The 225403-nt window shown below is 68.9% G+C and carries 215 protein-coding genes and 4 tRNA genes (2 of these 219 cut by a window edge); 129 read left to right on the forward strand and 90 right to left on the reverse strand.

The genetic code is table 11. The features are described from left to right. Both L3Q65_RS35920 and L3Q65_RS35925 read left to right on the forward strand, forming a co-directional pair. Positions 1-1798, forward strand: partial view of an ADP-ribosylglycohydrolase family protein gene (locus tag L3Q65_RS35920; RefSeq protein ID WP_182892997.1) — the 3' portion only. The gene continues 431 nt to the left of window position 1, outside the view; the window shows 1798 of its 2229 coding nt (coding positions 432-2229); its start codon lies off the left edge, out of view; the stop codon is at positions 1796-1798. Positions 1799-1922: 124 nt separating this feature from the next. Beyond that, positions 1923-3815: a TNT domain-containing protein gene (locus L3Q65_RS35925; protein ID WP_237597670.1), complete on the forward strand. Its 1893-nt coding sequence runs from the start codon at positions 1923-1925 to the stop codon at positions 3813-3815. On the opposite strand, the gene L3Q65_RS35930 is transcribed toward L3Q65_RS35925, so the two are convergent. The 3 genes from L3Q65_RS35930 to L3Q65_RS35940 form a co-directional block, all read right to left on the reverse strand. Then, positions 3801-4634 carry a class I SAM-dependent methyltransferase gene (locus L3Q65_RS35930; RefSeq protein WP_182892999.1) on the reverse strand — a complete coding sequence of 278 codons (834 nt, stop codon included), beginning with the start codon at positions 4632-4634 and terminating at the stop codon, positions 3801-3803. The genes L3Q65_RS35925 and L3Q65_RS35930 overlap by 15 nt on opposite strands. Then, positions 4619-5944, reverse strand: coding sequence for a sensor histidine kinase (locus L3Q65_RS35935; RefSeq protein WP_182893000.1), 1326 nt, complete (start codon positions 5942-5944; stop codon positions 4619-4621). The genes L3Q65_RS35930 and L3Q65_RS35935 overlap by 16 nt, the downstream gene beginning before the upstream one ends. 110 nt (positions 5945-6054) lie before the next feature. Next, positions 6055-7458 carry a CCA tRNA nucleotidyltransferase gene (locus L3Q65_RS35940; RefSeq protein ID WP_246412253.1) on the reverse strand — a complete coding sequence of 468 codons (1404 nt, stop codon included), beginning with the start codon at positions 7456-7458 and terminating at the stop codon, positions 6055-6057. A 143-nt stretch (positions 7459-7601) separates the two neighbouring features. On the opposite strand from L3Q65_RS35940, the gene L3Q65_RS35945 reads away from it, so the two are divergent. The 9 genes from L3Q65_RS35945 to L3Q65_RS35985 all read left to right on the forward strand — a co-directional run bounded on the left by L3Q65_RS35945 (position 7602) and on the right by L3Q65_RS35985 (position 18758). Next, a complete protein-coding gene (locus tag L3Q65_RS35945) occupies positions 7602-8108 on the forward strand; it encodes an NUDIX hydrolase (RefSeq protein ID WP_009085315.1) in 507 nt (168 codons plus the stop codon). A gap of 14 nt (positions 8109-8122) precedes the next feature. Beyond that, the gene (locus tag L3Q65_RS35950) at positions 8123-10288 is read left to right on the forward strand and encodes a DUF6049 family protein (protein WP_237597671.1); all 2166 of its coding nucleotides are present in this window, start codon (positions 8123-8125) and stop codon (positions 10286-10288) included. A gap of 667 nt (positions 10289-10955) precedes the next feature. After that, positions 10956-12734 carry a murein biosynthesis integral membrane protein MurJ gene (murJ, locus tag L3Q65_RS35955; protein ID WP_220507727.1) on the forward strand — a complete coding sequence of 593 codons (1779 nt, stop codon included), beginning with the start codon at positions 10956-10958 and terminating at the stop codon, positions 12732-12734. A 79-nt stretch (positions 12735-12813) separates the two neighbouring features. After that, positions 12814-14412, forward strand: a complete 1599-nt coding sequence (locus L3Q65_RS35960) for a protein kinase family protein (RefSeq protein WP_182893003.1) — start codon at positions 12814-12816, stop codon at positions 14410-14412. 31 nt (positions 14413-14443) lie between these two features. Next, a complete protein-coding gene (sigM, locus tag L3Q65_RS35965) occupies positions 14444-15109 on the forward strand; it encodes an RNA polymerase sigma factor SigM (protein ID WP_043831404.1) in 666 nt (221 codons plus the stop codon). Further along, positions 15106-15903: a hypothetical protein gene (locus L3Q65_RS35970; protein ID WP_182893004.1), complete on the forward strand. Its 798-nt coding sequence runs from the start codon at positions 15106-15108 to the stop codon at positions 15901-15903. The genes sigM and L3Q65_RS35970 overlap by 4 nt, the downstream gene beginning before the upstream one ends. Before the next feature lie 94 nt (positions 15904-15997). Continuing rightward, complete coding sequence (trxB, locus tag L3Q65_RS35975; RefSeq protein ID WP_237597672.1) at positions 15998-16990, forward strand: thioredoxin-disulfide reductase; 993 nt, start codon at positions 15998-16000, stop codon at positions 16988-16990. Between the two features lie 28 nt (positions 16991-17018). After that, a complete protein-coding gene (trxA, locus tag L3Q65_RS35980; protein ID WP_067578295.1) occupies positions 17019-17342 on the forward strand; it encodes a thioredoxin in 324 nt (107 codons plus the stop codon). 267 nt (positions 17343-17609) lie between these two features. Further along, positions 17610-18758 (forward strand): N-acetylmuramoyl-L-alanine amidase, encoded by a 1149-nt coding sequence (locus L3Q65_RS35985; protein WP_037809125.1) that lies wholly within the window; start codon positions 17610-17612, stop codon positions 18756-18758. Positions 18759-19524: 766 nt separating this feature from the next. Here L3Q65_RS35985 and L3Q65_RS35990 read toward each other — a convergent pair. Next, a complete protein-coding gene (locus L3Q65_RS35990; RefSeq protein WP_182893007.1) occupies positions 19525-20169 on the reverse strand; it encodes a GNAT family N-acetyltransferase in 645 nt (214 codons plus the stop codon). Between the two features lie 181 nt (positions 20170-20350). Here L3Q65_RS35990 and L3Q65_RS35995 point away from each other — a divergent pair, with 181 nt between their 5' ends. After that, positions 20351-21670 carry a PLP-dependent aminotransferase family protein gene (locus L3Q65_RS35995; RefSeq protein WP_182893008.1) on the forward strand — a complete coding sequence of 440 codons (1320 nt, stop codon included), beginning with the start codon at positions 20351-20353 and terminating at the stop codon, positions 21668-21670. A gap of 30 nt (positions 21671-21700) precedes the next feature. Beyond that, complete coding sequence (locus L3Q65_RS36000) at positions 21701-22651, forward strand: D-alanine--D-alanine ligase (protein WP_009085339.1); 951 nt, start codon at positions 21701-21703, stop codon at positions 22649-22651. A 131-nt stretch (positions 22652-22782) separates the two neighbouring features. Here L3Q65_RS36000 and L3Q65_RS36005 read toward each other — a convergent pair whose 3' ends face one another. From L3Q65_RS36005 to rsmG, 3 genes are all read right to left on the reverse strand, one after another. Next, complete coding sequence (locus L3Q65_RS36005; protein ID WP_182893009.1) at positions 22783-23799, reverse strand: ParB/RepB/Spo0J family partition protein; 1017 nt, start codon at positions 23797-23799, stop codon at positions 22783-22785. After that, complete coding sequence (locus L3Q65_RS36010; protein ID WP_304504531.1) at positions 23796-24719, reverse strand: ParA family protein; 924 nt, start codon at positions 24717-24719, stop codon at positions 23796-23798. The genes L3Q65_RS36005 and L3Q65_RS36010 overlap by 4 nt, the downstream gene beginning before the upstream one ends. An 86-nt stretch (positions 24720-24805) precedes the next feature. After that, a complete protein-coding gene (gene rsmG / locus L3Q65_RS36015; protein ID WP_237597673.1) occupies positions 24806-25486 on the reverse strand; it encodes a 16S rRNA (guanine(527)-N(7))-methyltransferase RsmG in 681 nt (226 codons plus the stop codon). A 314-nt stretch (positions 25487-25800) separates the two neighbouring features. On the opposite strand from rsmG, the gene L3Q65_RS36020 reads away from it, so the two are divergent. Both L3Q65_RS36020 and L3Q65_RS36025 read left to right on the forward strand, forming a co-directional pair. After that, a complete protein-coding gene (locus L3Q65_RS36020) occupies positions 25801-25956 on the forward strand; it encodes a hypothetical protein (RefSeq protein WP_237597674.1) in 156 nt (51 codons plus the stop codon). A 19-nt stretch (positions 25957-25975) separates the two neighbouring features. Next, positions 25976-26209, forward strand: coding sequence for a hypothetical protein (locus tag L3Q65_RS36025; RefSeq protein ID WP_237597675.1), 234 nt, complete (start codon positions 25976-25978; stop codon positions 26207-26209). A 207-nt stretch (positions 26210-26416) separates the two neighbouring features. Here the strand turns inward: L3Q65_RS36025 and L3Q65_RS36030 are convergent, their stop codons facing one another. From L3Q65_RS36030 to rpmH, 5 genes are read right to left on the reverse strand one after another with little or no spacing between them, the layout of a single operon-like run. Beyond that, a complete protein-coding gene (locus tag L3Q65_RS36030; RefSeq protein ID WP_067578310.1) occupies positions 26417-26956 on the reverse strand; it encodes a R3H domain-containing nucleic acid-binding protein in 540 nt (179 codons plus the stop codon). Positions 26957-26984: 28 nt separating this feature from the next. Continuing rightward, a complete protein-coding gene (gene yidC, locus L3Q65_RS36035; protein WP_182893502.1) occupies positions 26985-28133 on the reverse strand; it encodes a membrane protein insertase YidC in 1149 nt (382 codons plus the stop codon). A 4-nt stretch (positions 28134-28137) separates the two neighbouring features. After that, positions 28138-28464, reverse strand: coding sequence for a membrane protein insertion efficiency factor YidD (yidD, locus tag L3Q65_RS36040; protein ID WP_037809137.1), 327 nt, complete (start codon positions 28462-28464; stop codon positions 28138-28140). 6 nt (positions 28465-28470) lie between these two features. Further along, on the reverse strand, positions 28471-28902 hold the full coding sequence (rnpA, locus tag L3Q65_RS36045; RefSeq protein WP_237597676.1) for a ribonuclease P protein component: 432 nt from the start codon (positions 28900-28902) through the stop codon (positions 28471-28473). 22 nt (positions 28903-28924) lie between these two features. Then, the gene (gene rpmH / locus L3Q65_RS36050; protein WP_037363527.1) at positions 28925-29068 is read right to left on the reverse strand and encodes a 50S ribosomal protein L34; all 144 of its coding nucleotides are present in this window, start codon (positions 29066-29068) and stop codon (positions 28925-28927) included. Positions 29069-29669: 601 nt separating this feature from the next. Here rpmH and dnaA point away from each other — a divergent pair. The 14 genes from dnaA to L3Q65_RS36120 all read left to right on the forward strand — a co-directional run bounded on the left by dnaA (position 29670) and on the right by L3Q65_RS36120 (position 45537). Next, entirely contained in the window at positions 29670-31361 is a 1692-nt protein-coding gene (dnaA, locus tag L3Q65_RS36055) for a chromosomal replication initiator protein DnaA (protein WP_182893504.1), read from the forward strand. 913 nt (positions 31362-32274) lie between these two features. Continuing rightward, positions 32275-33408, forward strand: a complete 1134-nt coding sequence (gene dnaN / locus L3Q65_RS36060; RefSeq protein WP_037809143.1) for a DNA polymerase III subunit beta — start codon at positions 32275-32277, stop codon at positions 33406-33408. A gap of 49 nt (positions 33409-33457) precedes the next feature. Continuing rightward, complete coding sequence (gene gnd, locus L3Q65_RS36065; protein ID WP_182893506.1) at positions 33458-34348, forward strand: phosphogluconate dehydrogenase (NAD(+)-dependent, decarboxylating); 891 nt, start codon at positions 33458-33460, stop codon at positions 34346-34348. 18 nt (positions 34349-34366) lie between these two features. Continuing rightward, positions 34367-35521 (forward strand): DNA replication/repair protein RecF, encoded by a 1155-nt coding sequence (gene recF, locus L3Q65_RS36070; RefSeq protein ID WP_037809147.1) that lies wholly within the window; start codon positions 34367-34369, stop codon positions 35519-35521. Between the two features lie 109 nt (positions 35522-35630). Continuing rightward, entirely contained in the window at positions 35631-36266 is a 636-nt protein-coding gene (locus L3Q65_RS36075) for a DciA family protein (protein WP_182893916.1), read from the forward strand. A gap of 197 nt (positions 36267-36463) precedes the next feature. Continuing rightward, positions 36464-38431: a DNA topoisomerase (ATP-hydrolyzing) subunit B gene (gene gyrB / locus L3Q65_RS36080; protein ID WP_237597677.1), complete on the forward strand. Its 1968-nt coding sequence runs from the start codon at positions 36464-36466 to the stop codon at positions 38429-38431. Positions 38432-38479: 48 nt separating this feature from the next. Continuing rightward, a complete protein-coding gene (gene gyrA, locus L3Q65_RS36085) occupies positions 38480-41083 on the forward strand; it encodes a DNA gyrase subunit A (protein ID WP_182893508.1) in 2604 nt (867 codons plus the stop codon). A 35-nt stretch (positions 41084-41118) separates the two neighbouring features. Further along, positions 41119-41769 (forward strand): DUF3566 domain-containing protein, encoded by a 651-nt coding sequence (locus tag L3Q65_RS36090; protein ID WP_182893509.1) that lies wholly within the window; start codon positions 41119-41121, stop codon positions 41767-41769. 50 nt (positions 41770-41819) lie between these two features. Further along, positions 41820-41893 (forward strand) — tRNA-Ile (locus L3Q65_RS36095). Positions 41894-41983: 90 nt separating this feature from the next. Beyond that, positions 41984-43366, forward strand: coding sequence for a hypothetical protein (locus L3Q65_RS36100; RefSeq protein WP_237597678.1), 1383 nt, complete (start codon positions 41984-41986; stop codon positions 43364-43366). Then, positions 43363-44133 carry a phosphotransferase gene (locus L3Q65_RS36105; RefSeq protein WP_237597679.1) on the forward strand — a complete coding sequence of 257 codons (771 nt, stop codon included), beginning with the start codon at positions 43363-43365 and terminating at the stop codon, positions 44131-44133. Before L3Q65_RS36100 ends, L3Q65_RS36105 begins: the two co-directional genes overlap by 4 nt. 159 nt (positions 44134-44292) lie before the next feature. Continuing rightward, a complete protein-coding gene (locus tag L3Q65_RS36110) occupies positions 44293-44463 on the forward strand; it encodes a DLW-39 family protein (protein WP_020663676.1) in 171 nt (56 codons plus the stop codon). A 30-nt stretch (positions 44464-44493) separates the two neighbouring features. Next, positions 44494-44566: transfer RNA gene (locus tag L3Q65_RS36115), tRNA-Ala, on the forward strand. A gap of 338 nt (positions 44567-44904) precedes the next feature. Continuing rightward, complete coding sequence (locus L3Q65_RS36120) at positions 44905-45537, forward strand: antibiotic biosynthesis monooxygenase (RefSeq protein ID WP_237597680.1); 633 nt, start codon at positions 44905-44907, stop codon at positions 45535-45537. On the opposite strand, the gene L3Q65_RS36125 is transcribed toward L3Q65_RS36120, so the two are convergent. Next, on the reverse strand, positions 45538-45978 hold the full coding sequence (locus tag L3Q65_RS36125) for an ester cyclase (protein WP_182893513.1): 441 nt from the start codon (positions 45976-45978) through the stop codon (positions 45538-45540). It lies immediately after the preceding gene. A 72-nt stretch (positions 45979-46050) separates the two neighbouring features. Here L3Q65_RS36125 and L3Q65_RS36130 point away from each other — a divergent pair, with 72 nt between their 5' ends. After that, positions 46051-46683 (forward strand): TetR/AcrR family transcriptional regulator, encoded by a 633-nt coding sequence (locus tag L3Q65_RS36130; protein ID WP_237597681.1) that lies wholly within the window; start codon positions 46051-46053, stop codon positions 46681-46683. Here the strand turns inward: L3Q65_RS36130 and L3Q65_RS36135 are convergent. Continuing rightward, a complete protein-coding gene (locus L3Q65_RS36135; RefSeq protein ID WP_182893515.1) occupies positions 46680-47744 on the reverse strand; it encodes an ankyrin repeat domain-containing protein in 1065 nt (354 codons plus the stop codon). The two genes, L3Q65_RS36130 and L3Q65_RS36135, sit on opposite strands and share 4 nt — an antisense overlap. Before the next feature lie 162 nt (positions 47745-47906). On the opposite strand from L3Q65_RS36135, the gene L3Q65_RS36140 reads away from it, so the two are divergent. Next, positions 47907-49001, forward strand: coding sequence for an alpha/beta hydrolase (locus tag L3Q65_RS36140; protein ID WP_237597682.1), 1095 nt, complete (start codon positions 47907-47909; stop codon positions 48999-49001). Positions 49002-49361: 360 nt separating this feature from the next. Further along, positions 49362-49748, forward strand: a complete 387-nt coding sequence (locus L3Q65_RS36145; RefSeq protein WP_237597683.1) for a hypothetical protein — start codon at positions 49362-49364, stop codon at positions 49746-49748. A 132-nt stretch (positions 49749-49880) separates the two neighbouring features. Here the strand turns inward: L3Q65_RS36145 and L3Q65_RS36150 are convergent, their stop codons facing one another. Further along, complete coding sequence (locus L3Q65_RS36150) at positions 49881-50504, reverse strand: TetR/AcrR family transcriptional regulator (RefSeq protein WP_182893519.1); 624 nt, start codon at positions 50502-50504, stop codon at positions 49881-49883. A 64-nt stretch (positions 50505-50568) separates the two neighbouring features. Here L3Q65_RS36150 and L3Q65_RS36155 point away from each other — a divergent pair, with 64 nt between their 5' ends. Continuing rightward, entirely contained in the window at positions 50569-52644 is a 2076-nt protein-coding gene (locus L3Q65_RS36155) for an AAA family ATPase (RefSeq protein ID WP_237597684.1), read from the forward strand. On the opposite strand, the gene L3Q65_RS36160 is transcribed toward L3Q65_RS36155, so the two are convergent. After that, positions 52626-53825 carry a glycosyltransferase 87 family protein gene (locus tag L3Q65_RS36160; protein WP_237597685.1) on the reverse strand — a complete coding sequence of 400 codons (1200 nt, stop codon included), beginning with the start codon at positions 53823-53825 and terminating at the stop codon, positions 52626-52628. The genes L3Q65_RS36155 and L3Q65_RS36160 overlap by 19 nt on opposite strands. A gap of 22 nt (positions 53826-53847) precedes the next feature. Continuing rightward, positions 53848-54666: an AraC family transcriptional regulator gene (locus tag L3Q65_RS36165; protein WP_182893521.1), complete on the reverse strand. Its 819-nt coding sequence runs from the start codon at positions 54664-54666 to the stop codon at positions 53848-53850. Between the two features lie 97 nt (positions 54667-54763). Here L3Q65_RS36165 and L3Q65_RS36170 point away from each other — a divergent pair, with 97 nt between their 5' ends. Next, positions 54764-56164, forward strand: coding sequence for an amidase (locus tag L3Q65_RS36170; protein ID WP_237597686.1), 1401 nt, complete (start codon positions 54764-54766; stop codon positions 56162-56164). Here the strand turns inward: L3Q65_RS36170 and L3Q65_RS36175 are convergent. From L3Q65_RS36175 to L3Q65_RS36185, 3 genes are read right to left on the reverse strand one after another with little or no spacing between them, the layout of a single operon-like run. Next, positions 56161-58539 carry an excinuclease ABC subunit UvrA gene (locus L3Q65_RS36175; protein ID WP_182893523.1) on the reverse strand — a complete coding sequence of 793 codons (2379 nt, stop codon included), beginning with the start codon at positions 58537-58539 and terminating at the stop codon, positions 56161-56163. The two genes, L3Q65_RS36170 and L3Q65_RS36175, sit on opposite strands and share 4 nt — an antisense overlap. Positions 58540-58582: 43 nt before the next feature. Continuing rightward, positions 58583-58993: a VOC family protein gene (locus tag L3Q65_RS36180; RefSeq protein ID WP_037809456.1), complete on the reverse strand. Its 411-nt coding sequence runs from the start codon at positions 58991-58993 to the stop codon at positions 58583-58585. A 10-nt stretch (positions 58994-59003) separates the two neighbouring features. Beyond that, positions 59004-59447 (reverse strand): helix-turn-helix transcriptional regulator, encoded by a 444-nt coding sequence (locus L3Q65_RS36185; RefSeq protein WP_009085513.1) that lies wholly within the window; start codon positions 59445-59447, stop codon positions 59004-59006. 107 nt (positions 59448-59554) lie between these two features. Here L3Q65_RS36185 and L3Q65_RS36190 point away from each other — a divergent pair, with 107 nt between their 5' ends. Continuing rightward, the gene (locus L3Q65_RS36190; protein WP_237597687.1) at positions 59555-60442 is read left to right on the forward strand and encodes a hypothetical protein; all 888 of its coding nucleotides are present in this window, start codon (positions 59555-59557) and stop codon (positions 60440-60442) included. On the opposite strand, the gene L3Q65_RS36195 is transcribed toward L3Q65_RS36190, so the two are convergent. Both L3Q65_RS36195 and L3Q65_RS36200 read right to left on the reverse strand, forming a co-directional pair. Beyond that, entirely contained in the window at positions 60439-61077 is a 639-nt protein-coding gene (locus tag L3Q65_RS36195) for a pyridoxal 5'-phosphate synthase (protein ID WP_182893525.1), read from the reverse strand. The two genes, L3Q65_RS36190 and L3Q65_RS36195, sit on opposite strands and share 4 nt — an antisense overlap. A 1-nt stretch (position 61078) precedes the next feature. Beyond that, positions 61079-61750, reverse strand: a complete 672-nt coding sequence (locus L3Q65_RS36200; RefSeq protein ID WP_182893918.1) for a hypothetical protein — start codon at positions 61748-61750, stop codon at positions 61079-61081. 95 nt (positions 61751-61845) lie between these two features. Here L3Q65_RS36200 and L3Q65_RS36205 point away from each other — a divergent pair, with 95 nt between their 5' ends. Beyond that, positions 61846-62373, forward strand: a complete 528-nt coding sequence (locus L3Q65_RS36205) for a DUF2020 domain-containing protein (RefSeq protein ID WP_182893526.1) — start codon at positions 61846-61848, stop codon at positions 62371-62373. 140 nt (positions 62374-62513) lie between these two features. Continuing rightward, on the forward strand, positions 62514-62966 hold the full coding sequence (locus tag L3Q65_RS36210; RefSeq protein WP_182893527.1) for a hypothetical protein: 453 nt from the start codon (positions 62514-62516) through the stop codon (positions 62964-62966). Between the two features lie 63 nt (positions 62967-63029). Here the strand turns inward: L3Q65_RS36210 and L3Q65_RS36215 are convergent, their stop codons facing one another. Then, on the reverse strand, positions 63030-63671 hold the full coding sequence (locus L3Q65_RS36215; RefSeq protein WP_182893528.1) for a hypothetical protein: 642 nt from the start codon (positions 63669-63671) through the stop codon (positions 63030-63032). Between the two features lie 206 nt (positions 63672-63877). Between L3Q65_RS36215 and L3Q65_RS36220 the strand changes: the two genes are divergently transcribed. Together L3Q65_RS36220 and L3Q65_RS36225 are read left to right on the forward strand one after the other, a co-directional pair. Then, positions 63878-64402 (forward strand): peptidylprolyl isomerase, encoded by a 525-nt coding sequence (locus tag L3Q65_RS36220; RefSeq protein WP_009085526.1) that lies wholly within the window; start codon positions 63878-63880, stop codon positions 64400-64402. A gap of 43 nt (positions 64403-64445) precedes the next feature. Further along, positions 64446-65408, forward strand: a complete 963-nt coding sequence (locus L3Q65_RS36225) for a rhomboid family intramembrane serine protease (RefSeq protein WP_182893529.1) — start codon at positions 64446-64448, stop codon at positions 65406-65408. On the opposite strand, the gene L3Q65_RS36230 is transcribed toward L3Q65_RS36225, so the two are convergent. Together L3Q65_RS36230 and crgA are read right to left on the reverse strand one after the other, a co-directional pair. Continuing rightward, positions 65394-65822 carry a PH domain-containing protein gene (locus L3Q65_RS36230; protein ID WP_237597688.1) on the reverse strand — a complete coding sequence of 143 codons (429 nt, stop codon included), beginning with the start codon at positions 65820-65822 and terminating at the stop codon, positions 65394-65396. The two genes, L3Q65_RS36225 and L3Q65_RS36230, sit on opposite strands and share 15 nt — an antisense overlap. Before the next feature lie 85 nt (positions 65823-65907). Then, on the reverse strand, positions 65908-66174 hold the full coding sequence (gene crgA / locus L3Q65_RS36235; RefSeq protein ID WP_037809181.1) for a cell division protein CrgA: 267 nt from the start codon (positions 66172-66174) through the stop codon (positions 65908-65910). Between the two features lie 634 nt (positions 66175-66808). On the opposite strand from crgA, the gene L3Q65_RS36240 reads away from it, so the two are divergent. Genes L3Q65_RS36240 through L3Q65_RS36250 form a run of 3 tightly spaced genes read left to right on the forward strand, consistent with a single transcriptional unit; the run spans position 66809 to position 68903 of the window. Continuing rightward, complete coding sequence (locus tag L3Q65_RS36240) at positions 66809-67762, forward strand: class E sortase (protein WP_220507861.1); 954 nt, start codon at positions 66809-66811, stop codon at positions 67760-67762. Further along, positions 67762-67920, forward strand: coding sequence for a hypothetical protein (locus tag L3Q65_RS36245; protein ID WP_182893530.1), 159 nt, complete (start codon positions 67762-67764; stop codon positions 67918-67920). Before L3Q65_RS36240 ends, L3Q65_RS36245 begins: the two co-directional genes overlap by 1 nt. Next, entirely contained in the window at positions 67890-68903 is a 1014-nt protein-coding gene (locus tag L3Q65_RS36250) for an LLM class flavin-dependent oxidoreductase (protein ID WP_237597689.1), read from the forward strand. The genes L3Q65_RS36245 and L3Q65_RS36250 overlap by 31 nt, the downstream gene beginning before the upstream one ends. A gap of 24 nt (positions 68904-68927) precedes the next feature. Here L3Q65_RS36250 and L3Q65_RS36255 read toward each other — a convergent pair whose 3' ends face one another. Next, positions 68928-69314 (reverse strand): SCO5389 family protein, encoded by a 387-nt coding sequence (locus tag L3Q65_RS36255; RefSeq protein WP_043831500.1) that lies wholly within the window; start codon positions 69312-69314, stop codon positions 68928-68930. A gap of 130 nt (positions 69315-69444) precedes the next feature. Beyond that, on the reverse strand, positions 69445-70044 hold the full coding sequence (locus L3Q65_RS36260; RefSeq protein WP_237597690.1) for a TetR/AcrR family transcriptional regulator: 600 nt from the start codon (positions 70042-70044) through the stop codon (positions 69445-69447). A gap of 62 nt (positions 70045-70106) precedes the next feature. On the opposite strand from L3Q65_RS36260, the gene L3Q65_RS36265 reads away from it, so the two are divergent. Next, positions 70107-71000, forward strand: coding sequence for an NADP-dependent oxidoreductase (locus tag L3Q65_RS36265; protein ID WP_237597691.1), 894 nt, complete (start codon positions 70107-70109; stop codon positions 70998-71000). Here the strand turns inward: L3Q65_RS36265 and L3Q65_RS36270 are convergent. Continuing rightward, positions 70997-72313, reverse strand: a complete 1317-nt coding sequence (locus L3Q65_RS36270; RefSeq protein WP_182893922.1) for an FAD-dependent oxidoreductase — start codon at positions 72311-72313, stop codon at positions 70997-70999. The two genes, L3Q65_RS36265 and L3Q65_RS36270, sit on opposite strands and share 4 nt — an antisense overlap. 110 nt (positions 72314-72423) lie before the next feature. Here L3Q65_RS36270 and L3Q65_RS36275 point away from each other — a divergent pair, with 110 nt between their 5' ends. The 4 genes from L3Q65_RS36275 to L3Q65_RS36290 all read left to right on the forward strand — a co-directional run bounded on the left by L3Q65_RS36275 (position 72424) and on the right by L3Q65_RS36290 (position 74978). After that, a complete protein-coding gene (locus L3Q65_RS36275; RefSeq protein WP_182893533.1) occupies positions 72424-73068 on the forward strand; it encodes an aminodeoxychorismate/anthranilate synthase component II in 645 nt (214 codons plus the stop codon). Between the two features lie 14 nt (positions 73069-73082). Continuing rightward, entirely contained in the window at positions 73083-73886 is an 804-nt protein-coding gene (locus L3Q65_RS36280) for an ABC transporter ATP-binding protein (protein WP_304504590.1), read from the forward strand. Beyond that, entirely contained in the window at positions 73874-74518 is a 645-nt protein-coding gene (locus L3Q65_RS36285; protein ID WP_237597693.1) for a hypothetical protein, read from the forward strand. The genes L3Q65_RS36280 and L3Q65_RS36285 overlap by 13 nt, the downstream gene beginning before the upstream one ends. 130 nt (positions 74519-74648) lie before the next feature. After that, the gene (locus L3Q65_RS36290) at positions 74649-74978 is read left to right on the forward strand and encodes a hypothetical protein (RefSeq protein WP_182893535.1); all 330 of its coding nucleotides are present in this window, start codon (positions 74649-74651) and stop codon (positions 74976-74978) included. Between the two features lie 63 nt (positions 74979-75041). On the opposite strand, the gene pknB is transcribed toward L3Q65_RS36290, so the two are convergent. The 7 genes from pknB to L3Q65_RS36325 form a co-directional block, all read right to left on the reverse strand. Next, positions 75042-77027, reverse strand: a complete 1986-nt coding sequence (gene pknB / locus L3Q65_RS36295) for a Stk1 family PASTA domain-containing Ser/Thr kinase (RefSeq protein WP_182893536.1) — start codon at positions 77025-77027, stop codon at positions 75042-75044. Further along, entirely contained in the window at positions 77024-78259 is a 1236-nt protein-coding gene (locus tag L3Q65_RS36300) for a serine/threonine-protein kinase (protein WP_182893537.1), read from the reverse strand. The genes pknB and L3Q65_RS36300 overlap by 4 nt, the downstream gene beginning before the upstream one ends. A 3-nt stretch (positions 78260-78262) precedes the next feature. Beyond that, on the reverse strand, positions 78263-79726 hold the full coding sequence (locus L3Q65_RS36305; RefSeq protein WP_182893538.1) for a penicillin-binding protein 2: 1464 nt from the start codon (positions 79724-79726) through the stop codon (positions 78263-78265). Continuing rightward, positions 79723-81210 carry an FtsW/RodA/SpoVE family cell cycle protein gene (locus tag L3Q65_RS36310; protein WP_182893539.1) on the reverse strand — a complete coding sequence of 496 codons (1488 nt, stop codon included), beginning with the start codon at positions 81208-81210 and terminating at the stop codon, positions 79723-79725. The genes L3Q65_RS36305 and L3Q65_RS36310 overlap by 4 nt, the downstream gene beginning before the upstream one ends. Then, positions 81210-82586, reverse strand: coding sequence for a PP2C family serine/threonine-protein phosphatase (locus L3Q65_RS36315; RefSeq protein ID WP_182893540.1), 1377 nt, complete (start codon positions 82584-82586; stop codon positions 81210-81212). Before L3Q65_RS36315 ends, L3Q65_RS36310 begins: the two co-directional genes overlap by 1 nt. Further along, positions 82583-83044, reverse strand: coding sequence for an FHA domain-containing protein (locus L3Q65_RS36320; protein ID WP_037718919.1), 462 nt, complete (start codon positions 83042-83044; stop codon positions 82583-82585). The genes L3Q65_RS36315 and L3Q65_RS36320 overlap by 4 nt, the downstream gene beginning before the upstream one ends. A 102-nt stretch (positions 83045-83146) precedes the next feature. Continuing rightward, positions 83147-84373, reverse strand: a complete 1227-nt coding sequence (locus L3Q65_RS36325) for a DUF3662 and FHA domain-containing protein (protein ID WP_182893541.1) — start codon at positions 84371-84373, stop codon at positions 83147-83149. Between the two features lie 130 nt (positions 84374-84503). Here L3Q65_RS36325 and L3Q65_RS36330 point away from each other — a divergent pair. The 3 genes from L3Q65_RS36330 to L3Q65_RS36340 all read left to right on the forward strand — a co-directional run bounded on the left by L3Q65_RS36330 (position 84504) and on the right by L3Q65_RS36340 (position 87626). Further along, positions 84504-84589: transfer RNA gene (locus tag L3Q65_RS36330), tRNA-Leu, on the forward strand. A gap of 412 nt (positions 84590-85001) precedes the next feature. Next, a complete protein-coding gene (locus L3Q65_RS36335) occupies positions 85002-85550 on the forward strand; it encodes a hypothetical protein (protein ID WP_237597694.1) in 549 nt (182 codons plus the stop codon). A gap of 63 nt (positions 85551-85613) precedes the next feature. After that, complete coding sequence (locus L3Q65_RS36340) at positions 85614-87626, forward strand: ATP-binding protein (RefSeq protein ID WP_237597695.1); 2013 nt, start codon at positions 85614-85616, stop codon at positions 87624-87626. Here L3Q65_RS36340 and L3Q65_RS36345 read toward each other — a convergent pair whose 3' ends face one another. The 5 genes from L3Q65_RS36345 to L3Q65_RS36365 form a co-directional block, all read right to left on the reverse strand. Then, positions 87627-89246 carry a hypothetical protein gene (locus tag L3Q65_RS36345; protein WP_237597696.1) on the reverse strand — a complete coding sequence of 540 codons (1620 nt, stop codon included), beginning with the start codon at positions 89244-89246 and terminating at the stop codon, positions 87627-87629. It abuts the gene before it with no gap. A 48-nt stretch (positions 89247-89294) separates the two neighbouring features. Continuing rightward, positions 89295-89630, reverse strand: a complete 336-nt coding sequence (locus L3Q65_RS36350; protein ID WP_093572255.1) for a hypothetical protein — start codon at positions 89628-89630, stop codon at positions 89295-89297. Positions 89631-89666: 36 nt separating this feature from the next. Beyond that, positions 89667-90401: a trypsin-like serine protease gene (locus L3Q65_RS36355; RefSeq protein WP_237597697.1), complete on the reverse strand. Its 735-nt coding sequence runs from the start codon at positions 90399-90401 to the stop codon at positions 89667-89669. 124 nt (positions 90402-90525) lie between these two features. Beyond that, positions 90526-91284, reverse strand: a complete 759-nt coding sequence (locus L3Q65_RS36360; protein WP_182893546.1) for a trypsin-like serine protease — start codon at positions 91282-91284, stop codon at positions 90526-90528. A 121-nt stretch (positions 91285-91405) separates the two neighbouring features. After that, complete coding sequence (locus L3Q65_RS36365) at positions 91406-91780, reverse strand: FKBP-type peptidyl-prolyl cis-trans isomerase (protein WP_037809223.1); 375 nt, start codon at positions 91778-91780, stop codon at positions 91406-91408. Positions 91781-91944: 164 nt separating this feature from the next. On the opposite strand from L3Q65_RS36365, the gene L3Q65_RS36370 reads away from it, so the two are divergent. Beyond that, entirely contained in the window at positions 91945-95160 is a 3216-nt protein-coding gene (locus tag L3Q65_RS36370; RefSeq protein WP_237597698.1) for a penicillin acylase family protein, read from the forward strand. Here the strand turns inward: L3Q65_RS36370 and L3Q65_RS36375 are convergent. Next, positions 95114-95986 (reverse strand): EamA family transporter, encoded by an 873-nt coding sequence (locus L3Q65_RS36375; RefSeq protein WP_237597699.1) that lies wholly within the window; start codon positions 95984-95986, stop codon positions 95114-95116. The genes L3Q65_RS36370 and L3Q65_RS36375 overlap by 47 nt on opposite strands. Positions 95987-96053: 67 nt before the next feature. Here L3Q65_RS36375 and L3Q65_RS36380 point away from each other — a divergent pair, with 67 nt between their 5' ends. The 4 genes from L3Q65_RS36380 (at position 96054) to L3Q65_RS36395 (ending at position 99518) form a co-directional block, all read left to right on the forward strand. After that, positions 96054-96890: a LysR family transcriptional regulator gene (locus L3Q65_RS36380; RefSeq protein WP_237597700.1), complete on the forward strand. Its 837-nt coding sequence runs from the start codon at positions 96054-96056 to the stop codon at positions 96888-96890. Between the two features lie 46 nt (positions 96891-96936). Then, the gene (locus L3Q65_RS36385) at positions 96937-97968 is read left to right on the forward strand and encodes a PLP-dependent aspartate aminotransferase family protein (RefSeq protein ID WP_237597701.1); all 1032 of its coding nucleotides are present in this window, start codon (positions 96937-96939) and stop codon (positions 97966-97968) included. A 237-nt stretch (positions 97969-98205) separates the two neighbouring features. Continuing rightward, on the forward strand, positions 98206-98922 hold the full coding sequence (locus tag L3Q65_RS36390; protein ID WP_237597702.1) for a hypothetical protein: 717 nt from the start codon (positions 98206-98208) through the stop codon (positions 98920-98922). Next, positions 98922-99518, forward strand: a complete 597-nt coding sequence (locus L3Q65_RS36395) for a class F sortase (protein ID WP_182893550.1) — start codon at positions 98922-98924, stop codon at positions 99516-99518. Before L3Q65_RS36390 ends, L3Q65_RS36395 begins: the two co-directional genes overlap by 1 nt. A gap of 1 nt (position 99519) precedes the next feature. Here L3Q65_RS36395 and L3Q65_RS36400 read toward each other — a convergent pair whose 3' ends face one another. Then, a complete protein-coding gene (locus tag L3Q65_RS36400; RefSeq protein ID WP_182893551.1) occupies positions 99520-100257 on the reverse strand; it encodes a FadR/GntR family transcriptional regulator in 738 nt (245 codons plus the stop codon). Positions 100258-100331: 74 nt separating this feature from the next. Here L3Q65_RS36400 and L3Q65_RS36405 point away from each other — a divergent pair, with 74 nt between their 5' ends. From L3Q65_RS36405 to L3Q65_RS36440, 8 genes are read left to right on the forward strand one after another with little or no spacing between them, the layout of a single operon-like run. Further along, positions 100332-101822, forward strand: a complete 1491-nt coding sequence (locus L3Q65_RS36405; protein WP_182893552.1) for an ABC transporter substrate-binding protein — start codon at positions 100332-100334, stop codon at positions 101820-101822. Next, complete coding sequence (locus tag L3Q65_RS36410) at positions 101819-102763, forward strand: ABC transporter permease (protein ID WP_237597703.1); 945 nt, start codon at positions 101819-101821, stop codon at positions 102761-102763. The genes L3Q65_RS36405 and L3Q65_RS36410 overlap by 4 nt, the downstream gene beginning before the upstream one ends. Continuing rightward, positions 102763-103578 (forward strand): ABC transporter permease, encoded by an 816-nt coding sequence (locus L3Q65_RS36415; protein ID WP_182893554.1) that lies wholly within the window; start codon positions 102763-102765, stop codon positions 103576-103578. Before L3Q65_RS36410 ends, L3Q65_RS36415 begins: the two co-directional genes overlap by 1 nt. Next, the gene (locus L3Q65_RS36420) at positions 103575-104309 is read left to right on the forward strand and encodes an ABC transporter ATP-binding protein (RefSeq protein ID WP_182893555.1); all 735 of its coding nucleotides are present in this window, start codon (positions 103575-103577) and stop codon (positions 104307-104309) included. The genes L3Q65_RS36415 and L3Q65_RS36420 overlap by 4 nt, the downstream gene beginning before the upstream one ends. Continuing rightward, complete coding sequence (locus tag L3Q65_RS36425) at positions 104306-105073, forward strand: ATP-binding cassette domain-containing protein (protein WP_182893556.1); 768 nt, start codon at positions 104306-104308, stop codon at positions 105071-105073. The genes L3Q65_RS36420 and L3Q65_RS36425 overlap by 4 nt, the downstream gene beginning before the upstream one ends. Continuing rightward, positions 105066-106490 (forward strand): aldehyde dehydrogenase family protein, encoded by a 1425-nt coding sequence (locus L3Q65_RS36430; protein WP_182893557.1) that lies wholly within the window; start codon positions 105066-105068, stop codon positions 106488-106490. The genes L3Q65_RS36425 and L3Q65_RS36430 overlap by 8 nt, the downstream gene beginning before the upstream one ends. Next, positions 106487-107245: an SDR family NAD(P)-dependent oxidoreductase gene (locus L3Q65_RS36435; RefSeq protein ID WP_237597704.1), complete on the forward strand. Its 759-nt coding sequence runs from the start codon at positions 106487-106489 to the stop codon at positions 107243-107245. The genes L3Q65_RS36430 and L3Q65_RS36435 overlap by 4 nt, the downstream gene beginning before the upstream one ends. Before the next feature lie 15 nt (positions 107246-107260). After that, the gene (locus tag L3Q65_RS36440; RefSeq protein WP_237597705.1) at positions 107261-108646 is read left to right on the forward strand and encodes an amidase; all 1386 of its coding nucleotides are present in this window, start codon (positions 107261-107263) and stop codon (positions 108644-108646) included. On the opposite strand, the gene L3Q65_RS36445 is transcribed toward L3Q65_RS36440, so the two are convergent. Both L3Q65_RS36445 and L3Q65_RS36450 read right to left on the reverse strand, forming a co-directional pair. Next, the gene (locus L3Q65_RS36445; protein ID WP_182893560.1) at positions 108639-109502 is read right to left on the reverse strand and encodes a CoA ester lyase; all 864 of its coding nucleotides are present in this window, start codon (positions 109500-109502) and stop codon (positions 108639-108641) included. The two genes, L3Q65_RS36440 and L3Q65_RS36445, sit on opposite strands and share 8 nt — an antisense overlap. Then, positions 109499-110569: a CoA ester lyase gene (locus L3Q65_RS36450; protein ID WP_182893561.1), complete on the reverse strand. Its 1071-nt coding sequence runs from the start codon at positions 110567-110569 to the stop codon at positions 109499-109501. The genes L3Q65_RS36445 and L3Q65_RS36450 overlap by 4 nt, the downstream gene beginning before the upstream one ends. Before the next feature lie 419 nt (positions 110570-110988). On the opposite strand from L3Q65_RS36450, the gene L3Q65_RS36455 reads away from it, so the two are divergent. Genes L3Q65_RS36455 through L3Q65_RS36465 form a run of 3 tightly spaced genes read left to right on the forward strand, consistent with a single transcriptional unit; the run spans position 110989 to position 113287 of the window. Beyond that, positions 110989-111651 carry a hypothetical protein gene (locus tag L3Q65_RS36455; RefSeq protein ID WP_182893562.1) on the forward strand — a complete coding sequence of 221 codons (663 nt, stop codon included), beginning with the start codon at positions 110989-110991 and terminating at the stop codon, positions 111649-111651. Between the two features lie 41 nt (positions 111652-111692). Further along, positions 111693-112343 (forward strand): SDR family oxidoreductase, encoded by a 651-nt coding sequence (locus tag L3Q65_RS36460; RefSeq protein WP_182893563.1) that lies wholly within the window; start codon positions 111693-111695, stop codon positions 112341-112343. Continuing rightward, entirely contained in the window at positions 112343-113287 is a 945-nt protein-coding gene (locus tag L3Q65_RS36465; protein ID WP_182893564.1) for a ribose-phosphate pyrophosphokinase, read from the forward strand. Before L3Q65_RS36460 ends, L3Q65_RS36465 begins: the two co-directional genes overlap by 1 nt. Here the strand turns inward: L3Q65_RS36465 and L3Q65_RS36470 are convergent, their stop codons facing one another. Next, positions 113288-114589, reverse strand: a complete 1302-nt coding sequence (locus L3Q65_RS36470; RefSeq protein WP_237597706.1) for a D-arabinono-1,4-lactone oxidase — start codon at positions 114587-114589, stop codon at positions 113288-113290. Positions 114590-114688: 99 nt separating this feature from the next. Here L3Q65_RS36470 and L3Q65_RS36475 point away from each other — a divergent pair, with 99 nt between their 5' ends. Further along, a complete protein-coding gene (locus L3Q65_RS36475) occupies positions 114689-115876 on the forward strand; it encodes an amino acid deaminase/aldolase (RefSeq protein WP_182893566.1) in 1188 nt (395 codons plus the stop codon). Between the two features lie 101 nt (positions 115877-115977). Here L3Q65_RS36475 and L3Q65_RS36480 read toward each other — a convergent pair whose 3' ends face one another. Continuing rightward, complete coding sequence (locus tag L3Q65_RS36480; protein ID WP_182893567.1) at positions 115978-116637, reverse strand: TetR/AcrR family transcriptional regulator; 660 nt, start codon at positions 116635-116637, stop codon at positions 115978-115980. Positions 116638-116751: 114 nt separating this feature from the next. Here L3Q65_RS36480 and L3Q65_RS36485 point away from each other — a divergent pair, with 114 nt between their 5' ends. From L3Q65_RS36485 to L3Q65_RS36500, 4 genes are read left to right on the forward strand one after another with little or no spacing between them, the layout of a single operon-like run. Further along, on the forward strand, positions 116752-118074 hold the full coding sequence (locus L3Q65_RS36485) for a GH1 family beta-glucosidase (RefSeq protein ID WP_182893568.1): 1323 nt from the start codon (positions 116752-116754) through the stop codon (positions 118072-118074). Then, entirely contained in the window at positions 118067-119326 is a 1260-nt protein-coding gene (locus tag L3Q65_RS36490; RefSeq protein ID WP_237597707.1) for an MFS transporter, read from the forward strand. Before L3Q65_RS36485 ends, L3Q65_RS36490 begins: the two co-directional genes overlap by 8 nt. A 41-nt stretch (positions 119327-119367) precedes the next feature. Beyond that, complete coding sequence (locus L3Q65_RS36495; protein WP_182893570.1) at positions 119368-119832, forward strand: MerR family transcriptional regulator; 465 nt, start codon at positions 119368-119370, stop codon at positions 119830-119832. Further along, positions 119829-120245, forward strand: coding sequence for a carboxymuconolactone decarboxylase family protein (locus L3Q65_RS36500; protein WP_182893571.1), 417 nt, complete (start codon positions 119829-119831; stop codon positions 120243-120245). The genes L3Q65_RS36495 and L3Q65_RS36500 overlap by 4 nt, the downstream gene beginning before the upstream one ends. A gap of 43 nt (positions 120246-120288) precedes the next feature. Here L3Q65_RS36500 and L3Q65_RS36505 read toward each other — a convergent pair whose 3' ends face one another. From L3Q65_RS36505 to L3Q65_RS36515, 3 genes are all read right to left on the reverse strand, one after another. Continuing rightward, on the reverse strand, positions 120289-125499 hold the full coding sequence (locus L3Q65_RS36505; protein WP_237597708.1) for an RHS repeat-associated core domain-containing protein: 5211 nt from the start codon (positions 125497-125499) through the stop codon (positions 120289-120291). 541 nt (positions 125500-126040) lie between these two features. Further along, positions 126041-126463, reverse strand: a complete 423-nt coding sequence (locus L3Q65_RS36510) for a hypothetical protein (protein WP_237597709.1) — start codon at positions 126461-126463, stop codon at positions 126041-126043. Between the two features lie 14 nt (positions 126464-126477). Then, the gene (locus tag L3Q65_RS36515) at positions 126478-126834 is read right to left on the reverse strand and encodes a hypothetical protein (RefSeq protein WP_037806886.1); all 357 of its coding nucleotides are present in this window, start codon (positions 126832-126834) and stop codon (positions 126478-126480) included. Between the two features lie 421 nt (positions 126835-127255). Here L3Q65_RS36515 and L3Q65_RS36520 point away from each other — a divergent pair, with 421 nt between their 5' ends. Together L3Q65_RS36520 and L3Q65_RS36525 are read left to right on the forward strand one after the other, a co-directional pair. Beyond that, entirely contained in the window at positions 127256-128563 is a 1308-nt protein-coding gene (locus L3Q65_RS36520; protein ID WP_237597710.1) for a helix-turn-helix transcriptional regulator, read from the forward strand. 16 nt (positions 128564-128579) lie between these two features. Beyond that, positions 128580-129470 (forward strand): phosphotransferase family protein, encoded by an 891-nt coding sequence (locus tag L3Q65_RS36525; protein ID WP_182893575.1) that lies wholly within the window; start codon positions 128580-128582, stop codon positions 129468-129470. Between the two features lie 170 nt (positions 129471-129640). Here L3Q65_RS36525 and L3Q65_RS36530 read toward each other — a convergent pair whose 3' ends face one another. The 4 genes from L3Q65_RS36530 to L3Q65_RS36545 all read right to left on the reverse strand — a co-directional run bounded on the left by L3Q65_RS36530 (position 129641) and on the right by L3Q65_RS36545 (position 132635). Continuing rightward, the gene (locus tag L3Q65_RS36530; RefSeq protein ID WP_182893576.1) at positions 129641-130669 is read right to left on the reverse strand and encodes a copper resistance D family protein; all 1029 of its coding nucleotides are present in this window, start codon (positions 130667-130669) and stop codon (positions 129641-129643) included. Further along, a complete protein-coding gene (locus L3Q65_RS36535; protein ID WP_182893577.1) occupies positions 130666-131229 on the reverse strand; it encodes a copper resistance CopC family protein in 564 nt (187 codons plus the stop codon). Before L3Q65_RS36535 ends, L3Q65_RS36530 begins: the two co-directional genes overlap by 4 nt. After that, entirely contained in the window at positions 131229-131978 is a 750-nt protein-coding gene (locus tag L3Q65_RS36540; RefSeq protein ID WP_182893578.1) for a YcnI family protein, read from the reverse strand. The genes L3Q65_RS36535 and L3Q65_RS36540 overlap by 1 nt, the downstream gene beginning before the upstream one ends. A 111-nt stretch (positions 131979-132089) precedes the next feature. After that, positions 132090-132635: a hypothetical protein gene (locus tag L3Q65_RS36545; RefSeq protein WP_237597711.1), complete on the reverse strand. Its 546-nt coding sequence runs from the start codon at positions 132633-132635 to the stop codon at positions 132090-132092. Positions 132636-132915: 280 nt separating this feature from the next. Here L3Q65_RS36545 and L3Q65_RS36550 point away from each other — a divergent pair, with 280 nt between their 5' ends. Genes L3Q65_RS36550 through L3Q65_RS36565 form a run of 4 tightly spaced genes read left to right on the forward strand, consistent with a single transcriptional unit; the run spans position 132916 to position 136493 of the window. Continuing rightward, complete coding sequence (locus tag L3Q65_RS36550) at positions 132916-133563, forward strand: ABC transporter permease (protein ID WP_182893926.1); 648 nt, start codon at positions 132916-132918, stop codon at positions 133561-133563. Further along, entirely contained in the window at positions 133550-134746 is a 1197-nt protein-coding gene (locus L3Q65_RS36555; protein ID WP_182893580.1) for an ABC transporter ATP-binding protein, read from the forward strand. The genes L3Q65_RS36550 and L3Q65_RS36555 overlap by 14 nt, the downstream gene beginning before the upstream one ends. After that, positions 134743-135522, forward strand: a complete 780-nt coding sequence (locus tag L3Q65_RS36560; RefSeq protein ID WP_182893581.1) for an ABC transporter permease — start codon at positions 134743-134745, stop codon at positions 135520-135522. Before L3Q65_RS36555 ends, L3Q65_RS36560 begins: the two co-directional genes overlap by 4 nt. After that, the gene (locus L3Q65_RS36565) at positions 135522-136493 is read left to right on the forward strand and encodes a glycine betaine ABC transporter substrate-binding protein (protein ID WP_237597712.1); all 972 of its coding nucleotides are present in this window, start codon (positions 135522-135524) and stop codon (positions 136491-136493) included. The genes L3Q65_RS36560 and L3Q65_RS36565 overlap by 1 nt, the downstream gene beginning before the upstream one ends. A gap of 58 nt (positions 136494-136551) precedes the next feature. Here L3Q65_RS36565 and L3Q65_RS36570 read toward each other — a convergent pair whose 3' ends face one another. Further along, complete coding sequence (locus L3Q65_RS36570) at positions 136552-137031, reverse strand: DUF6474 family protein (RefSeq protein ID WP_182893583.1); 480 nt, start codon at positions 137029-137031, stop codon at positions 136552-136554. 106 nt (positions 137032-137137) lie between these two features. Between L3Q65_RS36570 and L3Q65_RS36575 the strand changes: the two genes are divergently transcribed. Further along, positions 137138-138784 (forward strand): TM0106 family RecB-like putative nuclease, encoded by a 1647-nt coding sequence (locus L3Q65_RS36575; RefSeq protein ID WP_237597713.1) that lies wholly within the window; start codon positions 137138-137140, stop codon positions 138782-138784. A gap of 151 nt (positions 138785-138935) precedes the next feature. Here the strand turns inward: L3Q65_RS36575 and L3Q65_RS36580 are convergent, their stop codons facing one another. Beyond that, positions 138936-139274: a MerR family transcriptional regulator gene (locus L3Q65_RS36580; RefSeq protein ID WP_182893585.1), complete on the reverse strand. Its 339-nt coding sequence runs from the start codon at positions 139272-139274 to the stop codon at positions 138936-138938. Between the two features lie 719 nt (positions 139275-139993). Between L3Q65_RS36580 and L3Q65_RS36585 the strand changes: the two genes are divergently transcribed. Next, a complete protein-coding gene (locus L3Q65_RS36585) occupies positions 139994-140629 on the forward strand; it encodes a PadR family transcriptional regulator (RefSeq protein ID WP_237597714.1) in 636 nt (211 codons plus the stop codon). 154 nt (positions 140630-140783) lie between these two features. Further along, entirely contained in the window at positions 140784-141464 is a 681-nt protein-coding gene (locus tag L3Q65_RS36590) for a class I SAM-dependent methyltransferase (RefSeq protein WP_237597715.1), read from the forward strand. Positions 141465-141516: 52 nt separating this feature from the next. Here the strand turns inward: L3Q65_RS36590 and L3Q65_RS36595 are convergent, their stop codons facing one another. After that, the gene (locus tag L3Q65_RS36595; protein WP_182893588.1) at positions 141517-142275 is read right to left on the reverse strand and encodes an SDR family NAD(P)-dependent oxidoreductase; all 759 of its coding nucleotides are present in this window, start codon (positions 142273-142275) and stop codon (positions 141517-141519) included. A 172-nt stretch (positions 142276-142447) separates the two neighbouring features. Here L3Q65_RS36595 and L3Q65_RS36600 point away from each other — a divergent pair, with 172 nt between their 5' ends. Both L3Q65_RS36600 and L3Q65_RS36605 read left to right on the forward strand, forming a co-directional pair. Then, positions 142448-143755, forward strand: coding sequence for a UDP-glucose/GDP-mannose dehydrogenase family protein (locus L3Q65_RS36600; RefSeq protein WP_182893589.1), 1308 nt, complete (start codon positions 142448-142450; stop codon positions 143753-143755). A gap of 136 nt (positions 143756-143891) precedes the next feature. Continuing rightward, positions 143892-144272 (forward strand): VOC family protein, encoded by a 381-nt coding sequence (locus L3Q65_RS36605; protein ID WP_182893590.1) that lies wholly within the window; start codon positions 143892-143894, stop codon positions 144270-144272. A 27-nt stretch (positions 144273-144299) separates the two neighbouring features. Here the strand turns inward: L3Q65_RS36605 and L3Q65_RS36610 are convergent, their stop codons facing one another. From L3Q65_RS36610 to L3Q65_RS36625, 4 genes are read right to left on the reverse strand one after another with little or no spacing between them, the layout of a single operon-like run. Then, a complete protein-coding gene (locus L3Q65_RS36610; protein WP_182893591.1) occupies positions 144300-144683 on the reverse strand; it encodes a hypothetical protein in 384 nt (127 codons plus the stop codon). Between the two features lie 52 nt (positions 144684-144735). Then, entirely contained in the window at positions 144736-145629 is an 894-nt protein-coding gene (locus L3Q65_RS36615) for a VOC family protein (RefSeq protein WP_237597716.1), read from the reverse strand. Next, the gene (locus tag L3Q65_RS36620) at positions 145622-146143 is read right to left on the reverse strand and encodes an RNA polymerase sigma factor (RefSeq protein ID WP_237597717.1); all 522 of its coding nucleotides are present in this window, start codon (positions 146141-146143) and stop codon (positions 145622-145624) included. Before L3Q65_RS36620 ends, L3Q65_RS36615 begins: the two co-directional genes overlap by 8 nt. Before the next feature lie 45 nt (positions 146144-146188). After that, positions 146189-147631 (reverse strand): MFS transporter, encoded by a 1443-nt coding sequence (locus tag L3Q65_RS36625; protein ID WP_182893594.1) that lies wholly within the window; start codon positions 147629-147631, stop codon positions 146189-146191. A 103-nt stretch (positions 147632-147734) separates the two neighbouring features. On the opposite strand from L3Q65_RS36625, the gene L3Q65_RS36630 reads away from it, so the two are divergent. Further along, positions 147735-148580 (forward strand): helix-turn-helix transcriptional regulator, encoded by an 846-nt coding sequence (locus L3Q65_RS36630; protein WP_182893595.1) that lies wholly within the window; start codon positions 147735-147737, stop codon positions 148578-148580. On the opposite strand, the gene L3Q65_RS36635 is transcribed toward L3Q65_RS36630, so the two are convergent. Next, positions 148517-148744, reverse strand: coding sequence for a hypothetical protein (locus L3Q65_RS36635; RefSeq protein ID WP_237597718.1), 228 nt, complete (start codon positions 148742-148744; stop codon positions 148517-148519). The two genes, L3Q65_RS36630 and L3Q65_RS36635, sit on opposite strands and share 64 nt — an antisense overlap. 11 nt (positions 148745-148755) lie before the next feature. Further along, positions 148756-148995, reverse strand: a complete 240-nt coding sequence (locus L3Q65_RS36640; protein ID WP_237597719.1) for a hypothetical protein — start codon at positions 148993-148995, stop codon at positions 148756-148758. A 135-nt stretch (positions 148996-149130) separates the two neighbouring features. On the opposite strand from L3Q65_RS36640, the gene L3Q65_RS36645 reads away from it, so the two are divergent. Both L3Q65_RS36645 and L3Q65_RS36650 read left to right on the forward strand, forming a co-directional pair. Then, entirely contained in the window at positions 149131-150252 is a 1122-nt protein-coding gene (locus L3Q65_RS36645; RefSeq protein ID WP_237597720.1) for a sensor histidine kinase, read from the forward strand. Then, complete coding sequence (locus L3Q65_RS36650) at positions 150249-150920, forward strand: response regulator transcription factor (RefSeq protein WP_182893597.1); 672 nt, start codon at positions 150249-150251, stop codon at positions 150918-150920. The genes L3Q65_RS36645 and L3Q65_RS36650 overlap by 4 nt, the downstream gene beginning before the upstream one ends. 134 nt (positions 150921-151054) lie before the next feature. On the opposite strand, the gene L3Q65_RS36655 is transcribed toward L3Q65_RS36650, so the two are convergent. Next, complete coding sequence (locus L3Q65_RS36655) at positions 151055-152635, reverse strand: acyltransferase (RefSeq protein ID WP_237597721.1); 1581 nt, start codon at positions 152633-152635, stop codon at positions 151055-151057. Between the two features lie 194 nt (positions 152636-152829). On the opposite strand from L3Q65_RS36655, the gene L3Q65_RS36660 reads away from it, so the two are divergent. Beyond that, positions 152830-153981: a hypothetical protein gene (locus tag L3Q65_RS36660; RefSeq protein ID WP_182893599.1), complete on the forward strand. Its 1152-nt coding sequence runs from the start codon at positions 152830-152832 to the stop codon at positions 153979-153981. Positions 153982-154002: 21 nt separating this feature from the next. Here L3Q65_RS36660 and L3Q65_RS36665 read toward each other — a convergent pair whose 3' ends face one another. The 3 genes from L3Q65_RS36665 to L3Q65_RS36675 all read right to left on the reverse strand — a co-directional run bounded on the left by L3Q65_RS36665 (position 154003) and on the right by L3Q65_RS36675 (position 160475). After that, positions 154003-157677 carry an FkbM family methyltransferase gene (locus L3Q65_RS36665; RefSeq protein WP_237597722.1) on the reverse strand — a complete coding sequence of 1225 codons (3675 nt, stop codon included), beginning with the start codon at positions 157675-157677 and terminating at the stop codon, positions 154003-154005. Then, the gene (locus L3Q65_RS36670) at positions 157670-158848 is read right to left on the reverse strand and encodes a hypothetical protein (protein WP_182893601.1); all 1179 of its coding nucleotides are present in this window, start codon (positions 158846-158848) and stop codon (positions 157670-157672) included. Before L3Q65_RS36670 ends, L3Q65_RS36665 begins: the two co-directional genes overlap by 8 nt. A gap of 136 nt (positions 158849-158984) precedes the next feature. Beyond that, positions 158985-160475 carry a hypothetical protein gene (locus L3Q65_RS36675; RefSeq protein WP_237597723.1) on the reverse strand — a complete coding sequence of 497 codons (1491 nt, stop codon included), beginning with the start codon at positions 160473-160475 and terminating at the stop codon, positions 158985-158987. A 153-nt stretch (positions 160476-160628) separates the two neighbouring features. On the opposite strand from L3Q65_RS36675, the gene L3Q65_RS36680 reads away from it, so the two are divergent. The 4 genes from L3Q65_RS36680 to L3Q65_RS36695 all read left to right on the forward strand — a co-directional run bounded on the left by L3Q65_RS36680 (position 160629) and on the right by L3Q65_RS36695 (position 162978). After that, on the forward strand, positions 160629-161120 hold the full coding sequence (locus L3Q65_RS36680; protein ID WP_182893603.1) for a hypothetical protein: 492 nt from the start codon (positions 160629-160631) through the stop codon (positions 161118-161120). Positions 161121-161196: 76 nt separating this feature from the next. Next, complete coding sequence (locus tag L3Q65_RS36685) at positions 161197-161817, forward strand: hypothetical protein (RefSeq protein ID WP_237597724.1); 621 nt, start codon at positions 161197-161199, stop codon at positions 161815-161817. A 223-nt stretch (positions 161818-162040) separates the two neighbouring features. After that, the gene (locus L3Q65_RS36690) at positions 162041-162550 is read left to right on the forward strand and encodes a DUF2716 domain-containing protein (RefSeq protein WP_182893605.1); all 510 of its coding nucleotides are present in this window, start codon (positions 162041-162043) and stop codon (positions 162548-162550) included. Between the two features lie 26 nt (positions 162551-162576). Further along, positions 162577-162978 (forward strand): Imm7 family immunity protein, encoded by a 402-nt coding sequence (locus tag L3Q65_RS36695; RefSeq protein ID WP_237597725.1) that lies wholly within the window; start codon positions 162577-162579, stop codon positions 162976-162978. 177 nt (positions 162979-163155) lie between these two features. Here L3Q65_RS36695 and L3Q65_RS36700 read toward each other — a convergent pair. After that, a tRNA-Gly gene (locus L3Q65_RS36700) sits at positions 163156-163228 on the reverse strand. A 210-nt stretch (positions 163229-163438) separates the two neighbouring features. Here L3Q65_RS36700 and L3Q65_RS36705 point away from each other — a divergent pair. From L3Q65_RS36705 to L3Q65_RS36755, 11 genes are all read left to right on the forward strand, one after another. After that, on the forward strand, positions 163439-165112 hold the full coding sequence (locus tag L3Q65_RS36705) for a sigma-70 family RNA polymerase sigma factor (RefSeq protein ID WP_237597726.1): 1674 nt from the start codon (positions 163439-163441) through the stop codon (positions 165110-165112). A 69-nt stretch (positions 165113-165181) separates the two neighbouring features. After that, complete coding sequence (locus L3Q65_RS36710) at positions 165182-165622, forward strand: DUF983 domain-containing protein (RefSeq protein ID WP_067578516.1); 441 nt, start codon at positions 165182-165184, stop codon at positions 165620-165622. A gap of 38 nt (positions 165623-165660) precedes the next feature. Next, the gene (locus L3Q65_RS36715) at positions 165661-166521 is read left to right on the forward strand and encodes an Fpg/Nei family DNA glycosylase (RefSeq protein WP_182893608.1); all 861 of its coding nucleotides are present in this window, start codon (positions 165661-165663) and stop codon (positions 166519-166521) included. Between the two features lie 800 nt (positions 166522-167321). Further along, entirely contained in the window at positions 167322-168626 is a 1305-nt protein-coding gene (locus L3Q65_RS36720) for a sensor histidine kinase (RefSeq protein ID WP_237597727.1), read from the forward strand. An 18-nt stretch (positions 168627-168644) separates the two neighbouring features. After that, a complete protein-coding gene (locus tag L3Q65_RS36725) occupies positions 168645-169490 on the forward strand; it encodes a S49 family peptidase (protein ID WP_237597728.1) in 846 nt (281 codons plus the stop codon). Positions 169491-169576: 86 nt separating this feature from the next. After that, the gene (locus L3Q65_RS36730) at positions 169577-170410 is read left to right on the forward strand and encodes a LytTR family DNA-binding domain-containing protein (protein WP_182893611.1); all 834 of its coding nucleotides are present in this window, start codon (positions 169577-169579) and stop codon (positions 170408-170410) included. A gap of 6 nt (positions 170411-170416) precedes the next feature. After that, positions 170417-170926, forward strand: coding sequence for a hypothetical protein (locus L3Q65_RS36735; protein ID WP_182893612.1), 510 nt, complete (start codon positions 170417-170419; stop codon positions 170924-170926). Between the two features lie 70 nt (positions 170927-170996). Further along, complete coding sequence (locus tag L3Q65_RS36740) at positions 170997-172787, forward strand: cation acetate symporter (protein ID WP_182893613.1); 1791 nt, start codon at positions 170997-170999, stop codon at positions 172785-172787. A 44-nt stretch (positions 172788-172831) separates the two neighbouring features. Then, positions 172832-173188 (forward strand): rhodanese-like domain-containing protein, encoded by a 357-nt coding sequence (locus tag L3Q65_RS36745; RefSeq protein ID WP_182893614.1) that lies wholly within the window; start codon positions 172832-172834, stop codon positions 173186-173188. A gap of 109 nt (positions 173189-173297) precedes the next feature. Continuing rightward, entirely contained in the window at positions 173298-173486 is a 189-nt protein-coding gene (locus tag L3Q65_RS36750) for a hypothetical protein (protein WP_237597729.1), read from the forward strand. A gap of 116 nt (positions 173487-173602) precedes the next feature. Beyond that, complete coding sequence (locus tag L3Q65_RS36755; RefSeq protein ID WP_370648234.1) at positions 173603-174649, forward strand: DUF4328 domain-containing protein; 1047 nt, start codon at positions 173603-173605, stop codon at positions 174647-174649. Here the strand turns inward: L3Q65_RS36755 and L3Q65_RS36760 are convergent. Continuing rightward, entirely contained in the window at positions 174646-175248 is a 603-nt protein-coding gene (locus tag L3Q65_RS36760; RefSeq protein ID WP_182893616.1) for a TetR/AcrR family transcriptional regulator, read from the reverse strand. The two genes, L3Q65_RS36755 and L3Q65_RS36760, sit on opposite strands and share 4 nt — an antisense overlap. A 95-nt stretch (positions 175249-175343) precedes the next feature. Here L3Q65_RS36760 and L3Q65_RS36765 point away from each other — a divergent pair, with 95 nt between their 5' ends. Continuing rightward, positions 175344-176693: a DHA2 family efflux MFS transporter permease subunit gene (locus L3Q65_RS36765; protein WP_237597730.1), complete on the forward strand. Its 1350-nt coding sequence runs from the start codon at positions 175344-175346 to the stop codon at positions 176691-176693. Next, a complete protein-coding gene (gene mca, locus L3Q65_RS36770; protein WP_182893618.1) occupies positions 176690-177514 on the forward strand; it encodes a mycothiol conjugate amidase Mca in 825 nt (274 codons plus the stop codon). Before L3Q65_RS36765 ends, mca begins: the two co-directional genes overlap by 4 nt. Before the next feature lie 47 nt (positions 177515-177561). Here mca and L3Q65_RS36775 read toward each other — a convergent pair whose 3' ends face one another. Then, the gene (locus L3Q65_RS36775) at positions 177562-178716 is read right to left on the reverse strand and encodes a cytochrome P450 (RefSeq protein ID WP_237597731.1); all 1155 of its coding nucleotides are present in this window, start codon (positions 178714-178716) and stop codon (positions 177562-177564) included. A gap of 76 nt (positions 178717-178792) precedes the next feature. Here L3Q65_RS36775 and L3Q65_RS36780 point away from each other — a divergent pair, with 76 nt between their 5' ends. From L3Q65_RS36780 to L3Q65_RS36800, 5 genes are all read left to right on the forward strand, one after another. Then, positions 178793-179668 (forward strand): DUF5926 family protein, encoded by an 876-nt coding sequence (locus L3Q65_RS36780; RefSeq protein ID WP_237597732.1) that lies wholly within the window; start codon positions 178793-178795, stop codon positions 179666-179668. A 55-nt stretch (positions 179669-179723) separates the two neighbouring features. After that, the gene (locus L3Q65_RS36785) at positions 179724-180077 is read left to right on the forward strand and encodes a DUF952 domain-containing protein (protein ID WP_182893620.1); all 354 of its coding nucleotides are present in this window, start codon (positions 179724-179726) and stop codon (positions 180075-180077) included. A gap of 124 nt (positions 180078-180201) precedes the next feature. Further along, entirely contained in the window at positions 180202-180765 is a 564-nt protein-coding gene (locus tag L3Q65_RS36790; protein WP_237597733.1) for a SigE family RNA polymerase sigma factor, read from the forward strand. Beyond that, on the forward strand, positions 180762-181589 hold the full coding sequence (locus L3Q65_RS36795; RefSeq protein ID WP_237597734.1) for a hypothetical protein: 828 nt from the start codon (positions 180762-180764) through the stop codon (positions 181587-181589). Before L3Q65_RS36790 ends, L3Q65_RS36795 begins: the two co-directional genes overlap by 4 nt. Positions 181590-181682: 93 nt before the next feature. Beyond that, positions 181683-182267 carry a dihydrofolate reductase family protein gene (locus tag L3Q65_RS36800; protein WP_182893622.1) on the forward strand — a complete coding sequence of 195 codons (585 nt, stop codon included), beginning with the start codon at positions 181683-181685 and terminating at the stop codon, positions 182265-182267. A gap of 69 nt (positions 182268-182336) precedes the next feature. Here the strand turns inward: L3Q65_RS36800 and L3Q65_RS36805 are convergent, their stop codons facing one another. The 3 genes from L3Q65_RS36805 to L3Q65_RS36815 all read right to left on the reverse strand — a co-directional run bounded on the left by L3Q65_RS36805 (position 182337) and on the right by L3Q65_RS36815 (position 185121). Continuing rightward, entirely contained in the window at positions 182337-182888 is a 552-nt protein-coding gene (locus L3Q65_RS36805) for a ferritin (protein WP_182893623.1), read from the reverse strand. A 141-nt stretch (positions 182889-183029) separates the two neighbouring features. Then, positions 183030-184226, reverse strand: coding sequence for an arginine deiminase (locus tag L3Q65_RS36810; protein ID WP_182893929.1), 1197 nt, complete (start codon positions 184224-184226; stop codon positions 183030-183032). 61 nt (positions 184227-184287) lie between these two features. After that, complete coding sequence (locus tag L3Q65_RS36815; protein WP_237597735.1) at positions 184288-185121, reverse strand: CPBP family intramembrane glutamic endopeptidase; 834 nt, start codon at positions 185119-185121, stop codon at positions 184288-184290. A 22-nt stretch (positions 185122-185143) separates the two neighbouring features. On the opposite strand from L3Q65_RS36815, the gene L3Q65_RS36820 reads away from it, so the two are divergent. Further along, on the forward strand, positions 185144-185611 hold the full coding sequence (locus tag L3Q65_RS36820; protein ID WP_237597736.1) for a PPOX class F420-dependent oxidoreductase: 468 nt from the start codon (positions 185144-185146) through the stop codon (positions 185609-185611). 16 nt (positions 185612-185627) lie between these two features. Here the strand turns inward: L3Q65_RS36820 and L3Q65_RS36825 are convergent, their stop codons facing one another. Then, entirely contained in the window at positions 185628-186428 is an 801-nt protein-coding gene (locus L3Q65_RS36825) for a DUF2470 domain-containing protein (RefSeq protein ID WP_182893626.1), read from the reverse strand. Between the two features lie 231 nt (positions 186429-186659). Between L3Q65_RS36825 and L3Q65_RS36830 the strand changes: the two genes are divergently transcribed. Then, positions 186660-187514, forward strand: coding sequence for a hypothetical protein (locus tag L3Q65_RS36830; protein ID WP_280142717.1), 855 nt, complete (start codon positions 186660-186662; stop codon positions 187512-187514). After that, the gene (locus tag L3Q65_RS36835; RefSeq protein ID WP_182893627.1) at positions 187511-188146 is read left to right on the forward strand and encodes an IclR family transcriptional regulator; all 636 of its coding nucleotides are present in this window, start codon (positions 187511-187513) and stop codon (positions 188144-188146) included. Before L3Q65_RS36830 ends, L3Q65_RS36835 begins: the two co-directional genes overlap by 4 nt. On the opposite strand, the gene L3Q65_RS36840 is transcribed toward L3Q65_RS36835, so the two are convergent. Beyond that, a complete protein-coding gene (locus L3Q65_RS36840) occupies positions 188143-188811 on the reverse strand; it encodes a DUF998 domain-containing protein (RefSeq protein WP_182893628.1) in 669 nt (222 codons plus the stop codon). The genes L3Q65_RS36835 and L3Q65_RS36840 overlap by 4 nt on opposite strands. A 107-nt stretch (positions 188812-188918) precedes the next feature. Then, positions 188919-189518 carry a TMEM165/GDT1 family protein gene (locus L3Q65_RS36845; protein ID WP_182893629.1) on the reverse strand — a complete coding sequence of 200 codons (600 nt, stop codon included), beginning with the start codon at positions 189516-189518 and terminating at the stop codon, positions 188919-188921. 173 nt (positions 189519-189691) lie between these two features. On the opposite strand from L3Q65_RS36845, the gene cutA reads away from it, so the two are divergent. From cutA to L3Q65_RS36870, 5 genes are all read left to right on the forward strand, one after another. Beyond that, positions 189692-190012 (forward strand): divalent-cation tolerance protein CutA, encoded by a 321-nt coding sequence (cutA, locus tag L3Q65_RS36850; protein ID WP_037718964.1) that lies wholly within the window; start codon positions 189692-189694, stop codon positions 190010-190012. Positions 190013-190144: 132 nt separating this feature from the next. Continuing rightward, on the forward strand, positions 190145-191647 hold the full coding sequence (locus L3Q65_RS36855) for a cytochrome ubiquinol oxidase subunit I (protein WP_237597737.1): 1503 nt from the start codon (positions 190145-190147) through the stop codon (positions 191645-191647). 291 nt (positions 191648-191938) lie between these two features. Beyond that, complete coding sequence (gene cydB, locus L3Q65_RS36860) at positions 191939-192946, forward strand: cytochrome d ubiquinol oxidase subunit II (protein ID WP_182893631.1); 1008 nt, start codon at positions 191939-191941, stop codon at positions 192944-192946. Between the two features lie 44 nt (positions 192947-192990). Beyond that, positions 192991-196308 (forward strand): thiol reductant ABC exporter subunit CydD, encoded by a 3318-nt coding sequence (cydD, locus tag L3Q65_RS36865; protein WP_237597738.1) that lies wholly within the window; start codon positions 192991-192993, stop codon positions 196306-196308. Positions 196309-196378: 70 nt separating this feature from the next. After that, entirely contained in the window at positions 196379-197560 is a 1182-nt protein-coding gene (locus L3Q65_RS36870) for a GAF domain-containing sensor histidine kinase (RefSeq protein WP_182893633.1), read from the forward strand. A 1389-nt stretch (positions 197561-198949) separates the two neighbouring features. Here the strand turns inward: L3Q65_RS36870 and L3Q65_RS36875 are convergent. After that, complete coding sequence (locus tag L3Q65_RS36875; RefSeq protein ID WP_237597739.1) at positions 198950-200089, reverse strand: epoxide hydrolase family protein; 1140 nt, start codon at positions 200087-200089, stop codon at positions 198950-198952. 59 nt (positions 200090-200148) lie between these two features. Here L3Q65_RS36875 and L3Q65_RS36880 point away from each other — a divergent pair, with 59 nt between their 5' ends. Beyond that, positions 200149-201105 carry a YafY family protein gene (locus L3Q65_RS36880; protein ID WP_237597740.1) on the forward strand — a complete coding sequence of 319 codons (957 nt, stop codon included), beginning with the start codon at positions 200149-200151 and terminating at the stop codon, positions 201103-201105. A gap of 1 nt (position 201106) precedes the next feature. Here L3Q65_RS36880 and L3Q65_RS36885 read toward each other — a convergent pair whose 3' ends face one another. Together L3Q65_RS36885 and L3Q65_RS36890 are read right to left on the reverse strand one after the other, a co-directional pair. Then, the gene (locus L3Q65_RS36885; RefSeq protein ID WP_009085782.1) at positions 201107-201733 is read right to left on the reverse strand and encodes a response regulator transcription factor; all 627 of its coding nucleotides are present in this window, start codon (positions 201731-201733) and stop codon (positions 201107-201109) included. A 61-nt stretch (positions 201734-201794) separates the two neighbouring features. Next, entirely contained in the window at positions 201795-202622 is an 828-nt protein-coding gene (locus tag L3Q65_RS36890) for an excalibur calcium-binding domain-containing protein (RefSeq protein WP_182893636.1), read from the reverse strand. Between the two features lie 193 nt (positions 202623-202815). On the opposite strand from L3Q65_RS36890, the gene L3Q65_RS36895 reads away from it, so the two are divergent. Next, complete coding sequence (locus L3Q65_RS36895; protein WP_182893637.1) at positions 202816-204228, forward strand: 3'-5' exonuclease; 1413 nt, start codon at positions 202816-202818, stop codon at positions 204226-204228. Here the strand turns inward: L3Q65_RS36895 and L3Q65_RS36900 are convergent. Next, positions 204217-204537: a nucleotide pyrophosphohydrolase gene (locus L3Q65_RS36900; protein ID WP_182893638.1), complete on the reverse strand. Its 321-nt coding sequence runs from the start codon at positions 204535-204537 to the stop codon at positions 204217-204219. The genes L3Q65_RS36895 and L3Q65_RS36900 overlap by 12 nt on opposite strands. Before the next feature lie 108 nt (positions 204538-204645). Between L3Q65_RS36900 and L3Q65_RS36905 the strand changes: the two genes are divergently transcribed. Beyond that, on the forward strand, positions 204646-205521 hold the full coding sequence (locus L3Q65_RS36905) for a hypothetical protein (RefSeq protein WP_237597741.1): 876 nt from the start codon (positions 204646-204648) through the stop codon (positions 205519-205521). On the opposite strand, the gene L3Q65_RS36910 is transcribed toward L3Q65_RS36905, so the two are convergent. The 4 genes from L3Q65_RS36910 to L3Q65_RS36925 all read right to left on the reverse strand — a co-directional run bounded on the left by L3Q65_RS36910 (position 205518) and on the right by L3Q65_RS36925 (position 209110). Beyond that, on the reverse strand, positions 205518-207071 hold the full coding sequence (locus L3Q65_RS36910; RefSeq protein WP_237597742.1) for a DUF1841 family protein: 1554 nt from the start codon (positions 207069-207071) through the stop codon (positions 205518-205520). The two genes, L3Q65_RS36905 and L3Q65_RS36910, sit on opposite strands and share 4 nt — an antisense overlap. 34 nt (positions 207072-207105) lie before the next feature. Further along, positions 207106-207255, reverse strand: coding sequence for a hypothetical protein (locus tag L3Q65_RS36915; protein ID WP_182893641.1), 150 nt, complete (start codon positions 207253-207255; stop codon positions 207106-207108). Positions 207256-207416: 161 nt separating this feature from the next. Continuing rightward, positions 207417-208352: a type I pantothenate kinase gene (gene coaA, locus L3Q65_RS36920; RefSeq protein WP_237597743.1), complete on the reverse strand. Its 936-nt coding sequence runs from the start codon at positions 208350-208352 to the stop codon at positions 207417-207419. A gap of 134 nt (positions 208353-208486) precedes the next feature. Beyond that, a complete protein-coding gene (locus tag L3Q65_RS36925) occupies positions 208487-209110 on the reverse strand; it encodes a macro domain-containing protein (RefSeq protein WP_182893643.1) in 624 nt (207 codons plus the stop codon). 98 nt (positions 209111-209208) lie between these two features. Between L3Q65_RS36925 and pheA the strand changes: the two genes are divergently transcribed. The 3 genes from pheA to L3Q65_RS36940 all read left to right on the forward strand — a co-directional run bounded on the left by pheA (position 209209) and on the right by L3Q65_RS36940 (position 211548). Further along, positions 209209-210114 (forward strand): prephenate dehydratase, encoded by a 906-nt coding sequence (pheA, locus tag L3Q65_RS36930; RefSeq protein WP_182893644.1) that lies wholly within the window; start codon positions 209209-209211, stop codon positions 210112-210114. Next, positions 210111-210728: a histidine phosphatase family protein gene (locus tag L3Q65_RS36935; RefSeq protein ID WP_237597744.1), complete on the forward strand. Its 618-nt coding sequence runs from the start codon at positions 210111-210113 to the stop codon at positions 210726-210728. Before pheA ends, L3Q65_RS36935 begins: the two co-directional genes overlap by 4 nt. A gap of 151 nt (positions 210729-210879) precedes the next feature. Then, a complete protein-coding gene (locus tag L3Q65_RS36940) occupies positions 210880-211548 on the forward strand; it encodes a DUF4232 domain-containing protein (protein WP_182893646.1) in 669 nt (222 codons plus the stop codon). Positions 211549-211569: 21 nt separating this feature from the next. Here the strand turns inward: L3Q65_RS36940 and L3Q65_RS36945 are convergent, their stop codons facing one another. The 4 genes from L3Q65_RS36945 to L3Q65_RS36960 form a co-directional block, all read right to left on the reverse strand. Next, positions 211570-212028, reverse strand: a complete 459-nt coding sequence (locus L3Q65_RS36945) for a hypothetical protein (protein ID WP_182893647.1) — start codon at positions 212026-212028, stop codon at positions 211570-211572. A 57-nt stretch (positions 212029-212085) separates the two neighbouring features. Then, positions 212086-213339 carry an MFS transporter gene (locus tag L3Q65_RS36950; RefSeq protein WP_237597745.1) on the reverse strand — a complete coding sequence of 418 codons (1254 nt, stop codon included), beginning with the start codon at positions 213337-213339 and terminating at the stop codon, positions 212086-212088. 141 nt (positions 213340-213480) lie between these two features. Continuing rightward, entirely contained in the window at positions 213481-213831 is a 351-nt protein-coding gene (locus L3Q65_RS36955; protein WP_182893649.1) for a metallopeptidase family protein, read from the reverse strand. A gap of 3 nt (positions 213832-213834) precedes the next feature. Continuing rightward, the gene (locus tag L3Q65_RS36960) at positions 213835-214824 is read right to left on the reverse strand and encodes a septum formation family protein (protein ID WP_237597746.1); all 990 of its coding nucleotides are present in this window, start codon (positions 214822-214824) and stop codon (positions 213835-213837) included. Between the two features lie 97 nt (positions 214825-214921). Here L3Q65_RS36960 and L3Q65_RS36965 point away from each other — a divergent pair, with 97 nt between their 5' ends. From L3Q65_RS36965 to L3Q65_RS36980, 4 genes are read left to right on the forward strand one after another with little or no spacing between them, the layout of a single operon-like run. Continuing rightward, positions 214922-215536 (forward strand): hypothetical protein, encoded by a 615-nt coding sequence (locus L3Q65_RS36965; RefSeq protein ID WP_182893651.1) that lies wholly within the window; start codon positions 214922-214924, stop codon positions 215534-215536. Then, a complete protein-coding gene (locus tag L3Q65_RS36970; protein ID WP_182893652.1) occupies positions 215537-216703 on the forward strand; it encodes a glutathionylspermidine synthase family protein in 1167 nt (388 codons plus the stop codon). 54 nt (positions 216704-216757) lie between these two features. Beyond that, positions 216758-217210, forward strand: coding sequence for a DUF350 domain-containing protein (locus tag L3Q65_RS36975; protein WP_182893653.1), 453 nt, complete (start codon positions 216758-216760; stop codon positions 217208-217210). Between the two features lie 37 nt (positions 217211-217247). Further along, the gene (locus tag L3Q65_RS36980) at positions 217248-218162 is read left to right on the forward strand and encodes a haloalkane dehalogenase (RefSeq protein WP_237597747.1); all 915 of its coding nucleotides are present in this window, start codon (positions 217248-217250) and stop codon (positions 218160-218162) included. Positions 218163-218212: 50 nt separating this feature from the next. Here the strand turns inward: L3Q65_RS36980 and L3Q65_RS36985 are convergent, their stop codons facing one another. Further along, positions 218213-219493 (reverse strand): aspartate aminotransferase family protein, encoded by a 1281-nt coding sequence (locus L3Q65_RS36985; protein WP_182893655.1) that lies wholly within the window; start codon positions 219491-219493, stop codon positions 218213-218215. A 152-nt stretch (positions 219494-219645) separates the two neighbouring features. Between L3Q65_RS36985 and serS the strand changes: the two genes are divergently transcribed. The 3 genes from serS to L3Q65_RS37000 all read left to right on the forward strand — a co-directional run bounded on the left by serS (position 219646) and on the right by L3Q65_RS37000 (position 222496). Further along, entirely contained in the window at positions 219646-220914 is a 1269-nt protein-coding gene (serS, locus tag L3Q65_RS36990; RefSeq protein WP_182893656.1) for a serine--tRNA ligase, read from the forward strand. 26 nt (positions 220915-220940) lie between these two features. Next, positions 220941-221414: a hypothetical protein gene (locus tag L3Q65_RS36995; RefSeq protein WP_182893657.1), complete on the forward strand. Its 474-nt coding sequence runs from the start codon at positions 220941-220943 to the stop codon at positions 221412-221414. An 80-nt stretch (positions 221415-221494) separates the two neighbouring features. Next, entirely contained in the window at positions 221495-222496 is a 1002-nt protein-coding gene (locus tag L3Q65_RS37000) for a DUF3558 family protein (RefSeq protein ID WP_182893658.1), read from the forward strand. 29 nt (positions 222497-222525) lie between these two features. Here the strand turns inward: L3Q65_RS37000 and lhgO are convergent, their stop codons facing one another. Beyond that, the gene (lhgO, locus tag L3Q65_RS37005; protein ID WP_037807063.1) at positions 222526-223710 is read right to left on the reverse strand and encodes an L-2-hydroxyglutarate oxidase; all 1185 of its coding nucleotides are present in this window, start codon (positions 223708-223710) and stop codon (positions 222526-222528) included. A 61-nt stretch (positions 223711-223771) separates the two neighbouring features. Next, on the reverse strand, positions 223772-225403 hold the 3' portion of the coding sequence (locus L3Q65_RS37010) for a BTAD domain-containing putative transcriptional regulator (protein ID WP_182893659.1). The gene runs 1455 nt beyond the window's last position; only the last 1632 of its 3087 coding nucleotides appear in the window; the start codon falls outside the window, past its right edge; the stop codon is at positions 223772-223774.

Consider the following 225403-nt stretch of genomic DNA (forward strand, 5'->3'; position numbering starts at 1 on the left):
GGCCGGGCCGATCCGCCGCGGCTACCCGAAGCCGGAAAACCCGCTGGAAACGCTCCTCGCCTTCGCGAGCGTCGGCTGGCTCTCGCGCGAACAGCTGCTCATCGGCCTGCTGCGCTGCGAAGTCTTCGTGCCGTTCGACCTCAAAACCGGCGCGACCGACCGGTTCTACTTCTCCGAGGAACGCAACGAGCTGCGCGTCTTCAGCTCGACCCGGCATCTGCCCGCCCGCGAGCACGCCTGGTGGCGAGTCGACTTAGCGACACTGGCCGAGTTCGAGCACCCGCCGAACCTGGTGATCAACGGCGGTCCGGCCACCTTCGAGGACGTCGCGGGCGCCGAGCTGACCGCCATTGCGAAGCGGTTTCCCCGGCAGGAACCGCGGGTCGACGAGAACGGCCGCTGCCCGGAAATCGAAGAGGACCTGGAGAAGTTCGCCGTCGAAACCGCCGCGCGGATCGGGCTGGACAAGCCGGTCGACGTGCCGAAGGCGGCTGCGGAACGCGCGCGGCGACACGGTTTCGAGCTGACCGCGGACGAATGCCGCAAGACCGTCCTCGGCCGGTCGTGGCTGCGCCGGTTCGAACAACCGGAGCCGAGCCGCTCCCGGCCGAACGACTTGCGCGCCAACGGTCTCGTGCCGTCCTGGGACAACGACGGCCGGATCGTCCCGAAGCTCGACACGTTCGGCAAATACCCCGAGGTGAGCCTGGAGAACTTCCGGTACGGCTGGCAGCGGGTCGTCGGCGCGTGGGTTGGCTTCGCGCTCGGCGAGGCGCTCGGCTCGGCCGTCGACCGGATGCGGCTGGACGAGATCGTCTCGACCTACGGTCCAGACGGTGTCCGCGACCTGCCGCTCGCGTTCGATCAGCCGGGCCGGATCGGCTCGATGACGCAGCGGCTGCTTTTCCTGACCGAGGCGGTGATCCGCAGCCCGCATCGCGAGCAGCCGGAGTCGCGCGACGTCGAAAAGCTGTTCCCCGGCGTGGTCCGCGGCGCGCTGGGCCGCTGGCTGCACACCCAGGGCGCGGCGATCCAGAACGCCGACGGTTTCCTCGTCAAGGTGCCCGAACTGCATGCCCGCCGCGCGATCGACGACGCCGAGCTCAACGCGTACCACGCGCTCGTCACCGGCGATCCGCAAGCCGCGCCGATGTCGGGCCCGGCCGCGCTGCTCGGCGCGCTGCCCGCGGTGCTGACCGCGGCGGGTCCGGGCACCGGGTTCAGCGGCGGCATCGGCCAGGTCGTGCGCGATCTCGCCGGCGTGACGCATCAGCCGGACGACGTGGCCGCCGCGACCTACCTGGCGTGGGTGTTCGAGAAGGCGCTCACGAAGGACTCGTTCAGCTACCCGGTGTGGAATCTGTCCCGCGAGGTCCTCGACGAGCACGACGGCCCGGAGTGGGGGCCGGTGCGCGACCTGGTGGCCGAGGCGGTGCCGTTCTTCGGCGAGCACGGGCTGCCGGACCTGCGCATGCCGGAGCTGATCGGCGACGGGCACAGCACGCTGTCCGTCCTCGGCCGTTCGTTCGCCGCGCTGTCCGGATTCGAGAATTACCCGGAACAGGCCATGCTGCGCGCGGTGAACCACTCCGGCCGCAGCGCGCTCACCGGCGCGTTGACCGGTGCGCTGCTCGGCGCGCGGGTGGGCGTTCCCGGCCTGCCCCGGAAGTGGGTCGAACAGCTTGAACTGCATCACCTGATCGAACAGGTGGCGACCGACGCGCTGTGGCATTTCGACCGCCATTCGGCGCGCAACGCACTCGGCGACGCCTGGGTGCAGCGCTACCCACGGCACTGATCGGTCACCCGAGCAGGTATTTGTGGGCGCATATTCTCCCGTCTCCGGTGACCGATGGTCGGGTCGTGACACGGTCAGATAAGTTCGTTGCGGCTACACGGGGGACTTCGGGGAGGAACCAGACGTGCGGTACCGGGTGGAATCGGGAGAACGCCCAGACGGCCTGTACGCGACGCTCGACGATCGCACTTTCGCGGCACAACGCTCCACCACCGACGGCACGCTGCTGCTGACCGTCGTCGGCGACGAGGAAGCGCCAGAGGGGTTCGACCGCGAGCATGAGGGCAAACCGGCGAGGGTCGTCCTCGCGAACGAGGTGCCCGCGACGTTCGACCTGCGCACCTACGTCGAATACGACGACGAGCTGTTCGAGGTCGCACCGGGCGACCAGGCGAATCTGACCCTGCGCTGGACCCGGCACGATCCGGTGCGCGCCGCGCAGCTCGGGCTCACCGATTTCTCGGTGACCGTTCCGGGCAAGCAGCTTACCGGGCTGTGGCTGACCCGGCACGACTACGGCGAGCCGAAGGCCGAGACCGAGGGCGGCGACCAGACGCGGATCCTGCGGGGGATCGGCCGCACGCTGCGCCAGGTGCCCGGCGGGTGGACGCGGGTCGCGGCGCAGTTCCGGCAGGTCGGCGACTACTCCGAGCTGGAGGTCCGCGCGGTCGGCGACGAGAACGGCCCGGTTTCGGTCGCGCTGCCCGGCACGCCGCAGCTGAGCACGCTGTTCTCCCAGCTGCGCGCCGCGATGTACCAGCCGGAGACCGGCACCTGGTTCCAAGGCACCTTCACGCTCGACGCCGATTCGCAGTTCGATTTCGACTTCGACGCCGACCAGGAGCCGGACTGGCGGCTGCCGCCCAACGACGGCGGCGAGCCCGCCCGCGAGTCCTATCTCGTGGAGCTGACCCGGTTCCCGCGTCCGGACAAGCATTTGCCGGACTGGCTCGGCGCGAAAGCCGGGCTGCCGCTGACGGTCGGCTTCCGGCAGGCGCGACCGGTCGACGCGCACAACGAGGGCGAGCGGCCCGTGGTGAACCGCCCGCCGGTGCCGCCGGACCAGGTCCGCGGCGTGCTCGACTACCTGTTCCGCTCGCCCGTCGTACTGCACCGGCCGGTGCCGCAGCCGGACATCTTCGCGCCCGGAGCGCCGCCGGACGTGCCGCAGGCCTTCCACACCGACGGCACCTGGATCTGGCCCGCCGCGGTGCCGCATTACCTGCGCAAATACGGCGTTCCGCCGGAGCCGGAGCTGGTCGAGCACATCCGCGCCGCCGGGTTCCGGCCGCCGATCGTGCGCGATCTGGTGCGCGCGACCGCCGAGGCCGACGTACTCGGCAAACCGCGTCCGGGACGTACCGAAGCCGACATCCCGGACGACAGCTCGCTCGCCCGGGCGGTCCGCGGCGAGCCGACCCTCGGCCTGCGCGCGGCCGAGACGTTGGCGCTGTTGCAGCAGCGACTCGTCGAACACGGCGTGCCGTCGTCGGCGTACCGGATCGGCGCGAACGAAGTGCCCGCCGAAGGCGTGTGGACGTTGCGCCGCGCGGAAAACAGCTGGGAGGTGTCGCGTCCACCCGCGGTAGAGCCGGTGGCGTTCGCCAGCCTCGCCGACGCGGCCCGGTTCCTCCTCGGCACGCTGCTGATGCTGCCGCCGCAGGCCCCGGACGAATCCGATCAGCCCGCGGACTGGCCGATCCTGCCGATGCGCGGCGAGCCGCCGTTGTCGTTCTTCCGCGGCAAGCGGATCGTCGCGCTGCCCGCCGGCACGACGGTTGTCCGGTTCGGCCCCGAGGCCGGGAACCTGGTGCACCCGAGTTCGGTGCGGTTCCTCGAAACCTCGCTGACGCCGGACCGCGAACGCGACCGGCACGAGTACCGCGTGCAGCGCACGGTCCGGGTGCTGACCGGCGTCACCACGCCGTGGGGGCCACAACCCGGCGGGGCCACCGCGTACCTGCTGCCGCGGCCGATCGCGCAGCACCTCGAACAGGGTGCGCTATCCCGGCTGTGAAGCCGTGATCAGCACGGCGGGCGACCACCAGTAGTCCGCCAGCGGTTCCACGGTCACGTCGGCGAACCCGGCGGCCTCGAGCTGCCGGGCCCACTCCGCTACCGGATGCTCCCAGTTCGTCCGCGCCGTCCCGGCGGCGACGCCGAGCAGCACCGGCAGCAGAAATCCTTGTGCCACCAGAGAAGCCTGCTCGCCGTATTCGGCGACGCCGCGTTCGTACCGCTGCGCGAGCGATTCCAGATCGGCGGTGTCCGGCACGTCGAATTCGGCCAGCACCAACCGTTCCGTCCGCGCCCGCAAGGCATTCAGGACCGAGGCACGGACGGAAGGCTCGATCGACTGCAGCGCGAACGTCGACTGCGTGAGGTTCCACGTGGAACCATCGGCGGCGAGAAAGTCCTGCGCGGTCAACGAAAACCTGCGCGCACCAGGGATTTCGACGTCCGCGAGCAATGCCTCCGACGGCTCCACCAGGTCGATCCGCTCCGGCCGGAACGAGGCCCGCGCCAACGCCGGTTCGATCGCCAACCCGTCGCCGCATCCGAGATCCAGCAACGCGTCCGGACGCCAGGAGTCGTACCGCGCGGCCAATTCTTCGCTCAACCGCCGATACAACCCGACGTTCCCGCCACCGCGGATGAACGCCGTGAACGCAGCGGGCTGGTCGTACACCGGACCGCTCGGACCCGCCGCGAGATACGTCGCCAGCTCAGCACCCAACGGCGTCCCGGCCTCGGCGGCAAGCGCACCCGCCCGCTCGGCCTCGCCGTCCCGGTACGCCGCCAGCGCACCGGCCACCCCGCTCACAGCGGCACCCACAACGTCACCCTCGTTCCGCTCCCCGGACTCGATTCGACCAGCGAGGTCCCGCCGACCTCGGACAACCGCGCGGTGATCGACTCGCTGATGCCGAATCCGGCCGGCCGGTCGTGCGGACTGAAGCCGGTGCCGTGATCCCGCGTGATCACCGCGATCCCGCCGTTGCGTTCCTCCACACGGACCACGACCTTGTCCGTCTCCGCGTGCTTCATCGTGTTGCGCATGGCTTCCCGCACCGCGTCGCGGATCGCGATCTGCCGGACCTCGGACAGCGTGTCGTTGTCCAGCTCAGCGATCACCAGCTGCGCGCGCAGCCCGTCGCGCGCCATCTCCGCGGCCAGCGCCGCGAGCTTCTCGCCGAGCGGCCGCGCGCCCTCCTCGGCCCGCTGCGCGGCGGCGGTCTCGATCGTCTGCCGCAGTTCGATCGCCTGCGCGCGAGCCAGCCGCTGCACCTCGACCAGCCGCTGATCCGAATCGCCCGGACCGCCGAGCGCGATCGCTTCCAGCGTCTGCAGCACGGTGTCGTGCAGCATCCGGTGCTGCCGCGCGCGTTCGGCGAGCCGCCCGTTGCGGATCCCGTACGCGAGCGCCAGCCGGATCCCGAGCCCGAGCAGGATCAGCGCGCCGACCGCGGTGAACAGGACGCCGAACAACGTCGGGTACAGCGACGCGGCCTGCGCGAAATCGAAGGTGCCGTGGTTGAGCAGGTCCGACAGCAGCCGCACCGGCAGGCTGAGCGCCGCCAGTCCGATCCCGGACGGGATGCCGACCGCGAGGGTGAGCAGGGCGACGCTGCCGAGCAGGTGTTTGTCCGCGACGCCGACCGCGTCGTGGAACACCGCGGGCGACACCGTCGCGCCGATGAACAGCTCGAACGCGAGCGTGGCCACGAGGTCGATCAACAGCAGCCGTCCCGCGAGATCGCTGCGGAACGGGGCCCGGCGCATCATCCAGAACAGACCGAACGCGCTCAGCCCCACCGAGCACACCGCGACGATCGCGACCGACGCCAGCCCGGCCGACCCGTGCTTGACCGCGTACGAGGCGAATGTCGCGGGCACCATCAGCAGCCGGTAGACGAGCGGGACCAGCACCACGTACCGGGCCGCACGCAGCAGCAGCCCGTCGCGCTGCCGTTCGTCGACCGGGCCGGCCATCCGGGAGATCCGCTGGAACGCGCGCACCGGGGTCGGATCGCCGATCTCGTCGGTCAGCCCGGTCGCCGCCGTGGCCAGTGCGGGCGTGCCGCGCCGCAGCAGCATGACGAGAAAGCTGGCTCCGCGCCGATCCCCGTTCCGCTGCCGCGTCATCGATCCCCCTGTTCGGTTCGAGACAGGGAGTATCTCGGCTGGCCGGGTGATGATCCAGAGCCCAATGGGGGATCGTGGCGAACCCGCGATCCGGAATTCATTTCTTGGGCCTACTCGCCCGAGCCGAGTCCCTCCGCCGCCGCCCACTTCTTCAGCTCGGCGACCGCCTCGTCGTGCTCCAGCGGACCGCGGTCGAGCCGCAGCTCCTTGAGGAACTTCCACGCCTGCCCGACCTGCGGGCCCGGCGGGAGGCCGAGCAGCCGCATGATCTCGTTGCCGTCGAGATCCGGCCGGACCCGGTCGAGGTCCTCCTGCTCCTTGATCCGCGCGATCCGGGCCTCGAGATCGTCGTAGGTCGCCTGCAGCGCGGCCGCTTTGCGCTTGTTGCGCGTGGTCGAATCGGCGCGGACGAGCTTGTGCAGCCGGGTCAGCAGGTCACCGGCGTCGGTGACGTAGCGGCGGACCGCCGAATCGGTCCACTCGCCGCCGCCGTACCCGTGAAACCGCAGGTGGAGGAACACGAGCTGGGAGACCTGCTCGACGATCTCCTTCGAATACTTCAGGGCCCGCAAACGTTTGCGGGCCATCCGCGCACCGACCACCTCGTGGTGGTGGAAGCTCACGCCGCCGCCGGGGGTGAACTCGCGGGTGGCCGGCTTGCCGATGTCGTGCAGCAGCGCGGCCAGCCGCAGCACGAGGTCCGGCTCGCTGGCCGGCTCGTGCGATTTCTCCAGCGCGATCGCCTGCGCGAGCACGGTCAGCGAATGCTGATAGACGTCCTTGTGCTGGTGATGCTCGTCGATCGCCAGCCGCATGCCGGGCAGTTCGGGCAGCACCCGGTCGGCCAGCCCGGTGTCGACCAGCAGCTCGAGGCCCGGCCGAGGGTCGGGGGCCAGCATCAGCTTCGACAGCTCGGTCTGGACCCGCTCGGCGGTGATCCGGTCGATCTCCTCCGACATCGACGTCATCGCCTCGACCACGCGCGGCGCGGCGGTGAAGCCGAGCTGCGCGGAGAACCGGGCGGCGCGCATCATCCGCAGCGGGTCGTCGGCGAACGACTCCTGCGGCAGCGCCGGGGTGTCGAGCACCTTCAGCCGGAGCGCGTCCATGCCGTCGTGCGGGTCGATGAACGTCTTCCCGACCAGGTCGATCGCCATCGCGTTGACGGTGAAGTCGCGGCGGAGCAGGTCGCCCTCGATGGTGTCGCCGAAGGTGACCTCGGGGTTGCGGCCGACGCGGTCGTAGCTGTCCGCGCGGAACGTGGTGATCTCGAGCGTCGTGCCGTTCTTGGTGACGCCGACGGTGCCGAACGCGATGCCGACGTCCCAGACCGCGTCGCCCCATTCGCTCACGATCTGCAGCACCCGGTCCGGGCGCGCGTCGGTGGTGAAGTCGAGGTCGTTCGACAGCCTGCCGAGCAGCGCGTCGCGCACGCTGCCGCCGACCAGGTACAAGCTGTGGCCAGCGCGGGCGAAGCGCTCGGCCAGCTCGTCGGCCAACGGGGACACTCGCATCAGTTCCGTCACCGCGTTCTGCTGGGCGACCAGGTTGTTCACTCGAATCCCACCACGAAAATGGCGCCACCACCGCGGACGCCGCCGGACACGGACACGGAGAGCCAGAGTACCCGGGCGACCGTTTGCTCTAGCATCGCAGCATGTCTGGATCCGCCGGTCGCGCCGGGCCGCCGACGCCGCGCCGGCGGCGACGGCGCCACCGCGGCAGGCGGCTGACCACCGTCGACGAGACCTCGGCCGGCGGACTGGTCGTCGACCCGGAGCGGGAACGCGCGGTGCTGATCGGGCGGCTCGACCGACACGGCAGACTGCTGTGGTCGTTGCCGAAGGGCCACATCGAGGACGGGGAGACGGTGGAGCAGACCGCGGTGCGCGAGGTGAAGGAGGAAACCGGCATCTCCGCGCGCGTGCTGCACCCGCTGGGCACCATCGACTACTGGTTCGTCGCGCAGCAGCGCCGGGTGCACAAGACCGTGCACCATTTCCTGCTCGAAGCCACCGGAGGCGAACTGTCGGACGAGGACGTCGAGGTGACCGAGGTCGCCTGGGTCCCGCTGGCCGAGCTGGAGACCACCCTCGCCTACGCGGACGAGCGCAAGCTGGTTCGCGGGGCAGCAGAACTTTTCGCGCCCGACGAGCGCGGCTGAGAGGGAGCACCCGAGTGAAGCGGCCCGCCGCCTTCTTGCTGTCTTTGCTGATCGTCGCCGCCACCGCGTTGTTCGGTGCGCCGGCGGGCGCGCAGGAGAATCCGTCTCCGGAACCGGCCCGGCTGCGGCTTGACCTCGGCCAGCTGAACCCGCGCGTGATCACCAGCTCGGACCAGGCGATCACGGTGACCGGGACGGTGACCAACACCGGCTCCCGGCGAATCATGAAGCCGATGGCCCGGCTGCAGATCGGCGAACGTCTCGCCAGCCCGCGCGCGATGGATTCGGTGCTCGCCGGGAACCCGGTGCAGGACTCCCCGCTCACCGACTTCACCTCGCTCGCCGAGGAACTGGAGCCGGGCCAGAGCGCGCGGATGGAGATCACGGTGCCGCTCACCGGGCCGCGCGGCGCGGCGCTCCGGCCGGGCGTGTATCCGCTGCTGGTGAACGTGAACGGCACCCCGGAGTACGGCGGCCCGGCCCGGCTCGCCGCGGTGAGCTTGCTCATGCCGGTGCTGTCGACGCCGGGCCACGCGAGCAACCAGGCGACGCAGCGGCATTCGAAACTGGCCGTGTTGTGGCCGATCACCGACAGCGCCCCGCACGTCCAGTCCGCCCCGTTCGGCGTGCCGATGACGCTCACCGACGACGCGCTCGCCGACGAGCTGAGCCCGGGCGGACGGCTGTATTCCCTGGTCTCGGCGGCGCGAGCGGCGCAGGAGACGAATCCGAAGATCGGCGGCTCGCTGTGCTTCGCCCTCGATCCGGACCTGCTGCGCACCGTGGACTCGATGCGGAACGGCTACCGGGTCAGCGGCGGGGCGGCGGGCAAGGGCGCGGACGCCGCGTCGAACTGGCTGGCCGCGCTGCGTGCGCTGGTCACCGGCCGATGCGTGATCCCGCTCCCGTTCGCCGACGCTGACCTCACCACGCTGGGCAAGATCCGCGGTGCCGACGGCAACCCCGACGCCGGCCTCATGACCACGGCGCTGAACGGCACCGCGACGATCCGCGAGGTGCTCGGCGTCGAGTCGAAGAGCGGCGTGCTGTGGCCGGGCGGGACGCCGGACGACAAGGCGTTGTCGGCGATTTCGTCGGGCGGCTTCCAGACCGTGCTCACCGACAGCGGCAAGCTGCGGGCAGGCGGTGACGACGAGACCGTGACCGGCGCGGCGACGCTGTCCGACGGCCTGCGCGCGCAGCCGACCAACTCGATGGCCACCGCCGGTCTCGCCGGATTCGCGCCGAGCCCGCAGACGCCGACCACCTACAGCGGAGCGTCGCAGCGCGCGGTCTCCACGCAGAACGGTCTCGCCGCGGTCGCCTTCGAAGCCGGGCTCGGCCGCACCGAAGGAGCCAACGGCGGGCCGCTGCTCGTCGCCCCGCCGCGGCGCTGGGACGCCACCACCGAAGAGCTGAACGCCTTCCTGTCCGGGCTCGGCAAGCTCACCACCGCGGGCGTGACGGCCGGTTCGACGCTCGACGACTTGCTGGGGAGCACGCCGGAAGGCAGCGCTTCGCTGGCCGCGGACACCCGCTCGGACGGCGGCGCGGCGGTCGCCAGCCAGCTGTCCAGCCTCGACCAGGACTCCACCGGCCTGCTGTCCGCGATGCAGATCGACCCGAGGAACCGGGTCGAGCCGAAGGCGATCGTCGGGCCGGTGCGCGACGCGCTGGTCCGAGGCAGCTCGACCGCGTTCGGCCCGTCGGCGGGGGTGGCGTCCGCCTCGGCGAACGCGACCGCCGAGCTCGCCGCGATCCGTGACCAGGTGACCGTCGAACAGCCGAAGCAAACGTTTGCGCTCGCGTCCGGGTCGTCGCCGCTGCCGGTGTACGTGCACAACGACCTGCCGGTCGGCGTCACCGCGCAGATCGTGCTCCGGAACAACATGGGCGTCCGGCCGGAGCAAGCGGACAAGAACCTGCTCTTCCCGGCGAAGGGCGGGCAGACCAGGTACGTGCAGATCGAGGCGCTGCGGGCCGGTCGCCTGTCGGTCGATGTGTCGTTGACCACCCCATCGGGCACTGATCTCGGCGCGACCGCGCGGTTCGAGCTGACTTCCACCGAATACGGCCCGATCACCATCATCGTCACCGTCGTCGCTGGTTGCGCACTGCTCCTGCTGGCGTCGCGGCGGATCTACCGGCGGATCAAGGAAAGCCGCGGCGGCACGCCCTGACAGCCGAAGGGGCCGGGTGCTCGCGCCCGTTCCCGATTACCCTGGGTCGGCGCTGCCACAATGGCAGGGAACCAGGGGACCGCCGAGGATTGGGCACGCGTTGGACAAAGAGCCGGGTCAACCACCCGAGCGTGCGGGGCGTCCTCGGCGGGACGGCGCGGCGCCGAGGAGGAGCGACCAGCCTCGCCGCGCGGTGCGGGACGCCCGTCGCCAGCCGCCCCCTCCGCCGCCGCCCGCCGAGCGCAGGCAGCCGCCCAACGGCACCCGCCGGATGCCGTTGCCCGACGAACGTCCGCCCGCCGACCGAGCCCAGCCGCGCCGGATCGACCCGCGCGGCGGCGACCCCCGGGAACCCCGCGACCCTCGAGACCGCGCGCCGCGCCGAGTCCCGCCGCCTCCGCCGAACGGTCAGCGTCCGGCTCCGACGAGGGCCGCCATGCCGCCGGTGCGCAGGCCGCCCCCGCCGAGGCAGTCCGGGCCGCCGTCCGGCCCGCAGCAACTCCCGCCGTCCGGTCCGCAGCCGATCCCGCCGAACCAGCCGCCGAATCGCGGCCAGCTTCCGCAGCCGACGCCGCCGCCCGCGAACGTGCCGGGACCGCAGCCGCCGGTGCACCGCGGCCGAGGCCCGCGCCCCGGCACGCCGATCCGGCCGTGGCAGGAAGAGGCGATGCGGGACCCGGACGCCACCCGGTTCATCCCGCGCACCGCGGGCGTCCCGCTCGCGGCCCCCTCGCGCTGGCCCACCGCCGACCCGGACGTGCTGCGCCCGTACGACGCGCTGGCCACTCAGGTCATGCCGCGGATCAAGGACGCGCCGCTCGCGCGTCCGGCCGAGGCTCCCGAGCAGCCGAAGGACGAGGGTCCTTCGGTCGCCAAGGCGTCCGGCCGGATGGCGATCGCGTCGCTGATCAGCCGGATCACCGGGTTCCTGTGGAAGGTGCTGCTGGTCGCGGCGATCGGTTCCGGAGTCGCGACCGACTCGTTCAACGTCGCGAACACGATGCCGAACATCATCTTCGAACTGCTGCTCGGCGGTGTGCTCACCAGTGTGGTGGTGCCGCTGCTGGTGCGTTCGCAGGACGACCCTGACCACGGCCAGGCCTACGCGCAACGGCTGCTGACCACCGGTGTCACCGTGCTGTTCATCGGCACCGTGATCGCCGTGATCGCAGCACCGGCGTTCACCTCGCTGTACATCGATTCGTCCGGGCAGGCGAGCGCCGGCCTGACCACGGCGTTCGCCTACCTGCTGCTGCCGGAGATCTTTTTCTACGGCGTGTTCGCGCTGGTCTCGGCGATGCTGAACGCCAAGCACGTGTTCGGGCCGACTGCCTGGGCCCCGGTGATCAACAACCTGGTGGTCATCTTCACCATCCTCGTGGTGTGGCTGATGCCCGGGTCGATCGACACCGGCAATCCGTCGATCACCGATCCGAAGGTGCTCACTCTCGGCCTCGGCGTCACCGGCGGCATCGCCGCGCAGGCGCTCATGCTGATCCCGCCGCTGCTGCGCTCAGGCTTCCGCCCGCGCTGGCGGTGGGGCTTGGACAGCCGGATGAAGGAGTTCGGCGGCCTGGCGCTGTGGGTCGTCGGCTACGTCGCGGTCAGCCAGGTCGGTCTCACGATCACCACTCGCGTGCTCACCAAGGGCACCTCGGGCGGCGTCACCGCCTACAACTACGCGTGGCTGCTGTTCCAGCTGCCTTACGGCGTCCTCGGCGTCTCGCTGCTGACCGCGATCATGCCGCGGCTGAGCCGCGCCGCCGCCGACGGCGACGCGAAGAAGCTGGTCAGCGACCTGTCATATGCCTCGCGGATCTCGACGGTGACCCTCGTGCCGATCTCGGCGGTGATGACGATCGTCGGCACCTCGATGGGCGTCGCGCTGTTCGCGATGGGCAAGGGCAGGCTCGAGGACGCGGAGCGGATGGGCCAGGCGCTGGCGATCACGGCGTTCGCGCTGCTGCCGTACGCGCTGGTGATGCTCCAGATGCGGGTGTTCTACGCGATGAAGGACGCCCGCACGCCGACGTTGATCATGATCGTGATGACCGTGGTCAAGGTGCCGCTGCTGTTCCTGTGCCCGGTGCTGCTGAACCCGGAGAACGTCGTGCTCGGCGTGATGATGGTGAACGCGCTGACCTACGTGATCGGCGCGATGCTCGGCCAGGTGTGGCTGTGGGTGACACTCGGCAACCTGCGCAGCAAGCGGGTGATCGGGGTGATCCTGTTCACGGTCGTGGCGAGCGTCCTCGGGGTCGGGGCGGCGTGGGTCGTCGGGCTGATCGTGCCCTCGTCGCTCAGCCCGGTTCCGCACGCCTGGATCAAGCTCATCCTGCAAGGAATCGTCGGGATCGTGGTCTCGTTCGGGGTGCTCATGGCGCTGAAGGTCGAGGAGCTGAAGCCCGTAACATCGAGATTCACCCGATTGATCAAGCGCGGGTAACGATTGATTCACGACTCGCGACGCTTCTACGGCTGATGATCCGGGTACCCTCGGTGCCGGGAGCGAAGCGGGAGAGAGCGTGGACACGAGACGAAGCGAGCAGGCGGGGGACGCCGCGGGCATTCGCGCCCGGGGCGGATCGCTCGCGCCCGGACGCGTCGTAGGGGACGGCCGGTATCGCCTGCTTGCCCAGTTCGGGGTAGACGAGCGGGCCGCCGCGCACCTCTGGCGCGCGCGGGACGGGCAGCTCAAACGGGACGTCGCACTGACACTGCTGGTCGGCGATCCGGCCGATCCGGAAGCGGCGCGGCAGGCGCGGCGCACCCTGGAACGGGCGGCGCACGCGTCGAAGTTCGGGCACGGCGGCGTCGCCCGGGTGCTGGACGTGCTCAGCCTCGGCAGTGGGGTCACCTCCAGCGAGGGGCTGCTCGGCGTCGTGGTGGCGGAGTGGACCAAGGGCAGCGACCTGGTGGACCTGGTCGCGCAGCGCCCGGTGGCCCCCGCCGCCGCCGCGCGGATGGTGCAGGCGCTCGCCGAAGCCGTCGACCACGCCCACCAGAACGGTCTCGTCCTCGGCCTCGACCACCCGCAACGACTGCGGCTCACGCCGGGCGGCGCGCTCAAGCTCGCCTTCCCCGGCCCGCTGCCGGAAGCCACTCTCCGCGACGACGTCAAGGCGCTCGGCGCGGTTTTGTATCTGCTGCTCACCGGACGCTGGGCGCTGCCCGGCGGTCCGCCCGCGATCCCCGCGGCCCCGCTCACGCCGCAGGGGCACGTCGTGCCGCCGCGGTCGCTGGTGCCCGCGGTGCCGCCGGAGCTGTCGTCGCTGGCCGTGCGCACCATCGAGGACGGCGGCAGCGGCGGGATCCGCACCAGTTCGGCCATTCTTCGCGTGCTCGGCCAGGTCGCCGAGCAGGAGGAACGCACCCAGCTGATCAACGCGGTCGGCAAGGACGAGGCGGCCGCGGAGACCGACGGCACGATCTGGACCACGAAGAAGCCGGTGAAGGACGTCGCTCGACGGCGGAAGCTGGCCTTCGGCGTCACCGTGCTGGTGGTCGCCACCGTGGTGATCCTCGCGTGGGGCGGGCTGATGCTGATCAACCTGTTCCAGGGTGACGGCAAACCGACCGGTCCCGCGATCAACGTCGCGGCGCCGCCGAGTTCGGCCCCGGCCAAACCGGGCAACCAGGCCCCGCCGCCGGCGAACCAGCCGCCCGCGGGCCCGAAGGTCGGCGACCCGGTGGCCCCGAAGTCGGCGACGCTCTACAACCCGGAGGGCTCCGGCGACAACGCGGGCCGGGCGAAGAACACGATCGACGGCGATCCGGGCACGGTCTGGAAGACCGACCAGTACCAGCAGCAGCTGCCCGCGCTGAAGCCCGGCGTCGGCATCGCGGTCTCGTTCGACAATCCGGTGAACCTCGCGCAGGTGAAGATCAGCGCGGACAGCCCGGGAACGAAGGTCGAGATCCGGTCGGCGGACAGCAAGAATCCGCAGCTCGACGACACCAAGGTGGTCGGAAGCGGCGACTTGAACGGACCGGACACCACGATCACCCTCCAGCAGCCGACGCAAAGCCAGTACTTCATCGTCTGGATCACCCAGCTGGGCGACAACGGCGGCAACGGCTTCCTGAGCCAGATCGGAGAGCTGAGCTTCCTGCCTGCGGCGTGAGCTGCGAGCACGACTCAGTAGGCTCTGCCGGGTGACGGCTGCAGCTCCCACGGATGCGGATCTGATCGCGGCGCACGCCGCGGGCGATCCGCATGCGTTCAGTGAACTGGTCCGGCGGCATCGAGACCGCATGTGGGCGGTAGCGCTGCGCACGCTGCGCGATCCGGAAGAGGCGGCGGACGCGCTGCAGGAGGCGTTCATCTCGGCCTTCCGCGCGGCGGGCAAGTTCCGCGCGGAGTCGCAGGTCACGACGTGGCTGCACCGGATCGTGGTGAACGCGTGCCTCGACCGGATCCGGCGAAAGCAGGCCCGGCCGACCGTGCCGCTGCCCGAGACCGGCGAGTACAACGAACCGGCCGCGCCCGGCGATTCGATGGCGGAGAAGGAAACCAGCCTGCTGGTCCGCAAGGCGCTCGACGAGCTGCCCGAAGACCAGCGCGCGCCGATCCTGCTCGTCGACGTCGAGGGCTATTCGGTGGCCGAGACCGCGAAGATGCTCGGCATCGCGGAGGGCACGGTCAAGAGCCGGTGCGCGCGCGGGCGGGGAAAACTCGCGAAGGTTCTCGGGCATCTGCGGAACCCGGACGGGGGTGGCGACGTCCCAACTAACGAAAGCAAACGCAAGCACGCCACTTCGGAGGGGTCCCGGAGTGCCGGGCGAGCCCAGCGCTCGCCGGGGAACGGGGAGGGACGATGACGGACGAGAGCCGGGGGGCAGGCGGAACCATCGGACCGCCCTGGTCTGTCGACCTGCTCGCCGACCTCCATGCCGGGGTCCTCGACGACCAGGAGGCGGCCGAACTGTGGCCGCGGGTGAACGCGGATCCGGAGGCGCGCGCGATCATCGAGGCCCTCGAGGCGACCACCGCCGACCTGTCCGCGCTCGCCGCGGAACCGGCCCCGCCGATGCCCGCCGAGTTCGCGGCCAGGCTCGACGCCGCGCTCGCCGCGGAGTCGGCGGCCCGGCAGGAGGCGACGTTTCCGGCGGCCGCACCGGAGGCCGCTGAGCAGCCGGTCGCGCCGGTGGTGGACCTGTCGGCGGCGCGGAAACGGCGGAACCGGCAGCTCGGCTGGGGCGCGGGGATCCTGACCGCCGCCGCGGCCGCCGCGGTAGCGATCACGCTGACTGTTCCCGGTGCGACCAAAACGGACACGTCCGGCGTCGCCGCGCCCGCGCCGTCCGCGGTCGGCGGTCCGACCGTCGGCAGCGACGGCAGCGGTGCGGAAGCGCTGCTGGGCGGGGGTCTCGGCGTGCGGAACTACGGCCCGTTGCAGGACTCGAAACGCTTCGACGCGTGCGTCGCCGCGGCCGGCATGGACCCGGCGGTGCGGCCGGAAGGCGTGCGGCCGGTGACCGTCGAGGGCAAGCCGGGCGTGGTGGCGATTTACACCACCGGCAAGCTCGCGCAGTTCCGGCTGGTCGCGTTCGGCGCGGACTGCGGGCCGGGGAACCCGGACAAGCTGTTCGACAAGGTGGTCGGCAAGAAGTAGCGCCTGGACGTAGCGGGCGTCACCGCCGGGAACACCTCCACCTACGATCGTGTTGAGCCTGGAGCACAGGTCATGACGAGCGGAGGGTTGACGGGTGGCTGCCGAGGAAATCAGGAACCTGATCGTCGTCGGGTCGGGTCCTGCCGGTTACACCGCAGCGGTCTACGCGGCGCGCGCACAGCTCGAACCGCTGGTGTTCGAAGGCACGCAGTTCGGCGGTGCGCTGATGACGACCACCGAGGTCGAGAACTTCCCGGGCTTCCGCGACGGGATCCAGGGCCCGGACCTGATGGAGGAGATGCGCAAGCAGGCCGAGCGCTTCGGCGCGGAGCTGCGCGCGGAGGACGTCGAGTCGCTTGAGCTGACCGGCGACGTGAAGTACGTCGTCGCGAACGGCAAGCGTTACGCCGCGCGTGCCGTCGTGCTGGCCATGGGCGCCGCCGCGCGGTACCTGAAGGTGCCGGGCGAGCAGGAACTGCTCGGCCGCGGCGTGTCCGCCTGCGCGACCTGTGACGGTTTCTTCTTCCGCGACCACGACATCGCGGTCGCGGGCGGCGGCGACTCGGCGATGGAGGAGGCGACCTTCCTGACGAAATTCGCCAAGTCCGTGACGATCGTGCACCGTCGCGACGAGTTCCGGGCGTCGAAGATCATGCTCGAGCGCGCTCGCGCGAACGAGAAGATCAAGTGGCAGCTGAACTCGCAGATCACCGGGGTCGAGGGCGACGGGACGGTGTCCGGCCTGAAGGTGCGCGACACGCAGTCCGGCGAGGAGAAGACGCTCGACGTGACCGGGTTCTTCGTCGCGATCGGCCACGATCCGCGCAGCGAGCTGGTGCGCGGCCAGGTGGACGTGGACGAGGACGGCTACGTGCTCACCCAGGGCCGCACGTCGTACACGAATCTGCCCGGCGTGTTCGCCGCTGGCGACCTGGTGGACCGCACTTACCGGCAGGCGATCACCGCGGCCGGTTCCGGCTGCAGCGCGGCGATCGACGCGGAACGATGGCTCGCGGAGCACGGCGGGGCCGAGGCGAACGAAGCACCGGAACTGGTCGGCGGCGGCTACGGCGCCGGCGAGCACTGACTTTTCCACCGAGTTGAAGGAGCAAGCGATGTCCGAACCCGTGAAGGTGACCGACAAGTCGTTCGTGGACGACGTCCTGACCAGCGAGAAGCCCGTTCTCGTCGATTTCTGGGCGACCTGGTGCGGGCCGTGCAAGATGGTCGCCCCGGTGCTCGAGGAGATCGCGAAGGAAAACGGCGACAAGATCAAGGTCGCCAAGCTCGACATCGACGAGAACCCGAACACGGCGCGTGACTACCAGGTGATGTCGATTCCGACGCTGATCCTGTTCCAGGGCGGCAAGCCGGTGAAGCAGATCGTGGGCGCGAAGCCGAAGGCCGCGCTGCTGTCCGATCTCGCCGACGTGCTCTGAGCGGTCCACCTGCTGAGAACCCGGGCCAGCGGCGATCGACTCGCCGGTCCGGGTTCTCGCATGTTCGGGAACCACCCGCACGGGGGTGTGCGCGCAGGTGCACTCGGCGTGTCCGCGGCGGGGCGGCGCCCCCGCCGGTGGCGCACCGACCGGGCCTGCGTCCTTACCGAGAGTTCACAGGGCACAATAGGTGCCTGGGTACACCCCTACCCGGGTTTCTGTTTCGCATCGAGCCGGTTTCGGTGCCTGAGGAAGAGCGAGGAGTGCATGCGGGTACTCCGCCGCGGTGACGCCGGTCCCGACGTCGCCGAGATCAGGTCGATCCTTGCCGGGATGGATCTGCTCCCGCCGGTGGCGGGGACCGAGCGGTACAACACGTTCGACGTCGCGGTGGAGCAGGCCGTGCGCGCGTTCCAGCAGCGCCGCGGGCTCATCACCGACGGGGTAGTGGGCCCGGCGACGTATCAGGCGCTCAAGGGCGCCAGCTATCACCTCGGGAGCCGCCCGCTCCAGTACCTTTTGTCGTCGCCGGTGCACGGCGACGACGTTTTCACTCTTCAGGAGCGGCTCACCGAACTGGGCTTCGACGCGGGCCGCCCGGACGGCTATTTCGGTCCGCAGACCGAGCGCGCCCTGCGCACGTTCCAGCGCGACATGCGGCTGACGTCGGACGGCATTTGCGGCCCGGCCACCATCCGCGAACTGCACCGCCTGTCTTCGCCGCGCGCCCGCGGCGGCCGCCCGGTTTTCCTGCGCGAGCAGGAGCAGGTGCGCCAGGCGGGCCCGCGGCTGCGCGGCAAGCGCATCGTGATCGACCCGGGCCACGGCGGCGAAGACCTCGGTGTCGTCGCAGGCGGCCTGCGCGAGGCGGACATCGCCTGGGATCTGGCGCGGCGGCTCGAAGGCCGGATGCAGGCCACCGGCATGGAGGCTCTGATCAGCCGGGGCCCGAACCACAGCCCGACGGATTTCGAACGCGCCCGTTTCGCCAATGACGCCGGCGCGGACCTGTTCCTGTCGCTGCACAGCGACGGCAACCCGTCGCCGCGCGCACAGGGCGTCGCGAGCTTCCACTTCGGCACCGGCAACGGCACGACGTCCACCGTCGGCGAACTGCTGGCCGGCTTTATCCAGCGCGAGGTCGCGGCCCGTACCGGCTTGCTGGACTGCCGCACGCACTACAAGACGTGGGAGATCTTCACCCGCACCCGCTGCCCAGCGGTCCGCGTGGAAATCGGCTACCTGACGAACCCGGACGACGCCGCGCGCCTAGGCGACCCCGCCTTCCGCGACGTCGTGGCCGAAGGCATCCTCATCGCCGTCAAGCGCCTCTACCTCCTCGGCGAAGGCGACCAGCCCACCGGCACCTTCACCTTTGCCGACGTCCTGGCCCACGAACTGGCCAAGGCCGAATAGCTTCCCCCTCTATCCGTCCTCCCGAGCTCCACCCTGATTCGCCCCACCCAGCCCTTTCGCGCGCATACCGCCCCAGGGCCCCACTCAGCGCGCCCCGACGCGCCACCGCCCTCTCCGCCCCGGCGTTTACCCGTGCTGACCCGCACTCACCTGCGCCACTCACTACCCACAGTCACAACCGGCCGCCTCCCCCTTCCCCCCGACTCCAGCCCCACCCCCACCTGCCGCCAACCGCTCCCGCAACACCAAACAACCGGAGCAACCACACCGCTTAACCGGCGCCACAAGAACTTGCGCCCCACTGCCACAGCACCCACCACACCTGGGGGCAGCCCCCACCCTTCCCGGGGGGCGTCCCCAGATCCATTCTATCCATCCACAGCTTTTCCACGGCCTCTATCTGCAATCTGTGGATAACTTGGGGACTCTTCCACAGTTGTGCACAGGTACCGGGAGTGGGTGTTTTCCGAGCGAATCGGAGGTGGTATGGGGCTCGTCAAGCACCCGCTAAGGACATCCGAGTCTGCGGCGAAGAGGCGCGGGCTGACCTCGGGTGATGCGGTTCGAGCGGCTGCACCCCGAGGCCGACGAGGGCGGATTGCGGAGCGCTTAGAGCAAGCGAGACCTGGTGGCTGTCGCGGCGGTCAGCACGGAGAGTGACCAGGCGACCGGGGAGTGGCAGAGCACGGCGGACTAGCCAGGCGGGTCGTTCAGGGTGGGTGCCAGCAAGGTCATTCTGGCTGACCCAGTGCGCAGGCGGCTGCGGTCAGGCGCGGCCGAGGCTCGGTTCAGCGGTCGTGATCGTCACTTGGCCCAGCAGACGTTCGAGCGCGGCTTCGACGTCTTCCTTCCAGGTGATCGCGGAACGCAGTTCCAGGCGCAGCCGCGGGTACTTCGGGTGCGGACGCACCGTCTTGAAGCCCACGCTCTGCAGGAACGCCGCGGGCAGCACGCACGAGTGCTGGCCCAGCGGGTCCTCGTCGTCCGGACTGGCGTCGCCGAAGGACTCGATCGCGCGGACGCCGCGTTTGGTCAGGTCCTTCGCCACGGCCTGCACCAACATCCGGCCGAGGCCGCCGCCGCGGAATTCCGGCAGCACCTGGAAAGCGGTGAGCAGGACGGCGTCGGCGCTCGGCGGCGACGTCGGGAAAGCGAGCGAGCGGGGCACCGCGTTCGGCGGGGCGTAAAGCACGAACCCGACCGGCAGCGTGTCGCTGTAGACGATGCGGCCGCAGGAACCCCATTCCAGCAGCACGCTGGACACCCAGGCTTCCTTCTCGACCTCGGTGGAGCCGTACTCCTCGGCCTGCGCCTTCAGATGCGGCGCGAGCTCCCAGTACACGCACTGCCGGCAACTCTTCGGCAGGTGCTCGAGGTTGTCCAGGGTGACGCCCACCACGCGACGTGACACCTGAAACCTCCCTGGACCCCGCAACTCCGGCCTCAGCGCCCGCAAGAGCGCAGGCAGCACCGGAAGAACCACCCCGAGGATAGGCCGATGTGACAAGCGCCGGAAGAGCGGGGAGCCGGAAGAGGCCGCGGTTACACTCGATGGATCTACCAGCAGGTACCACCGAGCCCTCAGGTGTCCGATGACCGAGAACCGCCCCGCCAAGCCGCAGACCGGCCGCCACAATCTCGACCCGCACCTCGACCGGTACGCAGCACGTACCGCCGGGATGACCGCATCCGAGATCCGCGCGCTTTTCGCAGTGGCAAGCCGGCCGGAGGTCGTCTCGCTCGCCGGCGGCATGCCGAACCTCGCCGCGCTGCCGCTCGACACCCTCTCGGCTCAGGTCGGCGAGATCATCGCCGAGGAGGGGCTCGTCGCCCTGCAGTACGGGTCCGCGCACGGGATTCCCGCGCTGCGTGACCAGATCTGCGAAATCATGGCTCTCGAGGGCATCAAGGCGCACCCTGACGACGTCGTGGTCACCGTCGGTTCCCAGATGGGCCTGGACATGGTGACCCGGCTCTTCTGCGACCCGGGTGACGTCGTGATCGCCGAAGGCCCGTCGTACGTCGGCGCGCTCGGCTCGTTCTCCGCCTACCAGGCGAACGTCGTGCACGTCGCGATGGACGAGCATGGCCTCGTGCCCGAAGGGTTGCGAGAAGCCTTGCACCAAGCCGAAAAGGCCGGGCAGCGGGTCAAATTCCTTTACACGATCCCGAATTTCCACAACCCGGCCGGCGTGACGCTGTCGGTGCAGCGGCGTCCGGAGATCGTCGAGATCTGCCGCGAACACGGCGTCCTGATCATCGAGGACAACCCGTACGGCCTGCTCGGTTTCGACGGACAGACCTACCCGGCGTTGCGCTCGCTCGACCCGGACAACGTCGTGTACCTCGGCTCGTTCTCGAAGACGTTCGCCTCCGGGCTGCGCGTCGGCTGGGTGCTCGCGCCGCACGCGGTGCGCGAAAAGCTTGTGCTGGCAGCGGAATCCGCGACGCTGTGCCCGCCGACCTTCAACCAGATGATCGTCTCGCGCTATCTCGCGACGCACGATTGGAAGGGCCAGATCAAGAAGTTCCGGGAGAACTACCGCGAACGCCGCGACGCGATGTTGTCGGCGCTGCAACAGTATCTGCCGCCCGGCTGCTCCTGGACCAACCCCGACGGCGGCTTCTACGTGTGGGTCACCGTGCCGGAAGGCGTTGACACCAAAGCGATGTTGCCGCGCGCGGTCACCGCTCGGGTCGCGTACGCGTCCGGCACCGGTTTCTACGCCGACGGTTTCGGCTCCCGCCAGATGCGGTTGTCGTACTGCTATCCGACGCCGGAACGCATCCGCGAGGGCGTGCGCCGGCTCGCCGCGGTGCTCGAGTCCGAAATGGACCTCAGCCGCACCTTCGGTAGCGTGAAGGCGCGCACCATCCCGGGGCCCGAGACCCCGTCTCCGGACACGGTCTGACCGGCCCAGCAACACTAAGGAGTTCCCACGGTGGTCGACCGTACCGTTGCCGTGCTCGCCGGCGGGCTTTCCCACGAACGCGACGTTTCGCTCCGCTCCGGGCGCAGGCTTTCCGCCGCGCTGCGGGCCGAGGGCCTCACGGTGGAGGAGTGGGATACCGACGCCGGTCTGCTGGAACGGCTGCGCACGCAGCGTCCGGACGCGGTTGTCGTTGCCTTGCACGGCGGCGAGGGCGAGAACGGCTCGGTGCAAACCGTGCTGGAGATGCTCGATGTGCCGTTCGTCGGCACCCACTCGCAGGGCTGCCGCCGTGCTTGGGACAAGCCGACCGCGAAAGCGTTCGTGCAGCAGGCCGGGTTCTCGACGCCGGACTGGATTGTGTTGCCGCACAGCACTTTCCGTGAGCTGGGTGCGCAGTCGGTGCTCGACGCGATGGTCGAGCGGCTCGGCCTGCCGCTGATCCTCAAGCCGGATCAGGGCGGATCGGCGCTCGGCACGCAGGTGGTCCGCGAAGCTGCGGAGCTGCCCGCGGCGATGGTCGGCTGCTTCGCCTATGGCGACACCGTGCTCGCGGAACGGTTCGTGGACGGCGTTGAAGTGGCCGTCACGGTCATCGAAGGGGAGAACGGGGCTGAGGCCCTGCCCGCGGTCGAGATCGTGCCGGAGAGCGGCGTCTACGACTACACCGCGCGCTACACCGCGGGTCTCACCGACTTCTTCACCCCGGCCCGGATTTCCGACGAGGCCGCGAAGGCGGTCAGCGAACTCGCCGTCGGTGCGCACCGGTGGCTCGGGCTGCGCGACATCTCGCGCACCGACGCGGTGATCACGCCGGACGGGGGAGTCCACTTCCTCGAAGTGAACCTCTCGCCGGGTCTCACCGAAACGTCGACGGTGCCGATGGCGGTCGAGGCCGCCGGCACGACGCTCGGTTCAGTTTTCGCGGACCTCGTCGCGCGCGCCGTCGCTCGCGCGAACTAAAACCAGGCGGACGGGGGCGGGCGGCGGACTGCCGCCCTTCCCCGCGCCGGTCGATTTCGGCGGCCACTCCGGGTGACCATGGCCGCTTCGATCCGCAATCATCACCGTGACGAAACGCCCCTGGGTGATCCCTAATCGGTTTCGTCGCTCTGATTCGCCGATTTCTCCCCGGAATTCGCGTCGATGATCCCGACGATCCGCTCAAGATCGTCAACCGACCCGAACTCGAGAACGATGCGCCCCTTGCGCCGTCCCAGGTCGACCTTCACCCGGGTGTCGAACCGATCGGACAGCCGGTTCGCCAGTTCCTGCAATCCGGGTGCCTGAATCGGCTTGCGGGGAGCGGCCTTCGGCTTCGCCGGTTTCTCGCTCTTCTTCAGCGTGACGGCTTCCTCGGTGGCGCGCACCGACATGCCCTCCGCGACGATCCGCGCCGCCAGTTCTTCCTGGCTTTCCGGATCCTCCAACGACAGCAGCGCCCGCGCGTGCCCGGCGGACAGGACACCGGCGGCCACTCGCCGCTGCACGGGGAGGGGCAGTTTGAGCAATCGGATGGTGTTCGTGATGACCGGGCGGCTACGGCCAATGCGCCCGGCGAGCTCCTCGTGCGTCACCGCGAACTCGTCGAGCAGCTGCTGATAAGCCGCCGCCTCTTCGAGCGGGTTCAGCTGCACGCGGTGGATGTTCTCCAGCAGCGCGTCGCGCAGCATCGACTCGTCGGCGGTCTGCCGCACGATCGCAGGGATCGCCTCGAGTTCCGCCTGCTGCGAGGCGCGCAGCCGGCGCTCGCCCATGACGAGTTCGTACTCGTCATCGCCGAGTTCGCGGACGACGATCGGCTGCATGAGCCCGAACTCGCGGATCGAATGCTCGAGTTCGGCGAGTGCTTCCTCGTCGAAAACCTGGCGAGGCTGCTTAGGGTTCGGCTTGACCGAGCTGACCGGGATCTCGCGGTACACCGCGCCGGCGACCTCGCCACCCGCGACCTGCTGGCCCGCCGCGCCGTTCGCCGCGAACCAGCCCTTGTCCTCGCGTACCGCTTTCTCCGCGGGCGTGGCGGTCTCGGTCGCGGCCGGAGGAGGCGTCGCCGGTCCGGTCGGGATCAGGGCCGCCAGTCCGCGGCCCAGCCCTCCTCTGCGCTCAGTCATGTGGTGCTGCTCCTCTCGTTCACACCCCGCTCGGCGATCTCCTTCGCCGCGTCGAGATAGCTCATGGCACCACGTGAACCGGGGTCGTAAGCAAGGACGGTCTGGCCGTAGCCAGGCGCCTCGGACACCTTCACGCTGCGCGGGATGACGGTCTTCAGCACCGTGTCGCCGAAGTGGTTCCGGACCTCGTTGGTCACCTGGTCGGCCAGTTTGGTGCGACCGTCGTACATGGTGAGCAGAATCGTCGACACGCTGAGTTCGCGGTTGAGGTGCTGCTGCACGAGTTCGATGTTGCTGAGGAGCTGCCCGAGACCTTCGAGTGCGTAGTACTCGCACTGGATCGGGATGAGCACTTCCTGCGCCGCCACCATCGCGTTGACGGTGAGGAGACCGAGCGACGGCGGGCAGTCGATGAAGACGTAGTCGACACCGATCTCGTCAAGCGCCCCAGACGACAGCGCCTCCTTGAGCCGCGTCTCGCGGTTCGCCATGGAGACGAGTTCGATCTCGGCACCGGCGAGGTCGATCGTCGCGGGCACGCAGTAGAGGTTGGGGGACTGCTCGCTCTGCTGTGCGGCTTCGGCGATCGAGACCTCGCCGATGAGCACCTCGTAGATCGAGGGCGTCCCGGAGCGGTGGTCGATGTCGAGCGCGGTGCTGGCGTTGCCCTGCGGGTCGAGGTCGATCACCAATGTTTTCAGCCCGTGCACGGCGAGCGCCGCAGCCAGGTTGACGGTGCTCGTCGTCTTGCCGACCCCGCCCTTCTGGTTGGCGACGGTGAGCACCCGGCGGCGAGAGGGCCGGGGGAGCACCCCTTCCTTGGGGTGGAGCACGCTCGCGGCACGAACGGCTTCTTCAGCGATCGGCGTCCAGCCCATCTCCTGGCTGGCCTCCGCGGAGTCGGACGGCGGGGGATTCACCGGTCTCGACACCTCCTCCTGGTAGACGATTCGGGGGCGTTCACACCGCGATGTTTCACGTGGAACGGCGCGGCTGTTGTCGTTCGCTAGCTCCGTCTGCCGCGTGGCCGGGTCGGCTTCGGCGGCAGGCGACGGATCAGGACCACCGTGCTGGGGACTTCGAGTACTGCCTTCCCGCATTCCGCGACCTGTGGTTCGGCACCGCCGGCCTTGCGCACCGCGTCGCGGTCACGGGAGATCTCTTCGGCGGCGCTGGCGCCTTTGAGGGCAACCAGTCGGCCTTCGGGACGAACCAGGGGAAGGCACCAGCCCGCGAGCCGAGCAAGAGGGGCGACCGCGCGGGCGGTGACGACGTCTGCGCCACTCAGCTGCTCGCATACGGACCGCTCCTCGGCGCGTCCACGGACGATGGTGATCGGGAGTTCCAGCTTCTCGGCGACCTCGGCCAACCAGTCAACCCGGCGAGCCATGGGTTCCAAGAGCACGATATCGAGGTCCGGTCGAGCGATCGCCAGCGGTACTCCCGGAAGCCCCGCACCCGACCCGACGTCGACCACGCGCGCCCCGGACGGGATCTGCTCGCCGATCACCGCGGAGTTCAGCACGTGCCGCTCCCACAGCCGCTCGACCTCACGCGGTCCGATCAACCCTCGCTCGACCCCATGAGTCGCCAGCAGCTCCACGTACCCGGCGGCTTGCTCGACGCGCTCCCCGAACACCTCCACCGCTGCGGTCCGGACCGTCCCGGTGGCGCCGTCCAAGCTCACTACTCCCACTCCTCGCTCCGCGCGTTTCACGTGAAACGCGCTCGATTGATTGTCCCTGATGCCGACGCCAAATCGAGCCGACAGACCGCAACTGTGGACAACTCCACTCGAGTCGCCGAGCGATCCACAGGTCGTTTCACGTGAAACGCGGTCGCCTGGGCGAGGCGGGGCGGCGAGTTTCACGTGAAACGCCACGCTTGTAATTCGCTCCGCTGGAGCGCGAGGGAGAGACCTCCGGCTGACGACGCGCGGGCCCTTCCGCGCGCGACCACGAACGCACACCGGCCCGCGTCGCAGCGACGATCCAGCTCGCCATGATCCGAACCGTCGCGAGCTACCTCGCCGACGAGCGCTACGACGGGCTGGGCCGCGCAGGAGCCGCAGGGGAGTGGCGAGCTGCGGGCAAGTCGAACGAGCGCGGCTGCTCGGCTCGCGAACCCGCCGAAGGAGGAGTCGACGCTGCCGATTGAGCGCCCGAAGTCAGGAGGCATGGAGCGGAGCAGTCGGTTCGGCTCGGCTCGGCTCGGCTCGGCTCGGCTCGGCTCGGCTCGGCTCGGCTCGGCTCGGCTCGGCTCGGCTCGGCTCGGCTCGGCTCGGCTCGGCTCGGCTCGGCTCGGCTCGGCTCGGCTCGGCTCGGCTCGGCTCGGCTCGGCTCGGCTCGGCTCGGCTCGGCTCGGCTCGGCTCGGCTCGGCTCGGCTCGGCTCGGCTCGGGAAGAAGCTAACGCCGGGCGGCGGGTCCGCATAGCGGGGCCGGGTACGTGAAGCATCCGAGATCGCGACAGTCAGCGCGGTTCCGTGACCCGCCACCGGTACGCGTAAGAAGAGCGGACACAAAAGAAGCGGCCCACGGGATTAACTCCAGTGGGCCGCTTCGGCTCAGTGCTCAACGCGAGACGCGAGACGCGCAACGCACAACGCGTCCGAGGGGCTCAGTCCTCGGGGAAGATCACCACGCGGCGCTTCGGGTCTTCGCCCTCGCTCTCGCTCGTGACGCCCTTGACCGTCGCGACCGCGTCGTGGACGACCTTGCGTTCGAACGGGCTCATCGGCTGCAGGCGAACCCGCTCGCCGCTCGACAGCACCGACTCGGCGGTGGACCGGCCGAGTTCGCGGAGCTCCTCGCGGCGGTCCGCGCGCCAGCCCGCGATGTCCAGCATCAGCCGGCTGCGCGAGCCGGTCTCCTGCTGGACCGCGAGGCGGGTCAGCTCCTGCAGCGCTTCGAGCACCGTGCCGCGGGGGCCGACCAGCTTCTCCAAGTCGTCGCCGCCGTCGATGCTGACGATGGCGCGGCCCGCTTCGACATCAAGGTCGATGTCGCCGTCGTAGTCGAGCAGGTCCAGCAGACGCTCGAGGTAGTCGCCGGCGATGTCGCCCTCTTGCACGAGAGCATCGTCACCGCCTGCCTTCGGCTCGGCCGGTGCGCTCGTCTCTTCCTGATCGGCGTCGATCGTGTCGACCGTCTCCGACATCTTCAGTCTCCTCTCCGAACCCGAAGCGTCAGCGACGCTTCCGGCCCGACTTCCTGTTCGAGTCCTTGAGGAGTCCGGGCACCCCGGTGCCGTTCTCCTTCGATCCGTTCTGGTTCGACGTCTGCTCGGGCGCGCTCTCCGCCGGTTCGGCCGCCTTCTTCTCCGTGGAAGCGACGCCGCCGGACTTGCCGCCGGAGGACGAGGTCTGCGCGAAGCCGTGCGCCGAACCCGCCTTGGTCACCTTGCCCTGCTGGCCCTGCTGCTGGTTCTTCTTCTGCTGCACCGGCTTCTGCCCGACCTTCGGCGCGGTCGGCTTCTGGCCCGGCTTCGGGCCGAGCGACGCGCGCTTCTCGGCCGCCTCCGCCTTGCGGGCCGCCTCTTCCTTGTCGATCTTCGTGTAGACGAGGCGCTGCTGCATGAGCGTCCAGCCGTTGTTCGCCAGCCAGTAGAAGAGCAGGCCGAGCGGGAAGAAGGCACCGAACACGAGCACACCGAGCGGGAAGACGTACATGGTGAGCTTGTTCATGATCGCGGTCTGCGGGGTGCCCGCGGCCGACGCGTTCTGCCGGGAGACCGAGTGCCGCGCGGTGAGGTGCGTGGCGATCGAGGCGATGATCATCAGCGGCAGCGCGACCGGGAGGACCTCCCAGTGCCAGCCGCCGTTCGCGACGTGGCCCGCGACGGCGCCGACGCCGTTGTTGACCGCCTCGCCCATGTTGACGCCGAAGAGCTTCGCGCTGACGTAGGAGTGCACGTCCTGCGCGTTGAAGAAGTAGTTCTCGGTCTTGTCCCCGCCGCCGGGCGGCGGCATGGTGAACGCGCGCAGCACGTGGTTCAGGCCGATGAAGACCGGGATCTGAAGGATCATCGGAAGGCAGCTGCCGAGCGGGTTGACGCCGTGCTCGCGCTGGAGCTTCTGCATCTCCTGCGCCTGGCGCTGCCGGTCGTTCGCGTACTTCTTCTGGATCTTCTTCATTTCCGGCGCGAAGTCTTGCATCTTCTTCATCGACCGGACCTGGTTCACGAACGGCTTGAACATGATGCCGCGGACGGTGAACGTCAGGAAGATGATGCCGAGGATCCACGAGATCGCGGTCGCTTCCCCGAAGACGAACCCGAAGACCTTGTGCCAACACCACAAGATGAAGGACACGGGGTAGTAGATGAAATCGAGCACTGAGCTACTCCTCGATCGGTGTTTCAGGCGTGCGGTGTCGCCACGAGAACTTCTCGGGCACCGGGTCGCGGCCGGGCGGGGTCCACGGGCCGCAGCGAAGCAGCCGGCGCAGCGCGAGGTAGGAGCCTTTGGCCGCGCCGTGGCGGGTCAGGGCTTCGACTGCGTACGCGCTGCAGCTCGGGTAGAACCGGCAGGCCGGAGGAAGAAAGGGCGAAATCGCCTTGCGGTAGAACCGCACGGGGAGGAGCAGCACCCACGCGACCGGTCCCGGCCGGGGCGGCGACTCGTCCTCGGGTACTTCGGTGGTGCTGTGTTCGGAGGTGGCGTCCATGGCCGTTTACACCGCTGATCCGTGGTCGGGTGCCGCGCCCTGCTGACGCGGCTGCCGGGGAGCATCGGCCCCGGCCGGACGGCCGGACGGCGAGAGGCCGAGCCGGCGCATCGCGGCGTCGAGATCCGCGCCGAGCTCAGCGCTCGACGCGGACGCGGCCGGAGGCAGTGCCCGTACCACCAACGAAGTGCCCGCGGGCAGTGTTCCGAGACGCGCGGAAACCAGGTGCCGCAACCGCCGGGTCACCCGGTGGCGCACCACCGAGTTCCCGACGGCCTTGCTCACCACAAAACCCGCCCTGGCCGCGAACGAGGCGGCCACGGACGGGTCCGTGGTCAACGCATGGACGACGAGGCGGCGCCTGCCGGCCCGGGACCCCCGGCGGAGGACGACCCGGAAGTCCTCGCTCCGCCGCAGACGTGCGCCAGCGGGCAGCACGACGCGGTTCGGCGGAGCCGGATCAGGCGGACAGCTCGGCGCGGCCCTTGCGACGGCGCGCCGCGAGGATCGCCCGGCCCGCACGGGTCCGCATGCGCAGGCGGAAACCGTGGGTCTTCGCGCGACGACGGTTGTTCGGCTGGAAGGTGCGCTTGCCCTTGCTCACTGCTTCTCCTGTGTCTCGGCCGTCGGGCGACGGCGGATTCCCCGGCGCCCGGCGTGTCGTGCGGGTCGCACGGAAGTTCGTGCTGTCTCCTACCACCGGGTGGCCTCGTCACGACGAGCGACGACATACGTAGGCACGCGAAACGCACCCGTCGCATACGGGAGACCTTACGAGGGTACGCACCCCGGTCGTGAACGCCGCAGGCGCCCCTCCGCCACCCTCGGCGACCGACCCGCGAGACTGCCTCCCGGCACGGCGCGGCACCGAATGGCAACACGCCGTACACCGTGAAATGCTTGCGCAGCACCACGTCTTGTGGCATCGAGCAGGGCTTGTTAGCGTGCCTCTCTCGACCTCCGGGCAGGACCGATGAGGCCTCGCCGACGTCGGGGGGTGTGGAGGCGCCCGGGGAGTACGCCGAGCCCGCAGGTCGCGTGGCTGCGGACGGCCGTACATTAGTGCACAGCTGTGGACAACTTTGTGGATATCGCTGTGCCGTCGCGCGGGTGAGTCCGGACCGCGTGCTCGAGGCGAGCTTCCAGGACGTGCTCGGGGGTGGGTCCGAGGCGTGCGCGCCGACGAGGGGAGGGGAGTCAGACCGGTGTCGGAGCACCAGCACAATCTGGGCGTCATCTGGGAGCAGGTGGTGCGGGAGCTGTCCGACGGCACCCTCTCCCCGCAGCAACGAGCCTGGATGCGGGTGACCCGCCCGATCGGTCTCCTCGACGGCACCGCGCTGCTCGCCGCGCCGAGCGATTTCGCGAAGGAAGCCATCGAACGCGCGCTGCGCACCTCGATCACCGAAGCGCTGTCGCGGCGGCTCGGCCGCCCGGTGTCGCTCGCGGTGAAGGTCGACAGCACGGAACCGGTCGCGCCCGCCCCCCGCTATGCGGCGTCACCCGCCCGGGTGGAAAACGACGTTCCTCGGCCGGAGCCGGCGCCGCAGCCGAGCCCGCACCTGGAGAACGGCCAGGCCGACCACGTGCGCCCAGAGCGCCCGAAGCCGAAGCCGCCGCCTCGCCGGCCGCAGGTCGAAGCGGCCGGGCTTCCGCCGGCACGGGTCGACCCGCCGCCGCCACCGCCTCCTCAGCAGCCGCTGCACCCGGTCCACCCCGGCCTGGACGACCTCGAGGACCCGGACGAAGAAGTCGACGAAGAGGGCGAAGCGCTGGCGACCGCCAACGAGATCTGGCCCCGGTTCGCCGGGCAGCCGATCGCGGGCCAGCCCTACACCGCTCCGGCGCAGCCGCAGACCTCGAAGACGAAGCTGAACGAGAAGTACAACTTCGACACGTTCGTCATCGGCGCGTCCAACCGCTTCGCGCACGCCGCCGCAGTCGCCGTGGCCGAGGCGCCGGCACGCGCGTACAACCCGCTGTTCATCTGGGGCGAGTCCGGGCTCGGCAAGACGCACCTGCTGCACGCGGTCGGGCACTACGCGCAGCGGCTGTTCCCCGGCATGCGCGTGCGCTACGTCTCGACCGAAGAGTTCACGAACGACTTCATCAACTCGCTGCGAGACGACCGCAAGGTCGCTTTTCAGCGCCGCTACCGCGATGTCGACATCCTGCTGGTGGACGACATCCAGTTCCTGGAGGGCAAGGAAGGCACCCAGGAGGAGTTCTTCCACACCTTCAACACGCTGCACAACCAGAACAAGCAGATCGTCGTCAGCTCCGACCGGCCGCCCAAGCGGCTGGAAACCCTGGAGGACCGGCTGCGGACGCGGTTCGAATGGGGCCTGATCACCGACATCCAGCCGCCTGAGCTGGAGACCCGGATCGCGATCCTGCGCAAGAAGGCGGCACAGGACCGGCTCGCGGTGCCCGGCGAGGTGCTCGAGTTCATCGCGTCGCGGGTCGAGGCGAACATCCGCGAACTGGAGGGCGCGCTGATCCGCGTCACCGCGTTCGCGTCGCTGAATCAGCAGCCGGTGGAAGTCGGGCTCGCCGAGATCGTGCTGCGCGACCTGATCCCGGATTCGCACACGCCGGAGATCACCGCGCCGACCATCATGGGCGTCACCGCGGAGTTCTTCGACGTGACGCTCGACGAGCTGTGCGGACCCGGCAAGACGAAGGCGCTCGCCACAGCCCGCCAGATCGCGATGTACCTCTGCCGCGAGCTGACCGAGATGTCGCTGCCGAAGATCGGCCAGACGTTCGGCGGCCGCGACCACACGACCGTCATGCACGCGGACAAGAAGATCCGCAAGGAGATGGCCGAGCGCAGGCGGATTTACGACCAGGTGCAGGAGCTGACCTCGCGAATCAAGCAGCGCGCTCGCCAGTAGCCGACTGCCGCGTTTGGACACTCGCATTTAGACAGTCCTGTTTCGACGTTCTAGGGGCACCACGGACTCCCGTGGTGCCCCTTTTCGTTGCCCTGACGGGCTTCTCGCCGGTACGCAGCTGAAGCGTGCGTACGCATCGGCAGCGGAGCGAAGCGCGCGTACGTATCCACAGACGTCCACAGCCTGTGTACAGAGAATTTCTCAAACTTATTGATACACAAGGGGTTTTCCCCAGGGTGTGGGCAGTTTGCCCACAGTGCCAACGGATCCCGGAGCTGCGACGACCCGGATTCGATCCACATCCCGCTCACACCGAATCCACAGGTTGTCCCCATGGTTGTCCACGCGGATTCCCCAGGTTGCCCACAGGTAGTCCACAACTGTGGGTCGTCACTCACCAGGGCGATCCCGGCCGCTTCGGCTGCCCCCAGAGCCTGGGTACAACTCGGTCCCAACCTGGGGACAGCCATGGGGATAACTGGGGACAACTGTGGATGAATCCGGGACGGCCCGAAACCATCCACGGATCGCCCGAACCATCCACCGATCCGCCACCAGGGCTGCCCACAGGCCGCCGCACGCCACGACCAGCGCGAACGAGTGCTGTCCACACAATCCACAGCCCCTATTACTGCTACTGGTTTTTCATCTCTTCTAAGAAAGAACAGAACAAAAACAGGCGGAGGACGAAACTGGGGACAAGCTGAGATTCGTGTCGTTATGTCGACAAAGTGAAGGGGAGGCCGAGGTGACGGCACCCCCGGCGACGGCCTAACGTGGATGTCTGCAGCTGGTCCGTTCCCGCGCGGGGCGGACCGGACCGAGCGGGGACCCGGTCGCGCGCGGTGCTCACGACTGGTGCCCAGCGACCCCTTCACGAGCCGAGGGGCTCGGCTGTCGAAAGGAAGCGCGCATGAAGATCCGCGTCGAGCGCGACGGGCTCGCCGACGCCGTCGCGTGGGTGGCCAGAAGCCTCCCCTCCCGGCCTCCAGTGCCGGTCTTGGGCGGTGTTCTCCTCGACGCGGGCGCGGATGGAGAGTCCGACGCGCTCACGGTCTCCGGCTTCGACTACGAGGTCTCGGCCACGGTCGGTGTGCCCGCGACCATCGCCGACGGTGGACGGCTGCTCGTCTCCGGCCGCCTGCTGGCCGACATCACCAAGGCGCTGCCCGCGCAGCCGGTGGAGATCTCCGTCGACGGCGCCCGCGCCACCATCACCTGCGGCAGCGCCCGGTTCAGCCTCCCGACCATGCCGGTCGAGGACTACCCGCAGCTGCCGTCCCAGCCCGCGCACGCGGGCGAGCTCACCGGCGACGTCTTCGGCCAGGCGGTCACCCAGGTCGCCACCGCGGCAGGCAAGGACGACACGCTCCCCATGCTCACCGGCATGCGGCTGGAGATCTCCGGCGAGACGCTCACCCTCGTCGCCACCGACCGGTTTCGGCTCGCGATGCGCGAGTTCACCTGGAAGCCGGCCGAGGGCCTGTCCGACGCCGCGGTGCTCGTCCCGGCACGGACGCTCGCCGAGGCTGCCAAGACGCTCGGCGGCGCGGGCACCACCGTGCAGCTCGCGCTCGCTTCCGGCGACGGCCTGCTCGGCCTGTCCGGCGCGGGCCGCTACACGACCACCCGGCTGCTCGACGCCGAGTTCCCGCCGTACCGCCAGCTGCTGCCCGCGAACCACACCTCGCGCGCGGTCATCGAGGTCAGCGCGCTCACCGAGTCGATCAAGCGCGTGTCGCTGGTCGCCGAGCGCGGCACTCAGGTGCGGCTCGAATTCGGCGACGGCTCCCTGCGGCTGTCCGCGGGCGGCGACGACGAGGGCAGCGCCGAGGAAGAACTCCAGGTCGACTACGAGGGCGAGCCGGTCACCATCGCGTTCAACCCCGGCTACCTCGTCGACGGGCTCGGCGCGCTGCACAGCGACCGGGCCGAGCTGACGTTCACCACGCCCAACCGCCCGGCGCTGATCAAGCCCGCCGACGCCGAGGGCAACGTCGTCCCCGGGTATCTCTACCTGCTCATGCCGGTCCGGCTGCCGGGCTGAGCGCCGCGCGTCCAACCGAGGAAAACCGATCCAATCCAAAGGGGATCTCATGGTTCAGCTGGGTCTCGTCGGCCTGGGCAAGATGGGCTTCAACATGCGCGAGCGGCTGCGCGCCGCCGGGCACGAGGTGGTCGGCTACGACCGCAACCCGGACGTCAGCGACTCGACCTCGCTCGAGGACATGGTCTCCCAGCTGTCCGGTCCGCGGATCGTGTGGATCATGGTCCCGGCAGGCGAGCCGACCCGGCAGACCGTGACCGAGCTCGGGCAGCTGCTGTCCGAGGGCGACCTGGTGATCGACGGCGGGAACTCGAAGTTCACCGACGACAAGCTGAACGCCGATCTGCTCGCCTCGCACGGCGTCGGCTACCTCGACTGCGGCGTCTCCGGCGGCGTGTGGGGCAAGGACAACGGCTACGGCCTGATGGTCGGCGGCGCGGCGTCGGACGTCCAGCGCGCGATGCCGATCTTCGACGCGCTGCGTCCGGAAGGTCCGCGCGAGGAAGGCTTCTCGCACGCCGGTTCGGTCGGTGCCGGGCATTACGCGAAGATGATCCACAACGGCATCGAGTACGGCATCATGCAGGCCTACGCCGAGGGCTTCGAACTGCTCGAAGCCGCGAAGATCGTCGACGACGTGCCCGCCGTGATCAAGGGCTGGCAGCGCGGCACCGTGGTCCGCTCCTGGCTGCTCGACCTGCTGGTGCGCGCGCTGGACGAGGACCCGGAACTGGACGACCTCGAAGGCTACGTCGAAGACTCCGGCGAAGGCCGCTGGACGCTGGAAGAAGCGGTCAACAACGCGGTGCCCGCGCCGGTGCTGTCGGCCGCGCTGTTCGCCCGGTTCTCCTCCCGGCAGAAGGACTCCGCCGCGATGCGCGCCGTCGCCGCGCTGCGCAACCAGTTCGGCGGCCACGCTGTGAAGAAGGCCGGGAGCTAGCTCCCGCGGTCCCCGCCCGTGTATCTGCGACATCTCCAGGTCACCGACTTCCGGTCCTGGCCGCTGGCCGACCTCGCCCTCGAACCGGGGCCGGTCGTGCTCGTCGGTCAGAACGGCCGGGGGAAGACGAACCTGCTCGAAGCGATCGGCTACGTGGCGACCCTCGGTTCGCACCGGGTCGCCACGGACGCCCCGCTCGTCCGCCACGGCTGTGAGCGCGCGCTCGTCCGGGTCGCGGTCGTCAACGAAGACCGCGAGCTGACGGTCGAACTCGAGATCACGCCTGGTCGCGCCAACCGTGCGCGGGTGAACCGCGGTGCGGTCGGCAAGCCGCGCGACGTGCTCGGCATTCTGCGTACGGTGCTGTTCTCTCCGGAGGACCTCTCGCTCGTGCGCGGCGATCCGAGCGAACGCCGTCGGTTCATGGACGAACTGCTCGTGCTTCGCGCGCCTCGGTACGCGGGCGTGCGCGCGGACTACGAGAAGGTCCTTAAGCAGCGCAACGCACTTCTCAAGACCGCAGGCAAACGCCGTACTGGTCGCGAAGACCCGTACGCGCTGTCGACGCTCGACGTGTGGGACGACCATCTCTCGGTGGCTGGCGCGCAGCTGCTGGCGGCACGGTTGAACCTCATCGCAGACCTCGCGCCGTACACCGCCGACGCTTACATGGGGGTCGCACCCGACTCTCGCCCAGCGAAGATCGCGTACAAGTCTTCGCTCGGCGAAGCGCTTCCGCCCTCGTACGGAGTGCCGGGCGGAGAGCGTGCCGAGGCAGAGGTACTGCGTGAACTGTTGCTGAAGGCGTTGGCCGATACGCGGCGGCAGGAACTGGAACGAGGGATCAGTCTGGTCGGCCCGCATCGGGACGAACTGGAGCTGATCCTCGGCGAAGCGCCGGCGAAGGGATACGCGAGCCACGGCGAGTCGTGGTCGTTCGCGCTCGCGTTGCGGCTCGGAAGTTACGAACTTCTGCGCGCCGAAGCGGGCGAACCGGTCTTGTTGCTGGACGATGTGTTCGCCGAACTCGACCGCAAGCGCCGGGCCCGGCTGGCCGAGGTCTCCGCGAGCGCCGAGCAGGTGCTCATCACCGCGGCGGTGGCCGAGGACGTGCCCGAGGAGCTCGCCGGCGCGAGGTTCACGGTGGCCGACGGGGAGGTGAACCGTGCCTGAACAGCCACGACGACCACGCGGGGTGACCGGGGTCACGCGGGTTGCCCACCGATCTGGGGACAAACCTGTGGACAGTGTGGATAAACCCGAAGCCGCGTTATCGCCGCGCGTGACGAACCGGCCGGATGGCGGTCTTGACACCCCGGAAGCGGGCGACACTTCCGGAAATCCCGCGCGTGGCGCGACTGAGCGTGACAGTTCCACTGGGCCGAACGAGACGTCCGCTGGGGACAAACCGAGCGGCCGCGACCTCGCGCACGCCGCGCTCGAAGCGGCGAAGGCGAAAGCCCGCGAACGCGGGGCCCCGCCGAACCTCCGGCGCGGCCGGATCACCGGGGGCGGCGGGCAGAACCGGGCGCGCAGGCGCTGGTCAGGGCCCGGCGCGGATCCGCGCGACCCGCAGCCGCTCGGCAGGCTCGTCTCGCGGCTGATCTCCGACAGCGGCTGGCAGGACACGATGACCAACGCGCGCGTGTTCGGGCAGTGGGCCCGGCTCGTCGGCGAGGACGTCGCCGAACACGCCCAGCCGGTGGCGCTGAAAGACGGCGAGCTGACCGTCCGCGCGAGTTCCACCGCGTGGGCGACGCAGTTGCGGTTGCTGCAGGGCAAGCTGCTGGCGAAGATCGCCGCGGGCGTCGGGAACGGCGTGGTCAAGCGGATGCGGATCCAGGGTCCGACCGCTCCGAGCTGGCGGAAAGGGCCCCGGCACGTGCCTGGTCGCGGGCCGCGTGACACGTACGGCTGACGGGGGTTGCGCTCCGGCGGATGAGTTCCCCGAGGACCGGGCCGCGCAGCTTCGGATACGAGATGACTCAACTGAGGGTGATTTCGTCCCTCTGCGACCGGCTGAGGGGTGTCCTAGCCGCATGTGAGCGCGTGCGGGCAAGTACACTGTTGTAGTAGCGGGCGTCCGCTCGGGCGAGACGAGGAGAAACAACGCCGGTGACCGAGAACAAGAGCGAGTACAACGCGTCGTCCATCACCGTGCTCGAAGGCCTCGAAGCAGTTCGCAAGCGCCCCGGCATGTACATCGGTTCCACCGGTGAGCGCGGCCTCCACCACCTGGTCCAGGAGGTGGTGGACAACTCCGTGGACGAGGCGATGGCGGGGTACGCCACCAAGGTCGAGGTTACCCTGCTCGCGGACGGCGGGGTGCGGGTCGTCGACGACGGCCGCGGCATTCCGGTCGACATCCACCCGAAGGAACAGAAGCCGACCCTCGAGGTCGTGCTCACCATCCTGCACGCGGGCGGCAAGTTCGACAGCGACTCCTACGCGGTGTCCGGCGGTCTGCACGGCGTCGGCGTCTCCGTGGTGAACGCGCTGTCCACGAAGCTGCTCGCGGAGATCAAGGTCGGCGGCCGCAGCTGGCGCCAGGAGTACACCAACCAGGTCCCCGGCCCGCTCGAGGACCTCGGCCCGGCCAGCGACACCGGCACCACCATCACCTTCTGGGCCGACGGCAGCATCTTCGAGACCACCACCTACAACTTCGAGACCATCTCGCGCCGCTTGCAGGAGATGGCGTTCCTCAACAAGGGCCTCACCCTGTCGCTGCGCGACGAGCGCGTCGCCGACGAGGAGACCGAAGAGGACGCCGCGGGCAAGCAGGCAAGGGTCAAGGAAGTCGTCTACTGCTACCCGGGCGGGCTCGAGGACTTCGTCAAGCACATCAACGGCAGCAAGGACCCGATCCACGAGAGCGTCATCTCCTTCGACGCGAAGGGCTCCGGCCTTGAGGTCGAGGTCGCGATGCAGTGGAACACCGGGTTCACGCCGTCGGTGTACACCTTCGCCAACACGATCAACACGCACGAGGGCGGCACGCACGAAGAGGGCTTCCGCGCCGCGCTCACCCGCGTGGTCAACGCGTACGCGCGTGAGAAGAAGCTGCTCAAGGAGAAGGACGCGAACCTGACCGGCGACGACGTGCGCGAGGGCCTCGCCGCGATCGTGTCGATCAAGCTGTCCGAACCGCAGTTCGAGGGCCAGACCAAGACCAAACTGGGCAACAGCGAGGCCAAGACGTTCGTGCAGCAGCAGTCGAACGAATGGCTCGGCGACTGGTTCGAGCGCAACCCGAGCGAAGCCAAGACGATCATCAACAAGTCGATCTCGTCGGCGCAGGCCCGGCTCGCCGCCCGCAAGGCGCGCGACCTGGTGCGGCGCAAGGGCGCGCTGGAGATCGGCGGTCTTCCGGGCAAGCTCAAGGACTGCCGTTCGAATGACCCCGGCGAGTGCGAGCTCTACATCGTGGAGGGCGACTCGGCGGGCGGTTCGGCCAAGGAAGGCCGCGACTCGATGTACCAGGCGATCCTGCCGATCCGGGGCAAGATCATCAACGTCGAGAAGGCCCGCATCGACCGCGTCCTCAAGAACACCGAGGTCCAGTCGCTGATCACCGCGCTGGGCACCGGCATCCACGACGATTTCGACATCTCGAAGCTGCGGTACCACAAGATCGTGCTGATGGCCGACGCCGACGTCGACGGCCAGCACATCACCACGCTGCTGCTCACGCTGCTGTTCCGCTTCATGACGCCGCTCATCGAGCACGGCCACGTGTTCCTGTCGCGGCCGCCGCTGTACAAGATCAAGTGGCCGCGGTCGGAGCCGGAGTACGCGTACTCGGACAAGGAACGCGACGCGGTCATCCAGGCCGGCGTCGAGGCGGGCCGCCGTCTTCCCAGGGACGACGCGATCCAGCGGTACAAGGGTCTCGGCGAGATGAACGCCGAGGAGCTGTGGGAGACCACGATGGACCCGGCGAACCGGCTGCTCGGGCAGGTCACCCTCGACGACGCCGCGCAGGCCGACGAACTGTTCTCCGTGCTGATGGGCGAGGACGTGGAAGCCCGCCGTTCGTTCATCACGCGCAACGCCAAGGACGTGCGCTTCCTGGACGTGTAGGCGTCCCCTTCTCACCCGCTTCCCAGGACTGCTCACAAGAAGGACCCCATGACGGAAACCTTGCCGCCGGAACACGACCGGATCGAACCGGTCGACATCCAGCAGGAGATGCAGCGTTCCTACATCGACTACGCGATGAGCGTCATCGTGTCGCGGGCGCTGCCGGACGTGCGCGACGGCCTCAAGCCGGTGGCGCGCCGGATCCTGTACTCGATGTTCGACTCCGGGTTCCGCCCGGACCGCGGGTACAACAAGTGCTCCCGCGTCGTCGGCGACGTCATGGGCAACTACCACCCGCACGGCGACTCGGCGATCTACGACGCGCTCGTGCGGCTCGCCCAGCCGTGGTCGCTGCGCTATCCGCTGATCGACGGCCAGGGCAACTTCGGCTCGTCCGGCAACGACCCCGCGGCCGCGATGCGGTACACCGAGTCCCGGCTCGCGCCGCTCGCGATGCAGATGCTCGCGGACATCGAAGAGGACACCGTCGATTTCCGCGACAACTACGACGGGCGCACCCAGGAGCCCGACGTTTTGCCGTCGCGGTTCCCGAACCTGCTGGTCAACGGCGGTTCCGGGATCGCGGTCGGGATGGCGACGAACATCCCGCCGCACAACCTGCGCGAGGTGTCCGAGGGCGTCGTGTGGGCGCTGGAGAACCCGGAAGCGACCGACGACGAACTGCTGGCCGCGCTGCTCGTGCGGATCAAGGGCCCGGACTTCCCGACCAAGGCGATGATCCTCGGCACGTCCGGCATCGAGGACGCCTACCGCACCGGCCGCGGTTCGATCCGGATGCGCGCGGTCGTCGAGGTCGAGGAGGACGCGAAGGGCCGCACCATCCTGGTCGTGTCCGAGCTGCCGTACCAGGTCAACCCGGACAACCTGGTGGAGAACATCGCCCACCTGGTGCGCGACGGCAAGATCACCGGCATCGCGGACATCGCGGACGAGTCCAACAGCCGTTCCGGCATGCGGATCGTCATCACGATCAAGCGCGACGCGGTGGCGAAGGTCGTGCTGAACAACCTGTTCAAGCACACCCAGCTGCAGCAGAACTTCGGCGTGAACATGCTGGCGCTGGTCGACGACGTGCCGCGCACGCTGCGGCTCGACCAGATCATCCGGCACTACGTGAAGCACCAGGTCGACGTGATCGTGCGGCGCACCCGGTTCCGGTTGCGCAAGGCCGAGGAGCGGGCCCACATCCTGCGCGGTCTGGTCAAGGCGCTCGACATGCTGGACGAGGTGATCGCCCTGATCCGGCGGTCGCCCTCGGCCGACGAGGCCCGGCCGGGCCTGATGGAGCTGCTCGAGATCGACGAGATCCAGGCCACCGCGATCCTGGACATGCAGCTGCGCCGGCTGGCCGCACTGGAGCGCCAGCGGATCATCGACACCCTGGCCGAGATCGAGCTGGAGATCGCCGACCTCAAGGACATCCTGGCGAAGCCGGAGCGGCAGCGGTCGATCATCCGCGACGAGCTGATGGAGATCGTCGACAAGTACGGCGACGACCGGCGCACGCAGATCATCCCGTTCGACGGCGACGTGTCGGTCGAGGACCTGATCGCGCAGGAAGACGTCGTCGTCACCATCACCCGCACGGGCTACGCCAAGCGGACGAAAACCGATCTGTACCGGTCGCAGAAACGCGGCGGCAAGGGCGTGCAGGGCGCGACGCTGAAGCAGGACGACATCGTCCAGCACTTCTTCGTGTGCTCCACGCACGACTGGATCCTGTTCTTCACGAACAAGGGCCGGGTGTACCGGGCGAAGGCCTACGACCTGCCTGAGGCCAACCGCAACGCGCGCGGCCAGCACGTGGCGAACCTGCTCGCGTTCCAGCCGGACGAGCAGATCGCCCAGGTCATCGAGATCCCGAACTACGAGGTCGCGCCGTACCTGGTGCTCGCCACGCAGCGCGGCCTGGTGAAGAAGACGAAGCTCACCGACTTCGACTCCAACCGCGCGGGCGGGCTCATCGCGATCAACCTGCGCGAGGGCGACGAGCTGATGGGCGCGGTGCTGGCCGCGGCCGAGGACGACCTGCTGCTGGTGTCCGCGGGCGGGCAGTCGATTCGCTTCCACGCCACCGACGAGGCGCTGCGCCCGATGGGACGGCCGACCTCGGGCGTGCTGGGCATGCGATTCAACGAGGGTGACGAGCTGCTCGGCATCAGCGTGGTCAAACCGGACAAGTTCCTGCTGGTCGCCACGGACGGCGCGTATGCGAAGCGGACGCCGATCGAGGACTATCCGGTACAGGGCCGCGGCGGCAAGGGCGTGCTCACCATTCAGCACGACAGCAAACGTGGCAGGCTGGTGGGGGCACTCATCGTCGACGAGGACGACGAGCTGTTCGCCATCACGTCCAGCGGCGGGGTCATCCGCACGCCGGCGCGGGACGTGCGCAAGGCGGGCAGGCAGACCAAGGGCGTTCGGCTGATGAACCTGGGTGACGGAACCACTCTTCTCGCGGTCGCACGCAACGCGGACGAGGGTTCGGACGTCGCCAATGGTGGCGAGGACTCCGCCGAGGAAGCTACCGAGGGTTCGGAAGTTTCGGCTTCCGAGACGGTTTCGGAAGAGGCGGCGGAGGCTACGCCAGAGGAGCCCACAGCAGAAGACGGCACGGCGCCGGAGCAGTGATCGGCGCCCCACGCACGGGTAAGGACTGACTCAACGTGGCACCATCCGACAAGGCCGACGACGCGTCGGCCAACCCGCCCTGGCAGCGCACCGCCAAGGACGGCGGCGGCGACTCCGAGGCCATGGCCACGGCGCGGATCGCGACCGAGGACGTGCCCACCGCGGCTGCCGAACCGGCCGCGGCCGAGAACGACTACCCGGTGACCGGCTCGGCGGCGCCCCGGCTCTTCGGAGCCGAGGCACCGCCGCCCGCGGCCGACGTGCCGCCCGCGGGCCGCACCCGGCCGACGCCGAGCGCGTTGCGCCGTCCTGGCCGAGGCCCGCGGCGGGCGAGCCTGCAGATCAAACGGTTCGACCCGTGGTCGGTGCTGAAGCTGGCACTGGTGCTCGGCGTGGCGATGTTCTTCGTCTGGCTGGTCGCGGTCGGCGTGCTCTACACGGTGCTCGACGGCATGGGCGTGTGGGACAAGCTGAACGGCACGTACTCGTCCCTGGTCGGCGGCGAGGGCGCGAACGCGTCCGCGGAACCGCTGATCAGCGCCGGTCGCGTGTTCGGCATCGCGGCCATCCTCGGGGCGATCAACATCGTCCTGGTGTCCGCGCTGGCCACGGTGAGCGCCTTCATCTACAACGTGTCGGCAGACCTCGCGGGCGGCCTGGAGGTCACGCTCTCGGAGCGAGAGTAACCCGGTTGCAAGGGCGGATGGGGAGTCCGGTAGAGTTCTCCTCGTTCGACGGGCCCATAGCTCAGGCGGTTAGAGCGCTTCGCTGATAACGAAGAGGTCCCAGGTTCAAGTCCTGGTGGGCCCACATTTCCCGGAAGGCCGGTTCGCAGCAGCGGACCGGCCTTTCGGGTATTTCGGATGACTGCCGGGCGGTGTTCTCGCCAGAATCAGCCGCATGCGAACCCCAGCCCAGATCCGTGAGCAGCTGAGCCTCGTCGCGGGTCGCCAGGTTGAACTGGCCGAGACCGAGGCTTGGCTCGCGTCGGCGACTGCACGCGAGTTGCTGCGGATCGATCACTACGCCCGCCAGGCCCGCTATCCGGTGCCTCTGCTGGGACAGGCGAAGGACTGGAAGCTGGGGAACACCACGCCAGTTGTCGCGGCGCTGGCTTCGATGCATCCCGACGGTCGTCTCCGGGAGCAGGCCGTTCGCGTGTTGTGCACCTTGGAAGGTGCGGTGAGCGATCGGGCGCTGGCGGTGCGGGTTACCGACCATGTGGAGGTGGTCCGCGAGATGGCCGAAGAAGAGGTGCTGCGGCGAACGACGTTGGCGCAAGCGGAGCGGATCGTGCCGTTGCTGCAGCGGATTTCGCAGCGCGGGCGGGGTTCGCAGGTGCATGCGCGCTATCTGCAGGCGCTGGTCGCCGCGCATGATGAGACGTCGGTGTGGGCGTGCTTGCGAAACTTCGATGACTTTGACGTACGGCGGTCGGCGTTCCGGCACAGTTTCGAAACCGGACTGCTCGGCTCTGCGGACGCGGTCCGGTTGCTGCCTCGGGAACGGGATCAGGTCGTCCGTCGGAAGTTGATTCAGGTGATTGCCGAGACGGCGACGCCGGAGGTCATTGCCGAGACGTTGCTTCGCGGCCGGTCCGCGGAAAGCCGGGTGCTGGGGTTGGTGAAGCTGACCGCGGCGCAGCTCGATCCCGTTGCGGTGGAAGAACTTCTGGTTGACCGGTCGGTGCTGGTGCGGCTGTGGGCGCGGCTGCGCTGGCAGGAAATGGGCCGGGATCCGGTCGAGGTTTATGCCGCGGTCGCGCGTTCTGCCGCCAAGCCGGCGGTACGGGCTCGTGCATACGCCGGGCTCGCGGAGATCAGGGCTGAGGTTGACCGTGCGGAGATCGTCGAGCTGGCGCGGAGTGCGGACTTGGCGTTGAAGAAGACCGGATTGTCGTTGCTGCGCGGCAAAGCTGTCGCCGCGGAAGTGCCTTGGCTGTTGCGGGAAATGGCCGGGGAAGACTCACGGGTGGCCCGGTTGGCGGGGGATGTGCTGAGCAGCAGTCCGCAGCTGTGGTCGCTGGCGGATTTGGCTGTGCTGAAGGAATCCGAGGATGTCGTGGTCCAGCGTCGGGGATGGTGGTTGCACCGCAGTCTCGGCGGTTGGGAGGCGGTGATCGCCGACCTGGAGTCCGGGGCGTTTCGGGACCGGTTGGAGCTGCCGATGTATTTCCGGCCGACTGCCGCGCAGCAGCGACGGATCGCGGACCTGCTCGACGCGCTTTCCCTTAGCGGCGTTCCGGTTTCGGGGATCGCGTTCGCGGCTGGGCTTCCGACGTGAGCGGCGAGGAACTGGGCGAGGGTTGGGACAGCGTCGCGACTCTCGTCGACGGACGGTGGGTCGAGCGACGGCCAAAACGGGACGAGGTGCGCGCGTGGCTGCTCCGCGAGACGCGGGTGTTGCCGTGGCTGGCTCCGCAGTTGCCGTTGGCGGTGCCGATTCCATTGGTGTGGCAGGAAGATCCGTTGGTCGTCCGGCACGAACTGGTGCCGGGCGAGCCGGGTGAACTGACCGCTGACGACGGTCGCGCGCTCGGCTGGTTCCTCCGCGCTTTGCACAGTGCGGACGTGGCCAAGGCGCGGGACCTCGGTGCTGAACCAGAGGTCCTGGCGCTGGACGCGGTCCCGCCGTTGCTCGGCCCGCTTGCCGATCGCGGACGCGAGCTGCTGGCGGAGGTCCGGAGCTATCCAGCAGACACCGTCATCCACGCTGATCTGGGTCCGGAGCATGTGCTGAAGCAGGACGGCCAGCTGAGCGGAGTGATCGACTGGACCGACGTGTCGCTCGGCGACCCCGCGCGGGACCTGGCGTGGCTGTTGCACTGGACCTCGGCGGAGTGCGTCGCGGCGTTCTCCGCGGAGTACGAGGTCACGGCGGAACTGCGACGCCGTGCTTGGGCGTGGAATCAGGTGGGGCCGTGGTACGAGGTGACGTACGGACTGGAGAACGACCGACCTGACCTGGTCGAATCCGGTCTCGCGGGTACCAGGGCCCGGCTCGTGAAGACGAGTCAGCCCTGCCGGGAAGAGAAGGACCGGCAGGGCTGAATGATGCGCGGCCGCGGTGGCCGTCTGGTCCAACGGACCGCTCGCTCCGGATATTCCCGGTGTTCCACGTGGAACGAGAGAGACGGAACCGCTGGACGGGACGCTCGGCGGGTCCGGTAGCATCGTGGGGTAGCGCAAGCACTCAGAAGGGGGCTTCAGGTGAAGAAGCTGTTGGCACTCGCGGTCGTCGCGGGCGGCGTCCTGTTCGTCGTCAAGCGCAACAAGGCGGCCAAGGCCGAGGCTGACCTGTGGCGGGAAGCCACCACGCCTGCCGCCCCGTCGGCGAACGGCAGCGCGCCGGCCAAGGCCGCGGACGCGTCGCGCAACTGACGTAGTACTTCGCGGACCTCGGTCCGCACCGGGCCTGTAGCTCAATTGGTAGAGCACCGCCTTTGCAAGGCGGGGGTCAGGGGTTCGATTCCCCTCAGGTCCACCCGCACTCCCCGTTCGGCCGAAGCCGGACGGGGATTCGTGCGTCAGGGGGAGCTGCTTCAACCGGTCGATGATCTTGAAGATCGCTTCCCCGAATACGTGGTTGAGCGCGGCTTGCTTCGCTTCCGGTGAGTCGGCCGGCGGCGCTTTGCCCGCGACCGCGGTGCTGCACCCGGCCGTCAGCAGCGCCGACGCTGCGAGACAGCCTGCTTGGAAATCATCAAAGAACACCTGCCTTCGTGACGGTCAGCGTAACGAGAGCCGGGCTGCTGGCTTGACTTCAACTTCTCTTGAAGTTCCATCCTTCGATAGTCATCGCTGATCTCGGAGGGACATTCAATGACTATCAACCGGCCTGACTTCGCGCGCACGGACTTCGCCGCTGCGCTGGTTGCCGAAACGACCGTCGAGGCGGCGGAAGTCCTGGCACGGCTGGAGAAAGAGCCGTGGCCCGCGGGTCTGATCTCGTTCCATGTGCTGGCCAGTACCGAGGGTGAAGCGTCGCTGGTCTACACCCAGTGGGCGGAGAACGCAGCTGATCCCGGGTTCGTCCGCGGAGTCTCCGGTGGCGATCCGATGGAATATCGGTTGTATCGCAGCGGAAATCGGGACAACACAACGGTTCCAGGGTGCATTGTCGTGGTGAGCGTCGAGTTCGACGATGCGGATGCGCAGCGGCAGCGTCGTTGGGTGGACACGGTGTTCGGCGCGTTGGCCGGTGAGGAGACGCTCGCGCCGGGCGGGATCTCCGGGCATTTCCATGTCAGCGCCGACGGGACCCGAGTGCTCAATTATGCGGAGTGGACCGACGAACAGTCGCATCGCGACGCGTTGGCGCGGTCCGGCAGGGGGACCGTCGGCGTGTCCGACGGATGGCAGAAGGTGCAGGACTTTCCGGGAGTGCGCGGCAGCGGGTTCCGACGGTATCGGATGGTGCGAAGTCTTGGACTGTCCGCAAAGGAATCAGCCTGATCAGGCGCTTTGCGGAGCGAAGGCGGCCGCGTCGGGAGCGGGGAGCGCGCCGAGTTGGATGCGGGCGCCGAGTTCGTCTCGGACGCCCCAGTGCTCGGCGAGCAAACCGCCTTCGGTGCGGTAAATGTGCACCGTGGTCATCTGGTACGGCTTGCCGCCGGTGCCCGTGCCGTGCACCGCATCCACCCCGGTTCCGGTGGCAGTCGCGCGGACCACGACGCGGTCGTCAGTGTCGAAGACGTCGTCGACGGCGTATCTGATGTTCAGCACGTGGTGCACGAAGGTGAGGATCTGCCGGTAGCCCGCGGGTCCGGGCGGCAGCGGGAACGGGGACCCGTGGTCGACGAAGTCCGGGGTGACCAGATCGTCCAGGACGGAGAGTTCTCCGGTGTTGATCGCGTCGAACACGGCAAGGGCGGCGGTGCGTGCGGGGTTGGTCACGGCTATGCTCCTCTTCGAACTTGACTGGAATCCAAATCCAGTGGAATGCGAATCTAGCGGATTGGGAGGGCTGTGGCAAGGCAATACAGTGCCCCGCAGCGAGAGGAGAAGGCCCGGGCCACGCGCGCGCACATCGTGCGGACGGCGCGTGGCTTGCTCCTCGGCGGTGGCGGCTACGCGGGCATGACGATCACCGGCCTTGCCGAGGCAGCGGGGGTCAGTCCGCAGACGGTGTACAACTCCGTCGGCGGCAAAGCTGAGGTCATCAAGGCGGTTTACGACGTGATGCTCGCCGGCGACGAGGACCAGACGCCGATGAGCGAACGTCCCGAGTTTCGCCAGGTGGCCGACGCGACTGACGTGCCGTCCTATGCGGCCGCGTACGCCGCTTGGGTGCGCGCGATCTCCGATCGGGTCGGGCCGCTGCTCGGTGTGCTGGTCGCGCACGGGCCCGGTGGCGACAAGGTGCTGGAGGCCTTTGTGGCGACCATCGACTCCGAACGCAGGAAGGGCAACACAAACAGCCTGCGCGGCCTCGCGGAACGCGGGCATCTGCCGTCGGGCAAATTCAACGAGGCGGTCGACGCCGTCTGGACGCTGACCGCGCCCGAGGTGTACGACCGGCTCGTGCGGCGCTGCGGATGGACGCCGGCTGACTTCGAACGGTGGCTGGCCAACCAATTGGGCGCGGTGCTGTCCGGTTAACGGTTGTAGGTGGGTGGAGCCATCGGCAGTGGCGTCGCGTTGAGCCGGACCCACGCGACGGCGAGTTCGGAAAGCCGTGCCAGTTCTTCATCGTCGCCGTTGCCGGAGCGGGTGCGCTTGGCGAGAGCCTGTGCTTCCTGGAGTTCGGCGTCGGGCAGCGGGGTGCCCGACGCGAAGTAACCGGGGAGCGCGTCGGTCATCGCGCGGAAGGAACGGTCCCAGTTGCCGCTGCCGTTGTCGAGGATTTCGCGAGCGACCTTGCCGGAGACGCGAATTGCTTCTCCCTGCATGGTTTTCGCCGCGCCCGAGGACGGTACGAGCAGTTCCCACAGGTGGGCGTGCTGCTTCTGCCAGGTTCCGGCGGGCACCGCGATCGGAGAGATTCCGTCGTGGATCAGCCGCGGCGGGACCGGTTCGACGTCGAACAAGCGGTACAGCTCGTGCAGTCCGGCGTCGGTCGCGTCGAGGAGATCGTGGCTGAAATTCGTGCGGTGGAACTCGAAACTGGCACCGATCCGACGGACCAGATCTCGCGCCTCGTCCGGCACGGGAGCGCCGGCTTCGAGCAGCAGCGCGGCGGATTCGGCCATGCCGGCGATCCCGATGTTCTCGGTGAGTCGAAGGCCGTGCAGGAGCGGGGTGAGGCCTGGCTTGCCATCGATCGTGGCGTGGACATTCGCGCCGTGTTCGATCAGGACGCGCACGGTCTCCGATCGCTGCCTGCTGGCCGCGCCGTGCAGTGGGGTGCCGCTGTGGGCACGTGGCCGTTCGATGTCCGCGCCGAGCGAAAGCAACAGCGGGATTTGTGCTGCCGCGCCTCTCGCGGCGCGAGTCCACAATGGAGTCTCGCCGTACTGGTTGGCCGCGTCGACGTCGAGGCCTTGGCCGACTAGCCAGACGATGAGTTCGTCCGGACAGTCGAGGAAGCCGATCGCCGTTTCCTTGCCGTAGCCGCCGCGGGCGTCCACCTCGGTGCGTTCGAACACTGCCTGGAGTTCGGCGAGCGACGCGGAGGCCAGCATTTCGCTGAAGTTCTTGGGCAGCGTTTTTCGCTTGCGCATCGCGGGTTTCTCCTTGGCGTGGCATCCGGTGACGCCAGCCTAATGATCAGGAAGTGCGACCGGGGTCAGGTGGCTATCGTCCAGGAAGATGACTTCGACATCGGGGGCTCATCCGGGACATCACCGATGCTGCCGGGTGCCGTGCGGCTCCAAGCTGAGGTCATGAGACTACGCGTAATAGCGGTCATCGCGGCGATGCTCGTCGTGGTCGGGGCAGGGACAGCGCAGGCGGCGCCGCGCTTGGCGTTGCCAGCACCTGGCGGGGCAAGCCCGGTCGGTACTAAGACCTTCCACTTCACCGACATTTCCCGCGCGGATCCGTGGGTTCCTTCGCAGCGGCGGGAAATGATGGTGACGCTGTGGTATCCGGCGCAGTATCCGGGATGGCGGGCCACGCAGTACCTCACTCAGCGCGAGTCGGAGCTGATGGTGCGGGAGCTGGGCGACAAGTCAGTGCCTGAGGATGTGCTGACGAAGGTGCGGACGCATTCCACTGTGGACGCTCTACCCCAGTTCCGGCGGATGCCGCTGGTGGTGCTCTCGCCGGGGTTCACGTTGCCGCGCGCGACGTTGTCGTCGCTGGCGGAGGAACTGGCCAGCCGCGGATACGTCGTGGCGGGGATCGGCCACAACTACGAGTCGACGGCGATCACCTTCCCGGATGGGCATACGACGGAATGCGTGGCCTGTCAGATCCAGGACTGGAAAAAGCTCGTCCAAACCCGGGCCGCGGATGTGTCGTTCGTACTTGAGCAGTTGATTGGGCGGCGTCCCGTGTGGGGCGGCGGGCGGCTGATCGACGCGCGCCGGATCGCGATGATCGGGCATTCGATCGGCGGAGCCAGCACGGCGCCGGCGATGCTGGCCGACCGGCGGATCCGCGCCGGCGCGATGCTGGACGGCATGTACTACCTCCCGGTGACCGGGCTGGATCGGCCGTTTCTGCAGTTCGGGGCGCCGGTGCACGAGCCGGGCGGGACAGTGGATCCGTCGTGGGACTCGGCGTGGCGCGAGATGACCGGGTGGAAGCGGTGGATCACCGTCAACGACGGCGAGCACAGCATGTTCACCGATGAACTGCTGCTCGTTCAGCAGGCTGGGGTGCCGATACCGGGGTTGAAGATCGATCCGCTGCGAGCGATCCGGGTCAGCGAGGCGTATCTGACCGCGTTCCTCGACCAGCACCTGCGCGGAGTGCACCAGCGACTGCTGGACGGGCCATCGCCGCGGTACCCCGAAGTGCGGTTTTGGGGCTGAGGCTCTTTCCCGGACAAGTCCGCGGAATTTCTTCGCAACCCTCTCCGGCGGTGTGCGTCTCTAGAGGCAAAGGGAAAGCCAAGAGCTGGTCAGGGGAGAATTGAAATGCTCATGAAGACTGTCAAATTGGCCACCGTCGGAGCGGCCCTCGGTGCGGTCGCACTGCTTTCCGCGTGCTCTGGCCAGAATTCGGCAGCCCCGGCGAGCAACCAATCCGCCCCGGTCAATGTCGCGGCGAAGAGCCAGGTCCAGCAGCCGGAGACGCCGGTGAAAAAGGGCGGCAGCGGTGGTGGCGGAGCCAGTGCGAGGGATGTTAATTGCAGTGCGCACGGTGGAACTGTCGGACCGCGCAAGGTTGATTTGATCGCGGACGCAACCAAGGCCGGTACGGTCGGATGCACCGAAGCGTTCAACGTTATTACCGAATACTTCGACAATATCGACAAGGCCGTCGGATCCAACTACATGCTGACCGTGCAGGGCTGGCAGTGCCTGACCGACACCGGTGCGGAGGGCACGCACGAGATCCGCTGCGAGAAGGACGGTCTCAAGCTGCACACCACCCCGCCCAAGGACGAGAACACTCCGGACCCGCAGGAACGGGGCACCGGCTACAACGGGGTGCCGATCGACCCGCCCGCGGACCAGGGCACCGGCTACGACGGCGTTCCGGTGGACCAGCCGAACGCGCAGGACCAGGGGACCGGGTACCAGGGTGTGCCGGTCGACAGCCCGGACCAGAACTGAGCTCGGGTGAGATGCGGAAAGGGCCGGGCCTTGCGGGGCCTGGCCCCTTTCGCAGGTCTCTCGATCGAACTGACGCGCGGGGACGGTGACCCGGGCCGCCCATTGTGAGGACGCTGCTGTGGGCTGAATGAGTCACAGCAGCGAAGACAGCCCCTCCCGCAGCATCCGATAAGCCGCCTCCGCCCGCGCAACCGCGTCCGGGTAAGTCTCATCCGCGCTTCGCCCACCGCGGATCTCCCGGGCATTGTGAAACCCCAAGATCCGCTGCGCCCCGAAGATCTGCGCAGCCGCCAACCGCGCGGTGAACTCGTCCGAAATCCCGCACGAAGCCCGCAGTTCCTCGACCAGTTGCTGTTCCTTCTCCAGCAGGTACGTGGCAAGCCGGGCCAGCAAAGCGGGCGTTGAGTACAGCAGAGTGTGGCACGTGATCGCGTCCGGCGAGTCGTTCAGGCCGGTCAGCGGGTCGCGGGCGGCCAGGCGGTCCAGGAAGGACCGTTCCAGCGCGGACAGGGCCGATGTCTCCGGCGGCCGGGCGCGGACGATTTCCGCGGGGCCGTTGTCGTCGGCGAATTGGTGGATGACCAGGTCTTCCTTGGTCGGGAAGTACGCGAACAGCGTCGGCTTCGAGATCTCGGCCTCGGCGGCGATGTCGGCTACTGACACCCCGTCGAAGCCGGATTCCCGAAACAGCCGCAGCGCCGCCGAGGCGATGGCTTCCCTCGTGCGGCGGCGTTTGAGCTCGCGCAGTCCTGACACGGGCGTCAGCCTAGCCGGAACCCGAACCCGGATAAAAACTTGACTCGGTTGTATATTTAACCTAGTGAAGAAACAGGGGGCGGGAGTGGAACCAGAGATCCGGGCGGAGCGCGAGTATCTCCAGGCCTGTCACGCAGAGCTGGACCGCATGCGGGCAGAGATCAAGACCGCGATCGCGACGGGGATGGGCGAGGGCGACGCGGTCGACGACAAGTACTTCAACCACGTGCTCAGGCAGTTTCGCATCGAGATCGCCGAGGAGCTAGCGGATATCGACGAGGCGCCGCTCTTCTTCGGCCGCCTCGACTACCCGCCGGGCGAGGTCTACGAGGCCGCGCGCGGGTCGCATACTCGGTCGCCTGAGCATGACCTGGTTTACCTGGGGCGCAGAGGGATTCGTGACGACGACGGCGAACCTCTGGTGATCGATTGGCGGGCACCGCTCGCGAGGGCGTTTTACGAAGCCGATCACGAGCATCCGATGGGTGTGCGGGTCCGGCGGCGCTACGGGTTCGACCAGGCGGGAGTGCTCAGCGCGTACGAGGACGAACCGCTCGATCGGCCCGGTTCGTCGGCGAATCGGCTGCTCACCGCGGAAATCGAGCGGCCGCGGCAGGGGCCGATGCGGGACATCGTCGCGACGATCCAGCCGGATCAGATGCGGCTCGTTCGCGCGCCGGTCGATCGGACGATCTGCGTTCAGGGCGCACCGGGGACCGGCAAGACCGCGGTGGGGCTGCATCGGCTGGCGTATCTGCTCTACACCGAGCGGACGCGGCTGCAGAAGGCCGGCGGGGTCGCGGTGATCGGGCCGAACCGGTCGTTTCTCGCCTACATCGCGGGGGTGCTTCCGGCGCTCGGCGAGGTCGCGGTTTCCCAAGCCACGATTGACGAATTGACCGGGGCGGGACGGCCGGCCGAGTGCGTCGACGATCCGCGGACGGCGCGCATCAAGGGGGACGTCCGGATGGCGGAGGTCGTCCGGAGACAACTGTGGGCGCGGATCCAGCCGGTCGACCGCACGATCGAGGTGAAGTACCAGCACCGGACCTGGCGGTTGTATCCCGAGGACATCGCCGAGGAACTCACGGAAATCCTCAGCCGCGGCGCGGATTACAGCGCCGGCCGCGAATTGCTGGCGCAGCGGCTCGCGCACCGGGTCCTGCGCGAGATGGAGCGGTCCGGCGGCACGAGCGCGACCCTGCATCAGCTTCGCCGCAATGCCGCGATCACCAAGGCGGTCCGGGACATGTGGCCTGCCGTCGAGCCTGCGCGGTTGGTCTACGACTTGCTTACTGACGAAGCACTTCTCGCCGAAGCGGCCGACGGGATTCTCACTGCTGAGGAACAGGAAGCGCTCATCCGTCCGCGACCGCGCAGTCGTAAGGCGATGACCTGGTCGACGCTCGATCTCGCGTTGCTGGACGAGGTCGCGGCGTTGATCGAGCGGCCCGCGAAGCTCGGGCACGTCGTGGTCGACGAGGCGCAAGACCTCAGCCCGATGCAGCTGCGGGCGATCGCGCGCAGGTTGGCCGGTGCGTGCACGGTGCTCGGCGACGTCGCGCAGGCGACCAGTCCTTCCGCGGTCCGCGATTGGACGACCGTGCTGACTCACCTTGACCGGCCCGACGGGCGGATCGAAGAACTCACGCACGGCTACCGCGTTCCGGCGGATGTTCTCGACTTCGCGGCTCGGCTGCTCCCGCACATCGCGCCGGAGCTGCGGAGTCCCACGTCGTTCCGGCATTCCGCGGATGCCCTGCACCTGACCGAAACGGGCGAGACGCTCGCCGCGGCGGTTGATGCTTGTGCGAGGGCGTTAGCGCACGAAGGGTCGATCGGGCTGCTGGCTGCGGACGCGGAGATCCCCGAACTGAGCCGTGCCTTGGCCGAGCGCGGGCTGGACCACACGGTGCTGGGTACCGAGGGCACGGCCCGGATCACGGTGGCACCGGTGAGTTTGGCGAAGGGGCTGGAGTACGACACGGTCTTGGTGGTCGAACCAGCGCGCATCGTGGCGGCGGAAGAGCGTGGGCTGCAACGGTTGTACGTCGCGCTCACCCGGGCGGTCAGCACCTTGCACGTAATCCACGCTGACCCGTTGCCGGAGCCGTTGCTGGCTCAGACCGCGGCGGTTTGACGGCGCGTCGAGTAGCACTGCCAGCCCAGGAAACCCAGTGCCAGCAGCAAATAGCTGTTCCCGATCACGTGCTCGACCGGCCCCCAGGACAGCTCCAGGTACCCGTTCTTCGGCAGCCACGAATGCGGGGCGATCACGAAAATCGCCGCCACGGCAGCCAATCCGGCAACGGCGATCCGGGTGTGCGCGCGAGCGGCGAACAGCACGATCGCGGGCACGATCCACACCCAGTGGTGCGACCACGAAATCGGCGAACACACCAGGATCGCCGCCGTGTTGAGCAGGAACGCCATCGGCGGGTCGGCGCGCAGCATCGCCGGAACGGTCAGCGCGAGCGCGGCCAGGGTCAGCACCGCGACCAGGATCAGCGTCGGCGTTTCCGGGAGCCCGAACCGGTGCACCGCGCCCTGGATGGTCTGGTTCGTCGCGAAAATCGATCCGCTCATCCCGGACGCACCGGTTAATCCGCCGCCGAACCAGTACTTCATCGACGCTTCCGGCGCGATCACGAACCCGGCCGCTCCGGCGAGCACGAAGGTGACCACCGTGGTCAGTGCCGCCCGGAAGTCCTTTTTCAGCAGGAAGAACAGCAGGAACCCGGCCGGGGTGATCTTCATGGCGGCGGCGAGGCCCAGCAGGACGCCGCGGGGCAGCCGCGTCCGGGGGCCGAGACAGTCGATCACCACGAGCGCCATCAGCAGCAGATTGATCTGCCCGAACCACAACGTCTCGCGGACCGGTTCGAAGGCCAGCGAACCGGCACCGATCACGAGTGCGGCCAGCAAGGCGGTCCGGCGCCTGGCATGCGGCCGGACCACGACGTAGACGGTCCCGCACAGGCAGGTCAGCGAGACGGCGAGCATCAGCATCGCGCCCAGCGGCAGCGGCATCGCGGCGAAGATCAGGAACACGACAGCCGCGAACGGCGGGTAGATGAAGGGCAGGATCAGCCCGGCGCGGGTCGGCGGGAGCGGGCCGTAAACGTCCTCGCCCTGGGCCAGCGCCCGCGCGCCGGAGCGGTAGATCTCCAGGTCGAGCGGCCACATCGTGCAGACGAGCCACAGAATCGTCGCCGCCACCGCCACTGAGGCGAGGACCAGCGCGAACACTGCCGGACGGCGGGTGCCGGCGTCGTCAAGCCACCGGCGCAGCGCGACAGCGGGGGGCCGGATGGAAGTCACCCCGCGATCATGCCTACTGCGATCACCCGTTCGCGCAGTGGGGGCGAGACCAGGCGACCTCGTCGACCGCGAGCCACGGCGCGTTCGCGGCGGCGGAGGGGGTGACTCCGGCGAAGGCTTTGACCTCGTGGTGCAGGTGGGACTGGTCGACGTAGCCGCTCTCGGCGGCCACCGAAGCGGGGCTTTCCCCGGCGGCGAGCCGGTGCACCGCGTGGTCGAACCGGACCAGCTGCGCGGCGCGTTTCGGGCTGAGCCCGAGCTGGCCGCGGAACCGTGACCACAGCCGTTTCCGGCTCCACCCGGTCTCGTCGGCCAGTTGCTCGATCCGCACCCGGCCGTGGTGCGCGTCCATCCGCTGCCAGGCGAAGGCGACCTCCGGATCGACCGCGCGACCGGCCTCGTACCGCTTGCCCAGCGTGGCTTCCACCAGCGCGAACCGGTCGTTCCAGGAGTCGAGCGCGCGCAGCCGGTCGGGCAGCCCAGCAGGCCAGACGTCCTCGAGCGGGACGATCTCGCCGGTCAGATCCATCCCCAGCACCGCGTGCGCGACCTCGGGGGACAGCCGGATCTGTACGCATTCGATGTTCTGCCCGCGCACGCGCATCTCTCGCGGCGCGATGCCGGTGACGGCGCTGTCTCGCGCGACCCCGTTGACGAACAGCCCTTCGCGGAGATTGACGAACATCGTGACCGCTGGATACGGGACCACTGTCAGGTCGATCAGATCAACGGTGTCGCCGACGAATCCGGCCATCTGCACCCCGGGCAGCCGGAGCGGCCGGGACGGCACGGTGATTCCCCAGACCGCTGCCCCGTCGCGCGCCCACTCGGCTGGTGGCATACCGCCATCGTAGCCAGATCCGGCGGCGCGACATTTCTCCAAGACCGGCCGCCACCGCCCCGACCAGGCTGAACGGGTACCGGAAAGGGGATCCGTGATGATCAATTCCGCTGTTGAACTCGCCGCCGCCATCCGCGCGAAGGAGGTGAGCCCGGTCGAGGCCGCCGACTGCTACCTCGACCGCATCGCCGAGTTGGATCCGAAGTTCAACGCCTTCTGCTTCCGCGCCGACGACGAGGTCCGCACTGCCGCGAAGGCCGCCGCCGACGCCGTGCTGCGGTGCTCGCCGGAGGAACTGCCGCCGTTCCACGGGGTTCCGCTGCCGATCAAGGACCTCGTCCACGTCCAAGGCTGGCCGACCACGTACGGCTCGCTGGCCACCGACCGTTCCCCGCAGCCGAAATCCGACCCGATCGTGCGGCGGTTCACCGAAGCGGGCTTCCTCCCGCTCGGCAAGACCACGACATCGGAGTTCGGCGCGGTGCCGTTCACCGAAAGCGAGGCGCAGGGCATCTCGCGCAATCCGTGGGACCCGGATCGCACGCCGGGCGGTTCGTCGAGCGGCGCGGGGGTCGCCGTCATCGCCGGAATGGCCCCGGTCGCGCACGCGGAGGACGGCGGCGGATCGATCCGCATCCCGGCGTCGTGCACCGGTCTCGTCGGGCTCAAGTCGACCCGCGGTCTGGTGACGAACGCCGTGGTGGAGGTCGAGGGCTTCGCGACGAGCGGCGTCGTCAGCCGCACGCTGGCCGACACCGCGGCCGCGCTGGACGTCCTCACCCGGCACGACCCGGGCGCGTGGTGGTCGCAGCCGACGCCCACGCGGTCGCTCGCCGGCGCACTGGCCGTCGAAGCGCCGCCTGGCCTGCGGATCGGTGTCCTCACGGCCTCGCTGATCGACGGCATCACCGTCGACCCGGCTTGCCTGACCGCGGTCGGGAAAACCCTTCGCGCGCTGGAAGAAGCCGGACACCAGATCGTCGACAAACCGCTTCCGCTGCCGAAGTCCGAGGAACTGCTCTCGACGTTCCTGAAGGTCTGGAACGTCGCCAGCGCAGGCGTCCCGGTGGTCGACCCGGACCGCATCGAACCGCACAACCGGGCCCAGCGCGAAGCCGCGAAGTCGGCCGATTCCTGGACTTACGCGGAAAGCGTGCACCAGACCCAGGTGTTCTCCCGCCGGATTGTCGAAGCCTTCGTCGACAACTTCGACTTGCTGGTCACGCCGACCATGGCGGGTCTCCCGCCGAAGATCGGCGCGTGGCGAGAGAGCGGAAATCCGGTGGCGGCCGCGTACCCGATGGGCGTCTTCACGTCGCTGTTCAACGTGACCGGCCAGCCGGCGATCTCCCTCCCGCTGCACCACGACGAGGCCAGCGGCCTGCCGGTCGGCGTCCAGTTGGTCGCCGCGCCCTGGCGGGAGGACCTGCTGTTGCAGGTCTCCCGCACCCTGGAGCAGGCGCTGCCCTGGACGGACCGGCGGCCGCCGCTGCACTAGCCGACGTAGGCGGCCAGGTGCTTTCCGGTCAGCGTCCGCTTCTTCTTCACCAGTTCGGCGGGCGTCCCCTCGAAGACCACCTGGCCGCCGTCGTGCCCGGCACCGGGACCGAGGTCGACGATCCAGTCGGCGTGCGCCATCACGGCCTGGTGGTGCTCGATGACGATCACCGACTTGCCCGATTCGACCAGGTGGTCCAGCAGCCCGAGCAACTGTTCCACGTCGGCGAGGTGCAGGCCGGTGGTCGGCTCGTCGAGGATGTACACGCCGCCGTTCGAGCCCATGTGCGTGGCCAGCTTCAGCCGCTGCCGTTCGCCGCCGGACAGCGTGGTCAGCGGCTGGCCGAGGGTCAGGTAGCCGAGCCCGACCTGTTCCATCCGCTCGAGAATCCGGTGCGCCGCCGGGGTTTTCGCGTCGCCGTCGGCGAAGAACGCGGTGGCCTGCGCGACCGACATCGCGAGCACCTCGCTGATGTCGCGGCCGCCGAAGCGGTACTCCAGCACCGAGGCGTCGAACCGCTTGCCCTCGCAGACCTCGCAGGTGGTGGCCACCCCGGCCATCATCCCGAGATCGGTGTAGATGACGCCGTTGCCGTTGCAGTTCGGGCACGCGCCCTCGGAGTTGGCGCTGAACAGCGCGGGCTTCACGTTGTTGGCCTTGGCGAAGGCCTTGCGGATCGGTTCGAGCAGCCCGGTGTAAGTCGCCGGGTTGCTCCGCCGCGAACCGCGGATCGGGGCCTGGTCGACCGAAACGACGTCGTCGGATTCCCGGATCGACCCGTGGATCAGCGAGCTCTTGCCCGATCCGGCGACCCCGGTGATCACGCACAGCACGCCGAGCGGGATGTCGACGTCCACGTCTTGCAGGTTGTGCGTGTTCGCGCCGCGGATTTCCAGCACGCCCGTGCGCTCCCGCACCGACGGCTTGAGCGAAGCCCGGTCGTCCAAATGCTTGCCGGTCAACGTCTTGCTCGCGCGCAGACCGTCCACAGTGCCCTCGAAACACACTGTGCCGCCGTTCGTGCCCGCGCCCGGCCCGAGGTCGACCACGTGGTCGGCGATCGCGATCGCCTCCGGCTTGTGCTCGACGACGAGGACGGTGTTTCCCTTGTCCCGCAAGCGGAGCAGCAGGTCGTTCATCCGCTGGATGTCGTGCGGGTGCAGGCCGATGGTGGGCTCGTCGAAGACATACGTGACGTCGGTGAGCGACGAGCCGAGGTGCCGGACCATCTTCACCCGCTGCGCCTCGCCGCCGGACAGCGTGCCCGCCGGCCGGTCCAGCGACAGATAGCCGAGACCGATCTCCACGAACGATTCGAGCGTTTCGTGCAGCGACTTGAGCAACGGCGCGACCGACGGGTCGGACAGCTTCCCGACCCAGTCGGCGAGGTCGCTGATCTGCATCGCGCACACGTCGGCGATGCTCATCCCGTCGATCTTGGCCGACCGCGCCAGTTCGCTCAGCCGCGTCCCGTCGCACTCCGGGCACGTCGCGAAGGTGACCGCGCGGTCCACGAACGCGCGGATGTGCGGCTGCATCGCCTCGACGTCCTTGGACAGATACGACTTCTGGATCCTCGGCACCAGACCCTCGTAGGTCATGTTGATGCCTTCGATCTTCATCCGCGTCGGTTCCTTGTACAGGAAGTCCTGCAACTCGCGCTTCGTGTACTTGCGGATCGGCTTGTCCGGATCGACCAGTCCGGATCCGGTGTAGAGCCGGTAGTTCCAGCCGCCCGGGGTGTAGCCGGGGATGGTCAGCGCGCCCTCGGCGAGCGACTTCGTGTCGTCGTACAGCTGGGAAAGGTCGATGTCGTTGATCGAACCGCGGCCCTCGCAGCGCGGGCACATGCCGCCGGTGACGCTGAAGCTGCGCCGCTCCTTGACCTCCTTCCCGGCGCGCCGCACGGTGACCGCGCCCGCGCCGCTGATCGAGGCGACGTTGAACGAGAACGCCTGCGACGAGCCGATGTGCGGCACGGCGAGCCTGCTGAACAGGATCCGCAGCATCGCGTTGGCGTCGGTGGCGGTGCCGACCGTCGAGCGCGGATCGGCCCCCATCCGCTGCTGGTCGACGATGATCGCGGTGGTCAGGCCGTCGAGCACGTCGACCTCGGGCCGGGCGAGCGTCGGCATGAAACCCTGCACGAAACTGCTGTAGGTCTCGTTGATCAGCCGCTGCGATTCGGCCGCGATCGTGCTGAACACCAGCGAGCTCTTGCCCGAGCCGGACACCCCGGTGAACACCGTCAGCCGGCGCTTCGGGAGTTCGACGCTGACGTCCTTGAGGTTGTTCACGCGGGCGCCCTGCACGCGGATCAGGTCATGGCTGTCCGCGGCGTGCTCCCGCGTGGGCTTCCCCTTGGCCTTGGTCATCGTCTCTCCCTGTTTCTTCCCCAGATGTCCGGCTCGGACTTCTTCAGCTCGCTTGCTGGATGCGGATCAGGTTGCCTGCGGGATCGCGGAACGAGCAGTCGCGAACGCCGTAGGGCTGGTCGGTGGGCTCCTGCACGACCTCGGCGTCGCTGGCCTGCAACCGGTTGAAGGTCGCGTCGACATCCTTGGTGGCCAGGTTCAGCGCGGCGTAGGTGCCCTTGGCCATCATTTCGGTGATCATCCGGCGTTCGTCGTCGGTGAGGCCGGGAAACGCGGCGACCGGCTGCAGCACGAGAGAGGTGTCCGGCTGTCCGGGCGGGCCGACGGTAATCCAGGCCATGTCCCCGTATTTGACGTTGTTGCGCACCTCGAAGCCGAGGACGTCGCGGTAGAAGGTCAGTGTCGCTTCCGGATCGGTGTGCGGGAGGAAGCTCGCGTGAATCGTCATGTCCATGCCGATCACACTAGGTTCGCGCCGAGCGGGGTGCTTCTCGATTCCTGATCGGTCGCGTGACCTGTTTGGCGACGCACGGAGCCATGCCCTCGGTCGCCCCGGTCTCCTCCTGGCGGTAAACGCTTGGCGGCTTCCCGACCAGCTCGGTGAAGCGCGTGCTGAACGTCCCGAGCGACGAGAACCCGACCTCGAAACACACCTCGGTGACGCTCAGGTCGCCTCGCCGCAGCAACGCCATCGCGCGCTCGATGCGGCGGGTCATCAAATACGAGTACGGCGACTCTCCGTAAGCGGCGCGGAACTGCCGGCTCAGATGCCCGGCGGACACGTTGACGCTCCGCGCGAGCGCCTCGACGTCCAGGGGACGCGCGTACTCGCGGTCGATCCGGTCGCGCACCCGGCGCAACCGTGCGAGATCGGCCAATCGCTGCGCGTCGTCCGGTTTGCTGGTCACTTCCGAATCGTGCCACGGCGATCGCCCAAGCCCCAGTAATCCGCTCTTTCGGGCTGGTGGCCGATTCGTTCAAGACCCGCGCGCCGGGCTCGTGCGACGGTCTCCGGGTGACTGTGAAACTGGAAGCCGTCGCCCCGTTCCTCGCCGGGCACGGCAGGTTGCTGGACCAGCGGCGGTTCGAGCTGCTGAACGGAGACGGGCGGGCAGACGAGGTGCTCGCCGCGGTCGCGGCCTACCGGAATCCGGACGGCGGCTACGGCTGGGGCCTGGAACCGGACCTGCGCGCGCCGGAAAGCCAGCCGGGCGGCGCGCTGCACGTGTTCGAGATGTTCGCCGACGTCGCACCGGTGACCACGCCGCACGCAGTGCAGTTGTGCGACTGGCTGGAATCGGTGGCGTTCCCGGACGGCGGGCTGCCGTTCGCGTTCCCGGTCGCCGACCCGACCGCGTGCGCTCCCTTTTGGACCGGAGCCGATCCGACGGTGTTCTCGTTGCAGAGCACCGCGTTCGTTACTTCGGCCGCGTGGCGGGTCGCCGAACACGACGAGGCGGTCGCGGCGCATCCGTGGCTCGCGCGGGCGACCGAGAGGTGCCTGCGGGCGATCCGGGAGCTTGAGGAGATGCCGCACGTCATCGAATTGAGCTTCGCGATCCACCTGCTCGACGCTGGGTACGAGCGGTATCCGGAAGCGGGCGAACTCCTGACGAAGCTGGGGAAGTTCTTGCCGGAGAGCGGAATCGTGCCGGTACAGGGCGGTTCCGAGGGCGAGGTGCTGCGTCCGCTGGACTTCAGCCCGGTGCCGGGACCGTCGCGGCGGCTGTTCACCGCGGAAGCGATCGAGGCGGACCTGACCCGGCTGGAACAGGGCCAGCAGCCCGACGGCGGCTGGACGGTCGACTTCGCCAGCTTCTCCCCGGCGGCCGCGCTGGAATGGCGTGGTTACGCCACCGTCGGCGCGATCTCCAAGCTGCGCGCCAACTCGCGGCTCGGCTAGGGCCAGAGGCGTTCGCGTACCCAGCCCGCGGGTTCGCGGCGGTAGCGGACCCGGAGGTGCCGCCGGTCGTGCGAGGCCTGCCAGAACTCCACCGATTCCGGCTGGATCAGGTAGCGCGTCCACGTTTCCGGTGCCACGTCCGGGTTTTCCGCTACCCAATCCGCGGCCGCCGCGGCTGCTTCGACGAGCTTCTCCGGATCGGACAGCACCTCCGACTGATGCCCGACGTACGCCTCGGCCCGCGACGCGGGCGGCCGGGCGAGGAAGTCGTCGGCGGACACCTCGGGCGCGGCCGGGACCACCAAGCCGCGCACCCGGACCTGACGTCCGCGGCCGGGCCAGAAGAACGTCAACGCCGCGCGCGGGTTCGCCGCCAGCTGCTGGCCCTTGGGACTCTCCGAACTGGTCGCGACCGCCCAGCCGTCCTCGTCGACGTTCTTCAGGATCACCACGCGAGCGTCCGGAGCCCCGTCGGCGTCCACTGTGGACAGAGTGACGGCGTGCGGGGCCAGCACGTGCTCGCCCGCTTCGGTCAGCCAGGCGAGGAACAGCTCCTCCGGTGTTTCCGGTGTGTGGTCCGGATCGAATTCCGGGAGCTGTTCGGGAAACGACTGCCAGCCGCGCAACGAAACCATGTCACCGACCGTACGGCGGTTGCCCCGGCGGCGGGTAGTGCGGCGGCTGCGGCCCGGCCGGCCCCGCGGCGGGCGGGGGAGAAGTCTGCGGCATCGGCCCCTGCGGGATCTGCCCGGGGAAACCGCCGGGACCCGATTGCGGAGGCTGCTGGTAAGCGGCCTGTTGCTGCTGCCACTGCACCTGCTGGAAAGCCTCGCCCGGCTGCGGGAAGCAGAACGTCAGCTTCGCGTTGATCGCGCCGTGCATCGCCGCGCCCCAGAGCTTCCCTCCGGTGAACGCGTAGGTCATGCCCGCGTGCGGATCCACCGCGACCATCCGGGTTTCGCCGCCGAACTGGTTGCTCGTCTTCGCGCTCGCCAACTGCGCGGCGTCCGGGTGCACGTGGCCGACGAGCCCGCAGATCACCACCGACGCCGCGGTCCAGCCGATCGTGCCCTGCACGTTGGCTCGGGCGTGCTGGGTGGCCATGCCGGTGAACTGCTGCAGCGTCGCCGCGTCGATGTTCGGATACGCCCCGGCGACCACGCAGTAGTTCATCGTGGACAGCATGATCGACTCGGTGAACAGGCCGACCGCGCACGTCACCGGTCCGATCTGGACGGTGTTGAGCCTGCCGCCGCTGCGCACCACGCGTTCGGCGACCACCTGCAAATACTGCTCGGGCGTGAGCACGTCCGCGACCTCCCCGGGCTGAGCGGAATCCGCCGCCATCGTCGCACGCGCCGCCTTCGCACGGACTTCACCGGGCATGGTTGACTGTGCCCGCCATGCGCCGACTTCTCGTTCTCGCCCCAGCCCTGGTCCTGCTCGCCGGCTGCACTCCGTCGAGCCCGGCGAAGGAGACCCCGTCTTCGGCGCCGGCTAGTTCCGCGTCGGCGTCGGCGGGGCTGCCGCCCGATCCGCAGCCCGTGCGCACCGCGGAGTGCCCGTACCTGTCGAACGAGACGGTGCAGGACGCGAACGGACAGCACGTCACCAAGGTGAGCGTGTCCGACGACGAGCCGCATCCGACGTGCTTCTTCTACCGCCCGGACGGCAGTCTCCAGCTGACCGTGCGGGTGTACGTGGGCAAGAGCGACGTCGCTACGGCGCTGGTCAACAAGGCCGCGCCGGTCGACACGTCGAATCCGGCGACGGAACCGGCGGGGTGGAAGGGCGGCTATCAGCCGGCCGGCGACGGGGTGGTCTACGCCGTCGCGAAGGGCGAGGCCGCCGTCATCGTGACGAGCAACCAAAAGCAGAGCATCAAAGCACGCACAGTGGCGAAAAAGGCTATCGCTGCCCTGAAGCTCTGAGTAACGGGCTCCGCACGGGTGAGTGAAGTTGATCTTGTATTACTCTAAGCAGCACGCGCGGTCCCCCCAACACTCGCGCGCCGGGTGCCGGTCCGGCACCACATACTTGGTTACCCCTTTTCGACGACAAGGACAGATTCGTGGCTGACACCCTCAAGGAAATCCTGCTTGACTCGAGCCGTCGCCCCACCGTGGTCTCCGACTTCGCGGAGCTCGTGGACGCCGAGGTCGCCGACAAGGGCGGGGTCTCCGGCGCGGTCGTGAAGACCGGCTTCGCCGCCGTCAAGAAGATCAAGCCGGGCATCATCCCGTCCGCGATCGACAGCCTGCTGGACGACTTCTCCAACGCCCTCGAGCCCTTCTACGGCGACTTCCGCGCCCAGGGCGGCAACGACTTCGGCGCCTACCTGACCAGCCGCTCGGACGAGGCCTCGGACGCGCTGCTCGGGGTCACCGACGCCCGCGCCGAGCGCAGCAGCCGCGACAGCATCAAGAAGGTCTACTCGAAGCTGCGCCCGAACGGCAAGAAGAACGTCGAGGAGGCGCTGCCGCGTCTCGGCCAGCTGATCGACAAGCACGCCGCCGCGGCCTGAACCGGCTGAGCGACATACGAAAAAGGGCCCCGGGACGCACTTCCCGGGGCCCTTTTCGCGCGTTCAGTTCTTCTTCTCCGCAGCCGACGTGCTCGGCGCCTTGCCGTTCGTCTTCGGCTCGCCCGGCTTGGCGTCCTTCGCGTCCTTGGCCTCCGGAGCCGGCTTCGCGGGCGGGGCGGGCGGAGCCGGCGGGGTGGCCTTCGGCGGGGCCGGTGCGACCGGCGGCTCCTGCTGCCGCGACTTCAACGCGACAGCGGTGCCGACCGCGACCGCGCCGAGACCGAGGAGCCACGGCCAGCGGCGGCGCTTGCGGGTGCCCTTGGCGGCGCTCTTCGCCTCCTCCAGAGCGGCGCGGAATTCCTTCTTCGCCGCCTTGAAGTCCTTCTTGCCGCGCCGCTTCGACTCACCGGCCGACGCGGCGGCCTTGATCGCGGCCTTCTTGGCCTTGCGGCCCGGCTTCTTCAGCTCGGCGATGCGGGCGAGCGCTTCCTTGCGCGCCGCGGCGGAGCTCTTCTTCAGCTCCTTGCGAGTCAGCTCCGTCTTCTTCGCCAGCTTGCGCTGGGCGCGACGGCCCCGCTTGCCCAGCTCCTCCGCGCCGGCCTCGGCGGCCTTCGCGCCCGCCTTGCCCGCCTCGACGACCAGCTTCCGCAGGTCCGCCGAGCCGGACTTGGCCGACTCACCGACCGATTCCACGGCCCGGGTCATGGTCTTCACCTCATCAATCGTTGTGAAACAGATCTGTTGCTTGACATCTATCCTGCCCTTTTTCCGCCCGCACCGCTGCGGCTTCCCGCTGCGGGCCTTCCGGAAACCTCGGGAAAGTGCCCTCTTCCTGGGCCGGTGTCCAGCGCGACGGGCCGGGGACGCCCCCTGAACCCCCCATTTGTGCGAAGGGGTGGCACGATGGCGGCGTGACTGAAAGCGCCCGCAAGGCCACCCTGCACACCAACCAGGGTGACATCCACGTGAACCTGCTGCCCGACCACGCGCCGAAGACCGTGGCGAACTTCGTGGGGCTGGCCACCGGCTCCAAGGAGTACACCCAGCCGAACGCGAAGGGCGGCAACTCCGGTCCGTTCTACGACGGCTCGATCTTCCACCGGGTCATCGACGGCTTCATGATCCAGGGCGGTGACCCGACGGGCACCGGCCGCGGCGGCCCCGGCTACAAGTTCGGCGACGAGTTCCACCCCGAGCTGCAGTTCTCCAAGCCGTACCTGCTGGCCATGGCGAACGCCGGGCCGGGCACCAACGGCTCGCAGTTCTTCATCACCGTCGCGCCGACCTCGCACCTGAACTTCCGGCACACGATCTTCGGCGAGGTGGCGGACCAGGAGTCCCGCAACGTCGTCGACGCGATCGCGACGACCGCGACCGGACCGGCGGACCGCCCGCTGTCCGACGTGGTCATCGAGAAGATCACCGTCGAAGACTGACGCGCCGCAGGCAGGGATGGGGTTTCGGTAGGTTGGAGTCATCGTGAGCCAACCGCCGAACCCGTCCGCGCCGTCTCTTCCCGGTTGCTGGTGGCATCCGAACCGCCCGACCGGTCTCAGCTGTGCCCGCTGCGGACGTCCGGCCTGCCCGGACTGCCTGCGCGAAGCCCCAGTGGGGTTCCAGTGCACGGACTGCGTCCAGACCGGGGCGCAACAGCAGAAACAGCAGCACCGGCAGTACCGCGACGCCGGAATGGGCTCCCGCACGATCGCCGGGGCCCGGCTTTCGAATTCTTACACCGTCACCGCGACGCTGATCGCGGTGAACGTGGTGGTCTTCCTGATCACCGTTCTCCAGGCCAAGAGCCTGTTCGCCAACCAGGTCGCTCCCGTCGAACAGGCGGGCGTCCTGTGGCCGTCGGCCACGCTCGGCGGCGGCGAGCTGTGGCGGATCTTCACCTCCGGCTTCCTGCACTACGGGCCCATTCACATCGCGGCGAACGCCTTCTCGCTGTGGATGATGGGCCGGGCGCTGGAGCAGGTCTTCGGCAAGATCCGGTACCTGGCGCTCTACTTCGTGTCGATGCTCGGCGCTTCGACCGCGGTGCTGCTCTTCCAGGACGTCGACGGCGCCACCGCGGGCGCGTCCGGGGCGATCTTCGGACTGCTCGGCAGCTACGCGGTCATCGTGCTGAAGCTCCGGCTGAACCCCTCCGCGCTGCTCGTCAACCTGGTGATCAACGCCTACGTCACCTTCGCCATCCCCGGCATCTCGATTTACGCGCACGCGGGCGGGCTGGTCACCGGGGCACTGGTGACGGCCGCGATGCTGTACGCGCCGGCCCGGAACCTGGCCAGGTGGCAGGCGATCGGCACGGTCATCGTCGCGGTCGCGCTCGTCGGGCTGATCAGCTGGCGAGCCACCCAGATCCCCACCGTGTCGTGCGAGTTCCACCAGTTCCAAGGCCGGACTGATTACGGCTGCACGCAGTCACGCTCCGGCTGAGCGGGTCCGCAGTTCAGTCAGCACGTCCAGTACGTCGCGAGGATCCTCGCCGAGGTCGGTCTGCCCGAAGATGAACAGCTGCTCGTCGTGCTCCAGTTCAAGCGTCACGCCGTCGCGGCCGAGACGGCGGGTGCTGCGCAGCCGGACCGTCGTGCCGGTCCAGGGGAGCTGGTGCGTGCCGGTGAGCGTGCGGGTCTGAAGACCGTGCTCGTCGGCGGACAGACGCGGCCGCACGAGCGTCCAGTGGACCGCGAACGCGCCGACTGCCAGCGTCGCGAGGCCGGTGAGCACCGCGCCCTTTCCGTCGCCGAAGAGCGTGTCCAGGACCGTTCCGACCAGCAGCAACGTGGTCAGGCCCCACGCCACTACCACGAGGTTTCGGCGCGGGGCCCACGAGGTCGGGTGGTTATCCACAGGGGTTATCCACACTGGGGATGAGTCACACCGGTGTGATTCGGTGTCAATCGGCCGACCGGAGCAAAGCCGATCCGGCGGATGGTCAGCGCCACCGCATCGTCATCAGCAGACCGGCGATCATCGCGGCGAATCCGATCGCGAAATTCCAGTTTCCGAGCTCGCTGAGGAACGAAACCTTGTCGCCCGCGATGTAGTTCACGACCAGCCACACCAGCCCGAGGAGCATGAGGCCGAACATGACGATCTTGTAGAACAGGTTCGACGGTCCCGCGGCCTGGACCTTCACCGGGGTGCGGCGGTCGACAGGCGGGGTGTACGCGGTCTTCTTGCGGACCTTCGACTTCGGCATCGTTTCCTCGCGTGCTCTCGGGCATTCCTGGTGGCGGCATCCTGGACGAGGTCCCGCTGTCGGGGTGCGCAACCAGCGCCACGTGCACACGTTAACGTAAAGGACGGCTCCGCAGCACCGGGCGGGAGCGGTCGGGTTTCTCAGACTGTGACAATAGCGCCACCTGGAGTGCCGAGGAGGACTCCGGCCGGGCGCGGGAGGAGCTTGCGTGACGCCGCAAGATTGGCCGGGCGAGGACGACCGCCGCCCCGGCACGGGACCTGACCGCCCGGTCCGCCGCCAGGCGCCGCCGCCGAGAAGGCAATCCGGGGAGACCCCGCCGCGGCGAAGAGTGGCCGGGGACCCAGGCCGGAGATCACCCGAACAGCGCACGCCGATCGACCGGGGCGGGCCGCGCCGGGACGGCGGCGAAAACCGGCCCGGGCAGGGCCGGACGGGCGAAGGCAGGCCTCGCGAGGGTGACCCCCGCGGCGGTGATTTCCCGCGCGAGAACGGGCCCCGCCGTACCGCTGAGTTCCGCGCCGAAGGAGCCCCGCAGCGACGTCCCGGCGACCCGCGGCGTACCGGAGATCCCCGCGCCGCACAGCCAGGAGACCCCGCCGGACGCCGTCGTCAGCCGGAAGAAGGCCGTCAGATGCCCCGCCGGGTGGGCGCCGCGGCCCCGGATCCGTCCCGGCGGCGGATGACCGGCCCGGAGTTCGCCGAGCAGCCGACCGAGGTGTTCTCGGCGGTCGCGGTCGCCGACGAGGACGACAAGAAGGCCAAGAAGACCCCGCCGCCGCTGGGCAAGGGCGGGCTCGCGATCCGCACCGCGGGCGAAATCTTCATCACGCTCGGCGTGGTCGTGCTGCTGTTCATGGTGTACGAGGTGTGGGTCACCGACCTGTTCTCCGCCGAGAAACAGCACACCGCGAGCGACCAGCTCGACGGCGACTGGGCGAAGGACCGCACGCTGCACCCCGAGCTGATCGACGGCAAGGCGTTCGCGCGCATCCACATCCCGTCGTTCGGCGCGGACTTCAACTTCACCATCCAGGAAGGCACCGGCGAGGATTCGCTCGCGGTCGGCCCCGGCCACTACAAGGGCACCGCGCTGCCGGGCGAACCGGGCAACTTCGGCATCGCCGGGCACCGCGTCGGCAAGGGCGCGCCGTTCAACGACCTGGACAACCTGAGTTCCTGCGACCAGATCGTGATCGAAACGCACACCGATTTTTTCATCTACCAGGTGTTGCCGTACGACGACGAGATCAAGGGCTGGAGCAGCGGCAAGGGCGCGCAGCCGGAGTGCAAGGGCGTGGGGACGCTGCGCAACTCGAGCATCCCCGGCGGTGGTCCGTACGACGAGACGTTCGGCCGCAAGGTAGTCCAGCCGAGCCAGGGCGACGCGGTGAACCCGGTGCCGTACAAGCCGGCCGGGGCGTTGCCGAAGGCGCAGCAGGCTTCGCTGCTCACGCTCACCACGTGCCACCCGCAGTTCTCGGCGAAGGAGCGGCTGATCATCACCTCGGTGCTGACCCGCCAGGTGCCGAAGACGCAGGTGCCGGATTACACGACGTTGCTGAAGAAGATCGGAGTGGCGTCCTGATGTACGGCTGGCTCTGGCGGCATCTGCCCGGACCGTTCGCGGTGAAATTCGTGCTCGCGCTCGTGCTGGTGCTGGGAATCGTGGCGCTGCTGATGTTCGTGGTGTTCCCGTGGCTGGACCCGCTGCTGTGGTTCAACAACGTGTCGGTGAACAACTGAGGTTCGGGGTCTTCCTGGTCTCGGGCCGCTTCCCGGGCCAGGACGACGCCGCCGTCCTGCGGCGCACCGTCCGTGCGGCCTGCGCCGCCGAAGCCGCTGGTTTCGACGACGTGTGGCTGGCCGAGCACCACTTCATGCCGTATGGCGTGTGTCCGTCGGCCATCACGCTCGCCGCGCACGTGCTCGGCCAGACGTCGCGAATCAGCGTCGGCACCGCGGTGAGCGTGCTGTCGACGACGCATCCGGTCGCGTTGGCGGAGCAGTGGTCCATGCTCGACGCCGTTTCCGACGGCCGCCTGCGCTTAGGCGTCGGACGGGGTGGGCCGTGGCAAGATCTCGAAGTCTTCGGCACCGGATTGCCGCGCTACGAAACAGGTTTCGCCGAGTCGGTGGATCTTCTGCTGACCGCCGCGACTGGCCGAGTCTCGGCCGAGGGCTCGCATTTTGCTTTCCGGGAAGTCGGGCTTCGCCCGGTCCCGCAACGATCTTTGAACGTTGTAGTGGCCTGCGGCGGCCCCACTTCCTCCGCGGTCCGGCTCGCCGCGGAACGTAAGTTGCCGTTGTTGCTCGGCCTGCACGCGGATGACGCGGAGAAGGCGGCAACTGTCGCCGCTTACGGTGCGCCCGCGGCCCACGTGTCAACGGTGCTGTGCCAGGTCGGCGACGATGCTTCCGCGGTGGTGCGCCGCGCTTTGCCGGGTTGGCTGTCGGATGGCTTAGCCGCCCACGTGCCGGTGGACGATCGTCCTGGTCCGGCTCGGGATCCTTGGGAATACACGGAAAAGCTGTGCGCGATCCATCCGGTCGGTCCGGTTGAGCAGTGCGTCGAGACTCTGCGGACGAGCCTCCGGCGCACCGGGGTGTCCCACGTGATCATGTTCGTGGAAGGGTCCGGCACGCCGGAGGGGACTCTCGCCAATATCGCGCGGATCGGTGCTGAGGTGTTGCCCGCGCTGCGGGGACTTGCGCCTTCTAGTCTCTAGGTCGCAGGTTCGAGCCCTCGGTGCTCAGCAGTCCCGCAGTTCAGGGCTCTGGTTCAGCAACTGCCCCCGAGGCGAAACGAACGCCCGGTACCGATCCCCGTCCGTGTCCCGGAAAACGGCCACCCGGTGGCAGTTCTGGAACGCCAGCTTCACCCCGAAGTGCCGTTCCAGCCCGCCCCGGATCGCGTCCGAGGCCAGTGCTCGCAGCAGCTGCCCGCGGGCGGTCTCGTCCGGCGGCGGGGTTTCGTTGTCCGCGAATCCGTCCGCGGCGGTGTCCGCTTCCGCGATCACTCCGGTGATGACCTCCCACGCGTACGGCAGCGATTCCCGCACGCAGGCCACGAACTCGGCGTCGGAGACCTCCCCGCGTTCGGCCTTTTCCAGCAGCGCGGGCGATACGTCCAAGGACAAGACAACCTCCATGGTCAGCGGTACCCCTCAGAGCTACCGGCCCGCCGGACCCGGCCACAAGAGAAAACGAGTTTCATCACCACTTTGGTGGATCACTCCCACCGGAACAGCCGCACGGCGAGTGCCGTTGCTAAGCCCGGCGGAGCGGCACCCGCACAGCAGGCGGCAGCGGTCCGGCATCCGGGTGAGCCCGGAACGACTGGAGCAGCAACGCCGTGAACCGACGCACCGCTGCGACGCGCGCGGAAGCCGGTTCCACCTGGATTCCCTCGTTGGCGACCAGCGCCAGCACGAGGTCTTCCAGGACGAAATCCGAGCGCAGGTCTCCGGATTCCTTCGCTCGGCGGATGAGTTCGAGCAGCAGCCGCAGCGTGCGGGCGCGGTCGGCGGCGAAGTCGAGTCTTCGTGGCAGTTGTGCGACGAATGCGCGGAAACCCTGCTCGCGGGCATGCACCTCGGTGAGCTTCTCCAGCACCAGGACGAAACCCTGCCACGGATCAGCCGCCGACAAACCCTCCTCGACGATTGACGAGCACAGCGCCAGCTCCTCGGCGAACGCTTCGGCGATCAGTGCGTCTTTGGCCGGAAAATGCCGATAAACCGTCGCGACGCTCACCTCTGCCTGCCGCGCGATTTCCCGCATCGGCACGCTGTATCCGCGGACGGTGAAAGCCACCCGGGCCGCCGCGAGGATGCGGACGCGGTTGTGGGCGGCATCGGTCCGTCTCACTTCGGCCGTCACCCCTCTCACTTCCGGCTGGGTCGCTGACCTGCTCGAATACCGTCGAACGCATGAAAGCCGTCCAGTTTGACCAGTATGGCCCGCCCAGCGTCGTGCACGTCGTCGATGTCGCCGAACCACACGCGGGGCCTGGGGAGATTCGCGTTTCGGTGCGTGCGTCCGGGTTTTCCGCGGGCGAAACCGCCATCCGGTCTGGGGCGCGCAAAGGCATGAGGCTCCCGTTCCGGACGGGATACGACGCGGCTGGCGTGGTGGACGAAGTGGGTGATGGGGTCACCGGGATTGAGCCCGGTGCGCACGTCTTCGGGATGACCGACGCGAATCGTCGTGGAGCCAACGCTGAATACGCCGTTCTGGTGCACTGGGCGGTCAAACCGGACGTGTGGAGCTGGGCTGAGGCAGGAGGTGCCGCAGGGGCGGTCGAAACCGCGACCCGGGTGTTGGACCAGCTTCCTGGCGGAACGATCCTGGTACACGGCGCGGCGGGCGGGGTCGGCGCGGTCGCGGTTCAGTTGGCGATCGCGCGCGGTGCCACCGTCATCGGCACGGCGAGCCCGCGCAACCACGATTTCCTGCGTTCCCTTGGTGCTGAAGTGACGGCATACGGCCCGGGGCTGGTCGACCGAGTCCGCAGCGTCGACGCGGTCTTCGACTGTGCCGGGGGAGTACTGCCGGACTTGATCGAGATCGCCGGGGACCCCGCGAGGATCGTGACCATCACCGACGCCACCGCGCCGCAGCACGGCGTGCACTTCTCGCACAGCGCAGCGCTCCCCGGCGCGGATCCGTTGGCAGTACACGGGCTTGCCGCAGCGGTAAAACTCGCGGAGGAAGGACGTCTGAAGATCCCAGTCGCAGCGACCTTTCCGCTGAGCGAAGCCGCGGCCGCGCACGAGTTGAGCGAAAGCAGGCACGCCCGCGGAAAGATCGTCTACCTGAACTAGGCGCGCGAAACCCGCACCATCTCGTCGCGCTCCACGACCTTCACGCGCTCGCGTCCTTCAGCCTCGCCGAGCGACTTCTCATGCGCGTCGAGTTTGCCCCAGCCTTCCCAGGTGGTGAACGAAATCCCGCGCGCGGCAAGGAATTCCAGGATCGCGTCCGGCGACGAATGCCGCGGGGCGGCGAGAGTGTCCGCGTCCGCCAGGAGGTTCGCGACGGTCTCGGCCGCGTCGCCCTTCGTGTGGCCGATCAGGCCGACCGGGCCGCGTTTGATCCAGCCGGTCACGTACACGCCGGGGACCTGGTTCTCGTCCAGATCCAGCACGCGGCCGCCCTGGTTCGGGATCACGCCCGCGGTGTGGTCGAACGGGATTTCCGGCAGGTGCGACGACAGGTAGCCGACCGCGCGGTACACCGCCTGCACGTCCCAGTCGTGGAACTCGCCGGTGCCGACGACCTTGCCGTCGCGGTACTCAGTCCGTTCGGTGCGCAGGCCGACGACCTTGCCGTCTTCGCCGAGCACCTCAGCCGGCGCGTGGAAGAAGTGCAGGTGCAGCCGCCGCGGACGAGTGCCTTCGTCGCGAATCGCCCATTCCTGCAGCGTCTTCACGACCATGTCGGTCTGCTTCGAGGACCGCAGTTCGGCGACACTGGCCTCGTCGAACTCCATGTCCTCGGGGTGCACGATGACCTCGACGTTCGGCGAATGGTCCAGTTCGCGCAGTTCCAGCGGCGAGAACTTCGCCTGCGCCGGACCGCGGCGGCCGAACACGTGCACGTCGGTGACCGGGCTGGCCTTCAGGCCCTCGTAAACGTTCGCCGGGATGTCGGTCGGCAGCAGTTCGTCGGCGGTCTTGGCGAGCACGCGCGCCACGTCCAGCGCGACGTTGCCGACGCCGAGCACCGCGACCGACGACGCGTTCAGCGGCCAGGTGCGCGGCACGTCCGGATGGCCGTCGTACCAGGACACGAAGTCGGCGGCGCCGTGGCTGCCTTCGAGGTCGATGCCGGGGAGGTCGAGTGCGCGGTCGGCCATCGCGCCGGTCGCGAAGATGACCGCGTCGTAGAACTCGCGCAGGTCGTCCAGCTTCAGGTCGGTGCCGTAGTCGACGTTGCCGAGCAGCCGGATGTTCGGCCGGTCCAGCACCTTGTGCAGGGCGTTGACGATGCCCTTGATGCGCGGGTGGTCGGGCGCGACGCCATAGCGGATCAGCCCGAACGGCGCGGGCATGCGCTCGAACAGGTCGATCTCGACGTTCGCGCCGGACTTGTCCAGCAGGTCGGCGGCGTAGATGCCGGCGGGGCCAGCGCCCACCACGGCGACACGAAGGATTCGGCTCACCGGTCCACGGTAAGTTAGGTGATCCTAACTTTCACTGTGATCTGGCGTACGGTCCAGCAGGTGGGAGCCGCTAAGCTGGCGGCATGCGCGTTCTCGTCGTCGACAACTACGACAGCTTCGTCTACAACCTCGTCCAGTACCTGGCGCAGCTCGGCGCCGACTGCACGGTGTGGCGCAACGACGTCGTCGACCTCGACCGCGTGCCGGACTTCGACGCGGTGCTCGTCTCCCCAGGTCCCGGAACGCCGGAACGTGCAGGTCAGAGCATTGAAGTGATCGCGAAATGCGCCGAGACGCGCACGCCGATGCTGGGCGTGTGCCTCGGCCACCAGGCGCTGGGCGTGCACTTCGGAGCCACCGTCGACCGCGCGGACGAGTTGCTGCACGGCAAGACCAGCCAGGTGCGGCACACCGGCTCCGGCATCCTCGCCGGGCTGCCGGAGGAGTTCACCGCCACTCGCTACCACTCGCTCACCGTGCTGCCGGACACCATCGATCCGGACATTTTCGAGGTCACCGGCACCACCGAAAGCGGCATCGTGATGGGTATGCGGCACCGCGAACTGCCGCTGGAGGGTGTGCAGTTCCACCCCGAATCCGTGCTTACCGAATGCGGCCACCGGATGCTGGCGAACTGGATGGCCTCGGCGGGCCACCCGGTCGCGCCGACCGTCGTCGACGACCTGGAGCGGGCCACCCGCACCCTGCAGAAGGCCGCGACTGCGTGACCGCGCCGACCCCGCTGATCCGGCTCAGCGGAGTCGGAAAACGGTACGGCAGCGGCGAACCCGTCCTGACGCACATCGATTTCGAGGTGCCCGCCGGGCAGGTCGTCGGCATCCTCGGCGCCAACGGATCGGGCAAATCGACCTTGCTACGGATCCTCGCCGGGGTGTCGCGGGCGTCGTACGGCGACATCACCGGGAGCCCGGCGGTCGGCTATCTGCCGGACCGGTTCCCCGGAGGCCAGCGGCTGAGTGCGCGGGCGTACCTGCGGCATCTCGCGCGGATCCGCGGGCTGGCTGATCTCTCCGGGATCGATCCGCTGCTGAAGCGGCTCGCACTGGTCGGCAGCCCGGACGCGCAACTGCGCACGCTGTCGAAAGGCAATGCGCAGAAGGTCGGTCTTGCCCAAGCCGTGCTGGCGCGGCCGGATCTGCTGATCCTCGACGAACCCTGGTCCGGCCTCGACGTCGGCACTCACACGGTGCTCGGCGAACTGGTAGCGGAAACCCGCGCACGCGGCGCGAGCGTCGTCTTCACCGACCACCGGCCGGACGTGGTGCGCGCACACGCGGACGAGGTATATCGGCTCGACTCCGGCCGGGTCGCGCCGCTGGAAACGCATCCGGAACGCAAGCGGATCACGTTGCTGCCGGTGTCGTCGAGCGTCGACAACTGGTCCGCCGAACCAGGCGTGCACGCGGTCGCCGACCGGGCGGGCGGTGTGGTCCTGACGGTCGACGCCGAACACGCCGACGCCGTGCTGCTGCGCGCACTGTCCGGCGGTTGGTCGGTGCGGGAGGTGGCACCGTGTTCGCAGTGAGCCGCTACTACCTGGCGCTGCTCGGCCATTCGCAACGTTATTTGCCCGCCGCACTCGCGTACCTCGCGTTGTGCTCAATCCTTTACGCGGACCCGAGTTCGCCAGTGCTTCCGCTGTTCGGCGTGAGCGGCGCGGGGGTTCTCGTACTCGGCTGCTGGCTCACGATCGCGTTGCTGGACATCGAAGATCCGGTACAGCGCCTGATCACGCTCAACCACGCGGGCGGCAACCGAAAGACCATCGGCGGCGCGGTGCTGACAGTGTTCGGCTGCACCCTGGTGTGCACGGTGGTGACCGTCGCGTGGGCCGCGACGCATCGGAATCAGTTGCACGGGCAGATCATCAGCGCTGGGCTCGCGACCCATCTCGCGTGCGCTCTGGTCGGCATCGCGATCGGCCTGCCGTGCTCGCGGCTGCTGGTTTCGCGCATCGGCTGGACCGTGCTCGCCGCTGTTCTCGTGCTTGGCTTGGTATTGCTGGGGAAATGGGTCCCCTTGGTGCATCCGCTGCTGGAGGCGTTGATGAGCGGCGCTCCGTACGGCGGCCCGCTCGGCTTGGCGATCGGCACGTCGGTGGTATCGCTGGCGGCGAGCATGACTGTGGTGGGCGCGGTCTCGGCGCATCGGTCCTGAGAGCGGGAATATTCCTCAGTTTGTCGGCTGTCTGCATATTGCATTCGGCAAATGCCGATTTGGGGGTTCCGGGTCAGGCGGCGAGTCGGTTACCCTCGCGCCGTCTGTTGGGCCCGGGAGGGGAGCATTCGTGACGGCAGGGATCGCCGCGATCACCGTGGACGGCTCCGCGGACGAGTTGCAGCAGCTGGTTTCCTGGCTCGGCGCCGAGGACGAACTGGCCGGGCGGGTGCGGCTCGCCGGGCCGGGCAGCGAAGTGGTCGTGATGGTGAGCAGCCGGTCGGCGGGCACCTTCTGCCGGTCGCTTTTCGGCTGGCTGCACCGGCAGCGCGCCGGACGGCAGGTGTCGCTCACGGTGAAGCGGTCCGGGGCCGTCGAAGAGCTGGACGTCGACTGCGGCGGCGGGCATGACGTAGACGAGGTGCTCGCGAGCGTGCGGAGTTTCCTCGACCAAGACTGATCGGCCGGCGCGAAAAAAGGGCCCGCACGGTGCGCACCGTGCGGGCCCTTCTCGTGAAACTGGTCAGCCGTTGTTGCGGATTCCGCCCGGCGGGAAGATCCCGCCGCTGGAGCTGGACGTCGTCGAGCCGCTGCCGTCGTCCTCCTTGATCGTCAGCGTGATCGACTGGGTCGGGCTGATCTGGCTGCCCGCCTGCGGGTTCTGCTTCACCACGGTGTTGGGCTGGCCGCCGCCGCCGTGCGTCGACTGCGTCTGGATGCTGCCCGCCCAGCCCAGGCTCTGCAGCTTCTGCGTCGCCTGATCCTCGGTCATCCCGGTCAGGTCCGGCATCTGGATCTGCTGCGGGCCGGACGACACGATCAGCTTCACCGTGCTGTTCGGGGGCAGGTTGCCGCCGTTCGGCTGCTGCTCGATGACCTGGTCCTTAGGCTGGTCCGAGGCCTGGTCGACCCGCTGGGGCTTGAACCCGGCGTTCTGCAGGATCTGCTTCGCCGTCGCGTAGTCCTTGCCGACCGTGTTCGGCACTTCCTTCTGGTTGACGCCGGACCCGACGACGATGTCCACCGGCGTGCCTTCGGTGGCCGAGGAGTTCGCGGTCGGGTTCTGCGACACGATCTTGCCGACGTCGCTCGGGTTGTCGACCGGCTGCGACGTCGTGTTGCCGAGCTTCAGCTTCGCCTGCTCGAGCGCCGCCTTCGCCTCGTCCGCCGACTTGCCGTGCAGGTCCGGCACGGTCGTGCTGCCCGGCTTCTGCCCGACGGTGAGCGTGATCGTGGACGTGGTCGGCACCGTCTTGCCGACCTCCGGGTCGATCGCGATGACCTTGCCGATCTGGTCCTCGGTGCAGGTCTGCCCGCCGGGGTTGTTCGCCTCCGGACCGCACACCACGGTCTTGTTCGGCGCGAACGACGAGAAGCCCGCCTGCTGCAATGCCGTCTTCGCCTGGGTGACCTGCTGGTTGACCACCGGCGGGATCTGCGCGGTCTCGTTCTTGTCGCGGAACGATCCGCTCAGCCAGAAGATCAGCAGCACCACGCCCGCCACGAGCAGCGCGGCGATCACCCCGAAGATGATCCGGCGGCGGCGCTTGGCCCGCGGGTCCTCGTCCGGCTCGTCGGCGTACTCGTCGTAAGCCTGCGGCTGGCGCCGGTCGGCGTTCATCACCTGGGTGCGCTCGTCGTCCGACATCACCATCGGGGCCGACGGACGCTGCCCGGACAGCGTCCGGACCAGGTCGGAACGCATCTCGGCGGCCGACTGGTACCGGTTCGCCGGGCCCTTGGCCAGCGCCTTCAGCACGACCGCGTCCAGTTCCGGCGACACCGCCGGGTTGACCGACGACGGCGGGTTCGGGTCCTCCCGCACGTGCTGGTACGCCACCGCGACCGGGGAATCGCCGGTGAACGGCGGCTCTCCGGTGATCAGTTCGTACAGCACGCAGCCCGCCGCGTAGACGTCCGACCGGGCGTCCACCGACTCGCCGCGCGCCTGCTCCGGCGAGAGGTACTGGGCGGTGCCGATGACGGCCGCGGTCTGCGTCATCGCCGACTGGCCGTCGTGCATGGCGCGCGCGATGCCGAAGTCCATCACCTTGACGGCGCCGTTCTTCGTGATCATCACGTTCGCCGGCTTCACGTCGCGGTGCACGATGCCGTGCCGGTGCGAGAAGTCGAGCGCGGCGCAGACGTCGGCCATGACCTCCATCGCGCGCTTCTGCGACAGCGGGCCCTCGGTCTTGACGATGTCCCGCAGCGTCCGGCCTTCGACGTACTCCATCACGATGTACGGCAGCGGCCCGACGTCGGTGTTCGCCTCGCCGGTGTCGTACACGGCGACGATCGCGGGATGGTTCAGCGCGGCGGCGTTCTGCGCCTCGCGGCGGAACCGCTCCTGGAACTGCGGGTCGCGGGCGAGGTCCGCGCGCAGGACCTTGATCGCGACTTCCCGGCCCAGCCGCACGTCGTGCCCGTGGTGGACCTCGGACATACCGCCGTACCCGAGCGTGTCGCCCAGCTCGTACCGATTGGAGAGCAGTCTGGGTGTCGTCATCGCTTCGTGCCGTTCCATTCCGTCCAAGGTGTGGTCATCATGCCTTGCAGGCCCTGGGCCTCGCTCGTACCGGCCGGGGTGGCTGAGGTCGGTTCGCTCCCGCTGTCCACGCTTCGCGGCGGTCCTCCGTTGCCGGAGGACACCACTCTCGCGATCAAGAACGCCACGGCCACCAAGACCACGACGATGACCACCGCGAGCAGCACCCACCAGCCCCACTGGTTCCGTTTCGGCGGCGGGACCGGTGGACCCGGCGGAGCCGACAGCGGCCGGAACGCCGGGTTGGAACTGGGTCCGACCGGTGCGCCGGCCGCCTGCGGCACTGCGGGCGGAACCGGGGGCACCGGCGGCGCCTGGCCTGCCGCGTAGGCGGCGTTGACCAGGCCGAGCGGGGTGGGCAGCGGGCGGCCTGCCCGGACCGCGGCGATCGCGCCGGCGAACTCGCCGCCGCTGGCGTAGCGCTGCCGGGGGTCCTTCACGAGCGTCGCCTCGATCACCGCCCGCGCGCCCGGCGGGACGTCCGGCGGCAGCGGCGGCGGGACGTCGCGGATGTGCATCATCGCGACCGTCACCGCGTTCTCGGACAGGAACGGCCGATGCCCGGCGAGGCATTCGTACCCGCACACCGCGAGCGAATACACGTCGCTGGCCGGTTCCGCGTCCTGGCCGAGCGCCTGCTCCGGCGCGATGTAGTGCGCGGTGCCCATGACCATGCCGGACCGCGTGACCGGCGCGGCGTCGGCGGCCTTGGCCACGCCGAAGTCGGTGATCTTCACCTTGCCCGCGGGGGTGACCAGGATGTTGCCCGGCTTCACGTCGCGGTGCACCAGGCCTTGTTCATGCGCGGCCTGCAACGCGGTGCCCGCCTGCTCGAGCAGGTCGAGCGTGTAGTCCGCGGTGAGCCGCCCGTGCTTGGCGAGGATGCCCGCGAGCGGATCGCCCTCCACGTACTCCATCACCAGGTACGCGATGGACAGGTCCTCGTTGACCGTCTCGCCGTAGTCGTGCACCGCGGCGATCCCGGCGTGGTTGAGCGAGGCGGTCATCCGTGCCTCGGTCCGGAACCGGTGCAGGAATTCGGCGTCGCCGGACAGTTCGGCCTTCAGCACCTTCACCGCGACGATCCGGTCGAGCCGGGTGTCGCTCGCCTGCCAGACCTCGCCCATCCCGCCGACGGCGATCCGGTTCGTCAGCTTGTAGCGCTCGGCCAGCAGCTGACCCGAGGACAGCATCGGCTATCCACCCCCGAGCCGGGCGGCGATGGCGGCACGGCCGATCTCGGCGGCCACCGTGCCGCCGGTCGCGGCGAGACCGCGGTTGCCGCCGTTCTCGACGATGACCGACACGGCGATCTGCGGGTTGTCCGACGGCGCGAACGCGGTGTACCACGCGTGCGGGGCGGTGTTCTTCGAGTCGGCGCCGTGCTCGGCGGTACCGGTCTTCGACGCGATCTTCAGCGCGTCGTTCTTGCCGCCGCCCTTGGTGAAGGACTCCGACGCGATCATCATGTCGGTGAGGATCTTGTCGTTCTCCGGCGACAGCGCGGGCTTGCCGGTGAGCTGCTCCGGGTCGACGTTCTCGACCGTCGACAGGTCAGGGGCCAGGATCGACTGGATCAGCTGCGGCTTCATCGCGTAACCGTTGTTCGCGACGGTCGCCGAGAGCAGGCAGTCCTGCAGCGGGGTGAGCCGGACGTCGCGCTGGCCGATGCCGCTCTGGTAGAGCGCGCCCGGCGAGTCGAGCGGGCCGACGGTCGAGCCGACGACCCGCATCGGCACGGTGAGGTCGGTCTGCCCGATGCCGAAGTTGACCGCGGCCGCCTTCATCTTGTCCGCGCCGAGCTGGCCCGCGAAGGTCGCGAACGGGACGTTGCACGAATGCGCCAGCGCGTCCTTGAAGGTGTTGCCGGGGCAGGTTTCGCCGCCGTAGTTCTCCAGCGTCGTGTTCGTGCCCGGCAGCTGCACGTTCGGCGCGGTGCTGATCTGGGTGTCCGGGCCGATCCCGCTCTCCAGCGCCGCGGTGGCGGTGACGATCTTGAACGTCGACCCGGGCGGGTAGTTCTCCGAGATCGCCCGGTTCAGCATCGGGTTGTTCTTGTCTTTGGAGTAGGCGTCCCAGGCCTTGTTCTGGTCGGTGCCGTGCGTCGCCAGCTGGTTCGGGTCGTACGACGGGGTCGAGACCATCGCCAGGATCCGGCCGGTCTTCGGCTCCATCGCGACCACCGCGCCGGTGTAGCCGCGCTGCGTCATCAGGTCGTAGGCGGCCTTCTGCACCTTCGGGTCGATGGTGAGTTTCACGTTGCCGCCGCGCGGATCGCGGCCGGTGACCATGTCCGAAAGCCTGCGCACGAACAGCCGCGGATCCGATCCGTTCAGCACGTCGTCCTCGGCGCGCTCGAGCCCGCCCGCGCCGTAGTTGATCGAGTAGTACCCGGTGACCGGGGCGTACATCGGGCCGTCGGCGTAGGTGCGGAAGAACTTGAACTTGTCGGTCGAGGGCTTCACGCCGGCGAGCACGGTGCCGTCCGGCGTGACGATCTGGCCGCGCTGGCGGGAGTACTCGTCGTAGAGCACGCGCTGGTTGCGCGGATCGGTGCGGTACGTGTCGGCTTTGATGACCTGGACGTAGGTGATGTTGGCCAGCAGCAGCACGATCATCGCGAGCATCGCCATGCCGACCTTGCGCAGGGGGGCGTTCACGCGGTCCTCCCGTTCGGGTCGCCTTCGACTGGCGGACGCCGCACCATCACGGTGTGCGCCTCGGCGATCGGAGCCTGCGGCTGCTGCGGCTTCGGCCGGGTGGCCGGCCTGCGCGCCGCGTCCGAAATGCGCAGCATCAGGGCGACCAGGATGTAGTTCGCCAGCAGCGAAGAGCCGCCGTAGGACAGGAACGGCGCGGTGACGCCGGTTTCCGGGATGAGCGCGGTGACGCCGCCGACGACCACGAAGATCTGGATCACGATGGTGAAGGCGAGCCCGCCGCCGAGCAGTTTGCCGAACGTGTCGCGCACCGCCAGCGCGCTGCGCATGCCGCGCATCGCCAGCAGCATGTACAGCATCAGCACCGCGGCCAGCCCGATGAAGCCGAGCTCCTCGCCGATCGCGGCGGTGATGAAGTCGGTGCTCGCGGCGGGCGGGATGTCCGGACGGCCAGCGCCGAGCCCGGTGCCGCCGACGCCGCCGGTGCCGAGCCCGAACAGGCCCTGCGCGAGCTGGTAGCTGCCGCCCAGCACGTCGTAGCGCGGGCCGGTGGGGTTGAGCCAGTTCTCCACCCGCTGCTGGACGTGGCCGAACAGGTTGTAGGCGATGAGGCAGCCGCCGACGAAGAACGTCAGCCCGACGACGACCCAGATCGCGCGCTCGGTCGCGACGTAGAGCATCACCAGGATGATGCTGAAATACAGCAGCGACGTGCCGAGGTCCTTCTCGAAGACCAGCACGCCGATCGCGACGGCGGCGGCGATCAGGATCGGGCCCAGATCACGGGCGCGCGGCAGTTCCACGCCGAGGAACTTCTTGCCCGCCACCATGAACAAATCGCGTTTGGACACCAGGAACGACGCGAAGAAGATCATCAGCAGCAGCTTCGCGAACTCGCCCGGCTGGATCGAGAAGAACGGCAGCTTCAGCCACACCTTCGCGCCGCCCGCCTCGGACAGGCTGGCGGGCAGCACCGCGGGCAGCGCGAGCGCGCCGAGCCCGACCAGGCCGGCGATGTAGCTGTAGCGGGTCAGCGTGCGGTGGTCGTTGACCACCACCAGCACGATCACGAACAGCACCAGCGAAACCGCGGTGAACAGCAGTTGCTTGGTGATCTCCGGCGAGTACTCCTTGCCGCGCTGCAACGCCGATTCGGCCTTCGCCAGGTCGAGCCGGTGAATCATCACCAGCCCGATCCCGTTGAGCAGCGCGACACACGGCAGCAGCACCGGGTCGGCGTACGGGGCCCAGCGGCGCACGGCGAGGTGCGTCGTCGCGAGCACGCCCAGGTAAGCGAGTCCCACCCACAGGATCGAGAGCGTCAGCTCCTGCTCCTGATTGGCCTCGACGATGACCAGCGCGAGCGTGACGATGCCCGCCGCGAACGCCAGCAACGCGAGCTCTGTGCCCCTTCGCTTGGGCAGGTCTCGCGGCGGATTCGTGGCGAACTGGGCGGACATCGGGTCGGCCAGCGGCTGGCCCATCAGTTACCGCCCCCCGTCGGCGGCGTACCCGCCGTCGAGCAGTCCCTCCCCGCAGGCTGGTTCGCCGACGAAGGCGTGCCCCCGGGAGGAGCCACGCTGGACGAGGGCGCGCCCGACTGCGGGACGCCCGGAGGATTGGCCGGCTTGCAGTCCGACAGCTTCTTCTTGAGACGGAGGAAATCGTCGATGTACTTGCGCGCGTCGTCGAGGCTTTCGCGCTTCACGCCGTTCTGCACGGCGATTCGGGCGTCCTCCTGCAACGCGGAGACGCGGAGCTTGTCGGTGCACAACTGGCCCGGCGGGCACGAGCCCTGCTCGAGCGAGTGCAGGTCGATGCCGAGGATGCTGCCCGGGACGCCGCGGTAGATCACGACCTCCTGGTCGGGGCCTTCTCCGACGTAGTACTGGCTGAGCACGAAGTATCGAGTCGCGATCGCGGCGGCGCCCAGCACGATCAGCACCACGACCGCCCCCACGAGCCAGCGGAACCGTTTCCGCCGTTTCGCTTTCGGGTCCTCCGGCGGAGGCTGCTGCTCCGGTCGCGGCTGCGGCGGCGGCTGAGTCAGCGCGCGCGCCCGTGCCGCGGGAGAGTCCCCCTGATGCATCTCGTCGCTGCCGTCGCCGGCGGCTCCGCCCACGATCGGGGCGTCGTCGCCGAAATCGACGTCGACCACGTCGGCGATGATGACGGTCACGTTGTCCGTGCCGCCGCCCTTGAGCGCCAGTTCGATCATCCGGTCGGCGCAGTCCTGCGGATCCGGGATCTGCACGGCCTCGGCGAGTGTCTCGTCGCTGACCATTCCGGACAAACCGTCGGAGCAAATCAGGTACCGGTCACCGGGACGCGCCTCGCGCACGGTGAGGCTCGGTTCGACCTCGTGCCCGGTGAGCGCCTTGAGCAGCAGCGAACGCTGCGGGTGCACCGCGGCCTCTTCCGGCGTGATGCGGCCCTGTTCGAGCAGTTCGTTGACGAAGCTGTCGTCGCGGGTGATCTGGGCGAACTGCCCGCCGCGCATCAGATACGCGCGCGAGTCGCCGACGTGGACCAGACCAAGTCTGCTTCCCGCGAACAAGACGGCGGTGAGCGTGGTGCCCATGCCGTCCAGGTCGGGGTCCTGGGACACCAGTTCGGCGATCGCCGCGTTGCCGTTCTGGACGGCTTCGCGAAGCTGGGCGAGCAGGTCGTCGCCCGGCTCGTCGTCGTCGAGCGGGGCGAGCGAGGCGATGACGACCTTGCTGGCCACCTCACCTGCGGCGTGCCCGCCCATGCCGTCGGCGAGCGCGAGAAGACGCGGGCCGGCGTACACGGAGTCCTGGTTGTTGGAACGCACCAGGCCCCGGTCGCTGCGGGCCGCGTAGCGGAGGACGAGAGTCATGGGCGAAGCTCGATCACCGTCTTGCCGATCCGGATGGGGACTCCGAGCGGGACCCGGAGGGGTGCAGTGACCTTAGCCCGGTCGAGGTAGGTCCCGTTCGTCGAGCCCAGATCTTCCACGTACCAGTCCTCCCCGCGCAGCGCGATCCGGGCGTGCCGGGTCGATGCGTAGTCGTCGTCGAGCACCAGCGTCGAGTCGTCGGCCCGGCCGATGAGGATCGGCCGCCCGTCGAGCGCGATGCGGGTGCCCGCGAGGGCCCCGTGTGTCACGAGCAGTTGCTGCGGGGCCTTGCTGCCCCGCGGCTTCTTCTCTTTGTTGCGGCGGAAGGACGGCACCTGGACCCGGAGGCCCGACGCGGCGTAAAGGTCCGAGCGCACGACTCGGAGCGCGGCGAACACAAAGAGCCAGAGCAGCACGAGAAAGCCCACTCTGGTGAGTTGAACGACCAGCTCTGGCACTTGTTGTGTCCGCTCCCGCCTGTGCCTGCAAGCCGCGGCGCCACGCGCACCGCGGATCCCCCCGCAAGACAATTCTGCGGGAACCCTGTGGACGGTCTGCGATCAGCCCTGGGTTCGGAACACCAGAGACGAATGACCCACCCGGATCACGTCGCCGTCCGCCAGCTGCCACGTCTGCACCGGAGTGCCGTTGACCGTGGTCCCGTTGGTCGACCCGATGTCGGCGAGCGTCGCGCTCTGCCCGTCCCAGGTGATCTCCAGGTGCCGTCGCGAAACGCCGGTGTCCGGAAGGCGGAAGTCCGCGTCCTGCCCGCGGCCGACGACGTTGCCGCCCTGCTTCAGCGAGTAGGTGCGGTTGGACCCGTCGTCCAGCTGAAGGCTCGCCTGAAGCTGACGGCCCGCGGCCGGAGCGCCCTGCTGCGCGTACGGGTCCTGCCCGTAGGCCGCCTGCGGCTGGCCGCCGTACTGGTCGTACCCGCCCTGCTGGCCGTAACCCTGGTCATAGCCCTGCGCCGGGGGCTGACCGCCGTAACCCTGGTCATAGCCCTGCTGCGGCTGCCCGTAGCCCTGGTCGTACCCGCCCTGCGGAGCCTGGCCGCCGTAACCCTGGTCGTAGCCGCCCTGCTGGCCGTAACCCTGGTCGTAGCCCTGGGCCGGGGGCTGCCCGTAGCCCTGGTCGTAACCGGGCTGCTGGCCCTGGCCGCCGTACTGGTCGTAGCCCTGCGCGGGGGGCTGGCCGCCGTAGCCCTGGTCGTAGCCCTGCTGCGGCTGACCGCCATAACCCTGGTCGTACCCGGGCTGCTGGCCACCCTGCTGTCCGTAGCCGTACTGGCCCTGCTGGCCGTACGGGTCACCCTGGTCGTATTGGCCGTAGCCGGGGGGCTGGCTCATTGGTGGGTCTCCTGCGTTGCTGGGTCGTGCCGACCGTGACGGCCCTTCCCCCGCAGTGGCGCGGGCGTCGGGATCGACGGACGAACGGGTCTTGAACTGTCCAGTATGCAGCGCCTCGTTGCGCTCGAGTGATACGACGACGTCACCATAGGTGTCCCAGCCCTGCGCGGCGAGGTGTTCCGCCACCGCCTTCGCGAGAACCCCGGTGACCCGCTGCTCATCGCCGGCCATGCGATCGTGGTCAGCCGCCCCCAACGACACGATGTAGTGATTCGGGGCGAGCTGCCGACCGCCTGCCAGCTCACGAACGTTCTCCTCGCCTTCCCTCTCGAGCGCAACCGCCACTTCCTGCGTGACGACGTTGCCGCCGAACATGCGCGCGAAAGTATTCCCCACCAGGTTCTCGAGTCGCCTGTCAAAGCGCTCAACGCGACCCACCGGGGACAACCTCCTCACACGTGTGCTTCCGCATCGATCCTATCCGGGGGAGGAAGGGTTGGGCATGCCCCCGGTGAAACCCGTCAGAAGGCCCTGCTAAGCTTTGCTGGCTGCCTCAAGGAAGCAACTCGGGCGAGTGGCGGAATGGCAGACGCGCACGGTTCAGGTCCGTGTGTCCGAAAGGACGTGAGGGTTCAACTCCCTCCTCGCCCACCACGGGAAGAGCCCCAGTCGCTTGCGCGACTGGGGCTCTTCCCCTTTGTCGGTCGTCCTTTCGTCCGGGGGTCGAGCCCCCGGCCCCCGCGGTGCCTTCGGTTGCGGTTGGCGGGGTGGCCGAGTGGGTGTGGGCCAGGGCACATTTCGCGGAGCGGTGTTGGAGTGGTTGTTTGATCACGGACCGCTACCGCATTGGGGCCTGGGGAGGGTTGGCCGGTCGGCGAGATTCGCGGGGCGCTCCGGTCCATGGAGGGGCAGCGGCGTTGCCTGCTGCTTTCCGGGGTCGGTCTGATCGGGTCGCGTTCCTATTTCGCGGCTGGGCACTCAGGTACCGCAAGGAGTGAACCGTGCTGGGAGTTCAGTGGGAGGACTGCTATTCCCGGTAGTCGCGGCGCTCGTCAACTCCCTCAACTTGATCATGGTCTTTTCGCTTTTTCCGCTCGCCTCGCAGGCTGAGTCGGTACGGTTCCAGGGCGGCATAACCGAATCGGACGGGTGGCTGATGGGCCAGGATTTGGGAGCCCGGATCGAGCGGTGCTTCGAGAGCGACTGGCGGGAGCCTGTCCAAGTCGTGGTGCTCGGTCGGGTCAAGGCGGGGCGTGATCGGCGGAAGCGGGCTGATCGGTCGCTGGGGTGTGTCGCGGAGGCTGTCCTCGAGATCCTCGCCAATATCGCCTGGCCGTTCATGGTGCTTTGGGAGTTCGTGACAGTTCCGAAGCGCCGCCGGAAACCGGTGGCGGTGCCCAGTGGGCCGGCGCGCGGGCAGGCGTTCGAGGCGGCCTCGATGTTGAAGGGGCGAAGCGGCGAGATAGCCGTGGTGCGTGGCGCGGCGCGGGTCGCGTTGGTCGAGATGGGGGACGCCGCACCGGTGGTGGTGTGGCAGGGGACTGCGCAGTGGAGTCCTTCGCCTGCCTGTTTGTACTGGGAAGACGGCTCGATGTTGATGCTCGCACCGCGGTGATTTTCAGCGGTTCGATTTTACGTTTCCGGTAGCCTGAGCCGGGACCAGCTGGGCGGGGGAACAGTGAGCGACGGCAACTACTTCGACGGCCAGGCGGACAAGGTCTTCCAGGCGCGCGACGTCTACGGCGACGTGCATTTCCACGGGCCGCAGCAGCCCGCGGCGCCGGTGTTGCAGGTTCAGGCGCCGCCGAAGCATTACCGGAACAACAAGCCGCAGCTTGATTTGCTGACCGAGATTCATGACGAAGCGCTGGACCGGGTCGCGATCGCGATCGTGCGGGGTGCGCCGGGCAGCGGGCGGACCACGTTGTGCGAAACCTGGCTGCACCAGCATCAGGACCGGTTCGACCGGTTCTACGAGGTGCGGGTGGGCCATCGGGTGGGCGCGGACGTGCTCGCCGAACTGCTGTCCAAGCTGGGATACGGGCTGGACGAGATGCCGGCGAGTCTCGAAGCGCGCGCGGCGATGTGGCAGTCGCGGACCGCTGGGTTCAAGGTCGCGCTGCTGGTCGACGACGCGTTGAGCGCGGCTGAGGTCAAGGCGCTGCTGCCGACGCGTCCCGGGTCGTACGTGCTCGCGGTCGGATCGGACCTGGAAGCGTTGCGGGCCCGGTATTCCGCTCGGGACGTCGAGCTGGAGCCGTTGAGCGACGACGCGGCGCTGGGCGTGCTGACCGCGCTGGTGGGCGAGGAAAAGCTCGCCGCGGAGCCGGAACAGCGGAAGGAACTGCTGCGGATCTGCGCTGGTTCTGCCGCGGAGCTCAACGTCGCGGGCATGCTCCTCGCGCGGCCGGACGCGACGGTGCGGCGGCTGCTCGCGCGGATCCGGGCGAAGGGCGCGCTGGCCAGCGCGGTGTTCGACGTCGCTTACGACCTGATGGGTGAGCACGAACAAGCCGGGTACCGGTTCTTCGGCGCGCATCCGGGCAGCGGCGACGTTCGGCTGGAAACTGTCGCGGCGGTACTCGGTCTCGAAGAGTTCGAGGCTGAGGACGCGTTGCAGAAACTGGTTTCGGCCAAACTGCTCGAGGTCATCAAGGGCCGGTACCGGATGTCCGAGCTGGCTCGCTTGCACGCCGCCGGGCTGGCTGGCGACCTCGAGGAGATCGTGGTCGGGTACTACGCCCGGCAAGGGCTCGAGATCGCGGAACGGGCGCTGCGCACTCGCTGGCCGGAGAAGATCTGGGAGGGCTTCGTGCCGGCGTCGTTGCCCGAGGCCGACGCCTGGGAGTGGTTGTTCGCCGAGCAGGCGAATTTGCTTGCCGCGGCGGAGGCCGCGTTGCAGACCGGGGCGCACGAGGACGTTATCCGGCTGGCCAGGGCGTTGTGGCCGGTCTACAAGGACGGTGCCTATCCCGTTGAGCTGGCGGCGGTGAGCCAGGACGCGGTCCAGGCCGCGCAGGCTGCTGGGATGCCGCTTGCCGAAGGGCTGGTTCGTACTCAGCTTGGGTTCGCTCGGATGCAGCGGCGGGATTGGGCGGCGGCGAGGGAGCAGTACGCCGCTGCGGCCGAGCTGGCTACGACTCCGGAGGAACACGCGTCCGCGCTGGAAGCACGCGGGCTCGCGTTCTTCGAACCTGGGTTGATCGCGCGGCAGCAGGGGCGGCCGGACGAGGCGGTTTCGTTGCTGGGCCAGGCGGAAGTCTGTTTCCGGGAAAGTCTCGCGTTGGCCGAGGCACTTCCCGATGGCCGTCGGCTCGCGTTGATCCGGATGCATCTGGCCAAGGTCGTGCCGCCGGAGGAAGCGGCCCTCCTGCTGGCACAAGCGGAGCAGAGCCTGAAGAACGAACCGGGCAACCTGGTGAAGATCAGGTTGTGGCAAGGGCGGAAGCTGATCGAGGCTGGTTCGTACGAAGAAGGCGCGGCTGTGCTGGCCGAACTTGATTCGGCGGCAGAACAGCTACGCCTGCACCGCGAACGCATTGCCGCGTTCCGGTCGCGTGCGGAGGCGGCGTTGGCCCGGGGCTTCCGCGATCAGGCGAAGGCGCACGTGGAGGACGCGGTGAGCGTCGCACAGCTGCACGGTTTTACGGCTGAGGCGACCGATCTGCTGATCTGGCTTGGCCGGCTCTGACTATCCATAGTGGACAGTAAGCCGCACCTCGTGTTTGCGGCCGCCTGCGGTGAAGGGCAGTTGTCCGGGGAAACCGAGGCCTAGCTGAGCGCGCTTGTAGAGCAGCGACGGCACGGCTTGCGGCAAGTCGGTGCCGGTGAAGGAGACGACCAAGCCGTCGCGGCTGCCGGCCAGCCAGCCTGATCCGGCTGGGCAGGCGGCCCATTCGCAGCCGGGGAATTCGGCGAGTGTGACGGCGATCCAGCGGCCCGGATCGGGGAAGCGGTCGCCGAGCACGATTTCGGCGCGGCGCAGCTGACGCGGGTCAGGGCCGTCGACGTGGACGACCAGGTGGGTGTCAGGGGAGGCAGCAGTGAATCTGGTGACTTCGTCGCCGAGGATTCGGATCCATTGGGCGCCGGGTTCTGGGCGTTGGACTCGCGGCAGCGGGAACGCGGTGAATCCGGCTGGTTCGGCTGGTGGCGGTAGTCGGAGCGTGCGGTAGCCGAGGCCGGTCAGCAACTCCGCGGATTCGCCGGGGACACTGGTGGCCAGTTCGGTCGCGGCGATCAGGGCTGCTGGCTGGGTCGCGGTGCGCAGTTGGCCGGCCAGGTTTTCGTCGGTCAGCGAGGGGGCGGCGCGCAGCAGGGCGGCTACCGGGGAATCCGGATCGACGGCTTCGTGCGGGGCGGCGGCCAGCAGGACCGGGGTGCCAAGGCAGGCGGAGTAGTAGGTGACGGAGCCGTGGTCGCCGATGGTGACGTCGGCGGCTACTGCGGCTGGTTGCCACAGATCTTCTTCCGGGAGGATGATTACGCCCGCGCGTTCGCATTCCCGCAGCCACATTTTCAGTTGCCACGGGTAATGGCCATGGCCGATGTTCGGGTGCAGCGCCAGGACGACGGCGAATTCGTCCAGCGGCAGTTGCCGGGCGATCCGGTCAGGAAGGTCGGGGCCGGATCCGTACGACGAGAGCTGGCCCCACGTGGACGAGATCAGCACCAGGGTTTGTTCGCCGGTTACGCCGAGGGCTTGGCGGTAGGACTCGCGCAGTTCGCGGGCGTCGTGCAGGCGGTCGAGACAGGAGTCTCCGGCGATGACGGCGTGGTCAGCGGCTTCCGGGCAGTACTGCCGCAGCCGGGTGAGCTGTTCGGGATGCGAGAGGACGTGATGTTCGGCGATCACCTCGCCGTTGTGCATCAGCCATTGCTCGGATAACCCGAAAACCGGTTTCCGGTTTCCGGTTTCCGGTTTCCGGTTTCCGGTTTCCGGTTTCCGGTTTCCGGTTTCCAAGAATTTATTATAACCCATTCCGTGCGGCAAAACAGTCAACGGAGCCCGCAATTTATGCAAATCCCCGCCGTAACTCGCCGCCAGTGCCCAGTCGAAGTCCTCCGCCACGACGTCGTCCCACGGCTCCAGCGGGATGCCGCGCGCGGCGAGGTACTCCTCCGTCCCCCGGGTGAACGCGCTCGAATCCGGGCACGTGAACACCACCTGCACCCGGGGATCCCCGGCGAACAACGGCAGCACGTCCAGCAGCCGGGTCGCCGCGGTGACGTTGTGCACTACCGCCAGCAGCGTCCGTTCCGTGGGCACAGTGCGCCATCGGCGCGGCACGGGGTAAGACGACGAAGGCACGGAGAGCGATCCTACCGATCGCGCTCCGTGCCGGTCGCCGGAAAAGGCTCAGAGGCTGATATTGCCTTGTACGTCACGCAACTGAACGACCTTGGCCCCTTCGGCGACGGTGCCCACGTGGTTCGTCACCCCGCCGCTGCGGGCTTCCTGGTGCACCTCGAATTCGGTGCGCAGGGCCGCGCCGAACTCCGGGTCCTGACGGCTGGCCTCGTCGAGGCGTTCGGCCAATGCGGTGACGGTGGCCGGGTTGTCGGGGGTGGCCGCCTCCAGTTCCGCGGTTGCCTTGCTGTTGCCGGAGAACTTGCGCTTGACCAGGTCATACAGCCCGGTCGCGGCCTTCGTGGCCAGCGCGGTGGCGACAGCGGTCAAGATCGGCTCGGGCATGCGACTCTCCTCAGGTCGACGGCCCCTCCACCGTACTCACTTCGCGTGCTCGTCGATCCACTCGGCGATCACATCGATGCGGGACGTCGTTTCCGCGCCGGTGTGCGGGCAGTCCGGGCCGTTGTTCTCGATCGAGATCAGCTTGCCGTCGGTGAAATACGGCGCGCCCGTGTCGTAGGTGCACGCGCTGGTGGACGCTTGCGGCGCGACACCGTGAATGCCGACCGTCGTGCCGCCGACCGACGAGATTTTCATCGTGCCCTGCTGCAACTGCTTGGACGGCACCGGATTCTGCGCCGTCCGGCTGCCCCAGCCCGCCAGCGTCACCTGCTGTCCGACGCCGGGCACCAGGTGGTTCACCGTGAGCGGGGTGACGCCCTGGACCGGGCTGTCGAGCTGCGCCAGCGCGACGTCGTTCGGGCCGGCTTGCAGGACCTGCGTGACCTTGCGCTGGACGCCTTTTTCCTTGGTCTCGTCGACGAGGCCAAGCGACACCGTCGTCGGGTACGGCACCGGGCCGGACACCCGGTTCTTGTTGGCGTCGTGGAAACAGTGGCCGGTGGTGACGATCCACTGCGGCGCGACGAGCGCTGCCGAACAGAAGCTCGAGTACGTGCTTCCGTTCGGCAGCGGGATTCCGGTCATGCTCAGCTTCGCGGCGAAGCCGAATTGGCCTGCTGGGACGTCAGAACCGTTGGCGACGGCCAAGGCCGGGCTCGCGGTGAGGATGGGCAGGAGAACTGCTGCGGAGATCGCGGCGCGGACGCGCATTCTGTCCCTTCGTCCGGGTCACCGGCGGACGCCGATGAACTCGGCCTTCCACGCTAACGACACCGTCCGCGATGCGGAATTCCCTTGATGGGCGACGAAAACCGACCGATCTCGCGACTTGTCCTCACTGGGTGTGCGAGGCGATCCAGTCCTTGAGGATGTCGACACGCGCGGTCGTCTCGGGCGTCGCGTGGGGGCAGTCCGGGCCGGTCGACTCGACCGAGATCAGGCGGCCGGTGTTGTCGCCGTCGTCGACGAAATACGGCGCGCCCGAGTCGTAGCTGCACGCGCTGGTGTCCTTCTTCGGCGAGACGCCGATGATGCTCGCGGTGGTGGCGTCGGAGCCGACGACCTGCATCTCGCCCTGCTGCAGCTTGTCCGACGGCTTCGGCGAAACCTCGGTCAGGCTGCCCCATCCGGCGAGCAGCACCTTTTGGCCGTTCGTCGGCGCGGCGGGAGAAACCGTCAGCGGCTTGATGTCGGTGACCGGCTGGTCGAGCTTGGCGATCGCGACGTCGTTGATGCCTGCCTGCTGCACCTCGGTGACCTGGCGACGCTCGCCCTTGCCCGGCTCGTCGGTGGTCGCGCCGAGAAGCACCGAAGTCCCGTACGGCACCGGGCCGGAAACCGGCTTGCGATTGACGTCGTGGAAACAGTGCCCGGCGGTGATGATCCATTGCGGCGCGATCAGGGAACCCGAGCATCCGCTCGAATAGGTGGTGCCGTCCGCGCGCGGGATGACGGGCATGGACAGCTTGGCCGCGAACGGATACTCGCCGGGCGCCACATCGTTGCCGTTCGCGACCGCGGACGCGGGAGCCGCAACGGCCAGCGCGGCGCCGGCGGCGAGGAAGGCAGCGGAAAGGGCAGCACGCAAACGCATGAAATATCCTCCGGAAGACGACTACTCAATGCGAACGTTAGGCGCCTTCCGGTTCCCCCGAAAGGGGGATCAGCCGGGGCTGCCCGTTCGGGCTTTCCCGGCTGCCCGCGTTTCTTTCCGATCAGCTCACGCCGACGAGATCGACGACGAAAATCAGCGTTTCGTTCGGGGCGATCACGCCGCCCGCGCCGCGTTCGCCGTAAGCCAGGTGCGGCGGGATGACCAGCTGGCGGCGGCCGCCGACCTTCATGCCGGTCACGCCCTGGTCCCAGCCCGGGATGACCTGGCCCGCGCCGAGCTGGAAATCGAGCGGCGCGCCGCGGTCGTAAGAGGCGTCGAATTGCGCGCCGGTGGAGTGCGAGACCCCGACGTAGTGCACGCTCACCGCATTGCCCGACTTGGCTTCGGGGCCGTCGCCGACAGTGATGTCTTTGATCTGCAGCTCGGCGGGCGGCGGTCCGTCCGGGCGCTCGACTTGGGGCTTTTCCACGCTCATGGGGCTCACCGTACCTATCGGGCAAACGCTGCGCCGGATGGAGTACCGCCGGACGGACTACTCCCAACGAGGGGATAAACGCGAAAACTCTTCACATGTGCGCTACCCGTCGGTAGCGTGCGCTGGGTCACCCTGGGGCATCCTTCGTGGACGGAGCTTGTGGCATGCGACGACGCATTCCCATCCTGGCCGCGGGCGCGGTAGCCGTGCTCACGGCCGGGCTAGTGCAGATCGGGACCGCGGCACCGGCTTCCGCCGCGTTGCCCGGCAACGATTACTGCGCCGGCCAGTGCAACGACATCCTCCCGCCAGGCGAGAACGGCAGCGCGACGCTCGCCGAAATCCTCGCCAACAAGGCGTTCGGCACCCAGCCCGGGCACGCCGACGACCAGCTCGGCAAATACGCCGACCTCGCGGGCGGCTACAAGACGCTGACGACCGACACGATCGGCAAATTCTTCAACGACTCGTCCTTCGGCGTGCCGGCCGACCAGGTCGCGAGCACGCTGAAACCGCGCGACGACGTGACGATCACGCGCGACAAGGCGACCGGCGTCCCGCACATCCAGGGCACGACGCGGTCCGGCACCGAATACGGCGCGGGATACGCGGCGGCGCAGGATCGCTTGTGGCTCATGGACATCATGCGTCGCGTCGGCCGCGGTCAGCTGACTTCGTATGCCGGAGGGGCGGAAGCGAACCGCGAGCTGGAGCAGTCTTTCTTCGCCTCCGCGCCTTATACCGAGGACGAACTGCAGCAGCAGATCGACGCGGTGGCGGCGAGCGGCCCGCGCGGCAAGCAGGGTCTCGCCGACGCGCAGGCGTACATCGAAGGCATCAACAAATACATCACCGATTCGCACAACGGCCGGTACTTCCCCGGCGAATACGTGCTGACCGGGCACGTCGACGCGATCACCAACGCGGGCACCATCGAACCGTTCAAGCTCACCGACCTCGTCGTGCTCGCCTCGGTGGTCGGCGCGCAGTTCGGCGCCGGAGGCGGCGGTGAGGTGCAAAACGCGGTCGCGAAGCTGGCGCTGCAGGAGAAGTACGGCGTCGAGCAGGGCGAAAAGGTGTGGCAGAGCCTGCGCGCCGCGGATGACCCCGAGGCCGTGAAGACCCTGCACGACGGGCAGAATTTCCCGTACGGCAACACTCCGGCGAACCCGCAGGGCGCGGCGTTGCCGGACAAGGGCTCGGTGACCAACCAGCAACTCGTGTTCGACCAGACCGGCTCGGCCGCCGCCGCGCAGCCGAAGGTCAAGGTTTCCGCGCCGAAGGACCAGGAGTCCGCGCGCGGCATGTTCGACAACGGCGTGCTGCCGGGCAACATGCTCAAGGAAAAGCACGGCATGTCCAACGCGCTGCTGGTGTCCGGCGCGAAGACCGCCAGCGGGCATCCGGTCGCCGTGTTCGGTCCGCAGACCGGGTATTTCGCGCCACAGCTGTTGCTGCTGCAGGAAATCCAGGGCCCGGGCATCAGCGCGCGGGGCGCGTCGTTCGCCGGGCTCAGCATGTACGTGCTGCTCGGCCGCGGCCAGGACTACTCGTGGAGCGCGACGACCGCGGCGCAGGACATCATCGACACCTACGCGCTGCCGCTGTGCGACCCGAGCGGCAAACCGGCCACAAAGGACTCGAACTACTACCTCTACCAGGGCAAATGCCTCCCGATGGACACCGTAGAGCGCAAGAACGCCTGGTCGCCGACCGTCGCGGACGGCACCGCCGCCGGGTCCTACACCCTGCGCAGCTACCGCACGAAGTACGGCCCGGTGACCTCGCGGGCGACGGTCGACGGGAAGCCGGTGGCGTACTCGTCGCTGCGGTCCTCGTACTTCCACGAGGTGGATTCGCTGATCGGGTTCCAGGAGTTCAACGACCCTGGCTTCGTCAAATCGGCCGCGGACTTCCAGCGCGCCGCCAACGACGTCAACTTCACCTTCAACTGGTTCTACGCGGATTCGAAGGACATCGCGTACTTCAACTCCGGCGCGAACCCGGTGCGCAATTCCACTGTGGACCCGATGATGCCCGCGTGGGGCGATCGCGGGTTCGACTGGAAGGGCTGGAACCCGGCGGGCAACAAGGCGGACTACACGCCCGCGTCGGAACACCCGCAGTCGGTGAACCAGGACTACTACATCAGCTGGAACAACGCACAGTCCAACGGTTACGCGTCCGGCGGGGCGGACAAGTCCGCCGTGCACCGCGGCGATCTGCTCGACGCGCGGGTCAAGGCGCTGCTTTCCAGCGGAACCAAGGTGACCCGGGTGAACCTGACCCAGGCGATGGAGGACGCGGCGCTGGCCGACCTGCGAGCGGAGAAGGTGCTGCCGCTGCTGTTGCAGGTGCTCGACAAAGCCCCGCTCACCGGTGCCGCGGCGGACGCCGAGGCGAAGCTGAAGACGTGGCTGCAGCACGGACACCAGCGCGTCGAGTCCAGCCCGGGCAGCAAGACCTACATCGACGCCGATGCGATCCGGATCATGGACGCGTGGTGGCCGCTGCTGGTGACCGGCGAGTTCAAACCGGCGATGGGCGACGACGCGTTCGGCGCGATGACGAACGTGCTGCAGATCAACGAAAGCCCGTCCGGCTTCCAGAACGAGACGCCGGGCAAGCACGTCGGGCAGCCGCACCAGGGTTCGGCTTACCAGCACGGCTGGTGGGGTTACGTCAGCAAGGACATCCGCACCATGCTCGGACAGCCGGTCGCGGGTCCGCTGGGCGCGAAGTTCTGCGGCGGCGGCGACCTGACCGCGTGCCGGCAGACGCTGGTCGACTCGCTGGCCACGGCGGCTGGTGAGCCCGCGAACACCGTGTATCCCGGCGACGGCGACTGCTCCGCGGGTGACCAGTGGTGCGCGGACACGATCATCCAGCGTCCGCTGGGCGGTATCGCGCACGGAAAGATCAGCACGCAGAACCGGCCGACGTTCCAGCAGGTCGTGGAGTACCCGGCGCACCGCGGCGACAACGTCTCGAATCTCGCGGCGGGCAAGCCGGTGAACGCTTCCAGCGCGGAAACCGGCTTCTACAACTCCCCGGCTTCGAACGCGGTCGACGGAAACCCGGGCACGCGCTGGGCGAGCGACTGGAGCGACAACCAGTCGATCACCGTGGACCTCGGCTCGGTGCAGCAGGTTTCGCGCGCGGTGCTGTCGTGGGAGAAGGCGTATGGGAAGGGATACAAGATCCAGTTGTCCACCGATGGCACCGACTGGCACGACGCGGCTGTCGTGACAGACGGGAACGGCGGGGCGGACAACATCTCGTTCGCGCCTTCGGACGCGCGGTTCGTTCGGATGCAGGGCGTTACGCGCGGGATTAAGTACGGGTATTCGCTGTATGAGTTCGAGGTTTACGCGCACTGACCTCTGTTGCTACTGAAATGACGATGAGAACCGCCCCGGCCAGCAAGATCGGCCGGGGCGGTTCTTTCATGAAGAGGACGCTGATGAGGCAGGCGAGGATCGGGACGACGTAGGCGTAAGTGCTGACCAGCGCAGCCGAGGTGGTGCGCAGCAGCCAGGTGTAGAGACCGAAACCGGCTAGCGAATCGACCAGGGCGAGGTAGCCGAGAGCCAGCCAGGACACGGGGGTGGGCTGGGGGAGCTCGGCGAGTTCTCCGGTTGCCGCGCCTGCGACGAGGAGAACGGTGCCGCCGCTCAGCAGTTGGACGGTGGTGGTCGCCCACGGTCCGGGGAGATGCGTCGTGCGGACGGTCAGGACGGTGCCGGCCGCCCAGACGAAACCGGCAGCGGCCACCACGAAGGTCCAGGCGTTGGCCTGTGTGCCGGTCAGCAGGGCGACGCCGGTGAAGCCGACGAGGACTCGCAGAACACCAGCCCGGGCAGGGCGTTCGCCGAGCACCGCGTTCAGCATGGTTACCCACAGCGGAAGCGCGGCGACCACCAACGCGGCAGTCCCGGCGAACGTCGTGCGTTCAGCGAGTGCCACGGTGCCTTGAGCGCCGAGCAGACAGACACCGATCGCGGCCGCCGTGCCGAATTGCCGGAAGTTCACACCGCGCAACGCGGTTGGCCGGAGCGCGAGCAACACCAGACCAGCGGCGAGGAACGCGGCACCGGAAGCCGACAGCGACGGGAGCGTGCGCACCATGACCCGCATCGCGGGAAATGACGTCCCCCAGCACAGCCAGAGGCCGACCAGCGCGAGGAAAACCATGCGGTTCAGCACAGCTCACCTGCTGCTATGCGTCCAACAACTTCTCGTCATCCGCAGCATGCGGTGAGATCATCAGACGGTGGACGTGACGGTGGCGCAGCTCGAAGCCTTGCTCGCGGTGGGGGAGCACGGCAGTTTCACCCGCGCCGGGCAGGTGCTCGGGCGGACGCAATCGGCAGTCAGCCGGGCGGTTGCCGCGCTGGAGAGCGCGCTCGGCGGACCTGTCGTGCATCGCGGTGCCGCCGGATTCACCGAACTGGGCCGCACGGTGGCGGAGCACGCGTCCTCAGTGCTCGATGGGTTGCGGGCGATCAACAATCTCGCCGCGGACGTTCGCGCGCCGAAGCTTCGAGTCGGTGCGGTGGCGAGTGCGTTGGTGCGGTTCGTGCCCATGGGAGTGCGGCGGCTGCAACGGGATTGGCCGCAGGCCCAGGTGCTCGCATTGCAGGGCGAGGACGACGAACTCGTCGCCTGGCTCGCCGACGGCACCATCGATCTCGCTGTGACCACGCAACCCGGCCCGGATTGCCAGCGAGTGATCGATGACGAATTCCTTGCGGTAGTGCCGAAGGAACATCCGGCAAGCCGCCAGGAGACGATCCGGCTTGCTGAGTTGATCCGGCTCGGGGTCGCCGATCCGGGTGGAACGTGCGGGCCCGCCTTGGCCGAAGGATTCGCCGCGCACGGGGTCGAATGGCGGCCGGATCATGTGGTTCGCGACGTCGGGACGGTGGTCGCGATGGCCTCGGCCGGAATTACCGCGGGGGTCGCGCCCGCGATGGCGTTGCCGGATCCGCCACCGGCCGCCGTCGCGGTTCGTTCGCTGGAGCCGCGGTTGTCCCGGGCCGTCTACCTGCACTACCGCCTGGCTGACCCTGACGTCGCCCACGTTGTGGAACGGCTGACCACCTGGTGATATTCGTCGCCTGCCGTTCGGAGCGTCGCGAAGTTACCGTGTCCGCATGGACGACTGGACTCCGCGGACCCGCGCGATCGCGGCGGGTCGGCCGCACGGCCCTGGTGAGCCGCTGACCACGCCGATCGTCGCTACGAGCACGTTCGAAGCCGGCGGTGACGCGGTGTACGCGCGCTCCGACGGCACGGCTACCTGGGCTGCCTTCGAAGAAGTCGTCGGGTCGCTTGAGGGTGGCACTGCGATCTCGTACGCGTCCGGCGTCGCCACGTTGTCCGCGGTGCTGGATTCGTTGCCGGTCGGGTCGACGGTTGCGGTTCCGTCGTTCAGTTACGCCGTCACGCGCGGAGCGTTGAAGCACGCACAGCAGCTCGGTCGCCTCACAGTCACCGAATTGGAGCCGACGGACACGCAGGCGTGGCTTGATTGCGACGCCGACCTGTTGTGGCTTGAGTCGCCGACTAACCCGACGCTCGACGTGATGGAGATCGAGACCATCGCGCGCGGCACGAGGGGACGCGTAGTCGTCGACAACACCTTCGCGACTTCGCTGCATCAGCAACCACTGTCGCTCGGCGCGGACATTGTTGTGCACAGCGCGACGAAGCTCATCGGCGGACACAGCGACCTTCTTCTCGGTGTCGCGGTCGCAGCCGATCAGGACATTGTCGACGAACTTCGCTCGGCGCGGACTCGGGTCGGTGCGACGCCGGGTGCGCTCGAAGCGTGGCTCGCGTTGCGTGGTTTGCGGACGCTTCCGGTGCGGCTCGCCGAGCAAACTCGCACCGCGGAATTGCTGGTGTCCCGGTTGGCGGAACACCCGGCGGTAACAAAGGTTCGCTATCCCGGTTTCGGGATGATGGCGGCGTTCGAGGTCGCGGACGCCGACGCGGCCGACAAGGTGTGCGCCAGCGTCCGGTTGATCCGGCCAGCGACGAGCCTCGGCGGGGTGGAAAGCCTGATGGAACGGCGTGCGTGGCTGCTTGGCGAGGAGCGCGTGCCAGCGGGGCTCATCCGGTTTTCCGTCGGATTGGAAGACCCGGAAGATCTGTGGCGAGATTTGCTGACCGCGCTCGGTTGATTTCCGCCATTCTTTAACGAGGGCTGTGCGGGTTGCCTGGCAACTGTTACGGTATGGGCACGACGGGGCGGATTCCCGGCAATCGGGCGGAATCATCGCTACCGGGAAGGCGTTCGTTACCGCTTTCCCTCGTGTCATTAATCACCAGCTAAAGGGTTACCCCTATGGGCTGAATCTTCGGCAGGATCAGCGGGCGCGGTGGGGGTCATCGCGCTTTTCCTCAGAGGGGTAATCATCTTGAAGAAGACCCTGGGCAGACTCGCGGGCGCTGTGCTCGCGGGCGCCCTGATCAGCCTTGCCGTCGTGCCTGCCGCGAACGCGGAGGAGGCCCCGGCGGTTCCCGTCTCGGCCCCGGCCAGCGCGACGGAGACCAGCTCGGCCACGCCGCCTGCCAGCGAGACCGGCAAGCCGACCGAGCCGAGCAAGCCGTCCGAGACCGGTGCCCCGACGGAGACCGGCAAGCCGACCGAAACCGGCAAGCCGACGGAGACGGGCAAGCCGACCGAGACCGGCAAGCCGACTGACACCAGCAAGCCGACCACGCCGACCTCCTCGGAGACCTCCACTCCGGAGGAGCCGCCGTACGTCGACGACACCGGCTACGGCGTCGACCTCGACGAGAACCTCGGCGTCGTCGTGATCGCGTGCGCGGCGGGCGAGCCGACCGGCCTGCGCTCCAACGACTTCGACCTGCTCGAGGGCCCGCACCAGGACGAGACCGACGGTCGCTACTGGGAGTGGCTGGTCAAGCGCCACGACGGCGTTTCCTTCGACAGCGGCACCGTGCGCGCGGAATGGACCTGCGGCGGCAAGCCGACCGACGGCGGCACGCTTCCCCCGGCTGGCGGCGCTGGCGCTGGTTCGGCCGGCACCACCGGCGGCCACGGCGGCTCGCAGGTGAAGTACGCGCCGAAGCACGGCATCGAGACCGGCTTCGGGGGCATGGCCGCCTGATGACCAGGAAGTACGGGCAGGGCGTCGCTCTCGCGGGCGCTCTGCTCCTCTCCCTCTCGCTGAGCGCGTGCGGTTCGGACGCCCCGGCGGCGCCCGCCGCGCAGGCCCCGGCCAGTGCGGCGGTCCCGGTGACCAAGCCGTTCACCGGGCTGCGGCCGACGTCGGTGGAGATCCCGAAGATCGGCGCGAAATCGTCGCTGATCACCGTCCTGCCGAACAAGGACGGCCAGATTTCGGTTCCGTCGGTGAAGAACCCGATGCAGGCCGCGTGGTACCGGCTTTCGCCGGTGCCGGGCGACGTGGGCCCGGCGATCGTGCTCGGGCACGTCGACGGCAACCACAAGCCGGGCATCTTCTACAAGCTCAAGGACGTGAACCCGGGCGACGAGGTCGACATCGAACGCAGCGACGGCAAGAAGCTGAAGTTCGTCGTGGACCACAAGGAACAGGTCCCCAAGGACACGTTCCCGACGCAGGCCGTCTTCGGCAACACGGACAAGCCGCAGCTGCGCCTCATCACCTGCGGCGGCGTGTTCGACCACGCCGAGCACAGCTACAAGGACAACATCGTGGTGTACGCGAACCTGGTCTCCTGACTCAGGTCAGCAACGGAGTGAGCAGCGTTCGCTGTTCCTTCGGCACGTACTCCGCGTAGTTGTCATACAGCGCCTGACGCGCCAGCCGCGCCGCCGACTCCCCGTCGGCGGCGCGGATCGCGTTCAGCACCTCTTCGTGGTGCCGCAGCCAGGAATGCATCAGCGTGCCGCGGTCGTTGGCGTGGCTGAGCTTGTCCTCGATCAATTCCAGCACCACGCCGCGGACCACTTCTCCGCTGACGACCAGCAGCGGGTTCCGTGAAACTCGGGCAATGACGTCATGGAACGCGACGTCTGCCCGGCTGAATTCGGCGTATCCGTCCGCTGCTGCCATTCCTTCCAACGCGACGTCGAGCGCGGTCAAATCCTCGGCGGTGCGCAGTTCCGCGGCCAGCAGGTGCGACGAACCGTCGAGCACCATCCGGAATTGCAGCAGTTCCGCCAGTCCGACGTGTTCCGCCCGTGCCAGCCGGTGCATCGACCGGTGCAGTGCGCCCGGGGAAGCGGCCAGCACCTCGGGTCCGCGCGGATCGCCCGGTCGCGACCGGATGAGCTCGGCTGCCTGGAGCACCCGCAGCGCCTCGCGCACGGTCGAGCGGCCGACGCCGAACTGCGTCATCAGCTCCCGTTCGCCGGGCAGCCGTTCGCCGGGTTTGAGGCGGCCGCTGACCACGGCCTCCTCGATCTGCTCGACGATCCGCTCGTAGGCGCGGACCGGAGCCACCGGTTCGAACTTCATCTTGACCTCGGTGTCTGCCGGATGCGAGTCTGCCTGAGTTACTGGTCAGACCAGTGTACTGAGCAGGAGGCGGAATGAAAGCCCGGAGCACTGCCGCGGCACTGGCGCTGCTGCTCGTGACGTCCGGCTGCTCGGCAGGCTCCAGCGCGAGTGTTTCCCCAGGTCCGGACACGCTTTCCGTGGGATACACGGCGGAGCCGGCCAACTTCGACTTCACCCGTTCCGACGGCGTGGCCATCCCGCAGGCGCTGCTCTACAACGTCTACGAGGGCCTGGTGAAGCTCGATCCGCAGGGCCGGATCGTGCCGCTGCTCGCGAAGTCCTGGACGATCAGCCCGGACCGCAAGACCTACGACTTCCAGTTGCAACAGGGCGTCAAGTTCAGCAACGGAGCGCCGTTCACCGCCGCCGACGTCCAGTTCTCGCTGATGCGGGTGAAGACGGACTGGACGATCTCGCTCAAGTCGGCGATGGACGTCGTGGACCACGTCGAGGTCGTCGCGCCGGATCATGCCCGCGTCGTGCTGTCGAAACCCAGCAACGGCTGGTTGTTCAGCCTCACCAGCAGGCTCGGCGCGATGTTCAGTCCAACCGGCGTCGCGGATCTGGCGAATCATCCGGTCGGCACCGGACCGTACGAGGTGGCCTCGCGCCGTCGCGGCGATTCCATTGTCCTGCGGGAGAATCCGCGGTACTGGGGGCGGAAACCGGCGTATCGCACGGTCGTGCTCAAGTACTTCGCCGACCCGACCGCGCTCAACAACGCCCTGCTGTCGAACGGAATCGACGTGATCTCCAACCTCACGTCGGCTGATTCGATTCCGCAGTTCCAAGGCGACGACCGGTTCACCGTGCAGCAGGGCACCACGAACAGCGAGGTCACGCTGGCTTTCAACGGCCGTCGCGCGCCGCTGAACGACGTGCGCGTCCGCCGCGCGCTCACCTACGCCATTGACCGGAAAGCCGTGCTTGACCTGGTCTTCAGCGGTCGCGGCACGCTCATCGGCAGCATGGTCCCGCCCACCGACCCGTGGTACGAGGACCTGTCGAAGGTCTATTCCTACGACCCGGCGAAGGCGAAACAGCTGCTCGCCGAGGCGGGCGTACACGATCTCAAGCTGCGGCTGCGGATTCCGAACCTGCCGTACGCGGTGTCGGCCGCGCAGGTGGTGCAATCGCAGTTGGCGGACGTCGGGGTCACCGCGACGATCGAACCGCTCGACTTCCCGGCGGTGTGGCTCAAGCAGGTCTTCACCGACCACGACTACGACCTCTCGATCATCCAGCACGTCGAAGCCCGCGACATCTCGACGTTCGGAAAACCCAAGTACTACTGGGGTTACGACAGCAAGCGCGTGCAGCAGCTGCTCGCCGCGGCGGACAGCGGCACCCCGCAGGAACAGGTGGCTGACATGAAGGAGGTCGCGCGGCAGCTGAACACCGACGCGGCCGCGGACTGGCTGTTCCTGTTCCCCAACGTCGTGGTCGCCAAGAAGAAGGTGACCGGGCTCGCGCGCAACCAGGTCAGCGAGTCCTTCGACCTGACTGGGGTGAGGCCGGCATGACCGCGCGCGTGCTGCGGCGGGTGGCCGTGTTCGCGGTGAGCCTGTTCGTGGCGTCCATTGTGGTGTTCCTGTTCATGGCGGTGCTGCCGGGCGATCCGGCGCAGGTAGCGCTGGGCGTGAACGCGACGCCCGAACTGCTCGCGAAGACCCGCGCCGAATTCGGCATCGACCGGCCGTTGGTCGAGCAGTACCTGAGCTGGATGGGCGGCGTCCTACACGGCGACTTCGGCCGGTCGTACGTCACGCGCGAGGCGATCAGCCCGCAGCTGCTTGACCGGCTCGGTGTCACGTTGTGGCTGGTCGGCGCGGGAATGATCGTCGCGCTCGTGATCGCGCTTCCGGCCGGCGCGTTCGCCGCGGTCCGGCACCGGAAGGCCAGCGGCGTCGCGGTTTCCGGGCTGTCGCAGGTCGGTGTCGCGATCCCGGCGTTCCTCGCGGGCATCATCCTGGTGCAGATTTTCGCCGTACAGCTGCGCTGGCTGCCGAGCGGCGGATGGACGCCACCCGACCAGGACACGGGCGAGTTCCTGCGCGGGCTGATCCTCCCGGCGTTGTCGCTCGGCCTCGTGCAGGGCGCGGTGCTTACGCGATACGTGCGCTCGGCGGTGCTCGACACGCTCGGCCAGGACTACCTGCGCACTGCCCGCTCAAAGGGGCTCTTGCCTGGTCAGGCGCTGTTCCGGCACGGGTTGCGCAACGCGTCCGTCCCGGTGGTCACCGTGCTCGGGCTGCAGTTGACGACGCTGCTGATCGGCGCGGTCGTGGTGGAGCGGGTGTTCGTGCTGCCCGGGCTCGGCAGCATGCTGCTGGACGCGGTCGCGCAGCGCGATTTGCTGACCGTGCAAGGAATCGTGCTGGTGCTGGTCGCTGGGGTGCTGCTGGTGAACTTCGTGGTCGACGTGCTCTATTCGGTGCTCGACCCGAGACTGCGGGGGTCCTGATGCGCCGCAACGGAAATCTTCTGCTCGGCGGGATACTGGTCGCGCTCGTCGTGCTGGCCGCGCTGGTGTCGTTCGTCTGGACGCCGTACGACCCGGTGCAGGTCAACGCGGCGGACCGGCTGCTGGGCTTTTCGGCCGAGCACCTGTTCGGCACGGACAAATTCGGCCGCGACGTCTTCAGCCAGATCCTCGTCGGCGCGCGGACGACGCTGTATGTCGGCGTGGTCGCGGTCGGCATCGCGGCGGTGATCGGCACGCCGCTGGGCGTGCTCGCGGCGATGGCCCCGCGCTGGCTCGGCGAGTTCGTGATGCGGGTGAACGACCTGGTGCTCGCGTTTCCCGCGTTGCTGCTGGCGATCATGTTCGGCGCGGTGTTCGGTGCGGACACGCTCACCGCGATGGTCGCCATCGGCATCGCGACCATCCCGTCGTTCGCCCGGATCGCGCGGTCGGGCTCGCTGCAGGTGATGGCCAGCGAATACGTGCTCGCGGCGCGGGCAGGCGGCCGGTCGCGGACCCGGATCGCCTGGTCGCACGTAATGCCGAACATCGGCGGGCTGCTGATCGTGCAAGCGTCGGTGTCGTTCGCGATCGCGGTGCTGGCGGAAGCGGCGTTGTCGTTCCTCGGCTTCGGCACGCGGCCGCCGACGCCGTCGTGGGGCCGGATGCTGCAGGAATCGCAGGAACTGCTCACCGCGCATCCGCGGCTGGCGCTCGTGCCCGGCGTCGCGATCGCGCTGGCGGTGCTCGGCTTCAACCTTCTCGGTGACGGTCTGCGCGACCGTCTCGACCCCCGATTGGCGGCGCGGGTATGACGCTGACGGTGGAAAACTTGCAGGTCGCGGACCTGGTGCGCGGTGTTTCGTTCGAACTCGGCGCCGGCGAGCGGGTCGGGCTGATCGGCGAATCCGGCTCCGGGAAATCGCTCACCGCGCTGTCGGTGCTGGGCCTGCTGCCGGAAGGACTGTCGGCCACCGGCTCGGTGCGGCTGGACGACCGGGAGTTGCTCGGAGCGTCGGAAAAGGAGCTGTCCCGGTTGCGCGGCAACGGGATGGCGATGGTGTTCCAGGAGCCGATGACGGCGCTGAACCCGGCGATGCGGATCGGGCGGCAGGTCACCGAGCCGTTCCGGGTGCACGGCCGTCGCGGGCGTCCGGCAGAGGAACTGCTGGCCGCGGTCGGACTGCCGGACGTCGCGCGGGCGTATCCGCATCAGCTGTCCGGCGGGCAGCGGCAGCGAGTGGTGCTGGCGATCGCGCTGGCCAACGACCCGGCGCTGCTGATCTGCGACGAACCGACCACCGCGCTGGACGTCACCGTGCAGGCGCAGATCCTCGGCCTGATCCGCGAGCGATTGTCGGGGATGAGTTCGCTGCTGTTCATCACGCACGATCTGGCGGTGGTGGCGCAGATGTGCGACCGGGTGCTGGTGATGCTCGACGGGTCTATTGTGGAGCATGGCTCGACGCGAGAAGTGCTGACCGCGCCGAAGCATTCTTATACGCAGCGATTGCTGGCGGCGTCCGATCTGGGGGGCGCGCGATGATCTCCGTACGAGACTTGGAACGGCGGTATTCGCGGCGGGACGTGCACGCGTTGCGCGGCGTGAGTTTCGACGTTTCCGCTGGTGAGCGGTTCGGGATCGTCGGCGAATCCGGGTCGGGGAAGTCCACGCTGGTGCGTTTGCTCGCCGCGTTGGACCGCCCGACCGCGGGAACGGTGTCGTTCCAGGGGAAGCGGATCGACTCGCTGCCGGAACGGAAACTGCGGTTCCTGCGAAGCGAAATGCAGATCGTTTTCCAGGACCCGATGGGTTCGCTCGACCCGCGGATGCGCGTGCGGGACATCGTGTCCGAACCGCTCGGCCGCCGGTCGCCGGAGCGCGTCGCGGAGCTGCTGACCGCCGTCGGATTGCCCGAGGACGCGGCGATGCGGTACCCGCACCAGTTCTCCGGCGGGCAACGGCAACGGATCTCGATCGCCCGCGCGCTCGCGCCGAACCCGAGCGTGCTGATCGCGGATGAACCGGTGAGCGCGCTCGACGTTTCGGTGCGTGCGCAGATCCTTGACCTGCTGGCCCGGCTGGTCGACGAGTTCTCGCTGACGTTGATTTTCGTCTCGCACGATCTCGGCGTGGTGCGGCACGTGTGCGACCGCGTCGCGGTGATGCGGAGCGGGGAGATCGTGGAAATCGGTGCGGTCGAACAGGTTTACGCCGAGCCGGAGCACGAGTACACCCGGGAACTGCTGGCCGCCGCGCCGAATCTGCGGACCGAGCTGGCCCGGTTGAAGGGAGAAACGGATGCCTGACTACCCGGACGGCCTGCCGATCGGTCCCGGCTGGGTGTCCACAGTGGATACCGCAGACGTCGTGTTCCCTTATGACGGCACCGTGATCGGCACCGCGCCGGTCGGTACTGCCGTGCTGGCTTCGCGTGCTGTGGATGAGGCGGTGGCAGTGGCTCGCGAAGTCGCTTCGCTGCCTTCGCGAACTCGCCGGGCGTTGCTGAACGACGTGGCTTCGGCTGTGCGCGAGCGTCGGGCGGAGTTCGAGCAGCTGCTCGTGTTGGAGACCGGAAAGCCGCTGGTCGACTGCCAGGTCGAAGTAGCGCGGACGATCGTCACCTGGGAGGCCGCGGCCGAGGAGGTGTCTCGGCTGCACGGCGAAACCGTGCCGCTCGACCTGCTGCCGTCCGGCGACGGGCTGGTCGGGTTCTGGAAGCGCAAGCCGATCGGCGTGGTCGTCGGCATCGCCGGGTTCAATTACCCGCTGCTGCTGGCGTCGCACAAAATCGCGCCCGCCATTGCCGCTGGTTGTCCGGTGGTGGTGAAACCCGCGCCGCAAACCCCACTGGCGACGTTGTGGCTGGTGCACCTGGTCCGCTCCTGCACCGACCTGCCCGCGATGGTCCAACTGGTCACCGGAGCCGCTTCGGTCGGATCGGCGCTGGTCACGGATCGGCGGATCGGTGCGGTGTCCTTCACCGGCTCGGCCGCCGTCGGGCACCAGATCGCCCGCGACGCCGCGCCGACGAAGACCCTGCTGGAGCTGGGCTCGAACGCCGCACTGGTGGTCGCCGAGGACGCCGACCTCGACGCAGCCGCGGACGCCGTGCTGCGCGGCGGGTTCTACGCGTCCGGACAGGCCTGTATTTCGGTACAACGGGTGCTGGCGGTTTCGTCGGTGGCCGCGGAGTTCACCGACAAGGTGCTTGCCCGGCTTGGTGAAGTGACCGTCGGCGACCCGCGTTCTTTGTCGACGAGAGTGTCCGCACTGATCGACGAACGCTCGACTGCCCGCGTCGCTGAGTGGGTCGACAAAGCGATCGCGGCGGGCGCACGGCTGTTGGCGGGCGGTTCGGTGCGCGACGGAGTGCTGGAGCCGACGGTTCTCGCGGATGTCCCGGACGGCGTCGAATGCTGGGACGAGGAGATCTTCGGCCCGGTCGTCTGCCTGCGCACAGTGTCCGATGTGGACGAAGCGTTCGCCGCGGTCAACTCGTCGCGGTACGGCCTGCACGCGAGTGTGTACAGCCGCTCGCTGAAGACCGCGTTCCGGGCGCTGGACGAGCTGGAAGTCGGCGGGGTAGTGGTGAACGAGGTGCCGGGTTTCCGGTCGGACACGATGCCGTACGGCGGGGTCAAGGACTCCGGGATCGGCCGCGAGGGGCCGCGATTCGCCGTCGAAGAGCTGACCGTGACCAGGATGGCGGTGTTGCGCCCGTGAACTACGCCGAACTGTTCCGCATGGACGGCCGCCGAGCCGTCGTACTCGGAGCGGGCAGCGGAATCGGCCGCGAAGCCGCCCGAGCCTTGGACGCGCACGGTGCGTCGGTGATCTGCGCGGACCGCGACCTTGCTGCGGCCCGGGAGACCGGCGTCGGCGAGGCGTACGAGATCGACCTGCTCGCCCCCCGGGCCATCGCGGCCGCTGCTACCGAACTGGGGCCACTGGACGCCGTCGTGCTGACCGCAGCTACGAACGTCCGGAAACGCCTGCTGGACTACACGCGCGAAGAGTTCGACCGCGTCGTGGAGCTGAACCTGGGCGTCGCCTTCGAGGTGCTCCGCGCGTTCGGCGCCCCGATGGTCGAGCAGGGCCGGGGGAGCATCATCGGCTTCTCCTCAATCCGCGGCACCACGGTCGAACCCGGCCAAGGCCCGTACGCGGCATCGAAGGGCGGCTTAGTGCAGCTCTTCCGCACAGCTGCCGCTGAGTTCGGACCGTCCGGCGTACGCGTCAACGCCATCGCCCCTGGCGTTGTCGAGACGCCCTTGACCGCGCAGATCAAAGCGCGCCCCGACTGGTACGACGCCTACGCCCAGAAGGGCGCCCTCGGCCGCTGGGCGCGCGCAGACGAACTGGCCGGCGCTGTCGTGTACCTCGCTTCGGACGCTTCGACCTTCGTCACCGGCTCCGTCCTGGCCGTCGACGGCGGCTGGACCGCAGTGGACGGCCGCTTTGACCCACCCGCTTCGTGAATCGGAGGTTCCGCGATGACCGAATTGGCCGACCTGACCGCTAACGAGCTGGTAGCCGGGTACCGCGCGCAGACGTTCTCGCCCGTCGAAGTCACCGAAGCCGTCCTCGCCCGCATCGATGCCCGCGAACCCGAACTGCGGGCCCTGTACGCGTACGACGCCGCTTCAGCACGCGAAGCAGCGAAGGCGTCCGAAGCACGCTGGCACGCCGGTGAACCGTCCGGCCCCATCGACGGTGTCCCTCTGACGCTGAAGGAAAACATCGCCTCCGTCGGCGTCCCCACGCCGCTCGGCACCGCCGCTACCGCTTTAAAGCCCGCTACGGCCGACGCCCCCGCCGCGGCGCGCGTACGCGAATCAGGCGCAGTACTGCTGGCAAAGACGACCATGCCCGACTACGGCATGCTCACCTCAGGCCTCTCGAGCTTCCACCCCGCTTCGCGCAACCCATGGGACGTCACGCGCACGCCCGGCGGCTCCAGCGCCGGTGCCGCGTCCGCAGCCGCCGCGGGCTACGGCCCCCTGCATGTAGGCACCGACATCGGCGGCTCCATCCGCCTCCCCGCTGGCTGGTGCGGCCTGGTCGGCCTGAAACCCAGCTTCGGCCGCGTCCCGGTCGATCCGCCCTTCCTCGGCCGCGTCGCCGGCCCTCTGACCAGGACTGTCGCCGACACCGCCCTGCTGATGAGCGTCCTGGCTCAACCCGATTCGCGGGACCACCTCAGCCTGCCGCCCGCCTCCATCGACTGGCTTTCCCTGACTGGTTTCCTGTCCGGCCTACGCGTCGGCCTGCACCTCGACCCCGGCGTCGGCCTCCCGGTCACCCCGGCTGTCGCCGACGCGGTCACCGCTGCCGCCGATCTGTTCGCCTCCGCCGGGGCGATCGTGGAACCCGTCGCCCCGTTCCTGACCCGCGAACACCTGAACGGCCTGGACACCTTCTGGCGAGTCCGCGCCTGGTCGGACATGGCTGCGCTGACGGAAGGCCAGCGCGCACAAGTCCTGCCGTACATCGCGGAATGGGCAGCCGGGGGAGCGGAGGCGACCGGGGTGGACACTTACCGCGGTTTCGCCGCCATCGACGCGATCAGCGTGGCCGCATTGCGCGCGACGGAACCGTACGACGTGGTCCTGTCGCCGACCTGCCCCGTCCTGCCGCCGCCCGCCGACTGGCCATCCCCGACGAACGACCCGACGCGACCGTTCGAGCATATCGCTTTCACCGTGCCGTACAACATGTCCGGCCAGCCCGCGGTGTCGGTGAACTGCGGCTATACCCCGGAGGGGCTGCCGATCGGGTTGCAGATCGCGGGGCGTCGCTTCGCGGATCTGGAGGTGCTGCGGGTGGCGGCGGCTTACGAGGAACTGCGCGGGGAACAGCGTCCTTGGCCGGTCAGCTAGCCGCCCCGATCGCCTCCGCCAACGCCAGCACCCGCTGTGCGTTCTCCACATGCAGGTTCTCGATCATCCGCCCGTCCACAGTCACCACACCGCGTCCTGCGGCCGAAGCCTCCTCGAACGCCGCGATGATCCGCCGCGAACGGTCGATCTCTTCCGCTGAAGGAGCGAAAATCCGGTTACACGGCTCCACCTGCGAAGGATGGATCAACGTCTTCCCGTCGAACCCGTACTGCCGCCCCTGCAAGCATTCCGCCTCGAAGCCGTCCGCGTCCTTGACGTCGTTGTAGACCCCGTCCAGGATCACTTTCCCGGTCGCGCGCGCCGCCAGCAGACACAGCGAAAGCCCGCCCAGCAACGGTCCCCGGCCCGGCACGAATTCCGCGTGCAGTTCCTTCGCCAGGTCGTTCGTGCCCATCACCAGCACGGTCAACCGCTCCGACGCCCCCGCGATCTCCTCGGCGTGCAGCATCGCGATCGGCGTCTCCACCATCGCCCAGATCTTCGTGTGCTCCGGCGCTCCGCCGAGTTCCAGCGCGCGCTCGATGTTGTGCACCTCAGCCGCCGAGTTCACCTTCGGCACGACCACGGCGGCCGGACCAGCGGCAGCGGCGGCGCGCAGGTCGGCGTCGTGCCATTCGGTGTCCAGGCCGTTGACGCGGATCGTCACTTCCTTCGAACCATAAGAAGAAACAGCGGCGCAGACCCGTTCCCGCGCGGCTTCCTTCGCGTCGGGGGCGACGGCGTCTTCCAAATCCAGGATCAACGCGTCCGCGGGCAGGGACTTGGCCTTCTCCAGCGCGCGTTCGTTCGCGCCGGGCATGTACAGCACGGACCGCCGCGGGCGGAGTTCGGTCATGACTGGATCTCCTTCGTCGCGGCGTCGTACGCGGCGGCCAGTTCGGGGTCGGTGGCGGCCAGTTCGTCAGCCAGTTCCACGACCACCCGGCACTGTTTGACCGAGGCGTCGTCCTGCATTTTCCCGTCGATCATCACCGCGCCGGTTCCGTCGCCCATCTCGGCGATCACGCGACGGGCCCAGGCCACATCGGCGGGGGACGGCGAAAAAACCTTCTTCGCGATGTCGATCTGCACCGGGTGCAGGCTCCACGCGCCGACGCAGCCGAGCAGGAACGCGTTGCGGAACTGGTCCTCGCACGCCACCACGTCGCGGATGTCCCCGAACGGTCCGTAGTACGGCAGGATTCCGTTCATCGCGCACGCGTCGACCATCCGCGCGACCGTGTAGTGCCACAGATCCTGCTGGTACGTCGTCCGGCCCTCGTCGAGGTCCTCGCCGACCGGGTCGGTGCGCACCAGATATCCCGGGTGGCCGCCGCCGACGCGGGTCGTCTTCATCCGGCGGCTCGCGGCCAGGTCGGCCGGACCCAGCGAGATGCCCTGCATGCGCGGGGAGGCGCCGGCGATCTCCTCGACGTTCGCCACGCCGCTCGCCGTTTCCAGGATCGCGTGCACCAGCAGCGGTTCCGTCAGCCCGGCCCGCGCTTCCAGCTGCGCCAGCAACCGGTCGACGTAGTGAATGTCCTGTGCGCCTTCGACCTTCGGGATCATGATCACGTCGAGCTTGTCGCCGATCTCGGTGACCAGGGTGATCAGGTCGTCCAGCACCCACGGCGAATCGAGGCTGTTCACCCGCGTCCACAGCTGGGTGCGGCCGAAGTCCGTCGCCTTCGCGATCGACACCAGGCCAGCGCGCGCCGCTTCCTTGCGGTCCGCGCGGACCGCGTCCTCCAGGTTGCCGAGCAGCACGTCGGTTTTCTTCGCGAGGTCCGGGACCTTCGCGGCCATCTTTTCGTTGCCCGGATCGAAAAAGTGGATCATGCGCGACGGCCGCACCGGGATCTGCCGCGGCGGCTGCGGCGCTCCGACGGCGAGCGGGGCGAAGAAGTCCTTCGGCGAGCGCATCCTGGTCCTCCCGGCGGGTACTTGACCGACGGGTAACCCTAAACCGGAGATGCGAACCCTCGCTGCGGCGAAGCTCACCCGCCAACCGGGTGATGCCCGTGACCAGCGAAAGTCCACTGTGGAACCGCGTCGATTAGGCCGATCGGAGTAAGACGCTGCGCCGCTTGCCCTGCCTCGTGCGGGGCAGGGCCACACCCAGGGGAAGCGCTCCGTGCGCACCACTCACCCCTGTCTCACTCGGTTGGCCGCACGGTCGGGCTGAAGTCGAACGACCGCCTACCGACCGGTCACCGACCGCTGAGCGCCGCCGATCGCACGCGGCCGGGCAACCCGGAGACCTCGCGTCTTTGCCCTGGTACTCAGTTCATGTACCGGTTTTCGCCGGTGCACGGGAACAGGTGCTTGAAGGAGGCGGACTCGTGGCGGCTACCCCACAGAACACCGAGCGCTCGACGGTCGCCGGCGGTGCGAAGCGCAGCCGGACGACAGCGAGCCGGGTGCTGCCGCCGATCGAGCTCCCCGCGAGCGTCGACGAGCTGGCGCGCAAGGCCGCTGCCCTGCTGGGCTGGAACGGCGTGGTGCTGCCCGCGACGACCCTGCTCGGCCGCAAGGTCAGCATCGTCGCGAAGCTCAAGACCGACGTGCACGCGGAGCGGATCGCGATGGGTGTCGGTCCCGTCGCCGATCGCGCCCTCGTCGACACCTGGACCTGGCCAGAGCTGGCCGCGACCGCACCCGCGCCGGCCGCCGAGATCATCGGCGTCCTCGCGGTCGCCCGGCACTGGCGGACCGCGATGGCCTCCGCGGTGCCCTTTTCGCGCTACGGCGAGGCCGCGATGGTGCTCCCATCGCCTGCCGTGCTGACCGATGACTACGTGACGAACTGCCTGCCGCGCGCCCGCGCCTACGGTCTCGCGGTCGTCACCGCCGACCCGTACGCCACCACCGACCTCGACCTCGACACCCACCACGACCGGGTGCTGCTGCAGGAAGACCCGGTTTCGCGCTGGGTCAACGAGATGGCCTACGACCTGCTGCTGCGCCAGGACTCCGACGCTCCAGTTCCCGCCGAGGCGGACTGAAGCACCGGCGACGGTGTTCGCGCGGCGATAGAGTCGGGCTCATGCGAGTCGTCATTGCTGGCGGACACGGCCAGATCGCCCTGCACCTGGAAAAGCTGCTCGCGCAGCGGCACGACGCGCCGGTCGGCATCGTGCGCAACCCCGATCACGAAGCCGACCTCACGGCCGTCGGTGCCGAGACCGTCGTGCTCGACCTTGAGAAGTCCGATGTGGACGCTGTCGCCAAGGTGCTCGAGGGCGCGGACGCCGCGGTGTTCTCCGCCGGGGCGGGCCCGGGCAGCGGCGAGGGGCGCAAAGACACCGTCGACCGCGGCGCGGCCGTGCTGTTCGCCGACGCCGCCGAGCGGGCGGGCGTCCGCCGGTTCATCCAGGTCGGTTCGATCAACGCGGACAAGGCGGACGACCCCGGCTTCGAGCCGGTTTTCGCCGCTTACCTGCGGGCCAAGCGCGCCGCCGAGGAAGACCTCAAGGCCCGCGACCTCGACTGGACGATCTTGCGCCCCGGTCGGCTGACCAACGATTCCGGAACCGGCCAGGTGAAGATCGCGGACAAGGTCGGAAGCGGGGAGATCCCGCGCGAGGACGTCGCCGCGGTGCTGCTGGCCCTGCTCGACACTCCGGCCACGGCCCGGCGCACGCTGGAGCTGGTCTCCGGCGACGATTCCATCGCCGACGCGCTGTCCCGGATCTGATGCGCGACATCGCGGTTTTCAGCGGCAGCGCGCACCCCGAACTCGCCGAGGAAATCTGCGCCAACCTCGGCGTTCCGCTGCTCCCGGTGGAGATCGACCGATTCGCCAACGACTGTCTCCAGGTCCAGCTCCAGGCCAACTGCCGCGAGCGGGACGTCTTCCTGATCCAGCCGCTGGTCAAACCGGTGCAGGAGCACCTGGTCGAGCTGCTGCTGATGCTCGACGCGGCCCGCGGCGCCTCGGCCGCGCGCACCACTGTGGTGATGCCGCACTATTCGTACGCGCGTTCGGACAAAAAGGACGCGCCGCGGATCTCCATCGGCGGCAGGCTGGTCGCCGATCTGATGGTCACCGCGGGCGCGAACCGCGTGCTCACCATGACGCTGCACTCACCGCAGGTGCACGGATTCTTCAGCGTGCCGGTCGACCATCTGCACGCACTGCACGAGCTGGCGCGGTACTTCCGGCAGTACGACCTCTCGGAAACCACGGTCGTGTCGCCGGATTTGGGCAACGCCAAGGAAGCCGCGCATTTCGCCCGGCTGCTCGGCGCGAAGGTCGCGGCGGGCGCGAAACAGCGGTTCGCCGACGACCGGGTCGAGATCACATCGGTGATCGGCGAGATCGCCGGCCGCGACATCATCGTGCTGGACGACGAGATCGCGCGCGGCAGCACGGTGCTGGAACTGCTGGACCGGCTCCGGGAAATGGGCGCGCGGACGATCCGGGTGGCCTGCACGCACGGGCTGTTCGCCGACGGCGCGCTCAAGCGGATCGGCAGCCAGGAGGACGTGCTGGAGATCGTCTGCACGAACACCGTGCCGGTGCCCGCCGAGGAACGCACGGAGAAACTGCGGATCCTGTCCATCGCCCCGGCGCTGGCCGAGGCGATGCGGCGAATCCACAACGGAGAGTCGGTCAGCTCGCTGTTCGAGCCGAACTGATCAGACGCTGCCGAGGACCCGGTCGAGATAGGTGTTCGTGAACGTCCCGGCCGGGTCGCATTCCTTGCGGATCCGCAGGAAATCGTCGAAGTGCGGATAGCGGGTGCGCAGCACGGACGCGTCGAGGTCGTGCATCTTGCCCCAGTGCGGCCGCCCGCCGACCTGGCCCACGAGGTTCTCGAACGCGGAGAAGTACTCGCGGTAGGGCATGCCGAGGAACTGGTGGATCGCGATGTACGCGGAGTCGCGGCCGTTCGCGGTGGACAGCCAGATGTCGTCTGCCGCGGCGACGCGCACCTCGACCGGGAACGCCACCGGGTCTTTCAGCCGCGGCACCACCCCGCGCAGCTCGGCCAGCACGTCGAGCACTGATTCGCGCGGGACCGCGTACTCCGACTCCACGAACCGCACGCCGCGATGGGTAACGAAAACGCGGTGCGAAAGGTCGCTGTACTCGCGCGGGGACGACACCTGTGACGCGAACGCGCCGAGCGGCCGCACCAGTTTCGGCACCGCACGGCCGAGCCGGCAGAGCCCGCCGAACGCGACGTTCTCGGTGAGCTCGTAGTCCACGAACTGTCGCAAGCGGGACAACGGTTTCCGCTCGGCGTGCAGCGGCAGGCGGTTGTTGCGCTTCACCAAGGCCTTGCTGCCGTAGGGAAACCAGTAGAACTCGAAGTGATCGTTGTTCGCCGCGTTGTCGTCGAAACCTTCGAGAACCTGTTCCAGCGGCTCCGGGCGTTCCTGCGCGGAGAGCACAAAGGACGGTTCACATTGGAGAGTCACGGTGTTGATGACGCCCAGTGCGCCAAGGCCGACGCGGGCGGCGTGGAACAACTCCGGACGCTCGTCGGCCGAGCAGCGGGCCACTGAACCGTCCGCGAGCACCAGTTCCAGCGCGACGATCTGCGTCGAGATGCCGCCGAACCGCGCACCGGTGCCGTGCGTGCCGGTGGAAATCGCGCCGGCGATGGTCTGTGCGTCGATGTCGCCGAGGTTCGTCATGGCGAGCCCGAGCGCGTCCAGCGCCGCGTTGAGAGTGCGGAGGGTGGTGCCGGAACGGACCGTGACCTGCTGCGTTTCGAGGTCGGCACGTTCGATGCCGGTCCAGGCGGTGAGGTCGAGCGCGTCGGAATCGGCGGCGGCGATCGCGGTGAACGAATGCCCGCTGCCGAGCGCGCGGACGCGGTGCCCCGCCTCGGCGACCCCGGCCACGACCTCGGCGATCTCGGCCGTGCTGCGCGGCCGGTGCACCCGTTGCGGGGTGGCCTTGGCCGTTCCGGCCCAGTTGCTCCACGTCATTGCGGCACCTGTTCTTCGCTGGAAGGTTCCCACGATAGATGCCGAAACCGTAAGTGAATAGTATTCGCGTTTCAAGCGTTGTTGTCGTACCGTAAGTGCGTGACCACCTCAGCGCACGGGTACGACCTCGCGACGAAGGACCTGGATCCGCCGCTCGCGATCGTCGACCTGGACGCCTTCGACGCCAACGCCGACGACCTGCTGCGCCGGGCCGCGGGCAAGCCGATCCGGGTGGTCAGCAAGTCCGTGCGCTGCCGTGCGCTGCTGGAGCGGGCGCTCGCGCGAGACGGTTTCGAAGGCCTGATGTGCTACTCGCTCGCCGAGGCCGTTTGGCACGCTGAGCTGGGCACTTCCGACGACATCGTGGTCGCGTACCCGACCGCGGACCACGAAGCGCTCCGCCGGCTGGCGGCGAGCGAACGCGCTCGCGCGGCGGTCACGATCATGGTCGATTCGACCGAGCACCTCGATCTCGTCGACGCCGCGCTCGGCCATGGCCACCCGGACATCCGCGTGTGCCTCGAACTCGACGCGTCCTGGCGTCCGCTGCCCGGGGTACACGTCGGCACCCGACGTTCGCCGGTGTTCAAACCGGCGCAAGCCGTCGCGATCGCCCGCCGGATAGTTACGCGGCCGGGTTTCCAGTTGGTCGGGATGATGGCGTACGAAGGCCAAATCGCCGGACTCGGCGACGCCGCCGGAAAAGGCCTGCAAAACCGCGTGATCGGCTGGATGCAACACCGTTCCGCGGCCGAACTCGCCCGTCGCCGAGGTGCGGCGGTGCGGGCCGTGCGCGAGGTCGCCGACCTGGAGTTCGTCAACGGCGGCGGCACCGGAAGCATCGAGACCACCGGCGCGGAGGACGTGGTCACCGAGATCGCGGCCGGGTCCGGATTCCTCGCCCCGACGCTGTTCGACGGCTATTCGCACTTCCAGCCGCGGCCCGCCGCGTTGTTCGCGCTGCCGGTGGTGCGCCGTCCGGCGAAGAATGTCGCGACGCTGTACTCCGGCGGCTACATCGCCTCCGGACCGACCGGTCCGTCGCGCGAACCGTCGCCGTATCTGCCGGAAGGCTTGCGCCTGCTGGGTTTCGAAGGTGCCGGCGAAGTGCAGACCCCAGTGACCGGCGAGGCCGCGCGCACGCTGCGGCTCGGCGACCGGGTCTGGCTGCGGCACGCGAAAGCCGGGGAATTGGCCGAACGATTCCTGGCCTACCACCTCGTCCGCGGCAGTCAGGTGGAACGAACCGTCCCGACTTACCGCGGCGAGGGGCAGAACTTCGGCTGAGCGCGGGCCCCGAGCGCCCCAATGTGGCATTGGGTGCATGCGACGCACCGAACGCCACTTTGGGTGCGTGGGGCGCACCCAACGCCACATTGGGGAAGCGGTCAGTCGCCGAATTTGCTTGCCAGGTAACCCTTCACCACGTGCTTGGCCTCGGCGACGATCCGCTCGTCCCCGTTCGGGTCGCGGCGGAAGGCGAGTTTCAGCAGCGCGTCCGCCGTCTCGTTGGCGATCGCGATGGCGAACCGGAGTTCGTCGGCGGGCCGGTCGACGTGCCCGCGCAGGATTTCGACCAGCGAGTCCGCGATGACCGAGTTGTTGTCGCGGTCGTCAGCCAGCAGCCGGACGTCGATCACGTCTCCGAAGTGGACCTTCGAGAACCCCGGCACCTCGCGGTGCATCTGCAGGTAGATGTCGAGCACCGAGTCGACGATGTTCCACCAGTGCTCGGGGCTCAGCTGCTGCAGCCGTTCGTTCACCGCGGCCACGAACCGTTCCAGGTTCCGCTGCGTCAGCGCCTGCACGACCGCGCGTTTGTCCGGGAAGAACTGGTAGAGCGACCCCACCGCGACGCCCGCGCGTTTGGCGATCAGCGTGGTGGTGAGCGCGTCGTAGCCCACCTCGTCAATGAGCACGGCGCTCGCGTCCAGCATCTGTTCCACCCGCCGGGCGCTGCGTTGCTGAACCGGCTTTCGCCGCAGCGGTGTGGGTTCAGCCTGGGTCTCGGCCACGTCGTTCCTCGGAGTCTCTCGCGATTCACTCATCTGATCTGGGACTTTAGCGCCCCGCGGGGCTTCCCCCGAGACGAGTGACGACCTAACATATGAGAACTTTTCACGTTCACCCGCGAGGGTGTCCGAAGGCAAGGGGTGCTCAGCGTGGACCATCCGACCTTCCCGCCCGACTTCCTGTGGGGTGTCTCGACCTCGGCGTTCCAGATCGAGGGGGCGACGGCCGAAGGCGGTCGCGGACCGTCCATCTGGGACACGTTCACCGCCGCCGAAGGCAAGATCGCCCGGGGCGAGGACGCCAAGGTAGCGGCCGACCACTACCACCGCTACTCCGAGGACATCGCCCTGATGGCGGAACTCGGCGTCGGCGCCTACCGGATGTCGATCGCGTGGCCGCGCATCCAGCCCGATGGCACCGGCAAGCCCAACGCGGAGGGACTTGCCTTCTACGACAAGCTGATCGACGAGGTCTGCGCGGCCGGAATCGCCCCGGCGATCACGCTGTACCACTGGGACACGCCGCAGGCGATCGAGGACGCGGGCGGCTGGCGGTCCCGCGACACCGCCTTCCGCTTCGCCGAATACGCCACGATCGTGGGGGAGCATTTCGCCGATCGGGCGAAACTCTGGATCCCGCTCAACGAGCCGATGGTCATGTCGATCTACGGATACGGCATCGGCGAGTACGCGCCCGGCCAGTTCCTGCTGCTCGACGCGCTCCCCACCGCGCATCACCAAAACCTCGCGCACGGACTGGCCGTGCAGGCGCTGCGTGCGGCCGGCGCGACCGGAATCGGCACCGCGAACAACCACTCGCCGATCTGGCCGGACCACGACACGCCCGCCGACCGCGAAGCCGCCGACTGGCTCGACGCGCTGATCAACCGCACCTTCGCCGACCCGATGCTGCTCGGCAGCTACCCCGAGCAGGTCCACCCGCATCTGCCGGAGAACTTCGCCGACGACCTGCCCACGATCGCCCAGCCGCTCGATTTCTACGGCGTCAACTACTACGAACCCCAAGGCGTGACCGCACCCGGGCAGGGCAACCCGCTGCCGTTCGAACTGCGCCCGATCGAGGGTTATCCGATGACCACCAACGATTCGCCGATCGTCCCGCAGGCGTTGCGCGATCTGCTGGTGTCCTTCCACGAGCGCTACCGCGAACACCTGCCGCCGGTCCAGATCACCGAGAACGGCTGCAGTTTCGCCGACGAACCCGCCGCCGACGGCAGCGTTCCCGATCCCGAACGCATCGAATTCCTCGCCAGCCACCTGCAAGCGCTGCGCGAAGCGATGGATGCCGGCGTCGACGTGCGCGGATACTTCGTCTGGTCGCTGCTGGACAACTTCGAATGGTCCAAGGGCTACGCGCCGCGGTTCGGGCTCGTGCACGTGGATTACGAGACGCAACGCCGCACGCCCAAGGATTCCTTCGCCTGGTACCGGAAGCTGGTCCGCCATGAGTGACACCGCCGCCGCTGTCCCGGACGTTTTCGCCGAGCCGGTCAAGCGCGTCCGCGCCGGGTGGATGACGCTGCTGTTCCTCGCGAACATCGCGCTGTGGCTGGGCATTTACGCGCCGATCCAGGTCTTGCTGCCCCAGCAGGCCGAACTGCTCGACGCCGCGCGCAAGGAAACCGTCTTCGGCATCGTGACCGGCATCGGCGCGGCCGTCGCGCTCGTCGCGAACCCGGCGATCGGCCTGCTCTCGGACCGCACCTGCTCGCGGTTCGGCAGGCGGCATCCGTGGACGATCGCGGGCGGCGCGATCGGCGCGGCCGGCCTGCTGGTGCTGGCCGAGGCCCCGAACGTCGTCGTGATGACGATCGGCTGGTGTCTCGTGCAGGCCGGGCTCAACGGCATGCTCGCGACGCTGATGTCCGGCATCGCCGACCGGGTTCCGGTCGGGCAGCGCGCGCAGGTCGGCGGGCTGGTCGGCATCGCGCAGATGCTCGGCACCGTGCTCGGCGCGGTGGTGGTCGTGGTGATGCTCGACCTCGCCGGGCTGCCGCTCGGCTACGCGGCCTGCGCCGCGATCGTGCTCGCCGGTGCGGCGGCGTTCGTGCTGCGCACGCCGGACGCGCGGCTGCCGCTGGAGCTCCGGCCGAGCGGGCGGATCCGAGAGATCCTCGCCGACCTGTGGGTCTCGCCGCGGCGGCATCCGGATTTCGCGTGGGCGTGGGCCTGTCACTTCATGATCAACCTCGGCAATGCCTTCGGCACGCTCTACCTGCTGTTCTTCCTCAAGGACGCGGTGCACTACCCGGATCCGGACAGCGGACTGCTGATCATGATGGGCCTGTACGGCGTGGCCTTGGTGATCGGCGCGGTGCTGGCCGGGCACTTCTCGGACAAGTCCGGCAACCGCAAGCCGTACGTCCTCGGCTCGGCGGCGATCATGGCGCTGGCCGCGTTGCTGCTGGTGATCTGGCAGAGCTGGCCGGTGGCGCTCGTGGCGTCGCCGCTGCTGGGAGTCGGGTTCGGGACGTACATGGCGGTGGCGCTGGCGATGCTGACGCAGGTGCTGCCCGCGGCGCAGAACCGGGCCAAGGACCTCGGCGTGGTCAACATCGCGAACTCCCTGCCGCAGGTGGTCGCGCCGCTGCTCACGACGTTGATCCTGCAGTGGCTGGGCGGGTATCCGGGACTGTTCGCGGCGTCCGCGGTGGCGACGTTGCTGGCCGGGGTTTTGGTGACTCGGGTGCGATCGGTGGGTTAGCGCTTGCGTTTGAGCGCGCTCACAGGCTTAGCGTCTTCGGCATGGAGAAGGAAGACGCGCTGACCGAGGCGCTGCGCCTGGCGGTCGACCCGCCGGGCACGGTGTCGGTCGAAGCGCTGCGGGAACTGGCCCGGGACGATGACGCGAACGAGTGGGACATCGCCACCACCGCGCAACACCTCGGGCTGAACCCGCACACGCTGCGGTACTACGAGCGGATCGGGCTGGTCCAGGTCGCCCGGGACAGCGCCGGGCATCGCGTTTACGACGCCGCGTCGGTGCGCCGGCTGGTGTTCCTGACGCGGATGCGCGTGTCGGGCATGTCGATCAGCGACCTGCGCCGCTACATCGAGCTGGTCGATTCCGGCGCGGAAACCGTGCCCGAACGACGCGAAATGCTCCTGGAACACCGCGACACGCTGCGCGCGCAGATCGCTCAGCTGCAGCTTTCCCTCGCCGCCACCGAATACAAGATCGCCACTTACCAGGAAGGCCCCCTGCCGTGATCCAGCACGACGTCGACAGCCCGGAAAACCTCGCCCGCCGCAAGCACGGGCTCGACGTGCTGTCCCGCATCGACGGCCACCAGGGCGAAGCCGTCATCGACTCCCTCGCCGACATCAACCCCGCCCTCGGACACCACGTGGCCGCGTTCGCCTTCGGCGACATGTACGACCGGCCCGGCCTCGACCCGCGCAGCCGCCAGCTCGTCACCCTCGGCGTGCTGACCGCGCTCGGCGGCTGCGAACCGCAGCTCAAGGTGCACATCGGCGCGGCGCTGAACGTCGGGCTCAGCCGCGAGGAAATCACCGAGGCGCTCATGCACTCGGCGGTTTACGCGGGGTTCCCGCGAGCGTTGAACGCCACCTTCGCCGCGCGCGAGGTGTTCGCCGCGCGCGACGCGGAGGAAACCGCCTGACGCCCGCGGAGCCCGGCTCGGTTCTCTTGCCGGGCTCCGGAGGTCACCAGCCGCGGTTTTTCCGCGCGTCGTCCGCCATCTTGTCGGACTTGGCTTTCGCCTCCGCGGCGGCGTCCCGCACGTCCTGTTTGCTGGGCTCGCCGACCTCGTCCAGGTACTTCTTCTTTTCGGGGTCGCTCCACTCCTTCGGGTCGTACTTCCCGTTTTCGAGGTCGTCCCAGTCCTTCTTGGTCGGCCCGATGCCCTGCTCGTTCCGGTTGCCCCATTCGGTGCGCATCGAGTTTCCGTCCAGCGGCTTGTCCGGGCGCTTCCAGTCCTTATGCGGGTCGGAGTCGACGTCGATCGGCTTGCCGTTGTCGTCGAGCCGGTAGGGATGCCCGTCCGGAGCCTTGTTGTACTCGTCGATCGTGGGATGCCGCCCAGACGGCGAGGGCAGATCGTGGAACCGCTTGATGATGTCGTCCACGTCTTTTTCGGTGTAGTTCTTCGGGTTTTCCTTGAGATCGGTGAATTCGAGGAAGGACTTGTGCCACTTCTCGAATTCTTCCTTCTTGCCGCCGGGCCAGTCGAAGTCCGCGCTGTCGCCGATGTCCCGGGTGGCCTGGTTCATCTGCTTGGGGTCGGTGATGCGGTCCGCTTGCTGGCCGATCGGACGCCAGTTCTTGTCGAGATCCGGGTGGTCCTTGTGCTTGTAGCCGCCGCTCTTGTCCAGCGAATCGCTCGGCCACTTCGGGTTCTCGGTCTTGATGTTCTCGTTCTTGTCGACCTTGAGCTTGCCCGCGATCCCGTCCTCGATGTTGCCGATCCGGGTCGAAACGCCGCCGATCCCGGCATTGGTGTGCTGCGGGCCGAGCGGCAGGTTCTTGGGCTGGTTGTGCAGCTTCGGCAGTTCGTCCTCGCCGTATTTCTTGGTCAGCGCGCTTTGCTTGTCGACCGGCTGCTCGTGTACCCAGTTCTTCAGTCCGTCCCGCATCTTCTGGAACGAGATGATGTGCCGCTGCGCCACATCGCTTCCGGCCTTGTGGAACGGATCGTTTTTGTCACCGGTCTGGTTCTTGCGCGCGTTCTTGGCGTCTGAGTTCCACGCCATCCGGTCCCAGACGTCCTCGTCCTTCTTTTTCTTCGCCTTCGACTTGCCGTCGGAGCCGCCGGAACCGTCGTCCTTGTCGTCGCGTTTGCGCTTGTTTTTGCCCTTGCCGCCGTCGGCGGCGGCGGACTTGCTGCTTCCGCCGCCGTTGCCGGCGTTGTGCTTGGCCGTGGAGTCCGCGGGCGGCGGATCCGTCGCCTTGCCTTTGCCCTTTCCGCAGCCTTCGAGGCCGAGCGGATCGTAGGCGGCGAACGGGTCGGGGACGTAGGCGACCGGGTTCGGCCCGCCCTCCAGCCCGAGCGGGTCCTGGCTGAGGTAGCGCGCGGCGGCTGGGTCGTAGTAGCGGAAAACGTTGTAGTGCAGGCCGGATTCCGCGTCGGCGTACTGGCCGGGGAACTGCAGCGGGATGCCGCCGGGCCGCACCCGGCCCCACAGCGAACGACGCGCGGTCCAGGCGAGGCCGCCGTGCTCGTCGATCAGGTCGGTCGGCGTGCCAATGGCGTCGGTGACGACGGACGCGAACCGGTCGCCGCCCGGGCCGCGTTCGAGTTGAGTGACCGGTTCGTCGCTGCCCGGTCTGCGTTCCCAGGTGGTCGTCCGGCGCACTCCAGCCTGGTCGGTGTGCACCTGCTCGATGAGCACGAAGCCATCCCACACGAACCGGGTCGATTCGGCGACGGAACCGTCGGCCAGCAGCCGTTCCTTGGCGATCCGGCGGCCGAGCGGGTCGTACCGGTAGCGCCACTGGGCGCCGTCCGGTGTGCGCAGGCCGGTGAGCAGGTCGCCGGTCCAGGCGTACTCCCACACCCGCACGCCGCCCGGATGCACCTCGCGGTGCCGGATCCGGCGGCCGAGGGAGTCGTAGTCGGCGGACAGGCCAGGGCTGCCCGACCAGGCTGTCAGTTCGCCAGCCGGGTTGTAGCGCAGTTCTTCCCTGCCTGCCGGGGAAGACACCGTGACCACGCGTCCGGCCGGGTCCCGCGCGAAGGCGGTTTTCCCGGAAAGGCTGTCCTGCACCGCGGCCAGGCTGCCGTCCGCGTAGTACTCGAGTCCGCGCCGCTGCACCGGCGTTGTTCCACGGGAAACCTGCTGCGCGGTGACTAGCCCGCGCGGGCCGAACACCTGCTGCAGGGTGCTGATCCCGTCGGTGTCGCGGGCGAGCACGCGGCCCTCGTCGTCCAGCCGGTAGCGCACGGTGTGTCCCGCCGTGGTCAGCGAAACCGGCCGGTCTTCCTCGTCGAACCGCCACACGCTTTCCGCGCCCGACGGTGTGCGGCGGCGGATCGTCTGGCCTTGCTCGTCGTAGGAGAAGTGCACCTCGACGCCGTCGATCGCCTCGCGGACGACCCGGCCGTACAGATCGCGGTCGAACTCCACCACGGAATCCGCGGACTCGACCCGCACGACGTTGCCGACCGGGTCGTAGGCGTAGCGCACGGTGCGGTGCGGACTGCGGACCTCGATTCGGTTGCCGAGCAGGTCGTACTCGTTCTCGGTGACCGAACCGTCCGGCTCGGTCACCCGGATCGGCTGCCCGGCCGCGTCGTAGGCGTAGGTGCGGGTCCGGCCGTCGAAATCGGTCTGCGCGACCAGCCTGCCGAGCGGGTCGTAGGTGTAGGTCCAGGTGCGGTTCAACGGATCGGTGACCGAGGTCAGCCGGAGCTCGGTGTCGTAGGTGTAGCTGGTGCGCGCGCCGGACGGGTCCACGACCGCGGTGACCACGTCGAACGGGCCGTACTCCCGCCGGGTCACCCGGCCGAGTTCGTCGACGTGCTCGATTTCGTTGCCCTCGCGGTCATACCGCCACGTCGCGCGCTCGCGGCGCACCCCGATCCGCGAGGCGGGTTTGCCGTCGACCGTCCAGCCCAGCTGCGTCCGTCCGCCGCCTGCCTCGGGCGTCGAACGCGGCCTGCCGAACTGGTCCAGTTCCGCAGCGGGGTCGTCCGGCTCGGGCTCGCTCGCGAAGAACTCGGGCAACTCGAGTGCGGAGCCGGGCTGGTCGTACCGGCGCTGCCAGCGCAGGCCGTTGCCGTGCACTGTGATCGCGGCCAGTTCGGTGCCGTCGTGCTCCAGTTCGGCGAGGCTGCCGTCGGGGCGGGCGATGGTGAGCGGTGTGCCGTCGTCGGCGTAGGTGTACTCGGTGACCCGGCCGAGCGGGTCGACCCGGCGGAGCAGATTGCCGTAGCGATCCCATTCGGAGAGCGTCACGTTGCCCAGCGGGTCGGTCTCCCGGACCGGACGGCCCTCCGCGTTGTACTCGTACTCCGAGACGTGGCCGAGGGAATCGGTGAACCGGGTGATGCGGGCGGCGGGGTTGTACTCGAACGCGCCGTTGTAGAAGCCTTGCGCGCCCGCGGTGCGCACGCACCGGCCTTCGGCGTCGTAGACGTAGCGGTAGCTGACGCCGTTGCGGTCTTCCCAGGTCGTGACCCTGCCGTCGGGGTCGTAGGTGTAGCGCTTCGCCGTCCCCGAGGAGTTGACGACCTCGGAGAGATGGCCCTGGTAGTTGTAGCGATAGCCGCGCACGACGACGTCCGGAGCCGGGCCGGCTCCGATCACCCGCAGTTCGGTGATCCGGTGCCCGTTCGTGCGGAAGCCGACCTGGACCCCGCTCGAATGCGTGAGCAGCGCGGGCGCGCCGGTGTCCGCATAGGACAGTTCGGTCCACGATCCGTCGGCGTCCTCGATCGAGCGCAGCGGCAATGTCTTGCCCTCGCCGGAAAACCGCATCGTCCGGTCCGGGCGCACCTGGTCGATGGCGCAGCTGCCGTCGGCGTGCCGGGTCAGCGGCCAGCGCGCGCCCTCGATCGGCAGCACCGGCTCGTCCCCGGCGGGCATCGGGTAGTAGAGGATGACGCCTTCCGGCCCGTAGTACCGGACGTATTCCTCGCCGAACTCCAGCCGCTGGTCCACAGTGGACGCCCACGTCGGGCCGAACCAGCGCCCGGTGCGGTAGGACGAGCGATGTGTCCGCCGCACCAGCAGGTGCGCCAGTTCGAGATCGAAGTCCTCGACGAGCACCTCGCCGCTGGAGATGACGACCGGGTCGGTCTTGCATTCCGGCTCGGGGTCGCTCTGCTTCTTCGCGCCGGACGTCTCGGTGCCGCCTGCCGGCCCGGTGTTCGACTCGTTCCCGCCGCGGTCGGTTTTGCCCGCTTCGCCGCCGGATCCGCCGTTGCCCTCGTCTTTGCCGGGTTCGCGCGGCGGCGGCTCGTGGTTCCCGCCGCCCTTGTTTTCGCCCGGGCCGTCGTGCGCGCCGGAGGTGTTGGTGGACTCGTCCTTGACAGGCGGCGGTTTCTCGCCGCCGCCACTGCCGCCGCCCTTTTCGTTCGGGGTGTCCTTCGCGCTGGACGGCTTGGTGGAGCCGCCGCCTGATTTGATGTCCTTCGGCGTGTGCGTGGCGTCCTTGCCGCCGGACTTGATGCCCTTCATCGACTTGGCGACATCGTCGAACAGGCCGCGCGCCTTGGTGAGCAGCTTGCCGAGTTCCTTGAGCGCCTTGGTGAGGTTCTTGACCAGTTCGGCGATCTGCTTGGCGGTCTTGGCCACCAGATTGACCACCTGCGGCACCACCCAGGCCATCCCGATGCCGAGGGTGAACAGCACCTGCAGCGCCCACGAGATCAGGTGCGCCACCACCTGGGCGATGATGTCGCGCACCAGCATCCGCACCGCGCCGACAACCTCGCCCGCGGTCTTCACCCCGCTGCCCGCGCCCTCGCAGGCCTTCGCGGCGCCTTCCAGGGTCTTGGCGACCTCCTCGGCCTGTTTGCGATACGCGTCGGCGCTGCCGCCCTCCCACGACTCAATGTCCTTTTTGACCTGTGCGGCCAGATCCTGCGAGACCGAGCCGACTTCTTTGGCGACGTTCTTCCAGGTTTCGGAGTACGCGTGGACCTGATCCGGGTCGCCGGCCAGTTTGTCGAGCGCTTCCTTGAGCGGGCCGACGTGCTCGATCAGCCAGCCGACGCCCGCGGCGAGGATCGCGCCGAACGGGTCCATCACCGCGGCGAGCGCTTCCATGCCGACCCCGACCGCGCCCATCACGGTCGCTGCCCAGTCGCCGGACTCGATGCCGTCCTTGAGGCCCTTTCCGGCCTCGAGGATCGAGATGCCGGAGATCGCCGAGGTCGAGTCCTTCTTTTCGGCCACCAAAGGATTCGACATGCCGGCCCTTCTCCACGCTCAACACCATCTCTTGGGCGCGCAGCCGAATTCGTACGCACGGCCCCCGGTGCAGGTTACCGACCGTTCCCGGGCGTCAGCCGCGGTGTTGCACGGAATTACCCCGTAGGTACCCGCGCGTGCTCGCCGCGAACACGGCAAAACCCGCCGCGGTTTTCGAGGAATCCGCGGCGGGCCGGCGAGGTGGAACCGCGGGCCGGTGCCGGTCGGGGGAGGGGAGTGCAACGGCACCGGCCCGCGGAGTTCTTGGTCGCGACCGGCGCGTGGCGGCCGGTGCGATGATCTTCAACCTAGCGTCCGATTACTGCGTCCGCTAGGTGTTCTGCCGGACATTTTTCGATTAATCGCGTTCGGGGTCAGGGGGTGGCCGAAGGTGGTCCGTCGCGCTCGGGGGGACGGACGGACCACCCTCGGCCGGGCGAGGATGCCGGGCGACCTTGCCGGTTGGGGTTGCCGGACGATCGCGCGCTCGCCAGTCGAGGCCGGGTGAGGTGCTCCGCCCGGAAGCACCCCACCCGGGTGATCAGGCGCTGACCGGACGCGGCTTCACCAGCGCGTGCCTGCCAGTCGTTTCCGCGGCCGATTCGGCTCGCCGGTTCTGCCCGGGAACGGCCGGGACCGCGGCGCGGCGGCGGGTCGGGCGATGCCCGGCAGCGGAGAGCGCTTGCGGGGCGAGACCGCCCGCCACCAGGTGCTCGTGCGCCACCTGCCACACCGAGCACGGCGCCTTGCAGCGGTGCCAGCGCGTCGAGCAGGTGGGGCAGTCGCCGCGCTCGTCGGGCTCGTGCGCCTGCAGCATCGCGCGCCAGCCCTCGGCGAGCCGGGGCAGTTCGGAGCGGGCGACCGAGACCAGCGACGGGGCGTCGGCGCGTTCCGCCAGGTCGGACAGCATGTCGAGGCGCTCCCATACGGCGTTGCGGAGAACCTGACCGAGAACCTGATCCATGGGGAAACTCACCGTCACCTTTCCGCCATAGTGGCGGCTTCGTTGAGCGCGGCCCGGAGCTGGCCGAGCTGGCCGGACGTGAGACGGGCGGTCTCCCCCGGCGGGGACACCACGACGACCTCGTCGTCCTCGACGAACACCGTGACGGCGCGCTCGCGGCTGATGAGATCCCCGCACTGCACGCGCCACACGACCTGACCGCCCTCGAAATGCCGCACGCCCGCGGTGCGCGGGTCGGCGGACACCGAAGCGGCGACGGCGGAAGCGACAGTAGGCGGCACCGGACGTGCCGTGGCGATTCCCGGTGCGGGCCGAACGGACCGCACCGCGGTCCCGGCTTGTCCTCCACCGAGCGAATCCACGAACTCCACTGTCCCTCCACGCTTTCTCGTCCCGGGCCGCTGCACCTTGCGGGATGCATCAGCGCCGGCAGATCTGTGTCGTCGGGTCCATCGCTCTCCGTGATCGCCGCGGGTGACCGGGCGCTGACGGAGATCTGGCAACTACAGTGAAGTGAAACCGGGTGCGAGAGAAGGTCGAAACCGCGTCATAGCGGTGACCGGACCGCGTTCCACGGTAAGCGGTCAGCGGAGTTCGGCCCTGCCGATCAACCCCGCTGTTCGCGCGTTTCACAAGGTTCTCGCGTGTGCTTAGGGTGCTGATCAGACGCCCAGGAGACGGTGAGGGGGCGCAATGGCAATGGATGCCAGTGCTGGCAGTGGTTCCGGAGTCTCTAACGCAGACACCCGGTCAGGCAATCCGGTTCCGGCCGACGCCTGGGAACAGCCCGAGATGCGGGAGGCGCTCGCCGCCCGCGAGGTCAGCGCCGTGTACCGGCTGTTGCGCAAACACGGAGTATCGCAGCGCCAGATCGCCGCGATGACCGGCCAGTCGCAGTCCGAGGTGTCGGAGATCCTCAAGGGTCGCCAGGTCATGGCCTACGACGTGCTCACGAGAATCGCCGACGGCCTGGGTGTCCCTCGTGGATACATGGGTCTCGCCTATGACGAGACCACGGCGATACGGGTCGTCGGCGCGTCCGACGGCCGGCAGGCTGAGGAGGACGAGTCCGTGAAGCGACGGAGGTTCCTCGCGCACGCCGCCCAGGTCACGATGGGTGCGGCGGTGTTCGGTCCGGAATCAGGCACGTGGTCGGAGGCGCCCGCGCGCACTCCCGCCCCCGGGCGCATCGGGACGACCGACGTGCGCCAGGTCGAGGCGGCGACCAGAGCCTTGCGCGCGCTCGATTACCAGTACGGCGGCGGATTCTGCCGCGACGCCGTCGTGGCCCAGCTGTCCTGGGGACAGCAGATGCTCGACTCCAGCGCGGCCGAGCAGGTGAAGAACCGGCTGTACACCGCGATCGCCGACCTGCACAGCCTCGCCGGATGGACCTCGTTCGACACCGGTCTGATGGACTCCGCCCGCGGCCATTTCGCGCAGGCGCTCGACCTGGCCAAACAGGGCGGCGACCACCACCTGGTGGCGAACGTGCTGTACCGGATGGGCCGCGTCTACCTGCACCAGGACGCCGCGAACGACGCGCTCAAACTGTTCCAGCTCGGCCAGATCGCCGCGCAGGAATCCGGTTCCGAGCTGGCCGTCGCCGTGCTCTGCGCCAACGAAGCGTGGGCCTACGCGATGATGGGCAACGAGGAGCAGTCGGTGAAGCTGCTCGGCCGGTGCAAGGACGAATTCGCGCGCGCCGACCTGGCCACCGCCGAATCGTGGGTCAAGTTCTTCAACGAGACCGATGTCTACGCGATGACCGGCACCGTGCACACCGTGCTGGCGATGAAGAATCCCGAGCACACGAAGTACGCGATCCCGGCGCTGAGCCGGGCGGTCGACGCCTACACCGACGACATGGCGCGCAGCAAGGCGTTCATGCTCAGCGCGCTCGCCACGAATCACCTGCTCGAGGGCGATATCGACCACGGCGTGAAGATCGGCGGCAAGGCCATCGAATGCGCGGAGAGCATCAAATCCGCGCGGGTCAAGGACCGGATGCGGCCGCTGCAGGCCGAGGCCGAACGGCGGCGCAACAACCCCGACGCACGCGACCTCGCCGACCGGCTCAAGATCTTCTACGCGGCCTGACCCGACCGGATTCGCCTTGCCCGAAGGCAGGTTCACCCCTGCGAAACTGCGCCGGGTGCTGGCGGCTGTCTGCGCTCGGCTCGGCTTCGATCCGGCGGGCGCGCGGCTGCTGCGGTTCACCAATAACGCGGTGTTCGCGCTGAACGGGGCCCCGGTCGTCGTGCGGATCGTCGGCTCCACCCGGCTGCGCCACCGCGTCGGCACGGTCGTGCGGGTGGCCGAGCATTTCGCCCGGTACGACGTGCCCGCGGTCCGGCTGCTGTCCGGGGTCGAGCAACCGCTTGACGTGCAAGGACATCTGGTCACCGTGTGGGATCTGGTGCCGTTCGCCGGACCGCCGCCGACCCCGGCCGACCTGGCCGGACTGCTGCGGCGGGTGCACGCGCTGCCCCCGCCGGACGGCCTTCCCGAATGGGAGCCGCTGCGTTCGGTCGAGGCGAGGGTCGCCGACGCGGAGGAGCTCGCCGAGGCCGACCAGCGGTTCCTGCTGGAGCGCTGCGCGCAGGTGCAGGACCGGCTCGACACCCTGGATTTCCCGCTGGCCAGGGGATTCGTGCACGGCGACGCGCATCCGGGAAATGTGCTGCCCGGCCCGGACGGACCGGTGCTGTGCGATTTCGATTCCTCGTGCGTCGGCCCGCCGGAATGGGATCTGACGCCGCTCGCCGTCGGCCGCGACCGGTTCGGCGACCCGCCCGCCCGGTATGCGGAGTTCGCCGCGGCCTACGGGTTCGACGTGACGGTCTGGCCGGGGTTTTCCGTGCTCAGAGCGGTGCGGGAGCTGAAGCTGACGACGAGCGTGCTGCCGATTCTGCGCAGCCATCCGCCGGTGCGGGCTGAACTCCGCCGTCGGCTGGCGGACCTGCGCGCTGGCCGGACGGACACCGCGTGGACGAGATACCGTTGAGCGGGATTCTGCACGTGCATTCGCCGACTGCAGATGACCGTTCGCCGCTTTCCATCGATGGCTGACGAGGTATCGCTGCGCAGCGATAATTCGGCCCGGCAGATCGCCCCGGATAGCGTACTGCTAGTCCCATTGTGCAAGTTGCGGCTACCCGCCGTCACCTTGGCCGGTCAGGACACCGTGACCGGAGCCCGGGTAAGCACCACGGCGAAGCCGAAGGCGAGCCCCATGACGGTCAATTCCAGCGTTGCCCACGAAGCGAGCGCCGTCCGCTGGTGTCGCACGATGCGCGGCATCAGCCGCCACCGCAAGTTGGCGGCCAGCAGCGCGATCGCGCCGGTGCACAGCACCTTCAGCACCATCAGCTGGCCGTACGGCGTGGTGAACACACCAGCCCAGAAGCCGATCGTCGGATTGGCCAGGATTTCCACGATGCCGTTGAACAGCCCGGTCACCGCGGAGAGCACCAGGCACAGCGTCGCCAGTTTCGAGAACCGCGGCAGCGCGTGCGCGAGCAGCGTCCGGTTGGCCGCCAGCAGCACGATCATCGCGCCTAGGCCGCCGCACCAGGCGACCGCGCTCATGACGTGCAGCTCCATCGAGATCATCGTGTAGTCGTGATAGGCCCAGTTCGACGCGTGACCGGTGACCGGCAACGGCAGCAGCGCGAACATTCCCAGGCCCACCCGCACCTCGGCGGGCACCTTTTCGCCCTTGCGCAGTGCGACGAACCCGAGCGCGGCGTGCAGCAGCGCGAGCACCGCCACGATCACCAGCGCCTTGCCCGCGCCGACGTCGGCGATGTAGCTGCCGATGTCGCCGCCGGTCAGCATCTTCTTGCCCGGCTTGTACTCCGCGGTCTGCAGGATCAGCGCGACCACCGCCGTCGCCGCCCAGATCAGCGCGGCGGCGACAGCGGCGGGACGGGCCCGGCGCAGCACCGGTTCGGTGAGCTTCGGCCGGTCATAACCGACCAGCACGGACAACAGGGCCAGGCCGATCGTCGCGACCGCGGACAGGTCCAGCAGCACGCGCACGATCGGGATGGCCGCCGAGACCACCTCGCTGGGTTCCACCACGCCCGGAATGGGCGAGGACGCGGTGAGCGCGATGCCGATCAGCGCGCCCAGCAGTCCCGCGACGACCACGCAGGCGAGCGTGGCCCAGCGGACCGCGGAGGTGGTCTCGGCTCGCGTCACTGGTCCGCCTTGTCCGATCCGGGGTCGCGGCCGGTGCGCAGCGCGACGGTGAGGCCGATCGCGAGCAGCACCACCGCACCGGCGATCCACACCCAGATCGGCACGCCGCTCGACGACGAGGACTCCGCCGGAGCCGACTGGGCCGGAGCCCCGGCCGCCTTCGCCGCGTCGCCCTTGGCCGGGGTGCCGGTGCCCGCGGCGGTGAGGGTGAACGGGATCTCGCCGGACACCGGGTGCCCGTCGGCGGAGAGGACCCGGTAGCCGACGGTGTACTTGCCCGCCGGGCCGAGCGGCCGCAGCGGCGCGCTGAGCACGTTGTTCTCCACCGTCACCGGGCCCTCGGCCCACTGGCTGCCGTCCGGTCCGGTCACCGCGATCTGGTTGACGTCGGCGTTCTGCACGTACTGGTCGAACGTGAGCGTGACCTTCGCCGGGCCCTTGGCGAGCGACGCGCCGTTGGCCGGGTCGGAGTTGATCAGCACGTTGTGCGCCAGCGCCGGGGTGGCCGTGCCGAGCAGGGCCACCCCGGAAATCGCCAGCGCGATAAGCGCTTTACGCATTACTTGGTTCCTTCGGTCTTTCCTGCTGCCGGGCGACGGGAACGCAGCACCGCGCCCGCGCCGACGCCGAGCCCGAGCGCGCCGACCACGAGGCCGGCTCCGCCGAGCCAGCGCGCCGTGTTGTCGGACGACGAAGCGGCTTCGGCGTTGTCACCGGAGGCCGCGGTCTGCGTGTGGCCGCCGTGCTCCGAGGATTCGGCGGCGGCGAGCTTGATGGTCGGGGCGGGGTGCTCCGGCTCTTCGCCGCTGGGCGGGGTGGGCTGGTTCCAATCCACCACTTTGCCACCCTCGTAGGTCTGGACCGCCGGGAACTCCAGCTGGTCCACATTGGACGGCAGCGGGCCGCCGCTGACCTCGAACTCCTGGAATTCGGTCGAACCGATCTTCGTGCCCGGCTGCGCGGTCCAGACGACCTTCGTGACCGCCTCGGTGATCTTCGTGCCGGACGCGGTGGTCACCGGCTGCGGCAGCTTCGACTTGGTGACCTCGGCGGTCCAGCCGGGGATCGGCTTGGTGCGGAAGTTGCCGATGCCGTACTCCGGTTTGACGTCGACCTCGACCTTGACCGTGCCGAGCTTCGCGTCCTCGTTCGGGACGCGGAAGAAGATCGTGCCGTAGCCGCCCTTGGCCGGCTGGTCGCCGTAGACGTTGGCGGTCACGTGCGCGGACGCGATGCCGGCGCCGAGCAGACCGGTGGCGGCGACGGTCGCGGCGAGCACGCCGGCACGACGGAAGACATGGTGGGACACAACTGCTCCTGAACAGGGGTGAGCCGACGGAGGCAGGGCCTGCGCCGGAAGGGGGGAAGGGGTGGTGAGTGCTGATCACGGTTAGCACCGGGATCGCCGCTCACGAGGGGTTCAGGAGCCCCCAGGCGGCCCGCGCCGCCCCCGCACCCGCCGCAACTCCACGCTCAGCAACGGCACCGCCCGCTCAGGCCGTGCCCGCACCACTCCACTCGCCGCCACTGGCACCGGCAACGGCCGGACCAGCAGCGGAAGAATCACCCGCACCACGCGCAGCACCGCGAGCAGCATCGCGTCCGCCCGCGCCAGCACCAGCGCGGTGAGCAGGGTCGCGACGGCGTGCGCCGCGGTCATCTCCCAGCCGTCTGGAGCAGCGGCCGCACCGGACGGGTCGTGCCCGCCGAGCGTCGTCAGCACCAGGTGCATGACGAGCTGTCCGCCGCCGAGCACGACGATCGTGCCGAGCGGTCCGCGGGCCCGGCCGGCGAGCGCGGTGGCGGTCCAGCCGAGCAGGCCGGTCAGCAGAAGAGTGAGCGCGGGATCCGGCAGCCCGCCGTCGGCGACCGCGTGCGCGGTGACGGCGAGTGACGCCGAACTCAGCGCGAGCAGTCCGCCGCGGACAGCGGCGAGTGCGCCGCGGTGCCGGGCCGGAGTGCTCATTCGGGCAGCTTAACGGCACTCCGGTGGGTGACTGAAGCGTCTCGAATGGTGAGCACCTGCGGAAAACGCACAGGTAGGCGGGTCTCGATCCGGTAAAAACCGCCCGGTGGGGCCCGTCGCTTCGGTTGCCGACCCCTCGTTGATGCGAAACGGTGGGTAATCACAACCGAGAAGTGGGGGTTTCGACCGTATCCGTTCCGGGTAGTCACCCTGCCGATTGATGGGCTACTCCGAACGGGTGACGTCCGGGGCTCGCAAGCTGGCGGGAGAACGAATACGGATGAACCTCTTCGAGTACATCTCGGACCGGTGGGGAAGGCTGCTGCTCCAGGCGTGGCTGCACACCAGCATGGTCGTGCAGTGCACGATCCTCGCCGCGATCCTCGGCGTGCTGATCGGCATCGCCGTCTATCGCAGCCCCATCGGCTCCGCCGTCGCCACGGCGCTGGCCAGCACGATCCTCACCGTCCCGTCGTTCGCCCTGCTGGGTCTGCTGATCCCGCTCTCGGGACTCGGCTCGACCACCGCGGTGATCGCGCTCGTGCTGTACGGCCTGCTGCCCATCGTCCGCAACACGATCGTCGGCCTCGACGCGGTCGACCCGGCGATCACCGACGCCGCCCGCGGCATCGGGATGAGCAGGCTCTCCGTGCTCACCCGGGTCGAACTGCGGCTGGCCTGGCCCGCGATCCTCACCGGCATGCGGGTCGCCACGCAGATGCTGATGGGCATCGCGGTGATCGCGGCCTACGCCAAGGGCCCCGGCCTCGGCGCGGAGGTCTTCTCCGGCCTCACCAACGCCGGGAGCACGAACTCCCTCAACCAGGCCCTCACCGGCACCCTCGGCGTGGTCATCCTCGCGCTGGTGCTCGACGGCATCTACGTCCTGATCAAGCGATTCACCATTTCTAGGGGTGTCCGTGGCTGAGCACACTGCGACCGAAGAAAACGTCTCCGGCGTCGAGATCGAACTCGACCACGTCACCAAGCGCTACTCCGGCACTCGCGCCCCGGCCGTCGACGACTTCTCGATGGTCGTGCCCGCGGGCAAGATCGTGGTGTTCGTCGGCCCGTCGGGCTGCGGCAAGACCACCACGATGCGGATGATCAACCGGCTGATCGAGCCGTCGTCCGGCCGGATCACCATCGGCGGGCAGGACGCGCTGAAGCTCGACGTGGACACCCTGCGCCGCCAGATCGGCTACGCGATCCAGCAGGCCGGGCTGTTCCCGCACTTCACCGTCGCGCAGAACATCGCCGTCGTGCCCGGCCTGCTCGGCTGGGACAAGAAGAAGGTCTCCGCACGGGTCGAGGAGATGATGGACCTGGTCGGGCTCGACCCGGCCGATTTCCGCGACCGCTACCCGCGCCAGCTGTCGGGCGGGCAGCAGCAGCGCGTCGGGGTGGCCCGCGCGCTCGCCGCCGACCCGCCGGTGCTGCTGATGGACGAGCCGTTCGGCGCGGTCGACCCGATCACCCGCGGCAACCTGCAGGACGAACTGCTGCGGCTGCAGACCGACCTGAAGAAGACGATCGTCTTCGTCACCCACGACTTCGACGAGGCGGTCAAGCTCGGCGACCGGATCGCGGTGCTCGGCAACCAGTCGAAGATCCTGCAGTACGACACCCCGGAGTCGATCCTGGCGAACCCGGCCGACGACACCGTCGCCGGTTTCGTGGGCGCCGGTGCCTCGCTCAAGCAGCTGACCCTGCTGCGGGTGCGCGACGTCGAACTCCAGCAGGACGCGCTCACCACGACGATCGACGAAGCGCCCGCGGACGTGCGGGAGAAGCTGAGCAAATCGCGCAAGCCGTTCGCGCTGGTGCTCGACCAGCGGCGACGGCCGATCCGCTGGGTGCACGTCCGCGAGCTGACCAACGCCACGTCGCTGGGTTCGGTCGGCAAGCCGCTGCGCGACATCGTGAGCCTCCAGTCGACGCTGCAGGACGCGCTCGAGGCGATGCTCGCCGAAGGCGGTTCGGTGCCGGTCACCGGCGCGCGCGGCGAGTACGCGGGCACGATCAAGCTGGACACCGTCATCGCGACCATCCAGCAGTTGCGCGACGAGCACGCCGACGACCACGTCGACGAGGACGGGGCCACGGCATGACCGCTGCCGTCGATACCGGATTCAGCACCGAGTCAGGCTCCCGCCGCGCGGAACGCGTCCGCCTGTTCGCCCAGCCCGCCGTGGTCGTGCTGATCGTCGCCGTGACGCTGATCTGGGTGTTCGCCAGCGGGCTCACCGCGACCGAAAAGGAAACGCTGAACGCGGAGTCGCTGCTCACCGCGCTGCGCGACCACGTGGCGATGACCGTCGTGGTCACCGCGATCGTGGTGCTGGTGGCGGTGCCGCTCGGCATCATCGTGACCCGGCCGTGGGCGAAATGGCTCGCGCCGGTCTTCCTGGCCATCGCGAACATCGGACAGGCCGCGCCCGCGCTCGGCGTGCTCGTGCTGTGGTTCATCTTCACCGGCGCGGTCGGCGGGCTCTGGGTCGCCGCGCTGCCGCTGGCGTTCTATTCGCTGCTCCCGGTGCTGCGCAACACGATGGTCGGCATCCAGCAGGTCGACCCGTCGCTCATCGACGCGGGCCGCGGCATCGGGATGTCCGCGCAGAAGGTGTTGTGGCGGGTGGAATTCCCGCTCGCGGTCCCGCTGATCCTGGCCGGCCTGCGCACGTCGCTCGTGCTGGCGGTCGGCACCGCGACGTTCGGCATGTTCGTCAACGCGGGCGGGTTCGGCCTCCTGATCGACACCGGCTACAAGCTCAACCTGACGAAGGTGCTGATCACCGGTTCGGTGCTGGCCGTCGCGCTGGCACTGCTGGTGGACTGGCTGGGCGCGGTCGCCGAGCAGTACTTCGGACCGAAGGGACTGCGCTGATGAACGTCCTGAAAAAGGCGGGCGCGCTGGTCGGCGCCGCCCTGCTCGCCGGGACGCTCTCGGCGTGCGGGCTCGACGTCAACACCTCGATCCCGTTCAAGATCGAACCAGGGTCCATCCGGCCGATCCCGTCGCTCGAAGGCCAGCGCGTGGTCGTCGGGTCGAAGGACTTCACCGAGAACATCATTCTCGGCTACATGGCCGAAATGGCGCTGAGCGCGGCGGGCGCGGACGTCATCGACCTCACCGACATCAAGGGGTCGAACTCGTCTCGGCAGGCGCTGCTCAACGGGCAGACCGACGTGACCTGGGAATACACCGGCACCGGCTGGATCAACTACCAGGGCAACGAGCTGCCGGTGCCGGGCGGGGAGAAGGCGCAGTACGAGGCCACGAAGAAGGCGGACGCGGAGAAGTACGGCGTCACCTGGCTGAACTACTCGCCGCTGAACGACCAGTACGCGTTCGCCACCACCGAGGCGTACGCGGCGAAGAACAACCTCAAGTCCACGTCGGACCTGGCGAAGTTCCTCACCACGCACCCCGATCAGAACCGGTTCTGCCTGGAGACGGAGTTCACCAGCCGCCAGGACGGGTTCCCGGCGGCGGTCAAGGCGTACGGGTTCAAGAACCCGAAGATCGAGAACTTCGGCATCGGCACCATCTATTCGGCGGTGGCCAACGGCACCTGCCCGGTCGGCGAGGTCTTCACCACCGACGGCCGGATCTCCGGGCTGAACCTGCGCGTGCTCGAGGACGACAAGAAGGCGTTCCCGCAGTACAACGCGGCGGCGACGCTGCGGACGGAGTTCCTGAACCAGCACCCGGAAATCCGCGGACCGCTGGAGACGGTGGCCGCGGCGCTCGACAACAAGCAGATGGTCGAGCTGTGCAAGAAGGTCGACGTCGACGGCAAGGACGCGGGCACCGTCGCGCACGACTGGATGCTGGAGAAGGGCTTCATCAAGTAGCGCTTCCCGGCAGCGGAAAGGGCCCCTTGAGTTCGCTCAAGGGGCCCTTCGCCGTTTTTCAGATGCCCAAGCGGTGCAGCAGCTGCTCTTCCAGCCGGTCCAGTTCGCCGGTCACCGCGCGGTGCGCGGCCTTGCGCCGAGCCGCGGGCATGCGCTCGGCGGCGCGCACCGTGGCCGACAGCTGTTCCAGCGTCGACTGCGTTTCGACAGCGAACTTCTGGTCCTGCTCGGTCGCCTTCGCCGACTTCTTCAGCTCGCCGAGCCCCTGCACGAGACCCGCGATCCGGGCGTGCAGCGCCGCGCCGCGGCCGGTGTACTCGCCGAGCTGGTCGACGGCGACACCCAGCTTGCGGGCCTGGTAGCGGTCGTACGCCTCCCGCGCCGCGCCCGCCGCGCGGACCGCGTACGGCGCGAGCACCGGCAGCACCGCCGGTCCGAGCACCTTGGCCACCGCGACCGCGTTCTTCGCCTTCTTCGGGGTGATCCGGGCTTCACCCTCGTCCTGCTTGGCCTTGTCTTGCTTGGCCTTGCGCGCCATGGCCGTTACCTCCCACGCCTTCTCCGGATGAACTTACTGGTCCCCGACGTGACGGGCATGTCGGCTCGCGCGGGGAATGTCGTACCCACGATCTATTGTGATCGCTATGGGAGACGAGGTGTTGCTCGACGCGGGAGCAGTGAGTCGTTGCCGCCGCCGGGTGCACCTGGAACACGACCCGGCGATGCGCGACGTGCCGTTGCCGCCGCCGGATCCGACCGCGCAACAGCGCATCGACGACGCGACCGCGCACCGCGAGGAAATCCTCGAACAGCTGGTCGCGGCCTCGGGCCCGGACGCCACCTGGGCGCGGGTGCCGCGCACCGCGCCCGCGGGAGAGCGGGTGCGGCTCACCGAGCAGGCGTTCGCCGATGCCGTGCAGTACATCTGGGGCGCGCTGCTGCCCGCCGATCCGGTCGGGCACCGGCGCGGCGGCATCGACCTGCTGGTGCGCGTCGGCGACGGATACGTGCCGGTGCTGGTGGTCCGGCACCGGATCACCGACCGCGGCCAGGGCGCGCCCACCACCGCGATGACGGAGCTGGACCCGGCGCGCCGTTCGCCGGACGAACTGCGCAAGGTGCGCTCGCAGCCGCGGGACCAGCTGCGGCTCGCCCACCTGCGGCGCATGCTGGAGACGCGCGAACTGGCGGCCGGCGGCCGCGCGATCGGCGGCGTGATCGGGCTGGACGCTGACGTCGTCGTCTGGCACGACCTCACCGCGGGCACCTGGCCAGGCGGCCGCAGCGCGCTGGACGAATACGACGCACGCTTCGCCGACCGGCTCGCCGTGGCGACCGCCGCTGCCACCGGTGCCGAAGCGTTGGCCGCGCCCTCGCGCGTGCTCGAATGCCGCCGGTGTCCTTTCTGGGCCACTTGCGAGGTCGTGCTCACCGAAACGCGTGACGTAAGCCTGGTGGTGCGCGGCGAGGACGCGGGCGAGCTGCGCCGTGTCGGTGTGTCCACTGTAGACAAGCTGGCCGCGCTCGACCCGGCAGCCGAGATGCCGCCGATGAACTGGACCGGCGGCACGTTCTCGGACGCGATCATGCTGGCCAGGGCATGGCTGGCGGACCTGACGGTGGTGCGCCGCACGCCGGAGATCGAGGTGCCGCGCGCGGACGTCGAGGTCGACGTGGACATGGAAAGCTTCGGCGATTCCGGGGCTTATCTGTGGGGGACGCTGCTGTCCGGAGCGGACATCGGGGTGCCGCAGGGGTACCGGGCGTTCGCGACCTGGGAACCGCTGCCGACGGTCGACGAGGCGCGGTCGTTCGCTGAGTTCTGGGCGTGGTTCACGGATGTTCGCTCGCGGACTCTTGCCGCCGGGCTGACTTTCCGGGCGTATTGCTACAACGCGCTCGCGGAGAACCGGTGGCTGTTCGGGTCGGTCGACCGGTTCAGGGAGTACTCCGGGGTGCCGGAGAAGCGGGCCGTGCAGTCCTTTGTGGATTCTGACGAATGGGTGGATCTGTTCCGCAGTGTGACGGATCAGTTCCTGTGCTCGCGGGGCAAGGGGTTGAAGGTGATCGCTCCGGTGGCCGGGTTCTCGTGGCGGGATCCGGAGGCCGGCGGCGAGGCCTCGATGCGGTGGTACCGGGACGCGGTCGGGATGGACGGCGCTGTTCCTGACGACGAGCAGCGGGAACGGCTGTTGCGGTACAACGAGGATGATGTGCTGGCGACGAAGGCCCTGCGGGAGTGGATGAGCGGGCGGGCTCAGGTTGAGGTTCCGTACATGCTGGACATCTGATTCGCTCGGAAGCCGCGATGGCGCCGGAGTTTCAGCCGGAAACGGCATAGCCGAGCGCTAGCGGTTCCGAATGGGTGTCCCGCGGAGCAAGTGCGCGAAAGGCGCCGGGAGTGTGCTGCGGTGTCTTGCCAGCACACTTGACCCGGCGGGGCTATTCGGCGGAGCGCAGTTCCTCGTTCTGGCGCTGGGACTCGTGAAGCTGGTCCTCGAGGGAGACGATGCGGCAGGCGGCTTCGACGGCCGTGCCCTGGTCGACCAGCTCTCGTACGCGTGCGGCGATGCGCAGCTGCTGGCGGGAGTAGCGGCGATGCCCGCCAGGCGAGCGCTGCGGCTCGATCAAGCCGGCCTCGTCCAGGCTGCGCAGGAAGTTCTGGCTGGTGCCGAGCATCTCGGCGGCCCGGCCCATCGTGTAAGCGGGGTACTCGTCGTCGTCGAACTTGTCGGCCCCGCCTGAACCGGCAGGCGGGGTAGCGCGTGGGTCAGGGGTCATTCCACCTCCACATCACAAGGGACCCCGGGTGCCGCTCGGCACCCGGGGTCCCAGGGTTGGGTTCCATCATTGTCAACCGGCTGTGCAGCCGGCCTCTGGTATCCGCGGGGTCCGTTCACCGGACATTCCGCGCGGAGATCGCTGATTCGTAACCGAGAACCACCTGCCAATCGGATGGGACTGCGGTACCCGCGCGGCATTCCTGCTCCGCCGCCGCGGGCGATCCAATGATGTGACCGTTCCCTTCTTTCCGGTGTTTTCCTCTTGCGGTGTTCACTTTCGGTAGTGCGACTGCTGCGGACGTCACCGGCTGGAACCCTTTCCCTGCTCGGCCCCAGCACGCGTAACGCCGCTGGTCACTGCCCGGAACCCGGTCGAACATCGGCTCCGGCCATCTGACCGTTCCGCACTGCCTGGCCTGCCAGCGCGGTTCTCGCAACTGCACTTGCCGTACGGGATCGGCCCTGCGTGAAACTTCTGCCCGGTCCGATCCCGCGGTACTGCGCTCACGGGCAGTTCGTCATCTCCCGTGCCTGATTGACATTGTCTTTCTGTGTACGAGGAGAACACTACCCATCCTCGGAGTCGAATGTCTACCCCCGTGACGACAGATTTTCTCATCTCCGTCGAGTGGGTGACCGAGCGGCGGGAACAGTCGCCGCGCAGTCGCGCTTCCGCTATACTCGTCCACGAGTACTCGCCTACGAGGAGGTTCGAGCGTGAAGCGGCGGAAGGTGTCCAACCTGCTGGGCCTCGCCGTACTGGCCACCGTGTTCGAACGGCCGATGCATCCGTACGAAGTCGCCTCCGTCCTGCGGGAACGCGGCAAAGAAAGCGACCTGAAGATCAAATGGGGCTCGCTCTACACCGTTGTCGGCAACCTCGAAAAGCACGGATTCCTCGAAGCCGTCGAGAACGTGCGAGACGGCGCGCGCCCGGAGCGGACCGTCTATCGGATCACCGACGCGGGCCAGGCCGAGTTGGAGGATTGGGTCGCGGAATTGCTCGCGGTGCCGGATCTGGAGCCGACGCGGTTTCACACGGGGCTGTCGGTGATGCTCGCGCTCGGGCCGGACGTTGTCGACCAGCAGTTGCGGCACCGGGTCGGCGAGCTGGACCAGATGATCGGCGAGCGGGCCGAGGCGCTGGCGAAGATGCGGGCTGAGCTGCCGCGGCTGGTCCTCGTCGAGGCGGAGTACCAACTGGCGATGTGGCGCGCGGAGGCCGAATGGGTTCGCGGGCTGCGGGAGGAGCTGGCCACCGGCGCGATACCGGGGGTCGAGGAATGGCGGCGCTACCGGGAGACCGGCGAGCTGCCCGACATGGCCGCCTTCGTCGAGAGCGAAGGCGAATAAAGAAGGCCCCGGAGGAGGTGCTGGCACACCGCCGCCGGGACCGGGAACCGTCGAACTGGAAACCGCGGGTGCGGAAACCTGTCTTCAGGCTGCGTCGAAAAGGATACCGGCCCCGCGGCAACCGGTTCGGGAACAACCGAACAGGGAGAAGCAGATGGGGAACACACAGGTCAAACGTCATCGCACGAAGCTGCTGCCGGAGATGGAGGGGCCGGTCGCCCGGGCGTACGCGCGTGGGCGGCGTACCGAACCGCAGCTTGTGCAGTACCGCGAGTCTGCCGAGATGCTGGCCGCGGATCTGGCCGAGGGCGCCGACGTGCTCGAGGTCGCGCCGGGGCCGGGCTACTTCGCGGTGGAGCTGGCTCGCACCGGGCGGTGCACGGTGACGGGGCTGGACGTCAGCCGGACGTTCGTCCAGCTGGCCAGGCAGTACGCGCAAGAACAGGGCGTCTCGGTCGACTTTCGCCGCGGTGACGTGGCGGCGATGCCGTTCGCGGACGGGTCGTTCGACTTCCTGATCTGCCAGGCGGCCTTCAAGAACTTCGCCGACCCGGTGGACGCGCTCGACGAGATGCACCGGGTGCTGCGGCCGGGCGGCGTCGCGCTGGTGCAGGACTTGAGCAAGAGCACCACGGACTCCGAACTCGACGCCGAGGTCGCGCGGATGAATCTCGGTCCGGTGGCCACGTTCACCACCGTTCGCACGCTCCGCGGGCTGCGCCGGCGGGCGTACACGCCGGAACAATTCCGCGCGACGGTCGAGGAGAGCAAGTTCCGCACCTGCGCGGTGACCCCGGACGGGATCGGCCTCGAGGTGCGGATGCGCAAGGAGTGACGGGGCGAGTGGGGGTGCCGCCGAGGGGGCGGCACCCCCACTCGTCAGCAGATCAGCGCGGGGCCATCCGCAGCGCGCCGTCCATGCGGACGACCTCGCCGTTGAGGTAGTCGTGGTCGATCAGCGACAGGGCGAGCTGCGCGTACTCGTCCGGCCGCGCCAGCCGCTTCGGGAACGGCACCCCGGCGGCGAGCCCGGCGCGGAACTCGTCGCTGACGGTGGCGAGCATCGGGGTGTCGACGATGCCGGGGGCGATCGTCAGGACGCGGATGCCGTGCGAGGCGAGGTCGCGCGCGGCCGGCAGGGTCATCCCGACCACGCCGCCCTTGGACGACGCGTACGCGACCTGCCCGATCTGGCCGTCGAACGCGGCGACGGACGCGGTGTTGATGATGACGCCGCGGGCGTCGTCGGCCAGCGGTTCGGTCTTCGCGATCGCCTCGGAGGCGATGGTGACCACGTTGAAGGTGCCGATCAGGTTGATCTGGATGACCTTCGCGTACAGCCCGAGGTCGTGCCTGCCCTTCTTCGACAGGATGCGCGCGGACGGTCCGATGCCCGCGCAGTTGACCACCGTGCGCAGCGGCACGCCCGCGCCCGCGGCGGTGTCGACGGCGGCCTGTACCTGGTCCGGGTCGGTCACGTCGGCTTCGACGTAAGTGATCCCGTCGACCTGCTCGGCCTTCTCGATCGAGGGCGCGAGGTCGAGGGCGAACACCCGCGCGCCTTTCGCGGCCAGTGCCTTGGCGGTCGCGCCGCCGAGACCGGACGCGCCACCCGTGACGAGCGCTGCGGTGTCGGTGATCTGCATCTTCAGCCTTCCTCCTGCTCTCCGGTGCCGCGGTGCACCTCCGCGCCCAGGTTAACGCTCGTTCGCACCGGTGCCGGAGTGTGTCGCCTCACCCGCTGTCGTCGCGAGGAGTATTCGGCCGCGACCGCTTCCGTTAGCACTGAGGTCAACTCCGGCTGTCACCTTCAGCGTCATGAGCTCAGCTCGGATCGTGGTGGTAGGGACGGGATACGTCGGATTGACCACGGGGGCTTGTCTCGCGAGCCTCGGGCACCGCGTCACCTGTGTTGACGTGGACGTGGCGAAAGTGAACCGGCTGTCGGCCGGTCGCGTGGACATCCTCGAACCAGGACTTGCCGAATTGGTCTCCCGCGGACTGGCGAGCGGACGGCTGTCGTTCGTCGTCGGCGCGCGGGAAGCCGTTCGCGGCGCGGAGGGCGTGTTCCTCTGCGTGCCGACGCCGATGGGCGCGGGCGGGTCCGCGGATTTGCGCGCGGTGGAATCGGTGACCGCCGAGATCGGCGACGTGCTGCCGGCCGGCTGTGCGCTGATCACGAAGTCGACGGTGCCGGTCGGCACCGCGAAAAGGATCCAGGCGATGGTCGGCCGCGACGACGTGCCGGTGGTGTCCAACCCGGAGTTCCTTCGCGAAGGCACTGCGGTGCAAGACTTCCTGAACCCGGACCGGATCGTGGTCGGGTCGGATTCGCACGCCGCGGCCGCCTGGGTCGGGCAGTTGTACGGCGATCTCGCCGCACCCGTCGTGGTCGCCGACGCGGCGAGCGCGGAACTGGTCAAGTACGCGGCGAACTGTTTTCTCGCGCTCAAACTGTCCTATGTGAACTCGATCGCCGAACTGTGCGAACGGCTCGGCGCGGACATCGACCTGGTCACCGAAGGCATGGGCTACGACCGGCGGATCGGCCGCACCTTCCTCAAACCCGGCCCGGGCTGGGGCGGTTCGTGCCTGCCCAAGGACACCAGCGCACTGGTCAAGGTCGCCGAATCGGTCGACTACGACTTCCGGATGCTGACCTCGGCGATCGACGAGAACATCGCCCAGCGCGACCGCATTGTCGCGAAGATCGCCGGCGCCTGCGGCGGAACCCTGGCCGGTGCGCGGATCGGCGTGCTGGGCTTGGCGTTCAAGGCCGGCACCAACGATCTGCGGGATTCTCCCGCGCTGGCAGTGTCTTCGGTGCTGGGTGCGCTCGGTGCGGAGATCACCGCGTACGACCCGGCGGTGTCCGGCGGTATCGCCGGGATGACCGTTGTGGACGATCCGTACCAGGTCGCCAAGGACGCGGATGTCGTTGTGGTGCTTACCGAATGGGCCGAGTTCCGCAATCTCGACTGGGTGGCGATCGCCGACGCGATGGAGGGCGACGACGTCGTCGACACCCGCAATCTGCTCGACCCGCGGATGATTCTCGACGCCGGGTTGTCCTGGCAGGGAGTCGGCCGCCCGCGCGCGGCCCGGCGGCGAGTTCCGGTTTCCTGATTGGAGATCCGCTTGCGCTGCGCTATAGTCGTCGGCGGCATCGCGTGTCGGTCACCGGCTGGGTGAGGCATGGAGGTGCTGGGATGCCTTCTGGAGGCATTGCTTCGTGTCCCTCTCTCTTGAACTGAATCACCTCATGGTCCCGTCCCGGAACAACCGGGAATCCGCCGAATTCTTCGCGAACCTCCTCGGTTTCGAGATCGGCGAGGAATGGGGGCCGTTCATCCCCGTCGAAACCAGCAACGGCGTGCGGCTCGACTTCGCCACGGTGCCGGACGCCGATCGCAAGCTGCAGCACTACTGCTTCCTCATTCCCGAGGACGACTTCGACGCGTTTTTCCTGCGCCTGAAGGAATCCGGGGTGGACTACCACGCCGGGCCGGGCGGGCAGGGCCCTGGCGAGATCAATCACAACCACGGCGGCCGCGGCGTGTATTTCCTTGATCCGGGCGGAAACGGGATCGAGGTCATCACGCAGCCGTACGAGCCGGAGCGGAAACGTCCGGCGCGCTGGTAAGTCCTTTGCGGACAGACGGCGGGCGGGTCACAGCGGAAGCGAGGCCCACCCGCCGCCCGCGGCCAGCAAGGTCCGGACGCTCTCGGCGTGGTCGGAGAACGCGGCCAGGTCGGCGTGCAACAGCGCGGCCCGCTCGGAATCGAGCGGGTCCGCGTCGTCGCGCCACAGTTCGAGCGTCCAGTTGGCGGCGAGGATCATCGAGCGCACTAAACCGGCGACCGCGGAATCCGGCTGGTCGTACGCGGCGAGAATCTCATCGCACGTGGTGAAGCAGCGTTCCAGGCCGCGGACGGCTTCGGCGGGTGTGCCGTCCCAGTCCGGTCCCGGCCAGGCACACGAGCCCAGCGCGAGCCACAGCTGCCAGCCGGCGGTCAGCTCGGCTTCGTCGCGGGGCGTCCAGTGCGCGGCCATCCCTTGAGTGTGCGCCCCGGCGGCCGGTTTGCCGCCGGGGTTTTGGCCGAGGTCACGTGCGTGGCTGTTCCCACAGCCAGAACTCGATCCCCTGGTCGTCGGCACAATCCGCCGTTCGGCCGTACGGCGGGTTCTCTACCTCGCCCGCCCGGCCGCCCTGCTCGCGCACCCGGTCGAGCGCGGCTTCGAGGTCGTCGACGGCGAACATCAGCTTCCACCCGGTCTGCAGTTCCGAGCCGCCCCACAGGCCGCCGGGCAGACCGTGGCCCTCGATGCGCCACGCGGTCGGCAGGCTGCCCTGGCTGAACTGCCAGCCGAGCACCGAGCCGTAGAACGCCTTGGCCCGGACCTCGTCGGGCACCTGGAAGGTGAAGTACCCGGCCTCGCCGTGCCGGTACGTGCGCTCTCCGGGCGTTTTCGCTTGTGGTGCGGCCTTTCCGATCAGCCAGCGCTGGCCGTACGGGTCCTTGATCACGCCGTTGAGCCCGTAGCCGCGGTCCTCGACCGGACGCAGCAGTTCCGCGCCCAGCTCCACCGCCCGCTGCGCCGAGCCGTGCGGGTCGGGCACCTCGACGCGCACCATCGCGCCGCCCTCGGGAGCCACGACATTGCCCAGCTCGGGGAACTCCTCGGCGAACATCAGCACACTGCCGCCGATGTCCAGTTCGGCGTGCCCGACCCGGCCGTCGTCCATCACGATCGGCTCGGCCCGGCGGCGCGCTCCGAAGACCTCGACGTAGAAGTCGAGTGCGGCCCGGGCGTCGGTCACGACCAGATAAGGCGTCAGCGCACCCGCTCGCGCCTGCTGGGCCTCGGTTTCGGTGGTGGTCATCTCCACTCCGTTCAGGATCAGGCGGCGGAGGTCGTCCCGCAGCTGCTCGGCGAAGGCCGGATCGGGGTCGGCCGGAGTCGAGGGCAGTGCGAGCGCGTCGAATGGTTCAGGCATCGCGTCCCTCCTCCTGGTAGCTGCGGCGGAACGCGGTTTTGGCCCGCGTCAGCAACGCCTCCGTCGCGTGGATGGTCCGGCCGAGATGCGCGGCGACGTCGCGCACCGGAAGGCCGTCGACGTACCGCAAGGTGAGCACCGCCTGATGCGAGACCGTCAGCGTTTCGAGCACCTGCCGCGCACGCAGGGCGTCGAGCTGCTCGTCCCACGGGTCCTCGACGTCGCATTCGGCGTCGTGCACGAGCCGCAGCCCGCGCTGTTCCCGTTCGGCGCGCCGCCAGTGGTCGGCCAGCTTGTGCCGGGCCACCCCGATCAGCCAGGGCGTGCTCACCGGCGGCGCGTGCTCCTTGCGGCAGGCGGCGACCGCGCCGAGGAACGTCTCCGACGTCAGTTCCTCCGCCAGCACGCGGTCGCCGCACCTCGCGAGCAGGTAGCCATAGACCTCCGGCAGGGCCTTCTCGTAGAGGCCGAGCAGCGCGAAGGCCGGGTCTGGCTGCACCCGAGGTTCCGTCACATCTCCATCGTCGTCCGGGAGCGGGTTTTTCCGTCGGCCGAATTCTCAGCGAGGATCGGGAAGTTTGCGAGCCAGCCCGCTCACCACGAGTGCCAGCGCCGCCAGAATCCCGATGACCAGCACGAACGCGCCCTGGTAGCCCATCGCGCCCGGCACGCTCAGGCTGGCGAACAGGCTGCCAAGCACCGCGACGCCCAGCGCCAGCGAAGTCTGCTGAGTCGTGGTCAGCACGCCGCCGCCGACGCCCGCCAGATCCGCGGGAACCCGGGACAGCACGACCCGGAACAGGGTGCTCATCGCGAGCCCGTTGCCGACGCCGATCAGCACCATCGCCGGGGCCAGCTGCCAGATCGACAGATCGGGCCAGTCCAGCAGCGCGGTTCCGGCGAGCGCGAGCAGCCCGACGGTGAGGATCAGCCCGCCGATCGGCACGATCTTGCGGCCGAACCGGGCGACGAGGTGGCTGCTGACCAGCGAGGTCGTGAAGTACGCGACGGCCATCGGGGTCAGCGCCAGCCCGGCGCCGAGCGGGCCGAGGTGCAGGCCGTTCTGCAGGGTCACCGCGTAGACGAACATGAACGAGCCGAAGGTGCAGAAGAACGGCACCGCGACGGTCAGGCCGTGCCGCACGCTCGCGGTGCGCAGCAGGGCGGGCGGCAGCAGCGGGGTGCCGCCCGCGGCTTCGAGGTTGCGTTCGGTGCGGGCGAAGCCGTACGCCGCGAACGGGAAGACCACCAGCAGCACGATGCTCCACCACGGCCAGCCGAGCGCGCGGCCCTCCATGATCGGGATCAGCAGCGACAGCAGCGAAACGGCCAGCAGCAAGGTGCCCCAGCGGTCGACGCCGAGCGGATTGCTCGCCCGGCTGTCCGGCACCGTACGGCGCGCGAGCAGCAGCCCGATGATCCCGATCGGCACGTTGACCAGGAAGATCGGCCGCCAGCTCAGGTCCCACACGTTCGCGGCCACCAGCGCGCCGCCGAGCAGTTGGCCGACCACGGTGGCGATGCCGCCGGTCGCGCCGTAGAGACCGATCGCGCGGGAGCGGCGTTCGCCGGAGGTGCCCGCCTGGATGATCGACAGCACCTGCGGCAGCAGCAGGGCCGAAGCCGCGCCCTGTGCGACGCGGGCGATGACCAGCGTGGCGGCGTCCGGGGCGACACCGCAGGCCAGCGAGGTGAGCGTGAACAGCGTGAGGCCGAGCAGGAAGAGCCGGCGGCGGCCGAAAGTGTCGCCAAGCCGTCCGCCGAGGACCAGCAACACCGCGTATGCGATGCCGTAGCCCGCGACGACGAGTTCCAGCGTCGCGGTGGATGCGCGCAGGTCGGCATCGATCGTGGGCAGGGCGACGTTGACGATGAAGAAGTCGATGATCGGCAGTGCCGCCCCCAGCAGCACGGTGATCAAGCCGGCGGACGAGAGGCCCGTCCGCTCCGGCGTCCCGACGGCGGCGGTGGCCGTCGCCGGGGCAGTGGTGGTAGTCGTCATGAGTACTACGTTCCGCCGCGGCAAACCCTGGTACCAGGTGTGCTTTTATCCTGGTACTGGGACTACCTGGTAACAGGGTCGAGGCTGTGCTTACCTGGTATTCGTGACCACTGGCATCGAAGACCGCCTGCGCCGGACCGAGCTGGGAGAGTTCCTCCGCAACCGGCGCGGCCGGATCACGCCCGAGCAGGTCGGCTTGCCGCTCGGCGGCCGCAGGCGCACGCCGGGGCTGCGCCGCGAGGAGGTCGCGCAGCTCGCCGGGGTGGGGGTCACCTGGTACACGTGGCTCGAGCAGGGCCGCGACATCAACGCGTCCGAGCAGGTGCTCAGCGCGATCTCCCGCACGCTCCGGCTCGATCCGCACGAACACGTGCACCTGTTCACCCTCGCCGGCGCGCCCGAGCCGGTGACGGAGAAGAAGAACTGCTCCGCGATCACCCCGTCGATGCAGGACATGATGGTCCAGCTGGAGCCCTTCCCGGTCGCGGTCCGCAACGCGCGCTTCGACGTGCTCGGCCACAACGCCGGTTACGACTGGCTGATGGGCGGCGTCGACAAGATCCCGTACGAGGAACGCAACACGCTCGTCCAATGCCTGCTCAATCCACAGTGGAAAGAGCGGATGGTCGACTGGGAGCAGAACGTGCCGCGGATGGTCTCGTCCTTCCGCGCCGCGATGGCCGAGCACATGGGCGAGCCCGGCTGGAAGTCGCTGGTCAAACGGCTCAGGGCGGAATCGCCGTGCTTCGCGGAGCTGTGGGAGCGCCACGACGTGAACACCGAGCAGGCCAAGAGCAAACGCTACCTGCACCCGGAGGCGGGCCTGCTCACCTTCGACTTCACCTACCTCTACGCCGGCCGCCGCTCGGAAATCCGGATGTCGGTCTACACCCCGGCGAACGACGAGACTCGCGCGAAGCTGCTGGAGTTCGTGCCCAAGACGCGATAGTGCAGGTGGGTTACGCCCTCGCCAGCGGCGATCTCGGGCGTGCCGAGCCGCACCGGGCCGAATCCGAATTCGCCGAAGAACGGCACCCCGCCGCCGAGCAGGACCGGCACGAGATCGATCCGCACCGCGTCGAGCAGCCCGGCCTCCAGGCACTGCCGCGCCATCTCGCCGGAGTTCACGCCGACGTCAGGTCGAACAGCCGCCGTCCGACCACCAGCGCCCCGGTCGACTCCAGTTGCGCGCGCACGACCTTCGCGCTCGCGGGGGACATGCGCAACGCACGTCCCGGCTGCGCGGTCGCCACCTCCTCGGTGCCGCTGCCCAGCCAGCCGAAGAGCAGATCGAGTCCCGATTCGCCCGGGCCCGCCACGAACCCGTCCAGCGACATGCTCGCCCCGGCCACTACCTCGCCCATCCTCGTCTTCTTTTTTCGCCGTTTGCCTGGTGAATGGAGCTGGTTGAGCGTTCTCGACATACCGCGCCGCGCGTAGCCGGATCCCGCGCTTCACGACGGACGCGCCCGGTCGTCTTCCCCGGTAGCTTTCGCACCATGCACTACTGGTGGCGGGCGCGGAACCCGTGGTTCGGGCGGGTGTTCCGGACCTTCGTGGTGCTCGCCTTCGTGCTCGGCGGCTCCAGCGCGTCCGGCCGCTGGCAGCACGCGCCGCAACTGCTGAGCCCGCTCGGCGCCGGTTGGCTGGCCGCGACCGTGCTCACCCTGCTGCTTGTCCACCGGTACCCACTGCCGCTGTTCGTGCTTACCGCGGCCTCGGCGTACGCGTACTACCTGTCGCCGGAGCCCGGCGGGCCGGTGATCATCGTCCCCACCATCGCGCTGTTCGTGCTTACGCGGCAGAAGGGGCCGGTGGTCGCCGGAAGCACTGGCGCGGGGGTCCTCGCGGCGGCGTACGGGGTCCACATCATCGTCGCGCAAACGTTTGCGCTCAGTGCCTGGGCGCTGTTCGCCGTGGTCTGGATGGCCGCGGTGATCGGCATCGCGACCGCGGTCCGGTTCCAGTTCGCCGCCGTCGCCGCCCGGCGCGAGCAGGCCGACGAACATCGGCACCGGATGGCCGAGCAGGAGCGGCTCCGGATCGCCCGCGAGGTGCACGACGTCGTCGCACACAGCCTCGCGATGATCAACGTCCAAGCAGGCGTCGCCGCCCATGTCGCGGACCGGCGGCCAGAGCAGGCGAAAGAGGCGCTGCTCAACATCAAGGCGGCCAGCGCGTCCGCGCTCAACGACCTCCGTGCGACCCTCGCCGTGCTGCGCTCCGGCGAAAACCGCGCGCCCGCGCCGAGCCTCGCGCAGGTCGACGAACTGCTCGACCACACCCGCGCTGCCGGATTGGCAGTCGAACTGCACGGCGAAGCCGGTGACCTGCCCGCGCCGGTGGACGGCGCGGCGTACCGGATCCTTCAGGAGTCGCTGACCAACGTCGTCCGGCATGCCGACGGGGCACAGCGCGTCGAGGTCCGCTTCGAGCGGAAGCCAGGCACGCTGGTCCTGATCGTGCGCGACGACGGCCGCGGCACCGTCCAGCCGACGCCCGGACACGGTCTGCGCGGCATGCGGGAACGCGCTACCGCGCTCGGCGGCAGCGTCGAGGCGAGCGTCACCGGACAGGGTTTCCAGGTGCGGGCGGAACTGCCCGTGGAGGGGGAGAAATGACCATCCGCGTCGTACTGGCCGACGACCAGGCCCTGGTCCGCGCCGGATTCCGGCTGCTGCTGGACACCGAGGACGGTTTCGAGGTGGCCGGCGAGGCGAGCGACGGCGAGCAGGCCGTCGCGCAGGCGGTCGAGCACCGGCCGGACATCGTGGTGATGGACATCCGGATGCCCGGCACCGACGGCCTCGAAGCGACCCGCCGGATCACCTCGCACCCCGACCTCACCGGGGTGAAAGTACTGGTCCTGACCACCTTCGACGTCGACGAATACGTCTACGAGGCACTCCGCGCCGGGGCCAGCGGCTTCCTGCTGAAGGACACCGAACCGGTCGAACTCCTGCACGCGCTGCGCGTCGTCGCGGCGGGGGAGGCGCTGCTCGCGCCGACCGTCACTCGCCGGTTGATCGCCGAGATCGTCGGACGGCCGGAGCACCGGCGGATCGACACCTCGGCCGTGCAGGAGGTGACCGAACGCGAACGCGAGGTGCTGGCGCTGGTCGCGGGCGGATTGTCGAACGACGAGATCGCCGCCCACCTGGTGATCTCCACGGCGACCGCGCGCACGCACGTCAGCCGCATCATGACCAAGATCGGCGCTCGCGACCGGGCGCAGCTGGTGGTGCTCGCGTACGAATCCGGCCTGGTCACCCCGCGTCGTGGCTCGTGAGTGTTCATGCCGGTTCGCACCGGCATGAACACTCACGAGGTCTCGCACGCGTGAGCTAAGCCGAGAGTGTGACTTACCCCGTGTCGGTGAACGTCGTCCCACCCTCGCACGCCTTACCGGAAGAGCATCACTCCTCAGCGAGGGGTGTGGCGGAAGGAGTTCCGGTGGCGTGGGAGATCGTCCTGGTCGCCGCGCTGGGCCTGGTTTTCCTGGTCCGGCTGGTAGCGCAGCTCCGGCGGAGCTGACGGACGCCGCCGCGGCGGCATCGCGCGGCGCACCGGCGGTTCGGCGGTGCGGTCGACGCCTGATTCGACGACGGGACGCGCCCGGTGCGCGCCCCCGTTCGCGCGAGGAGCCATCCCGCGCGGCTGGTCGGCGCGCGGAGTGTCGTTCGGCGGCGGAGCGCCGTTCCTCGGCATCCGCCCGTTCTGCACCGGACGCGGCCGAGGCGCCGGACGACGCGGCGGCACCGGTTCGGCGGGAATCCTCGGGATCTCGAGGGTCACTTCGGCGTCGTCGACGAGCTGAGTCGTTTCCCCTGGCGTTTCGACCGGCGGCTCCGGCGGAGGCTCGGGCGTTTCCGGCGCGGGCGGAGGCGGCTTCGGCCGGTGCGACAACCGCCGCGCCAGCGAGTGGCTCGGCCGTTCCACGAACCGGTAGCTCAGTTCGACCACCCCGAACACCGCCGGGATCACGATCAGCAGTGCGATCGGCAGCGGCACCGCCGGGCGCAGCAACTGCAGCAGCACGAACGTGACCAGCATGTGCAGCAGGTAGATCGAATAGCTGCGCTCGGACAGCATGGTCCAGATCTTGCGCTGCTTGAGCCGGTCCTCGGCGAACATGCCCATTAGGAAGCAGGCGACGGCGAACGCCAGCGCGAGGTTGTACGAGCTGTCCACGCGGCCGACGTTGATGACGTCCGCCAGCACGTACAGCGACCACGCGCAGCCGCCGTACAGCGCGCCGGTCCAGAGCGGGATCTGCTTCTTGGTCGTCGCCCAGATGACCTGGCCGATCACCATCGCGGGCAGGTACGAGACGTTCACCGCGAATAGCGACCACGACGGCCCGAGCTGGGACCGGCTCATCATCACCACGAAGATGAAGGTCAGCTCGATCGCGATCGCGAGCCACACCCACCGGCGCAGCAGCGGCAGCACCGCCATGAGCAGCAGGTAGAAGATGACCTCGACGATCATCGTCCAGGCCACCGGCACCAGCACGATCTGCGGATAGATCAGGTAGTTGACCAGCGCGGTGTTGGTGAAGACGGTGAGCGGGTTCAGCGTCTGCGGCTGACCGGTCGACGGCGGGTGCAGGTTCACCAGCAGCAGGAACGCGGTCAGTGCCACCACGAACAGCATCGGCGCGTAGACCCGGATGAACCGGTTGAGCGCGAACCGGCCAGTACCCTGGCGCAGCGCGATCGGCGTCACGACGAAACCGCTGACCAGGAAGAAGAACGGCACCGCGATCTGCCCGATGCCCTGCTTCGACATGTGCATCGGGTCGCTGGTGAGCGCCTCGATGAAGTCGACGTACGGGGCCTTGTCGTTCTTCGCGATGATCCACGGGTGGGCGATGTGGCTGTAGAAGACCAGCAGCGCGCCGAGGCCGCGGCCGATGTCGATGAAGACGATCCGGGTTTTCTTCGCGGGCGCGGGCGACGGCTCGGCCAGGGCAGCGGAATTCGGCTCGGCCAGCGTGCTCACCCCCGTCTTCCGCTACCGACAACCTCGTGAAGGTTACCGCCTCGTACGCCCGGCCCGGACGTACTCCCCGCAATTGGCGGTAAGCAGGGGATTAGTCACAAGACCCGTTCTGGCCTCGGATTATGTGGTCGCCAGGTACGATCAGGCAGGAATTCGTCCGGTTTCGCGCGAAGTAGTTCAGGAGTTCGGGGAGCGTGCAGCAGTCCAGTCTCGACGGAGCCGTCGAGCGTTCGCCGACCCTGCGCGCCGCTTTCCGCCAAGCCGCCCCCGCGATCAGCCTCTATCTGCTGTTCCAGATCGTCGCGTTCGGCGTGCTGTGGATGATGAGCTGGAAGGCCGATGTGTCGCCGGGCCGGTTCATCGACAACTTCGACGCCAACTGGTTCCTCTCGGTCGCGCAGCACGGCTACGACCAGCCGATCACACTTGGCACCGACGGGCTGCCGGTCGAAAACAGCCTCGTGTTCTTCCCGCTGTACCCGGCGACGGTCGCGGTGCTGACGCTGGTCGGGATCCCGCCGCTGGCGGCCGGGATGACGATCTCGCTGCTGGCCGGATGCGCGGCGGCGTGGGGCCTGTTCGTGCTCGGCCGAGACCTGGCCGGACCGCGGGTGGGCCTGCTGGTCGCCGTGCTGTGGTCGATCGGGCCGGGTTCGACGGCACTGCACCTGGCGTATTCGGAATCGCTGCTGATGGCGCTCGTGTCCTGGACGTTCGTGATGCTCGCGCGCCGCGAATGGCTGGTCGCGGGCGGGTTCGCGGTGCTGGCGGGGCTGACCAGGGCGAGTTCCGGGGCGTTGATCGCCGCGGTCGGGATCGCCGCGCTCATCGCGGTTTTCCAGCGTCGCGAGGGCTGGCGGCCGTGGGTCGGCGGGCTGCTCGCGCCGCTCGGCCTGCTCGGCTACCTCGGCTACGTCTGGATCCAGACCGGCCGCCCGGACGGCTGGTTCTGGCTGCAGAACGCCTGGCAGATGCACTTCGATTTCGGCGTCTTCACCTGGACCCAGGTCCGCGAGGGCCTCACCTCGGACCACGCGAGCTGGATCACCGTGACCGCGCTCGTCGTGCTCGCCGCGGTGGTGCTGCAGTTCTGGACCTGGGCGACGAAGCTGCCGTTGCCGTGGCAGATCTACGGCACGCTCACCGTGGTGATCGCGCTGTGCTCGTCGAACTTCTTCCAGTCCCGCGCACGTTTCCTGCTGCCGGCGTTCGTGCTGACCGTGCCGGTCGCGCTCATGCTGGCGAAGCTGCCGAACCGGGTGCTGGCGGTGCTGCTGCCGGTGCTCACTGTCGGAAGTGCCTGGTACGGCGCGTTCCTGCTGACCATCGCGCACGTGGCGCCCTGAGACACCACGTGCGCGATCAGGTCAGGGCGCCAGCCACAGCGTGACGAATTCCTTCTCGTCCGCCTTCGCCGCGGCGATGATCGCCGGGTCTTCGAGCACCTGGTCGGCCGGACCGTCGTCGGTGACCACCTTCGGCGTGTAGCCGAGCGAGCGGTAGCCGGCGAGCACGGCGGCCGGGTCGTCGCCCAGTTCCGTGATCGCGCCCGGGTCGAACTCGCACACCACGTGCGGCCGGTCGCGGCGCAGCACCTCGGCCAGCCCGGCCAGCGCACGGTGGTCACGGCCCTGCAAATCGACCTTCACCAGGCTGATCCGCTGTTCGGTCACCTCGGGCACGGAATCCAGCCGCACCGCGGGGACTTCGACGCCGGAACCGTCCGTGGTGACGCGGTTGTCGCCGCTGTTGCCCGGGGTCGCCTGCGCCAAGTGCACGGTGCCGGGCTCGTCCCACGCGGCCGACTCGACCACGGTGACCAGCTCGCCCGCCGCGGCGGGCAGGTTGACCTCGACGTTGCGGCGCAGGTACGCGGCGTTGACCGGGTCGGCTTCCACCGCGATCACCCTGGTCACTTCCGGCGTGGCCCGCAGCAGCCGCAGCGTGTGGTAGCCGACGTGCGCGCCGATGTCGAGGAACGCGCCGTCCGCCAGCGAAGCCATCAGCTCGGCCTCGCTGTCCTCCCAGGACCGGTGGAACAGGATCCACGGCAACATGACCTCGTCGACCGGCATCAGCAGCGCGCCGACGTCGCACTGGACGACGTCCGCCCCGCGCGGCACCGGAGCGTGCCGGAGCCGTGCCGCGTCCCGCATCGCGCTGACGTCGAGGGTCACCCGCTGGATGGCCTTCTCGTCGGCGTCGAGCCGTTCGTCGCGGCGCGCGAACATCTTGTGCACGGTTCCCGCGGCGGCTTCGACCTCCGCGCCGACGCCGTCGTAGCCCTCGGCCAGCTTCGCCACGTCCGCTTCGAGATTGCGCAGCGCCAGGTCCGTTTCCGGAGCCTGCCGGCGCAACTCGTTGACCGTGCCGCGCAACGCTTCGAGCCGTTCGCCGAGCGTGCGCGTGGACAGCGCGGCGCGGCGCGATTCGTCGATGTTGCGTTCCAGGCCTTCGATCCGGTCCAGCAACCGCCGGTTGCTGTCCTCGGTCGCCGCGAGCAGCGCGCCCATCACCTGGCGCTGGTGCACGTCGTAGTGGTCGATCGCGCGCAGCACGGCCTTGCGAAGCGCGGGCGCGAGCGGCAGCCGCGACGGCGTGTCCGCTTCCGGCCGCCAGCGCAACGCCTCGGTCGCCTGCTGCAGCGGGCTCAGCGGGTGCTCGGGCGGCGGGACCGCGGCACGCTGCCGCTCCTGCCACGTCTCGTACGCCTGCTCCAGCTCACGCCGCATCCACTCGGCCGCGGTCGCCATCGACCGCTCGCGCAGGATGACCTCCCGGGCGCGCCGGCCGCGGGCGGTCGCCTCGTCCGGATCGTCGGCGATCTGCACCATCGCGGCCGCGGCGGCGGTCAGATCGGGCTCCGCCCACACCGCGTCGGCGTGATACGGGTAGTTGCCCTCGCCGACCGGCACCAGCCGGTAGGGGATCGGCCAGCCGGTGGACGCGTCGAGGAATTCCGTGGTGCTGGAGTAATCCGTCGAGATCACCGGCATCGCCCGGGCCATCGCCTCGGCGACGGTGAGCCCGAATCCCTCGCTGCGGTGCAGCGAAACGTACGCGGTGCTGGTCTCGTACAGCTCGTGCAGTTCGGCGACGCTGAGGTAGCGCTCGATCAGTTCGATCCGGTCGTCGCCTCGAACCACGGCGCGCAGCCGTTCGGCGGCCTGCGGGTGCAGCTTCGAGTTGATCGCCTTGACGGTGAGCCGGACGTCCTCGCGGCCAGGGAACGCGCGCTGGAACGCAACGACTGCGCCCCAAGGGTTTTTGCGCTCCGCGACGCTGTTGAAGTCGAAGGCGAAGAGGAACCGCACCGGTTCGCCCTTTTCGCGCGCGGGCGGCGACGGCTCGCCCGGATCGCGCACCGGCACCGGGATCGTCTTGACCGGGATCGTCGAATGCGCGGCGAACGCCCGGCGGCAGAAGTCGCTGACCGTCCAGATCTCGTCGAGCATCCCGAACGCTTCGTGCTGCCACTGCGGGAAGTCTTCGAGTTCCCACGCCCACAGCCCGATCCGGTAGCGCCCGGCACCGACCTCGGGGTGGTTGGTCAGGATCGTGCGCGTCTGGTCCGCGTTCACCGCGAACACGCTGACCGGGAACCGCGGATCGCCGACCGTCGCCGGTCGCTCGATGCCGGTGCGGTTCGAGACCGCCTTCTCCTCCAGCACCGTGGCCACCGGAACGCCGCCGGTCTCGATCGCCTCGAGCACGATCCGGCCCATCTCGCCGAGCCCCAGCTCAGCGGTCAAGTAGCCGAGCAGATTCACGCCGAACTCGTCGTGCGGCGGACGGGTCGCGACCGGTTCGGACGGCAGCGCCCACTCAGGCAGCCCGGCCTCGGAGACGCCGGACCCGGCGCACCAGTGCCGGAAGCCGTCCGCGTCGTCGCCGTACGGGTGGGGGAACGCCATCTGCAGGTCGATCCGCGACGCCCAGATCGCGTGCGTCAGCCGGTTCAGCCCGGCCGCGGCCTGGCCCTGGTCCTCCGGAGTGGCGAGCCATTCGCGCAGCGCTTGCCCGCCGTCCTCGGCGTAGGCGTGCGGCGGCGCGGGCTTCTTCTTGCGCTCGGCCTTGATCCAGCCCTCGCGGAAAACGCGCCGCGCGAGCTTCGGCACCGGCGTGCCGTCCTGGAAGTCCTTGAAGCCGTACGGAATCGAGTCGAGCGACTCCGCGTACCCCGCTTCGCGCAGCTTCGTGCCGTACGAATCGCAGATGGCGCGAAGGTCGTCGTTGTGCGACAGCAGCACCCGCGGCTTGCGCGCGCAGTGGAAGCTGAGCAGCCACGGCTTCTCCGGCCGGTAGCCGCTGAAGTGGAAGAACCGCAGCTTCGCGCCGCCCGCGGTCAGGGTGCCGTCCTCGTCACGGCCGATCGGCCGCTCGTGGAGGTTCCAGTACGCGACGTCGAACCCGGGGTCGGTGACGACGTGGTGCCGGAACAGCGACGGCACCTGGTCGACCCAGCGCTGGTCGGTGAACAGCTGCTGCTCGGGCGCGACGATCGCGTCGTGGCGCAGCCTGCCCGCCCAGAAATCGAGGAACGGCCCGGCGCCGCGGCCGACGCCGATGAAGCCGAGGTTGAACATGCCGGTGCCCATGATCACCGCGTCGTCCGGCTCCATGCCGTCCTGCGGCAACGGGGTCAGAAAGTGCGGCGCGAGCACGATGTCGTGCTCGCGGGCCAGTTCGGCGACCTCGGGGATCGGCGCGAACAGCTCGATGTCCGGGTCGAGGTAGATCGCGGCCTCGGACTCCTTGAGCAGCTCGCGCAGCAGGTACGGCTTGACCGACGTGGCGAGTTCGGTGACCGAGTAAGCGGTCGCCATCCGCAGATAGTCGTCCTCGTCGATGCCGAACGCGGCCGGGCCGACGACGGTGAGTCCGTCGCCGGCCCGGTCCGACTGATCGCGCGGGGCGTCGATGACCGCGATGACGAAGCGGCCGCCCGGATGGTGTTCGAGGTAGGAGCGGGCCAGCACGCGTGCGGCCGGCACATAGTTCCGGGCGACGATCGTGCAGGCGGTGGTCCCGGGCTCAGGCATCGGCGGTCAGCACCGTGAGCTGCTGGTTCAGCGCGGTGGTGAAGTCGGTGGACGTCTGGCTCTTGCCGGACACCTCGACGCGGACGATCACGTTGCCGTGCGCGTAGTGCCCGCGCGACTGGGCCGACTGGCCTTCCTTCGCGTCGATCGAGGTCGCGTACACGCCGTTCGGGGCGGTGGTGTCGCGCTTGGCCCCGTTCGTCGTCTGGACCTCCATCAGCTTCTCGGCCGCGGTCTTCGCCGCGGTCGGGCTGCTGGCCTGGGCAAGGAAGAGCGTGATCAGGTTGCCGTCTTCGAGGTGGTACACGACGAACTTGACCTTCGATGCGCCCGCCGCCTGGTAGGCGCTCAGTTCCTGCGGGTTGAGGTACTGCAGGGTGTCGACCTGCGAGAACGACGTGATGTCGTCGTGCGTCTCGGCCTTGCCCGGCATGGTCGCGACGCCGAGCGGGTCCGGCGGCTTCGGCGCGGCCGAACTCTGCGAGTGCTGCGCGGTGGTCTGCTCGGTGCCGCCGCCTCCGCTGTCGCGGCCCCACAGCCAGTACGCGCCGAAAGCGATGCCGGCCAGCACGACGACGGCGCCGACGATCGCGCCGATCTTCTTGCCGTTGCTCTTCTTCGGCTTGTCGCTGAAGTACTCCGGACCCTGGCGGACCCATTCGGAGTCGCCTCCGGACGGGCCGAGCGGCGGAAGATCGCCGCCGCCCCACGGCGGGGTCTGGTCGCTCTCGGCCGCGTTCCACGGCTGCTGCTGCGGGAAACCCCCCGGCGGCGAGGCCGGCGTGCCCTGCGGGAACCCGCCGGGCGGGGAGTAGTGCGCCTGCGGCTGGTGCTGCTGCGGCTGCACGACCTGAGTGCGCTCGGGACCGGCGTCCGCGGGCGGCTGCTGGGTCTGCCACGACTGCACGACCTGGGTGCGCTCCGCGCCGCCGTCGGCGGGCGGCTGCTGCGGGGCCTGCGGCTGCTGCTGCGGGACGCCTCCCGGCGGGCTGACCGGGGCGATCACCTGGGTCGAGTCCGCGCTCTGGCTCTGCGGCGGCGGGGCGGGCTGATCCTGCTGGCCCACGGCCGAGGACAGCACCTGATCACGCCGGATGCGATAGTCGTCCGCGGAGAGGCGCCCTGACGCGAGCTCCTCGTCCAGCCGGCGCAGCTCCTCCTGCCAGGACACCAGGGCCCCCCTTATCTGTCGGCATGGCGACGGGTCAATGCGTCGGCACTACCCGATTGTGGTGTGACGACGTGGACATTGTGCACGGGTCCGACCCCACGTGACCTGGCGGGTCGCCTTCCGAGCCGGGGTGAGTTCAGCCGGCGGGCAGCGCGGCCGTGACCTTCGCGCGGATCTCTTCCATCCGAGACCGCAGCGCCGCCGGATCCTGGCCGACCGGGCCCGACACGCCGATGCCGACCGACACGCCGCCCGAGGTGTACCAGAAGGCCATCACGCGTCCGGCCGGGCTGCTCCCGGTGTAGAGCAGGTCGGTGGCCGCCGGGCCGAGCGGGCTGCTGTCGAACCCGCCGGTGACGAGGTTCTGCCGCAGCCCCTGGACGAGCTGACCGGCCTGCGCCTTGGACGGCGTCGGGACGGCGATCAGCGTCGTGCCGCCGTCGGTGCCGGCGTAGGCGTGGTAGACGAGCTGGTCCGCGCCTGCCGCGCGCATGAGGTTCGCGTCGGCGTCGGAGACGGCCTTGGCCTGGACCGCCTTGTCCAGCGCCATGGTCGAGTTCTCCTGGCTCGGCGTGCCCTGCAGCGCGGGCAGCTTGTCCTCGAGCGAGGCCGGTTGGGTGTTCGGCGCGGACGACGCGGCGGGCGGCTGCGCGGCCGTGTCGTTCGAGTCTTTCTTGTTGCCGAGGAACCAGATGCCGCCGACGATCAGCGCCAGCACCACGAGCACAGCCAGCGAGAGGAACAGCCAGGTCGGCTTCCCGCGGCGCGGTTTGGCGTCGTCCTCCCAGAGCCGGCGCGGCTCCGGCTGGCCGCCGTTCGCGGGGATCGCGCCGAAGACCGCGGTGGGCCGGTCGTCGGCGGGGCTCGGGGCGGTGGTCGGCCGGTCGGTGGAGAACGGGGTGCCCGGGGTGTGCGAGAAGGCGGGCTGGGGCTTTTCCGCGGGCGGGGCCGCTGCCGCTGAGTTCAGGAACGCTTCGACCGCGGGCGGTTCCGGCGCGGGCATCGCCGGGTTGGTGCTGGCCCATCCGACGACCGGCTGGTTCGGCTGTTGCTGCTGGCCGGGAGTGTGCCACTGCACGGGAGCGACGCCCGGCCAGGTTCCCGGCTGGGCGGGCATCTGCGGCTGCGGCTGGTGCGGCGGGGGCGGGGTCGCCTGGCTCGCCGGAGCGGGCGGCGGCGTGGCCGGGGCCCGCTGCTGGGAGAAGGAGGGCGCGGCCGGGCTGGTCGAGGTCGCCGGGTTGGCGGCGGGCTGCTCCGGTGCCGTGGTGCCGCCGGGCGGAGTGCCCGGCGAGGTGGTGTCCACCCGGAGTGTGGTCGTCGGCTCGTGCTCCGCCATCGTCGTCACGACCTGCGTAGTGCTCGCGCTGTTGTCGGCGGAGGTGCTCGACTCCGCCGCTGCCGGGCTGTCCGATCCGGCAGGCGTCGCCTGGGCGGTCGGCGTGCTCCAGGTGGGTGACTCGCTCGCCGGCGCCGCGTCCTGCCGCAACGGCGACGCCACTGGCGAAGCCGCCCCGCCGCCCGACGCCTCGGCGAGCAATTCGTCGCGCTGGCGGCGGTGTTCGGCGTGTCCGAGGCGGCCGGCGGCCAACTCCGCGTCCAAGCGCCGGAGCTCTTCCTGCCAGCTCATCACGCAACCCCCTGTCACCGGTTCGGGCGACAGTGTTCCACGCGCTCCGGCTCCGTGGGGCTCAGGTGCGCAAGATCAGCCCGGATCTGCCCAGATCAGGCACCCGCCGCGCACGTCCGCCGGGAAAACGGCCGCGTCTCCTACGATCGGGGCATGTCCTCCGCGCGCGGTGCGCTCGCCGCCCTTGCCGTGGATCGGCTCGCCGGTCTCGACATCACCGCTGCCGAACTCGTCGAGGCCGGGGCGCGGGCCGTCGGCGAGGGCCTCGACGCGCCCTCCCTTCCCGAACTGGCTGCCCTCGACCACCGGAACCACCAGGCGGTTTCCGCCGCGTTCTCGCACGTGGTCGAGGAGCTGGGCATCGAACTCCCGGCCGACGCCACCGCGGCCCAATGGCAGCTGCTCGGCGAACATCTCGGCGAGATGGTGCGCGGCGACGTCCGGCTCGCCGAAGCCGCGAAGAGCGTCAAAGCCCTCGACGGACGGCTCGGCCACCCGGCCGCGCTCGCCGAACTGCGCCAGTGGCTGGCGATGCTCGCGACCTGGATTCCGACCGACGTCACGCCGGTCAGCTACTGCGAGCAACAGGTTCTGCAGCAGGCGCGGACGGTACTGGCGGGTCCGTGGCCGCCGGTCACCCGTTAAGCGGCGAAAACTGTCGTACATATGTTCTAAAATTGGCCGTGTACTGGGGAAACCATCCACCGGAAGGCGGCCGCCCATGACCAGTTCTCAGTCGGCATACGTCACGCTGCCCACGTTCGTCGGGTACAGCGCCAGCAAGGGCCCGTCGCGTTCTTCGTTCGTCCGCAGGCAGCGCCGGCTGTACGAGGACCCGGCCCGGGCGGCGTTCAACTACTACCGGCGCGCGGCGAACGCGGTACGGGCGGGCCGGGCGGCGCGGCAGGACGAGGTGGCCATGCGCGCGCTGGTCAACAACGCCGACGAGCGCACGCGTCCGCATTACGCCGCCATCGCCGAGGGCTGGCTGCGCTATCTCGGCAGGCGCGATCCGAAGCTGATCGAGGTCGGGCGGGCGAAGTTCTCGCTCGGCGAGCTGGAGATCGGCATCAGCCCGCAGCTGGGGCTGCGGAAGTCGAACGGCCGCCGGTTCGCCACCTGGCTGTACTTCAAGGAGGAGCCGCTGACCCGGGACGCCGCGCAGCTCGCGTTGTGGCTGCTCACCGAAGGCATGCCGGATCTGCTGCCGGGCGGGGAGGCGCTGGTCGTGGACGTGCGCCGGGCGAAGGAGTTCACCTTGTCGGCGCGCGACCGGGAGCGGCTGCGGCCGTGGGCGTTCAGCGAGGCGTCGGCGTTCGTCACGCTGTGGCGCGCCGCATAACTGCTCCGTGCATGACCGGCACGCGTCTCGGGTAAGGAACCTGCGGACCGGGGGCGGTTTTCCCGGTCCGCAGGCCACCCGGTCGAGTGACAGCTTGGCGCTCGGCTCCGGTGGACTGGACAATCCCGGCCCCGGACACGAAGCTTTCGGCAGTTTCGAGCCCGGCCGATGACTTCGAGGTCGACAAGTGAACGCTGCTGCAGCCTGGGAGCCGCTCTCGCGAGTGGCTGACGAACCCGCTTGGTATTGGGTGCACGACAAGCTCAGGTTCTGGCCGAGCACCTTCGCGCACGATTGGCCCGGCTTCCATGAGCCGCGCCCGTCGGCTGCCTGGGATCTGTCCACCGGCGAGTACGACCGTGCCTCGGCCGAATTCCGCCTCGGCCCGTACGCGGTGGAAGAGCACGACGTGGCCCGGGCGGTGCTGGCCGCTTTGCAGGAGACCACCGCCGAGGACGAGTGGCTGTGGGTCCTGCATTGGCAGCACCAGTCGTTCAAGTTCTGGCCGCATCGCATGCGGCAGAACGCGCCGTGGCCGGTCTCGGTCTTCCCGCGCGGCGACTACCACCTGTTCCTGGCCGCCGATTTCAGCTACGGCACGCTGGGCCACCCGTGGGAACGCACCCTGTGCGTCTTCGGCGAAAAACTGCTCCCGGCAGTCGAAAAGCACGCCGACGGCATCCTCACGAACCAGTTGCGCCGGGACGGCCAGCCCTCTGCGCTGACCCGCTGAGCACGGCCGCTGCTACCGTCTCGCACGTGTTCGAATACCACGGCTGGGTGACCATCGCCGCCACCGCAACCGGCGACGACGACGCAGCTCTGCTGGAGCGCCTGGTGGAACGAGTCCACCGCTCCCTGCAGAACGCCACCCTCCTGGACCTGGTAGACCTCCGCTGGAGCGAGGGCCTGCCCATGCTCCATCTGGGTGGTCTAGACAAGCACGGCGGAGCCATCACCCCGCAACTCCTGGAAACCTTCGCCCGGGTAGGCGAACTGGCCCCAGGCTCCTACGGCCTCCTGCACATCTGGGACGACCAACACCCAGAACACGACAACGCGTTCCAGGTCTACCGAATGGCAAGAGGCCAGCTAACGGAACAAAAAGACGAACACCTGTCCCCAATCGCCCCCACAGTCCTGGACACCTACGAGCTATAACCAGACTCGTCAGGCCTCGGGAACTCCACGTCTTTTCCGCTTGCTCCGCAAGCTGCAAAGCCCCCAACCCCTGAACCGCAGCCGACCGCACCGCGGGGGTCCGGGGGCTCGGCCCCCGGGTGAAATGGCGAGAGGCCCATGTCCACGCTTTTTGTGGACATGGGCCTCTCGGTCGCGAGCGGATGACGGGATTCGAACCCGCGACCCTCACCTTGGCAAGGTGATGCGCTACCAGCTGCGCTACATCCGCGTTAACCGCTTGGTGCTCGGTGTTGAACACACTCTATACCGTGGCTCCGATGACACTTTCGGGGGCCCCGTTATTGGCGCGGACCTGCTGAGATGTGGTGCTTGCGCGTCACGTCGAGCGCACAAGGGGTGACGACGGGCGCTCTGCTCCGTATGGTGTCCCCAATCGACTTCAGTGGTGAGTCCTTCGGGGGAGGAGGTGCCTTGCCGGATGACCGAGCTGGGCACGGCGCCGCCACCAGCGGCCTCGGAATCCGACGAGCAGGCACTTTTGAAGCGGCTGCGCGACGGCGAGGATGCCGCGTTCGGGGAGTTGTTCGAGCTGCACGCCGCGGCGGTGCGCAGATTGGCGCAGAGTCTCGCGTCGGATCGCTCCGAAGCTGAAGACATCACCGCGGAGACCTTCTTCCGTGTGCTGCAGGCGTTGCGCCGCGGTGCGGGTCCGCGGGATTACGTGCGGGCTTATCTGCTGACGGTCGCGCGCCGGGTGTCGTGGGAGTGGCACGGGGCGCGGCGCGATGTTCCGGTGACTGACGACGAGTTGACGTTCCGCGCGGGCGCCGGGGTGGACACGCCTGCCCGGACGGCTGAGCACACGTTGATCACGACGGCGTTCACGAGTTTGCCGGAGCGGTGGCGGACGGTTCTGTGGCAGACCGAGGTCGAGGGCGAGCAGCCCGCGATGGTGGCTCCGCATTTCGGGTTGTCGGCGAATGCGACTGCGGCGTTGGCGCGGCGGGCGCGGCAGGGGTTGCGGGCGGCGTATCTGCAGGCGCATTTGTCGGTGAACCGGGGTCCGGAGACGTGCCGTGCGGTGGTGGAGAAGCTGGGCGGGTTCACCGCGGGCAGCGTCACCGGCGCGGAGGCGGAGCGGATCAAGGCGCATTTGCTGGGGTGTCCGTCGTGCCGGGCGACGCAGGACGAGCTGCGGGATGTGTGTTCGTCGTTGCGGGCGCATGCCGGGGTGCTGGTGCTCGCGGTTCCGGCGCTGGCCGGGGTCGGGAAGGCCGCCGGCGCGGTCGCGACGGTGAAGAGCGTGGTGTTCGGCTCGAAGGTGAAGGTCGGGCTGGCGCTGGCCTCGACCGCGGCGGCGGGTGCGGTGAGTTTGACCGCCGGTCCGCTGGTGTTCGGGTCGCATCCGGTGCAGAACGTCGGGTTGGGCGGTGGTGCGCCGGAGCTGGCGTTGCAGCCGCCGGAGCAGCCTCCGCCGCCGGCGCAGCAGGGGCCGCGGGTCATCTCCGGGGAGATGCACGGGAGTGCGCGGCCCGCGCATGTGGCGGTTCATCCGGGTACGTCGCAGCATCTGGGCGTGGCCGAGGTGCCGAATTTGCCGCCGGTGCATCAGGCGGCGTCCGGGGAGCAGTCGTCGTCGACGTCGGATTCGAGTGGGTCGACGCCGCGCGATGATCTTCCGAGCCAGGACGGCAGCCATTCGGGATCGCCGATGACGAGCCGGTCGTCGACCACGGAGTCGCGGTCGGATCTGGACACGTCCACGAACTCGTCGAGTCCGGGTGTGCTGAGCACGACGACGGACGACACGACTCGTTCGTCGTACGCTCCGCCCCCCTCGTCGTACGTGCCTTCGCCGGATTCGTACGTGCCGCCATCGGTCACGACCGCCCCGACGGGGTCGGGGCGCGTCGCTCCGGCCGCTCCGCAGTCTTCCAACGCCGCTGGTTCGTCCGGCTGCCCGAAGTCCGCGAAGTCTGCCAAGCCGGTTAAGTCGTCGAAGCCGGTTAAGTCGTCGACCCCCGCCGAGCCCGCGAACTCGGCCAAGACGGACTCCACGTCCGGGAACGATGTCACCGGTTCGGCCGATTCCTCAGCGGACGCGAGCTCCCGAACAGCCAAAACCCGGCAAACCGCCAGTAACTCTCAGTGAGCACCTCGCGCTCGACGGCACGGTCACGGTAACGTTGACCGAGTTCGACGTCGCCCGGGAGGCAACAGGATGAACCGGCTGGTGCGCGGCGAAGACGGTCGCCATTGGGTGGTCCGTGCCCAGATGGAGTGGCGGGCTCCCGCCACCGCTGACGATTTCGAACACGACGTCGCAGGCAGTTACGGACCTGGCATCGCGATGATCGTGGTCATGGTGTTCCTGGTGATCGCTTTGGTGGTCTGGACGCCGGATGTCGTGAAGGTGCCCGCGTGGGTGCTGCTGGCGTTGCTGCTGGTGGTGTTGTTCTTCCCGCTGCGGTGGATCCTGCGCCGTCCGTGGACGGTGGTCGCCGAGACCGAGGGCGACGTCGCGGGCGACCGGCCGTCGGAGCGCTGGGTCGGCACGATCCGCGGCATGTTCACCGTGTCCGGCGAGGTGAAGCGGATCTCGAAGACGATCCAGAAGCATTCGCTGCCGGACTTCGACGGTCCGTTGCACCCGGTCGAATAGACCTGGCCGGAACCGGGCAGGCGCGCGAGACTGGTGCCATGCCCGAGTTGCCCGAGGTCGAAGCACTGGCCCATCACCTGCGCGAACACGCCGTGGGGAGCACTGTTTTCCGGCTCGACGTCGCGTCGTTGAGCGTGCTGAAGACCGCGGTGCCGCCGTATACCGAGTTGCATGGCCGCGAAATCACCGACGCGACGCGGCACGGCAAGCATCTGGATGTCGTGCTCGGTGACCTGCACCTGGTGGTCCATCTCGCGCGGGCCGGTTGGCTGCGCTGGTCGGACGCGCTGTCCCCGGCTCCGCTGAAGCCCGGGAAGGGGCCGATCTCGCTGCGGGTGCATCTGGAGTCGGCTTCCGGTCCCGGCTTCGATCTGACCGAGGCGGGGACGAAGAAGGGGCTGGCGGTGTGGATCGTCGCTGATCCCTCCGAGGTGGCGAGTGTGGCTCGGCTGGGGCCGGATGCGCTGGCTGTCGATGCTTCGCAGTTGCGGGAGTTGTTCCAGGGGAAGGGGACTCGGCTGAAGTGGGCGTTGACTGATCAGTCGTTGATCGCGGGGATCGGGAACGCTTATTCGGACGAGATCATGCATCGGGCGAAATTGTCGCCTTACGCGACGGTGGGGAAGTTGGACGAGGGGGCGCTGGAGGTTCTGGCCGAGGCGATCCGCGAGGTGGAGACGGACGCTGTTTCGCGGTCGGTGGGGCAGAAGGCCGCGCGGTTGAAAGGGGAGAAGCGGTCGGGGCTTCGGGTGCATGCTCGGACTGGACTGCCCTGCCCGGTTTGCGGGGATACCGTTCGGGAGATTTCGTTTGCGGACAAGTCGTTTCAGTATTGTGCGACTTGTCAGACCGGGGGGAAACCGTTGGCTGATCGGCGGATGTCCCGGTTGTTGAAGTAGTTCGGCTCGTCGCCTGGCGGCGACATTGCCGTGGGGGTTGCGTGGGGCACCCCGAAGCTTGATTGTGCTGACGGTCTGAGGGTGCTTGTCAAGGCGGGAAAGATGCCTTGACAAGCACCCTCAGACCGCATTGTGGCTTCGTATCGGGGTGCGGGGGTGGTGTGGGTGCATCGATCGTTGAGTGCACTGGCTGCGGTTTCGCGGGTGGGTTGGGGCTAGCGCCCCAATGTGGCATTGGGTGCATGGGACGCACCCAATGTGGCGTTCGGTGCGTCTGACGCACCCAATGTGGCATTGGGGCGCGCCGGAGGCGGGACGGCGAGCGGTGGGCGGGCGGGCGGTGGGCTGGTCGTGAGGGGAATCCTGAGGGAATCAGAGTCCGTGAGGGTTCCCCTCGCGGACGTGGGCCGGGTGCGTCGGTAAGCATCGGGGCTTGGTCTCGCAGGTGAGGGCTGGGCGGCATCGTCAGGAGTCGGCTTCATCGGTCAGGGGAGTTGGCTTCATTGGTCCGGAATTGGCATTGCCGCGAGAGCGCTGGCCACGGGTCCAAGTGTCGGGACCGCCAAAGAACCCTCATCCGCACTAGCCAAGCAGTGAAGGGTCCCTTCACTGCTAACCGTCCGTAGTAATGAAGGGTCCCTTCACTCCACTCATTGGCGACCCACAGCCACCGCCACCACCCGAATGGCGCAAGATTCTCACGCTCACCGGGAGTGACGGTAGGGTTTGCCCACTCTCGGCGTCGCTACTGGACAGAAAGTGGGGAGCAGACCTTGCACCCGGTCGGTCGAGCGCAGAGCATGGACGTCGTGTCCGACTTCCCCTATGCGCTGGTCGTCCCGTGGGTTCTGGTCGGCATCCTGGTGATCGTGGTGCTGGTCCTCGCCTTCCGGGCGCGCCGGCCCAAGGGGGTCATCCAGGACGCCGTTCTCCAAGCCGTCCACCGGATGTCCAAGGCCACGCCTAACTTGCGGGCGGGGCTCGACGAGGAGGCCGCCAACCGGATGACGGCGGAGCTGCTCGAGGTGCTCGACTGTCTCGCCGTCGGCATCACCGACAGTGAAGGCACGCTGCTGTCCTGGGCGGGCGAGGCCACTGACCACTATCTGGACGTCGTCGATGACATCGGGACCGCGTTGCGCAAACACCGGCGCGCCGTCGCTGATCACAACAGGATGCCGTGCAATCACCGTGGCACGTGCAAGATGAAGACGGCCGCGATTGTCCCCATTCTCGTTGAGGGCGAGGCCGAGGCGACGCTGATCGTCGTCGGGCGCACGCGCGGCAAGCTGGTGCAGATGGCTGAGGCGGTGGGCCAGTTCGTTTGCACGCAGTTCGAACTCGCACGGCTCGAAGAATCGCGCAATCAGCTGCAGCAGGCGGAAATCAAAGCACTGCGCGCGCAGATCTCGCCGCACTTCGTTTACAACGCGCTCAACACGATCTCCGCGCTCATTCGCACCGATCCGGAGGAAGCGCGCGAACTGCTGCAAGACTTCGCGGACTTCACGCGCTACTCGTTCCGCACGTCCGGCATGTACACCACGCTCGCCGAGGAACTGCGCAATATCGACCGGTATCTGACCATCGAAAACGCTCGCTTCGGCGGTCGGCTCGAGGTGCGGATGAAGATCGCGCCCGAGGTGTTGAGCGTCGTGGTGCCGTTCCTGATCATTCAGCCGCTCGTCGAGAACGCCGTGAAACACGGCCTGGCCAGCAAGCCGAGCGGCGGGTGCGTCACGGTGATCGCGCGGGACGACGGGCACGAAGCGCTGATCACGGTCGAGGACGACGGCATCGGCATGGACCCGCGGCAGCTCACCGATCTGCGCAACGCGCACCGCACCGGCGCGCACGTCGGGCTCGGCAACATCAACCAGCGCATGCGGCAAGTGTTCGGCGAGGATTACGCGCTCACCGTCGAAACCGCGCCGGGTGCGGGGATGAAGGTCGCGTTGCGGGTGCCGAAGTTCAAGCTCGGCGTGCGGCCGAACATGCCGGACTACTCCGCCGACGTCCCGCAGCAGCCGTTGCCTCCGGTCGAGCCGGAACCGGAACCCGACGGAGTGCACGGCTCGCGTTCGGGAATGCTGCCCGCGCACTGAACTGGTTAGCCTGGGCAGATGAGCGTGACCGACAAGCTGACTGCCCGCCTTCCCGTGCTCGGCGACCGGGGCGACCGCAAGGACGTGGTCGCCGTCGTGAAGCTGCACGGCGTGATCACGCCGACGCCGTCGCCGCTGGCTCGCGGCGCGATCAACCTCGGTGCCGTCGAATCCGCGCTCACCAGGGCGTTCGCGCACGACCGGCTCAAGGCCGTCGCGTTGCAGATCAACTCGCCCGGAGGTGCGCCGACGCAGTCCGGACTGGTCGCGGAGCGGATCCGGCAGCTGGCCGACGAGAAAGGCGTGCCGGTGCTGGCGTTCGCCGAGGACGTCGCCGCTTCCGGCGGGTACTGGCTGGCCTGCGCGGCCGACGAGATCTACGCGCACCGCACGTCCATGGTCGGCTCGATCGGCGTCATCAGCGGCGGGTTCGGGTTCACCGGGCTGCTCGAACGCTTCGGCATCGAGCGCAGGCTGCACACCGCGGGCGCGAACAAATCGCGGCTCGACCCGTTCAGCCCGGAGAAGCCCGAGGACGTCGAGTGGCTGAAAAACATGCACAGCCAGCTGCACGAACTGTTCGTCGAATGGGTCAAGGAACGGCGCGGCGACCGGCTGACCGATTCCACCGATCTGTTCACCGGAGACGTCTGGCTCGGGCACAAAGCGGTCGAACTCGGACTGATCGACGGGCTCGGTTCGCTGCGCGAGATCGTCAACAAGCGTTACCCCGGTGCCGAGATTTCCGTGGCGGAGCCGAAGAAACCGCTGCTCGCCCGGCTCGGGATCGGGGCGCCCGCGGCAGCGAGCGCGCTGCTGGACGCGGTGACCACGAAGGCGGCCTGGTCGCGCTTCGGGCTCTGAGGCACAGGTGAGTGGCGACTCCGGTACGCCACCCACAAGGTGCACTCTCCGATCGGGTCTGGACAATGCACCTCGCAATCGGCAGGATGCGTCTCACTGTGAGTGCTCACGACGACACCCGGAAACTCATCGTCCTTGCCGTGGACGACGAGCTGGCCGGGCTGGACGAACTCAGCCACGGACTCCAGAACAACCCGCACATCCACCGCGTTTTCCAGGCCTCGGACGCCTCCGACGCGCTGCGGCTGTTCTCGCACGACGACCCAGAACTGGCTGCCCGGCGGGCAAGCGGCCTGCCGACGGTCGACGCCGTGTTCGCCGACATCGACATGCCCGGCCTGTCCGGCATGGAGATGTCGCGCGTGATCGCGGCGATGAACCCGTCGCCGGTACTGGTGTTCGTCACCGGGCACGCCGAGGAAGCGGTGAACGCGTTCGACCTCGGCGCGGTCGACTACGTCCTGAAGCCGTTCCAGCAGGACCGGCTCGACCGGTCGGTCGCGCGCGTGCGCGAGAAGCTGGCCACGGTCGCGGGCCCGCCCGCGGGCCAGGGCGGCGCCGAGCCGGTGAAGAACGACGACGAGGTCATCCCGGTCGAACTGGCGGGAACGACGAAGCTGATCCCGCGCTCGTCGGTGCGCTGGGTGGAAGCGCAGGGCGACTACGCGCGGCTGTTCACCACCGAGGGCAGCCACCTCGTCCGGATCCCGCTCGCCCAGCTGGAAGAACGCTGGGAGAAGGCCGGATTCGTGCGGATCCACCGATCGTTCCTGGTCGCGCTGCCGCTGATCACCGAAATGCGGATGGGGCAGGGCGGCTACCAGGTCGTGATCGGCAACGAGGAGAAAGTGCTGCCGGTCAGCCGCAGGCACACCCGGGCGCTGAAGGACCGCATCGTCGGCTCCGGCCGGGGCGGCTAGCCGTCGATGTCCTCGCCCGAAGACCCTTACCACCGGCTCGAGAACGGAGTCCGCAAACCGGACCCGACGCTGGGCGTGCGGCCGGAGGACCGCGCGGTGGTCGAACCGGTGCCGCCCGCTCCCGAACCGGCTCCGCGCTCCAGCGAACCCGCGCATGTGCGGCCGAAACGGGAGCGCGTGGTGCTCGCCGATTCGCGGCAGTCCTCGGCGCGGATGCGCGGGCGGGTCGAGCTGGAAGAACAGACCAGCTGGGGAAAACTGCTGGTCCGCGACCTGGTGAAGGTGCAGCTGCGCACGTCGGTGTGGCTGGCGGTGCTCGTGCTGGTCGTGCTCGGGACGCTGCCCGCGCTGTTCTATTTCCTCCCGGCGGTCGCGCGGTTCACCGTGATCGGCATCCCGATCCCGTGGCTCGTGCTCGGCCTGCTTCCGTTCCCGTTCCTCTTCGCCGTCGGCCTCTGGTACAACCGGCTCGCCGAGCGGCACGAACGCGACTTCGTCGACATGATCGAGAACTGACCCGCGCGGGGGATGCGTTCGCTGGTGGCGGCGCGTCCCGGAAGTGCGTGGTCGTGCGAGGATTCACGCCGTGCAGCTGACCCCGTGGACGTTGACCGGCCTCGTGCTGGTCGCCTTCGCGACCTACTACCTTGGCTTCCGTTCGTCGCGCGGGGCCACCAGCACGCACGACTTCCTCGTGGCCCGCCGAACCGTGCGCTCCAGCCGCAACGCCGCGGCGATCTCCGGCGAATACCTGTCTGCGGCGTCGTTCCTCGGTGTCGCGGGCATGGTGCTCAAGCAGGGTGCCGACGCGACCTGGTACCCGATCGGCTTCACCGCCGGATATCTCGCGCTGATGCTGTTCGTCGCCGCGCCGCTGCGCCGATCCGGTGCGTACACGCTGCCGGACTTCGTGGAAGCCCGGCTCGGCTCGCGAGGCCTGCGCCGGTTCGCCACGGCGGGCGCGGTATTCATCGGGATCCTTTACATGGTCCCGCAGTTGCAGGCCGCCGGTTTGACGCTCGCGCAGATCGTTCCGGTGCCGGCGTGGGCGGGCGCGCTCCTCGTCATCGTCTTGGTCGCGGTCAACGTGATCTCCGGCGGGATGCGCGCGATCACCGTGGTCCAGGCGTTCCAGTACTGGCTGAAGCTGTTCGCGATCGCCGTGCCGACTTTCGTGCTGTGCATGGTTTTCTTCGCCGGCGGCGGCCCAGGCGGCGTGCGTGCGCTAGGTGCGCCCGCGCCGCCGGTGTTCCCGTCGGACACCAAGGTGACGGTGCAAACCGACGTGACCGTGAAGGTCACCACCGAGACGTTCTTCTACGCACACGGCCACATCGACAACGGTCCCGCGGGCGGCATGGCGCGCTGGTCGCCGCTCGTGCCGCACAAGGTGTCCTCGGGGACGACGCTGGAATTCGCCGCGGGCACGCCGGTGCCGATCGTGAGCGACGCGCCGACGACGAACGACGCCTGGCTGCATCCGGCGTCGAGCGGCATCACCGATCTGCTGCAGACGTACTCGCTGATTTTCGCGCTGTTCCTCGGCACCATGGGCCTGCCGCATGTGCTGGTCCGCTTCTACACCAACCCCGACGGCAAGGCCGCGCGCCGCACCACCGTGCACGTGCTGTTGCTGCTCGGGCTGTTCTACCTGTTCCCGACGATGCTGGGCGCGCTCTCGCGGATGTACGTGCCGCAACTGCTGCTCACCGGCAACACCGACGCGGCCGTGCTGCTGTTGCCGACCGCGGTGTTGCCCGGCTGGCCAGGTCAGATCCTCGCCGCGGTGACGGCGGCGGGCGCGTTCGCGGCGTTCCTGTCGAGTTGCTCGGGGCTGCTGGTGAGCGTGGCCGGCGTGGTGTCGACGGACCTGCTGCCGGGCCGGGTCAAGGACTTCCGGGTCGCGACGCTGCTGGTCGCGATCTGCCCGATGGCGCTCACGCTGATCTTCCGCACCGAGGACATCTCGCTGTCCATCGGGATGACCTTCGCGCTCGCCGCGTCCACGTTCAGCCCGCTGCTGCTGCTCGGCATCTGGTGGCGCAAGCTCAGCTGGCCAGGCGCGCTGGCCGGGATGGTCGTCGGCGGCGGGATGGTGCTCGGCGCACTGGCGTACAACATCGTGTGCGAGTACACCGGAGACAAGATGCCGTGGTTCACCGTGCAGCCCGCGCTGATCTCGGTGCCCTCGGCGTTCCTGGCGACCTATGCGGTGAGCCGGCTGACCAGGTCCGGCCGCCCGGAACTGGTGAACGACATCATGCTGCGCCTGCACGCTCCCGACCCGCTCGGCCTGATGCGCGACCGCGCGGTCGCCCGGTTCGGCCAGGCCGACGAGAAGCTGCGGGCCGGCCGGGGACGCCACCGCAAGGCTTAGCGGTTAGCGTTCCTCACACGCGTACAACGTCATGACATGGGAGCATGGAACCTGTGGTGAGCCCTGCTGAAATTCCGACCGCTGAAGTCCGCGACCTTCCCGCGGACGTCGCACTGCTCGACGTCCGCGAGGACGACGAGTGGGACGCCGGGCACGCCCCCGCCGCGGTGCACATCCCGCTCGGCGAACTGCCCGCGCGCGTCGGCGAACTCGCCGAATTCCCCGAGGACAACCCGGTCTACGTCATCTGCCGCTCCGGCGGCCGCTCGGCGCGCGCCGCGGCCTGGCTGAACGCGAGCGGCTGGGACGCGGTCAACGTCGCGGGCGGAATGGGCGCCTGGGCGCGCGAAGGCCGCCGCATGGTGAGCGAAAACCCCGACGCTGAACCCGAGGTTCTCTGACGGATGCCTGCCCAGTCTGTTCCCGAGCCGCCGGAATCCTCGGATCCGGCGTCGTTCGTTCCTGGCTTCGGCCGGGACGAGGGGGAGACTGGGGACGCTTCCCGGCCTGGTGACGCTGGTCGAGGCGGGGCTGCGGACGGTGTTGGCGGAGCCGCTTCTGGCCAAGGGCCGGGCCAGGCCGGACCTGCTTCAGGCTGGGCTGACTCCGCTCCGCAGCCCGGCGCGCCGCCGCATCCTGGTCAGCCCGGTGCCGAGCACCGAGGCGCGCAGCCGTATCCCGCGCAGTCTGGCGGCGTGAATGCCGGGCCGACGGGCTTCGGCCAGCCGGGCCTGGTGCCGCAATCGGGTGCGCAGCCGTATCCCGGCCAGCACTCGCCGCACCCTGGGCACTGGGCACCGCAGCAGGCCGGGCCGGTGCATCCTGGCCAGCAGTTCGCCCATCCGTACCAGCAGTACCCGGCGCAGGCCTACCCGCCGCACGCCGCGTACGCGCGTCCGTTCACCGCCGCTCCGCAAGGCGCGGTCCATCGACCCGCTCCGCAGCAACCGCAGCCGAGTCCGCCGAAGCGAGCGGCCAAGCTGCGCTGGGTCGCGTCCCCGCCGCCGAGCGCCGTTCGCCGTCGCCGTGCCGTGCCCGCGACGCCCTACTCCGGCCCGCCGTCCTATCCGGTGCCGCCGCGCTGGGGCTTCCCGAATCTGACCTGGCGCCGTCCGACGAACGTGCCCGGCACCGCGTCCGGCGAAATCCGGCCGATCGACCGGATCCCGGTGCTCGCGCGGAGCCTCACCACGATCCTCTGGACGTTCGCCGTCCTCGCCGTGATCGCGGCGGGGGCGGAGATCTGGCGGTACGCGCTCCTCGTGGAAAGCCGCGATTCCGCGCTGAACACCGGTGTCGTCGGATTCTCCGACGCGTTCGTCATGCTCGCTGGCCTGCTCACCACGATCTTTTCGCTGCTTCCCGCCGGACTCTCGGTCTGGTGGCTGCTGGTCGCCCGGCAAGCGGCCGCCGACGAGGCCGACGAAGCGCCGCCGCGGCCGGTCTGGCAGGTGCTCGTGGGCGTGCTGGTGCCGATCGTGAACCTGCCGCTCGCGTTGTCCGTGGTCAGCGAGCTGGAACACGCTGTGCTCCGCCGGCCCCGGGACAAGCGGCCGAAGCCGTCGCGGCTCGTGCTCGGCTGGTGGGGCGTGTGGGTGGCGAACTGGGTCCTGCTGATCGTCACTATCATCTGGCGGATCCGGCCGGGTGTGCAGGCGATGGCGGACAGCGTCCTGCTGGTCGCGCTCACCGATCTCGCCGCGGCCGCGCTCGCGGTCGTCACCGCGCTGGTGATCCGGCGGTTCTCGCATCTGCTGATGCCGATCGCCCCGGAACGCCTGCGCGACTTCCGCGTGCTCAAGATCGAGGGCGCGCCGGAGCCGGAGCTGCGGACCGCGCGTCCGGTCGGCGCCGCGCGCTAAAGGTCGCCGAGCGCCGGTTCCAGCTGGCCGAACGCGACCGCCGCGGAATCCCGGATCTGCTCCACGAGGTCGTCCAGCTTGACGTCCTGCCAGGTCAGCTTCCAGACGTCGTCGAGAAGAAGCCGCAGCACCGACGTGAGGTGCGCCCCGGCCGTCCGCGACAGCATTTCCCGATCCGGATGCCGGTCGAGCAGCGCGGCGACGAGCTCGAATTCCCGGTCGACGTGCATGTCCCGGAGCGCTGAGGTGAGGCGTTCGCTCTGCCGCACCATCCGCACGAAGGACACGTCCGCGAACCCGAGCATCGGGCTCGCCTTGTCCAGCTCCGCGAAGCAGCCGTCCCGCACGGCGATCAGCGCCGGCGTCTCCGGGTTGGCCCGGACCAGGTTCGCCGGCCAGTCCACGAAGTCATTCCGGATGTCGAAGACGAGGTCTTCCTTTCGGCTGAAGTGATTCGTCACGGTCATTTTGGCGACCCGCGCCGCCTCCGCGACCTCGGCGATCGTGACCTGGTCGAACCCGCGCTGGATGAACAGCCGCGTCGCCACCGCCGAGATCGTCTGCCGCGTCTCCAGCTTCTTCTGCTCCCTGAGGCTCACCCGGCCAGTGTACTAGGTCCGACCTAAATTTGTGCTTGACCCATTAACTAGGTTCAACCTAATCTCAGGTCCGACCTAATGAAGGAGGTGATGCGATGACCACGCGGCTTCCGGAGGCTCCGGTCTCCGATTCCGGGCTTCGCCGGCTCGGCGGGGTGCTCATCCTGGGCGCGGTGCTGTCGATCCTCGACGCGACGATCGTGTCGGTCGGAATCGGCGTAATGGCGCGTGACCTGGACAGTTCGCTGCCGATCGTGCAGTGGGTGGCCAGCGCGTACCTGCTGGCCGCCTCGCTCACGATCCCGCTGTCCGGTTGGCTCGCCGACCGGTTCGGCGGCCGTCAGGTGTGGATCGCCGCGGTCGGGCTGTTCACGCTGGGGACGGTGCTGTGCGGGTTCGCCTGGTCGGCTCCGGCGCTGATCGCGTTCCGTGTGCTGCACGGCCTCGGCGGCGGTCTCATGCAACCGGTCGGCCAGGCGATTTTCGCGCAGGCGGCCGGTCCGCGGCTGGGCCGGATGATCGGCGTCGTCACGCTGCCCGCGACCGTCGCGCCGGTGCTCGGCCCGATGCTCGGCGGCGCGCTCGTCCAGGACCTCGGCTGGCGCTGGCTGTTCTTCGGGATCGTGCCGTTCGGCGTCGCCACTTTGCTGCTCGCCGTCCGAGTGTTGCCGCGCGAGGAACCCGCTGGTACGCGCGATCCGCTCGACGTCCGCGGCCTCCTGCTGCTCCCGCCGGGGCTCGGCGCGCTCGGCTACGGCCTAGGCGAAGGTTCCTATGCGTTCGCCATCGTCGGTGCCGTGCTGCTGATCGCCTACGCCTGGCACGCCCGTCGTGCACAAGCGCCGCTGCTTGATCTGAAGTTGTTCGCGCACAGGGCTTTCACCGTCGCGAGCGCGAGTACTTTCTTATTGGGCGCATCCCTGTACAGCTCGATGTTGCTGCTTCCGCTTTACTACCAACAAATCCAGCACACATCCGCGCTCGCCGCCGGACTCCTGCTCGCACCACAGGCGCTGGGATCAGCCGTCGTCCTCATCGCAGGCGGAAAACTGCTGGAACGCTTCGGCTCACGAACAGTCATGCTCGCCGGCATCGCGCTGTCGCTCGTAGGCACGATCGCCTTCACTCAGCTCGGCGATTCCCCCAGCCCGACCCTGTTGACAATTTCGCTGCTGATCCGTGGGTTCGGCCTAGGCGCGACGGCCACGCCCGGCATGACGATGCTCTACACCTCGCTGGAACGCAGTCAAATCCCGCGTGCGGCGAGCGCGATCAACGTCGTCAACCGCATTGGCGGCTCGCTGGGCACGGCGATTCTGGTGGCTGTTCTGCACGCGCAACCTCCTGGCGCCGCCGCGTTCGGCACTACGTTCACGTGGGCACTCGGCCTTTCCCTGTTGAGCTTTATCCCCGCTCTCTTCTTCCCGAAAGGAAGCCGCGCATGACGCTCCGCCTCTTGGCCGTGCACGCCCATCCCGATGACGAATCGAGCAAGGGCGCCGCGACCCTGGCCCGCTACGCGGCCGAGGGCGTCGACGTCCTAGTTGCCACCTGCACCGGCGGCGAACGCGGCGATGTGCTCAACCCAACCTTGGACCGAGAGGACGTCCGGCGGGATCTGCCTGCCATCCGTCGCCGGGAAATGGCTGATGCGGCAAGGATTCTCGGCGTCCGGCAGACGTTCCTCGGCCACGTCGACTCGGGTTTGGCCACGCCTTCGCCGGCTGGCGGCTTCGCGGAGATTCCGTTGGTTGAAGCGACAAAACCGTTGCTGGAGCTGATGCGGGAATTTCGTCCACAGGTGGTGGTCACCTATGACGAGACGGGAGGTTATCCACACCCCGACCACATCCGCGCGCATGAGGTCACGACCGCGGCGTTCGACGAATCCGACGACGGCAGCCCGCGCAAGCTCTACTATCTGGCCACTCTCAGCCGATCCTGGTTCGCGGCCATGCACGAGGCGACGCTCGCCGCTGGTGAAGAGTCGTTGATGGGGCCGGTTTTGGAGGAACTGCCGCCGATCGACGTGCTCACCGTGACCGCACGCATCCGCTGCGAGGAACACTTCGCGACTCGGGACGCGGCGTTGCGCGCGCATGCCACGCAGATGGATCCGGGACATCCGTTTTTCGCCCACTCACGCGAGATCGAACGAGAGGTCTGGCCCTGGGAGGATTACCACCTTGCTCGCACGAACGGTCCCGTCGCGCCAAGCGCCGGAGTGGAGGACGACTTGTTCGAGGGCTTGCGGTGGTTGTCGTGAGTGGCGTTGCCGGTTAGAACCGGCAACGCCACTCACGAGCCCTTGCGTCAGGCAGTCACCGGCAAAGTCCGCAACCCCCTGATCACGAACTCCGGCCTCCGCTCCGGCTCCGCGGCCAGTCGCAGGTCCGGGAGTCGCTTCGTCAACGCCGTAAGCGCGGCCGCGATCTCCACCCTCGCCAGCGGCGCCCCGACGCAGTAATGGATCCCCATCCCGAACCCGAGGTGTGCGTTCGGCGACCGGCCCACGTCGAGGGTGTCCGGGGCGTCGAACACCTTCGGGTCACGCGCCGCCGCACCCAGCAGCGCGCCGATCTTCGAGCCCTTCGCCACCCGGTGACCAGCGATTTCCACGTCCTCAGTCGCCGTGCGCTCGAACAACTGCAACGGGGAGTCGAAGCGGATCAGTTCTTCCACAGCCGAATCCAGCAACGTTGGGTCGGACCTAAGCCGCTCCCATTCCGCGCGGTGGGTCAACAACGCGGTCACTCCGTTGCCGATCACGTTCACCGTCGCCTCGTGGCCGGCCATCAGCAGCAGCACCGCGGTGGCGACGACCTCGTCGGGCGTCAGTTCGCTCGCGGTCAGGTCCCGGACGATCCCGCGCGGCGAGCCGGCGACGACCTCGCGCAGGTACGCCACGAAATCGGCCGCAGCCTGTTCGGCGGCGTCGCGGCCGTCCTCGGACAGACCGTATTCGTACATCTTCACGATGGCGTTGCTCCACGTCACCAGCTTCCCGCCATCCGACGCCGGGACGCCGAGCAGTTCGGCGATGACCGCGACCGGCAGTGGTTGCGCGAGGTGTTCGAGCAGGTCCGCGCTGCCGTCGGCGGCGATTTTCGCGGCCAGGGTGTCCACCATGGACTCCGCGAGTTCCGCGACCATCGGGCGCAGCCGCTGCACATGACCCCGGCCGAATTCGCCCGCGATGACACGGCGAAGGCGGGTGTGCGCGGGCGGTTCGTTCTCCAGCAACGAGTTGCGGTGCAGCAGGTTGAACGACGCGAACCGTTCGAGCGGTCGCGCGTCGGTCCAGATGCGGCCGAGCCCGCGGTGCCGGAGCACGGCAGCGGACGCGGCGTGCGAAACCGTGATCGCGATGCCTAGGCCGTCGTGCTGATGCACCTCGCCTTCGGCGCGCAGCGCGGCGAACGCGGGATACGGGTCGGCGAGGAAGGCGGGATCACGAGGGTCGAACACGAGCTGACTCTAACCCGCGGGCCCGGACGGCCGGTCCCTTCGATAGCGTCTGACATCGAGTTCCGAGGAGGCTGAAATGGGTAAGGGCGCGCGTAAGAAGGGTCCCAAGCCGGACCGCAAGCCGAAGGTGCGCGACGTCTTCGTCGGCCAGCCGTTCGAGGGTCTGGCGGCGGAGCCGGAGCTGATCGCGCTGCGCGAGTTCGTCCCGTCCGCCACGGCGAAGCTGACGCTCGCCGACGGCGGCGACGTCACGCTCGGCACGGTGCTGCCCATGGCCGCCGCGGCGTTCGTCCGCTCGGACGGCGAGCGCTTCCTCGGTCTTCAGGTGCAGACGCGGTCTTCCGACATCAGCCGCGACCTCGGCCGCGCGCTGCGCTGGCTGCTCGACGCCGAACCGGGCGACGTGCTGTCGGTGCCGGACACGACGTCGCCCACCGACCCGGACGAGCACAACCGGCTCCAGGACCTCCTCGTGTCGAGCGCGGAGCTGGAGGTCGCCCTCCACACCGACTTCGCGTGGTGGTTGCCCGAGGACGCGGACGCGACCGGCGACGTCGCGGTCTCCCTCGAGCGCGCGAACGCCGCGATCATGCCCACCGACCGGCTCGGCTCCGGCGCGTACTGGGTGCTCGCCGGCGAGAAGGCGCACCTGCGCTGGGTCCGCCCGGAACCGGAGAACCTGCTGCTGCAAGCGCTTGCGCGGCTGTCCGCGGCCGGCACGCTCGGGCTCGGCGAGGGCACCCGATATGCCGGGTCGTTCCGTGCGCACGGCCTGCTCGTCCCGGTGTGGGACCTCGACCCCGAGGCGCACGCCAGGGAATGGGCCGAGCCCAAGGACCAGCTCGGGGCCCGGCTGGACGAGGCGCTCAAGTCGCTCGACTCCGAGCCGCTCAACGCCGCCGAGCGGCGGGCCCGCGACGGGCTGATCGGCCGCCAGCTCACCATCCGCTGAGTTGTCCACCTGTGGACAACTCGACCTGAGTTGTCCACAGGTGGATGATCACCGCGTGATCCTCCACATCTGCACCCGTGCCGAGTGGGCCGAGGTGCCCGCCGGCGGCGAATATCGCGCGTCCTCGCTCGACGACGCCGAATTCATCCACTGCTCGGACCCGGGCACCGTCGCCCTGCCCGCCAACGCGGTCTTCCGCGGCCAATCCGGCCTTGTCCTGCTGGAAATCGACCCCGAGCTGGTCGACGCGCCCGTTCGCTGGGAGGACGGCGACCCGCCGGACCCGCGCGGAATCCAGTTCCCGCACATCTACGGCCCGATCCCGCGAAACGCTGTGGTCGCGGTACACGATTTCCCCCCTGACACGGACGGCGCCTTCAAGCTGCCCGAGTCGCTTTCCGTGCGCTGACCTCAGTTGTCCACAGCTACGGAAAGTAGCGACGGATACGGGACAACCCTCGGGGGCGCTCATGCGTGGTGGGGATGACGAGACACCGTCGCTCGACGCGGTCATCCGGGGAAGGGGCGATACGGTGACGGCAGCCGCATTGCCCCTCGCGAGCGGAGATCCGCCCTGGGCAGGCCCGTCGGCGGAAGCGGTCAACGCCATCGCGGACTTCGGCGACTTCGTGCGCGAAGCCCTGCCGGGGCTGCTCCGCTACGGACACGTGCTCACCGGAAACCCGCACGACGCCGCGGACCTCGTGCAGACCGTGCTCGAGAAGATCGGCGCGCGCTGGTCGTACGTGCAGCAGAAGACCGGCGACCCGCTGGCGTACGTGCGGCGTTCGATGGCGAACGCGCACGTCAGCCGCTGGCGCCGGACGCGGCGGGAGAACCTCGTCGCGGATCTGCCGGACACCAGCCCGTGCGCGCCGAAGGATCCGTTCGAGCACGAGCCGCTGTGGCAGGCGCTGCGCGACCTCCCGCCGCGGCAGCGCACGGTGATGGTGCTGCGGTACTACGAGGGACTGTCCGAAGCGGAGATCGCCAAGGCGCTGGACATCAGCCAGGGGACGGTGAAAAGCCAAGCGAGCAAGGCGATCGCGTCCTTGCGGGCGAAACTGAGGAACCAGGAAGGAGGCGACGCCGGGTGAGTCAGCCCGACGATCTGGAACAGCGGCTCCGCGCCCTCCTCGCCGACGACCGGCTAGCCGTCGAACCAGCCGAGAACGCCGCGTCGGCCATCGTGGCCGGTGCGCGCAGGCGGCGGCGCAGGCAGCGGATCCTGACGTCCGCGGCCGGGGCGGCGTGCGTCCTCGCGGTGGCCTCAGCCGGGCTGGTGGTGCTCCAGTTGCGCACCCAGCCCGCCACGACCGGCGTCGCCGCCCAGCAGGTCGCTTCGGCCGAGCCCACGCTGCCTTCTTCGGTACCGGAGCCTCCTTCGAGCGCCGAATCGACGCAGGTGCAAGCGCCGTCCGTGCCGATGGAGACCAGCGTGGCCGACCCGCCGGTCCCGCCCGCGCATCCGCACCACACGAAGCCGGCACCGCCGAAGACGACGCCGACGAAAGCCGCGTCCGGAGCGCTGGTGACCGCCGACGGCCTTGGCGCGGTGAAGCTCGGCATGACGGAGCAGCAGCTCGCGGACCAGGGTATGAAGCTCACGACGGTGAAGGAGTCGGCGGGCTGCACTTACTACGACGTCAGCGGTGCCGGAGTGCCCGCCGCGACGGCCGTCGTGTCGGCGGAGAAAGGCGTGGTCGCGGTGAAGCCCGACGGTGCTGCGCACACCCCGGAAGGCGTCGGCGACGGGTCGCCGAAGGACCAGGTCACCGCGACCTATCCGGGCACGTCGGAGTCGGGGAGTGCGCTCGTGTCGCCGACCGGTGACCAGGGCGCGTATCACTTCACGCTGAACTCGGAAGGCGCGGTCCAGGCCATCGAGGTACGGGCGAAGACGCAGGACTGCGCCGGCTGAAAAATTTCGCGAGCCGATGTCGATCTGGCTCCGCGCCGCTCGTGTAGCGGGTGACGGGCCGGTCGGCGGCCCGCGGAAGCGGAAGGACATCCGATGCGTTCGATCAGCGTCATCCTGAGCACCACCCTTGATGGCGTCGTGCAAGCTCCCGGTCGCGGCGACGAGGACACCCAGAATGGGTTCGACCTCGGCGGTTGGGGCAACGGATACGGCGACGACGTCATGGCGCGCGAGATGGGGAAAGGCATGGACCGGCCTGGGGACATGCTGTTCGGCCGGCGCACCTGGGAGGATTTCGCCGCTGTCTGGGGGCCGCAGACGGACGGGAATCCGTACACCGAGCACATGAACGCGGCCACGAAATACGTCGTCTCCACCACCCTGGACAACGCGGACGCCTGGCCGAACTCGGTGCTGCTGCGCGGCTCCGCGGTGGAGACCGTGGCTGAGCTGAAAGCCTTGCCGGGCAAGGATCTCGCGATCATCGGCAGCGTTTCGCTCGTGCGCGCGCTGCACGCCGCCGGACTGGTCGACAGCTACACTTTCCTGATCCACCCGCTGACGCTCGGCCGCGGCGCGCGGCTCTTCGAAGGACCAGCGCCGCTGACCGAGTTTTCGCTCGTCAGCAGCGTCGCGACCACCACCGGCGTGCTTATCGCGCAGTACGAGCGGCGCTGAAGTTATCCACATGGGGAAGCCCGGTTGTCCACACTGGGGACAACCGGGCTTCCGGCAAGCGTCGAGCGCTTACAGCGCGCCACCCGCGACCGGGGGCATCCCGGAGTCCGCGCCGGCGTCGCCGACGGCCTCGCGGTGCAGGAACTTCTCGATCTCGTAGACGTTGTCACCCGCGCGGCGCGCGACCGTGACCAGCGTCGACATCTGGGAGATCTCCTCGACCTGCTCCTTGAGGAACCACTGGGTGAACTGCTCGCTGATGTAGTCCTCCTCGGCCCGCGCGGCCTTCGCGAGCGCGGAGATGTCGGCAGCGACCTCCTTCTCCTGCTCCAGCGCGAGTTCGAGCAGTTCGAGCGGGGCGGAGAAGTCGTTGCGGACTTCGCCGGTGCCGGGGACCTCGACGTGGTGGTCGCGGTCGAGCATGTACTGGACGAGCGCCATCGCGTGATTGCGCTCCTCGACGGACTGCTTGTAGAAGTGCTTCGCGAGCTGCGGAAGGTCCTCGTTGTCGAACCAGACCGCGAGCGCGATGTACTGCTGGGAGGCGTTGAACTCGTTGTGAATCTGCGCCTGCAGCAGTTCGTAGAACTTAGAGCGCGGTTCTTTCTTCGTAGCGGCCATGTTCATCACGGTACGTCAATGTCCGATTGTTTTCCACTTTTGGCTGGTGATCTCCACCCTATTAGGGTTACCATTCCTCAAGAAGGAAACACTTATTTTGGTTAGCCTTCCCTTAATGCGTTTGCCCTTATTAAGGAAAGGCTAACTTTCCTTTGGCGGGGGATCGCGGCGCACCGGACACGACATGCAGCGCGGGCCGCCTCGGCCGGACCCCAGTTCGGACCCGGTGATCGGCAGCACCTCGATGCCCGCCGCGGCGAGCCGTTCGTTGGTCTCCGCGTTCCGTTCGTAGCCCACGACCACGCCGGGGGCCAGTGCCAGCGTGTTGTTGCCGTCGTCCCACTGCTCGCGCTCCGCGGTGACCGGGTCGAGGCCGGTGTCGATCACCCGCAGCCGGTCGATCTCCATCGCTTCCGCGGCGGCTTCGAGGAAAGGCGTCGGGCCCGCCACTTTCACGCCGCCGTCGCCGGTCGGTTTGATGGTGAACGCGGTCAGCGAATCGCGCGCGAGCGGATACATCACGACGGCGTCGACATCGACCATCGTGCATACCGTGTCGAGATGCATCGTCGCGCGCGATTGTTCGATCGGGACCGCGACGACGGTATGCGCGAGTCCGTCGGCGAATACGGAACGCGCGAGCGATTCGGCTCCGGCCGGAGTCGTCCGTTCGCCGACGCCGATCGCGACGACACCGGGAGCCAGCAGCATCACGTCGCCGCCTTCGATCGGCGCGGAATGCGCGCCGTAAGCGCGGGCGGCGTGGCGGAATCGCGGATGGTAGGCGTAAACGAGGTCGAGCAGCGCCGTTTCCCGCCGCCGCGCGGGCATGGTCAGCGACGAGATCGCGACACGGTCGCCGATCCACGCGGACGAATCGCGGGTGAAGAGCAGATTGGGCAGCGGATCGACGGCGAAGTCGCGCGGATGGTGCATCATCCGCACCAGCGACGCGCCCTCGGCGGACGGCAGCTCCTCGAACGTCATGCCCGCCATCAGGACTTCGGCGAGCGTGTGCGCGTCGACGCTCGTCAGGTGCGACCTGAGCGAATCCGCGAGATCGCTGCCGAGCCGCCGGTCGTCCACCGCGGCGTGGACCCCGGCTGCGTGCGCGCGCTGATCTTCCAGCGCGGTGCGGAGAACGTCGGCCAGCAGCAGCACTTCGACGCCGCGGCCGCGCAGGACGTCGGCGAACGCGTCGTGTTCCTGCTGCGCCCGGCTCACCCACGGGATGGAGTCGAAAAGCAGCTTGTCGTTGTTGCGGGGAGTGAGCCGTTTCAGCTCGTTTCCCGGCCGGTGCAGCAGCACTGCCCGAAGCGGCCCGACTTCGCTGTCCACCCTGGGAGGTGCGGTCATCTCGCTCGTCTCGCTCACGAAGTGCGAGCCTAATGAGCAGGCATCACGGGAGCCAGGAAAGACGGCCTTTCAGCAACGAATAGCCGACGAAGGACACCACATCGAACAAAGTATGCGCGGCGATGAGCGGCCACAGCCGGTTGGTCCGCTGCCACACGCGGCCGAACACCAGTCCCATCACGAGGTTGCCGACGAACCCGCCGAACCCTTGGTACAGGTGGTAGGAACCGCGAAGTACCGCGGTGCCGAACAGCGACGCGTTCTCGCGCACGCCGAGTTGCCGCAGCCGCGTGAGCAGATAGCCGATCACGAGCACTTCCTCGGCGAAAGCGTTGCCGAAGGCGGAAAGCGTCAGCGCGATCGGCCGCCACCAGGTATCGCCCAAAGTGGACGGTTGCACCGCGAGGCTGAACCCGAGGTGATACGAGAGGAAATACAGCGCGAGCCCGGGAATGCCGATCAGCGCGGCGATTCCGACGGTGATGAGCGCGTCGGAACGGATGCGCCGGCTCAGGCCGATTTCGCGCAGTTTCATCCCGGCCCGCCACAGCAGGTACAGCCCGAGCCCGCCCCAGCCGATCAGCTGCGCGGCGCTCAGCAGCTGCTGGAGCAGGTCCAGCAGGCTCGCCGCCGCGCGCGGGACGTTGAGCTGCACTTGCTGCTGAGCCAACGGGGTCGGCCGGAGCAGAGAGTCCACAAGGGACAGCAGGCTGCGCGCACCGGACAGTCCGAGGGTGATGCCGAAAACGAGGACCAGCTCGATCTTGACCGCCCGCCGCTCGCGGGCGTCGGTGATCGGAGCCGGGAACGCCGGAAGTGCCGGATTGAGCCAGGAACGCAGGCCCGATGGCCTTCCGGAACGCTCTGTGGTGCGCATGAACGCACGCTACCGTCGGGGTATGCCGAGGACTATCGCCACCAACACGAAGGTCGAGCGCGCCGAGCTGGTCGCGTTCCTCAAGCAGCGGCACCACGCGATCCTGGTGACCACTCGCGCCGACGGACGGCCGCAGCTGTCCCCGAACACGTGCGGCGTCGACGACGAGGGCCGGATCGTCATCGCGACGTATCCCAAGCGCGCGAAGGCGGTGAACCTCCGGCGCAACTCCCAGGTGTCGGTGTGCGTGCTGTCGGACGAGTGGAACGGCCCGTGGGTGCAGGTCGACGGGACCGCGGAGGTGATCGACCTGCCGGATTCGGTCGAGCCGCTGGTCGACTACTTCCGCAGCATCTCCGGCGAGCACCCCGACTGGGACGAGTACCGCGAGGCGATGCGCAAACAGGGCAAGAGCCTGATCCGGATCACGATCGACCGCTGGGGGCCGATCGCGACCGGCGGCTTCCCTCCGGAGCTAGCGGACGACTGAGGTCCTTCACGGCCAGTCAGGCCTCGCCGTGCTGGTGGCGCAGGAACGGGCAGCCGAGCAATCGCCGCAGTTCCGCGGCCAGCTGCGGCGGGCTGTCGACCGTGCGGGAGAACGCGAGGCGGACGTCGTGGTCGCCTGCTGTCGATTCCACGCGCAGGCGCAGGCCGTACCGGTCGAGGCCGAGCGGGCGGATCCGGCCGCCGCGCAGGTCCGCGGGCAGGTGCCGGGCCAGCTGTTCCACCACGTCCGGATGGTCGCTTTCCAGGTGCCGCAGCCATTCGGCCTCGTAGTCGTGGAACGGGTCCGGCGGGGCCGCGCTGAACATGTGCGGCCGCAGCGAATGCGTGCCCTCCGCGTCGGCCAGCACCAGCGACGCCGGGGTCAGCCGGAGCAGCGTGAGGCCGTGGCCGACGTCGAGGAGCCGGTGGTCCGGCCGCTGTTCGGCGATCGACACCGCACGCGCGCGAGCCGACACCGCCGTCAGCGGCCGGAGCCATCCGGTGATCCACAGCAGGCCGCGGACCGGTTCCCGCAGCGCCACCGGGGCGTGGTCGGCGAGCTCGACCATGACGGCGAGCTCGCCGCGTTGAGCCTGCCGGGACGCGCACACCATCGGGTGCTCGTCCGGCAGAAGAATGCTGACGCTTCCGCTGTGGTGCACGTGATGCAGGACGGGCTCGACACGTTCGGCTTCGCAGCCGGCGCTTTCGACGGTCGGCATGATCGTCGCCGGGCCGCCGCGGGTCGCGATCGTCTTGGCGCGTTCGGCGGGGTTCGGCGCGGGCGGGCGGCGCACGGATACGGGTGCCTCGGTCACGGCTCACCTCCTACTTAGGTGAGCCTAACCTGAATTGCCGGGCGAAGGGAAGAGTGCGCGGGAAGATCACCCACGGATCGGGAAAGCGCTGGTCAACGGATCGGCCGAAGGGTGAGACCGGGCGGATTCGGCTTGCGGGACCAGTTGATCCCCTTCGGAGAGGGTGTCCGCAGAGCGAACGATTTTGTCCTCTTGCCGTACGCTACTAGCGTGTCAGTCGTGTCAAGCGCTGTGGAACTCACGCCCCCCGGCCCCCGTGGAATTCCTCCCCTGTTCGCGCGGCTCGTCGACGACTCGGCGCTCTTCCCGCCCGCGGACGTCGCGATGCCGGAGGCGCTGCGCGCGCACTTCGAATCGCGCGGCGGGGAACACGCCGGGGTGCTCGGGGTTTTCCTGTGCCAGGCCTCGCGGCTGCCGGAGCTGATCACCGAGCTGATCAAGATCAAGCCCAAGGAGCCGCTGCCGCTGTCGCTGATCATCGACACCGGGCTCGGCGGCGTTCCGAAGGCGATCTCGATCGTCGAATCGCGCAGCGAACTGCTGTCGCTGCGGATGGTGGAGATGCCCGCCCCGTCCGACGTCGACGAGGTGTGGCTCGAACGCGTCTCGGAGTTCGTTCCCGAGGACGTCATCCGGGTGGTCGAACCGCGCCGCGGCGTCGGCTGGCTGGACGGCGTCCGCAACGTGATCGAGCACGGCAGCTGGCCGAAGATCCGCTGCGGCGGCAAGGCAGGGGAAAACTTCCCCAGCGTGGACGAGGTCGCCGACTTCCTGTCCGTGGTCAGCGGCTCGCCGGGAGCCTCGTTCAAGGCGACGAACAGCCTGCACCGCGCGGTGCGGCACGTCGACCCGGAAACCGGCTTCACGCATCACGGCTTCCTGAACCTGCTCGTCGCGTCGGCGCGCTGCCTCTCCGGCGGCGACGTCCGCGCGGCGCTGGAATCGACCGACGGCAAGGCGCTCGCGGACGAAGCACGCGCGCTGCCGGAGCCTGCCGCGAAGGCGGTCCGGGAGCTGTTCGGGTCGTACGCGGCGGCATCGTTCGCCGAGCCGGTGGCCGACCTGGGTGAACTCGAGCTGCTGTGAGCACGGAGGGGTCGCTGACCCTCGACCGCGGTCTCGCGCTGCTGCAGGCGGTGGCCGATTCGGGCGAGCAGGCGGCGACCATCTCCGAACTCGCGGTGACCATCGGCGCCAGCCGCGCGGCGGTGTACCGGCTGCTGGTGCCGCTGGCCGAACGCGGCCTGATCTGGCGGGACGGCACGAAGGTGCGGCTCGGCGTCGGAGTGCTGCGGCTGGCCGGTCAGGTGCTGCCACAGCTGCGCGAGGCCGCGCGGCCGGTGTTGCGCGAGCTGGCGGAGAAGGTCGGCGCAACGGCGCATCTGACGGTGGCGCAGGGCGATCACGCGCAGGCAGTCGCGGTGGTGGAGCCGTCGTGGACGAGCTACCACGTGGCGTACCGGGTCGGCAGCAGGCACGCGCTCGCCGCGGGTGCCGCGGGGCGGGCGATGGCGTTGCGACCCGGCGGCACTGACAAGTGGGCCGTTTCGACAGGCGAGATCGAGGCTGGTGCTTCGGGCGTCGCCGCGCCGGTGCGCGGGGTTCCCGGGCTGCGGGCGAGCGTCGGGGTGATCTCGTTGGAGCCGTTGGCTTCCGACGAGGTCGGGCCCCTGGCGGTAGCGGCGGCTTTCAAGCTGGCCGAGGTGCTGCGGACCTAGCGGCGGGACGCGGCGACCAGCGGGCGGACCATGGTCAGCAGCAGCGCCAGGTCCACGGTGAACAGCAGCCGCTCGAACAGCCCGAGCGTCACTTCCTGCTGCGCGGGCCCGGTGATCAGGGCGAACACGAAGCCGCCCAGCACCACCGCCACGCTGGCGAAACTCGCGATGGCCAGCCCACGGATCGTCGTGCGGCGCGGTTCCCACGGGCACGATCGGCCGCCGCGGCGGGTCAGCAGCCAGGCGGCCGTGGGGAGTGCGAGGAAAGCGGTGAGGGCGGCGGCGTTGTGCAGCTGGCCGTCGAAGGAACGGGCTTCGCCGTTGGGGTCGACCGGGACCGTCGCGCAGATCGTGAGACCGGCGCACCACACACCGAGCAGGAGGACGACCGCCGGCGAGCGGCGGGCTTTGACGAGTCCGGCCAGCAACGCCAGCGAGCCCAGCGCGAGCGCGAGGCACATGACGGTGAACAGCCGCGCGGCCGAATGGTCGCCGAGCCTGCCGTAGACGTACTCCGACAGCGTCTGCCAGATCGGGCTGATTTGCGCGGAAAGCCGCAGGTGCAGGTCCGTGGCGATGAGCACGGCCGCGCCGATGCCGACCAGCGCGAGCCTGCCGTGCACCGGCGACACCGGAGACACGGCGGCACGGGAGGTGGTCGGCACGGGTGCTCCTCGGCGGTCATGGCGGAGGCCATGGCGTCACCGGCGGTTCACCTGGTCCTCGTTCGGGGGTTCCGAAGAGGTTACCCGGCGTTCCTGTGAAACGGCCGTTACCAGAGCAGCTGGGCCAGCGCGAACGCGGCGAACCCGGCGAACACGAACCCGGCGGTCCGCTGGATCAGCTTCGGCCGGATCCGGTCGCGGATCTTCGCCCCGATGAACACCGCCAGTCCGGCGACCGACACCAGCGCGACGAACGCGCCGACCCCGACCGCGAACGGGTTGCCGAGCCGGGCGACGAGACCCGCGGTCGCCAGCTGCGAGGCGTCGCCCCACTCCGCGGCGAAGAGCACGCCGAACGACGTCAGTGCGGAACGCAGGAACGACACCGGACCCGGCCCGGACCGCGACGCGTCCTCGCCCGCTTCGCTGCCTTCGCTGAAGCCCTCGCGCAGCAGCAGGAACGCGCCGACTCCGAACATCGCGGCGACCAGCACCGAAACAAGGGTTTCCGGCAAGAGCGTGAGCAGGCTTCCGAAAGCGACCGCGATCACGCATTGCACGGCGAACGCCACGCATACTCCGGCGAATACCGGCCAGGCGCGGAAACGAGTGGTGAGCACGAGCGTCGCGACGAGCGTCTTGTCCGGCAGCTCGACGGCCAGGACCAGGCCGAACGCGCTGAACAGAGCGATCAATGCGGGAGACATGGGTTCGTGCTCACCCCTTTCACTGCAACGATAAAGGGGAGGTTCAGAAAACCGCAAGCTGATGGGTTTCGCGAATTGCCTGATAAGGTCGGCAGAATGCTCGCCGGTGGTTAGCCGGATAATTTTTTTCGGTGCGCCGAATTCTGTTTTCCGGCTGCGGTACGGTGCGGGTCATGTCTGCTGACCACGTCGTCGTCACCACCACCGTCGACTCCGAGGCCGCCGCGCGCACCATCGCCGCGAGCGCCATCGAGGCCCGGCTCGCCGCGTGCGCCCAGATCGTGGGGCCGATCACCAGCGTTTTCCGGTGGGAGGACGAGGTGCAGACGGCGGCCGAATGGCGGGTCGAGTGCAAGACGGCCGCGGACCGGTCCGGCGCGCTGGAGGAGTTCCTGAACGTGCGGCATCCGTACGACCTGCCCGAGGTCATCGTCACGCCGATCGTCGGCGGCAGCCCGCGGTACCTGTCGTGGCTCGTGGAGGAGACCCGCTGAGCACCACCTGATCGGGGGTAGCTCGGACTGGGTCGGGCACCGGATTTCAGCAGGTCGGCGGGACGTTGGTCCTGGCTAGTTCAGGACGTGTTGAACTGGCTGGCGCGGGGACGCGCGCGGAGGATCGAACCCGTGGATGTCCTTGAGCTCGCGCGGTGGCAGTTCGGCATCACCACCGTCTACCACTTCCTGATGGTCCCGCTGACCATCGGACTTTCGGTGCTGGTCGCGGCCATGCAGACGGCATGGGTGCGCACCGGCAAGCCGCGGCACCTCAAGATGACGAAGTTCTGGGGCAAGCTGCTGCTCGTCAACTTCGCCATGGGCGTGGTGACCGGGATCGTGCAGGAGTTCCAGTTCGGGATGAGCTGGAGCGCCTACTCCCGGTTCGTCGGCGACGTGTTCGGTGCGCCGCTCGCGATGGAAGGCCTCCTCGCGTTCTTCGTCGAGTCGGTCTTCCTCGGCCTGTGGATCTTCGGCTGGGACCGGCTGCCCAAGAAGATCCACCTGGCCTGCGCCTGGGCGTTCTCGCTGGCCACGATGGCTTCGGCGTACTTCATCCTCGCCGCGAACTCGTGGATGCAGCATCCGGTGGGCGTCGAATTCGTGAACGGCAAGCCGACGATGAACTCGATCGGCGCGGTGCTCACGAACAACACGGCGCTCGCCGCGATCCCGCACACGCTCGCCGGCGCGTTCTCGGTGGCGGCGGCCTTCCTGGTCGGCGTGGCCGGATGGCACCTGTGGCGGAAGCGCGCTGCGGATTCGGACGAACACCGCGATGTCTGGCGCTCGTCGCTGCGCCTCGGCGGCTGGGTCGGCGTCGTCGCGTTCGCGGTCCTGGCGATCACCGGCGACATGCAGGGCAAGCTGATGTTCGAGCAGCAGCCGATGAAGATGGCGTCGGCCGAGGCGTTGTGCCACACGGAAAAGCCGGCGAGCTTCTCGATCATCGCGATCGGCGACGTGGCAGGAGCGAACTGCGAGGACGTCAAGACGTTCAACGTGCCCGCGCTGCTGTCCTTCTTGGCGCACAACGACTTCTCCACCGAGGTCAAGGGCGTGGAGAACCTGGTTTCGGAATACCAGGCGAAATACGGCACGAACTACCCCGACGACCCGGCGCTCGGTTCGCTCGCGGGCAAGCCGATCGACTACGTGCCCAGCCTGCCGGTGACGTACTGGGGCTTCCGCATCATGATCGGCTTCGGCGCGATCTCCGCGGGCATCGGCCTGCTGGCCTTGTGGCTCACCCGCCGAGGCCGAATCCCCGGCGGACGCTGGTTCCCGCTGCTGGTGCTCGGCGGCATCGCGACGCCGTTCATCGGCAACAGCGCGGGCTGGATCTTCACCGAGATGGGTCGGCAGCCGTTCGTGGTCGCGCCCAATCCGACCGGCGTCGAGGGCATGTGGATGTTCACGGCGCAGGCGGTGTCGAAGCTGACGGTCGGCGAGATCCTGACCTCGCTGATCTCGCTGACGGTGCTCTACGCGGTGCTGGGCGTGGTGGAGCTGTACCTGATGCGCAAGTACATCCGGGGCGGGGTGGACGCGGTGATGCCCGCTGCCGCTTCTTCCGACGATTCTGATGAGTCCGAGGATTCCGATGACCAGGCGCTTTCGTTCGCCTACTGACCCGGTGGAGCGGGCCGGGGTGCCGCCAGAGGACCCGGAGGGCCGGGTCTGGGCGCGGCCCGCTCCACTGGCCTGGACGAGCTGCCGGCGCAAGCCACCCGCCGCGTACGCAGCCCCCACCCTCACCGGGGGGACGCCCCGTACCCAGCGTAGTCGCGTGGTGGCTCTCGCGGGTTACCCACAGCAAATCTGTGGACAACTCGGCGGGTTGTGGATAACTCAGGGCCATCGTGGGGACAACCCGGTGGCCGACCGGATGACGCCGGCTGGTGCCGGACGAGGTGAGTGGGTATGACGCTCGAAACGCTGTGGTTCGCGATCGTCGCGTTGTTCTGGCTGGGGTATCTCTTCCTCGAAGGATTCGACTTCGGCGTCGGGATGCTGCTGCCCGTGCTCGGGAAGACGAACACCGAGCGGCGCGTCCTCGTCAACACGATCGGGCCGGTTTGGGACGGCAACGAGGTCTGGCTGATCGTCGCGGCCGGTGCGACCTTCGCGGCGTTCCCCGGCTGGTACGCGTCGCTTTTCTCCGGCGCGTATCTCCCGCTGCTGCTCGTTCTGATCGCGCTCATCGGGCGCGGCGTCGCCTTCGAGTACCGCGGCAAGGTCGACTCCGAACGCTGGCGGCGCGTCTGGGACCGCGTGATCATCATCGGTTCCTGGATCCCGCCGCTGGGCGTCGGGTTGCTGCTCGCGACCACCGTGCTCGGCCTGCCGCTCGACGCGCAAGGCAACCGCGTCGGCTCGCCGTTCGAGTCGGTTCGGTGGGACACGCTGCTCGGCGCGGTCGCCATCGTCGGGTTCTCGCTCGTGCACGGCGCGGCGTTCCTTGCCCTCAAAACCAGCGGTGAACTGCGGGAACGTGCGCGCACTATCGCGCTGCGCATTCTCCCGGTCGGGCTGCTGCCGTTGGTCGCTTTCCTGGTGGTCGTCCAGGTCCGCGAAGGCAAACTGTGGACGCTCATCTCGCTGGTGATCGTCGTCCTCGCCGCGGCGGTGGCCTGGCTGCGGCTTTACGTCGACCGCGACGGGCAGGCGTTCGCCGCGCTCGCGGTCGTCATCACGGCCGCCGCGGTGACGTTCTTCGGCGCGCTCTACCCGAACGTCCTGCCGTCCACCCTCGACCCGGCGCACTCGCTGACCATCACGAACAGCGCAGTCAGCCACTACACGCTGACGGTGATGACCTGGGTCGGCGCGTTCGGCGCACCTGCTGTGCTGATCTATCAAGGCTGGACCTATTGGGTGTTCCGCAAGCGCATCGGCGTCCAGCACATCCCGGCGGTGCACGCACCATGACCGAGCTTCCCGGCCGCGCACCCCTTTCCGCCACGAGGTCCCCCATGGACCCAGCGCGGCCGGGCAAGGGTCCGCTCGGCGCGCTCTCGGCCTTGGGGCCGGCTGCGCGCCGAGCGCTGATCCTGGTCGCGGTGCTGTCGTTCGGGAACGCGGTTTTCCTTGTCGGACAAGCATTTCTGCTCGCGGACATCCTCGCGGACGTGGTCTCCCGGGGGCTGGGGGAAGGGGGCCGCACCGTTCAGCTGGCTGCTCTGTTCGCGCTCGTCGTGGGCCGCGCGGGCACCAGCTGGGCGGTGCGGGTTGTCTCCGCCCGCGCCGCCGCGACCGCGCAGCGCGACCTGCGCGCTCGCGTCCTCGACCACGCGTTGCGCCTCGGCCCGGAATGGCTCGCCCGGCGCGGCCACGGCGAACTCACGACTCTCGTGACCCGCGGCCTCGACGCACTCGATTCCTATTTCCGCGAGTACCTTCCCGCGCTCGTCACCGCCGCGGTCGTCCCGCTCGCGGCGGGCGCTGCGATCCTGTGGACAGACTGGCCGTCGGCGGTGATCATCGCCGCGACGGTCCCGTTGCTGCCGATGTTCGCTGTCCTGGTCGGAAAATTCACCGCCGACCGCGTTTCCGGCGCGACGGACGCGGTGCACCGGATGTCCGGGCTGCTGCTCGAACTGGTGCGGGCATTGCCAGTGCTCACCGCGTTCCGGCGGGCGGACGCACAGGCCGAAACCGTGCGGAAACTGTCGGACCGGCATCGTCGCGCGACGCTCAAGACATTGCGGGTCGCGTTCTCCTCGGCATTCGTGCTCGAACTCGCGGCGACGCTGTCGGTCGCCTTGGTGGCTGTCGTCATCGGCGTCCGGCTGGTCTCGGGATCGCTCCCGCTGGCGATCGGACTCGGCGTGCTGATCCTCGCTCCCGAGTGCTACCAGCCGATTCGCGCGGTCGGCGCGGCATTCCACGCGAGCGAGGACGGCGTGGAAGCGGTCCGCCGGGTGACCGCGGTCCTCGCGGAGCCGGTCCCGGCCGAAGGAACGCGGACCGCGCCCTGTGGATCGTTGGCTGTGTCCGACCTAAAAGTCGCCCGGCGCGGCGGATTCGCTCCCGACGGCGAGAGCTTCTCCGTCCGGCGCGGCCAGATCGTGTGGCTGCGCGCGCCGAGCGGTGGCGGTAAATCGACAACTCTGGCGACGCTGCTGGGCTTCGTGCCGTCTTATGACGGGTCGGTCATGGCTGGGGACGTCCCGCTCGCCGAAGCCGATCTCGAACGGTGGCGCGCCGGCATCGCGTGGGTCCCGCAGTCGCCGGTTTTCAGCGGTGGCACGGTACGGGAAGAACTTGCTGGTCCCGACGTCGATGCAGTGCTCAGCGAGCTGGGCTTGCACGGTCTCGCTGACCGCCCGGTCGACCGGCTTTCCCAAGGACAACGCCAGCGCGTCGCCGTAGCTCGGGCGTTGCTGCGCGTTCAGTCGGGCGCGTGGTTGCTGCTGCTGGACGAGCCGACCGCACACCTGGACGACGTCAACGCGCGGCGGGTCATGGACGCCGTCGAGCGAGCCGTCGACAACGGTGCGGCGGCGGTCATCGCCGCGCACGAACGTTCCGCCGCAGTCGCAGTTTCGGACTCGTCTCCGGCAGCGGTGGTTGAGTCCACTTCGGACACAGCCGATACTCGACCGCTTCCCTGGCGCATGCTGCTCGACCGACGGCTCTTCTCCGGCGCCCTGTTGGGTGCTCTGGCGCTTTTGGCCGGGATCGCACTCACCGCGACTTCTGGCTGGTTGATCGCCAAAGCGTCGTTGCAGCCGCCGATTCTGACCTTGACGGTCGCGGTCGTCGGGGTGCGGGCGTTCGGACTCGGCCGGGCCGGACTCCGGTATGTCGAACGGCTCGTGACGCACGACGCCGCCTTCCGGATCGCCGGACGGTTGCGCGTTCGGCTGTGGAATGCGTTGGTGCGCTTGGGGCCGGCGCGCAGTCTCGAAGCAGGGGAGAGCCAGCGGCGGCTGGTGACGGACGTCGACACGGTGCGGGATCTGCTGCCGCGAGTCGTGTCGCCGCCGATCGTGGTCGGGTTGGTCGCGGCCGGGGCCATCGTGGTCCAGACGTTGGTGCTGCCGTCGGCCGGTTTGGTGCTGGCCTTGACTGTGCTGGTCGGCTTGGCGGCACCGGCGGTGGCGTTGCGGTTGGAGCGACGGGCGACTTCGGCGCTCGCGGCTGGACGGCGTGACGTCGCGGCTCAGGTGCTGGTGCTGTTCTCGTCGGCGGCGGAACTGCTCGCTTATGGCCGGGCGGCTTCGCGTCGCCGCGACCTGGCTGCGACGGACACCCGATTGGCTGTGGATACCCGACGGCAGGCCTTCGGCGCGGGCGCGGCGGATGCACTGATCACGCTGGCGACCGGGGCGGCTGCGGTGATCAGCACGATGTTGGCGGCGGGGGCGGTCGGCCGGGGGGAGCTGGCAGGGGTGATGGCTCCTTTGCTGGCGTTGGTGCCGTTGGCGCTGGCGGAGGTGTTGGCGCTGTTGCCGCAGGCGGCGGTGCAGTGGGACACGCTGCGCGCGGCTCGGGTTCGGCTTGGCGCGGTGGTTGGCGAGTCGGAGGTTGGGCGTTCGCAGGACGCGGCTGGTTCTGCCGGGGGCTCGGGCGAAGCGGCAGGTCACGCGATTGCTGAACCGGTTGGCGAGGCGAGGCCCGCCGCCGCTCGGCCCGCGGATGAGCCGGATCTGGACCGGCCGGCCGCGGTTCGGCTGCGGGGTGCCGAGCTGGGGTGGCCCGGTGGCGAGGCGGTGCTGAAGGACGTCGATCTGAGCGTGCCGACCGGGGCTTATGTCGCGGTCGTCGGGCCGAGCGGGGCTGGGAAGTCGACGTTGGTGGCGGCCTTGCTGGGTTTCCTTCAGCCTCGCCGCGGCGAGGTCGTCGTGCCGGCGAAGGTGGCTTGGGCGCCGCAGGAGTCGATGCTCGTGTCGACCACTGTGGCGGAGAATCTGCGGCTCGCGGATCCGTTGGCGAAGACGTCCGATGTGCGGCGGGTGCTGGATCAGGCGCAGTTGCCGGAGCTGGATTTGGCGACGGTGCTCGACAGCGCCGGGGCCGGGCTGTCCGGCGGGCAGGCGCAGCGGGTGGCGTTGGCGCGCGCGTTGCTGGCGGCGCCGTCGGCGGAGTTGGTGTTGCTTGACGAGCCGACCTCGCATCTCGACGAGCCGATGGCACGGGCGTTGCGGGCGACGTTGCGTACAGAGCTTGCTGGACGGACGGTTGTGCACGTAACGCACAATGCGGATGAAGAGCTGCAAGCGGACATCGTTTTCGAGGTCCGGGACGGACGCGTCGTGCGGCGGGCGTCGCCGCGGGTGGCGGCGTGACGGAGGGTTGTTGGTGACGGTCACGATTTCGGGTCTGGGGCAGGGCTCCGCGCTAAGGTCGGAGTTGCTCATGGACCCGACACTCGCCGCGCGTGCCCTATCCGCGGCCACGGAGATCACCAGCACCGCGCTGTCCGGGGACGACCCGGAGGGGGTGCTGGAAACAGTCGTGGCCAGGGCCGTCGAGTTGGCGGACGCCGACCTTGGCCTGGCGATGGTCAGTGCTGATGACGGGCGTGTCGTGGTCGAGGCGGCGTATGGAGTCGACGGCTTTCTCGCCGAGGCGCCGACGGGCGACGTCGACGGCGGGCCGGTCGGGGAATTGCGCGGGCTGACGCTCGGGACGGATTCCGCAGCAGGCCAGGTCGCGCGCGGCAGCGAGCCGATCGCGGCGGAGGATTTCATCGTCGACCCGCGCACAGCACCGTATGTGCCGGACGAACTGCGTGGATACGGACCCTTCGCGGCCGCTCCGTTCGGCTCCGGCGGGCGAGTGCTCGGCGCGCTCACCGTGTACCGAAGGCAAGGTCGCGAGCCGTTTTCCGCGGGCACGGTCGAGATGCTCGCGGCGTTCGCGGCGCAGGCCGGGGTGGTGCTCGCGCTGGCGGAGGGTGCGAACGCGCGGCATCGCGTGACCCTCTACCAAGAGCGCGAACGCATCGCCCGCGAGCTGCACGATGTGATCGTCCAACGGCTTTACGGCACCGGCATGCAGTTGGACCGGGTCCGCCGCAACATGCGGAAACGCTTCGCACAGGCCGACGGGGCCCGGCTGTCCGACGCGATCGACCAGCTGGACCAGACCATCGAGGAAATCCGCGGCACCGTACGCGCGCTGCGCTCGCCCGAGCCGCGCCACGACCCCGGCAGCCCGACCGACCTCGCCGAATCCGCGCGCGGCGAAGTGCGCATCGCCGGCGAACTGCTCGGGTATCCGCCGACCCTGGAGCTGTCCGGCGAGTTCGCCGACATCCCGGCCGAACGGGCCGACCACATCCGTGCCGCACTGCGCGAGGCACTGTCCAATGTGGTCCGTCACTCCGGTGCGAGCGAAACCCGCGTGACGCTGACCCGCGACTCCGAGGGAGTGAAGCTTCGCGTGCGCGACAACGGCTCCGGGGTTCCGCAAGGGGTCGCGACCCGGGGGCTTCGGCATCTCGCCGAACGTGCTGATGCTGCTGGTGGCCGGTTTTTCCTCAATTCTTCGCCGAGTTTGGGGACGTTGGTCGCGTTTGACCTGCCGCTTGAGTGAGGCGCGGTCGCCGAGCTGAACCCTGCGGCAGGAACGGCACGGCTGATCGCGGTCCTGAACGCCCGCATGAGCTTCGGCGACAGTGTTCGGTGGTTGTGTTGCTGGGCAAGGGTTTCAGCGGTTGCGCTGCGACGGTTGGCACCGCGGGTGATTGCGGCGCAGCGATCGATGGCAAGCCAGTGAGGCCACGACGCCGAAGTTGCGGCGCGCAGACCCACCTCGCAGGCACTCACGCATACGTCCGCCATCGCGCCGCGACAGTCCACACTGCGTGCCGCAGTAGCCGCGTTGCGGTGGTCGGCGAACGCAGTCGCCTTGCCAAGGTCGGCACGACAGTCGCGTTGCTGTGGCTGGCGAGGCAGGTGCGTTGCCACGGCCTGCACGACAGTCGCGTTGCGGTGGTCGGTGAGGCAGGTGCGTTGCCACGGCCTGCACGACAGTCGCGTTGCGGTGGTCGGTGAGGCAGGTGCGTTGCCACGCCCTGCGGGACAGGCGCGTTGCGGTGGTCGGCGAACGCAGTCGCCTTGCCAAGGTCGGCACGACAGTCGCGTTGCTGTGGCTGGCGAGGCAGAGGCGTTGCCACGGCCTGCGGGACGTGCGCGTTGCCAGGACCTGCCCGGCAGGTGCGTTGCCATGATCGGCGAGACAGGAGCGTTGCCGTGGTCGGCAACACCGGAGCATTGTCATGGTCGACAAGGCAGATGCGTTGCCGTGGCTGGCCGGACAGCCGCCTTGCCGGGGCCTGCACGGCGGGTGCGTTGCCGTGGCTGCAAGGAAATACTCGCCCTGCCTGAGCCCGGCAGTGGCAGTTACCGCGCCGCGCGCGCACGTCGCGGTAACCACGTCGCACCGAGTTGCCGTTGTCTTGGACTCGTTGCGTCAGCCGGGCAGCATGGCGCGGCTCTGCACTGTGTGGCGCTGCACTGTGTCGTCGACCCCGCGTTGCGGCGACCTAGTGCCGTGCGACCTAGTGCTGTGCGGAATCGCCACGTCCGCCTACTGCCATTTCGAGCCACCTCGAACCAGTTGCCTCGCACCGTCGTCGCGAATCCGCCGCCTCGGATCGCAGTGGACGTACTGCGTCTGCGTTGTCCTGAATCGCTCGCAGCAAACACGCTGTATCAACCTCGCGCCGCTGTGAACCCACCGCTGTGAACACACCGCGCACCAAGAGATTCAGCCTTCACGAGTCATCGAACACGCTCCTTCCTCGAATTCTCTCGCCCTGCCACCGAGCCGTTCCCCATGGTAGCGAAGAATCGAACATCCATTCGGCACTCAATTGGGTGAACCAATCTGCGGAAGTCGGCTACCCACAGCTCTGTCTTGGACGCCGAGAACCCCGTCCGCAGCAACGCGGGCGGGGTTCGGGCACGAAATCAGCAGGGGTCAGTCGCGGTTAGCGAAGAAAGCGCGAATATCGGCGGCGAGGAGGCCCGGGCGTTCCATCGCCGCGAAGTGACCGCCTTCCTCGAAGCGGTTCCAGTGCACGATGTTGGTGTTGTCGCGTTCGGCGAAGGTCTTGATGGTCTGGAAGTCGTCCTTGAACACCGCGACCCCGGTGCGCGCGTCGCTCACCCGCGGCTCGGCCTGTGCGCGGGCGTTCTCCAGGTAGCTGCGGCTCATCCCGGAAGCGGCGTTGGCGAACCAGTTCACGCTCACCTCCAGCAGGATCGTTTCCAGTGGTACGAGCGAGGTTCCGTTGCCGAAGGAGTTGAACAGCTCGCTGTAGGCGAGTAATCCGATCGGGGAGTCACTGAGGCCAACGGAAACCGTCTGGGGGCGCGAGGCGTTCATCGTGTTGTAGCCACCGACTGATTGAAACCATTGCATGTGTTCGAGGCCGGCGTAGTCGGCCGGTTCGAGGCGTTCGAACTCCGCCGGGTCGCCGGACGGGAACGAGAACAGCTGCAGGACGTGCAGGCCGAGGAAACCGTCCGGGTTCAGCAGGCCTAGTTCCCTGGCGACCATCGCGCCGTTGTCCGAGCCGTGGATTCCGTAGCTCTCGTACCCGAGGCCGCGCATCAGGCGGTCGTACGCGGCGGCGACGCGGGCGACTGTCCAGCCCGCTTCCGCGACGGGCTGGGAGAAGCCGTAGCCGGGCGCGTCGGGGACGACGACGTCGAAGGCGTCCTCGGCGCGGCCGCCGTGTGCGACCGGGTCGACGAGGCGGTCGATCAGGTCCAGGTAATCGACCGACGAACCGGGATAGGTGTGTGCGAGCAGCAGCGGCGTCGCACCGGGGTGGGCGGAGCGGACGTGGATGAAGTGGAACGTCTGGCCGTCGATCTCGGTGGTGAAGTGCGGGACGGAGTTGATCCGCGCTTCGGCGGCGCGCCAGTCGAAGGCCCGCCACGCTTCGAGCGCCGTCCGCAGGTAGGCGTTCGGGGTGCCGGCGTCCCAGTCGTCGGTCGGCGACGGCTGCGGCAGGCGGGTGCGGGCGAGGCGGTCGTGCAGGTCCGCGAGTTCGGCGTCGGTGATCTCGAGGGTGAAGGGGCGGAGGGCGAGGGAAGCGGTCGCGTTCGTCATGAGAAGAACACTAGGAGGCTATTAGGTAGGATCAGTTCCTAATAGAATAAGGAGTTTCGATGGCCGATCCGACGGCGCGGTTGCTGGCGCTGCTCGCTCTCTTGCAGACCGCCGCTGGGCGGAGCGGCAGGGAACTGTCGGAGCGCCTTGGCGTCTCGGCCCGCACGATCCGGAACGACGTCGAACGGCTGCGTGACCTGGGCTATCCCGTCGAGGCGACGCGCGGGAACGTAGGCGGCTACCGGCTGGGTTCAGGTGGGAAGCTGCCGCCGCTCCTGCTGGACGACGAGGAGGCGGTGGCGGTCACCGTCGGGCTGCGGGCCGCGGCGGGCATCTCCGGGATCGAGGAGGCCGGCACACGGGCGCTCGCGAAGCTCGAACAGGTCCTGCCGTCAAGGCTGCGTCCGACGGTCGACGCTCTCCGCTCGACGATCGACCGCGGTCCGGAGAACACCGGCACCGACGCGCCCGATCCGGAGGTCGACGGTGCCGTGCTGCAGGAGGTCGCGCGGGCGATCCGGCACGTCGAATGGTTCCGCTTCGACTACGCGGACGAGCTGCGGCTGGTCGAGCCGTATCGGTTGCTCAGCTGGCAACGGCGGTGGTACCTGGTCGCTCGCGACCCGCAGGACGGCAGTTGGGCGACCTACCGCGTCGACCTGATGCAGCCGCGGATGGCGACCCGCCGGCGGTTCGAGCCGAATCCGTTGCCTGGCGGGGATTACACCGCTTTCGCGATGCGCACGATCGCGGCGAGCGGGTGGATCGTGCACGCGCGGCTGCGCATCGACGCTCCGGCGGACCAGGTGCTGGCGCGGATCAACCCGACGGTCGGCGTCGTCGAACCCATCGACGAGCACCAGTGCGTGCTCGTCACCGGCGCGGACAGTTTGGACACCGTGGCTGTCTACATTGGAATGCTGATGATGGACTTCACCGTCGAATCGCCGCCGGAGCTGATCCCGCGGCTGCAGCTGCTGTCCGAACGCTACGGTCGGGCTGTCGCGGGCAGCTGATTCACTTGCCGCGCCGGGCGATCCACGCCGCGGCCTGGGTGCGGCGCTGCATGCCGAGCTTCGCGAGCACGGACGTCACGTAGTTCTTCACCGTTTTCTCGGCGAGGAAAAGACGTTCGGCTATCTCGCGGTTCGACAGCCCCTGTCCGATCAGCTCCAGGACGTCGCGCTCGCGGTCGGTGAGGGCGGCCAGTTCGTCGGTCGGCGGATGGCGCAGTTTGTCGAGCACGCGAGCGGTGCTGACCGGGTCGAGCAGCGACCGGCCGGCGGCGACCTCGCGGACCGCGTTCACCACGTCCTGGCCGCGAACCTGCTTGAGCAGATAACCCGAAGCACCCGCCATGATCGCGCCGACCATGGCTTCCTCGTCGTCGAACGCGGTGAGCATGAGGCAGGCAGGCGGATTCGGCTTGGACCGCAGTTCGCGGCAGAGCGTGATGCCGTCGCCGTCCCCGAGCCGGACATCGACGACCGCGACGTCCGGCTCGACGTGCATCGCCACCGCGAGTGCCTCCTCGACGCTCCCGGCCTCGGCGACCACTTCCAGGTCGGCCTCGTCGCTGAGCAGGTCGCGCAGGCCCCGCCGGACGAGTTCGTGGTCGTCTACTAGCAGCACCTGGATCGGCATATCTCCAGGTTACGGGCCGTGGGGCGGTTCGTCTGCCGGTGGTGCCGCACGACACCAGGAGTTACCGCTCGCAGGCGATTCCGTCGCCGTCGCGGTCCAGCCCGGGTCGGTAGCCCGGGTCGCCGCGGTGCAGCGGCGTGACGCCAGCGGCTTTCGCGGCCGCACAGTTTTTGTAATACGCACTGCTCGGCTGCTCAGGTTCCGGCGCGTCCTCAACCGGCGGGGGCGCGGCTTGTTCCGCCGTGCGCGGGTCGGGCGGCGGAGCGGGCGCTTCCTTCGGCGGAGTCGGCGTCGGAGTCGGGGTGGGCACCGGCGTCGGCGCGGTGATCACGCCTTTGCAGGGTTCCGCCCACAATCCCGTCGCAGCTTGCTGGGCCGCGTTCGCCGCGTTGCGCAGCGAATCGGAGATGACGCTGCCGGAAAGCCGCGCGTATCCGGCGGAGAGCGCCGCGGTCGCGTAGTCGGTGCCGTCGCTCAAGGCCAATGCGACGCCGTCGGCGGTGTCCGTGGTGATCTTCACCGCCGCGCTGGCGAGCTTGTTGTTCGCCCATGCTGTCGTTTCAGTTGCGTAGCAGTTGTTTCCGGTCGCCACTTCGAGACCGAGGATGTGCACGGTGCGATGGCTGCCGTCGGAACCGATCAGTTCGACGTTGGCGGCATCGGTGATTTTGTCCACGGTGTAAGTCACCGGTGCCGGCGTGACTGATGTGGTCGCCGAAGTCGTTGCCGGCGGCGGGGTGACCGGTGCGGCGACCGGCTCCGGCGTCGGTGCCGGCTTTCCGAAAACCGCGCCCAGAATGAAGAGAACCGCGAAGACGCTGAGGACGACCGTCAGCCAGGTCGGCAGTTTCAGCTTGGGACGCGACGGCGGCGCGGGCGTGGGATGCATTCGGAATTCCTCTTCCTGAGGCGGGTGCCGAATGGTGTTCGCAAAAGCGGCGGCAAGTGTTACGCAACAGGGCAGCAAGACTAAGAAGAAGTCACGGATCCGTCACGAAGGCGGCGTTTCCCGTTCCGGGTGTGACGATTCGGCAGCTTCTCGCGATGGTCAGGGGAACTGTCCAGGAGAAAGCGCATCCACGATGGCCGAGCTGATCGAACGACTGTCCCTGTCCTCGACCGGGCAGGTGCCCGCGAGCGGCACGGAATTCACCGCGCTCGACGTGAAGACGACCGGACTGCACCGCGGTCGCGTCCTGGAGGTCGCCGCGATCCGGTTCCGCGGGGACGGAACGTTCCTCGGCGAGTTCGCGACGGTCGTCGCCGCGGACGCGAGCCGGCGCAACCCGCACCGCATCACCGCGGCGGAACTGGCTGACGCGCCGGGCTTGGGCGACATCCTCAGCCCGGTATTCGATCTGTGCCGGGGCGCGGTCGTCGTGGCACCCGACCTGGCCTCGGTGGAAGGGCTCCTCACCGAGATCAGCCAGTTAGGCGTCCGCGTGCCCCGGCTGCCGGGGATCTCGCTCAAGGACACCGCGCAGGCGGTGTTGCCGCTGCCCAACTACCGTCTCGCCACCATCGCCCGCGCCTTCGGCATCGAGGACTTCCCTGGTTACCTCGCCGAGCCGGCCGCCCGGGCGTGCGCGCAGGCGATGATCGCGCTCGTCGGTACGCACGGGCTGCGGTTCGCGCAGCCGGTGCGTTTTCCGGAGCTGCCGCGGTACGCGTCCCAAGCGGCAGCCCTGCGCCGGTCGGCGGCCGGTGCGGAGAAGGGCTGGATGGCCGAGGCGGTGGACCGGGTTTCCGCGGCAGACGACGGGCCGGTCGCGCAGGCTTATCTCGACCTGCTCGCCGAAGCGGTCGGCGACCAATTCCTGACCGACGAGGAGGTCTGGGCGCTCGCCGACCTCGCGGCCGAAGCCGGGATGGCAGCGGCGGAGGTGCAGCGGATCCACACCGGCTTCGTCGCCGAACTGCGCCGGGTCGCGGAGGCCGACGGGGTGGTGACCTCCGCCGAGTACCGCGAACTGCGTCAGGTCGCGGACGCGCTCGGGGCGCTGCAAGTGGTGGTGGACCTCAAGGTCACCGCTACCGGCGACAAGCCGACGCGGGTACTGGTGCTCGGTACGACGGCGGACGCGGACCAGTTGCGCGCGCGGGTGCTGTCGGAAGGGTTCCAGCTCGCGAAGAACCTGACGGGCTCGGTCACGCATCTGGTGTACGACTCGGGCGTGCGCGAGTCCGAACCGCGGCTTTCCCGGGCGCTCGAACTCGGTGCGCACGTTGTGCGGCTGGACGAGGCCGTGGTGCTGTGGGGATTCGTTCCGGCCCCGCAGCCGAGGCACCAGAAGGTGCCGTCGAGCCGGGACCGGCTGATCGGGCGAGTGCTGATGGGACTCGGACTGGTCCTCATGGTCATCACGGTGGCCGCGATGTTCGGCGGCAGCGGGCTGGGGCCGGGGATCGTGCTGGCCGTTCTCGCGGTCGGTGCGCTGGTCGGCGGCTGGTACCTCGACGAGACGAAGCAGGCGGCGGCGAGGTCAGCGGGCTAGCGGAGGGAACCTCTTCTCGTTCCGGTCCACCTTCGCGTTCGCTGCTTCCAGCAGGTCGATCCCCAGTACGTCCGCGAGCCGGACCAGGTACAGCATGACGTCGGCGATTTCGTCCTGGACGTTGAACTCCTGGGCCGGGTCCGCGCGCCAGTCCGCGGCCTCCTCCGGGGTCAGCCACTGGAACAGGGCGATCAGCTCGCCTACTTCGCCGGACAGGGCCATTGTCAGGTTTTTCGGGGTGTGGAACGGTTCCCAGTCCCGGGCGGCGGCGAAGTCGCGGAGGCGCTGGGTGAGGTCGTCTAGGGTCACTGGACCTGATTATCACGCGCGGTGCTCACCTGGGGTGTCCGGGTTGGGCCGAAAAGAGTACGCCGTTGGCCCACACGCCGGTTACGGGCCATACGGCAGACTGTTCGCGTGAGCGTCCCCGACCCGGTCGAGTACACCGCCAAAATCGGCGCGGTTCTCGATACCGTGCGGCGGCTGCTCGACTCCGGCAGCCGCGCTGATCTCGCGCCGCTCGCCCGGCGGGCGGTGGACGACATCGTGGGCATGCTCGAGCAGCACGGTGCGCTCGCGGCGGACCTCGAAGTGCGGCTTGACCAGGCGGTCGCGTTGTACGCGCGGGCTTGCGCGGCTCGGCCGCCGGATCCGGAGCTGCTCGCGGACTGGGTGCTGGAAGCGGCGTTCAGCGGGCGCGCGGTCGCGGTGGCTGATTTCGCGGCGGCGCTCGGGGACGCCGGGCTCGCGCGGATGAAGTCCATTGTGGACGAAGTGTTGCGCGGCAAGCAGCCCGAAAAGGTCGAGATCGCGCAGCGGCTGCAGGAGGAAATCGCCGAGGCGAGCGGGGACGTGGACGGGCTGGTCGCCATTCTCGCGGCCAAACCGCCGCGGGTGGACGTCAGTCTCAAGATCGTCCGGGTGCTGCGGGCGGCCGGGCGGCACAGCGAGGCGATCGCGTACGCGGCGCGGGTCCTGACTCCGCAGCGGGCGGAGAAACCGCGGGCGGAGAAACCGCGGCGGAAGGAAGCGCCGCAAGCAGAGGCACCGCCAAAAGAAGAAGAGTCCATTCCGGAATACCGCGAACGGATCGAGCAGCTGATCGCGCAAAAAGACGCAGGCGCGTACCGGGAAGCGGCGCAGTGCCTCAAAAAACTGCGCGCGCTCCACAAACAAGCGGGCACGGCGGAGGAGTTCACCGGCTACGTCGCCGAGCTGGTGAACGTCCACCGCCGCAAAACCCGGTTGCTCGCGGAGATCCGGTCGGCCCGGATCGCGCTTCCGAAGGGCTAGAGCTCGGCCAAGGCGGCGCGGTAGGCGTCGAGGTCGTAGTCGAGCTGGTCTTCTTCCTCGGTTTCGGTCAGCTGTCCTTCGAGGACGGTCACCAGCCGGTCGAGGACGTCAGTGCGGGAAAGATCCTGCCGCAGCAGGTTCTGCGCGGCGGTCCACACTTCGGCGGGCTCGTCGTCCCACAGCTGGTCCACAATGGACGTCTCGAGGGCGAGCCGGAGGCCGTCCGCGCCGTCGAATTCTTCCGCGGCCAGCGATTCGTGGTACTCCGGGTGCGCGCCGATCACCAGCAGCCTGCGCTGTTCCGGGTCGCCGGGGTCGAGGTCGGTCAGTTCCTCGTCACCGATCACCGTGGACAGCTCGGGCACCGCGAACCGGCGGCGGGCCACCACTTCCAGCGCCTCGTCGGCGGATTCGGTGCCGTCGAGGTAGTCGCTGAAGTCCTCTTCCTCGTCGTCGTCCGAGAGGTACTCGCCGAGATACTCGGTGACTTCCTCCACCAACGCGGCCGTGGCGACCTCGGACAGTCCGGCGCGAGCCGCGGCCCAGCCCGCCCAGGACAGCACGACCGGTGCGACGGCGTCCTCGTCCTCCAGCTCGTATTCGCCGTCCAGCAAGGATTCCAGGAACCGCGCGAGCTTTTCCGGGCCGACGCGCAGCGGGTTCGCCGGTTCGGTGCGGCAGCCGTGATCCACCAGCAGGTTGGCGATTTCGCGGGCGGCGTCGGCGTCCGGCAGGTTCGTGTCCGCGAGGAACTGGGCGACCGCTTCTTCGCGCTGCGCGGCGGTCCATTCGGCGACCGGCGGAATCTCGGACGGCTCCGGGAGCGAACGCGCCCAGGTCAACGCGATCGCGTGGAACCGCGGGTAGTCCTCGCCGACGTCCGGCTCGTCCAGCGCGTCCGTGGCGGCGATCCCGGACACCAGCAGCCGGTGCGCGTCGGCGGGCTCGATTTTCTCCAGTACGACCAGTTCGCCGTCTTCCTCGACCTGCGAGCGCATTTCGGCGAGCACCTCGTGCGGCTCCTCGATGACCACGAGGTCGCGCACCCGGCCGTCCTCGGTGAAGTCCAGCAGCGTGAGCAGGCCGAGCGAGTGGTCGCCGCGGGAAAAGACGCACAGCAACGACGACTCGTCGCCGTAGACGTCCCCGGTGCGCCAGCATTCGCCGACGCTGACCTGCCCGACCTCGGCCGCCCACTCCGGCTCCGGGATGCCCCGGCCGAGCACGACGTCGAGCGCCTCGGCCGCCGCCGAACGCTCCTCTTCGGACTCCGCCAGCACCTTAAGCGCGGCCAGCAGTGCCGCCGCGCCGGGCGTGATCTTGCGCTGTGCGAACGCGATCAGCTCAAGTCCGAGCTGGCTTTCCGGTTCGTCCTCCACGACGACGTCCCGCCACTGCCCGACGACCTCGGAACCCAGCAGGTCGATGTCGAACGGACCGGGCTCGGCCGCGACCGCGGAGAAGTCCCGCAGCACGTCCTTGAACAGACCGTTGACGCTGGGGGCGGTGGGTAGGGAACTCTTCTTGCGCGCGCGGCTCACCGGACTCATGCCGCACATCTTGCCTGGACCCGAAGCTCAGGCCTCAGCTGGTCGGCTCCGCCGTGCTCCGTGCCTTCACGCGCCGTTCGCGCAGCGCGTCGTCGAAGTCGACGACGAACGCCCCCGCGGCCATCGCGACCAGCAGCGTCAATCCCAATACCGCGCCGACCCAGGTCAGGACGATAGTCAACATCGTGGCCTCCTTCGCAGGTCAAGTGCGACATCCTGCTGCTTTCAGGGTCGCTTGCGGACCCGGGAGCTGGTATCGGCCAAGTGGTTACGAAGACGCCAGCCGATCGGTCAATTACCCGGGCCTTGTGCAGAAGGAGACCAGTGAGGCGCGTGTGGGTGAAATCAGAGCTTCCGCAGTCGAACGCGGTTGATGGCGTGGTCGGCGTCCTTGCGGAGCACGAGAGTCGCACGTGGACGAGTCGGCTTGATGTTCTCCATCAGATTCGGCTCGTTGATGGTGCGCCACAGGTGCCGCGCTTCTTCGCGGGCCTCGTCGTCGGGCAGGCCGGCGAAGTGGTGGAAGTGCGAGGCGGGGTCGGCGAACGCGGTGTGCCGCAGTTTCAGGAATCGCTCGACGTACCAGTGTTCGATGTCGTCGATGTGCGCGTCGACGTAAATCGAGAAGTCGAACAGATCCGAGACGGTCAGGCTCGGGCCGGGCTGCAGGACGTTCAGCCCCTCGATGATGAGGATGTCCGGCCGCTCCACGACCTGTTCCTGGTCCGGGAGGATGTCGTAGGCCAGGTGCGAGTACACCGGCGCCGCCGCCCGTTCGGCCCCGGACTTCACCTCGGTGACGAACCGCAGCAGCGCGCGCCGGTCGTAGCTTTCCGGGAAACCCTTGCGGTGCATGATCCCGCGCCGGGTCAGCTCGGCACGCGAGTAGAGGAACCCATCGGTCGTCACGAGGTCGACGCGCGGGTGGTCGGGCCAGCGGGCGAGCAGGGTGCGCAGGATCCGGGCGGTGGTCGATTTGCCGACCGCGACGCTGCCCGCGATGCCGATCACGAACGGGGCTTTGGTGTTGCGGCAGTCCTCGCCGAGGAATGTCGTGGTGGCCTCGTACAGCTGTTGCCGGGCCTTCACCTGGAGGTTGATCAGCCGCGAAAGCGGCAGGTACACGTCGGCGACCTCGGCGAGATCGATTTGCTCCCCGAGCCCGCGGAGCCGGACCAGCTCGTCGGCGGTCAGCGGCAGCGGAGTGGAGCTGCGCAGCTCCCGCCACTGTTCCCGATGCAGCTCTACATAGGGGCTGAGTTCACGGACCCGTGGGGGCATCGCACACTCCTCGGCCGTCGCCTGCGCTGGCTCCGTCTGCGCTACTTCCGTAACGCCGTATCAACGGTAGGGCTTACCGCGCGTGAACGCGCTGTGATGTGATGCACGCACCCCGGACCGGGGCAGGTATTCGATCACCGAAGGTGACCGTTGGCCCCGAAAACTTCCTGCCACGCGGCGGCGACCTGCCGAGCGCACGTGGCCGGGGCCACGCCGCCGACGCCGGTGCCGAGCCCTGGCATCGCGATCGTCCGCACGGCTGAGGCGACCGGACCGGAATCGAGCTGTCCGCGCTGCCATTGCAGGAACACCGCGCGCGCCGCGAGATACGGGTGGACGGTGTCGGCGGGCAGCCGTTCGCCGGGCTCGCGCATGGTCGGCGCGCTGATCAGCCACGCCGGTTCGGATTCGCCGGTCGGGACGATCACCGACTCGCCGATCGGCAGCTCACCGCCGTAAGAAGCCAGGACCGCGCTGCGCACGTTTTGCTCGATGCCGGGGAACGCCCGCGCGTACACGGCGTCGATCCCGCCGCGCATCCAGCCGTAGGAGTTGGCCGGGCTGACGACCGCCTGGGCGGAGATGTCGAGCACCGAACCGCGGTGCACCCGGACGGAGCCGCCGAAGCCCGCCACGGCGGAGGTCCACGCCGCGGCCAGCGGTTCATCGACGGCGCACAGCACCAATTCCGGCGTTCGGGGAGAACCCGGCAAACCGGCTTCCCCGTGCCCGGCGTGTGTGCCTGAGTCGGCGGTCACCGTTCCAGCATGGCAAAAAACGCCACCCGGCGTAACCGGTTTAGCCACCGGCTGTCCGAGTGAAAAGCGCCACGCCCGTGGTCGCTAGCCTGACCTTCGTGTTGCGGATCGCGTATTTCGGCCCTCAGGGCACGTTCACCGAGCAGGCCGCCCGCGCGCTCGCGCCGGGCGAGGACCTGACCCCCTACGAGACCGTCCGGCTGGCGCTGCAAGCCGTCCGCGACGGAGCCGCGGACGCCGCGTGCGTGCCCATCGAGAACTCCGTCGAGGGCGTGGTGCCCACGACGCTCGACGGGCTCAGCGACGGGGACCCGCTCGTCGCCACGGCCGAGACGATCCTGCCCATCCACTTCAGCGTGCTCAAACGGCCGGGCAGCGGTGAAATCCGCACCGTCGCGAGCCATCCGCACGCGCTCGCGCAGGTGCGTGAATGGCTGGAGACGAACCTGCCGGACGCGACCCCGGTCGCCTCGTCGTCCACCGCGGCGGCGGCGGTCGGCGTGGTCGAGGGCGATTTCGACGCGGCAGTGTCCGCGCCGGTCGCGATCGAGCACTATCCGCTGGAGGAACTGGCGACCGGCGTCGCCGACGTCCGCGACGCGCAGACCCGGTTCCTGATGGTGCGCCGCCCCGGCGAACTGCCCGCACCCACCGGCGCCGACCGCACGTCGATCGTCGCGGCCGCGGTCAACCGCACCGGGACGCTGTCCGATCTGCTGGTCGAACTGGCCGGCCGCGGGATCAACCTGACCCGGATCGACGCCCGGCCGACCCGCAGCAACTTCGGCGAATACCGGTTCTTCATCGACTTCGAGGGCCATGTCGCCGAACCCCGGATCATCGACGCGATGACCGCTCTGCGCCGCCGCTGTCACCTGCGCTTTCTCGGTTCGCACCCGCGAGCGGACGAGGTCGCGGCCACCATCGAGGAGGGCGCGGGGAACCAGGATTTCCTCGACGCGCAGGCGTGGGTCGACGCGGTTTTGAAGGGAGAGGGCGCGTGAGGCTGCTGCTGGTCCGGCACGGGCAAACCGAAGGCAACGTCCGCCGCGCGCTGGACACCGCGTTGCCCGGTCCGCCGCTCACCGAACTGGGCCGCGAGCAGGCCGCGGCGCTCGCCGAACAGCTGAAGGCCGAGCCGATCGTGGCGGTGTACGCGTCGGAAGCGGTGCGTGCGCAGCAGACCGCGGCCCCGCTGGCCGAGGCGTTCGGGTTCGACGTGCAGGTGATCGAGGGCGTCAAGGAGGTCGACGCCGGCGATCTCGAGGGCACCACCGACATGGACTCGATCGGCGTCTACCTGCGCGTGGTGAAGGCCTGGACCGAAGGCGACCTCGAGGTCCCGATCCCCGGCGGCGAGACCGGTACGCAGGTGCGCGACCGGATGCTCGGCGCGGCGAACGAACTGCGCGCCAAGCACGAGGAAACCTCGCCGGACGGAGCGGTCGTGCTGGTCAGCCACGGCGGCGCGATCCGGCTCGCCGGAGAATGGCTGGCCTCGAACGTGCCCGCCGAACTGGCGAACGAGGCCTTGATCCCGAACACGAAGTTCGTCGAACTGGTAGCCAGGGACCACGGATGGGAGTGCCTCCGCTGGGTCGATACCCGCCTTTCGTGAGCGGTTGGTCACTCGTGCGGGGAAACGCTGCGTGAAGCCGGGTCCGGTGGGGAACTCACCGGATGCGGAGCAACCCCGTCCGGACCTGGCACGTCCTCCGGATGAAGGTTTCACCCAGTTAGGCGTTCACCAGCACAGCGAGGCGAGTGAGATGGCAAACACGAAGAAACCGTGGATTTCCCTGGTCTTCCTGTCCGCAGTGGGCGCGTCGGGGGCGCTGCTGCTTTCCGCGTGCGGCCAGGGCGCACCCGCCGCGAGCGGCCCGGCGAGTTCGGACACCCCGTCGAGCAGCCCGATGTCGTCGGCTTCGTCCGCCGCGTCGTCCGCTCCGTCTTCCGCGTCGTCGTCCGCCCCGAGCGGTGGCACGGCGCCGGCCGAGAAACCACCCGCTGACAACGGCCTGTGCAAGGCCGCCGACGTGTCCCTGTCCCTTGGCGGCGGCGACGCCGGCGCGGGCTCGGAGTACCGGTCGCTGCTGATCAAGAACACCAGCGGCAAGCCGTGCACCATCCAGGGCTTCCCTGGCGTGTCCTACGTCGGCGGCGAGAACGGCACCCAGATCGGCCAGCCCGCGCAGCGCGACGGCACCAAGGGCGCGCCGGTGAAGCTGGCTCCCGGCCAGACCGCCGCGGCCGACGTGCAGTTCGCCCAGGTGCGCAACTTCGACCCGGCGGCCTGCAAGCCGACGCCGGTCAAGGGCCTGCGCGTGTACCTGCCGCAGGAGACCGCGTCCAAGTTCGTGCCGCTCGACGGCCTCGGCTGCGCGGGCACGAACATCCCGGGCAAGCAACTCGGCGTGAAGACCGTGCACAAGGCCTGACGGAACGCTCTGCGCGTGGGGTCAGCCCCGCGCGCAGAGTTGTTCCACCTGGACGACCGCGGCCTGTCCGTCGCGGTTGTCGAAGCGGCTGCTGAGCACCATCTTGTTCACCGCGTCGAGGGCTTTGGCCAGCGGCTGGTAGTTGCCGTCGAAGGTCGCTGCCGCCTTGGCCAGCTCCATCGCGCCGGTGACGCGGTGCACCGAGTCGTCGGACATGCGGGTGAACTGCGCCGCGTCGACGCCGCCGGTGGTGTCCGGGATGTGCCCGGCGCGGGCGAACGCGGCGCAGGCGGCCGCGGCGTCGACATTCGCTCCGGCGCGCTGGCCGGACAGCCCCCACAGCAACCCGAGCAGGCATCCGCCGAGCACGAATCCGGCGACGGCGGCGATGACGAGCGGCCGGCGGGAGGCGGGCGGCGGTGATTCCAGCTCGGTGTCGCGGTCGTCGTCCGGCAGCGGCGGAGTGTCGAGAGCGGTCATCACGTACCTCCGGGCGGCCGGGGTGAGGTGCTATTTCAGCACCAAAACCGCGCCGGATCACTGCTGCGAACGGACTCCGTCGCCGGTCGAGGCCGTTTTGTCATCGAGCGGGTGCCCGCGCAGCGCGAACAGTGCATAGCCGGTCACGAACAGCAGCAGAAGGCCGGACGCGGCGAAAGTGTCGCCAGCCGAACCCAGCAGCTTGGTGAGCAATCCGCCGAGCAGCGCGCCGAGCGGGATCGCGCCCCAGACGACGGTGCGCCAGACCCCGAGCACGCGGCCGAGCAGTTCGCCCGGCACGAGCGTGTGGCGCGCGGTCGCGAGCACCACGTTCACCGCCACCACCGCCGCCGCGAACACGCCGAACAGCACCGCGGACACGACCGGCTGGCGGATGAGGCCCATTCCGCCGAAGCCAAGTGCACAGAACAACACCCCGCCGACCAGGACCGCCCGCCGTCCGATGCGCCGGACCAGCCGCGGTGTCAGCCCGGCCCCGAGCAGGCCGCCAGCTCCGCCGACGAACGCGAAAGCGCCGAAGGTGGCGTCGGACAAATGCAGGTCTTCCAGTGCGTAGAGCACAAGCTGTGCCTGAGCCAGCTCGCTGATCAGGCTGAGCAGGCCGGCGATCGCGAGCAGCCGCAGCAGCAGAGAATGCCGGCGCAGCCAGCGGAAACCGTCCGCGAAATCCGCCCGGATGTGCGACTTGGTTTCCTGCCGCGGCCGGTAGCTGCCCGCCATGCCCAGCAGCACCGCGGCGCCGACCGCGAACCCGACCGACGAGAGCAGGAACGGGAAGACCGCGAACATCGCGAAGGTCGCGCTGCCGACCGGTCCGCCGAGGAACGTCTGGCCGACGATTTCGCAGGCCTGCAGCTTGCTGTTGGCGTTCTCCAGCCGGTCCGCCTCGACCAGCGCGGGCGGCAGGACGTTCGCCGCGCTCTCCGCGACCGTTTCCGCGATGCCCACGAGCAGCGACGCGACGTAGATCGTCCAGATCTCCATCGTGCCGAACGTGAGCAGCGCGGTGACCACGGCGACCACGAGCGCGCGCATCGCGTTCGCGGCGATCATCGCTTTCTTGCGGTCGATCCGGTCGACGAGTGTGCCCGCCGGGATCGCGAACAGCAGCCACGGCAGGAACTGCACGGCCGACAGCGCGGCGATCTCGACCGGATCATGGGTGAGCTTGGTGGCCAGGAGCGGGAAAGCGACCTTGGCGATGCCGTCGGCGAGGTTCGACGTGCCGCTCGAAGCGAGCAGCCAGCGCAGCCGGCCGTCCGTCTGCCGATGCGACACGAACCACCTCACGAGGAAAGGAAACGCCCTGGTGAGGCCAGTCTAGGGAGCGCGGCGGCGTTCTGTGACGCTTTGGTGACCTTCGGTGGTTTCCGCGGTCGCCGCGCGGTGGTGATCAGGGAAGAGCAACGGTCCGGCGGAGTTCCGCCGGAATCAGCCCCAGCCGAGTTCGTGCAGCCGCTCGTCGTCGATGCCGAAGTGGTGGCCGAGTTCGTGCAGCACGGTGATCAGCACTTCCTCGACGACGTCGTCCTCGGTGTCGCAGATGTCGAGGATCGGCTCGCGGTAGATCGAGATCCGGTCCGGCAGCGCCCCGCTGTAGTGACTGGTGCGCTCGGTGAGCGCGATGCCGTGATAGAGCCCGAGGATGTCCGGTGCTTCCTCGTTGAAGTCCTCGACCAGCACCACGACGTTGTCCATCGCCGCGGCGAACTCCGCGGGCACCTGGTCGAGCGCGTCGGAGACGAGTTCCTCGAACCGCGCCAAGCTCATCTCGACGGGCACGGCTCAGTTGCCTCCGCCGGAACCGGAGCTGGAACTGGGCGGCGGGCTCTGCTGCTGGCCGGAGGAATTCGCCGCCCCGCTCTTCACACTGCCGGTGACCGCCTGGAATCCGCTGCCGTCCTGCAGCGTGGCCGCGACCTTGCAGTTGACCTTGGTGGACCCGGCGTCCCAGCTCTCCTGCTCGCGCGAGTCCCAGCCCAGCGTGAGCTTCTTCGCCGACAGGTCGGCGCTGCCGGTGTACTCCTTCGCGGCCTTGTTGCACTCGGTGTCCAGCCAGGTCTTCTGGTCGTCCAGCTTGGGGTAGCCGTCCTTGAAGTGCGAGGCGAGGTCGAGCGTCGCGATGATCTCGTAGGAGTGCGGCTTGCCGCAGTCGATCGGGTCGCCGACGCCCTTGCCCGCGAGCGCGAGGCAGGTGCCCGGGGCCCACACCATCGACTGGTCCTGGGTCTTCGCCGCGCCGGTGGTGGGCTGCAGCGTTCCGCCGGGACCGGCGAACTGCAGGCCGCAGCGCAACTGCCGATCGCCCTGCGACCACTGCGCCGACGTGGGCCGCAGCAGGTTGGTGGTGAGCTTGCCGTACGGGTCGAGCGGGTGGCCGAGATACGGCCGCACGTCGGCGTTGCACTGCTGCTGCGCGATGTCCTGCCACTGGTCGAGGCTCGGGAACGGAGCCTGCTGCGGGTACTTCGCGCCGATGTCGACCACCGTGGTGACCTCGAACAGGTGCGGCTGCGTGCACGGCACCTGGTGCGCGTCGGAGGCGTCCTTGGCACTCCAGGTCAGGCAGGTGCCCGGCGGCGAGTGGAACGCCTGCTGGGCGGCCTCGCTGAGCTTGCCCTCGCCGCCGCCCGCGCCTCCGGCGAGCGTGTCGGTCCAGGAGAAGGCGACGCTCAGGGCCAGCGCGATGACCGCGCCGAGGAACACCCCGGCCATCACCACGCGGGTGGTCAGGGTCTGCATGCGCGAAGGGAACCGCTCCGAGCGTTGAGACATCGATACCTATGATGCCCGCGCCGCATGAACCGCGCGTGTGCCGGGTCGATTAGGGTGGAACGCGGGGTTTGCAGTGCTGGGGGATTACGGAGCGCACATGACGCAGGACGACAACAGCGGCGTGCAGCCGCCCGAGGAGCCGAAGAAGCCGGGTTCGATGCGTTTCCAGGACGCGAACACGCAGCCGCGGCAGCCCTCGGTGGCCGAACAACGGGCCCGCAAGCAGGCCATCGCCGACCAGGAACGCGAACGGCAGGCAGCCGTCGCGGCACGGGAGGCGGCCGACGCGAAGGCGGCCACGAAACGCAAGATCCTGATCGGGAGCGGCGTCACCGTCGGACTCGTCGGGCTCGTCGCGACGTTCTACACGATCGCGAAGCCCTCCGAGATGACCGCGTCCTGCGTCTCGTCCGACGGGGTCATCCAGGACGACAAGTACTGCTCTGAGGACTACGCGGTCGCCAACCACGGGCACTACAGCGGCGGGTTCTGGATCATCCCGCTACCGGGGGGCGGGTACAGCCAGTACCGCTACAACTACGGCGGCACCGGCAACATCGGCCAGCACGTGTCCGGCGGCAGTTACACCGCGCCGTCGGGCAACACCAACGTCACGACCAAGTCGGGTACCAGCGTCCAGCGCGGCGGGTTCGGCATCAGCGGCAAGAGCGGCAGCAGCTTCGGCGGGACCGGGAAGAGCGGAGGCTCATAGGTGTATCGGGACCGGCGGGAACCGCGCCGCGACTGGCAGCGGATCGTCGAAGAGCAGGGCCTGGTCTACGGCACCCCGGCGCGCGACGGCACCGGCAAGCCCCGGCCGTACTGGGACGAATCGGTGCACTACGTCTTCGACATGGACGAGGTGCTCTCGCTCGAGGCGGACGTCGAACTGCTGCATTCGATGTGCCTGGAGGCCGTCGACAACGTCGTGACCACCGAGCAGTACCAGCGCTTCGGCATCCCGGAGTGGGTGTGGCCGCACATCGCGGAGTCGTGGAAGCGCCAGGACCCGCACGTCTACGGCCGCTTCGACCTGCGCTACGACGGCAAATCGCCGGCCAAGCTGCTGGAGTACAACGCGGACACGCCGACCACGCTGCTGGAGGCGTCGCTGCTGCAGTGGCACTGGAAGACCGACGTCTTCCCCGAGGACGACCAGTGGAACTCGATCCACGAGAAGCTGGTCGAACGCTGGGAGGAGATCGGCGGCAAGCTGCCGTCGAACGAACTGCATTTCACCTGGTCCGCAGCCGATCCGAGCGGCGAGGACCACGTCACCACGGCGTACCTGCAAGAGACCGCGGCCGAGGCCGGGCTCGACACGGTCGGGCTCGCGATCGAGGAGATCGGCTGGGACCCGGTGCTCAAGCGGTTCGTCGATCTCGCCGAGGCGCAGATGTCCACGGTGGTGAAGCTGTACCCGTGGGAATGGGTGGTCGACGAGGAGTTCGGCAAGTTCGCGGTGGAGACCATGCCGCGCACGCTGTGGGTCGAACCGCTGTGGAAGATGCTGCTGTCGAACAAGACGCTGCTCGCCGTGCTGTGGGAGAACTACCCCGGGCATCCGAACCTGCTGCCCGCGTTCGCCGACGACCCCGGCCTGCTCACCGAGTACGTGCGCAAGCCCAAGCTCGGCCGCGAGGGCGCGAACGTGCAGATCGTGGCCACCGGGTACGAGACGCAGACGGACGGCGTCTACGGCGCGGAAGGCTACGTCTACCAGGCGTTCGACCCGCTGCCCGAGTTCGACGGGTACCGGCCCGCGCTCGGTGCGTGGATCGTCGGCGACTCCGCGGCTGGCCTCGGCATCCGGGAGACCAGCGGACTCGTCACCGACGACGGCGCGGCGTTTGTGCCGCACCGGATCCCGGAGTCGTGATACAACCCTGGATGTCCGATTCAACTGGCTGAATTGGCCATCCAGGGAGACCCCGTGACCTCGACGCTCGCGTTGCCCGCAACGTTCGGTTCCGACCTCGTGCGCGGTATCGGCGCGATCCTGCTGTACGGCATCGTCGGCCTGCTGCTGATGTTCGCCGGTTTCTACGCGATCGACTTCACCACGCCGGGCAAGCTGTCGAAGCTCGTCACCCGCGGGCTGCCGAACGCGGTGATCGTGACCGCCTCCGGGCTGCTGTCGATGGCGTTCATCGTCGTCGTGGCGATCTACAGCTCCGCGAGCGATCTGACCGCCGGGCTCATCACCTCGCTGGTCTACGGCCTGATCGGGGTCATCGTCCAGGTGCTGGCGGTGCGGCTGCTGGAGTGGGCGACCCGGATCGACGTCGGGTCCACGATCCAGAGCGAGAAGTTCGCGCCGGCGAGCGTCGTCGTCGCGGCGGCGCACCTGGGGCTCGGGCTGGTCGTCGCGGTAGCGATTTCGTAGCGTTCGCGCACTGCCGCGCGGTCCCGTTCCCACTAACGTGGGACCCGTGCGACTCCTCAGGACGCCGGAAGACCGGTTCGCGGACCTGCCCGATTTCGCCTTCGAACCTCAGTACACCGACCTGTCCGACCCGGACGGCGGGCTGATCAGAGTCGGCTACATCGAGGCCGGGCCCGCGGACGGCCCGCCCGTCCTGCTGCTGCACGGCGAGCCGAGCTGGTCGTTCCTCTACCGGAAGATGCTTCCGGTGCTGGCCGACGCCGGGCTGCGGGCGATCGCCCCGGACCTGGTCGGGTTCGGCCGGTCGGACAAGCCCGCGGAGATCGTCGACCACAGCTACGCACGGCACGTGGAGTGGATGCGCCGGTTCTCGTTCGACGTCCTCGGGCTCGAAGGGGTCACGGTCGTCGGGCAGGACTGGGGCGGGTTGATCGGGCTGCGCCTGGTGGCCGAGCACCCGGGGCGGTTCGCCGGGGTAGTGGCGGCCAATACCGGGTTGCCTACCGGGGATGTGGACATGCCTCCGGTGTGGCACAAGTTCCGGGAGGCCGTGGAGGGCGCGCAGATTCTGGACGTCGGGCGGTGCGTGCAGGCCGGGTGCCAGACGCCGCTGTCGGAAGAGATTCGGGCGGCTTACGACGCGCCGTTCCCGAATGAGATGTACAAGGCTGGACCGCGGGCGATGCCGGGATTGGTGCCTACTCGGCCGGATGACCCGGCGTCGGAGGCGAACCGGGCGGCGTGGGCGACGTTGACTGAGCTGGACGTGCCGTTCTTGTGCGCGTTTTCGGACGGGGATCCGATTACTGGGGCGATGGGGCCGATTCTGCAGCGGTCGATGCGCGGGGCGACTGGACTGGACCACCCGACGGTGGCCGGGGCCGGGCACTTTCTGCAGGAGGACGCGGGGGAGGTTCTCGCCGAGCACGTGGCGCGGTTCGTCCGCCGCTGACCTTGTGAGTGCCTACGCCGGTTAGAACCGGCATAGGCACTCACAAGGGGTCAGGACAGGGCGGCCAGCGAGTCGACCAGGATCTGCAGCCCCTCGGCGGCTTCGGCTTCAGTCAGCGTCATCGGCGGCCCGATGCGCAGGACGTTCTTGTGCAGGCCGCCCTTTCCGATGAGCAGGCCGCGCTTTTTCGTTTCTTCCAGCATTTGCTTGGCGGCAACGGTATTCGGCGTCGTGGTGCCGGGTTCGACGAGTTCTACGCCGATCATCAAGCCCTTGCCGCGGACTTCGCCGACGAAGGGGCTGTTCGCCGCGCGCAGGCCACGCATCAACTGGTCGCCTCGGGCTTTGCAGTTGGCTTGCAGGTCGTGCTCGTCGATGTAGTCCAGGACGGCCAGCGCGCCTTGCATGGAGACTGGATTGCCGCCGAAGGTAGAGAAGGACTCCGCCTGGAAGCAGTCCATGACGTCGCCGCGAGCGACCACACCGCCTACGGCCAGGCCGTTTCCCAGTCCCTTGGCGAAGGTCATCATGTCCGGGACCACGTCGTGCGCCTGGATGCCCCAGTAGTGGTCGCCGGTGCGGCCCCAGCCGGTCTGGACCTCGTCGGAGATGAACAGGATGCCGTGCTCGTCCAGGACTTCCTTCATCGCCTTGAACAGGCCGTCCGGCGGGGAGCTGAAGCCGCCTACGCCCTGGATCGGCTCCGCGATCAGGCAGGCGACGTCGCCCGCGGTGGCGGTCTCGAGGAGTTCCACCAGGTCGGCGACGCAGGCGTCGATGTAAGCGGTGTCGGGCAGGTCGCGGAAGGGGCTGCGATAGCGGTAGCCGCCGTGGACGTAGTTGACCTTGATCGGGCTCAGCGAGGACGCGGACCAGCCGCGGTTGCCAGTGATCGCGACCGTGCCGAACGACCGGCCGTGGTAGGAGTTCCGCATCGCCAGCACCTGGTTGCTGCGGCGGTACTGGGTGGCGAGCATCAGCGCGGTGTCGTTGGCCTCGCTGCCGGAGTTGGTGAAGAACACCTTGGCGTCCGGGATGCCGGAGCGTTCCGCGATCCGCTCGGCCAGTTCGACCTGCGAGCGGATCAGGTAGAGCGTCGAGGTGTGCAGGACACCGGTGTCCAGTTGCTTGCGGACGGCGTCGCTGATCGCGGGGACGTCGTAGCCCATGGCGTTGGTGAGCACGCCCGCGAAGAAGTCGAGGTAGGTGCGGCCGGCGGAATCGGTCAGACGGCGATCCTGCGCGTGCACGATTTCGATCGGCTCGTCGTACAGCAGGGACATCCAGGACGGGAGCACCGCGCGGTGGCGCGCGAGCAGGTCGTCGGTCATGTGAGTTCCCTCCGCTCCGGGTTCTAGCGAGTATGGGGAGCGCGGGAAACGGGCGACAACGATCAGACTGTCGGGTTGTCTTCAGTGCCCCGCACAGTGTGTACGGGAAACCGCGTCGAAGTCGTGGCTGGCCTGCGACTACCCTTCTGTCCGTGATTGACCCCAGGACTCTGCGCGAAGACCCGGAAGCCGTGCGCGCGTCGCAGCGTGCCCGTGGCGAGGACGAGGGAGTGGTCGACAAGCTGCTCGACCTCGACACGCGCCGCCGCTCTGCGATCGCCACCGCCGACAAACTGCGGGCCGAGCAGAAGTCCGTGTCCAAGCAGGTGCCGAAGGCCTCCGCCGAGGACAAGCCCGCCTTGCTCGCCCGGGCCAAGGACCTGTCGGCGCAGGTCAAGGCCGCGGAGGTCGAGCAGAACGAGGCGTCCGAAGAGTTCGACAAGCTGTTCCGGATCCTGCCGAACCTGGTGCACCCGGACGCGCCGATCGGCGGCGAGGACGACTTCGCCGTGCTGAAGACCGTCGGCGAGGTGCCGTCGTTCGACTTCGCCCCGCGCGATCACCTCGACCTGATGGAAGGCCTCGGCGCGCTCGACATGGAGCGCGGCGCGAAGGTGTCGGGCTCGCGGTTCTACTTCCTGTCCGGCGTCGGCGCGCAGCTGCAGCTCGCGCTGCTGAACATGGCCGTGGCACGCGCGACGGCGAACGGCTTCACGCCGATGATCACGCCGTCGCTGGTCCGCCCGGAGATCATGGCCGGCACCGGCTTCCTCGGCGCGCACTCGTCGGAGGTGTACCGGCTGCGCGACGACGACCTGTACCTCGTTGGCACGTCGGAGGTGCCGCTCGCGGGCTACCACTCGGACGAGATCCTCGACCTCGCCGCCGGTCCGCGCCGCTACGCGGGCTGGTCGTCGTGCTACCGCCGCGAGGCCGGGTCGTACGGCAAGGACACCCGCGGCATCATCCGGGTGCACCAGTTCGACAAGGTCGAGATGTTCGTCTTCGCCAAGCCGGAGGACGCCGAGGCCGAGCACGAACGGCTGCTGGGCTGGGAAGAGGACATGCTCGCCGCGATCGAGGTCCCGTACCGGGTCATCGACACCGCGACCGGCGACCTCGGCACGTCCGCCTACCGCAAGTTCGACTGCGAGGCGTGGGTCCCGACGCAGGAGACCTACCGCGAGCTGACTTCGACGTCCAACTGCACCACGTTCCAGGCGCGGCGGCTGTCGGTCCGCTACCGCGACGAGAACGGCAAACCGCAGACGGCCGCCACGCTGAACGGCACGCTGGCGACCACGCGCTGGATCGTCGCGATCGTGGAGAACCACCAGCAGCCCGACGGTTCGGTCCGGGTGCCGGTCGCGCTGCGGCCGTTCCTCGGCGGGCTCGAGGTGCTGGAGCCGGTCAAGCGCTGAACTTCGCGAAGGCGAGACAACCTCAGATGGAATCCGACAGAGCCCTGATTCCCGCTCTGCGCAAGGCCGGTGTGCTGGCCACAGTGGACTATGCGCTGGCTTTCGCCGCGCTCGCGGTCGCGGGCTGGCTGCTCTTCGCCGCGGAAAAAGGGACGCACGCGTCGTTCCGGTTCGGGCTGATCTCGATCGGCGGCGCGGCGTTCTGCCTCGTCGTCAACGGGGTCATGCTGGTCCGTGGGCGGGATCGGCGCCCGCTGTTCCAGTCCGCGGACACTCAGTTTCTCGCGACGCTTCGCCAAGGCTCGTTGCGGATCTGGCTGTTCGGGCTGCTGCTCGCGGTGATCGGCTCCGGCGTGGTGCTGCTGGTGCCGAACTCGCATCCCTTCCGGCCGCAGGTGAGCGCCGCCACGATGGCCATCGCGATCGCCGCTGCCGCGGTGGTCGTGGTGGCGTCCGGGGTGTCCGCGGCCGTCGTGCGCCGAGCAGTGCCGAAACCGTGATCGCCGGGTTGTTCCTTCCGGTTCCGCAGGTGCGGAACCCCGCTGGTCAGTAGGGTGCTCGGCGGAGGAGGAAACAGCCGATGAGGTTCAAACAAGCGGCGGTCGCCCTGGCGGCGGTCGCGATGCTGCTCGCCGGGTGCACGCAGCAGGTGAGCGGCGTGGCTTCGCCGGTGCCGGGGCAGGGGCCGGTCACGCCGGTCGTCGAGCCGTGCCAGCTTCTCGACGCGAAGCAGCTCGCCGGGCTTGGCTACAAGCCGCAGGGCAGGGCGGTGAAGGCGAGCAAGGAACAGCGCGCGCCCGCGATGTGCCTGTGGACCGCGACGGACACCGAGCACACGGTGGTCATGTCCGTCGGCTGGTCGGTGGATCTGAGCCTCGACGACTACCTCCAGGGCGCCCTCAAGAAGGCCGACCCGGTACAGCTAGGCGGATTCGCGTGGACGCGCTACGCCGGGTTCATGGGCGGCAGCTGCGATCTGTACACGACGCTCGGGCCCAAGTCGTTCGCCTTCGTGAGCGTGTCCTATCCGGACGACGCGCAGGCGTGCGAGCGCACGAAGAAGGTCATCCCGCAGGTCGCCGCGCATCTGCCGGGCGGGCAGCCCGCACCGTCGATCGCGCCGAGCACGCCGCCGGAGGGCACCGCGCCGACCGGGCCGCTCGCGTCGGTCAATCCGTGCCAGCTGCTGAAGCCGGAGCAGGCGCAGCAACTGAAAATGGCGCCGAACGGCGAACTGGACAGTTCCAAGGTCATCTCGCCGAACGTGACCTACTGCCTGTGGAAGGACACCGACGGAGACGGCGGGCAGAAGCCGTTCGAGGTCTGGGTCGGGCCGGACGTGCCGTTGAAACGCTGGCCCGGCATGGAGGTCGCGCCGACCGAGCAGATCGATGTGAACGGCAAGAAGTGGTCGCTGTTCCCGAACTTCAACGATTCCGGCGGCGTGATCTGCGCGGCCGGGCTCCCGGTTTCGGACACCGCCTCGATCCAGATCGTTAGCGGGCAGCTGGCCGACAAGACCAAGGCGTGCGACGCGATCAAGGCCGGAATCCCGATGGTGTCGGGGAATCTGCCTTCCTGAACCGTCTACATCGGACTGACGAGGACGGCTCAGTCGGTCACCCGGTCGGCGATGTACTTGGCGATCTCCAGCGCGCTCGTCGCCGCCGGGCTCGGCGCGTTGAGCACGTGCACCTGGTCCTTTGTGGACTCGATGAGGAAGTCGTCGACCAATGAACCGTCCGGGCGCAGCGCCTGCGCCCGGACACCGGAACCGTGGCGCACGATGTCGTCCTCGGTCACCGCGGGCACGAGCTGCGCGAGGCTGGCGGCGAACCGCTTCTTCGAGAACGACCGCAGCACCTCTTCGAGACCGGTCGGGTACGCGTACTTGCGCGCGAGCTTCCACGCGCCGGGGAAGCGGGCGACGTCGGCGAGATCCTTCACCGACACGTCCGCCCAGCGGTAGCCCTCGCGGCGCAGCGCGAGCACGGCGTTGGGGCCCGCGTGGACGCTGCCGTCCAGCATGCGGGTCAGGTGCACGCCGAGGAACGGCAGCGTCGGGTCCGGCACCGGGTAGATCAGGCCGCGCACGAGGTGGCGGCGCTCCGGCTTCAGCTCGTAATACTCGCCGCGGAACGGCACGATGCGCGCGCTCGGTGTGATGCCCGCCATTTCGGCGACGCGGTCGGCGTGCAGGCCGGCGCAGTTGACCAGCGCGTCCGCGTGCAGCACCTCGGAGCCGGTGGCCACCTCGACGCCGCCGCCGCGAGCCGGGCGGATGCCCAGCGCGGGGGTGTTCAGCCGCAGGTCCGCGTCCGCCTCGTCGAGCAGTCGCACGAGCGCCGCGCACACCGCGGGGAAGTCGATGATCCCGGTCGACTCGACGCGCAGCGCGGCGACACAGGACACCTCCGGTTCGTACTCGCGGGCCTCCGCGGGGGTGATCCGCTTGGCGGGCACGCCGTTGGCCTCGGCCCGTTCGGCGAGCGTGTCCAGCGCGGGGATCTCCTCCTCGCGCGTCGCCACGACGAGCTTGCCGCACACCTGTACGGGCACCCCGTACTGCCTGGCGAAATCCACAATGGACCGGTTGCCGCCAACCGACATCCGCGCCTTGAACGAGCCGGGCTTGTAGTAGAGCCCGGCGTGCACGACATTGGAGTTGTGCCCGGTCTGGTGCGCCGCCCAGCGAGCTTCCTTTTCGAGCACCGTCACGTCCTGGCCGCGCTGGGACAGCTCCCAAGCGACCGACAGCCCGACGATTCCCCCACCGATCACAACTACGTTCCGCACGGCAGGGAAGGCTACGCGCTCTCCTGCGGCGCTGCGTACCCCCCGACGGCGTGGTACCCGTTCACTGAACCGGGGACAATCCGGCCAACGCGAGGCGGCGATGCGGTTCTAGCTGCTTACCGGCGGTGTACGCGGCGGTGAACCCGTCCGGTCCGAGCGCCTTCTCCGCGGCTGCGGTGACCTGCGCGACATCGTGCTGGCCGGGCACGGCGGCCCCGCGCACCGCGGCGGCCGCGCCGAGCAAGGCGGCGGCGTCGGCGAACCGGCCCTCCTCGGCGAAGACCCCGGCGACGCCCTCGAACGCGGTGGCCAGTGACCCGTGGTCGTGCCAGCGGTGCGCCGTTTCGACGCCGAGCCGCATCCGCCCCCGGGCATCCTCGGGGCGGTGTTCGGCCACGTCGATCCAGCCGAGCGCGATCGACGCGGCGGCCCGCACGATGGCGGCCGAGAACGAGTCCGCCGTGCATTCAGCGAGCGCCTGCTCGGCGAGGGCCCGCGCGCCGGCCAGATCTCCGGAGCGGCGGGCGACACCGGACAGGCCGACATGACCGCTGCCTCGCGTCTCGGGCATCCCGGTGCGGTGGGCCAGTTCGATGGTCCGCTGGTAGTCGGCCTTCGCGCCCGCGAGGTCGCCGCGCAACGCGCGGCTGTCGCCGCGACGGCACAGCAGGTCCGCGTAGTCGTCGGTCGCGCCGAGCGTCTGCATGAGCGACAGGGACTCGGTCATCGCGGCGAGCGCTTCCTCGTGACGGCCGCGCAACACCAGCAGCTGCGACAGGTGGTCGAGCGCCATCGAGAGCCCCCAGCGTTCGCCGAGAGCCCGGTAGCGCGCTTCGCCTTCTCGCAGACCGCGTTCGGCTTCGTCGAGTTCGCCGGCGAGCATCGAGCGCAGACCGTCGCCCATCGGCACGAGCGCGGTGAGCCACGGATCGGGATGATTTTCGAGCCCGGACAGCCGGAGCCGCGCGTCGTCGTCCTCCGGCGGTCCGAGCACGACGCCGGACAGCATGAGCATCATCGGATGCTCCGGGGCCCACGAACTGTCTACTAGGTATTGCTCCACATAGGACCGATAGTTCGCCGTCTCGGCCGCCTCCGGGGCGCCAGCCATCGCGGTCAGCAAGCACATGAGGAATTGCTCGCGGTGTCCCTCCGGCGGCTCCGCTTGGCAGTGGCGCACGACTTCCATCGACAGCGCCGCGCCTTCGTAACGTCGTCCGCGCAGCCACCAATACATCGACAGCGCGGTAGCGATCCGCAAGGCCGTCGCCGGATCTGCCGCGGCCGACCACCGGAGCGCGGCCACGATGTTGTCGTACTCAGCGTCGATTTTCCGCAGCCAGTCCAGCTGTTCCGCGGTACGCAGCTTCGGGTCGGCTTCCTCGACGAGCCGCAGGAAAACCTGCGCGTGTGTGTGCCGGAAGCGTTCGGTCTCGCCTGCGGCGTCGAGCTTTTCCGCGCAGAACGCGCGGATCGTCTCCAGCATTCGGTAGCGCCCGCTAGACGGTTCGACGAGCGACTTGTCGGCGAGTTCGGGGAGTAGGTCGACGGGGGCGTCGCACACCTGCTCGGCGTACGCGAGCGTCGCGCCGCCGGTGAAGACGGTCAGCCGGCGGGCGAGGCGGCGTTCGTCGTCATCGAGGAGATCCCAGCTCCATTCCACGACGCCGCGAAGCGACTGGTGCCGCTCGTC

Origin of the sequence: Amycolatopsis sp. FU40 (genome assembly GCF_021903635.1) — a bacterium.
GTDB classification, from domain to species: Bacteria; Actinomycetota; Actinomycetes; order Mycobacteriales; family Pseudonocardiaceae; genus Amycolatopsis; species Amycolatopsis dendrobii.

What these genes read in the sequence shown, in the direction of transcription:
- L3Q65_RS36545 (WP_237597711.1), bottom strand. Translation starts at nt 132,635, where the DNA reads ATGAGCACTCCGGCCCGGCACCGCGGCGCACTCGCCGCTGTCCGCGGC.
- L3Q65_RS36550 (WP_182893926.1), top strand. Translation starts at nt 132,916, where the DNA reads ATGAACCTCTTCGAGTACATCTCGGACCGGTGGGGAAGGCTGCTGCTC.
- L3Q65_RS36310 (WP_182893539.1), bottom strand. Translation starts at nt 81,210, where the DNA reads ATGGGCCAGCCGCTGGCCGACCCGATGTCCGCCCAGTTCGCCACGAAT.
- L3Q65_RS36480 (WP_182893567.1), bottom strand. Translation starts at nt 116,637, where the DNA reads ATGAGTGAATCGCGAGAGACTCCGAGGAACGACGTGGCCGAGACCCAG.
- L3Q65_RS35995 (WP_182893008.1), top strand. Translation starts at nt 20,351, where the DNA reads ATGACCGAGAACCGCCCCGCCAAGCCGCAGACCGGCCGCCACAATCTC.
- L3Q65_RS36215 (WP_182893528.1), bottom strand. Translation starts at nt 63,671, where the DNA reads ATGACCCGGGCCGTGGAATCGGTCGGTGAGTCGGCCAAGTCCGGCTCG.
- mca (WP_182893618.1), top strand. Translation starts at nt 176,690, where the DNA reads ATGACGCTCCGCCTCTTGGCCGTGCACGCCCATCCCGATGACGAATCG.
- L3Q65_RS36685 (WP_237597724.1), top strand. Translation starts at nt 161,197, where the DNA reads ATGACCAGTTCTCAGTCGGCATACGTCACGCTGCCCACGTTCGTCGGG.
- L3Q65_RS36360 (WP_182893546.1), bottom strand. Translation starts at nt 91,284, where the DNA reads ATGCGTTTGCGTGCTGCCCTTTCCGCTGCCTTCCTCGCCGCCGGCGCC.
- L3Q65_RS36470 (WP_237597706.1), bottom strand. Translation starts at nt 114,589, where the DNA reads ATGACGTGGAGCAACTGGGCCGGAACGGCCAAGGCCACCCCGCAACGG.
- L3Q65_RS36680 (WP_182893603.1), top strand. Translation starts at nt 160,629, where the DNA reads ATGTCCTCCGCGCGCGGTGCGCTCGCCGCCCTTGCCGTGGATCGGCTC.
- L3Q65_RS36805 (WP_182893623.1), bottom strand. Translation starts at nt 182,888, where the DNA reads ATGGCCGCTACGAAGAAAGAACCGCGCTCTAAGTTCTACGAACTGCTG.
- cydD (WP_237597738.1), top strand. Translation starts at nt 192,991, where the DNA reads ATGGACCCAGCGCGGCCGGGCAAGGGTCCGCTCGGCGCGCTCTCGGCC.
- L3Q65_RS36995 (WP_182893657.1), top strand. Translation starts at nt 220,941, where the DNA reads ATGGAATCCGACAGAGCCCTGATTCCCGCTCTGCGCAAGGCCGGTGTG.
- L3Q65_RS36460 (WP_182893563.1), top strand. Translation starts at nt 111,693, where the DNA reads ATGCGAGTCGTCATTGCTGGCGGACACGGCCAGATCGCCCTGCACCTG.
- L3Q65_RS36675 (WP_237597723.1), bottom strand. Translation starts at nt 160,475, where the DNA reads ATGAGCTGGCAGGAAGAGCTCCGGCGCTTGGACGCGGAGTTGGCCGCC.
- L3Q65_RS36245 (WP_182893530.1), top strand. Translation starts at nt 67,762, where the DNA reads ATGTACGGCTGGCTCTGGCGGCATCTGCCCGGACCGTTCGCGGTGAAA.
- L3Q65_RS36560 (WP_182893581.1), top strand. Translation starts at nt 134,743, where the DNA reads ATGACCGCTGCCGTCGATACCGGATTCAGCACCGAGTCAGGCTCCCGC.
- L3Q65_RS36625 (WP_182893594.1), bottom strand. Translation starts at nt 147,631, where the DNA reads ATGACGACTACCACCACTGCCCCGGCGACGGCCACCGCCGCCGTCGGG.
- L3Q65_RS36725 (WP_237597728.1), top strand. Translation starts at nt 168,645, where the DNA reads ATGAGCGTGACCGACAAGCTGACTGCCCGCCTTCCCGTGCTCGGCGAC.
- L3Q65_RS36880 (WP_237597740.1), top strand. Translation starts at nt 200,149, where the DNA reads ATGGCCGATCCGACGGCGCGGTTGCTGGCGCTGCTCGCTCTCTTGCAG.
- L3Q65_RS36355 (WP_237597697.1), bottom strand. Translation starts at nt 90,401, where the DNA reads ATGCGCGTCCGCGCCGCGATCTCCGCAGCAGTTCTCCTGCCCATCCTC.
- L3Q65_RS36745 (WP_182893614.1), top strand. Translation starts at nt 172,832, where the DNA reads ATGGAACCTGTGGTGAGCCCTGCTGAAATTCCGACCGCTGAAGTCCGC.
- L3Q65_RS36030 (WP_067578310.1), bottom strand. Translation starts at nt 26,956, where the DNA reads ATGTCGGAGACGGTCGACACGATCGACGCCGATCAGGAAGAGACGAGC.
- L3Q65_RS36315 (WP_182893540.1), bottom strand. Translation starts at nt 82,586, where the DNA reads ATGACTCTCGTCCTCCGCTACGCGGCCCGCAGCGACCGGGGCCTGGTG.
- L3Q65_RS36400 (WP_182893551.1), bottom strand. Translation starts at nt 100,257, where the DNA reads ATGAAGTTCGAACCGGTGGCTCCGGTCCGCGCCTACGAGCGGATCGTC.
- L3Q65_RS36940 (WP_182893646.1), top strand. Translation starts at nt 210,880, where the DNA reads ATGGCAAACACGAAGAAACCGTGGATTTCCCTGGTCTTCCTGTCCGCA.
- L3Q65_RS36815 (WP_237597735.1), bottom strand. Translation starts at nt 185,121, where the DNA reads ATGCGCACCACAGAGCGTTCCGGAAGGCCATCGGGCCTGCGTTCCTGG.
- L3Q65_RS36450 (WP_182893561.1), bottom strand. Translation starts at nt 110,569, where the DNA reads ATGCGCTCGCCGAAGGACTTCTTCGCCCCGCTCGCCGTCGGAGCGCCG.
- L3Q65_RS36405 (WP_182893552.1), top strand. Translation starts at nt 100,332, where the DNA reads ATGAAAGCCCGGAGCACTGCCGCGGCACTGGCGCTGCTGCTCGTGACG.
- crgA (WP_037809181.1), bottom strand. Translation starts at nt 66,174, where the DNA reads ATGCCGAAGTCGAAGGTCCGCAAGAAGACCGCGTACACCCCGCCTGTC.
- L3Q65_RS36490 (WP_237597707.1), top strand. Translation starts at nt 118,067, where the DNA reads ATGAGTGACACCGCCGCCGCTGTCCCGGACGTTTTCGCCGAGCCGGTC.
- L3Q65_RS36890 (WP_182893636.1), bottom strand. Translation starts at nt 202,622, where the DNA reads ATGCATCCCACGCCCGCGCCGCCGTCGCGTCCCAAGCTGAAACTGCCG.
- L3Q65_RS35970 (WP_182893004.1), top strand. Translation starts at nt 15,106, where the DNA reads ATGACGGACGAGAGCCGGGGGGCAGGCGGAACCATCGGACCGCCCTGG.
- L3Q65_RS36465 (WP_182893564.1), top strand. Translation starts at nt 112,343, where the DNA reads ATGCGCGACATCGCGGTTTTCAGCGGCAGCGCGCACCCCGAACTCGCC.
- L3Q65_RS36495 (WP_182893570.1), top strand. Translation starts at nt 119,368, where the DNA reads ATGGAGAAGGAAGACGCGCTGACCGAGGCGCTGCGCCTGGCGGTCGAC.
- L3Q65_RS36005 (WP_182893009.1), bottom strand. Translation starts at nt 23,799, where the DNA reads ATGACTGAGCGCAGAGGAGGGCTGGGCCGCGGACTGGCGGCCCTGATC.
- L3Q65_RS36875 (WP_237597739.1), bottom strand. Translation starts at nt 200,089, where the DNA reads ATGACGAACGCGACCGCTTCCCTCGCCCTCCGCCCCTTCACCCTCGAG.
- L3Q65_RS36535 (WP_182893577.1), bottom strand. Translation starts at nt 131,229, where the DNA reads ATGCGTAAAGCGCTTATCGCGCTGGCGATTTCCGGGGTGGCCCTGCTC.
- L3Q65_RS36425 (WP_182893556.1), top strand. Translation starts at nt 104,306, where the DNA reads ATGATCTCCGTACGAGACTTGGAACGGCGGTATTCGCGGCGGGACGTG.
- L3Q65_RS36100 (WP_237597678.1), top strand. Translation starts at nt 41,984, where the DNA reads ATGCGAACCCCAGCCCAGATCCGTGAGCAGCTGAGCCTCGTCGCGGGT.
- L3Q65_RS36580 (WP_182893585.1), bottom strand. Translation starts at nt 139,274, where the DNA reads ATGACCCCTGACCCACGCGCTACCCCGCCTGCCGGTTCAGGCGGGGCC.
- L3Q65_RS36650 (WP_182893597.1), top strand. Translation starts at nt 150,249, where the DNA reads ATGACCATCCGCGTCGTACTGGCCGACGACCAGGCCCTGGTCCGCGCC.
- L3Q65_RS36570 (WP_182893583.1), bottom strand. Translation starts at nt 137,031, where the DNA reads ATGGCGCGCAAGGCCAAGCAAGACAAGGCCAAGCAGGACGAGGGTGAA.
- L3Q65_RS35945 (WP_009085315.1), top strand. Translation starts at nt 7,602, where the DNA reads ATGTCTGGATCCGCCGGTCGCGCCGGGCCGCCGACGCCGCGCCGGCGG.
- L3Q65_RS36415 (WP_182893554.1), top strand. Translation starts at nt 102,763, where the DNA reads ATGCGCCGCAACGGAAATCTTCTGCTCGGCGGGATACTGGTCGCGCTC.
- yidD (WP_037809137.1), bottom strand. Translation starts at nt 28,464, where the DNA reads ATGGACGCCACCTCCGAACACAGCACCACCGAAGTACCCGAGGACGAG.
- L3Q65_RS36600 (WP_182893589.1), top strand. Translation starts at nt 142,448, where the DNA reads ATGAGCTCAGCTCGGATCGTGGTGGTAGGGACGGGATACGTCGGATTG.
- L3Q65_RS36720 (WP_237597727.1), top strand. Translation starts at nt 167,322, where the DNA reads ATGGACGTCGTGTCCGACTTCCCCTATGCGCTGGTCGTCCCGTGGGTT.
- L3Q65_RS36870 (WP_182893633.1), top strand. Translation starts at nt 196,379, where the DNA reads ATGGACCCGACACTCGCCGCGCGTGCCCTATCCGCGGCCACGGAGATC.
- L3Q65_RS36440 (WP_237597705.1), top strand. Translation starts at nt 107,261, where the DNA reads ATGACCGAATTGGCCGACCTGACCGCTAACGAGCTGGTAGCCGGGTAC.
- coaA (WP_237597743.1), bottom strand. Translation starts at nt 208,352, where the DNA reads ATGCCCCCACGGGTCCGTGAACTCAGCCCCTATGTAGAGCTGCATCGG.
- L3Q65_RS36705 (WP_237597726.1), top strand. Translation starts at nt 163,439, where the DNA reads ATGACCGAGCTGGGCACGGCGCCGCCACCAGCGGCCTCGGAATCCGAC.
- L3Q65_RS36915 (WP_182893641.1), bottom strand. Translation starts at nt 207,255, where the DNA reads ATGTTGACTATCGTCCTGACCTGGGTCGGCGCGGTATTGGGATTGACG.
- L3Q65_RS36945 (WP_182893647.1), bottom strand. Translation starts at nt 212,028, where the DNA reads ATGACCGCTCTCGACACTCCGCCGCTGCCGGACGACGACCGCGACACC.
- L3Q65_RS36985 (WP_182893655.1), bottom strand. Translation starts at nt 219,493, where the DNA reads ATGACCGACGACCTGCTCGCGCGCCACCGCGCGGTGCTCCCGTCCTGG.
- L3Q65_RS36645 (WP_237597720.1), top strand. Translation starts at nt 149,131, where the DNA reads ATGCACTACTGGTGGCGGGCGCGGAACCCGTGGTTCGGGCGGGTGTTC.
- L3Q65_RS36370 (WP_237597698.1), top strand. Translation starts at nt 91,945, where the DNA reads ATGCGACGACGCATTCCCATCCTGGCCGCGGGCGCGGTAGCCGTGCTC.
- L3Q65_RS36445 (WP_182893560.1), bottom strand. Translation starts at nt 109,502, where the DNA reads ATGACCGAACTCCGCCCGCGGCGGTCCGTGCTGTACATGCCCGGCGCG.
- L3Q65_RS36885 (WP_009085782.1), bottom strand. Translation starts at nt 201,733, where the DNA reads ATGCCGATCCAGGTGCTGCTAGTAGACGACCACGAACTCGTCCGGCGG.
- L3Q65_RS36710 (WP_067578516.1), top strand. Translation starts at nt 165,182, where the DNA reads ATGAACCGGCTGGTGCGCGGCGAAGACGGTCGCCATTGGGTGGTCCGT.
- L3Q65_RS37000 (WP_182893658.1), top strand. Translation starts at nt 221,495, where the DNA reads ATGAGGTTCAAACAAGCGGCGGTCGCCCTGGCGGCGGTCGCGATGCTG.
- L3Q65_RS36605 (WP_182893590.1), top strand. Translation starts at nt 143,892, where the DNA reads ATGGTCCCGTCCCGGAACAACCGGGAATCCGCCGAATTCTTCGCGAAC.
- L3Q65_RS36180 (WP_037809456.1), bottom strand. Translation starts at nt 58,993, where the DNA reads ATGGACATGACGATTCACGCGAGCTTCCTCCCGCACACCGATCCGGAA.
- murJ (WP_220507727.1), top strand. Translation starts at nt 10,956, where the DNA reads ATGCGGGACCCGGACGCCACCCGGTTCATCCCGCGCACCGCGGGCGTC.
- L3Q65_RS36780 (WP_237597732.1), top strand. Translation starts at nt 178,793, where the DNA reads ATGGGTAAGGGCGCGCGTAAGAAGGGTCCCAAGCCGGACCGCAAGCCG.
- L3Q65_RS36410 (WP_237597703.1), top strand. Translation starts at nt 101,819, where the DNA reads ATGACCGCGCGCGTGCTGCGGCGGGTGGCCGTGTTCGCGGTGAGCCTG.
- L3Q65_RS36275 (WP_182893533.1), top strand. Translation starts at nt 72,424, where the DNA reads ATGCGCGTTCTCGTCGTCGACAACTACGACAGCTTCGTCTACAACCTC.
- L3Q65_RS36420 (WP_182893555.1), top strand. Translation starts at nt 103,575, where the DNA reads ATGACGCTGACGGTGGAAAACTTGCAGGTCGCGGACCTGGTGCGCGGT.
- L3Q65_RS36175 (WP_182893523.1), bottom strand. Translation starts at nt 58,539, where the DNA reads ATGACCAAGGCCAAGGGGAAGCCCACGCGGGAGCACGCCGCGGACAGC.
- cutA (WP_037718964.1), top strand. Translation starts at nt 189,692, where the DNA reads ATGTCTGCTGACCACGTCGTCGTCACCACCACCGTCGACTCCGAGGCC.
- cydB (WP_182893631.1), top strand. Translation starts at nt 191,939, where the DNA reads ATGACGCTCGAAACGCTGTGGTTCGCGATCGTCGCGTTGTTCTGGCTG.
- L3Q65_RS36505 (WP_237597708.1), bottom strand. Translation starts at nt 125,499, where the DNA reads ATGTCGAATCCTTTGGTGGCCGAAAAGAAGGACTCGACCTCGGCGATC.
- L3Q65_RS36820 (WP_237597736.1), top strand. Translation starts at nt 185,144, where the DNA reads ATGCCGAGGACTATCGCCACCAACACGAAGGTCGAGCGCGCCGAGCTG.
- L3Q65_RS36735 (WP_182893612.1), top strand. Translation starts at nt 170,417, where the DNA reads ATGTCCTCGCCCGAAGACCCTTACCACCGGCTCGAGAACGGAGTCCGC.
- L3Q65_RS36665 (WP_237597722.1), bottom strand. Translation starts at nt 157,677, where the DNA reads ATGCCTGAGCCCGGGACCACCGCCTGCACGATCGTCGCCCGGAACTAT.
- L3Q65_RS36590 (WP_237597715.1), top strand. Translation starts at nt 140,784, where the DNA reads ATGGGGAACACACAGGTCAAACGTCATCGCACGAAGCTGCTGCCGGAG.
- pknB (WP_182893536.1), bottom strand. Translation starts at nt 77,027, where the DNA reads ATGACGACACCCAGACTGCTCTCCAATCGGTACGAGCTGGGCGACACG.
- L3Q65_RS36615 (WP_237597716.1), bottom strand. Translation starts at nt 145,629, where the DNA reads ATGCCTGAACCATTCGACGCGCTCGCACTGCCCTCGACTCCGGCCGAC.
- dnaN (WP_037809143.1), top strand. Translation starts at nt 32,275, where the DNA reads ATGAAGATCCGCGTCGAGCGCGACGGGCTCGCCGACGCCGTCGCGTGG.
- L3Q65_RS36765 (WP_237597730.1), top strand. Translation starts at nt 175,344, where the DNA reads ATGACCACGCGGCTTCCGGAGGCTCCGGTCTCCGATTCCGGGCTTCGC.
- L3Q65_RS36025 (WP_237597675.1), top strand. Translation starts at nt 25,976, where the DNA reads ATGGAGCGGAGCAGTCGGTTCGGCTCGGCTCGGCTCGGCTCGGCTCGG.
- L3Q65_RS35935 (WP_182893000.1), bottom strand. Translation starts at nt 5,944, where the DNA reads ATGACGCGGCAGCGGAACGGGGATCGGCGCGGAGCCAGCTTTCTCGTC.
- gnd (WP_182893506.1), top strand. Translation starts at nt 33,458, where the DNA reads ATGGTTCAGCTGGGTCTCGTCGGCCTGGGCAAGATGGGCTTCAACATG.
- L3Q65_RS36240 (WP_220507861.1), top strand. Translation starts at nt 66,809, where the DNA reads ATGCCCCGCCGGGTGGGCGCCGCGGCCCCGGATCCGTCCCGGCGGCGG.
- L3Q65_RS36595 (WP_182893588.1), bottom strand. Translation starts at nt 142,275, where the DNA reads ATGCAGATCACCGACACCGCAGCGCTCGTCACGGGTGGCGCGTCCGGT.
- L3Q65_RS36135 (WP_182893515.1), bottom strand. Translation starts at nt 47,744, where the DNA reads ATGCGCAAGCGAAAAACGCTGCCCAAGAACTTCAGCGAAATGCTGGCC.
- L3Q65_RS36350 (WP_093572255.1), bottom strand. Translation starts at nt 89,630, where the DNA reads ATGCCCGAGCCGATCTTGACCGCTGTCGCCACCGCGCTGGCCACGAAG.
- L3Q65_RS36140 (WP_237597682.1), top strand. Translation starts at nt 47,907, where the DNA reads ATGAGACTACGCGTAATAGCGGTCATCGCGGCGATGCTCGTCGTGGTC.
- L3Q65_RS35985 (WP_037809125.1), top strand. Translation starts at nt 17,610, where the DNA reads ATGCGGGTACTCCGCCGCGGTGACGCCGGTCCCGACGTCGCCGAGATC.
- L3Q65_RS36520 (WP_237597710.1), top strand. Translation starts at nt 127,256, where the DNA reads ATGCGGGAGGCGCTCGCCGCCCGCGAGGTCAGCGCCGTGTACCGGCTG.
- L3Q65_RS36120 (WP_237597680.1), top strand. Translation starts at nt 44,905, where the DNA reads ATGACTATCAACCGGCCTGACTTCGCGCGCACGGACTTCGCCGCTGCG.
- L3Q65_RS36395 (WP_182893550.1), top strand. Translation starts at nt 98,922, where the DNA reads ATGACCAGGAAGTACGGGCAGGGCGTCGCTCTCGCGGGCGCTCTGCTC.
- L3Q65_RS36965 (WP_182893651.1), top strand. Translation starts at nt 214,922, where the DNA reads ATGACGCAGGACGACAACAGCGGCGTGCAGCCGCCCGAGGAGCCGAAG.
- L3Q65_RS36170 (WP_237597686.1), top strand. Translation starts at nt 54,764, where the DNA reads ATGATCAATTCCGCTGTTGAACTCGCCGCCGCCATCCGCGCGAAGGAG.
- L3Q65_RS36565 (WP_237597712.1), top strand. Translation starts at nt 135,522, where the DNA reads ATGAACGTCCTGAAAAAGGCGGGCGCGCTGGTCGGCGCCGCCCTGCTC.
- trxA (WP_067578295.1), top strand. Translation starts at nt 17,019, where the DNA reads ATGTCCGAACCCGTGAAGGTGACCGACAAGTCGTTCGTGGACGACGTC.
- L3Q65_RS36910 (WP_237597742.1), bottom strand. Translation starts at nt 207,071, where the DNA reads ATGAGTCCGGTGAGCCGCGCGCGCAAGAAGAGTTCCCTACCCACCGCC.
- L3Q65_RS36365 (WP_037809223.1), bottom strand. Translation starts at nt 91,780, where the DNA reads ATGAGCGTGGAAAAGCCCCAAGTCGAGCGCCCGGACGGACCGCCGCCC.
- L3Q65_RS36205 (WP_182893526.1), top strand. Translation starts at nt 61,846, where the DNA reads ATGCGCCGACTTCTCGTTCTCGCCCCAGCCCTGGTCCTGCTCGCCGGC.
- L3Q65_RS35940 (WP_246412253.1), bottom strand. Translation starts at nt 7,458, where the DNA reads ATGCGAGTGTCCCCGTTGGCCGACGAGCTGGCCGAGCGCTTCGCCCGC.
- L3Q65_RS36510 (WP_237597709.1), bottom strand. Translation starts at nt 126,463, where the DNA reads ATGGATCAGGTTCTCGGTCAGGTTCTCCGCAACGCCGTATGGGAGCGC.
- L3Q65_RS36800 (WP_182893622.1), top strand. Translation starts at nt 181,683, where the DNA reads ATGCGTTCGATCAGCGTCATCCTGAGCACCACCCTTGATGGCGTCGTG.
- gyrA (WP_182893508.1), top strand. Translation starts at nt 38,480, where the DNA reads ATGACGGAAACCTTGCCGCCGGAACACGACCGGATCGAACCGGTCGAC.
- L3Q65_RS36300 (WP_182893537.1), bottom strand. Translation starts at nt 78,259, where the DNA reads ATGCTGTCCTCGGGTCAGCTGCTGGCCGAGCGCTACAAGCTGACGAAC.
- L3Q65_RS36960 (WP_237597746.1), bottom strand. Translation starts at nt 214,824, where the DNA reads ATGTCTCAACGCTCGGAGCGGTTCCCTTCGCGCATGCAGACCCTGACC.
- L3Q65_RS36635 (WP_237597718.1), bottom strand. Translation starts at nt 148,744, where the DNA reads ATGGCGCGGCAGTGCCTGGAGGCCGGGCTGCTCGACGCGGTGCGGATC.
- L3Q65_RS36845 (WP_182893629.1), bottom strand. Translation starts at nt 189,518, where the DNA reads ATGTCTCCCGCATTGATCGCTCTGTTCAGCGCGTTCGGCCTGGTCCTG.
- L3Q65_RS36895 (WP_182893637.1), top strand. Translation starts at nt 202,816, where the DNA reads ATGGCCGAGCTGATCGAACGACTGTCCCTGTCCTCGACCGGGCAGGTG.
- L3Q65_RS36640 (WP_237597719.1), bottom strand. Translation starts at nt 148,995, where the DNA reads ATGGGCGAGGTAGTGGCCGGGGCGAGCATGTCGCTGGACGGGTTCGTG.
- L3Q65_RS36430 (WP_182893557.1), top strand. Translation starts at nt 105,066, where the DNA reads ATGCCTGACTACCCGGACGGCCTGCCGATCGGTCCCGGCTGGGTGTCC.
- L3Q65_RS36385 (WP_237597701.1), top strand. Translation starts at nt 96,937, where the DNA reads ATGGACGACTGGACTCCGCGGACCCGCGCGATCGCGGCGGGTCGGCCG.
- L3Q65_RS36610 (WP_182893591.1), bottom strand. Translation starts at nt 144,683, where the DNA reads ATGGCCGCGCACTGGACGCCCCGCGACGAAGCCGAGCTGACCGCCGGC.
- L3Q65_RS36020 (WP_237597674.1), top strand. Translation starts at nt 25,801, where the DNA reads ATGATCCGAACCGTCGCGAGCTACCTCGCCGACGAGCGCTACGACGGG.
- L3Q65_RS36165 (WP_182893521.1), bottom strand. Translation starts at nt 54,666, where the DNA reads ATGCCACCAGCCGAGTGGGCGCGCGACGGGGCAGCGGTCTGGGGAATC.
- L3Q65_RS36195 (WP_182893525.1), bottom strand. Translation starts at nt 61,077, where the DNA reads ATGGTTTCGTTGCGCGGCTGGCAGTCGTTTCCCGAACAGCTCCCGGAA.
- L3Q65_RS36715 (WP_182893608.1), top strand. Translation starts at nt 165,661, where the DNA reads ATGCCCGAGTTGCCCGAGGTCGAAGCACTGGCCCATCACCTGCGCGAA.
- L3Q65_RS36575 (WP_237597713.1), top strand. Translation starts at nt 137,138, where the DNA reads ATGGGAGACGAGGTGTTGCTCGACGCGGGAGCAGTGAGTCGTTGCCGC.
- L3Q65_RS36730 (WP_182893611.1), top strand. Translation starts at nt 169,577, where the DNA reads ATGCGTCTCACTGTGAGTGCTCACGACGACACCCGGAAACTCATCGTC.
- L3Q65_RS36265 (WP_237597691.1), top strand. Translation starts at nt 70,107, where the DNA reads ATGAAAGCCGTCCAGTTTGACCAGTATGGCCCGCCCAGCGTCGTGCAC.